The sequence below is a fragment of the Antarctobacter sp. genome (genome assembly GCF_965277915.1).
GTDB lineage: Bacteria > Pseudomonadota > Alphaproteobacteria > Rhodobacterales > Rhodobacteraceae > Antarctobacter.
In genome coordinates this window covers 4,593,875-4,816,217 of record NZ_OZ255849.1, presented here as the reverse complement: position 1 = coordinate 4,816,217, position 222,343 = coordinate 4,593,875, and the positions used below count along the sequence as shown (strand labels likewise).

214 protein-coding genes, 1 tRNA gene and 1 riboswitch (2 of these 216 cut by a window edge) are annotated in these 222,343 nt (G+C 64.6%); of the genes, 102 read left to right on the top strand and 113 right to left on the bottom strand.

Annotation, left to right across the window (positions count from 1 at the left end):
• From ACQY5B_RS24400 to mbfA, 3 genes are all read right to left on the bottom strand, one after another.
• On the bottom strand, positions 1-319 hold the 5' portion of the coding sequence (locus tag ACQY5B_RS24400; protein WP_305970205.1) for a dihydroxy-acid dehydratase. Its footprint begins 356 nt before the window's first position; the window shows 319 of its 675 coding nt (coding positions 1-319); it begins with the start codon at positions 317-319; the stop codon falls past the left edge of the window.
• Positions 320-344: 25 nt separating this feature from the next.
• Positions 345-2,078 (bottom strand): dihydroxy-acid dehydratase, encoded by a 1,734-nt coding sequence (gene ilvD / locus ACQY5B_RS24395; RefSeq protein WP_420326944.1) that lies wholly within the window; start codon positions 2,076-2,078, stop codon positions 345-347.
• Between the two features lie 180 nt (positions 2,079-2,258).
• A complete protein-coding gene (gene mbfA / locus ACQY5B_RS24390) occupies positions 2,259-3,233 on the bottom strand; it encodes an iron exporter MbfA (RefSeq protein ID WP_420326945.1) in 975 nt (324 codons plus the stop codon).
• 174 nt (positions 3,234-3,407) lie between these two features.
• On the opposite strand from mbfA, the gene ACQY5B_RS24385 reads away from it, so the two are divergent.
• From ACQY5B_RS24385 to ACQY5B_RS24355, 7 genes are all read left to right on the top strand, one after another.
• A complete protein-coding gene (locus ACQY5B_RS24385; RefSeq protein WP_420326946.1) occupies positions 3,408-3,572 on the top strand; it encodes a hypothetical protein in 165 nt (54 codons plus the stop codon).
• A gap of 68 nt (positions 3,573-3,640) precedes the next feature.
• Positions 3,641-4,255, top strand: coding sequence for a TetR/AcrR family transcriptional regulator (locus ACQY5B_RS24380; protein ID WP_420326947.1), 615 nt, complete (start codon positions 3,641-3,643; stop codon positions 4,253-4,255).
• A 32-nt stretch (positions 4,256-4,287) separates the two neighbouring features.
• Positions 4,288-5,118, top strand: a complete 831-nt coding sequence (gene fghA, locus ACQY5B_RS24375) for an S-formylglutathione hydrolase (RefSeq protein ID WP_420326948.1) — start codon at positions 4,288-4,290, stop codon at positions 5,116-5,118.
• A 48-nt stretch (positions 5,119-5,166) separates the two neighbouring features.
• Positions 5,167-5,622: a YaiI/YqxD family protein gene (locus ACQY5B_RS24370; protein WP_420326949.1), complete on the top strand. Its 456-nt coding sequence runs from the start codon at positions 5,167-5,169 to the stop codon at positions 5,620-5,622.
• Positions 5,619-6,239, top strand: coding sequence for an HAD family hydrolase (locus ACQY5B_RS24365; protein WP_305970198.1), 621 nt, complete (start codon positions 5,619-5,621; stop codon positions 6,237-6,239). Before ACQY5B_RS24370 ends, ACQY5B_RS24365 begins: the two co-directional genes overlap by 4 nt.
• A complete protein-coding gene (locus ACQY5B_RS24360; protein WP_420326950.1) occupies positions 6,236-7,144 on the top strand; it encodes an ornithine cyclodeaminase family protein in 909 nt (302 codons plus the stop codon). Before ACQY5B_RS24365 ends, ACQY5B_RS24360 begins: the two co-directional genes overlap by 4 nt.
• Positions 7,141-8,055, top strand: coding sequence for an alpha/beta fold hydrolase (locus tag ACQY5B_RS24355; RefSeq protein WP_420326951.1), 915 nt, complete (start codon positions 7,141-7,143; stop codon positions 8,053-8,055). The genes ACQY5B_RS24360 and ACQY5B_RS24355 overlap by 4 nt, the downstream gene beginning before the upstream one ends.
• A gap of 76 nt (positions 8,056-8,131) precedes the next feature.
• Here ACQY5B_RS24355 and ACQY5B_RS24350 read toward each other — a convergent pair whose 3' ends face one another.
• Both ACQY5B_RS24350 and ACQY5B_RS24345 read right to left on the bottom strand, forming a co-directional pair.
• Positions 8,132-9,373 (bottom strand): MFS transporter, encoded by a 1,242-nt coding sequence (locus ACQY5B_RS24350; protein ID WP_420326952.1) that lies wholly within the window; start codon positions 9,371-9,373, stop codon positions 8,132-8,134.
• Positions 9,374-9,463: 90 nt separating this feature from the next.
• Positions 9,464-9,853: a leucine-rich repeat domain-containing protein gene (locus tag ACQY5B_RS24345; protein ID WP_420326953.1), complete on the bottom strand. Its 390-nt coding sequence runs from the start codon at positions 9,851-9,853 to the stop codon at positions 9,464-9,466.
• A 110-nt stretch (positions 9,854-9,963) separates the two neighbouring features.
• On the opposite strand from ACQY5B_RS24345, the gene zapE reads away from it, so the two are divergent.
• Positions 9,964-11,019 (top strand): cell division protein ZapE, encoded by a 1,056-nt coding sequence (gene zapE, locus ACQY5B_RS24340; protein WP_305970193.1) that lies wholly within the window; start codon positions 9,964-9,966, stop codon positions 11,017-11,019.
• A gap of 87 nt (positions 11,020-11,106) precedes the next feature.
• Here zapE and ACQY5B_RS24335 read toward each other — a convergent pair whose 3' ends face one another.
• The 5 genes from ACQY5B_RS24335 to ACQY5B_RS24315 all read right to left on the bottom strand — a co-directional run bounded on the left by ACQY5B_RS24335 (position 11,107) and on the right by ACQY5B_RS24315 (position 15,881).
• Positions 11,107-11,484, bottom strand: a complete 378-nt coding sequence (locus ACQY5B_RS24335; RefSeq protein WP_420326954.1) for a LysM peptidoglycan-binding domain-containing protein — start codon at positions 11,482-11,484, stop codon at positions 11,107-11,109.
• A gap of 202 nt (positions 11,485-11,686) precedes the next feature.
• The gene (locus tag ACQY5B_RS24330) at positions 11,687-12,970 is read right to left on the bottom strand and encodes a bifunctional folylpolyglutamate synthase/dihydrofolate synthase (protein WP_420326955.1); all 1,284 of its coding nucleotides are present in this window, start codon (positions 12,968-12,970) and stop codon (positions 11,687-11,689) included.
• Positions 12,971-12,998: 28 nt separating this feature from the next.
• Positions 12,999-13,940, bottom strand: coding sequence for an acetyl-CoA carboxylase, carboxyltransferase subunit beta (gene accD, locus ACQY5B_RS24325; RefSeq protein ID WP_305970190.1), 942 nt, complete (start codon positions 13,938-13,940; stop codon positions 12,999-13,001).
• Between the two features lie 104 nt (positions 13,941-14,044).
• The gene (locus tag ACQY5B_RS24320; RefSeq protein WP_420326956.1) at positions 14,045-14,935 is read right to left on the bottom strand and encodes a CPBP family intramembrane glutamic endopeptidase; all 891 of its coding nucleotides are present in this window, start codon (positions 14,933-14,935) and stop codon (positions 14,045-14,047) included.
• 7 nt (positions 14,936-14,942) lie between these two features.
• Positions 14,943-15,881, bottom strand: coding sequence for a fatty acid desaturase family protein (locus tag ACQY5B_RS24315; RefSeq protein WP_420326957.1), 939 nt, complete (start codon positions 15,879-15,881; stop codon positions 14,943-14,945).
• Between the two features lie 115 nt (positions 15,882-15,996).
• Between ACQY5B_RS24315 and ACQY5B_RS24310 the strand changes: the two genes are divergently transcribed.
• Positions 15,997-16,932: an AEC family transporter gene (locus tag ACQY5B_RS24310; protein ID WP_305970187.1), complete on the top strand. Its 936-nt coding sequence runs from the start codon at positions 15,997-15,999 to the stop codon at positions 16,930-16,932.
• A 26-nt stretch (positions 16,933-16,958) separates the two neighbouring features.
• Here the strand turns inward: ACQY5B_RS24310 and ACQY5B_RS24305 are convergent, their stop codons facing one another.
• Both ACQY5B_RS24305 and ACQY5B_RS24300 read right to left on the bottom strand, forming a co-directional pair.
• Positions 16,959-17,141, bottom strand: coding sequence for a hypothetical protein (locus ACQY5B_RS24305; RefSeq protein WP_305970186.1), 183 nt, complete (start codon positions 17,139-17,141; stop codon positions 16,959-16,961).
• 110 nt (positions 17,142-17,251) lie between these two features.
• A complete protein-coding gene (locus ACQY5B_RS24300; RefSeq protein WP_420326958.1) occupies positions 17,252-17,959 on the bottom strand; it encodes an NYN domain-containing protein in 708 nt (235 codons plus the stop codon).
• Between the two features lie 166 nt (positions 17,960-18,125).
• On the opposite strand from ACQY5B_RS24300, the gene ACQY5B_RS24295 reads away from it, so the two are divergent.
• Positions 18,126-19,388: a PQQ-dependent sugar dehydrogenase gene (locus tag ACQY5B_RS24295; RefSeq protein WP_305970184.1), complete on the top strand. Its 1,263-nt coding sequence runs from the start codon at positions 18,126-18,128 to the stop codon at positions 19,386-19,388.
• Positions 19,388-19,978, top strand: coding sequence for a c-type cytochrome (locus tag ACQY5B_RS24290; RefSeq protein ID WP_420326959.1), 591 nt, complete (start codon positions 19,388-19,390; stop codon positions 19,976-19,978). Before ACQY5B_RS24295 ends, ACQY5B_RS24290 begins: the two co-directional genes overlap by 1 nt.
• Positions 19,979-19,993: 15 nt before the next feature.
• On the opposite strand, the gene ACQY5B_RS24285 is transcribed toward ACQY5B_RS24290, so the two are convergent.
• The 3 genes from ACQY5B_RS24285 to ACQY5B_RS24275 form a co-directional block, all read right to left on the bottom strand.
• Positions 19,994-20,446, bottom strand: a complete 453-nt coding sequence (locus ACQY5B_RS24285; protein ID WP_305970242.1) for a GNAT family N-acetyltransferase — start codon at positions 20,444-20,446, stop codon at positions 19,994-19,996.
• Positions 20,447-20,490: 44 nt separating this feature from the next.
• Positions 20,491-21,252, bottom strand: coding sequence for an ion channel (locus tag ACQY5B_RS24280; RefSeq protein WP_420326960.1), 762 nt, complete (start codon positions 21,250-21,252; stop codon positions 20,491-20,493).
• A 171-nt stretch (positions 21,253-21,423) separates the two neighbouring features.
• Positions 21,424-22,536 carry an S-(hydroxymethyl)glutathione dehydrogenase/class III alcohol dehydrogenase gene (locus ACQY5B_RS24275; protein ID WP_420326961.1) on the bottom strand — a complete coding sequence of 371 codons (1,113 nt, stop codon included), beginning with the start codon at positions 22,534-22,536 and terminating at the stop codon, positions 21,424-21,426.
• 513 nt (positions 22,537-23,049) lie between these two features.
• On the opposite strand from ACQY5B_RS24275, the gene ACQY5B_RS24270 reads away from it, so the two are divergent.
• On the top strand, positions 23,050-24,705 hold the full coding sequence (locus tag ACQY5B_RS24270) for a Y-family DNA polymerase (protein ID WP_420326962.1): 1,656 nt from the start codon (positions 23,050-23,052) through the stop codon (positions 24,703-24,705).
• 62 nt (positions 24,706-24,767) lie between these two features.
• Entirely contained in the window at positions 24,768-25,637 is an 870-nt protein-coding gene (gene serB / locus ACQY5B_RS24265; protein WP_420326963.1) for a phosphoserine phosphatase SerB, read from the top strand.
• A gap of 49 nt (positions 25,638-25,686) precedes the next feature.
• Here serB and ACQY5B_RS24260 read toward each other — a convergent pair whose 3' ends face one another.
• Entirely contained in the window at positions 25,687-26,682 is a 996-nt protein-coding gene (locus ACQY5B_RS24260; RefSeq protein ID WP_420326964.1) for an asparaginase, read from the bottom strand.
• Between the two features lie 168 nt (positions 26,683-26,850).
• On the opposite strand from ACQY5B_RS24260, the gene ACQY5B_RS24255 reads away from it, so the two are divergent.
• The 4 genes from ACQY5B_RS24255 (at position 26,851) to cueR (ending at position 31,645) form a co-directional block, all read left to right on the top strand.
• Entirely contained in the window at positions 26,851-27,378 is a 528-nt protein-coding gene (locus ACQY5B_RS24255; protein ID WP_305970178.1) for an invasion associated locus B family protein, read from the top strand.
• Between the two features lie 145 nt (positions 27,379-27,523).
• Positions 27,524-28,708 (top strand): dual-specificity RNA methyltransferase RlmN, encoded by a 1,185-nt coding sequence (gene rlmN, locus ACQY5B_RS24250; RefSeq protein ID WP_420326965.1) that lies wholly within the window; start codon positions 27,524-27,526, stop codon positions 28,706-28,708.
• Positions 28,709-28,787: 79 nt separating this feature from the next.
• Positions 28,788-31,259: a heavy metal translocating P-type ATPase gene (locus tag ACQY5B_RS24245; RefSeq protein ID WP_420326966.1), complete on the top strand. Its 2,472-nt coding sequence runs from the start codon at positions 28,788-28,790 to the stop codon at positions 31,257-31,259.
• Entirely contained in the window at positions 31,256-31,645 is a 390-nt protein-coding gene (cueR, locus tag ACQY5B_RS24240) for a Cu(I)-responsive transcriptional regulator (RefSeq protein WP_420326967.1), read from the top strand. Before ACQY5B_RS24245 ends, cueR begins: the two co-directional genes overlap by 4 nt.
• On the opposite strand, the gene ACQY5B_RS24235 is transcribed toward cueR, so the two are convergent.
• From ACQY5B_RS24235 to ACQY5B_RS24210, 6 genes are all read right to left on the bottom strand, one after another.
• Complete coding sequence (locus tag ACQY5B_RS24235) at positions 31,642-32,340, bottom strand: GntR family transcriptional regulator (protein ID WP_420326968.1); 699 nt, start codon at positions 32,338-32,340, stop codon at positions 31,642-31,644. The genes cueR and ACQY5B_RS24235 overlap by 4 nt on opposite strands.
• Before the next feature lie 165 nt (positions 32,341-32,505).
• Complete coding sequence (locus ACQY5B_RS24230; RefSeq protein ID WP_305970173.1) at positions 32,506-32,991, bottom strand: copper chaperone PCu(A)C; 486 nt, start codon at positions 32,989-32,991, stop codon at positions 32,506-32,508.
• Entirely contained in the window at positions 32,988-34,301 is a 1,314-nt protein-coding gene (locus tag ACQY5B_RS24225) for an ABC transporter permease (protein ID WP_420326969.1), read from the bottom strand. The genes ACQY5B_RS24230 and ACQY5B_RS24225 overlap by 4 nt, the downstream gene beginning before the upstream one ends.
• Positions 34,298-34,978 carry an ABC transporter ATP-binding protein gene (locus tag ACQY5B_RS24220; RefSeq protein ID WP_420326970.1) on the bottom strand — a complete coding sequence of 227 codons (681 nt, stop codon included), beginning with the start codon at positions 34,976-34,978 and terminating at the stop codon, positions 34,298-34,300. Before ACQY5B_RS24220 ends, ACQY5B_RS24225 begins: the two co-directional genes overlap by 4 nt.
• 179 nt (positions 34,979-35,157) lie before the next feature.
• Positions 35,158-35,763: a 2-dehydro-3-deoxy-6-phosphogalactonate aldolase gene (locus ACQY5B_RS24215; RefSeq protein ID WP_420326971.1), complete on the bottom strand. Its 606-nt coding sequence runs from the start codon at positions 35,761-35,763 to the stop codon at positions 35,158-35,160.
• Positions 35,760-36,665, bottom strand: coding sequence for a 2-dehydro-3-deoxygalactonokinase (locus tag ACQY5B_RS24210; protein WP_420326972.1), 906 nt, complete (start codon positions 36,663-36,665; stop codon positions 35,760-35,762). The genes ACQY5B_RS24215 and ACQY5B_RS24210 overlap by 4 nt, the downstream gene beginning before the upstream one ends.
• A gap of 146 nt (positions 36,666-36,811) precedes the next feature.
• Between ACQY5B_RS24210 and ACQY5B_RS24205 the strand changes: the two genes are divergently transcribed.
• Positions 36,812-37,576, top strand: a complete 765-nt coding sequence (locus tag ACQY5B_RS24205) for an SDR family oxidoreductase (RefSeq protein ID WP_420326973.1) — start codon at positions 36,812-36,814, stop codon at positions 37,574-37,576.
• 2 nt (positions 37,577-37,578) lie between these two features.
• On the opposite strand, the gene arsB is transcribed toward ACQY5B_RS24205, so the two are convergent.
• The 7 genes from arsB to ACQY5B_RS24170 all read right to left on the bottom strand — a co-directional run bounded on the left by arsB (position 37,579) and on the right by ACQY5B_RS24170 (position 42,841).
• Entirely contained in the window at positions 37,579-38,619 is a 1,041-nt protein-coding gene (arsB, locus tag ACQY5B_RS24200) for an ACR3 family arsenite efflux transporter (protein ID WP_305970167.1), read from the bottom strand.
• A complete protein-coding gene (locus ACQY5B_RS24195) occupies positions 38,616-38,978 on the bottom strand; it encodes an ArsR/SmtB family transcription factor (RefSeq protein WP_420326974.1) in 363 nt (120 codons plus the stop codon). The genes arsB and ACQY5B_RS24195 overlap by 4 nt, the downstream gene beginning before the upstream one ends.
• A 137-nt stretch (positions 38,979-39,115) precedes the next feature.
• A tRNA-Pro gene (locus tag ACQY5B_RS24190) sits at positions 39,116-39,192 on the bottom strand.
• Between the two features lie 44 nt (positions 39,193-39,236).
• On the bottom strand, positions 39,237-40,211 hold the full coding sequence (locus ACQY5B_RS24185) for a DMT family transporter (RefSeq protein ID WP_420326975.1): 975 nt from the start codon (positions 40,209-40,211) through the stop codon (positions 39,237-39,239).
• A 99-nt stretch (positions 40,212-40,310) separates the two neighbouring features.
• Positions 40,311-40,694: a hypothetical protein gene (locus ACQY5B_RS24180; RefSeq protein ID WP_420326976.1), complete on the bottom strand. Its 384-nt coding sequence runs from the start codon at positions 40,692-40,694 to the stop codon at positions 40,311-40,313.
• A 71-nt stretch (positions 40,695-40,765) separates the two neighbouring features.
• Positions 40,766-41,869 (bottom strand): 3-isopropylmalate dehydrogenase, encoded by a 1,104-nt coding sequence (gene leuB / locus ACQY5B_RS24175; RefSeq protein WP_420326977.1) that lies wholly within the window; start codon positions 41,867-41,869, stop codon positions 40,766-40,768.
• 72 nt (positions 41,870-41,941) lie between these two features.
• On the bottom strand, positions 41,942-42,841 hold the full coding sequence (locus tag ACQY5B_RS24170; protein WP_420326978.1) for a LysR family transcriptional regulator: 900 nt from the start codon (positions 42,839-42,841) through the stop codon (positions 41,942-41,944).
• Between the two features lie 93 nt (positions 42,842-42,934).
• On the opposite strand from ACQY5B_RS24170, the gene ACQY5B_RS24165 reads away from it, so the two are divergent.
• Positions 42,935-43,858 (top strand): Rossmann-fold NAD(P)-binding domain-containing protein, encoded by a 924-nt coding sequence (locus tag ACQY5B_RS24165; protein WP_420326979.1) that lies wholly within the window; start codon positions 42,935-42,937, stop codon positions 43,856-43,858.
• Here ACQY5B_RS24165 and ACQY5B_RS24160 read toward each other — a convergent pair.
• From ACQY5B_RS24160 to leuC, 4 genes are all read right to left on the bottom strand, one after another.
• Positions 43,794-44,714, bottom strand: coding sequence for an endonuclease/exonuclease/phosphatase family protein (locus ACQY5B_RS24160; RefSeq protein WP_420326980.1), 921 nt, complete (start codon positions 44,712-44,714; stop codon positions 43,794-43,796). The two genes, ACQY5B_RS24165 and ACQY5B_RS24160, sit on opposite strands and share 65 nt — an antisense overlap.
• Before the next feature lie 23 nt (positions 44,715-44,737).
• On the bottom strand, positions 44,738-45,559 hold the full coding sequence (locus ACQY5B_RS24155) for a hypothetical protein (protein ID WP_371931832.1): 822 nt from the start codon (positions 45,557-45,559) through the stop codon (positions 44,738-44,740).
• A 386-nt stretch (positions 45,560-45,945) separates the two neighbouring features.
• Complete coding sequence (leuD, locus tag ACQY5B_RS24150) at positions 45,946-46,551, bottom strand: 3-isopropylmalate dehydratase small subunit (RefSeq protein ID WP_306043723.1); 606 nt, start codon at positions 46,549-46,551, stop codon at positions 45,946-45,948.
• A 12-nt stretch (positions 46,552-46,563) separates the two neighbouring features.
• Positions 46,564-47,982, bottom strand: a complete 1,419-nt coding sequence (gene leuC, locus ACQY5B_RS24145) for a 3-isopropylmalate dehydratase large subunit (protein WP_305970158.1) — start codon at positions 47,980-47,982, stop codon at positions 46,564-46,566.
• 557 nt (positions 47,983-48,539) lie between these two features.
• On the opposite strand from leuC, the gene ACQY5B_RS24140 reads away from it, so the two are divergent.
• The gene (locus tag ACQY5B_RS24140) at positions 48,540-48,662 is read left to right on the top strand and encodes a hypothetical protein (RefSeq protein ID WP_263281699.1); all 123 of its coding nucleotides are present in this window, start codon (positions 48,540-48,542) and stop codon (positions 48,660-48,662) included.
• Positions 48,663-48,766: 104 nt separating this feature from the next.
• Here ACQY5B_RS24140 and ACQY5B_RS24135 read toward each other — a convergent pair whose 3' ends face one another.
• Positions 48,767-49,726, bottom strand: coding sequence for a PLP-dependent cysteine synthase family protein (locus ACQY5B_RS24135; protein ID WP_420326981.1), 960 nt, complete (start codon positions 49,724-49,726; stop codon positions 48,767-48,769).
• A 112-nt stretch (positions 49,727-49,838) separates the two neighbouring features.
• Here ACQY5B_RS24135 and ACQY5B_RS24130 point away from each other — a divergent pair, with 112 nt between their 5' ends.
• Positions 49,839-51,179, top strand: coding sequence for a mechanosensitive ion channel family protein (locus tag ACQY5B_RS24130; RefSeq protein ID WP_420326982.1), 1,341 nt, complete (start codon positions 49,839-49,841; stop codon positions 51,177-51,179).
• 18 nt (positions 51,180-51,197) lie between these two features.
• On the opposite strand, the gene ACQY5B_RS24125 is transcribed toward ACQY5B_RS24130, so the two are convergent.
• Entirely contained in the window at positions 51,198-51,506 is a 309-nt protein-coding gene (locus ACQY5B_RS24125; RefSeq protein WP_305970155.1) for an EthD family reductase, read from the bottom strand.
• A gap of 132 nt (positions 51,507-51,638) precedes the next feature.
• On the opposite strand from ACQY5B_RS24125, the gene ACQY5B_RS24120 reads away from it, so the two are divergent.
• Complete coding sequence (locus ACQY5B_RS24120) at positions 51,639-52,817, top strand: acetyl-CoA C-acyltransferase family protein (RefSeq protein WP_420326983.1); 1,179 nt, start codon at positions 51,639-51,641, stop codon at positions 52,815-52,817.
• 113 nt (positions 52,818-52,930) lie between these two features.
• Here the strand turns inward: ACQY5B_RS24120 and hemA are convergent, their stop codons facing one another.
• Positions 52,931-54,145, bottom strand: coding sequence for a 5-aminolevulinate synthase (gene hemA / locus ACQY5B_RS24115; RefSeq protein WP_420326984.1), 1,215 nt, complete (start codon positions 54,143-54,145; stop codon positions 52,931-52,933).
• Positions 54,146-54,357: 212 nt separating this feature from the next.
• Here hemA and idi point away from each other — a divergent pair, with 212 nt between their 5' ends.
• Positions 54,358-54,894: an isopentenyl-diphosphate Delta-isomerase gene (gene idi, locus ACQY5B_RS24110; protein ID WP_420326985.1), complete on the top strand. Its 537-nt coding sequence runs from the start codon at positions 54,358-54,360 to the stop codon at positions 54,892-54,894.
• Positions 54,895-55,017: 123 nt separating this feature from the next.
• Here idi and ACQY5B_RS24105 read toward each other — a convergent pair whose 3' ends face one another.
• From ACQY5B_RS24105 to ACQY5B_RS24080, 6 genes are all read right to left on the bottom strand, one after another.
• Entirely contained in the window at positions 55,018-55,665 is a 648-nt protein-coding gene (locus ACQY5B_RS24105) for a M15 family metallopeptidase (RefSeq protein WP_420326986.1), read from the bottom strand.
• 78 nt (positions 55,666-55,743) lie between these two features.
• Positions 55,744-57,162, bottom strand: coding sequence for a hypothetical protein (locus tag ACQY5B_RS24100; protein WP_420326987.1), 1,419 nt, complete (start codon positions 57,160-57,162; stop codon positions 55,744-55,746).
• Between the two features lie 99 nt (positions 57,163-57,261).
• Positions 57,262-58,674 (bottom strand): hypothetical protein, encoded by a 1,413-nt coding sequence (locus ACQY5B_RS24095; protein WP_420326988.1) that lies wholly within the window; start codon positions 58,672-58,674, stop codon positions 57,262-57,264.
• A gap of 198 nt (positions 58,675-58,872) precedes the next feature.
• On the bottom strand, positions 58,873-60,894 hold the full coding sequence (gene pbpC, locus ACQY5B_RS24090) for a penicillin-binding protein 1C (RefSeq protein WP_420326989.1): 2,022 nt from the start codon (positions 60,892-60,894) through the stop codon (positions 58,873-58,875).
• Complete coding sequence (locus ACQY5B_RS24085; protein ID WP_420326990.1) at positions 60,891-61,445, bottom strand: putative glycolipid-binding domain-containing protein; 555 nt, start codon at positions 61,443-61,445, stop codon at positions 60,891-60,893. Before ACQY5B_RS24085 ends, pbpC begins: the two co-directional genes overlap by 4 nt.
• Entirely contained in the window at positions 61,442-66,868 is a 5,427-nt protein-coding gene (locus tag ACQY5B_RS24080; protein ID WP_420326991.1) for an alpha-2-macroglobulin family protein, read from the bottom strand. Before ACQY5B_RS24080 ends, ACQY5B_RS24085 begins: the two co-directional genes overlap by 4 nt.
• Before the next feature lie 170 nt (positions 66,869-67,038).
• On the opposite strand from ACQY5B_RS24080, the gene ACQY5B_RS24075 reads away from it, so the two are divergent.
• Positions 67,039-69,582, top strand: coding sequence for a response regulator (locus ACQY5B_RS24075; protein WP_420326992.1), 2,544 nt, complete (start codon positions 67,039-67,041; stop codon positions 69,580-69,582).
• 7 nt (positions 69,583-69,589) lie between these two features.
• On the opposite strand, the gene yaaA is transcribed toward ACQY5B_RS24075, so the two are convergent.
• The 3 genes from yaaA to ACQY5B_RS24060 all read right to left on the bottom strand — a co-directional run bounded on the left by yaaA (position 69,590) and on the right by ACQY5B_RS24060 (position 72,915).
• Positions 69,590-70,375, bottom strand: coding sequence for a peroxide stress protein YaaA (gene yaaA / locus ACQY5B_RS24070; protein ID WP_420326993.1), 786 nt, complete (start codon positions 70,373-70,375; stop codon positions 69,590-69,592).
• A gap of 70 nt (positions 70,376-70,445) precedes the next feature.
• A complete protein-coding gene (gene recQ / locus ACQY5B_RS24065; RefSeq protein ID WP_420326994.1) occupies positions 70,446-72,503 on the bottom strand; it encodes a DNA helicase RecQ in 2,058 nt (685 codons plus the stop codon).
• A 118-nt stretch (positions 72,504-72,621) separates the two neighbouring features.
• Entirely contained in the window at positions 72,622-72,915 is a 294-nt protein-coding gene (locus ACQY5B_RS24060; protein ID WP_043143084.1) for a YggT family protein, read from the bottom strand.
• A 132-nt stretch (positions 72,916-73,047) separates the two neighbouring features.
• On the opposite strand from ACQY5B_RS24060, the gene ACQY5B_RS24055 reads away from it, so the two are divergent.
• The 6 genes from ACQY5B_RS24055 (at position 73,048) to arfB (ending at position 78,369) form a co-directional block, all read left to right on the top strand.
• The gene (locus tag ACQY5B_RS24055; protein WP_420326995.1) at positions 73,048-73,587 is read left to right on the top strand and encodes an acyl-CoA thioesterase; all 540 of its coding nucleotides are present in this window, start codon (positions 73,048-73,050) and stop codon (positions 73,585-73,587) included.
• Between the two features lie 173 nt (positions 73,588-73,760).
• Entirely contained in the window at positions 73,761-75,131 is a 1,371-nt protein-coding gene (locus ACQY5B_RS24050; protein ID WP_420326996.1) for an MFS transporter, read from the top strand.
• The gene (mepA, locus tag ACQY5B_RS24045; RefSeq protein ID WP_420326997.1) at positions 75,128-76,045 is read left to right on the top strand and encodes a penicillin-insensitive murein endopeptidase; all 918 of its coding nucleotides are present in this window, start codon (positions 75,128-75,130) and stop codon (positions 76,043-76,045) included. Before ACQY5B_RS24050 ends, mepA begins: the two co-directional genes overlap by 4 nt.
• Positions 76,046-76,052: 7 nt before the next feature.
• Positions 76,053-76,952: an esterase-like activity of phytase family protein gene (locus ACQY5B_RS24040; protein WP_420326998.1), complete on the top strand. Its 900-nt coding sequence runs from the start codon at positions 76,053-76,055 to the stop codon at positions 76,950-76,952.
• 99 nt (positions 76,953-77,051) lie between these two features.
• Positions 77,052-77,693 carry a queuosine precursor transporter gene (locus ACQY5B_RS24035; protein WP_305969743.1) on the top strand — a complete coding sequence of 214 codons (642 nt, stop codon included), beginning with the start codon at positions 77,052-77,054 and terminating at the stop codon, positions 77,691-77,693.
• Between the two features lie 253 nt (positions 77,694-77,946).
• On the top strand, positions 77,947-78,369 hold the full coding sequence (gene arfB, locus ACQY5B_RS24030) for an alternative ribosome rescue aminoacyl-tRNA hydrolase ArfB (RefSeq protein ID WP_420326999.1): 423 nt from the start codon (positions 77,947-77,949) through the stop codon (positions 78,367-78,369).
• 110 nt (positions 78,370-78,479) lie between these two features.
• Here the strand turns inward: arfB and ACQY5B_RS24025 are convergent, their stop codons facing one another.
• Positions 78,480-81,023, bottom strand: coding sequence for a DUF4175 domain-containing protein (locus ACQY5B_RS24025; protein WP_420327000.1), 2,544 nt, complete (start codon positions 81,021-81,023; stop codon positions 78,480-78,482).
• A 37-nt stretch (positions 81,024-81,060) separates the two neighbouring features.
• Positions 81,061-82,326, bottom strand: a complete 1,266-nt coding sequence (lysA, locus tag ACQY5B_RS24020) for a diaminopimelate decarboxylase (RefSeq protein WP_420327001.1) — start codon at positions 82,324-82,326, stop codon at positions 81,061-81,063.
• A gap of 207 nt (positions 82,327-82,533) precedes the next feature.
• Between lysA and ACQY5B_RS24015 the strand changes: the two genes are divergently transcribed.
• Positions 82,534-83,355 carry an SDR family NAD(P)-dependent oxidoreductase gene (locus ACQY5B_RS24015; protein WP_420327002.1) on the top strand — a complete coding sequence of 274 codons (822 nt, stop codon included), beginning with the start codon at positions 82,534-82,536 and terminating at the stop codon, positions 83,353-83,355.
• 30 nt (positions 83,356-83,385) lie between these two features.
• Here ACQY5B_RS24015 and ACQY5B_RS24010 read toward each other — a convergent pair whose 3' ends face one another.
• Genes ACQY5B_RS24010 through argH form a run of 3 tightly spaced genes read right to left on the bottom strand, consistent with a single transcriptional unit; the run spans position 83,386 to position 85,219 of the window.
• Positions 83,386-83,694, bottom strand: coding sequence for a DUF2834 domain-containing protein (locus ACQY5B_RS24010; RefSeq protein ID WP_420327003.1), 309 nt, complete (start codon positions 83,692-83,694; stop codon positions 83,386-83,388).
• Entirely contained in the window at positions 83,694-83,831 is a 138-nt protein-coding gene (locus ACQY5B_RS24005) for an argininosuccinate lyase (protein WP_420327004.1), read from the bottom strand. Before ACQY5B_RS24005 ends, ACQY5B_RS24010 begins: the two co-directional genes overlap by 1 nt.
• Positions 83,828-85,219, bottom strand: coding sequence for an argininosuccinate lyase (gene argH / locus ACQY5B_RS24000; protein WP_420327005.1), 1,392 nt, complete (start codon positions 85,217-85,219; stop codon positions 83,828-83,830). The genes ACQY5B_RS24005 and argH overlap by 4 nt, the downstream gene beginning before the upstream one ends.
• 21 nt (positions 85,220-85,240) lie before the next feature.
• Between argH and ACQY5B_RS23995 the strand changes: the two genes are divergently transcribed.
• The 3 genes from ACQY5B_RS23995 to ACQY5B_RS23985 all read left to right on the top strand — a co-directional run bounded on the left by ACQY5B_RS23995 (position 85,241) and on the right by ACQY5B_RS23985 (position 89,049).
• Positions 85,241-85,804, top strand: a complete 564-nt coding sequence (locus ACQY5B_RS23995) for a TlpA family protein disulfide reductase (RefSeq protein WP_420327006.1) — start codon at positions 85,241-85,243, stop codon at positions 85,802-85,804.
• A gap of 758 nt (positions 85,805-86,562) precedes the next feature.
• The gene (locus tag ACQY5B_RS23990; RefSeq protein WP_420327007.1) at positions 86,563-87,324 is read left to right on the top strand and encodes an OB-fold-containig protein; all 762 of its coding nucleotides are present in this window, start codon (positions 86,563-86,565) and stop codon (positions 87,322-87,324) included.
• 27 nt (positions 87,325-87,351) lie between these two features.
• Positions 87,352-89,049, top strand: coding sequence for a flotillin family protein (locus ACQY5B_RS23985; protein WP_420327008.1), 1,698 nt, complete (start codon positions 87,352-87,354; stop codon positions 89,047-89,049).
• Between the two features lie 52 nt (positions 89,050-89,101).
• Here ACQY5B_RS23985 and ACQY5B_RS23980 read toward each other — a convergent pair whose 3' ends face one another.
• Genes ACQY5B_RS23980 through hisC form a run of 3 tightly spaced genes read right to left on the bottom strand, consistent with a single transcriptional unit; the run spans position 89,102 to position 91,751 of the window.
• On the bottom strand, positions 89,102-89,752 hold the full coding sequence (locus tag ACQY5B_RS23980) for an extensin-like domain-containing protein (protein WP_305969732.1): 651 nt from the start codon (positions 89,750-89,752) through the stop codon (positions 89,102-89,104).
• Positions 89,749-90,669, bottom strand: coding sequence for a prephenate/arogenate dehydrogenase family protein (locus ACQY5B_RS23975; RefSeq protein ID WP_420327009.1), 921 nt, complete (start codon positions 90,667-90,669; stop codon positions 89,749-89,751). The genes ACQY5B_RS23980 and ACQY5B_RS23975 overlap by 4 nt, the downstream gene beginning before the upstream one ends.
• A complete protein-coding gene (gene hisC / locus ACQY5B_RS23970; protein WP_420327010.1) occupies positions 90,666-91,751 on the bottom strand; it encodes a histidinol-phosphate transaminase in 1,086 nt (361 codons plus the stop codon). Before hisC ends, ACQY5B_RS23975 begins: the two co-directional genes overlap by 4 nt.
• 120 nt (positions 91,752-91,871) lie before the next feature.
• Here hisC and ACQY5B_RS23965 point away from each other — a divergent pair, with 120 nt between their 5' ends.
• Positions 91,872-93,461: a substrate-binding domain-containing protein gene (locus ACQY5B_RS23965; RefSeq protein ID WP_420327011.1), complete on the top strand. Its 1,590-nt coding sequence runs from the start codon at positions 91,872-91,874 to the stop codon at positions 93,459-93,461.
• 10 nt (positions 93,462-93,471) lie between these two features.
• Here the strand turns inward: ACQY5B_RS23965 and pncB are convergent, their stop codons facing one another.
• Together pncB and pncA are read right to left on the bottom strand one after the other, a co-directional pair.
• Positions 93,472-94,764: a nicotinate phosphoribosyltransferase gene (pncB, locus tag ACQY5B_RS23960; RefSeq protein ID WP_305969728.1), complete on the bottom strand. Its 1,293-nt coding sequence runs from the start codon at positions 94,762-94,764 to the stop codon at positions 93,472-93,474.
• Between the two features lie 49 nt (positions 94,765-94,813).
• The gene (gene pncA / locus ACQY5B_RS23955) at positions 94,814-95,407 is read right to left on the bottom strand and encodes a bifunctional nicotinamidase/pyrazinamidase (RefSeq protein WP_420327012.1); all 594 of its coding nucleotides are present in this window, start codon (positions 95,405-95,407) and stop codon (positions 94,814-94,816) included.
• A gap of 109 nt (positions 95,408-95,516) precedes the next feature.
• Between pncA and ACQY5B_RS23950 the strand changes: the two genes are divergently transcribed.
• Genes ACQY5B_RS23950 through ACQY5B_RS23940 form a run of 3 tightly spaced genes read left to right on the top strand, consistent with a single transcriptional unit; the run spans position 95,517 to position 98,705 of the window.
• Positions 95,517-96,734: an Hsp70 family protein gene (locus ACQY5B_RS23950; RefSeq protein WP_420327013.1), complete on the top strand. Its 1,218-nt coding sequence runs from the start codon at positions 95,517-95,519 to the stop codon at positions 96,732-96,734.
• 39 nt (positions 96,735-96,773) lie between these two features.
• Positions 96,774-97,694, top strand: a complete 921-nt coding sequence (gene trhO / locus ACQY5B_RS23945) for an oxygen-dependent tRNA uridine(34) hydroxylase TrhO (protein ID WP_420327014.1) — start codon at positions 96,774-96,776, stop codon at positions 97,692-97,694.
• Positions 97,695-97,751: 57 nt separating this feature from the next.
• Positions 97,752-98,705, top strand: coding sequence for an aldose epimerase family protein (locus tag ACQY5B_RS23940; protein WP_420327015.1), 954 nt, complete (start codon positions 97,752-97,754; stop codon positions 98,703-98,705).
• A 263-nt stretch (positions 98,706-98,968) separates the two neighbouring features.
• Here ACQY5B_RS23940 and fliP read toward each other — a convergent pair whose 3' ends face one another.
• From fliP to fliF, 4 genes are read right to left on the bottom strand one after another with little or no spacing between them, the layout of a single operon-like run.
• Entirely contained in the window at positions 98,969-99,694 is a 726-nt protein-coding gene (fliP, locus tag ACQY5B_RS23935) for a flagellar type III secretion system pore protein FliP (RefSeq protein WP_420327016.1), read from the bottom strand.
• 3 nt (positions 99,695-99,697) lie between these two features.
• Complete coding sequence (locus ACQY5B_RS23930; RefSeq protein WP_420327017.1) at positions 99,698-99,985, bottom strand: FliM/FliN family flagellar motor switch protein; 288 nt, start codon at positions 99,983-99,985, stop codon at positions 99,698-99,700.
• Complete coding sequence (locus ACQY5B_RS23925) at positions 99,978-100,601, bottom strand: FliH/SctL family protein (RefSeq protein ID WP_420327018.1); 624 nt, start codon at positions 100,599-100,601, stop codon at positions 99,978-99,980. The genes ACQY5B_RS23930 and ACQY5B_RS23925 overlap by 8 nt, the downstream gene beginning before the upstream one ends.
• Positions 100,598-102,217, bottom strand: a complete 1,620-nt coding sequence (gene fliF / locus ACQY5B_RS23920; protein WP_420327019.1) for a flagellar basal-body MS-ring/collar protein FliF — start codon at positions 102,215-102,217, stop codon at positions 100,598-100,600. Before fliF ends, ACQY5B_RS23925 begins: the two co-directional genes overlap by 4 nt.
• Positions 102,218-102,333: 116 nt before the next feature.
• Between fliF and ACQY5B_RS23915 the strand changes: the two genes are divergently transcribed.
• The 6 genes from ACQY5B_RS23915 (at position 102,334) to ACQY5B_RS23890 (ending at position 106,061) form a co-directional block, all read left to right on the top strand.
• Complete coding sequence (locus ACQY5B_RS23915) at positions 102,334-102,846, top strand: flagellar basal body-associated FliL family protein (protein WP_420327020.1); 513 nt, start codon at positions 102,334-102,336, stop codon at positions 102,844-102,846.
• A gap of 11 nt (positions 102,847-102,857) precedes the next feature.
• Complete coding sequence (locus tag ACQY5B_RS23910; RefSeq protein WP_219512169.1) at positions 102,858-103,205, top strand: hypothetical protein; 348 nt, start codon at positions 102,858-102,860, stop codon at positions 103,203-103,205.
• 32 nt (positions 103,206-103,237) lie between these two features.
• A complete protein-coding gene (locus ACQY5B_RS23905; protein WP_420327021.1) occupies positions 103,238-103,909 on the top strand; it encodes a MotE family protein in 672 nt (223 codons plus the stop codon).
• A gap of 150 nt (positions 103,910-104,059) precedes the next feature.
• Complete coding sequence (locus ACQY5B_RS23900; RefSeq protein ID WP_420327022.1) at positions 104,060-104,614, top strand: L,D-transpeptidase; 555 nt, start codon at positions 104,060-104,062, stop codon at positions 104,612-104,614.
• A 77-nt stretch (positions 104,615-104,691) separates the two neighbouring features.
• The gene (locus ACQY5B_RS23895) at positions 104,692-105,777 is read left to right on the top strand and encodes a geranylgeranyl reductase family protein (RefSeq protein ID WP_428400313.1); all 1,086 of its coding nucleotides are present in this window, start codon (positions 104,692-104,694) and stop codon (positions 105,775-105,777) included.
• Positions 105,778-105,869: 92 nt separating this feature from the next.
• A complete protein-coding gene (locus tag ACQY5B_RS23890) occupies positions 105,870-106,061 on the top strand; it encodes a hypothetical protein (RefSeq protein ID WP_420327024.1) in 192 nt (63 codons plus the stop codon).
• A gap of 3 nt (positions 106,062-106,064) precedes the next feature.
• Here ACQY5B_RS23890 and ACQY5B_RS23885 read toward each other — a convergent pair whose 3' ends face one another.
• Positions 106,065-106,736 (bottom strand): arylesterase, encoded by a 672-nt coding sequence (locus ACQY5B_RS23885; RefSeq protein WP_305969715.1) that lies wholly within the window; start codon positions 106,734-106,736, stop codon positions 106,065-106,067.
• A gap of 15 nt (positions 106,737-106,751) precedes the next feature.
• Here ACQY5B_RS23885 and ACQY5B_RS23880 point away from each other — a divergent pair, with 15 nt between their 5' ends.
• The 3 genes from ACQY5B_RS23880 (at position 106,752) to ACQY5B_RS23870 (ending at position 110,986) form a co-directional block, all read left to right on the top strand.
• Entirely contained in the window at positions 106,752-107,444 is a 693-nt protein-coding gene (locus ACQY5B_RS23880) for an ABC transporter ATP-binding protein (RefSeq protein ID WP_305969714.1), read from the top strand.
• A complete protein-coding gene (locus ACQY5B_RS23875; protein WP_420327025.1) occupies positions 107,441-109,957 on the top strand; it encodes an ABC transporter permease in 2,517 nt (838 codons plus the stop codon). Before ACQY5B_RS23880 ends, ACQY5B_RS23875 begins: the two co-directional genes overlap by 4 nt.
• A gap of 84 nt (positions 109,958-110,041) precedes the next feature.
• Positions 110,042-110,986 carry an inositol monophosphatase family protein gene (locus ACQY5B_RS23870; RefSeq protein WP_420327026.1) on the top strand — a complete coding sequence of 315 codons (945 nt, stop codon included), beginning with the start codon at positions 110,042-110,044 and terminating at the stop codon, positions 110,984-110,986.
• 9 nt (positions 110,987-110,995) lie between these two features.
• On the opposite strand, the gene ACQY5B_RS23865 is transcribed toward ACQY5B_RS23870, so the two are convergent.
• Positions 110,996-111,685 (bottom strand): helix-turn-helix transcriptional regulator, encoded by a 690-nt coding sequence (locus ACQY5B_RS23865; RefSeq protein ID WP_420327027.1) that lies wholly within the window; start codon positions 111,683-111,685, stop codon positions 110,996-110,998.
• Between the two features lie 64 nt (positions 111,686-111,749).
• Between ACQY5B_RS23865 and ACQY5B_RS23860 the strand changes: the two genes are divergently transcribed.
• The gene (locus ACQY5B_RS23860; protein WP_420327028.1) at positions 111,750-112,358 is read left to right on the top strand and encodes a glutathione S-transferase family protein; all 609 of its coding nucleotides are present in this window, start codon (positions 111,750-111,752) and stop codon (positions 112,356-112,358) included.
• A gap of 66 nt (positions 112,359-112,424) precedes the next feature.
• On the opposite strand, the gene gcvP is transcribed toward ACQY5B_RS23860, so the two are convergent.
• From gcvP to ACQY5B_RS23840, 4 genes are all read right to left on the bottom strand, one after another.
• Positions 112,425-115,271, bottom strand: coding sequence for an aminomethyl-transferring glycine dehydrogenase (gene gcvP / locus ACQY5B_RS23855; protein ID WP_420327029.1), 2,847 nt, complete (start codon positions 115,269-115,271; stop codon positions 112,425-112,427).
• 147 nt (positions 115,272-115,418) lie between these two features.
• A complete protein-coding gene (gene gcvH / locus ACQY5B_RS23850) occupies positions 115,419-115,778 on the bottom strand; it encodes a glycine cleavage system protein GcvH (protein ID WP_305969708.1) in 360 nt (119 codons plus the stop codon).
• A 15-nt stretch (positions 115,779-115,793) separates the two neighbouring features.
• Positions 115,794-116,924, bottom strand: a complete 1,131-nt coding sequence (gene gcvT, locus ACQY5B_RS23845; protein WP_305969707.1) for a glycine cleavage system aminomethyltransferase GcvT — start codon at positions 116,922-116,924, stop codon at positions 115,794-115,796.
• A gap of 68 nt (positions 116,925-116,992) precedes the next feature.
• A riboswitch (glycine riboswitch) is annotated at positions 116,993-117,073 on the bottom strand.
• Between the two features lie 103 nt (positions 117,074-117,176).
• On the bottom strand, positions 117,177-117,653 hold the full coding sequence (locus tag ACQY5B_RS23840) for an RrF2 family transcriptional regulator (protein WP_305969706.1): 477 nt from the start codon (positions 117,651-117,653) through the stop codon (positions 117,177-117,179).
• A gap of 93 nt (positions 117,654-117,746) precedes the next feature.
• Here ACQY5B_RS23840 and ACQY5B_RS23835 point away from each other — a divergent pair, with 93 nt between their 5' ends.
• Positions 117,747-118,313 (top strand): gamma-glutamylcyclotransferase, encoded by a 567-nt coding sequence (locus ACQY5B_RS23835; RefSeq protein WP_420327030.1) that lies wholly within the window; start codon positions 117,747-117,749, stop codon positions 118,311-118,313.
• Positions 118,314-118,423: 110 nt separating this feature from the next.
• Here the strand turns inward: ACQY5B_RS23835 and gltX are convergent, their stop codons facing one another.
• Positions 118,424-119,758, bottom strand: coding sequence for a glutamate--tRNA ligase (gene gltX, locus ACQY5B_RS23830; RefSeq protein ID WP_420327031.1), 1,335 nt, complete (start codon positions 119,756-119,758; stop codon positions 118,424-118,426).
• A gap of 162 nt (positions 119,759-119,920) precedes the next feature.
• On the opposite strand from gltX, the gene ACQY5B_RS23825 reads away from it, so the two are divergent.
• From ACQY5B_RS23825 to ACQY5B_RS23810, 4 genes are all read left to right on the top strand, one after another.
• Positions 119,921-120,862, top strand: a complete 942-nt coding sequence (locus ACQY5B_RS23825; RefSeq protein ID WP_420327032.1) for a 1-phosphofructokinase family hexose kinase — start codon at positions 119,921-119,923, stop codon at positions 120,860-120,862.
• Positions 120,862-121,395 (top strand): RNA 2',3'-cyclic phosphodiesterase, encoded by a 534-nt coding sequence (gene thpR / locus ACQY5B_RS23820; RefSeq protein ID WP_420327033.1) that lies wholly within the window; start codon positions 120,862-120,864, stop codon positions 121,393-121,395. Before ACQY5B_RS23825 ends, thpR begins: the two co-directional genes overlap by 1 nt.
• 10 nt (positions 121,396-121,405) lie before the next feature.
• Complete coding sequence (locus ACQY5B_RS23815) at positions 121,406-121,789, top strand: metallopeptidase family protein (protein ID WP_305969701.1); 384 nt, start codon at positions 121,406-121,408, stop codon at positions 121,787-121,789.
• Between the two features lie 96 nt (positions 121,790-121,885).
• Positions 121,886-122,572 carry a hypothetical protein gene (locus ACQY5B_RS23810; RefSeq protein WP_420327034.1) on the top strand — a complete coding sequence of 229 codons (687 nt, stop codon included), beginning with the start codon at positions 121,886-121,888 and terminating at the stop codon, positions 122,570-122,572.
• A 51-nt stretch (positions 122,573-122,623) separates the two neighbouring features.
• Here ACQY5B_RS23810 and ACQY5B_RS23805 read toward each other — a convergent pair whose 3' ends face one another.
• Positions 122,624-124,282 (bottom strand): NAD+ synthase, encoded by a 1,659-nt coding sequence (locus tag ACQY5B_RS23805; RefSeq protein WP_305969699.1) that lies wholly within the window; start codon positions 124,280-124,282, stop codon positions 122,624-122,626.
• 142 nt (positions 124,283-124,424) lie between these two features.
• Between ACQY5B_RS23805 and ACQY5B_RS23800 the strand changes: the two genes are divergently transcribed.
• From ACQY5B_RS23800 to ACQY5B_RS23765, 8 genes are all read left to right on the top strand, one after another.
• The gene (locus ACQY5B_RS23800) at positions 124,425-125,948 is read left to right on the top strand and encodes an MORN repeat-containing protein (protein ID WP_420327035.1); all 1,524 of its coding nucleotides are present in this window, start codon (positions 124,425-124,427) and stop codon (positions 125,946-125,948) included.
• 147 nt (positions 125,949-126,095) lie between these two features.
• Complete coding sequence (locus ACQY5B_RS23795; protein WP_420327036.1) at positions 126,096-127,535, top strand: MORN repeat-containing protein; 1,440 nt, start codon at positions 126,096-126,098, stop codon at positions 127,533-127,535.
• 92 nt (positions 127,536-127,627) lie between these two features.
• Positions 127,628-128,839, top strand: coding sequence for a PhnD/SsuA/transferrin family substrate-binding protein (locus ACQY5B_RS23790; RefSeq protein WP_420327037.1), 1,212 nt, complete (start codon positions 127,628-127,630; stop codon positions 128,837-128,839).
• 126 nt (positions 128,840-128,965) lie between these two features.
• Complete coding sequence (locus ACQY5B_RS23785) at positions 128,966-129,424, top strand: DsrE family protein (RefSeq protein WP_420327038.1); 459 nt, start codon at positions 128,966-128,968, stop codon at positions 129,422-129,424.
• Positions 129,425-129,698: 274 nt separating this feature from the next.
• Positions 129,699-130,712 (top strand): ABC transporter substrate-binding protein, encoded by a 1,014-nt coding sequence (locus ACQY5B_RS23780; protein ID WP_420327039.1) that lies wholly within the window; start codon positions 129,699-129,701, stop codon positions 130,710-130,712.
• Between the two features lie 26 nt (positions 130,713-130,738).
• Positions 130,739-131,515 (top strand): ABC transporter ATP-binding protein, encoded by a 777-nt coding sequence (locus ACQY5B_RS23775; RefSeq protein ID WP_420327040.1) that lies wholly within the window; start codon positions 130,739-130,741, stop codon positions 131,513-131,515.
• Complete coding sequence (locus ACQY5B_RS23770; protein ID WP_428400312.1) at positions 131,515-132,285, top strand: ABC transporter permease; 771 nt, start codon at positions 131,515-131,517, stop codon at positions 132,283-132,285. The genes ACQY5B_RS23775 and ACQY5B_RS23770 overlap by 1 nt, the downstream gene beginning before the upstream one ends.
• Positions 132,286-132,680: 395 nt before the next feature.
• On the top strand, positions 132,681-134,882 hold the full coding sequence (locus ACQY5B_RS23765; protein WP_420327042.1) for an NADP-dependent isocitrate dehydrogenase: 2,202 nt from the start codon (positions 132,681-132,683) through the stop codon (positions 134,880-134,882).
• 75 nt (positions 134,883-134,957) lie between these two features.
• Here the strand turns inward: ACQY5B_RS23765 and ACQY5B_RS23760 are convergent, their stop codons facing one another.
• The 7 genes from ACQY5B_RS23760 to ACQY5B_RS23730 form a co-directional block, all read right to left on the bottom strand.
• On the bottom strand, positions 134,958-135,338 hold the full coding sequence (locus ACQY5B_RS23760; protein WP_305969690.1) for a Na+/H+ antiporter subunit G: 381 nt from the start codon (positions 135,336-135,338) through the stop codon (positions 134,958-134,960).
• Positions 135,339-135,350: 12 nt separating this feature from the next.
• On the bottom strand, positions 135,351-135,620 hold the full coding sequence (locus ACQY5B_RS23755) for a K+/H+ antiporter subunit F (RefSeq protein ID WP_043142987.1): 270 nt from the start codon (positions 135,618-135,620) through the stop codon (positions 135,351-135,353).
• Positions 135,617-136,108: a Na+/H+ antiporter subunit E gene (locus ACQY5B_RS23750; protein ID WP_305969689.1), complete on the bottom strand. Its 492-nt coding sequence runs from the start codon at positions 136,106-136,108 to the stop codon at positions 135,617-135,619. Before ACQY5B_RS23750 ends, ACQY5B_RS23755 begins: the two co-directional genes overlap by 4 nt.
• Before the next feature lie 3 nt (positions 136,109-136,111).
• Entirely contained in the window at positions 136,112-137,719 is a 1,608-nt protein-coding gene (locus tag ACQY5B_RS23745) for a monovalent cation/H+ antiporter subunit D (protein WP_420327043.1), read from the bottom strand.
• Positions 137,716-138,066: a Na+/H+ antiporter subunit C gene (locus tag ACQY5B_RS23740; RefSeq protein WP_420327044.1), complete on the bottom strand. Its 351-nt coding sequence runs from the start codon at positions 138,064-138,066 to the stop codon at positions 137,716-137,718. Before ACQY5B_RS23740 ends, ACQY5B_RS23745 begins: the two co-directional genes overlap by 4 nt.
• Position 138,067: 1 nt before the next feature.
• Complete coding sequence (locus ACQY5B_RS23735) at positions 138,068-140,932, bottom strand: monovalent cation/H+ antiporter subunit A (protein WP_420327045.1); 2,865 nt, start codon at positions 140,930-140,932, stop codon at positions 138,068-138,070.
• A 380-nt stretch (positions 140,933-141,312) separates the two neighbouring features.
• The gene (locus ACQY5B_RS23730; protein ID WP_420327046.1) at positions 141,313-142,341 is read right to left on the bottom strand and encodes an NAD-dependent epimerase/dehydratase family protein; all 1,029 of its coding nucleotides are present in this window, start codon (positions 142,339-142,341) and stop codon (positions 141,313-141,315) included.
• Positions 142,342-142,439: 98 nt separating this feature from the next.
• On the opposite strand from ACQY5B_RS23730, the gene ACQY5B_RS23725 reads away from it, so the two are divergent.
• From ACQY5B_RS23725 to ACQY5B_RS23700, 6 genes are all read left to right on the top strand, one after another.
• Complete coding sequence (locus tag ACQY5B_RS23725) at positions 142,440-143,186, top strand: HpcH/HpaI aldolase family protein (RefSeq protein ID WP_420327047.1); 747 nt, start codon at positions 142,440-142,442, stop codon at positions 143,184-143,186.
• Positions 143,187-143,277: 91 nt separating this feature from the next.
• A complete protein-coding gene (gene modA / locus ACQY5B_RS23720) occupies positions 143,278-144,021 on the top strand; it encodes a molybdate ABC transporter substrate-binding protein (RefSeq protein WP_420327048.1) in 744 nt (247 codons plus the stop codon).
• Positions 144,022-144,025: 4 nt separating this feature from the next.
• Entirely contained in the window at positions 144,026-144,718 is a 693-nt protein-coding gene (gene modB, locus ACQY5B_RS23715; RefSeq protein WP_420327049.1) for a molybdate ABC transporter permease subunit, read from the top strand.
• Positions 144,718-145,791, top strand: a complete 1,074-nt coding sequence (gene modC, locus ACQY5B_RS23710; protein ID WP_420327050.1) for a molybdenum ABC transporter ATP-binding protein — start codon at positions 144,718-144,720, stop codon at positions 145,789-145,791. Before modB ends, modC begins: the two co-directional genes overlap by 1 nt.
• Before the next feature lie 31 nt (positions 145,792-145,822).
• A complete protein-coding gene (locus ACQY5B_RS23705) occupies positions 145,823-146,488 on the top strand; it encodes an SDR family NAD(P)-dependent oxidoreductase (RefSeq protein ID WP_420327051.1) in 666 nt (221 codons plus the stop codon).
• Entirely contained in the window at positions 146,482-148,008 is a 1,527-nt protein-coding gene (locus tag ACQY5B_RS23700) for a cryptochrome/photolyase family protein (protein ID WP_420328574.1), read from the top strand. The genes ACQY5B_RS23705 and ACQY5B_RS23700 overlap by 7 nt, the downstream gene beginning before the upstream one ends.
• 219 nt (positions 148,009-148,227) lie before the next feature.
• Here ACQY5B_RS23700 and gyrB read toward each other — a convergent pair whose 3' ends face one another.
• The 8 genes from gyrB to mutM all read right to left on the bottom strand — a co-directional run bounded on the left by gyrB (position 148,228) and on the right by mutM (position 157,922).
• The gene (gene gyrB, locus ACQY5B_RS23695) at positions 148,228-150,645 is read right to left on the bottom strand and encodes a DNA topoisomerase (ATP-hydrolyzing) subunit B (RefSeq protein ID WP_420327052.1); all 2,418 of its coding nucleotides are present in this window, start codon (positions 150,643-150,645) and stop codon (positions 148,228-148,230) included.
• 327 nt (positions 150,646-150,972) lie between these two features.
• The gene (locus tag ACQY5B_RS23690; protein ID WP_305969668.1) at positions 150,973-151,494 is read right to left on the bottom strand and encodes a GNAT family N-acetyltransferase; all 522 of its coding nucleotides are present in this window, start codon (positions 151,492-151,494) and stop codon (positions 150,973-150,975) included.
• Positions 151,487-152,590 carry a DNA replication/repair protein RecF gene (gene recF / locus ACQY5B_RS23685; protein ID WP_420327054.1) on the bottom strand — a complete coding sequence of 368 codons (1,104 nt, stop codon included), beginning with the start codon at positions 152,588-152,590 and terminating at the stop codon, positions 151,487-151,489. Before recF ends, ACQY5B_RS23690 begins: the two co-directional genes overlap by 8 nt.
• A 37-nt stretch (positions 152,591-152,627) precedes the next feature.
• Positions 152,628-153,746: a DNA polymerase III subunit beta gene (gene dnaN / locus ACQY5B_RS23680; RefSeq protein WP_305969666.1), complete on the bottom strand. Its 1,119-nt coding sequence runs from the start codon at positions 153,744-153,746 to the stop codon at positions 152,628-152,630.
• Positions 153,747-153,899: 153 nt separating this feature from the next.
• Positions 153,900-155,276 carry a chromosomal replication initiator protein DnaA gene (gene dnaA / locus ACQY5B_RS23675; RefSeq protein WP_305969665.1) on the bottom strand — a complete coding sequence of 459 codons (1,377 nt, stop codon included), beginning with the start codon at positions 155,274-155,276 and terminating at the stop codon, positions 153,900-153,902.
• A gap of 481 nt (positions 155,277-155,757) precedes the next feature.
• The gene (gene rpsT / locus ACQY5B_RS23670) at positions 155,758-156,021 is read right to left on the bottom strand and encodes a 30S ribosomal protein S20 (protein ID WP_305969664.1); all 264 of its coding nucleotides are present in this window, start codon (positions 156,019-156,021) and stop codon (positions 155,758-155,760) included.
• 208 nt (positions 156,022-156,229) lie between these two features.
• Positions 156,230-157,006, bottom strand: a complete 777-nt coding sequence (locus ACQY5B_RS23665; protein WP_305969663.1) for an enoyl-CoA hydratase — start codon at positions 157,004-157,006, stop codon at positions 156,230-156,232.
• A gap of 64 nt (positions 157,007-157,070) precedes the next feature.
• On the bottom strand, positions 157,071-157,922 hold the full coding sequence (gene mutM, locus ACQY5B_RS23660) for a bifunctional DNA-formamidopyrimidine glycosylase/DNA-(apurinic or apyrimidinic site) lyase (protein WP_420327056.1): 852 nt from the start codon (positions 157,920-157,922) through the stop codon (positions 157,071-157,073).
• A 76-nt stretch (positions 157,923-157,998) separates the two neighbouring features.
• Here mutM and ubiE point away from each other — a divergent pair, with 76 nt between their 5' ends.
• Both ubiE and ubiB read left to right on the top strand, forming a co-directional pair.
• Positions 157,999-158,751: a bifunctional demethylmenaquinone methyltransferase/2-methoxy-6-polyprenyl-1,4-benzoquinol methylase UbiE gene (gene ubiE / locus ACQY5B_RS23655; protein WP_420327057.1), complete on the top strand. Its 753-nt coding sequence runs from the start codon at positions 157,999-158,001 to the stop codon at positions 158,749-158,751.
• Position 158,752: 1 nt separating this feature from the next.
• Positions 158,753-160,285 (top strand): 2-polyprenylphenol 6-hydroxylase, encoded by a 1,533-nt coding sequence (gene ubiB / locus ACQY5B_RS23650; protein ID WP_420327058.1) that lies wholly within the window; start codon positions 158,753-158,755, stop codon positions 160,283-160,285.
• Between the two features lie 110 nt (positions 160,286-160,395).
• Here the strand turns inward: ubiB and ACQY5B_RS23645 are convergent, their stop codons facing one another.
• The 3 genes from ACQY5B_RS23645 to ACQY5B_RS23635 all read right to left on the bottom strand — a co-directional run bounded on the left by ACQY5B_RS23645 (position 160,396) and on the right by ACQY5B_RS23635 (position 163,942).
• Positions 160,396-160,587 carry a hypothetical protein gene (locus tag ACQY5B_RS23645; RefSeq protein ID WP_305969659.1) on the bottom strand — a complete coding sequence of 64 codons (192 nt, stop codon included), beginning with the start codon at positions 160,585-160,587 and terminating at the stop codon, positions 160,396-160,398.
• Between the two features lie 407 nt (positions 160,588-160,994).
• Positions 160,995-161,669, bottom strand: a complete 675-nt coding sequence (locus ACQY5B_RS23640) for a flagellar hook capping FlgD N-terminal domain-containing protein (RefSeq protein WP_420327059.1) — start codon at positions 161,667-161,669, stop codon at positions 160,995-160,997.
• A gap of 8 nt (positions 161,670-161,677) precedes the next feature.
• Entirely contained in the window at positions 161,678-163,942 is a 2,265-nt protein-coding gene (locus tag ACQY5B_RS23635; protein WP_420327060.1) for a flagellar hook-length control protein FliK, read from the bottom strand.
• Between the two features lie 111 nt (positions 163,943-164,053).
• Here ACQY5B_RS23635 and ACQY5B_RS23630 point away from each other — a divergent pair, with 111 nt between their 5' ends.
• The 6 genes from ACQY5B_RS23630 (at position 164,054) to ACQY5B_RS23605 (ending at position 168,257) form a co-directional block, all read left to right on the top strand.
• Positions 164,054-164,323 (top strand): rod-binding protein, encoded by a 270-nt coding sequence (locus tag ACQY5B_RS23630; RefSeq protein ID WP_305969656.1) that lies wholly within the window; start codon positions 164,054-164,056, stop codon positions 164,321-164,323.
• Positions 164,316-164,663: a flagellar protein FlgN gene (locus tag ACQY5B_RS23625; protein ID WP_305969655.1), complete on the top strand. Its 348-nt coding sequence runs from the start codon at positions 164,316-164,318 to the stop codon at positions 164,661-164,663. Before ACQY5B_RS23630 ends, ACQY5B_RS23625 begins: the two co-directional genes overlap by 8 nt.
• Before the next feature lie 201 nt (positions 164,664-164,864).
• A complete protein-coding gene (locus ACQY5B_RS23620) occupies positions 164,865-166,193 on the top strand; it encodes a flagellin N-terminal helical domain-containing protein (protein ID WP_420327061.1) in 1,329 nt (442 codons plus the stop codon).
• Between the two features lie 77 nt (positions 166,194-166,270).
• Entirely contained in the window at positions 166,271-166,648 is a 378-nt protein-coding gene (gene flaF, locus ACQY5B_RS23615; protein WP_305970072.1) for a flagellar biosynthesis regulator FlaF, read from the top strand.
• Entirely contained in the window at positions 166,645-167,049 is a 405-nt protein-coding gene (flbT, locus tag ACQY5B_RS23610) for a flagellar biosynthesis repressor FlbT (RefSeq protein WP_043142932.1), read from the top strand. The genes flaF and flbT overlap by 4 nt, the downstream gene beginning before the upstream one ends.
• Positions 167,046-168,257, top strand: coding sequence for a DUF1217 domain-containing protein (locus tag ACQY5B_RS23605; RefSeq protein WP_420327062.1), 1,212 nt, complete (start codon positions 167,046-167,048; stop codon positions 168,255-168,257). Before flbT ends, ACQY5B_RS23605 begins: the two co-directional genes overlap by 4 nt.
• Before the next feature lie 31 nt (positions 168,258-168,288).
• Here the strand turns inward: ACQY5B_RS23605 and ACQY5B_RS23600 are convergent, their stop codons facing one another.
• Positions 168,289-169,671, bottom strand: a complete 1,383-nt coding sequence (locus ACQY5B_RS23600) for a FliI/YscN family ATPase (RefSeq protein ID WP_420327063.1) — start codon at positions 169,669-169,671, stop codon at positions 168,289-168,291.
• A gap of 84 nt (positions 169,672-169,755) precedes the next feature.
• On the opposite strand from ACQY5B_RS23600, the gene ACQY5B_RS23595 reads away from it, so the two are divergent.
• Genes ACQY5B_RS23595 through ACQY5B_RS23555 form a run of 9 tightly spaced genes read left to right on the top strand, consistent with a single transcriptional unit; the run spans position 169,756 to position 174,321 of the window.
• Positions 169,756-170,133, top strand: a complete 378-nt coding sequence (locus tag ACQY5B_RS23595; protein ID WP_305970069.1) for a FlgB family protein — start codon at positions 169,756-169,758, stop codon at positions 170,131-170,133.
• Between the two features lie 12 nt (positions 170,134-170,145).
• Positions 170,146-170,535 carry a flagellar basal body rod protein FlgC gene (gene flgC / locus ACQY5B_RS23590; protein WP_420327065.1) on the top strand — a complete coding sequence of 130 codons (390 nt, stop codon included), beginning with the start codon at positions 170,146-170,148 and terminating at the stop codon, positions 170,533-170,535.
• Positions 170,536-170,567: 32 nt separating this feature from the next.
• Positions 170,568-170,864, top strand: coding sequence for a flagellar hook-basal body complex protein FliE (gene fliE / locus ACQY5B_RS23585; RefSeq protein WP_420327066.1), 297 nt, complete (start codon positions 170,568-170,570; stop codon positions 170,862-170,864).
• A 4-nt stretch (positions 170,865-170,868) separates the two neighbouring features.
• Entirely contained in the window at positions 170,869-171,138 is a 270-nt protein-coding gene (locus tag ACQY5B_RS23580; RefSeq protein ID WP_420327067.1) for a flagellar biosynthetic protein FliQ, read from the top strand.
• 1 nt (position 171,139) lies between these two features.
• A complete protein-coding gene (locus tag ACQY5B_RS23575) occupies positions 171,140-171,853 on the top strand; it encodes a flagellar hook-basal body complex protein (RefSeq protein ID WP_420327068.1) in 714 nt (237 codons plus the stop codon).
• Between the two features lie 10 nt (positions 171,854-171,863).
• The gene (flgG, locus tag ACQY5B_RS23570; protein ID WP_420327069.1) at positions 171,864-172,649 is read left to right on the top strand and encodes a flagellar basal-body rod protein FlgG; all 786 of its coding nucleotides are present in this window, start codon (positions 171,864-171,866) and stop codon (positions 172,647-172,649) included.
• Positions 172,649-173,062: a flagellar basal body P-ring formation chaperone FlgA gene (gene flgA, locus ACQY5B_RS23565; RefSeq protein ID WP_420327070.1), complete on the top strand. Its 414-nt coding sequence runs from the start codon at positions 172,649-172,651 to the stop codon at positions 173,060-173,062. The genes flgG and flgA overlap by 1 nt, the downstream gene beginning before the upstream one ends.
• Before the next feature lie 8 nt (positions 173,063-173,070).
• Positions 173,071-173,799 carry a flagellar basal body L-ring protein FlgH gene (flgH, locus tag ACQY5B_RS23560; protein WP_420327072.1) on the top strand — a complete coding sequence of 243 codons (729 nt, stop codon included), beginning with the start codon at positions 173,071-173,073 and terminating at the stop codon, positions 173,797-173,799.
• A 9-nt stretch (positions 173,800-173,808) separates the two neighbouring features.
• Complete coding sequence (locus ACQY5B_RS23555; RefSeq protein ID WP_420327073.1) at positions 173,809-174,321, top strand: flagellar basal body-associated FliL family protein; 513 nt, start codon at positions 173,809-173,811, stop codon at positions 174,319-174,321.
• Positions 174,322-174,389: 68 nt separating this feature from the next.
• Here ACQY5B_RS23555 and ACQY5B_RS23550 read toward each other — a convergent pair whose 3' ends face one another.
• The 11 genes from ACQY5B_RS23550 to ACQY5B_RS23500 all read right to left on the bottom strand — a co-directional run bounded on the left by ACQY5B_RS23550 (position 174,390) and on the right by ACQY5B_RS23500 (position 187,975).
• Positions 174,390-174,821, bottom strand: a complete 432-nt coding sequence (locus ACQY5B_RS23550; RefSeq protein ID WP_305970061.1) for a hypothetical protein — start codon at positions 174,819-174,821, stop codon at positions 174,390-174,392.
• Entirely contained in the window at positions 174,818-175,906 is a 1,089-nt protein-coding gene (locus ACQY5B_RS23545; RefSeq protein WP_420327074.1) for an EscU/YscU/HrcU family type III secretion system export apparatus switch protein, read from the bottom strand. Before ACQY5B_RS23545 ends, ACQY5B_RS23550 begins: the two co-directional genes overlap by 4 nt.
• Positions 175,907-175,913: 7 nt before the next feature.
• Positions 175,914-176,681: a flagellar biosynthetic protein FliR gene (locus tag ACQY5B_RS23540; RefSeq protein WP_305970059.1), complete on the bottom strand. Its 768-nt coding sequence runs from the start codon at positions 176,679-176,681 to the stop codon at positions 175,914-175,916.
• Entirely contained in the window at positions 176,678-178,753 is a 2,076-nt protein-coding gene (gene flhA / locus ACQY5B_RS23535) for a flagellar biosynthesis protein FlhA (RefSeq protein ID WP_420327076.1), read from the bottom strand. Before flhA ends, ACQY5B_RS23540 begins: the two co-directional genes overlap by 4 nt.
• A gap of 187 nt (positions 178,754-178,940) precedes the next feature.
• Positions 178,941-181,211: a hypothetical protein gene (locus ACQY5B_RS23530; protein ID WP_420327077.1), complete on the bottom strand. Its 2,271-nt coding sequence runs from the start codon at positions 181,209-181,211 to the stop codon at positions 178,941-178,943.
• A complete protein-coding gene (gene motA, locus ACQY5B_RS23525) occupies positions 181,208-182,077 on the bottom strand; it encodes a flagellar motor stator protein MotA (protein WP_420327078.1) in 870 nt (289 codons plus the stop codon). Before motA ends, ACQY5B_RS23530 begins: the two co-directional genes overlap by 4 nt.
• 66 nt (positions 182,078-182,143) lie before the next feature.
• Complete coding sequence (locus ACQY5B_RS23520) at positions 182,144-183,250, bottom strand: flagellar basal body P-ring protein FlgI (protein WP_420327079.1); 1,107 nt, start codon at positions 183,248-183,250, stop codon at positions 182,144-182,146.
• Entirely contained in the window at positions 183,250-184,248 is a 999-nt protein-coding gene (locus ACQY5B_RS23515; protein ID WP_420327081.1) for a flagellin, read from the bottom strand. Before ACQY5B_RS23515 ends, ACQY5B_RS23520 begins: the two co-directional genes overlap by 1 nt.
• A 12-nt stretch (positions 184,249-184,260) precedes the next feature.
• Positions 184,261-185,709: a flagellar hook-associated protein FlgK gene (gene flgK, locus ACQY5B_RS23510; protein ID WP_420327082.1), complete on the bottom strand. Its 1,449-nt coding sequence runs from the start codon at positions 185,707-185,709 to the stop codon at positions 184,261-184,263.
• Positions 185,710-185,744: 35 nt separating this feature from the next.
• Positions 185,745-187,049, bottom strand: a complete 1,305-nt coding sequence (locus tag ACQY5B_RS23505; RefSeq protein ID WP_305970052.1) for a flagellar hook protein FlgE — start codon at positions 187,047-187,049, stop codon at positions 185,745-185,747.
• A 95-nt stretch (positions 187,050-187,144) separates the two neighbouring features.
• Positions 187,145-187,975, bottom strand: coding sequence for a flagellar motor protein MotB (locus tag ACQY5B_RS23500; RefSeq protein WP_420327083.1), 831 nt, complete (start codon positions 187,973-187,975; stop codon positions 187,145-187,147).
• A 233-nt stretch (positions 187,976-188,208) separates the two neighbouring features.
• On the opposite strand from ACQY5B_RS23500, the gene ACQY5B_RS23495 reads away from it, so the two are divergent.
• Both ACQY5B_RS23495 and ACQY5B_RS23490 read left to right on the top strand, forming a co-directional pair.
• Positions 188,209-190,359 carry a YjbH domain-containing protein gene (locus tag ACQY5B_RS23495; protein WP_420327084.1) on the top strand — a complete coding sequence of 717 codons (2,151 nt, stop codon included), beginning with the start codon at positions 188,209-188,211 and terminating at the stop codon, positions 190,357-190,359.
• Complete coding sequence (locus ACQY5B_RS23490) at positions 190,356-191,039, top strand: YjbF family lipoprotein (protein WP_420327085.1); 684 nt, start codon at positions 190,356-190,358, stop codon at positions 191,037-191,039. The genes ACQY5B_RS23495 and ACQY5B_RS23490 overlap by 4 nt, the downstream gene beginning before the upstream one ends.
• A 3-nt stretch (positions 191,040-191,042) precedes the next feature.
• On the opposite strand, the gene ACQY5B_RS23485 is transcribed toward ACQY5B_RS23490, so the two are convergent.
• Both ACQY5B_RS23485 and ACQY5B_RS23480 read right to left on the bottom strand, forming a co-directional pair.
• A complete protein-coding gene (locus ACQY5B_RS23485; RefSeq protein ID WP_305970048.1) occupies positions 191,043-191,672 on the bottom strand; it encodes a sugar transferase in 630 nt (209 codons plus the stop codon).
• On the bottom strand, positions 191,669-192,361 hold the full coding sequence (locus tag ACQY5B_RS23480; RefSeq protein WP_420327086.1) for an NAD-dependent epimerase/dehydratase family protein: 693 nt from the start codon (positions 192,359-192,361) through the stop codon (positions 191,669-191,671). Before ACQY5B_RS23480 ends, ACQY5B_RS23485 begins: the two co-directional genes overlap by 4 nt.
• Before the next feature lie 241 nt (positions 192,362-192,602).
• On the opposite strand from ACQY5B_RS23480, the gene ACQY5B_RS23475 reads away from it, so the two are divergent.
• Together ACQY5B_RS23475 and ACQY5B_RS23470 are read left to right on the top strand one after the other, a co-directional pair.
• Entirely contained in the window at positions 192,603-193,721 is a 1,119-nt protein-coding gene (locus ACQY5B_RS23475; protein WP_420327088.1) for a polysaccharide biosynthesis/export family protein, read from the top strand.
• Between the two features lie 58 nt (positions 193,722-193,779).
• Entirely contained in the window at positions 193,780-194,991 is a 1,212-nt protein-coding gene (locus ACQY5B_RS23470; RefSeq protein ID WP_420327089.1) for an MFS transporter, read from the top strand.
• Between the two features lie 99 nt (positions 194,992-195,090).
• Here the strand turns inward: ACQY5B_RS23470 and ACQY5B_RS23465 are convergent, their stop codons facing one another.
• The 3 genes from ACQY5B_RS23465 to ACQY5B_RS23455 are packed head-to-tail and all read right to left on the bottom strand — an operon-like array spanning position 195,091 to position 197,386.
• The gene (locus ACQY5B_RS23465) at positions 195,091-195,690 is read right to left on the bottom strand and encodes a Smr/MutS family protein (protein ID WP_420327090.1); all 600 of its coding nucleotides are present in this window, start codon (positions 195,688-195,690) and stop codon (positions 195,091-195,093) included.
• Positions 195,687-196,685, bottom strand: coding sequence for a murein transglycosylase A (mltA, locus tag ACQY5B_RS23460; RefSeq protein WP_420327092.1), 999 nt, complete (start codon positions 196,683-196,685; stop codon positions 195,687-195,689). The genes ACQY5B_RS23465 and mltA overlap by 4 nt, the downstream gene beginning before the upstream one ends.
• Positions 196,686-196,723: 38 nt before the next feature.
• Entirely contained in the window at positions 196,724-197,386 is a 663-nt protein-coding gene (locus ACQY5B_RS23455) for a Tim44/TimA family putative adaptor protein (protein WP_420327093.1), read from the bottom strand.
• Positions 197,387-197,491: 105 nt separating this feature from the next.
• Between ACQY5B_RS23455 and ACQY5B_RS23450 the strand changes: the two genes are divergently transcribed.
• Together ACQY5B_RS23450 and secB are read left to right on the top strand one after the other, a co-directional pair.
• Positions 197,492-198,010, top strand: a complete 519-nt coding sequence (locus ACQY5B_RS23450; RefSeq protein WP_420328575.1) for an FxsA family protein — start codon at positions 197,492-197,494, stop codon at positions 198,008-198,010.
• A gap of 55 nt (positions 198,011-198,065) precedes the next feature.
• Complete coding sequence (gene secB, locus ACQY5B_RS23445) at positions 198,066-198,557, top strand: protein-export chaperone SecB (RefSeq protein ID WP_305970041.1); 492 nt, start codon at positions 198,066-198,068, stop codon at positions 198,555-198,557.
• 13 nt (positions 198,558-198,570) lie between these two features.
• On the opposite strand, the gene dnaQ is transcribed toward secB, so the two are convergent.
• Genes dnaQ through ACQY5B_RS23425 form a run of 4 tightly spaced genes read right to left on the bottom strand, consistent with a single transcriptional unit; the run spans position 198,571 to position 201,245 of the window.
• A complete protein-coding gene (gene dnaQ / locus ACQY5B_RS23440; RefSeq protein WP_420327095.1) occupies positions 198,571-199,302 on the bottom strand; it encodes a DNA polymerase III subunit epsilon in 732 nt (243 codons plus the stop codon).
• Positions 199,295-199,888, bottom strand: a complete 594-nt coding sequence (coaE, locus tag ACQY5B_RS23435) for a dephospho-CoA kinase (RefSeq protein WP_420327096.1) — start codon at positions 199,886-199,888, stop codon at positions 199,295-199,297. Before coaE ends, dnaQ begins: the two co-directional genes overlap by 8 nt.
• Entirely contained in the window at positions 199,885-200,718 is an 834-nt protein-coding gene (locus tag ACQY5B_RS23430) for a shikimate dehydrogenase (RefSeq protein ID WP_420327097.1), read from the bottom strand. The genes coaE and ACQY5B_RS23430 overlap by 4 nt, the downstream gene beginning before the upstream one ends.
• Positions 200,715-201,245 carry a Maf family protein gene (locus ACQY5B_RS23425; protein ID WP_428400311.1) on the bottom strand — a complete coding sequence of 177 codons (531 nt, stop codon included), beginning with the start codon at positions 201,243-201,245 and terminating at the stop codon, positions 200,715-200,717. The genes ACQY5B_RS23430 and ACQY5B_RS23425 overlap by 4 nt, the downstream gene beginning before the upstream one ends.
• A gap of 589 nt (positions 201,246-201,834) precedes the next feature.
• Here ACQY5B_RS23425 and rho point away from each other — a divergent pair.
• Genes rho through ACQY5B_RS23395 form a run of 6 tightly spaced genes read left to right on the top strand, consistent with a single transcriptional unit; the run spans position 201,835 to position 208,626 of the window.
• Positions 201,835-203,106, top strand: coding sequence for a transcription termination factor Rho (rho, locus tag ACQY5B_RS23420; RefSeq protein WP_305970036.1), 1,272 nt, complete (start codon positions 201,835-201,837; stop codon positions 203,104-203,106).
• Positions 203,107-203,114: 8 nt separating this feature from the next.
• Positions 203,115-204,392, top strand: a complete 1,278-nt coding sequence (gene mnmE / locus ACQY5B_RS23415; RefSeq protein ID WP_420327099.1) for a tRNA uridine-5-carboxymethylaminomethyl(34) synthesis GTPase MnmE — start codon at positions 203,115-203,117, stop codon at positions 204,390-204,392.
• Positions 204,393-204,395: 3 nt separating this feature from the next.
• Positions 204,396-206,273, top strand: coding sequence for a tRNA uridine-5-carboxymethylaminomethyl(34) synthesis enzyme MnmG (gene mnmG, locus ACQY5B_RS23410; RefSeq protein WP_420327100.1), 1,878 nt, complete (start codon positions 204,396-204,398; stop codon positions 206,271-206,273).
• Positions 206,270-206,887, top strand: coding sequence for a 16S rRNA (guanine(527)-N(7))-methyltransferase RsmG (rsmG, locus tag ACQY5B_RS23405; protein WP_420327101.1), 618 nt, complete (start codon positions 206,270-206,272; stop codon positions 206,885-206,887). Before mnmG ends, rsmG begins: the two co-directional genes overlap by 4 nt.
• The gene (locus tag ACQY5B_RS23400; protein ID WP_305970032.1) at positions 206,880-207,689 is read left to right on the top strand and encodes a ParA family protein; all 810 of its coding nucleotides are present in this window, start codon (positions 206,880-206,882) and stop codon (positions 207,687-207,689) included. The genes rsmG and ACQY5B_RS23400 overlap by 8 nt, the downstream gene beginning before the upstream one ends.
• Positions 207,690-207,711: 22 nt before the next feature.
• On the top strand, positions 207,712-208,626 hold the full coding sequence (locus tag ACQY5B_RS23395) for a ParB/RepB/Spo0J family partition protein (protein ID WP_420327102.1): 915 nt from the start codon (positions 207,712-207,714) through the stop codon (positions 208,624-208,626).
• Positions 208,627-208,629: 3 nt separating this feature from the next.
• Here the strand turns inward: ACQY5B_RS23395 and hemW are convergent, their stop codons facing one another.
• From hemW to rph, 3 genes are read right to left on the bottom strand one after another with little or no spacing between them, the layout of a single operon-like run.
• Positions 208,630-209,826, bottom strand: coding sequence for a radical SAM family heme chaperone HemW (hemW, locus tag ACQY5B_RS23390; protein WP_420327103.1), 1,197 nt, complete (start codon positions 209,824-209,826; stop codon positions 208,630-208,632).
• Positions 209,786-210,400, bottom strand: a complete 615-nt coding sequence (rdgB, locus tag ACQY5B_RS23385) for an RdgB/HAM1 family non-canonical purine NTP pyrophosphatase (RefSeq protein WP_420327104.1) — start codon at positions 210,398-210,400, stop codon at positions 209,786-209,788. The genes hemW and rdgB overlap by 41 nt, the downstream gene beginning before the upstream one ends.
• Entirely contained in the window at positions 210,397-211,110 is a 714-nt protein-coding gene (rph, locus tag ACQY5B_RS23380; RefSeq protein ID WP_305970028.1) for a ribonuclease PH, read from the bottom strand. Before rph ends, rdgB begins: the two co-directional genes overlap by 4 nt.
• Before the next feature lie 112 nt (positions 211,111-211,222).
• Between rph and hrcA the strand changes: the two genes are divergently transcribed.
• Together hrcA and ACQY5B_RS23370 are read left to right on the top strand one after the other, a co-directional pair.
• Positions 211,223-212,287: a heat-inducible transcriptional repressor HrcA gene (gene hrcA, locus ACQY5B_RS23375; protein ID WP_305970027.1), complete on the top strand. Its 1,065-nt coding sequence runs from the start codon at positions 211,223-211,225 to the stop codon at positions 212,285-212,287.
• 11 nt (positions 212,288-212,298) lie between these two features.
• Positions 212,299-212,862, top strand: a complete 564-nt coding sequence (locus tag ACQY5B_RS23370) for a nucleotide exchange factor GrpE (protein WP_420327106.1) — start codon at positions 212,299-212,301, stop codon at positions 212,860-212,862.
• A gap of 137 nt (positions 212,863-212,999) precedes the next feature.
• Here ACQY5B_RS23370 and mutS read toward each other — a convergent pair whose 3' ends face one another.
• Positions 213,000-215,615, bottom strand: a complete 2,616-nt coding sequence (gene mutS, locus ACQY5B_RS23365) for a DNA mismatch repair protein MutS (RefSeq protein WP_420327107.1) — start codon at positions 215,613-215,615, stop codon at positions 213,000-213,002.
• 137 nt (positions 215,616-215,752) lie between these two features.
• Between mutS and ACQY5B_RS23360 the strand changes: the two genes are divergently transcribed.
• Complete coding sequence (locus ACQY5B_RS23360; RefSeq protein WP_305970025.1) at positions 215,753-218,008, top strand: NADP-dependent malic enzyme; 2,256 nt, start codon at positions 215,753-215,755, stop codon at positions 218,006-218,008.
• A 49-nt stretch (positions 218,009-218,057) separates the two neighbouring features.
• Positions 218,058-218,930 carry a ribokinase gene (locus tag ACQY5B_RS23355; RefSeq protein ID WP_420327108.1) on the top strand — a complete coding sequence of 291 codons (873 nt, stop codon included), beginning with the start codon at positions 218,058-218,060 and terminating at the stop codon, positions 218,928-218,930.
• A 124-nt stretch (positions 218,931-219,054) separates the two neighbouring features.
• On the opposite strand, the gene msrA is transcribed toward ACQY5B_RS23355, so the two are convergent.
• Positions 219,055-219,705: a peptide-methionine (S)-S-oxide reductase MsrA gene (gene msrA / locus ACQY5B_RS23350; RefSeq protein ID WP_420327110.1), complete on the bottom strand. Its 651-nt coding sequence runs from the start codon at positions 219,703-219,705 to the stop codon at positions 219,055-219,057.
• 205 nt (positions 219,706-219,910) lie between these two features.
• On the opposite strand from msrA, the gene ACQY5B_RS23345 reads away from it, so the two are divergent.
• Positions 219,911-220,324 carry a DUF7282 domain-containing protein gene (locus tag ACQY5B_RS23345; protein WP_305970022.1) on the top strand — a complete coding sequence of 138 codons (414 nt, stop codon included), beginning with the start codon at positions 219,911-219,913 and terminating at the stop codon, positions 220,322-220,324.
• Positions 220,325-220,463: 139 nt separating this feature from the next.
• On the opposite strand, the gene ACQY5B_RS23340 is transcribed toward ACQY5B_RS23345, so the two are convergent.
• The gene (locus ACQY5B_RS23340; protein WP_420327111.1) at positions 220,464-220,889 is read right to left on the bottom strand and encodes a DUF1810 domain-containing protein; all 426 of its coding nucleotides are present in this window, start codon (positions 220,887-220,889) and stop codon (positions 220,464-220,466) included.
• A complete protein-coding gene (locus ACQY5B_RS23335; protein ID WP_420327112.1) occupies positions 220,882-222,105 on the bottom strand; it encodes an argininosuccinate synthase in 1,224 nt (407 codons plus the stop codon). Before ACQY5B_RS23335 ends, ACQY5B_RS23340 begins: the two co-directional genes overlap by 8 nt.
• Before the next feature lie 122 nt (positions 222,106-222,227).
• On the opposite strand from ACQY5B_RS23335, the gene ACQY5B_RS23330 reads away from it, so the two are divergent.
• Positions 222,228-222,343, top strand: the start of a protein-coding gene (locus ACQY5B_RS23330; RefSeq protein WP_420327113.1) for a hypothetical protein. 628 nt of this gene lie beyond the right edge of the window; only the first 116 of its 744 coding nucleotides appear in the window; its start codon is at positions 222,228-222,230; its stop codon lies beyond the right edge, outside the window.

Genomic DNA, 222,343 nt, shown 5'->3' with positions numbered 1-222,343 from the left:
CCACCGTCACGGTGATCAGCACCGGGGCCACCGGACGCCCTGCCTGTCCACCGCTGAGGATATGGCACGAGGCGATCACCGCGAACCCGCGTTCCGGCCCGGCGCGCTTGGTGTCCGGATCCAGGCAATAACCATCCGGGCCAGCCACCACCACGTCGCCCCCCGCAAGGCTGGCCTTGGCCAGCGGCGCGCGCCGTTGTCCGCCCGTCCCCGCGAACAAGGCGGCAAGACCCGCGCGCGCCTCGGCGTCCGCGCCGTCGGGGTTCGACCCCGGCAGAGTGTTGCACCCCGCCAGGAACAGCGCGCCGGCGGCGCACATCAGTAGACTGCGCGCCGCCACCGGGTCAGAGGTCCGCGTAGACGTGTTTCTCGGCGGCACCGCCGGGATGCGTCACCGCACCCTTGTAGGTCTCGCCCACCAGTTGCGCGTATTTCCACAGCGAGCCCGAAGCGTAGATCGTCTCCTTGGGGCCTGCCCAGGCCTCCTTGCGCGCGGCCAGTTCCTCGTCCGTCAGATCGACCGATATGGCACCGTTCACCGCGTCGATGGTGATCACGTCGCCGTCCTGCACCAACGCGATCGGGCCGCCATGCGCCGCCTCGGGGCCGACGTGTCCCACGCAGAACCCCCGCGTCGCGCCCGAGAACCGGCCATCGGTGATCAGCGCCACCTTCTTGCCCATGCCCTGGCCCGAAAGCGCCGCCGTGGTGGCCAGCATCTCGCGCATGCCGGGGCCGCCTGCGGGACCCTCGTTGCGGATGACGATGACCTCGCCTTCTTTGTAGGCGCGCATCTTGACCGCCTCAAAGGCGTCCTCTTCGCATTCGAACACCCGCGCCGGGCCGGTAAAGACCTGGTCCTCGGCCGCGATGCCTGCGACCTTCACGATGGCGCCCTGCGGGGCAAGGTTGCCCTTCAGGCCGACGACGCCGCCGGTCTTGGTGATCGGCGTTTCGATCGGATAGATCACCTTGCCGTCGGCCTCGCGCTCGATCAGGTCCAGTTCTTCGCCGATGGCCCGGCCGCTGGCGGTCATGCAGTCCTCGTGGATCATGCCCGCCTTGCGCAGTTCCTTCATCACCACCGGAACACCGCCCGCCTCGTAAAGGTCCTTGGCGACGTAGTTTCCGCCCGGCTTGAGGTCGACGAAATAGGGCGTGTCGCGGAAGATGTCGCAGACATCGTCCAGGTAGAATTCCAGCCCCGCCTCATGCGCGATGGCCGGCAGGTGAAGCCCCGCGTTGGTGGAACCGCCGGTGCAGGCCACGACACGCGCCGCATTCTCCAGCGATTTCCGGGTGACGATGTCGCGCGCACGGATGTTTTGTTCCAGCAGGTGCATCGCGGCGATGCCCGAAGCGGTGCCATAGGCGTCGCGGCTTTCGTAGGGCGCCGGTGCGCCCGAGGAATTCATCAGCGCCAAGCCGATCGCCTCGGAGACGCAGGCCATCGTATTGGCGGTGAACTGGCCGCCGCAGGCCCCGGCCGAGGGGCAGGCCGCCTTTTCGATGGCGCGCAACTCTTCGTCGCTGTTGGCGCCGGCCTGGTGCTTGCCCACCGCCTCGAAGACATCCTGGACGGTGATGTCCTTGCCCTTGTACCGGCCCGGCATAATCGAGCCGCCATAGATGAAGACGGACGGCACGTTCAGGCGCACCATCGCCATCATCATCCCCGGCAGCGACTTGTCGCAACCCGCAAGGCCCACGATGGCGTCATAGCAATGGCCGCGCATGGTCAGCTCCACCGTGTCGGCAATGGCCTCGCGCGATGCCAGAGAGGCACGCATCCCCTCGTGGCCCATCGCGATACCGTCGGTGACGGTGATGGTGGTGAACTCGCGAGGGGTGCCGCTGGCTTCCTTGACGCCCAGCTTGACCGCCTGCGCCTGACGGTTCAGCGCGATGTTGCACGGTGCCGCCTCGTTCCAGCAGGTCGCCACGCCGACCAGCGGCTGGTGAATCTCTTCCTCGGTCAGGCCCATCGCGTACAGGAACGACCGATGCGGAGCGCGCGCCGGGCCTTCGGTAACATGGCGGCTGGGCAGTTTGGTCTTGTCGAATGGACGCTTGAGCATCGGCTTGGCTCCTCCCGTGGAGTGGGTTTTTCTTGGAATAGCGAAGCCCCGACAGCGGCACAAGCGTCTAGCACCGCCCTGTATACCACCACGGCCCCGGCGGCAGGCGCCCGGTGGGACGGCGGGCGGGGCGAATTTCAGCTTGCTGAAAGAGCGGCGCCCACCGTCCCGAACCGTCCCTCACCCGGACCCGATCAAGGCCCCGGCGGCAAAGACCAGCGCCCCGCCCAGCACCACCTGAAAGGTTGCACGCAGAAAGGGCGTCTCCATGAACTTGTTCTGGATCCAAGCAATCGCCCAGAGCTCGATGAAAACGACAATCAGCGCGATGGTCGTGGCGGTCCAGAAATGCGGGATCAGGTAAGGCAGCGCGTGCCCCAGCCCGCCCACCGTCGTCATCACGCCCGAGGCGATCCCGCGTTTCATCGGCGACCCCCGCCCCGACAGTTCGCCATCGTCCGAGGCGGCCTCGGTAAAGCCCATCGAGATCCCCGCGCCGACAGAGGCGGCAAGCCCCACAAGGAAGGTCGTCCAGGGATCATGGGTGGCAAAGGCGGTCGCAAAGATCGGCGCCAGGGTCGAGACCGACCCATCCATCAGCCCGGCCAGTCCCGGCTGCACCCAGGTCAGGACGAACTGCCGCTTGGCCCGGTCGTCCTCCTCGTCGCGGGCCTCCTCGCCCAGGTGCTCGGCCTCCAGTTCGTGCGCCCGGTCCTCGTGCTTGGCTTCCATCGCCGCGAGATCGCCCAGCAGCTTGCGGGTGTCCGCGTCCTGCGCGTTCTGTGCCGCCATGTGGTAGAACCGCTCTGCCTGCCGTTCCATGCTGGCAGCCTCGTCACGGATCCGTTCCAGCGACAGGTTTTCCGTCAACCAGACGGGACGGCGCGCATAATACCCTGCCACATGTTCGCGGCGGATCAGCGGGATCACCTCTCCGAAGCGTGCGCTGTGCAGGTCGATCAGGGCGCGACGATGGCCATCCTCTTCCTTGGCCATGCCGTCAAAGACGGCCGCCGTGTCCGGGTAATCGGCCCGAAGGCGTTCGGCAAAGCTGCGATAGATGCGGGCGTCGTCCTCTTCCGAGGAGATGGCCAGCGCCAGAACCTCCTGTTCCGAAAGATCACGGAACCGCCGGCGATTTCCCATGTAGAGCATGTGGAGCCTCTTTTTAGAATTGTTCTAAACAGTAGCCGGCATTCCTCCAAGCGCAAGCCTCTAGTCCCTCGCTTGGCCAATCTGCCGCATTCGAGCAGCCCCTTGAAAATGAAACTGAACCGCATAGTTCACCTTACTGAACCGTTCAGTTTGATTTCAGCGATGGAGCCAGTCATGAAACGCATCCTCCTTCCCCTCATCGCCGCCGCGACCCTTGTCTCCGGTCCCGCGCTGGCCCACCTCGGCCCGGCCTTTCTGCCCGACCTCATCTTCCCCGCGCCTCAGCCACAGCCCGACGTCGCCTCGCAGGGCTGCGCGGAACAGCAGGACTGCAAGTGATCCCTCGCCTTCCTTGCCCAAACTGAACTGATCAGTCTATAATCGACACTGCGAAAGAGAGGGGCGCAATGAATACACAACCGGTGGTCCGGAAAGGGCGCAAGTTCGACCAAGTGGTCGATGGCGCGCGCGATATCTTTTTGCGCGACGGCTTCGAAGGCGCGAGTGTCGACGACATCGCACGCGAGGCGGGCGTCTCGAAGGCGACGCTCTACAGCTATTTCCCCGACAAACGCCTGCTCTTCATCGAAGTGGCCAGCGCCCAATGCCGCAACCAGGCCGACCAGGCCCTGTTGACCATGGACCTCACCCGCCCCCCGCGTGAGGTTCTCGCGCGCGCCGGGCGCAAGTTCCTGGGCTTTCTCTATTCCGACATGGGGCAGCGGATCTTCCGGATCTGCGTCGCCGAATCCGACCGTTTCCCCGAGCTTGGCCGCCAGTTCTACCAGAGCGGGCCGATGATCATGCGCCAGGTGATGACGGACTATCTCACCGCCGCCTGCGAGCGCGGCGAGCTGAAGATCGACGACATGACGCTGGCCTCGGACCAGTTCGCGGAGCTTTGCAAGGCGGACCTCTGGCCCAAGATCATATTTGGCATTCAGTCCAGTTTCAGCGATGACGACATCGCACGAGTCGTGGATGGTGCCGTCGAAACCTTCATGGCACGCTACGGAACATGACAAGCCCCCCGGCGGGCGCGCTGGGAGACACGATGAAGACCGTATCCGAAAACAAATGCTTTGGCGGAACCCAAGGCGTTTACACGCATGCCTCCGACGCCTGCAAATGCGACATGACCTTTGGCCTGTTCCTGCCCGAAGAGGCGGCACATGTGCCGGTGCCCGTGCTCTGGTATCTCTCCGGGCTGACCTGCACGCATGAAAACGCGATGGTCAAGGCGGGCGCACAGGGCTGGGCCGCAGAACACGGCCTGGCGCTGATCTTTCCCGATACCTCGCCCCGGGGCGACGACGTGGCCGACGACGAGGCCTATGACCTGGGCAAGGGCGCCGGCTTTTACGTCAACGCGACAGAGACGCCCTGGGCGCCGCATTTCAACATGTGGGACTACGTGGCAGAGGAACTGCCGGCCCTGGTCGGCGCCAACTTCGCGCTCGACATGAGCCGGCAGGCGATCACCGGGCACTCGATGGGCGGACACGGGGCACTGACCCTTGCGATGGGCCTGCCGGGCCGTTTCGCCAGTGTCTCGGCCTTTGCGCCGATCACCAACCCCTCTGCCAGCGACTGGGGCCGCAAGCAGCTGGGCGCCTATCTCGGCGCGGACGAAACCACCTGGGCTGCGCATGATTCCACCCTGCTGATGCGGGACAAGGGCTTTGACGGGCCGGTGCTGATCGACCAGGGCGGCGACGACCAGTTCCTTGACCTGCTGAAACCCGAATGCCTGGCAGAGGCGATGGCCGCCCGCCGCCAGGACGGCGTCTTCCGGATGCAGAAAGGCTATGACCACAGCTATTTCTTCGTCTCGACATTCATGGAAGACCACGTCGCCTTCCACTCGGAGGCGCTCCATGCGTGACCCGGTCCCGGCCCTGCGCCGGGATCTCCTCGCGGGCGGGAGCGTGCGATGACGCTATATGTCGACGCCGATGCCTGCCCGGTCAAGGCAGAGGCCGAAACCGTCGCCACCCGGCACAGGCTGGCGATGGTTCTGGTCGCCAACGGCGGGCTGCGCCCCTCGCGCAACCCGCTGGTCAGCCTGCAGATCGTTCCCGACGGTCCCGACGAGGCGGACAAGTGGATCGCCGACCGCGCAGGCCCCGGCGACGTGGTCATCACAAACGACATCCCGCTGGCGGCCAAATGCGTCGAGGCGGGCGCGCAGGTCCTGCGCCCGGACGGCTCTGCCCTGACGCAGGCCAACATCGGGGCACAACTGGCGATGCGCGACCTGATGAGCGACCTGCGCGCCGCCGATCCCTTTCGGCAGGGGTCGGGCAAGGGGTTTACAAAGGCCGACCGCAGCCGTTTCCTCGACGCATTGGAACGGGCTGTCCGGCAGGCAGGGAAGACAAAGACATGACCATCAAGGCGGTGATCTTCGACATCGGCAACGTGCTGATCGAATGGCAGCCCGAACGCTACTACGACGCGCGGATCGGCGAGGACCGGCGCCGCGCCATGTTCGCCCAACTGGACCTGCACGGCATGAACGACGTCATCGACCGCGGCGGCGATTTCCGCGGCACGGTCTACGACTGGGCGGAAAAGACCCCGGAATGGGGAGAGGAAATCCGCCTCTGGCACGACGACTGGCTGGAAATGGCGAAACCGGCCATCCCCCGTTCCGTCCGTGTGATGCGGGCGCTGAAGGCCAAGGGCACGCCGGTCCACGCGCTGACCAACTTCGGCATCGGCACCTGGGAAATCGCCACCCCGGCCTACGACTTCCTGAACGAGTTCGACCAGGCCTTCGTCAGCGGCCACATGGGCGTCATCAAACCCGAAGCCGAAATCTACGAACAGGTCGAAACCCGGCTCGGCCTGCCCGGCCAGGCGTTGCTGTTCACCGACGACCGCGCCGACAATATCGCCGCCGCCGCCGCGCGCGGCTGGCACACCCATCACTTCACCGGACCTGACGGCTGGGCAGAACGGCTCGTCGCCGAAGGTCTGCTGACCGAAAGCGAGGCGCAATGACCACCATCATTCCTTTCGACGAGGGCGAGAGGAACCTCGACTGGCTTGGCCTCGCGCGGGCCTTTGACGCGGGCCACCAGCGCCCCAAGGCCGAGATCGAGGATGTCTTTCTCTACCGCGGCAAGGACACGCTGCTGAATCGTTCGGCCTGGATCGACGGGCTGGGAATCGCGGTCAAGGCGGCCACGGTCTTTCCCGGCAACCCGGACAAGGGCAAGCCGATGATCGGCGGCGCGGTCAACCTCTTCGACGATACCGACGGCAGCCTGTCGGCGGTGGTGGATTTCCACCTCGTCACCAAGTGGAAGACCGCCGGCGACAGCCTCTGCGCGGCGCTGAAACTGGCCCGGCCCGACAGCCGCAGGATCCTGATCGTCGGCGCGGGCACGGTTGGCGCCTCACTGCACCAAGCCTATTCCGCCGGTTTCCCGGATGCAGAGTTCACGGTCTGGAACCGCACCCCCGACAAGGCCCGCACCTTCGCCGAAGAGCGTGGTATCGCCTGGGCCGAGGATCTCGAACAGGCGGTGGGCGCCGCCGATATCGTCACCTCGGCCACCATGAGCACGGATCCGCTTCTGAAAGGCGACTGGTTCCGCCCCGGCCAGCACATCGACCTGATCGGCGCCTACCGCCCCGACATGCGCGAGGCCGACGACAGGGCGATCAAGCGCGCGCGCCTTTTCGTGGACAGCTACGACACCACCCTCGGCCATATCGGAGAGCTCAAGATCCCCCTGACCAACGGGTTGATCACCGGCCATGACATCGTCGCCGACTACTATGCGCCGGAGTTTTTCCAGCGCCGCAGCGACGACGAGATCACCCTGTTCAAGAACGGCGGCGGCGCGCATCTGGACCTGATGTGCGCGCGCTACATCCTCGACGCCTGGCAGGCGGCATGACCCTGGCCGGCGGCGCTCTGGCGCTTGCCGCCCTCGGCGCCGCCGCCCTGCCCGCCTGGCGCGAAACCCGCCGCCAAGACGTCGCCGGTCTCCAGACCAACGCTCCCGGGCAATTCGCCGACCTGTCGCAGGGACGCACCCATTACCAGTGGTCCGGCCCCGAGGAGGCCCCGATCGTGGTCTGCGTCCACGGGTTGACCACCCCCTCCTTCGTCTGGCGCGGCCTGATACCTCACCTGACCGCCGCAGGCGCACGGGTGCTCAGCTACGATCTCTACGGGCGCGGCTTTTCCGATGCGCCGCCCGGCCGCCAGACCGGCGCCTTCTTCACCCGGCAGCTGTCCGACCTGCTGGCGCATGAGGGGATCGACGCCCCGGTGACCTTTGTGGGCTACTCGATGGGCGGCGCCATCGTCACCTGCTTTGCCGCCGCGCATCCGGACCGCGTGCACCGGCTGGCCCTCGTGGCCCCCGCGGGCTTGGGCCACGATCTCGGACCGATTGCCCGTTTCACCACCGGCGTGCCCGTGCTGGGCGACTGGCTCTTTCACATGATGTATCCCCGCCAGTTGCGCGCGGGCATCGCGGCAGAACGCGCCCTGCCCTCCTCGGTCCAGGGGATTACGGATCTGCAACTGGCACAGCTCGACCGGCGCGGGTTTCTTCGGTCTGTGCTATCCTCGCTGCGGGGCATCCTGCACGCACCCCTGGAAGCGGAACACCGCAAGATCGCCGGGACCGGGATCCCCGTCACGGCGGTCTGGGGCCGCGAGGACAAGGTGATCCCGCTCGGCGCCCTGCGCGCCCTGGCCCGGTGGAATCCCGCCGCCCGGCAAGAGGTCATCGACGGCGCCGGCCATGGCCTCACCTACACCCACACGGATCAACTCGCCCGCGCGCTCGATCTCTGAACGTCCAGCGTTTCTTTGGGCCCCAAATACCTCTGGGGGGAGGCTCGCAGAGTCGGGGGGCAACGCCCCCCTTGCCTCAGGCGGCCGCGGGCACAGGTGCCGGGCGGCTTTCCCGGATCGGCAGATGCACCAGCGCGCTCAGCGCTCCGACACCCACGCCGATCCACCAGACCATCGTGTAGTCCCCGGTCACGTCATACAGGCGTCCCCCCAGCCAGACCCCAAGGAAGCCGCCGACCTGGTGGCTGAAAAAGACGACACCGTAGAGCGTGCCCATGTAGCGCAGCCCGTACAGATGCGCGACGAGGCCGGAGGTCAGCGGCACCGTCGCCAGCCAGAGCGAGCCCATCACGGCGGAAAAGACCAGCACGCTGCCCGGGGTGATCGGCATCAGGATGAAGGCGGCGGCCACGACCGTGCGCGCGGTATAGATCAGCGCCAGCAGGTACTTGCGCGGAAAGAGATTGCCCAGCCAGCCCGCCGTCAGCGTCCCCGCGATGTTGAACAGCCCGATCAGCGCGATCGAGGCGGCCCCCAAGGCCGAGGTCGTCGTCACCCCCAGAGAATGCAGCGTGCTGCCCACGGCAATCGGCCCGCACATCTCGGTCACCAGCGCCGGGAAATGCGCGGTGATGAAGGCCAGTTGATAGCCGCAGGAAAAGAACCCGATGAAGATCAGCGAGAAAGAGGGATCGCGGAACGCCCGCCGCAGGATCACGCCCATGCTCTCCTCGATCTCGGTTTTCGAGGCCGCCGGCGCCCGCATCAGAGGCAGCGTCAGCAGCACCGTCAGCAGCACGCCGGCAAAGACGAAAAAGACCATCTGCCAGGACATCAGCCCCAGCAGCGCCTCGGCCACCGGCGCGCCCACCACCTGGCCCGCGCTGCCCGCCGCCGTGGCAATGGCCAGCGACATCGACCTGTTCGCATCGCTCGACGCCCGGCCCACCACCGCCAGGATCACGCCGAAGCCGGTGCCCGCGATGCCGAAGCCCACCAGAACCTCCAGCGCCTGCAGCGAAAACGGATCGCTCGACAGGCCCGACAGGACCAGCCCGATGGCATACATCACCGCGCCCAGGATGATTGCCACCCGGTCGCCCATGCGTTCGGCAAAGGCGCCGAACAGCGGTTGGCCGATGCCCCAGGCCAGGTTCTGGATCGCGATGGCCAGGCTGAACTCGGCCCGGGCCCAGCCGAATTCCTCGGCAATCGGGATCTGGAAGACCCCGAAACTGGCCCGGACGGCAAAGCTGACAAGGATGATGATGCAGCCGACGATCAGGACCGGCGTGAAAAGCGGGGCACGGGACGACATGATGGAATCTCCGGAACACGGGCGCCGAGAAGTCGCCCGTTCGCCCCCCAGCGTCAATCTCGAATGCGTGATGTTTCGGTTCAGTATTCCTTATGCGTCACCGCGCCAGCCGGTCAGGCGCGCGCCCCCGGTCAGGTGATCGACAAGGTCGCTGGCCCGAACCTCCGGGTCCTCGGTCTCGGCGATCCGCGCCAGCGCCCGGTCGCGCAGGGCCGCGGGCGTGTCCTCGAAGGAAATGCCCACCTCGCCCTCGCCTTCGCAAAGCGCGGGCAGGCCAAGGATCGGGCGCAGGTCCTGCACCTGTGAGCCGGTCAGGTCCAGCACCGCCAGCTTCGGCAGCCCCTTCAGCGGCGACAGGTCCGTCACCCCGGTGCGCCGGATCGACAGCTGGCGCAGCCCCCGGCACCGCGCCAGCGGCGACAGGTCGGTGACGGCGGTCCCGTCCAGCCACAGCTCTTGCAGCCGTTCCTCGTCCTCCATCCGCGCCCCCCGCCTGTCACCGCATCAAGCGCCCCTGCCATGTGCCGCCGTCCCCCCGCAAGCCGCACGGCGCCTCTACACAAGGCCCCGCGCATTGGCTATGCGAGGGCATGGCCACTGTCACAGAAGTCTACCAATCCCGTGTCGCATCGGGAAAGATCAAGCCGGACGAGGCGCAGACCGCCGTCCTGCCCGAACTGGAACGGCTGCGCACCGATCTGGCACAGCCGGTCAAGCGCGGCTTTTTCCGCAAGACCATCGAGGCGCCGCAGGGCCTGTACCTCTGGGGCGGCGTCGGCCGGGGCAAATCCATGCTGATGGACCTCTTTGTCGACACGCTGGACGTGCCCGCGCGCCGGGTGCATTTCCACGCCTTCATGCAAGAGGTCCAGGCCGCGATCCACAAGCTGCGCAGCCAGGGCGCCGAGGACCCAATCAAACCCGTCGCCAAGGACATCAGCGACACGGTGCGCGTGCTGGCCTTCGACGAGATGCAGATCACCGACATCGCCGACGCGATGATCGTGGGCCGCCTCTTCGAGGCGCTGTTCGACGGCGGAACCACCGTTGTCACCACCTCGAACCGGCTGCCCGACGATCTCTACAAGGACGGCCTGAACCGGCAATTGTTCCTGCCCTTCATCGACTTCCTCAAAGAGCGGATGGTGGTGCGCGAACTGGCCTCGGACCGCGACCACCGGCAGGACCGGCTGGCCGGGGCCAAGGTCTTTTTCACCCCCGCCGACGCCGAGGCCCGCAGCCAGATCGACGCCCTGTGGGAGGAACTGACCCACGGGCTGGAAGAACCCCTGACCCTGCACGTCAAGGGCCGCGAGGTGGAATTGCCGCGCTATCACAACGGTGTCGCGCGGGCGTCGTTCTTTGACCTCTGCGGCCGGATGCTGGGCCCCGCCGACTACCTCAAGCTGGCCGAGAGCGTGCGCGTCCTCATCATCGAGAACATCCCGCAGCTCTCGCGCCGCAACTTCAACGAGGCCAAACGCTTCGTCACCCTGATCGACACGCTCTACGAGGCGCGGGTCAAGCTGATCGCCTCTGCCGCCGCGCAGCCCGAAATGCTCTATGTCGAGGGCGAGGGCAGTTTCGAGTTCGAACGCACCGCCAGTCGCCTGCGCGAAATGCAGGCCGCCGAGTGGTCCACCTGACACAGGGCCGGCACCGGGCGCAAAAAAAAGGGGGCCGGTAGAACCGGCCCCAGTTTTATGCTCGTTGCTTGCCTGTAGTCTTCTTGGTCACAAAACCGGGATGGTCAGCTCCTGTCCCACCCGGATCCTGTCTGGAGCGGAGATCTTGTCGCGGTTGGCGTCGTAGATCACCATGTATTGCATCGTGTCGCCGTAAGAGCGGTAGGAAATCGCGGTCAGGCTGTCGCCCTGCCGGACCGTATGGACCTCTGCTCGGGCCAGGGGACGTGTCCGCAGTGCGTCCGGGCCGGCACCCACCCCCGGGGCCTTGCCCGCTGCCCCCTGCGAGGCCCTGAGCGCCGCTGTGATCGCCAGCGCCGGGTTGGCGGTCTGCGGTTGCGGGGTCGGGGCCTGTGTCACCTCGACCGACCGGGCGAGGGTCGGCGCGGCAAGCAGACAGAGTCCGACTGCGAATGCGCAGCGCATTTTGTGCAGCATTTTCAGTTGTCCCCCAAGATGCGGCGAAACACGTCATCCCCGTGTGTTTCGGCGCGGCAGCTTGTCCAAATATAGGCAAAGCGCCGCGAATCAGTCAAGACAAAGTGATTCGCGGCCTACAAGTTTCTGGGGAACTCAAGCCAAATCAAAAGGCTGATTCGGCCTGTACGCGGACGCCATGGGCCCGGCGTCAGCTCATCCCCTCGCGCAGCACGGAGCCCGCCAGGTACAACGATCCGCAGATCAGCACCCGTGCGCCGGGCGTCTCGGCCACGATGGCGCGCAGGGCCGCAGCCACGTCTTCGGCCATCAGGGCCCGATGGCCGGAGTCTTCGGCCATGCGGGCGGTGTCCTCGGCCGACAGCGTATTGGCCTCGCCGGGGATGTTCACCGCGGTCAGGCTGTCGGCCACCGCCGCCAGCGGCGCCAGGAAACCGCGCGCGTCCTTGGTGTTCAGCATCCCGCAGATCAGGTGCGTCGGGCGTTCGGGCAGACCGCCCAGATGCGCAGCCAGCGCCTTGCCCGCCGCCGGGTTGTGTCCGCCGTCCAGCCACAATTCCGCCTCGGGCGCGATCTCGGTCAGCGGCCCCTGCCGCAAGCGCTGCATCCGCGCGGGCCAGTTCGCCTCGGTCATGGCGCCCTCGAATGCGGCCTCTCCCAGGCCGAGGTGCCGCAAGACCGCCAGCGCCGCGCCCGCGTTCTCGATCTGGTGGGCGCCCGGCAGCGCCGGCATCGGCAGGTCCAGCAGGCCGTTCTCATCCTGGAACACCAGCCGCCCGCGCTCTTCCCAGGCGTGCCAGTGCTGCCCCTGCGCCAGCAAGGGCGCGCCCAGCGCCTCGGCCCGCGCCTCGATCACCTCCAGCGCCTCGTCCGGTTGCGGGCCGACCACGCAGGGCACACCCCGCTTGATGATCCCGGCCTTTTCCCCCGCGATCCGCGCCAGCGTGTCGCCCAGGAACTGTTCGTGGTCCATCGAAATCGGCGTGATCACTGTCGCCGCGGGCCGGGCCACGACGTTGGTGGCATCCAGCCGCCCGCCCAGCCCGGTCTCCAGCAGCACGAAATCCGCCGGAACCCGGCTCATCGCCAGGATGGCGGCGCAGGTGGTGATCTCGAAATAGGTGATCGACGCGCCACCATTGGCGGTCACGCATTCGTCCAGCACCTCGGTCAGGGCCTGTTCGGAAATCAACTCTCCGCGCAGGCGGATGCGCTCATGGAACCGCGCCAAATGCGGCGAGGTATAGGCGTGGCAGCTCTGCCCCGCCGCCTCGATCCCGGCGCGGATCATGGCCAGGGTCGATCCCTTGCCGTTGGTGCCCGCCAGGTGGATCACCGGCGGCAGTTCCTGCTCCGGATGGCCCAGCGCCTCCAGCAGCTGCCAGACCCGGTCCAGCGTCAGGTCGATGATCTTGGGGTGCAGCGTCATCATGCGCTGCAGCAACTGGTCGGACCCAGGCGCGACTACGGTCATCTTGATGGAACCTATCGAAAGGCGGAGACTACTCCGCGGAATCGTCCAGTGCCGCGTTCGGCTCGGCGGAGGGTTTAAGATCGTCCGGGCCGGGCGCGGGCAGGTCGCCCCAGGTCGCCGGCGGCATCTTCATCAGCATACGGGTGATGACGATCAGCTCTTCGCGCATCTTGCGGCGGTCCGTCACCCGGTCAAGCATCCCGTGTTCCAGCAGGTATTCCGCGCGCTGGAACCCCTCGGGCAGCTTTTCGCGGATCGTCTGTTCGATCACGCGGGGACCGGCGAAACAGATCAGCGCGTTCGGCTCGGCGATCTGCACGTCGCCCAACATCGCGTAGGACGCGGTCACGCCGCCCGTCGTCGGATGGGTCAGGACCACGATGTAGGGCAGCCCGGCCTCTTTCAGCATTTGCACGGCGACCGTGGATCGCGGCATCTGCATCAGGCTCAGGATGCCTTCCTGCATCCGCGCGCCACCGGCGGCGGAAAACAGCACCAGCGGGCGGCCCAGCTTTACCGCCTCCTGCGCAGCGGCGATGATGGCGTTGCCGACATACATCCCCATCGACCCGCCCATAAAGCTGAAGTCCTGCGCAGCGGCCACGATGGGCGTGCGCCCGATCTCTCCGGCGGCCACCAGCATGGCTTCCTTTTCGCCGGTGCTCTTCTGCGCCGCCTTCATGCGGTCGGGATAGCGTTTCTGGTCGCGGAAATGCAGCGGGTCAGGCAGCGGGTCGGGCACCGCGACCTCGGTGAACACGCCGCCGTCGAACAGCGACAGGAACCGGTCGCGCGGCGTGATGTGCATGTGGTGCCCGCAGTTCGTGCAGACGTTCAGGTTGTCGCTGATCTCGCGGTGGAACAGCATCGTGCCGCAGCCGTCGCATTTGGACCAAAGGTTCTCCGGCACCTCGCGGCGCGAAAAGATCGAGTTGATCCGGGGGCGGACGTAGTTGGTGATCCAGTTCATGAAAGGCTCGCGCGGGTTCCAGGATGGGCGAGAAATAGGCAAGCCGCCCCGGAATTGCAATCAACCAAAGCCAGTGGCCCTGCCCGCGCAGGCAATCCCCTGCCCTACAGCCGCAGCGCCACGCGCGCCGCCAGCCAGCTGACCCCGATCAGCGCCAGGTCCAACGGCAAGAGCGCCGCAAGCGCCGCCTCGTCGCCGGGACCAAAGGGCAACTGCCGCAGCGCCAGGCCGGACATTTCCCCCTGCAGGGCGGTCACCGCGAAAGCCATGAAGTTGTTGACGAAATGCAGCCCGATCGCCGGGCCGAGGTTGCCCGCCCGCGCCGTCAGGTCCGCCGCTGCCAGCCCGAACAGCGCGCTCCACACAGCGATCAGCGCCGCGTTGCCGCCATAGACCCCGGGCAGGTAGTGGCCAACGCCGAAAACGACCGACGGCAGGCCCAGCCAGATCAGCGGATGCCGGAAGCGCGCCGCCAGCTGCGACTGGAAATAGCCTCGGAAAAAGACCTCTTCGGCGCCGGTCTGGATGATCAGGACCACCAGAGTCGTCGGCAGGAACAGCATCCAGCTGTTCACCGGCAGGCCCGGTACCGTCGAAGACAGGTAATCCCAGGGCGGCAACAGCAACACGGCGGCGTTCAGCAGCGCCACAGCGCCAGTCACCCGCAGGAAATCGCGCCAGAACAGCGGCCATGGGCCAATCAGGCTGCGCCCCGGCCGCTTGTGCAGGATCTCTGCCACCGCCATCGCGGCGATCCACAGGGCCCCGCTCAGCAACAGGACAAGGGTCAGGCTGCCGGGAGTGTCGCCGCTTTGCAGGTTGTCCAGCAAGGTCAGGTAGGCGTCGCCCGCCATCAGGCTGCCCAGCACCGCGATCACGCCGCGTGCCAGGGCGAACCAGATCACCACGATCAGCACCAGCCCGATGCCCAGCCGCCACAGCTCGGCGCGGCCCTCGGCGGGCAAGGTCATGAACTGGTGGCGCCTGTAGCTCATGCGGCGGTCAGGCCGTCCGGGCCGAGGCCGCGCGCAGCACCTGCGCATAGCCATTCGCCAGCATCATCCGCCCCGTCACGCCCTTGGCCCGCAGCATCGCGTGCAGGCGCGGCAGGTTATGCGCGGGCACATGCATCACCAGATGGTGTTCAAGATGGTAATTCACCCAGTAGGGGGCAAGAAACAGCCGCTCCAGCGGCCCGGCCAGGGTGGTGCGCGTGTTGCGCAAGGGATCCTCGCTGAACTCGGTCGCGCCATGTTCGGCGATATTGCGGATCCGCAGCACCATCTGGAACCATGTCAGAAGCGGCAAGAGCCACAGCGCGAACCACAGCCACCAGCCGCCCAGCGCCCAGAACAGCGCGAACAGCGCCACGTTCGCCACCAGCGCCCGGGTCAGCACCGGCCCGTGAAAGGCCTGCGCCAGGTCCTGGCTGCTGACGCCCTCGGTCTCGCCCACAAGGCGAAAGGCAAAGGCCACCTGCGCCGCCCGCTGCTTGATCCCCGTCTGGCCGGTGATGTCCCGGATCAGCTTGCGCCGCAGCGAGGCACGGGTGGTCGGAAAGGGCTTCGACAGGCGCAGGTCCGGGTCCTGTTCCGTCTGCGTATGGCGGTGGTGCATCAGGTGATAGTGCCGATAACTGGCCAGATCCGCCAGGATCGGCGCCCCGCACAGCCAGACACCGGCAAATTCGTTCAGTTTCCGTGACTTGAACAGCGCGTTATGTGCCGCCTCGTGCATCAGGATCGCCAGCCCCAGCTGCCGCGAGCCGATCACCATGAAAGCCAGCACAAAGGTCAGCACGCCGGGCCACCACAGGAACAGCGCCAGCGCGCCAAGGATCAGCCCCCAGCAATGCGCCAGCAACGCCGCGCCCCAGAGGTCGGAACGGGCCGAGAGGCTGCGAATCTCCTCCGTCGTCAAAAAGGCCTTTCCCGGTGTCATGGCCTCATGATCCGGGGCCGGGGGCATGGCTGTCAACGGTGTCGCCCTCCAATTGGATCAACAAGCCGGGAGCCTGCGCCGTTGACCCCGCCGTTCCCCGTGCTACAGCAGCGCCATGCTGGATATCTTCCTCAAGACCCTGCCCTTCTTCGGCCTGATCGGGCTGGGCTATGGCGCCGCCAAGACGCGGTTCTTCTCGGAAGAGGCCAGCGCCGCACTGACCAAGTTCGTGTTCTTCTTCGCGCTTTCGGCGATGCTCTTCCGCTTTTCGGCCAATCTGCGCTTTGACGAGATCTTCGAGCCGCGCCTGGCCAGCGCCTATCTCTGGGGCACCGCCGTCACCTGGGCCCTGGGCATGGCGGTGGCCTTCCTGCGCGGGCTGGACCTGCCCACCGCCTCGATCGAGGCGCAATGCGCCGCCATCGGCAACACCGGCTTTCTCGGCGTCCCCATGCTGGCGCTGCTTCTGGGGCAAGAGGCCGTGGGCCCGATCATCCTGATCCTTTCCATCGACCTGATCGTCTTTTCCTCGCTCCTGACGCTGTTGGTGACGGGCGCGCGCGAGGGGCACATGGGGCTGGGCATCCTGTGGAAGCTGCTGCTGGGACTGCTGAAAAACCCGATGATCGTCTCCATCGGTCTCGGCCTTGCCGTCTCGGCCAGCGGCTTGCCCGTGCCCGAGGTCGCCAACAGCTTCCTGACGACGCTGGGCAATGCCGCCACGCCCGGCGCACTCTTTGCCATCGGGGCCTCGCTGGCCTCGAAATCCGCCGAACGGATCGAGATCGCCGCCTGGCTGAGTTTCGCCAAGCTGGTGCTGCACCCGCTGTTCGTGGGGCTTGGGGTCTATATCTTCTTTCCGGTCGATGCCTACCGCGCCTCGGTGGCGGTTGCGGCCGCCGCGCTGCCGGTGGCGGGCAACGTCTTTATCCTGGCACAACACTACGGCATCGCGCCGCAGCGCGTCTCGGCCTCTATCCTGATTTCCACCACCGCCAGCATCGTCACGGTCAGTGCCGTGATCGCCACGGTCACCAGCTGGTGGCCCTGAGCCAGCCGCGAGAGCGGGAGCCTACATCAGCTCTGGTTGGCGCCGCGCATCTGGCGGATGCTGCCCCGGATCGCGCGCCAGTTCTCTGCCTCCCGGTCGTCGCCCGCATCCCGGGACTCCCGTTCGCGCTGCGCGGCCTCCGCCTCGGCCTTGCCCCCATGCGCCCGGTAAAGGGCATGTGCGATTTCGGTCGCCTTGACTGGATCCATTAGTCCATCCTCCTCTGATGTCCTGACGATTGCGCACGCCGCCCCGGCCTCCTCCGGGACGGCGTCAGGATCAACGCACGAGGCGGGCTCCGGGTTCCCGGAAATCCCGCTCAGTCGACTCGGCGCAGCAATAGCTGGTTGCCGCTGGCGCTGCGCTTGGTTTCGAAAACCTTCAGTTCCGCCACCAGGTCCGAGAGTTTGCGCTTGCCGTAGCTGCGGGTGTCGAAATCCGGGTTGGCGGCGGTGATGACCTGCCCGATATCGCCCAGGCGATACCATTCGTCGTCCTGGTCGATGGATTCCATCGCCTTGAAGATCAGGTCACGCGCCTGCGTCAGATCGGTCTTGGCCTTGGGCTTGCCGCCCGGGGCCTTCTCGGGCGCCGAATCCAGGTTTTCAAGGAAAATGAAGCGTTTGCAGGCCTTGCGGAAGGCATCCGGCGTCTTCTGCATCCCCATGCCGTAGACATCCAGCCCCTGTTCGCGGATGCGGCTGGCCAGCCGGGTGAAATCGCTGTCCGAACTCACCAGCACAAAGCCGTCGAAACGCCCCGTGTGCATCAGGTCCATCGCGTCGATCACCAGCGCGATGTCGCTGGCGTTCTTGCCCACGGTATTGGCGGGCGAGTGATGCGGCACGATGCCGAAATCCGCCTGTACCTTGTTCCAGCCCGACATCTGCTGGCTGGAGAAATCGCCATAGCAGCGGCGCACGCTGGCCTCGCCCAGAATCGCGATCTCGTCAAAGAGCGCCTTGGTGTATTTCGGCGAGGTGTTGTCGGCGTCGATCAGCACCGCGAGGAGAGTGTTTTTTGACATGGGCGCATCCTGACCCCAATGCGGGACCGGCGCAATCGCAAACGAAAATCGCCAAATTGGTAAGATTTGTTGACAGCTTGAAGAGCGTTCAATTTACTCTAGCGCGAGTCGGCGCCAATATTTCGCAACGATAAGCCGACCAAATTTGAAAAATTGGGAGGAAATTATGACCACACGACACTTGGCCTCTGCCTTGGCCCTGGCCTCGATGACGGCCCTGCCGGCCCTCGCACAGGACAACATGGACAAGCTGACGAACATGCAGCGCACCGACGCCACGTTCACCCATGTGGCGCAGGACGGCGACCGGGCCGAGGCGCTGGAAGGCATCCTGCAACACATCAATGTCCCCGACGGTTTCGAAATCAGCCTCTACGCGGTCGTGCCGGATGCGCGGTCGATGGCGGTGGCTCCGCAGGGCACCGTGACCTTCGTCGGCACCCGCAAAGACAAGGTCTGGTCGGTGGTGGACCGCGACCGCGACCGCGTGGCCGACGAGGTCTTCGACTTTGCCCCGTCGATCACTTTCGACATTCCGAACGGCCCCTGTTTCTCGCCGGACGGGTTCCTTTACATCGCCGAGCGCAACCGCGTGCTGACCTTCCCCGCGGCAGAGTTCTTTTTCGAAGGGCCCGACCCGGCCGTGGGCGTTGTCGTCGAGAAGGGCGATCTGATCCCCGAGGAAGAGGAGAGCTTCAACCATACCGCGCGGGTTTGTCGCGTCGGCCCGGACGGCAAGCTCTATATTTCGCTGGGACAGCCGCACAACGTGCAGCCCGCCGACAAGGTCGAGATGTACGACGAAATCGGCATCGGCGGCATCATCCGGATCAACACGGACGGAACCGGACGAGAGGTCTATACGCGCGGCATCCGCAATTCCGTGGGTCATGACTTCAACCCCGCCAACGGCGATCTCTGGTTCACCGACAACCAGGTCGACGGCATGGGCGATGACATTCCCCCGGGCGAGTTGAACCGGCAGACGGCGGCGGGCCAGCATTTCGGCTTCCCCTGGACCAATGCGCGTGTCGAAATCCCCGACTTCAAGGATGTCCCGCGTCCCGAAGGCGTCGAATTCGTCGAACCGCAACTGGAACTGACGGCCCATGCCGCAGATCTCGGGATGCGGTTCTACAGCGGCAATTCCTTCCCGGATGACTACAAGGGCGGCATCTTCTGGGCGCAGCACGGCTCGTGGAACCGTACCACGCCGGTCGGCGCGCGGGTGATGTTCACCCGCCTCGACGAAAACGGCGACGCGGTCAGCGCAGAGATCTTTGCCGATGGCTGGCTGGATGAAGAGACCGGCGAATATCGCGGCCGCCCGATGGACATCGCCTTCCTCAAGGACGGGTCCATGCTCGTTTCCGACGATTTCGCCGGCGCCATCTGGCGCATCGCCTACAACCCGGCACCCGCCGAATGATGCGGCGCATCCTTGCAACGATCCTCGGCGGGCTGACGCTCGCCGGGATCACCTTGGTCCTCCCCGCGGCTGCAGACGATCCTGCCGCCGGACGCAAGATCGCAAACATGTGCCGCACCTGCCACGGCATCGACGGCTATGCCGCGATCCCCATCGCGCCGCACATCGGCGGCGAGCCGGAGGACTACCTCGAAGCGCAGCTCATGGCCTTCAAGACCGGCCAGCGCCAGCACGAGATGATGAGCGTCGTCGCTGCAGGCCTCAGCGCACAGCAGATCTCGGACGTGGCGGCCTGGTACGCCGCGCACGGGGTCAAGACGAGGCTGCCGGAGGGGGTCGCCCCCGAAGACGCCCCGCAGCAATGTGTCTCGTGCCACGGCGCGGACGGCATCTCGCTCCTGCTGAACGCCCCCAACCTCGCCGGCGAGACGAACATCTACATCGACACCCAGCTCAAGGCCTTCAAGCGCGGCAAACGCGAACACGAGATCATGTCCGCCGTCGCCGCAGAGCTGACCGACGAGGAAATTCGCGAGATCGCCGACTGGTACGCGGCCGTCGAACTGACGATAACGCCTCCGGCGGACTAGGCCGTAAGGCAGGGGTCAGGCCACCTGCCTGTCCGCCAGCGTGCGGTACATCACCAGCGCGTCGACATAGCCCTCGGCGGGATGCAGGAAGGCGCCGGGCAGGCGCCCCACCACCTCGAAGCCCGCGCGCTGCCATGTCGCCACCGCGCGCGTGTTGGTCGAGACGACGAAATTGTACTGCATCGCGCGAAACCCCAGCCGCGGCGCCTCTTCCAGCGAATGCGCCAGCATCGCCCGCGCCACGCCGCGCCCCTGCGCCGCCGGGGCGGTGACATAGCCGCAGTTGCAGACATGGCTGCCGCCGCCCTTCTGGTTGCGCACCATGTAGTAGGTGCCCAGGGCCTCTCCCGCGTCCTCGGCGACAAAGACATGCCGTTCCGGCCCGAACCAGTAGTCCAGCGCCGCTTCGCGCGGGATGTCCGGGTCGATGGCATAGGTGTCGCCTGCGCGGAACACCGGTTCCAGCATGGTCCAGACCGCCGCCCGGTCCGCCTCGACAGCCTTGCGTATGATCACGCCTGCCCCTCCGTCCTGATATGGATCACCGCGCCGCAATGCTTGCAATGCACCGCGTCCGCGTCATGCAGCACCAGCCCGCAGTGTTCGCACTCCTCGCGCACCTTGTTGGGGCGGATCAATACCTGCACCAGCCGCAGGAACAAGGTGACTCCAAAGATCATCACGATGACCGAAATCAGCCGCCCCACATCCCCTTGCAGGGTGATGTCGCCGAACCCCGTCGTCGTCAGCGCCGTGACGGTGAAATAAAGCGCGTCCGCATAGTTCTGGATCTGCGGATTGAAGGTGTACTGCGTGGCATAGACCAGCCCCGTCATGATGAAGATGAAGACCGCCAGGTTCAGCACCGCCAGCACCACATCCTCGTTGCGGCGGAAATAGGCAAAGTCGCGCCTCAGCTGGGCCGACAGGTGGTAGGTGTGCAATAGCCGCAGCGTCCGCATCACCCGCATGAATCCCAGCCCCTCGCCCGCCAGCGGCGCCAGGAAGGAAACGATGGCGATCAGGTCGGCGATCGTCACCAGCCGCGTCATCAGCCGCACCCGGTTGGTCGAGATCCAGAACCGCGCGCCGAGCTCCGCCAGGATGATGACACCGAACACCGCGTCCACCGTTTCGACGAAGGGGCCGTGTTGGGTAAAGGACGTGGCGATCACGAAGAGGATGGTGCCGATGTCAAAGAACAGCAGCGCGTAGCGGAACCTGTGCGCCCGGTCGCTCTCACCGACATAGAGCTCACGGATCTTGTTGCGCATGGGCCGTCCTTTGGTGGTCTGGGCAAAAGACTAGGACGGTTTTCCGGGAAGGGAAAGACGCCCGGGGGGCTGGCGCGATGACCCGGCATCGCGCTCCCCCCGAACGAAAAACGCCGGCCCTTCATGGACCGGCGTTTCCACAAGCCTGGGGCGGGGTTTCCGCCGTCCCGGTCAGTAGACCACGACAGAGCGGATCGATTCACCCGCGTGCATCAGGTCGAAGCCCTTGTTGATCTCGTCCAGCGTCAGCGTGTGCGTGATCATCGGGTCGATCTCGATCTTGCCGTCCATGTACCAGTCGACGATCTGCGGCACGTCCGTCCGTCCGCGCGCGCCGCCAAAGGCGGTGCCGCGCCAGACCCGGCCGGTGACCAGCTGGAAGGGACGCGTCGAGATCTCGGCCCCGGCGGGTGCCACGCCGATGATGATCGACTCGCCCCAGCCCTTGTGCGCCGATTCCAGCGCCGTGCGCATGACGTTCACGTTGCCGGTCGCGTCAAAGGTATAATCCGCGCCGCCCTTGGTCAGGTCGACCAGGTAGGGGACAAGATCGCCCTCGACCTCGTTGGGGTTGACGAAATCGGTCATGCCGAACTTCTCGGCCATCGCCTTCTTGTCGGGGTTCAGGTCGACGCCGACGATCTGATCCGCCCCGGCCAGCCGCAGGCCCTGGATGACGTTCAGGCCGATGCCGCCCAGGCCGAACACGATCGCGCGCGACCCGATCTCGACCTTGGCGGTATAGATCACCGCGCCGATGCCGGTGGTGACACCGCAGCCGATGTAACAGACCTTGTCGAAGGGCGCGTCGGGGTTGATCTTGGCCAGGCTGACCTCGGGCAGGACCGTGTGGTTCGAGAAGGTCGAACAGCCCATGTAGTGCAGGATCGGCGTGCCATCGAGCATGGAAAACCGCGAGGTGCCGTCCGGCATCAGGCCCTGCCCCTGCGTCGCGCGCACGCTCTGGCAGAGGTTGGTCTTGGGGTTGAGGCAGTATTCGCACTGGCGGCATTCGGCGGTGTAAAGCGGGATGACATGGTCGCCCGGCTTCAGCGAGGTCACGCCCGGGCCGACCTCCATCACCACGCCCGCGCCCTCGTGGCCCAGGATCGCCGGAAACAGGCCTTCGGGGTCGGCGCCCGACAGGGTGAACTCGTCGGTGTGGCAGATCCCCGTCGCCTTGATTTCCACCAGGACCTCGCCGGCCTTGGGGCCTTCCAGGTTCACGTCCATGACCTCAAGGGGCTTGCCCGCTTCCAGGGCTACTGCGGCTCTTGTGCGCATCGTCCATCCTTCTCGTGGATTTGTATTTGCGCGGACTCTGATGCAAACCGAGGGCCGTCGCAAGCGCGGGCCGGGCCTTTTTGGGCACGCTTCGCCCGGCGCCGGACGCCCGGTGCCAAGGCGGGTTTCCCAAAGGTCACGGGGCGACCGGACACGCGACAAATGCGACACCAGCGCCGCCGATCTCCCCCGTCCGGCCTGCGACCTTTGCGCCCGTTAACCGGATTTCCGGCCGGCGCCGCGTCGCAACGCCGGAGGCCGCCCCGCGTTTTGTACAAAATGCTGGAATCGCCGTACCTTTTGTACGTTTTGTACGATTCGCAGCGACGGGGCCGGGGTGACACCTGCCCTCCGCCTTGTGGTCGCGGACACCGCGCCCCCAAGGTCTTGTGTTGCGCGAACGGCGTACGCCCCGTTACCCCACCGTGCGCCCTTGAAACCCCGCCTCACGGACTCGACTCCACGTGCTGCGAAGGCTAGAACATAACAAGAACATTCTGCCCGCGACTCCCCATGCCCAACCGCCGTATCCTCTCGCTCTGGTTCCCCCGCCTTGGCGCCGAACGCCTGATCCGCGCCCAGCCTCACCTGGCCGAAGTGCCCTTTGCCACCGTCGCGCAAGAGGGCGCGGCGCAGGTGTTGGGATCGCTGTCACAGGCCGCCTCCCTAGCCGGACTGCGCCCCGGTCAGCCGCTGCGCGACGCCCATGCCATGTGCGCGGGCCTGCTCACCCGTCCGGCGCAACCCATTCAGGAGAAAGCCTTTCTTGGCGCCCTGCACCGCTGGGCGGGCAAGTTTTCGCCCTGGGTCGCGGTAGAGCCGCCCGATGCGCTGGTGATCGACCTGACCGGCTGCGCGCATCTCTTTGGCGGTGAGGAACAGCTTGCACAACAGGCCACGCAGGACTGCGCCGACCTTGGCCTGACGGTGCATTTCGGCATCGCCGACACGCTGGGCGCGGCCTGGGCGCTGGCGCGTTTCTCGCAGCAACAGGCAGACCCCGCCCGCTCCGGCGACGCCATCGACCAGGAGGCCCCCGCCACCCGCGCCCGCGCCGGCAAACGCCGCCACTGGACCCGCGGCGGCACCGCCCCGCCACGCTCCGCCGCGCAGGGCACCAGGACACGCATCGCGCCCCCCGGCCAGGGCTGGCGCGCGCTGTCACCCCTGCCCATCGCGGCATTGCGGCTGGAACCCCATGTTATCGAACAGCTTTCCCGCCTCGGGTTGCGCCGCGTGGGGGATCTTCTGGGTCAGCCCCGCGCGCCGCTGGCACGCCGGTTCGGGCGCGGACTGGTCGATCGGCTGGACCAGGCCACCGGCGCCGCGCCCGAACCGGTCTCGCCCAGCGCACCGCCGGATCGCTTTGCCCTGCGCATGTCCTTTCCCGATCCCATCGGGCTGGAGGAAGACGTGGCCGAGGCGCTCTCGCGCATGACGGAACGGCTCTGCACCACGCTCAAGGCCAGGGGCCGCGGCGTCCGATCACTGCGGATCGAGGCGCATCGCTGCGATCACCAGATGTACTGGCAGACCGTCACCAGCGCCGTGGCCAGCGACCAGCCCCACAGGCTCATGCCCCTGATAAGGCTCAAGATCCCTGGGCTGGAGGCTGGCCCCGGCATCGACATGCTGCGGCTGGAGGCGGTGGTGCACGAACCGCTCCATGCCCGCACCCGCGCCGGCCACCTGGAGGCCGCGCAACAGGGCACCCGCCGCATCCACGGCGGCGCCGCGCTTGAGGACCTGGTCAGTCGCCTTGGCGCCCGGCTGGGGATGGAGGCGATCACGCGCCGCGCCCCTGCCGACAGTCACATCCCTGAAAAGGCGTCGCAAATCCTGGCCGCTGCCTGGTCACAGGCCGCACGCGACTGGCCCGCGCCCCCGGTAATCCGCCCCCTGCTGCTCTGGCGGCCCGAGCCTGTCGCCGCCCCAGACCAGCCGCGCCCGCCGCAGCGGTTTCGCTGGCGCGGAAGGGACTGGCAGGCCACCGCCCGAACGGGTCCGGAACGGATCGCGCCGGAATGGTGGCTGGACGATCCCGACTGGCGCTCGGGCCCGCGTGACTACTGGCGAGTCGATACGGACCGCGGCGAAAGGCTCTGGCTGTTCTACGCGCATGGCGGCATGGCCTCACCCGGCTGGTTCTGCCAGGGCAGCTTTGCCTGAGCGCCACTGGTCATCCGCGCCGGCCCATGACAAAAACGCGACGACCAAGGACGGAGCCGCCCATGCAGATCGCCTCTCTCATCGCCAAACCCGGACAGCTCGACCCGGCGTTGGTCGAAAACCTGCGCAACGCGCTGGGGGGCGGCACGGTCAGCTGGCTTTCCCCGGACGAGGCAGCTGAATTCCCGCTGGAAACCACGCCCGGCAACCTCGACGAGATCCGCGCCTCCATCGCGGAGATGGCGGACCTGAACGTCCTGCCAGAGGCGAACCGGCGCAAGCGGATGCTGCTGGCGGACATGGACAGCACCATGATCCAGCAGGAATGCATCGACGAACTGGCCGAAGAGGCAGGCGTCGGCGCCCATGTGAAAGAGATCACCGCCCGCGCCATGAACGGCGAGCTGGATTTCGAAGGCGCCCTGATCGAACGGGTCGCCCTGCTCAAGGGGCTGCCGGAGAGCGTCATCGACAAGGTGGTCGAGACCCGCATCACGCTGATGCCAGGCGGCAAGACCCTGCTGGCGACGATGCACGCGGCGGGCGGGCATTGCGTGCTGGTCTCGGGCGGGTTCACCGCCTTCACCACCCGGGTTTCGGCACTCCTCGGTTTCGACCAGAATCGCGCCAACACGCTCTTGATCGAGAACGGTGAGCTGACCGGAGAGGTCGGCCGCCCGATCCTGGGCCGCGAGGCCAAGGTCCAGGCGCTGGACGAAATCACCGGCGAACTGGGGATTTCCGCCTGTGACGTGATCGCCGTGGGCGACGGCGCCAATGACCTTGGCATGCTGACCCGCGCCGGGCTGGGCGTGGCGCTGCACGCGAAACCCTCGGTGCAGGCGCAGAGCGACCTGCGGGTGAACCACGGTGACCTGACAGCCCTGCTCTACCTGCAGGGCTATGCCAAGGGCGATTTCGTCACCACATGACCGCGCCAGTCCCGGGTCCGACCCGGGACCTCATGCCATCGGTGCCGGTTCAGCCGGCGAGACCCGCCACGGGGCGGATTTCCCCGGTCACCAACCCGTCCCAATTGCGAATCGGCGGGTTCAGGAAGCGCGCCACGTCCGGGTGGTTCGCGTCCAGCACCCCCAACCGCACCATCAGCGCCGCGATCACGCATTCCGAAGCGCGCGTCGCCCCATCCGCGATCTTGACCGCCACGCCCAGGCCGCGCGCGGGCAGTATGGCGATGAAATAGCCCTCTGCCCCTGTCTTCAGCGCCACCGGCTCTTTCGCGGCCTGCATCAGCAGGGTGCAGGCACGCCCCTCGCCCGCGACCAGAACGGGATGTGCGATCATCGCCTCCACCAGTTCCGCCGCCGCCCGAGACTGCGCATCGCCCCGCCCCGCTGCGCCCGCAAAGAACGCCATCGCGCGTGCCATGCCCATCATCGTGGTGGCGAAATTGGGCGCCGAACAGCCGTCGATGCCGAACCCCGGGCTGGTTTCGCCGGTCACCTCTTCGAAGGCCTCGCGGCAGGCCAACTGCACGGGATGCGCGGGATCGACGTAATCCGGTCCCGCCTTCAAGTGCTGCGTCAACGTCAGAAAGCCGGTATGCTTGCCGGAACAGTTGTTCAACACACGCCCGGGGTCTTGCCCCTCCCGGATCATCGAGAATCGCAGTTCCTTGTCCCGCGAGGGCTGCGGCCCGCATAGCAGGTGGTCCTCAGACAGGCCCCTTTCCGCCAGCCAGTCGCCCACCAGGCGCGCATGCAGCGGCGCCCCGTTATGAGAGGCGCAGGCCAGTGCCAGCCGCTCTGCCCCCAGCCCGGCCTCCCGGGCCGCGCCCGAGGACACGAGCGGCAGCGCCTGGAGCATCTTGGCCGAACTGCGCGGCAGGATGACCGCCTCGGGGTCGCCCCAGGCATCGACGATTTCGCCCTCGGTGTCACAGATCACGGCGTGCCCGGAATGCCAGCTTTCGATCACGGGTCCGCGATGAATTTCGACCAGGGGAACCGCTGTCATGAACAACCTCCAACAGTTGAGCGATAATCTGCCACCGGGGCTTTTACGCCCGACTTCTTTCAGGCTATTGTCCCGCCGTCGAGATAAAAACCCTTTCGTGTGCGGGCCATCCGGGACATTCAAGGCCCAGTGCGGAAGTCGAGGTAGAGACAGCTGGAGGCTGCAGGAATGATTTCAGGTCTGGGTCGGGGATTGGGCGCGCTCGCCCTTGTGCTGAGCGCGGCGGCAGCAGGCGCGCAGGATAGCAGTACGGCGCGCGTGGACGCGATGACGGACTGGTCGGTGTTCGAGGAGGAAACGCCCCGCGAATGCTGGGCCGTGACCACCTACAAAGAAAGCGTCAACACCAAGGACGGCCGCGTGGTCGCCGTGACGCGGGGCGAGATCCTGTTGATGGTCTTCTTCCGTCCCGAGGCAGGGGTCAGCGGCCAAGTCGCCTTTACCGGCGGCTATCCCTTCGCGGACGGGTCGACCGTCAACGTGGTGATTGGCGACAGCGAGTTCGAGCTTTATACCGAAGGCGAATGGGCCTGGCCGGCCACCCCGCAGGACGACACCCGGATCATCACCGCGATGAAGCGCGGCGCGGACGCGGTGATCACCGCCGTCTCCTCTCGCGGGACCACCACCAAGGACACCTTCTCGCTGCTTGGGTTCACCGCCGCCTTTGAAGACGCCGAGGCGCGCTGTTCCTGATCGGAGGGGAACGGCCCAAGGCCGTTTCTTGAGTATTTGAAGAGAGAAGAAGCAAGGGCCGCGTGACGAAATGTCATCCGGCCCTTTGGCTTTGCCTGCGAATCCTGTATACGGCGGGCTTCGCGCCAGACAGGAGCCTTTTCGCATGACTGCGACGACGCCCATTACCCAGGATCTCTTGACCGTCCCCCGCAAGCTGCCGGAGGGACCGATAAACATCATCGGCCTGACCCGCCCGCAACTGCGCGAGGCGCTGTTGGCCGCCGGCACACCGGAAAAGCAGGTCAAGATGCGGGTCAACCAGGTCTGGCAGTGGCTGTATCACTGGGGCGTGCGCGATTTCGACGCCATGACCAACCTGGCCAAACCCTATCGCGCATTGCTGGCCGAAAACTTCGTGATCGCGTTGCCAGAGATGGTTTCGCGTCAGGTTTCGGCCGATGGCACGCGCAAGTACCTCGTCCGCATCGCCGGCGGGCACGAGGTCGAAGTGGTCTACATCCCCGAGGAAGACCGCGGCACGCTGTGCATTTCCTCGCAGGTGGGCTGCACGCTGACCTGTTCCTTCTGCCATACCGGCACACAGAAGCTGGTTCGCAACCTGACCGCCGGAGAGATCGTCGGGCAGATCATGCTGGCGCGCGATGACCTGGACGAATGGCCGGAACCGGGCACCGGCACGGGCGAGAGCGGCCCGCGCCTGTTGTCGAATATCGTCCTGATGGGCATGGGCGAGCCGCTGTACAACTTTGAGAACGTTCGTGACGCGATGAAGATCGCGATGGACGGTGAAGGCATCGCCCTGTCGCGCCGCCGTATCACCCTGTCCACCTCTGGCGTGGTGCCGGAAATCGCCAAGACCGCCGAGGAAATCGGTTGTCAGCTGGCGGTCAGCTTTCACGCCACCACCGACGAGGTGCGCGACAAGCTGGTGCCGATCAACAAACGTTGGAACATCGAAACGCTACTGAACGCGCTGCGCGAATACCCGCGCCTGTCGAACTCGGAACGCATCACCTTTGAATACGTGATGCTAAAGGACGTGAACGACACGGACGAGGACGCGCGCCGGTTGGTCAGGCTGATTAAGGGCATCCCGGCCAAGATCAACCTGATCCCCTTCAACGAATGGCCCGGCTCGCCCTACCAGCGCAGCGACTGGTCCCGGATCGAGAAGTTCGCGGATATAATCTATAAGGCCGGCTATGCCTCGCCGATCCGCACCCCGCGGGGAGAGGACATCATGGCAGCCTGCGGGCAGTTGAAATCCGCCACGGAACGGGCACGCAAGTCGCGCGCGCAGATCGCTCAGGAAACCGGTCTGGGCTAAGCCTCAAAAAAAATTCGTTGTCGGGTCTTTACCTTCCCATGACTGGAACCCCCATATCCAGTCGCAGGAGGCACGATCCATGACTCGATTGCGATTCGAAGTAACCGGAATGACCTGCGGCGGCTGTGCCGGACGGGCCACACGCGCGCTGGAAGGCGTCGAGGGCGTGGCCGAGGCGAACGTCAACCTCGCCAACCGGATCGCCACGGTCGAGACCGATACCTGCGCCGGGGAGTTGCGCGACGCGCTCGAGACGGCCGGGTATCCTGCCGCTGAACAGCGCATCCGCCTGCGCATCGAGGGCATGAGCTGCGCCTCTTGCGTGGGCCGGGTGGAAAAGGCGCTGGCCGCTTTGCCCGGCGTGCTGGAAGCGCGTGTTAACCTGACTGCGCAGACCGCCGAGGCACTGGTTCTGGCAGGCAGTGTCGATCCGCAGGCCCTGGTCGAGGCCGTGACAGCGGCGGGCTACCCGGCCACGCCGTTGGACTCGGGTGAGACCCCCGATGCAACCGCCCGCCAGGCCGAGGAAGCCGCTGCACTGAAACGGCAAACCCTGATCGCGGGCGCCCTGACCCTGCCGGTCTTCCTCGGTGTCATGGGCGGCCACCTCATCCCCGCCCTGCACCACTGGATTGACGCCACCCTGGGGCAAACCCTGTGGTGGACGGTACAATTCGTGCTGACGACGCTGGTCCTGGTGGGGCCGGGCCGCCGGTTCTACCGCATTGGTCTGCCGCTGCTGGTCAAGGGAGCGCCCGACATGAACTCGCTGGTCGCGCTGGGGACGCTGGCGGCATGGGGCTATTCCTCGGTTGCGCTCTTTGCGCCAGCGCTGCTGCCGGAATCCGCCCGGGCCGTCTATTTCGAGGCGGCTGCTGCGATCGTCACGCTGATCCTCATGGGCCGCTGGCTGGAAGCGAGCGCCAAGGGGCGCACCGGCGCCGCCATTCGCCACCTGCTCGACCTGCGTCCCGACATGGCCCGCGTCGAACGCGACGACGGAACCGCAGAAATTCCATTTACTGAACTGCAGACCGGCGACATCCTGCAGGTCCGCCCCGGCGAACGGATCGCCACGGATGGCATCGTGATCTCGGGCCGGTCCTTTGTCGAGGAAAGCATGGTCACCGGGGAACCTGCCCCGGTCGAGAAATCCGAAGGCGCGCAGGTCATCGGCGGTACCGTCAACGGCGCCGGCGCACTGCGGGTACGGGCCGAGGCGGTGGGCGCCGACACGGTCCTGTCGCGCATCGTCTCGATGGTGGAACAGGCGCAGGGCGCGCGGCTTCCGATCCAGGCGCTGGCCGACAAGGTGGTGCTGTGGTTCGTCCCCGCGGTACTGGTCATCGCCGCCCTCACGGTCCTCGCCTGGCTGATCTTCGGGCCCGGCCTGACCTTTGCGCTGGTCGCCGGTGTCTCTGTCCTCATCATCGCCTGCCCCTGTGCGATGGGCCTGGCCACGCCGGTCTCGATCATGGTGGGCACTGGGCGCGCGGCCGAACTGGGCATCCTGTTTCGCAAAGGCGAGGCGCTCCAAAGGCTGGATGGCGCCAAGGTGATCGCCTTTGACAAGACCGGTACACTGACCGAGGGTCGCCCCGCACTGGTGCACAGCGAACCCGCGCCCGGGTTCGATGCGGACACGGTCCTGCGCCTCGCCGCCGCCGCCGAACAGGGTTCGGAACATCCCATCGCCCGCGCCCTGGAGAAAGCCGCCGGTCCAGCCCCTGCCGCCCAAGAGGTCGAGGCCATTCCCGGACACGGGTTGCGCGCGCGGGTCGAAGGCCACGCCGTTCTGGTCGGCAATGCGCGGCTGATGGCGCGCGAGAACATCAACATGACCCCGCTCTCCGACGCTCTGCACCAGATGGAACGTGCCGCCCAGACCCCGGTGCTGGTTGCCGTGGACGGCATGCTGGCCGGCGCCTTCGCGGTGGCCGACCGGATCAAGCCCGGCGCCCGCGCTGCCGTGGACGCCCTGAAACGGGCCGGCATACGCGTGGCCATGATCTCGGGCGATGCGCGGCCCGTAGCCGAGGCCATCGGCGCAGACCTGGGCATCGACCAGATCCAGGCCGAGGTGCTGCCCGAAGGCAAACTGGATGCCGTGCGCGAACTGCGTGACCGCTTTGGCCCCGTGATCTTTGTCGGGGACGGCATCAACGACGCGCCCGCCTTGGCAAAGGCAGATGTCGGCCTTGCCATCGGCACCGGCACAGATGTCGCCATCGAAAGCGCCGACGTGGTGCTGTCCTCAGGGGCGGTCGCCGGGGCCGTCAATGCGCTGCATGTCAGCCGGGCAGTGATGCGCAACATCCGGCAGAACCTGGTCTGGGCCTTCGGCTACAACGTGGCGCTGATCCCTGTTGCGGCAGGCCTGTTGTATCCGCTGACCGGCATGTTGCTCTCGCCCATGCTGGCGGCTGGCGCGATGGCGCTGTCCTCGGTCTTTGTCCTGTCCAACGCATTGCGCCTGCGCGGGCTGCAAGGGGCGCTTGGCGACGCCCCCGCCGCCGCCACGGCGCCCCAAACCCGGGAGGTAACGGCATGAACATCGGGGAGGTTGCGGAACGGGCCGGACTGCCGGCCAAGACGATCCGTTACTACGAGGACATCGGCCTGGTGAAACCGCCGCGCGACGCCAACGGCTACCGCGCCTTTCGCGACAGCGATCTGCACAAACTGGCCTTTCTGGCGCGGGCCCGCGCGCTGGGGTTCTCGATCGAGGACTGCCGCGTTCTTGTCGGCCTCTATCAGGACGATCACCGTGCCAGCGCCGACGTCAAGCGTGTGGCCGAGGAACACCTTGCCCGGATCGACGAAAAGATCGCCCAATTGCAGGGGATGCGCGATACGCTGGCGACTCTGGTTGATGCCTGCCACGGCGACGACCGTCCTGATTGCCCGATCCTCAAGGACCTGGCCGAAGGGAGCTAGGCCACACCAGCGCCCTGCGCCACCGGCGCCATTGGCAGCGGATCTGGGCGCAGGAAACTCTCCATATGGCCACGAGACAGTTCCCAGTGTTGCAGGGCAAGGTCGGCGGCTTGGTCCGCTGCGCCGGTTTCGATGGCGGCGATCAGGGCCTCGTGCTGCTGCACGGCCTTCTTGACCAGCTTGCGCTCTTTCTTGGAGCCGGGGCTGTAGAGTCCGTGGCTGAGGCGGGTCTGGTCGATCAGCAACCGGTTCAGCGCGGGCAGCATGTAGGGGTTCGCCGCCATCTCGCCGACCTGCGCATGAAACCCGTGATCCGCGAGCGCCGCCGCCCCGTCGTCCGCGCTTTCCAGGGCCTGCTGGAACCGCAACTGCGCCGCCTTCAGCGCCTCCAGCCCCTCGCCACCCCGGACCTCGGCCGCCAATCGCGCAGCCGTGGCCAGGATCAGCGGTGCGGTCTGCAGGAACGCCCGCAAACTCGCAAGCTCTAGCGAAACGACCCGGGCGCCCCGGTTTGCCTCCAACCGCAGGTATCCTTCGCCCGCCAGGACCTGAAAGATCTCGCGCAGCGGCGTGCGTGACAGGCCGTAGTCGGCGGCAATCCGGCCCTCGTCCAACTCTGTCCCCGGCGGCAGGTCTTGCAACAGGATCCGTTCTCGCAGCGCCTCGCGGCAGATTTCCTTTGGGCTGGCAGTCATCGCGTTTCGTCCACAGGACGCCTCAATACATTCTGGATACGAAAAGTATGCAGTATGTATAGGCTGAAAGCCACGCCATTACGTGAGTCGTCTCTGGAAAACTCCTCGGGCAAGGTCATCAAGGCGGGCCGCACTGGCCCTGTCCGCCCGTTCCCGCGACAATCCTCAGTGCGAATGACCCGCGTGGCCGTGTTGGCGTGCATCTTCCGCCTCGATCACGACGTCGATCTCCAGTTCCCCGGCCGAGGTCAGCAGGATCACTTCCCAGTGGTGCCCCTCTTCCAGCACTGCCTCAAGCCCGTCGAAACGGATCGCCAGACCGTCCGGCGCCAGCGCCAGCTGCCGACCAGGGGCCACCGGGATCGGCGGCAAGGTCTCGAACCCCATTTCGCCGCCCTTCATGCGAAAGCCGACCAACTGCCCTTCCACGCCGCTGTCCAGCCGTGCGCCCAGGATCTCGACCGGGGCCGCGCCTTCGTTGTGCAGATCCATGAACAGCAGCGCGTGATCATGATCGGTGGCATTGGTCCAAGGATGCAGGATTTCCAGCCCGCCGATTTCAAAGGCGTGGGCCGGCTCATCGTGGTCATGCCCCTCTTCGGCCAGAACCGGGGTGGTCATCAGCAACAGTGCGGCAAGCAGGTGTTTCATTGGCGTAGGTTCTCCACTACGGGGCGCGTCAGGACGACAAGCGCCGGAACTAGCGACAAAAGAGACATGGCCGACAGAAAGCCCAGCGCCAGGTTCACCTCGGCCCAGGTGATCGACGCGGTCACCAGGATATCGGTCCGTTGCGTCACGATCCGCGACAGGACCAAGGCCGCGGCATAGCCGAACGCCAGCCCAAGCGCCGTTCCCGCCACCAGCAGCGTGACGCCATACCCCCAGACCACCGCCATGACAAAGCGGCGCGGCGCCCCCAGCGCCCGCAGCATCGCCAACTGCCGCTGGAAAAGGCGTGTAAGGATGAACAGGCCCAACAAGACAGAGGCCGCCACCAGCACCTGTGTCACGACGGACATCACCGACATGGCCTGCCGCACGTCCCCCATGACCCGATAAAGATCGGCCAGAACGGTGCCCGGAAAAAAGGCCATAGTCTCACCGGCCACGGTGAATTCCGACCGCAGCGCGTAATTGGCCCAGAGCTCTCCGGCATGGACGATCACCGCCGGGGTGCCCGGGAACAGCTCGGGGGTGAAGGGAGGACCGATCCTGTCGCCCTCTTCGAAGGTGTGGCCATTGGCCAGGCCATGAACCTCCCAGACGGTCTCGACCGGGATCAGGATGGCGCGATCCCAAGGCGAGCCGCTGCGCGCCATCCGCCCGACCACCTCTATCTCGACCCCTTCATGGGCCTCGTCATCTGCGCCACTGCCCCGGCCGTGGGCTGGCGTGAACCTATCGCCGATCTGCAGGTCGATGGCCGCCCCGACCACGGCCTCACCGGAGCGGGCGAATATTCGCCCTTCGATCCGGCCATCGCTGAGGTAGGTGACAAAATCCGTGATGGTTCCGACCACCGGCGCGCCGTCGTGGCTGTCACCAAAGGCAATGGGCGCCGCGATCTGTACCTGGGGGTGGTTGGCAATCCGGTCATAGGCCACCCCATCCAGCAGGGGCACGGCACTGGGCTGCAGAAAGACCGCCGCCAGCATCATGGTCAGTTCCGATCCGGGCGCGGTCACCACCAGGTCGAACTTCTCCGCCGCCTGCGCGCTGCCGATCCGCAGCCCGCGCTCTTGCGCGATCAGCCCGATGCCCATGCCGGTCGACACGGCGATCAACAGGATGAACAACAGGTTGGCCCAGCGAAACCGCCACATCAGCGCGCGGACCAACGGCAGGGGTCGGAATCCCCGCATCAAAACGCCCCCGATCACCAGCAAAGGCAGCAAGAGTGCCCCGGCAATGATCAGGTCCTGCGCCAGGACGGGGAGGCTGTCCCAACTGTCCCTCATGCGGCCTGCACCCCGGTATCCTCCGTCACTTGCCCGTCCTCGATCGTCAGCACGCGGTCCAGTCGTTCAAGCAGGTGGGTATCGTGGCTCACCGCGATCAGGGTCTTGCCGCCAGCGCGCGCCAGGCCGGTCAGATCTTCTATCAAGGCATCGGCAGCCCTGCGGTCCAGACTTGCGGTCGGTTCATCGGCCAGCAACAGGCCCGGATCGGTTGCCAGCGCACGCGCAATGGCCACCCTTTGCCGCTCGCCGCCGGAAAAGGACCCGACCGTGCGGGTGCCCTCCGGCACGCCCAGCCGAGCCAGCACCTTGGCGGCACGGGCGCCGATTGCCTCTCGGTCACGGCGCGGCTTGAAGAGGCCGGACAGCCCCGCGTTTTCCTGCGGCGAAAGTTCCTCGAACAACAAGAAGTCCTGAAAGATCAGGCCCATGTTCCGTGCGCGAAAGGCGGTTCGGCGTTCCGGCCGCAGGCGGGGCAGGTCCACCTCTGCCCAGCACAGGCGCCCATGCGCCTCGATCAGGCCGCTGAGGGCGTGCAGGAAAGTCGATTTCCCGGCGCCTGACGGGCCGCGAATGCCGATAAGGGCGCCCGCCGGTGCGGAAAGTTCCGCAACCGCCAACAGCGTCCGGTGGCCTGCCCGCACCTCCAGGTCTGTGATTTGCAGGGGCATTGCCATCAGAGTACCGCTCCTCGTGCGCCGTCTGTCCGGTTGGCCCCATGATCAGGCAGGGCGCTTGCGGTCACGACTGCGTGAAAAAGGGACGGCATGAGGCGGCACGGCATTCCAATTGGGAGAAAATCCTTCCCCCGTTTCGTTATGTTATAACGTACATTCCGCGCCTTCGCTGTCAAGCCTCACCCAAAAGCGGCATCATAGGCAGCCACCAGTTCCGCGGCACGCGTCTTGACGTCCGCGGCAGTGCGCCCGGGCTTGTACAGGCTTGATCCGATACCGAACCCCGTGATCCCGGCCTTTTGCCAGTCGATGAAATCCTCTGGCCCGACACCGCCCACGGCATAGGTCGCGGCCTCGGTCGGCAGCACCGCCTTGAGTGCCGAGAACCCGTCGAGCCCCAGCTTGAACGCTGGAAAGAACTTCAACCCGTCGGCGCCGTTGCGCAGGGCGGTGAAGGCCTCTGTCGCGGTAAAAACGCCCGGATAGGACAAGAGCCCCGCCGACTTGGCCGCAGCGATCACGCGCGGATTGCAATCGGGCGAAACCACCATGCCCGCCCCCAACGCCGCAAGTTGCCCCACCTCGACCGGGTCCAGAACCGTCCCTGCCCCGATCAGCGCCTTGTCGCCCGCATGGGCGATCATCCGCCGGATGCTCTCGAACGGGTCGGGGGAATTCAGCGGCACCTCGATCTTGGTGATCCCGGCGTCGATCAGCGCCTCAGTGACAGGGGCGGCCTCATCCGGGGTCAGGCCGCGCAGGATGGCGATAAGCTCTCTGGTCATGTCGGGTCCTTCATCTGGTGGTATGCGGCGGTCAGACCGGCAAGCGTTACATCCCCGGCGGGCAGCAGGCGGGGTTGCACACCCTGCGGCTCGAGCGCCGTGGCATAGGCGGTGGCAAGCGCGTCCTCGCCCAGGATCACCACCTCCTGGCCCAGCCAATAGGGGCGCGCCGCGGCAAGTTCCGCCCCGATCAGCAGGCCCGACAGGCGCGCGCGGGATGCTGCCGATCCGGTCCCGTGCAACAGCGCATCGGCGCGCAGGGTAAACAACGAGGCGGCAAGTCCGGCGGGGCGGGACAGCGAATCGCTGACCGCGCTGGCAAAGACCTCTGCATCCCAGCCCTCGTCGGTCATCGTGTGACGCAGGACCGACTGGTTGCTCAGAAGGGCGAAAAGTTCACCTGTCATGAAGGTCCGGAAGGACACGATCTCCCTGGCGCTGATGTGAGCCCATTTCGTATGCGTTCCCGGCAGGCAAAGAACGCCGTCAAAGCGCGGCTCCTGCGCCAGGAAACCGGCGATCTGGGTTTCCTCTCCGCGCATGACATCGGCAGGGCGGTCCTGCTGGACACCGGGAAGGATCTGCACCGACAGGCGAGGATCCTGCACCGGCGGACGGATCCCACGAACCGGCGGCTCACAGGGGACGGCGGCATACGGCGCCTCTGCCCACCCCTGCCGCGCACCCGCCATGCCGCAGATCACCACCGGCACGGTCGTATCGGGCAGGCGATCCCCAAGGAGGTCCAGCAGCGTCGGCTCGAAGGCGTCGGGCGTCAGGCGCGACATGCCACGGTCGGACTCGATCAACTCCAGCGGACGGTCCTCTGCATCCATCGGCCAGACCCGCAATCGCGAGGTCCCCCAGTCCACGGCAATCCACGAGAGTGCATCTGTCGGCATGGTCCCTGCTCCCTTCCGATCCTTGCGCCGAACATGGTCCGGCCTCTCCAATGACCCTGCCAAGCGTCCGGATGCAAGCCCCGCGCGGGTTGACATCGCCGCCCGAAGCGCGCGCTATCGCCCCGAACCCGACCGGAGGAGACTTAATGTCCCAGCTTTTCTCGCTTGCCGACCGACGCGCGCTTGTCACCGGATCCTCACAAGGGATCGGATACGCCCTTGCGCAGGGCCTGGCCGAGGCCGGCGCCGAGATCGTCCTGAACGGACGCGATGCGGGCAGGCTGGCCAAGGCCGCCGAAACTCTGCGCGGCGCCGGCGCAACGGTGCATGAGCTTGCCTTCGATGCCACTGACCATGACGCCGTTCGCGGGGCGGTCGACGGGTTCGAGACAGAACACGGCGCCATCGACATCCTGGTGAACAACGCCGGCATGCAGCACCGGACCCCGCTGGAGGATTTCCCCGCCGAGATGTTCGAAAAGTTGCTGCAGACCAACGTCGCCAGCGTCTTTCACGTCGGCCAGGCCTGCGCGCGGCACATGATCGGGCGCGGGCGTGGCAAGATAATCAACATCGCCTCTGTCCAGACCGCCCTCGCCCGGCCCGGCATCGCTCCCTACACGGCGACCAAGGGCGCGGTCGGCAACCTGACCAAGGGCATGGCGACCGACTGGGCCCGCCACGGACTGCAATGCAACGCCATCGCGCCGGGCTATTTCGACACCCCCCTGAACGAGGCCCTGGTCAACGACACCGAGTTTTCCGCCTGGTTGGAAAAGCGCACGCCCGCGGGCCGCTGGGGCAAGGTCGAGGAACTGGTGGGGGCCTGCGTCTTCCTGTCCTCGGATGCCTCCAGCTTTGTGAACGGGCACACGCTGTTTGTCGACGGCGGCATCACCGCCTCGATCTAGGCTCAGGCGGCAGGGAACCGCGCGCGTGTGCGGTTGGCAAAGGCCACCAGAGACAACATCACCGGAACCTCGACCAGCACGCCCACGACCGTCGCCAGCGCCGCGCCCGAATTGAGACCAAAGAGGCTGATGGCGACGGCCACGGCCAGTTCAAAGAAGTTCGACGTGCCGATCATCGCGCAGGGCGCCGCGATCCGGTGCGGCACCTTCAGCGCATAGGCTGCGCCGTAAGCCAGCGCAAAGATGCCGTAGCTTTGCACCAGGATCGGCACGGCGATCAGAACGATGACCAGGGGCCGGGCCAGGATCACCTCGCCCTGCAGGCCAAAGAGAATGGCCACCGTGGCGATCAGTCCGACCACGGACCAGGGTTTGACCCGTGCGGTGAACCTCTCGACCGCTTGCTGGCTGCCCAACGCCCGCCGCGTCAGCAACCCCGCGATCAGCGGCAGCACCACATAGAGCACCGTTGCCAGGACCAGCGTTTCCCAAGGCACGGAAATCTCTGTCACGCCCAGCAGAAAGGCGACGATGGGTGCAAAGGCAAAGACCATGATGATGTCGTTCACCGACACCTGCACCAGCGTATAGGTTGCGTCCCCACGGGTCAGCTGGGACCATACAAAGACCATAGCGGTACAGGGCGCGGCCCCCAGCAGGATCAGCCCGGCGGTGTATTGCGCGGCATCCTCGGGCGCGATCCAGGGGGCAAAGACATAGTCGAAGAACAGAACCGCCATCAGCGCCATCGTGAACGGCTTGATCAGCCAGTTGACCGCCAGCGTCACGATCAGCCCCTTCGGCTGCCGCGCCACGCCGGAAATCGCGCCGAAATCGACCCCGACCATCATCGGGAAGACCATTGCCCAGATCAGCACCGCGACGACCAGGTTGATGCGGGCGACCTCGGCCGCCGCGATGGCCTGCACCAGTCCGGGGGCCATCACGCCGATGCCCAGGCCCACCAGCATGGCCAATGCCACCCAGAGGCTGAGATAGCGTTCAAAGGTGCCCATCGCGGGATCGGCGGTTGTATCGGTCATTGTTCGGGCTCCATGTCGGTTGGCGCGGTTGGCGCACAGGTGATCCGGTCCAGGAACGGCTGGCAAAGCTCGGGTCGACCGCCGCAGCAGTCCTCCATCAGGAAGGACAACAGTCCGCGCATCGCATCGATATTCGCGAAATAGCGCACCGACCGCCCCTCGCGCAGCGAGCGCACAAGGCCGGCCCCGGACAAGATGTTGAGATTGTTTGACAGGGTGTTGGGACGGATGCTCAACCGTTCCGCGAGTTGCCCTGCGGTCACGCCGTCGGGGCCAGCGTTGACCAGCAGGCGGAACACGTCGATCCGCGCGTCATGCGCCAGGGCAGAGAGGGTGGCAATGGCATCAGTTTTTTCCATAATTCATGTATATTCGAATTAATGGCGTTCGCAAGACGTCGTCCGCGTTCTTTTCGTTCGAAGAAGGGAGGCTGCGTCGATCTCTCCGGAAACGAAAAAGGGACCCAAGAGGGCCCCGACGCACTGGATGATCAAATTGGTCGGAGTGAGAGGATTCGAACCTCCGGCCCCTGCCTCCCGAAGACAGTGCTCTACCAGGCTGAGCTACACTCCGACCGTGGCGGGCGGGATAGCCCAGCGCCGGGGCTTTGGCAAGGCTCAATCGTGCGCTTGCTGGTGGTCTTTTGCGCGTGCCGCCTGGTCTTTCCTGAAAAACCGCACACGGGGCACCATCCCCGTCTCGAACCGGGTCCGGGACCGCAGCACCGGGCGGTTGGTCGAGGATTTTCCGCCCTCGCGCAGCACGATGTAGGTGCCGCTGGCGATGATGATTCCCGCACCCGCCGCCGTCCAGGCGTCAGGGTATTCGTTGAAGAAGATCGCCCCGGTGAAGACCGCCCAGAGAATCTGCGAATACTGCATCGGGGCAACCACCACGGCCTCGCCCGCCTTGTAGGCCATGATGACCAGCGCCGAGGCCGCAAAGGCCATGACCGACATCAACGCCAGCCCGCCCAGTTCCAGGGCCGGCATCGGCTTGTAGACAAAGGGCAACGCCGCGCCCATGACCATGAAATTGGTCAGGATCGGGTATAGCAGCATCACGACGCTGCGTTCGTCATGGCCGATCTTGCGCACGATGATCGAGGCCAGCGAACTGGCAAAGGCCGCGACCAGCGCCGCCAAATGTCCCAGGCTCAGTTCGGTGGTCCCCGGACGCAGAACCACCAGAACGCCGCAGAGGCCGACGACCACCGCAATGCCGCGGCGCAGGCCCACCTGTTCGCCCAGGATCGGGATTGCCAGCAGCGTAATCAGCAGGGGGGCGGCAAAGAGAATCGCATAGACCTGCGCAAGGGGCAGAACGGAAAAGGCGTAAAAAGCCGACAGGCCGGTAGCGACTGCGGACAGGGTCCGCACCAACAGCCACCAGGGATGTACCGGGCGCAATGTCCCGGGCTGCGATTCGCGGATCAGTAGCAGCGTCACCAGCGGAAAGGAGAACAGCCCGCTGAAAAAGACGATCTGGACCGGGCTGTAACTGGCCCCCAGCCACTTCACGATGACGTCGTGAAGCGAGAACACCCCGAAAGCGAGCAGCGCCAAAAGGGCGCCTTTGGCGTTATGAGACATCCGGAATCCGTAAGGCTGAGTGGATTGGCACCGCGTGTTATCGCTATCACAGGATGATTGCGCCCGGAACGCAAGGGGGACAGGCGCATCTTCGCCCGGTCAGGGGCAGGGCTGGTCCGTCCAGCCGTCGCTGTTGCCGCGCCTACAGCGTTGACGATGACCGAAGGCAACGAGCTGCCACCCTCCATCGGCGCGGACGAACTCGAACCGGCGCTGAAGGGCTCGGGTCGAATCATCGGCCAGGCCGTCCTCCGTGGCCTCGATGATCAGCCGTCCGTCCGTGATCCCTGCGGTCAGCTCCAACCGGGGGAGCCCCTCACCTTCACCCGGAAAGCCCAGCACCAGATCCTGGACCAGGGACATCGGCATGTCCGTCACTTGGGCTGGGGGCGCACGGAAATCGGAATAGCCGGGCAGGATCTGGACCTCTTCGGCGACGAGGGGCGACGCAAGCAGGCAGGCGATCAAGGCGGGACGCATCATGGGCAGAAACCTTTCGGGCCGGACAGGATGATCCTGTCCGGCCCGAGCATCCCTGTCGAGTGGGAAATTTCTTACAGCGAGGCGTCCAGAGCGGCGACGATGGCGTCGCCCATCTGGCTGGTCGACACCGGATCGACCCCCTCTTCGCCCAGCAGATCCGCGGTGCGTGCACCGTCGGCCAGTACTTTTTCCACGGCCTGTTCCAGGCGCGTCGCCTCGTCACCGAGGTCAAAGCTGTAGCGCAACGCCATCGCGAAAGACAGGATACAGGCGATCGGGTTCGCCTTTCCCTGACCGGCGATATCGGGCGCGGACCCATGCACCGGCTCGTACAGCGCCTTGGGACGGCCATTGGCCATCGGTGCGCCCAGGCTGGCCGAGGGCAGCATGCCAAGGCTGCCGGTCAGCATGGCGGCGGCATCGGACAGCAGGTCGCCGAACAGGTTGTCGGTCACGATCACGTCGAACTGCTTGGGCCAGCGGCACAGCTGCATGGCGCCCGCGTCGGCGTACATGTGGCTCAGCTCGACCTCGGGGTAGTCCTTGCCCACCTCGGTCACCACCTCGCGCCAGAGCACGCCGCTTTCCATGACGTTGGCCTTTTCCATCGAGCACAGCTTCTTGTCGCGCTTCATGGCCAGTTCGAACGCGGACCGCGCCACGCGGTCGATTTCAGACTCGGTGTAGCGCTGGGTATTGATGCCCACCCGCTCGTTGCCTTCCTCGATGATTCCGCGCGGCTCGCCGAAATAGATGCCGCTGGTCAGCTCGCGGACGATCATGATGTCGAGGCCCGCAACCACGTCCGGTTTCAGCGACGAGAAATCCGCCAGCGCGTCAAAGCACTGGGCCGGGCGCAGGTTGGCGAACAGGTCCATCTCCTTGCGCAGGCGCAGCAGGCCGCGCTCGGGCTTCACGCTGAAATCCAGCACGTCGTATTTCGGGCCGCCGACGGCACCCAGCAGAACAGCGTCCACCTCTTGCGCCTTGGCCATCGTATCATCGTGCAGCGGCGTTCCGTGCGCGTCATAGGCCGCGCCGCCCACCAGATCCTCGGACACGTCGAAGGCCAGGTCGCGCTTTGCGCCATACCAGTCGATGACCTTGCGGACCTCGGCCATGACCTCGGGGCCGATGCCGTCGCCCGGCAGGATGAGAAGCGAAGGGTTGGACATGGTCGGGCTCTCCTATTCGTGACGTCAGGCCCGTAGCGCGCGAGGGCACTCTGGTCAATATCACCCCGCTTGTTACGGCCCGACATGAACCGAAAGGCCCTCGGCCAGCGCCTCCCAGACGCGGCGGAGTCGCGGCGTGTTCCGGACCGCCTCATGCGCGGCCAGCCAGAGCGGCAGGCTCGGCAGCGGGATCTGCGGCAGCACCCGTTCCACCAGCGGTTCGTCGTCACCGATGCTGCGCTGGGCAAAGCCGATCCCGCAGCCTGCCTTGATCAACTCCCAATAGACGGGGTGGTGATCGGTGCGGGTCGCAAACCAGTCCCGCTGCGCGTCCACACCCATCTCTCGCATGCCGCGCAGGATCAGGTCAGAGCGGTCATACCCAACCAGGTCGTGGTCAAGGAACGCCTCGAAGGCGTCCGGCCGACCCCGGCGCGCAATATAGGATTTCGCCGCGTAGATCCCCAGCGGCAAGTCGCCCAAGTGGCGCGTGACAATGTCCAGTTGTTCGCTGCGGTACATGCGGACGGCGATATCCGCCTCACGGTACAACAAGTTCTCGGACCGGTCCGTGGGGACCAGCTCGATGCTGATTTCCGGTTCCGCCTCACGCAATTTCGCAAGGATCGGCGGCAGATGGTATTGCGCGGTAAAGACGCTGGCGGTGATCCGCACGGGACCGGAGAGTGTCTCTGCCCGCCCTGCGGCCGCAAGGCTGAGCCCCCGCATCCCTTCGGCCATCCTCCTTGCATGGGGCAACAACTCGGCGCCGGCGTCGCTGAGCGCGAGTCCGCGCGGCTGGCGGCGGAACAATTCCAACCCCAGAGTGGTCTCGATCTGACGAACCTGCCGCCCAGCGGTAGGTTGCGAGATCCCCAGTCGTCGTGCTGCCTCTGACAGCGACCCGGTTTCGGCCACGGTCAGGAAGGTCTGGACCAGCGACCAGTCAAGCTTGGTGACAATAGCATCCATTCATTCATGAATACATGAGATGCGGATTCTGGCAATTCCTCAAATCTGGCGAATGAGGCACCATGGGTGGCATGTCAGATGGAGGATCGTCAGATGACGGGCAATGTGCTGATCCTGGGCGGCAGCGGGCGGTTCGGACGTCACGCGGCAGAGGCTTTCTGGAACGCGGGCTGGCGGGTCACGCTGTTCGACCGCGGGCAGGACGACCTGGCGCAAGCGGCGCGGGGGGTGGATATCATCGTGAATGGCTGGAACCCGGCCTACACAGACTGGGCCACGCAGGTTCCGGGTCTGACCGAACAGGTGATCGCGGCGGCGCGTGCCTCGGGCGCGACGGTGATCGTTCCCGGCAATGTCTATGTCTTCGGCAAGGATGCGCCAGAGGCATTTGACCCCGGTGTCCCCCATAAGGCGCGGAACCCCCTGGGCCGCGTACGGATCGAGATGGAACAGACCTACCGCGACGCGGGCATCCCCGTGATCCTGCTGCGCGCCGGGGATTTTCTGGACACCGCGGCTTCGGGCAACTGGTTCGACCTCCAGATGGCGCCCTCGTTGAAAAAGGGTGTGCTGACCTATCCCGGCGATCCGACCGTACCGCATGCCTGGGCCTTCCTGCCCGACATGGCCCGCGCCGCCGTGGCCCTGGCGGAGCGGCGCGAGATGTTGCCTCGGTTCGCCGAGGTGAATTTCCCCGGATATACGCTGACCGGGCAGGACATGGCCGGGCTGATCGGTGGCACCCTGAAACGCCAGGTGCGGATCAAGCGCATGGCGTGGTGGCCCGTCCGTCTGGCTGCGCTGGTCTGGCCCCTTGGCGCGAAACTGGTCGAAATGCGCTATCTCTGGGGCAAGCCGCATCACCTGACCAAGGACAGTTTCGACGCGCTCTTGCCGGACTTTCGTTCGACCCCGGTGGACGACGCGTTGGCCGCTGCCGTGGCGCCGGTCCTCAAGGCAGGGTCAGATCGACCCAGACGAGGCCATGCGGGCCAAGATCCGGCGACGGTGGCGTGACGCCACTGTCGATGACAGACAGCTGCCGGTCCGGCAGGACATAACTGACCCGCATCGGCCCCGTGCTGTCCCAGGTCACGGTTTCCGCATCGGGCATCGGATCCTGCAGGCGTGCGTGTTCCAGCACCCGGCGCGCGGCCGCTTGCAGACCGTTGCCGCGTGCGGGATCAAGGTTGAGGTTTCCGATCACCACGACGGGTGCGTCAGGAACAGACCCCAACTTGCCGTCCAGTGCATGGGTCCAAAGCAGAACCTCATCCCGGTTGCGACGCCCGTTCCGATCCTCGGGGCCGTCGAAGACCGGGGGGGTTGCCGCCAGTGTCAGCAAAGTCAGCCCGCCCTCGGGCGTTGCCACGCGCAGTGCCCAATGTGCTGAACTGGACAGGCGCTGCACGTCCTGGGCCGGATCGTCGGGGGCAATCGCGCTGTCAGGCACGTCCTTCCACAAGAGCGCGGAGTGATCGGCCCCAAGTTCCACCGGATAGCGCGAGAGCAAAGCCATCCCGCCCTGCCCTGCGAACCATCCGAACCCCTGCGCATCGCGCGGACCGCCACGGTAACCGTCGCCATCGATGTCCAGCCCCGTCGCCATTCCCGTATTCGGCCGCAGAGCAAAGAGATGCGAATAGCGCAGTCCCTGGTCCAACAGAAGGTCACGCAGTTTTCCCAACGTGGCCTGTCCGGCGTCATAGTCGATGTCGGTCAAGAGCAGGATGTCCGGACCAGTCGCAAGAATCGGCGACAGGTCAGGCGGCGCCTTTTCCAGGTCCGCCAGCATCAGTCCCGGTCCCTTGCGGCTGAAATCGCCGTGCCAGGTGGCAAGGCGCACCGGGTCGGCACAGGCCGCCCAAGCCACCAGGATGTAGCTGAAAAAGAGGATCAGACCGCCTGCAGATCCGCCTGCGCGTAGGCGCGGCGGCGTTTTTCCTCGATCAGGTCGGCGATGCGCATCAGCGCAACCCCCCTCATGATCAAGCTTGCCGGCAAAAAGGCCCATGCGCTCATTGTCCAGATCAGTGTTTGCGGTTCGGCCCAGGACAAGGTCGTCACATGAACCCCGGCGGCCTTCAGCAGCGCCGGAATCAAGAATGGCAGCAGGAACCCTAAGGCTACGTTAACGTGGCTGTCCCGGCGCAGTCGTCGCAGGATGTCGCCACCGGCGGTGGGATCATAAAGCGGCAGGTTGATCCAGAAATTGAAGGCACCGCGCCCCAAGGGCCAGTTCAGGATCCGCACAAGCGCCACAAACACCAGGATGGTGACAAGGGAAATGACATAGGCCAGCCCCGCAAGCGGGCGGATCTCTTCGATCATGCCCTCACCAGGTACCGCCAGCAGCATCAGGTGCACGGGCGAAAAGGAGAAATCCATCGCCTCTCCTATCCCACGGCCAAAGGCAATCAGACCGTCTGTCAGAGGCGAGGGCAGGACCGCGCCGCGGCAGATCAGCGTCAAAAGGATTACCGTCAGCGCAAGCGAGAAGAAGCGGATGCGATTGAACGGCGGGGCCGAGCGGAATTCGATCAGCGAGGGGGCGTCGGCCAAGTATTCCACGAGGGTCAGGATGGCGGCCACGAGGCCGATCAGTGCTATGATCTGGGTGGTCTCGGCACGGGTTCCGGGCATCAGCAACGCAGGCGTCGCCACGAGCAATACAACAAGGAATGCCCGCGCCCCGGCGGCCACCATTCGCGTGATCACAGTTCTGCCCTTTCGTTCCGGACGGGAGCGATACGATGCCGCGCCCTTGTTCCATCCCGAGCCCGCGCTTGAAGACGGGTTGCCTCAATCTTGCCCAAGTTTTGCCCCTTTCCCCCGGATCGCTCAAGCATTCAAGGGAGGCTTGCTCAGATTCATGTCCCTTTCGGGGAGTCACTGGTGCGGGATTGCATCAATTCTGCGGCACAAAAAAGGCGCGTTAAGAACACACCGCAATATCTTGGGGGAAAAGAAAAAACTGCCACAAGAGGCCTGCCCGAAATTCGGGCCATCCATTAACCCGGCGTTAGCGAGTGTGGCGATCACGGCCCTTGGGAGAGCCGGAAACGCCCCCGCCACGGACCGCGGCGGGGGCGAGAGTCTCGGGATCAGACCCAGGGACGTGCCTGCGCAGCCTGCGCCTCGAAGGCGTCGATCGCGGGCGCCTTTTCCATCGAGAGGCCAATGTCGTCCAGGCCTTCGAGCAAGCAGTGCTTCTTGAACGGATCGATCTCGAAGCTGAAGCTCTCGCCGTCCGAGGTCGTGACGGTCTGTGCCTCCAGATCGACGATCATGCGCGCGTTGGAACCCTTTTCGGCGTCCTTCATCAGCACGTCCACGGCCTCTTGCGGCAGCTTGATCGGCAACAGGCCGTTCTTGAAGCAGTTGTTGTAAAAGATATCGGCGAATGAGGTCGAGATGATCGCCTTGATGCCAAAATCCTTGAGCGCCCAGGGCGCGTGTTCCCGCGAGGAACCACAACCAAAGTTGTCGCCCGCGACAAGGATCTCCGTTTCGCGGTACTGCGGCTGGTTCAGCACGAAATCGGGGATCTCGTTGCCCTGCCGGTCATAGCGCATCTCGTCGAAGAGATTCACGCCGAGACCCGACCGCTTGATGGTCTTCAGAAAGACCTTGGGGATGATCATGTCGGTGTCGATGTTGACCAGCGGCATGGGCGCCGCGATCCCGGTGAGTTTTTCGAACTTTTCCATCGGTCAGGATCCTCAGGCGTTTTCGGTCATCAGCGCGCGCACATCGGTCAGGTGACCGGTCAGCGCGGCAGCAGCGGCCATGGCGGGCGACACGAGATGCGTGCGCCCCTTGTAGCCCTGGCGGCCCTCGAAGTTGCGGTTCGAGGTGGAGGCACAGCGCTCACCCTCGGACAGCTGGTCGGGGTTCATGGCGAGACACATGGAACAGCCCGCAAGGCGCCATTCGAAACCCGCCTCCTTGAAGATGTCGGCCAGGCCTTCTTCCTCGGCCTGTGCACGGACAAGGCCCGACCCGGGCACGATCATCGCACGCATGCCGTCCTTGATCTTTTTCCCCTTCACGACCTCGGCAGCGGCGCGCAAATCCTCGATCCGGCCATTGGTGCAGGAACCGATGAACACGGTGTCGATCTGGATGTCGGTCAGCGGCGTGCCGGGCTTGAGGCCCATGTAGTCCAGCGACCGCTGTGCCGCGGCAACCTTGCCACCCTTAAAGCTGTCGGGCGCGGGAACGACCGCCGAGATCGGCAGCGCGTCCTCGGGCGAGGTGCCCCAGGTCACGGTGGGTTCGATCGACTCGCCGGGGATGGTCAGCACCTTGTCCCAATGCGCGTCATCGTCCGAATACAGCGTCTTCCACCAGTTGAGCGCGGCCTCCCACTGGGCGCCCTTCGGCGCGTGGGGGCGGCCCTTGACGTATTCGAACGTGGTTTCGTCCGGCGCGATCAGGCCAGCGCGGGCGCCACCTTCGATGGCCATGTTGCAGATGGTCATGCGGCCTTCCATCGAGAGGTCGCGGATCGCTTCGCCGCAATACTCGATGACATAGCCGGTGCCGCCGGCGGTACCGGTTTCGGCAATGATGCGCAGGACGATGTCCTTGGCGGTCACACCCGGCGCCAGCTTGCCGGTGATCTCGACCTTCATGTTCTTGGACTTGGACTGAATCAGCGTCTGGGTGGCCAGGACGTGCTCGACCTCTGACGTGCCGATGCCATGTGCCAGCGCGCCGAAGGCGCCATGCGTGGCGGTGTGGCTGTCGCCGCAGACCACGGTCATGCCCGGCAGGGTCCAGCCCTGTTCGGGGCCGACGATGTGCACGATGCCCTGACGGATGTCCGACACAGGGTAATAGTGAATGCCGAATTCCTTGGCGTTCTGGTCCAGTGCGGCCACCTGGATGCGGCTGTCCTCGGGCATCTGGTCGGGGTTCTCACGGCCCTGGGTGGTGGGCACGTTGTGATCCGGCACGGCGATGGTCTTGTCCGGCGCGCGCACGGAGCGGCCCGCCATGCGCAGACCTTCGAAGGCCTGCGGGCTTGTCACCTCGTGCACGAGGTGGCGGTCGATGTAGATGAGGCTGGTGCCGTCTTCGTCCTCGTGGACGAGATGGGCATCCCAGATCTTGTCATAAAGCGTCTTGGGGGACATCGGTCCTCTCCCGTTGATTGGCGAATGGCTTGTCGGAAGGGTGGCGCGGGCACGCGCCGGGCAATTCAGGCGCGCGCCTGTAGCCGGGCCAGCACGGTATGCGTGGCGCCGTAGAAACGTTCGCGCAAGCGCGCGCGGTCTGTCCTGTCGACATGGGGTTTCATGATCCCGCCTGATACAGCCTCGCACAGATTCCCGCAAGAGAGCGCCGACGCCCGTCAGGGCCGCTCTTCAAGGACGTGGACCCTTGCCGCTTGCGCCACCTGGCGGATACGCGGCAGGGTTCCTGACCCGCCGTGAAACACACCCCCAGGCATGCCCGACGTTGGCAGCCTGTCCACACCATGACAAAGAAACATTCAGCGGCGGCGGTTTGCCGGGCAAGGGTCACATGGCCGCTCCGGCCTGTGGACAAACTGACGCGGCCCCCTTGTTGCATGACAGGATCTGGCCCATTTTCCAGCGGTCCGCGGGAAAATACCGCGCAAGACTTCCGAAAATCTTGATCCGTGTGCCGGGGCATTGCGTACCCGTTGCATGAGGAAATGAGGCATCCGATGCGCAGCGCATTGAACATCGTCAATCTTGGCCTGATCGCCGTGCTGATCGTGGCAGCGTTCAGCGTGCAGGCCCGCGTGGAATCAAGCGGGATCACCCCGCTGACCGTTCTGGTCGAGTGACGCCGGGACACCGGTCGCCCTGTCAGGCGGACCGGTCCCACGGGTGCCAGCGCCGCGCCGCCCCACGGGGCGGCGTCATTCGTTTTCAGGCATTGCCGGAACGATCAGGTCGCATCGGCCCAGAGGTCGGTCGAAAGGTATTTCAAACCGCTGTCGCACAGCACGATCCCCACGGTACGGCCCTGTTCAGGCCCGCGTAGCAGTTCCGCCGCCGCAGCAAGGTTCGCGCCCGAGGAGTAGCCGGCAAACAGACCCTCTGTCCGTGCCAGCAGGCGGGCGTGCTCTCGGGCCTGATCGCCGCTGACGGACAGGGTTCCCGACAACGGGGCGTCCCGCAGATGCACCAGGTCCGCCATGCCATAACCGCCGCCCTGGATCGGGTGATCCGGCTGCGTGGTATCACCGCCGGCGATGGCCTCGGCGCCGCGAGGTTCCACCGCGTAGCAACGCACGCCCCTGGGGGCGAGAAACCGCGCCGTGCCCGCCAGCGTCCCGCCGGATCCGACAAAATCCGCAAAGACCTCGATCACGCCCCCGGACTGCGTCCAGAACTCCGGCCCGGTGCCGGTTTCATGCGCCGCGGGGTTGCCCGGATGGCCGAACTGATCGGCACGAAAGGCGCCTCGGTCCCGCGTGATACGCTGCGCCGCCTCTTCGACCCGCGCAAGATCTGCGCCCGAGACCTGGCCCGGCGTACTGCCCGGCGCCTGATCGATGAGCTCCACCTCGGCGCCCAGCGCCGCCATCATGCGTGCCCGTTCGACCGAGTTGCCCCGGCTCATCACCGCGATAAAGGGATGGCCCAGGATCCCGCAGACGATGGCCAGCCCGGTGCCCATGTTGCCCGAGGTCAGCTCGACCACCGGCTGCCCAGGCTGCAACGCGCCCGCGTCTCGCGCCGCCTCGATGATGGCGCGGGCCGCCCGGTCCTTCTTGGAAAACCCCGGCAACAGGAAATCGGGCTTGGCCAGGATGCGGCCCTCGACCCCAAGCGCCGCGCAGGCGCGGGTGAGGTCGACAAGCGGCGTGTTTCCGATGGCCTCGATGGCAGAACTCAAGATCATGGCGGGAAGCTGCGCCGCCCTTGGCCACAAGTCAAGCAAGCCAGAGGGTTGCACGGTGCCCCCTTTGCAATAGTCTTTGACTGCCCGATGACCCGCACCGACGGAAGGTGACATGGACCCACAGGAACCGCTGCCGCTGGACCCCGAGGCCCTGATCGGCCTCTGGGAATTCCTGCTGGCCGAAGGCGAGTTGCTGTGGCGACAGGCCATGCGACCCTGGACCACCTACCAGATCGGGATCATTCTCGCCGTCTTCCTGCTGGCCTGGGTTCTGCGTGCCCTCATCCGACCGCGCTATTCCGAATGGCTGCGCAGCCGCGAGAACTGGCCGAAATGGCGGTTGCGGATCGGCCTGATCGTGCAGCGACGGATGCGGATGATACTGTTCGTCGCGATGATCTGGATCGCCTTCCTGGTGATGAAGGAACTCACCTGGTCATACCGGTCGCTGTTGCTGCGGGTGGTGGCGAACCTGTCGACAGCCTGGCTGTTCATCGCTTTCGCGACTCGGTTGATCGCGAACCCGGCACTGGGCGTGGTGGTCCGCTACGGCGCCTGGACTTGGGCCACGCTGTCGATCCTCGGCTGGACCGACGAGGCGGAAAGCACGCTGGAATCCATTGCCATCACGATGGGAGAGACGCGGCTTTCGATGTGGTTGATCATCAAGGCCGCTGTCAGCATGGCAGTGCTATTGGCCCTGGCCCGACTGATGGCGGGTGCCTCGGCGGCCTCGATCCGGCGGAACACCGCGATCAGCCCCTCGATGCAGGTGCTGGCGGTCAAGGTCCTGCAGGTGATCCTGTTCGGCTCTGCCTTCTTCATCGCGCTGAAATCGGTGGGGGTGGATCTGACCGGCCTGGCGGTGCTGTCGGGCGCCATCGGCGTGGGCCTTGGCTTTGGCCTGCAAAAGGTGGTGTCCAACCTCGTGTCCGGCATCATCATCCTGCTCGACAAGTCGATCAAGCCCGGAGACGTCATCAGTCTGGGCGAGACCTTTGGCTGGATCGAGTCGCTGGGCGCGCGCTATGTCAGTGTGGTCACGCGGGATGGCCGGGAATACCTGATCCCGAACGAGGATCTGATCACCGGGCAGGTGGTGAACTGGTCGCATTCCAATGATTTCGTGCGGCTCGACATCCATTTCGGCACCTCCTACCAGGACGACCCGCATGAGGTGCGCCGCATCGCCATTGCCGCCGCGCAAAGCGTGGACAGGGTGCTCAGCCACAAACCGCCGGTCTGCCACATCATAGGCTTTGGCGACTCCTCGGTGGACTATGTCCTGCGCTTCTGGATCACCGACCCCACGGGCGGGCTGACCAATATCCGGGGCAACGTCTACCTCGCCCTCTGGGACGCCTTCCAGGCCAACGACATCTCGATCCCCTTCCCGCAGCGCGAGGTGCGGGTGCTGAAGGATGAGGACCCGGCCCCGCCAGTCATCGACTGACACACGCGACCGGGAGCTTCAGCCGATCACTTCGCCGACCAGCATCTGTGGCTGGCAATCGGTGAATTTCGGAATGTCGTCCAACAGCGGCTGCGCCTTGCCCATGCCCTCTTTCAACGCGGCGCCATCCTTGAACACCAGCGTCGCGATGGCATGAAAGCCGGGCGGCGTGTCTGGCCCGCCGGACAGCCCCTTGGTGGCAAGGGCGGTCTTCAGGTAAGGCCCCCAGATCTCGGTCACCATCGGAAGGTGCGTGCTGACGTAGTAGTCATGGTCGAAATGAGTGCCCTCCGTGGCCGGATAGAGCACCTGAACGCTGTTGGCCATTGCGCTTCCTCCCTGTTGTTCGTTCGGTTTACCACAAGTGGCGTGCCGTTACGTCTCAATTTGCAAACCCGCCCTGAGGGCTGACAAACCCATGTCGCACGCGCATAGTCCCCCCATATTCAGGAGGGGACCATGAGCGAAGATATCGTCATCCTGAGCGGTGCGCGCACCGCCATCGGCACGTTCGGCGGCAGCCTTGCAGGCACGCCGCCCATTGACCTCGGGACAGTGGCGGCCAAGGCCGCGCTGGAGCGCGCGGGCGTCGACGGAGGGCAGATCGGGCATGTGGTGTTCGGCCATGTCATCAATACCGAACCGCGCGACATGTACCTCAGCCGCGTGGCGGCAATGCAGGCAGGCATCCCTGACAGTACCCCGGCCATGAACGTCAACCGGCTTTGCGGGTCGGGCGCTCAGGCGATCGTCTCGGCGGTGCAGTCGCTGATGCTGGGGGACGCGGATTTCGCGCTGGCCGGCGGGGCCGAGGCCATGTCGCGGTCTCCCTTTGCCATCACCGATCAGCGCTGGGGCGCCAAGATGGGCGACGTCAAGACGCTGGACATGATGTTGGGCGCGCTGAACTGCCCCTTCGGCACCGGCCACATGGGCGTGACGGCAGAGAATGTCGCCTCGGAACATGACATCAGCCGCGCGGCGCAGGACGCCTTTGCGCTGGAAAGCCAGGAACGCGCGGCCAAGGCCATTGCCGAGGGACGTTTCGCCGAGCAGATCGTGCCGGTGCAGGTGCGCAAGAAGCGCGACATGGTGGACTTCGACACCGACGAACACCCCAAGGCCACGACGCTGGAAGCGCTGTCCGGCCTGCGCGCGGTGTTCCAGAAGGACGGCAGCGTTACGGCGGGCAATGCCAGCGGCATCAATGACGGCGCGGCGGCGCTGGTGCTGGCGCGGGCCTCGGCAGCCGAAAGCGCGGGCCTGAAAGCCCGGGCGCGGGTGCTGGGCTATGCTCATGCCGGTGTGCGCCCCGAGGTCATGGGCATTGGCCCGGTCCCCGCGGTCGAGGCCCTGTTGAAGCGGACCGGCCTGACGGCAAGCGATTTCGACGTGATCGAATCGAACGAGGCCTTCGCGGCGCAGGCGCTGGCCGTGAACAAGGAACTGGGGCTTGATCCGTCAAAGGTGAACCCCAACGGCGGCGCCATCGCCCTGGGCCACCCGGTCGGCGCGACGGGCGCGATCATCACGGTCAAGGCGCTGCATGAACTGGAGCGGATCGGAGGATCCAGGGCGCTGATCACCATGTGCATCGGCGGCGGTCAGGGCATCGCGCTGGCGATCGAGCGGATCTGACGGAACCGACCACAGGTCGTCGCACAAAAGATCAATGCCAGGGAAGCGAGGGGCCAGCCCCTCGCGCTCCCCGGAGAATTTTCAGCCCAAAGAAACCGGATCCACGCCCACCCTCAGGCGACCGCATGCGCGATGGCGCATTGTTTCCAGAGCACAGTGAGCGCCTCGACCAGGTGGTCGATGTCGGCGTCGGAATGCAGCGGTCCGGGGGTGAAGCGCAGGCGCTCGGTGCCCTTGGGCACGGTTGGATAGTTGATCGGCTGCACGTAGATCCCCCAGTCGCGCATCAGGATGTCCGCCAGCATCCGGCATTTGACCGGGTCCTTGATCATCACAGGGATGATGTGGCTGTCGTTGGCCAGGTGCGGGATGCCCCGCCGGTCCAGTGCCGCGCGCAGACGCGCCACCTGGCGGCGCTGCTGCCGGCGCTCGGTGTCCGAGACCTTCAGATGCGCGATCGAGGCCTGGGCCGCGGCCGCAACCGCCGGCGGCAGCGCGGTGGTAAAGATGAACCCCGAGGCAAAGCTGCGGATGAAATCGCACAGCGCGCGCGAGCCCGAGACATAGCCGCCCATGCAGCCATAGGCCTTGCCCAGCGTGCCTTCGATCAGGGTGATCCTGTCGGCCAGGCCGCGCGCCTCGGCGATGCCGCCGCCGCGCGGGCCATAGAGACCCACGGCATGCACCTCGTCGAGATAGGTCATGGCGCCGTGCCGTTCCGCCACGTCGACGATCTCGGCCATCGGGCAGATGTCGCCATCCATCGAGTAGACGGACTCGAAGGCGACGATCTTGGGCGCATTGGCGGGCAGCGCCGCCAGCTTGCGGTCCAGGTCCTCGGGGTCGTTGTGGCGCCAGATCACCTTCTGCGCGCGGGAATGGCGGATGCCTTCGATCATGCTGGCGTGGTTGGCGGCGTCCGAGAGGATCACCGCATCCGCCAGCCGGCTGCCCAGGGTCGAGAGCGCGGCCCAGTTCGAGACATAGCCCGAGGTGAAGAGCAGCGCCGCCTCCTTGCCGTGCAGGTCGGCGAGTTCACGCTCCAGCGCGACGTGGTGCGCATTGGTGCCCGAGATGTTGCGCGTGCCGCCCGCCCCGGTGCCGCACTGGTCCACCACCTCCTTCATCCGCGCGCGCACGGCAGGGTGCTGCCCCATCCCGAGGTAGTCGTTCGAACACCAGACGGTGATATCTTGCACGCCCCCCTCCGCCTGGTGTCGAGCCTTGGGAAAGGCCTGGCAGTCCCGCTCCAGCTCGGCGAAGAAGCGATAGTTGCCCTCTGCTTTCAGGTCGTCCAATTGGGCGGTGAACAGGGCGTCGAAATCCATCGGGCGTCTCCAGTCTCGATCTTCGGCATCCGACCGGATCGTCCCGGCACGGACAAATGCCCAACGAGCCTAGGCGCACGGGCCGGCATGGCACAGTCCGGTTTTCCTGAGGTGAGCCTGTTCCGGCGCGGTTTCGACGTGCAAAGACCCCGCGCCTGCCCCTATAAGTGGCCAATCCTGACCCATCACGAGGGGCCAAGCCCCGGACCGCCATGACGATCATGATTCCCGCCTGGGTGGATGGCACCCTGCAACCGGTGGAAAAGCTGGAAGCCCACGAACGCGGCCTGAAACACAAGGCCGTGTCGGTCTTTGTCACGCGCGGGGACGAGGTGCTGATCCAGCGCCGGGCCCTGGGCAAGTATCACACGCCCGGGCTTTGGGCGAATACCTGTTGCACCCACCCCGAATGGGACGAATCCGCGGCCGCCTGTGCGGTGCGCCGGTTGCAGGACGAACTGGGCATCACGGGCGTTGCGCCCCGTCACATGGGGCAGGTCGAATACCGGGCCGGGGTGGGCGATGGCATGGTCGAGCACGAGGTGGTCGAGATCTTTCGCGCCGAAGCGATAGCCGGGATGACCCTGGCGCCGAACCCCGAGGAGGTCATGGACATTCGCTGGGTGCCGCGTGGCGAACTGGCGGCAGAGGTGCGCGAGACGCCCGAGCAGTTCACACCCTGGCTGCGCATCTACCTGGATCGGCACGCGAGCCTCGTCTTTGGACCGGACAAGGGGGCGGCAGGCTGACAGGGCGCGCCCACGCGGTCGTGACACCGATCAGCAGGCCAACTGGCTACCCGAAGTGAGCGGTCATTTAAGAACGCTATCCCGCACCCCAAGCCACCGGGGCGGCGGCTGTTTGCTGCCGTGTCAGTTCCCCGTGGCAGAGAAGTGCTGGTAGTCCTTCATCGAAGTCCAATCGCCGCCCCAGCCCCAGCCGCGTTTCTTGAATGCCGTCACCACGGCGTCCCCGGCAACGATCACCCCCCGCGACCTTGCGCGCCGCTCGCCCGGGGCGTCGTAATCGACGCCGGCCGAGGGCGAGGTGCGCCCGCCCGACACAAAGGGGTTCTGCACCGGGTTGATGTCGACGGCGCGCCCCAGCGCATGTTGGGACAGGCGCGAGGTGCCCGCCACGACACGACAGTTGAAGGCGCTTGTGTTGTTGGCCGCCATCGAAAACCCGTCATCACCGCGAAAGTGATGCACCAGCCGCATGCTCTGGATCGGGTATCCGGCGGCGTGGATTTCGGCGAAGATGTCCAGAATGTCGTTGGACACATCTGTGGCGACAATCAACTCGCCCTGCCGGGTACGGCCCTTGAAATCAACATATGGCACGGTCAGCAGGCGCAGGTCTTCGCGCGCCGGGCAGGGCAAGTTCGTGTGCCAGCTGACGCCCTGCATCGCAGCCCAGGTGGCATCCGGGATCGGCTGGGCCGTGCCCCGCGCCTGCGCGCTGGCCATCGAGGCCGAAATCACCATGCCAAGCACTCCGGCCCAAAGGACTATCCGCATCCTGTCTCTCCTGTTCATCTCGCCTTTGCCAAAGGGAAGCCCGCGGGAGCGGGTGCTGCAAGTCAGGTAATCCGGCACTTATTCGGCCAGGAAGTGCCGACTGACGAACCCCGTGTTCCCGTCCGACGCAACCACCTGGTACCACAGCATGTTCTCGGCAATGCAGCCTTCGGCCTCGCGTCGCAGGTCCTGCGCCTGCGGTTCCGCGGCAAAGGCCGAGCAGATGTTGAGGCAGGTCTGTCCCCGCTGCGAGTCGCGCAGTGGCACAAGGCGACCCGTATCGGGAACCTGAACCCGTTCGGCCAATCGCAACTGCCCGACGATGGGGGCACGCAGACCGGGCGCGGCGCGCAGATTGACGAAGTCATTGACGTTGATGACCCGGGCCGAAGTGCTCGCCAGCCGGCAGTTGTTGAACCCGCCCGCCCCGCCCACGGCAGATCCCGGGTCGCGCACTGCGCGGAAGAAGGTATCGACATGCGTGGCATCTCCTTCGGTCCAGACCGGCAGATCGGCTATCAACGTCTCGGACGGGTAGAGCATGTAGGGAAAGGCCCAGCCGCTGACAGACTGATCCGTGGCGCCGCCGGTATAGCTGGCCGCGCCCATCGCCTGGACCGGCCCGTTGTCACCGTAGACACGCAATTCGCACCGGGCAGAACCCTCGTATCGAAAGGTGCTGTTGCTGAGGGCATAAAGCGATCTGTCGTCGATCTCTTCGTAGGTGAAGTCCAGAAGCTGCAGTGGCGGGCGCAGTGGATAGTCGATCAGCCCGGAATCGACGTGCCAGCAGAGGTGCGAAAGCGCCTGTTGCGCATTGCCACCCGGAAAGGCGACCGGTGCCACCGCGATCTCCCATTGCGCGGCCTGGCCAACCGTCTTGACATAGGCCATCTCGAAAGGCGGGGTGCCCAGCAGCGCCAGGAACAGGGAATCCGGGATCGCGGTGCCCATGTCTGCGCGGTGCCGCAACACCCCCGCCATGCTGTCAAGCGCGATGGCATAGGCGGTATCGACCTCCTCCCGCGTGTAGGCCCGATCCCCCAGCAGCAAAGAAGGGGCATGAAAGCCCAGCTTGCCCCGAGGATGCAGAAGCCTGTCACTGCTATGGGCGCCGCCCGCCTCGGGATGGCGGTAGCGGCCTGCAAGGAAAACGATGGCGCAGGCGCTTTCGCAGGCCGCGTTGCCGGGCACGGCGGTGCCATAGGCCCACTCGCCGATCAGGTCGGCCATCGCCAGTGCCTCGCGCAGCCGTCCACCGGGGGAGTCCAGGCAGATGCGGCGCCCGACCGGTGAATAATCGGCGGTAAAGCCGATCTCGTCCAGCAACGCGCGCAGGGCATCGGCATCTCCATCCTCGATTTGCCCCTCTATCGAGATACGGCAGCCCATGACCGGGTCACCACCCCGGATGATCGTCGCTGCGGCGGCGGGTTGACCCCCGACCAACGAACACAGCCAAATGACTGCAAGGATGAGGCGAAGTGCGCTGGTCATATCGGGGCTCGTGCCGGGGCATACGGCCGAAAGGCTAGCACGGCTCCCGCCCCGGACGAAGACGGGAATGCCCTGTCGCGCGACGGCTGGGAAACCCTCTCAATCCGCGAGGAATTTGCGGCTGACGAAACCGGCCGTGCCCGATCCATCGCGGATTTCGTACCAAAAGACATTGTCCTCGATGCAGCGGTCCACCCGGGCCGGCAGCTCTGCGTCGCCGTTATCCAGCGCCAGGTCGTTGCAGGCCTTCATGCAACTGCGCGCCCTGTCACCGCCTTCGGGGGTGCGCAGATCCTGGGTGGCGATCACGCGCACCTTTTCGCCCAGCGGCACCTGCCGCAGCACCTCGGCCTCGAACCCGGGACCGCCACGCAGGTTGACGTATTCACTGACGTTCACGATCCGCGCCTCGGGACTCAGCAACCAGCAAGACTTGATCTCGACCTCGGACAGCTCGGCCCGGGCCGCGTCCTGAATGGCCGCGAAGAAGATCTGTTCGCCGGTTTCGGCCGGGCTGCGCGCCACCGGCAGCGCGGACAGCGGCAGCCGCGGATCGTGGAACATGTAGGGATAAACCTCGCGCCGCGAGACCTCGTTTGCGCCCGCCCCGTCCATCACCAGATAGCCGATCCGGTCCAGCGGATCGCCATCGGCCCTCAAGGTCATCTCGCAATTTGTCGCGTCCCTGGTCCGGAACCCGCCGCGCGACGTCACCTGCGCCCGGTCCGGCCCAAGGTTGCCATAGGTGAAGGGCAGATTGGCAGAGCCATACAGGTAGCTGTCCGAGGCGCGCTCATCCAGCATGCCGCCATCACCGTTCAGACAGGCGAACCGCAGCGAGGATTCGATGTCCGAGGCCGTCAGGGACACCGGAGCGACCTCGATCTGCCAGCGCGCCGCCTGTTCCACGGTCTCGACGTAACTCATGTCGCCGGCCGGCGTGTTGAGGATCGTCAGGAACAGCGACTCGGGGATATCCGAGGTGACGCGCAACACCTCGCCCATGCTGCCCAAAGCCTGTGCATAGGCCTCGTTGACCTCGTCCCTGCCATAGCTGCGATCTTCCTCCACCAGCGCCGGCGCGTGAAAGCCAAGCGTCCCGCGCGGGTGCAGGACGCGGTCGGGAATGGCGTCGCCATCCGATTCCGGATGGGAAAAGCGCCCCGACAGGAACAACAGGGCGCAGGTGCTTTCGCAGGTGGCCCCCTCTGCAATGGCCGTGCCCAGGAACTCTGCCTTGACGATATCCGCCATGCGCACCACCTCGATCAGCGAACCGCCCGGACTGTCCAGGCAGATGCGGCGCCCCACCGGGCTGGGACCGTCGGGATCGGGCATGTCTTTCAGAATGGCACGCAATGCCTCGGCATCGCCACTGACGATCTCACCGTCAATGCGCAGCCAACAGCCCATGTCCTGCCCTTCCGACAGGGTGATCTGCGCCGCCTGCGCCATGCCTGCGAAAAACGGGAGGACGGCGGTCAATGCCAGTCGCCACAGCATCCGTGCCATGTTTTTCTCCGTCTGCTCGGACCTTTTGAGTGTTTCTAGCACGCCAACACCGTTTTGTGCGCGGCGATTTGGCGATCCGAATCGGATGGCAAGGCTTCGCCGAATCACACCGACGTCCAGGTTTGAAAGATTGCAGACGTACCCCTGTCTCCCCATGGACAGGCACATACCCTTGGGGGACGCCGCAGGCAGGCGACGTCACCGCAGTTCGATCGACACTCGTCCTGCGGCGCCCTGTGCGTCGATCACCGACAGGGTGGTGAACCCCGGCCCCTCCAGCGGGGCAAAAAATTCGGGCCTTTGCAGGCCGGTCGCCAGAACGGCGCCATCGGCCAACAGCGTGTAGGGCGGCACACCGCCGCGCAGCTTGATCGGCACCCCCAGCCCGGTGGAGGCCAGCCGCGCGCCCTCTGGCGGGAAGGTCAGTTTCAACTCGGCCACCGTGTCGCGCGGGCCGAACCGCTGCAGCGTTTCGGGCAATTGCGCGCGGCTGACCAGCAGCGTCTCAGCCGGCGGCGGGGGCAAGGGTTCAAACCGGCTTTCGACCCGGCCCAGCGCCTCGAACAAAAGCGGCGCTGCGAGGTCGCCGCCAAAGGCGCCGGGCACGGGCGTGCCATCGGGCCGCCCAATCCAGACACCGGCCACATGCTGTCCGGTCCAGCCCAGCGCCCAGGCATCGCGGTGCCCGTATGAGGTGCCCGTCTTGTAGGCCACCCGCCCCGGCGGTCCCGCCGAGGGGGGCGGCACCAGATCGGCAAGAATATTGCCGACCTGCCAGGCACTGGTGCGGCTGAGGACGCGCTGCGACAGTGCGTTGTCCGGGTTCTCTCCGGCCCGCCACCTCAGCGGCAGCGCCTCGCCGCCGCGCGCCAGTGCCGCATACAGCTGCACCATCTCCTCCAGCGTCAGGCCCACGCCGCCCAGCGCCAGCGCCAGCCCCGGCGCACCGCCCTGTACGCCCGGGTCGACCATCGACCGTTCCAGCGCAGCCATCAGATGCGCCGGGCCCAACGCCTCTGTCAGGCGGACGACCGGGATGTTCAGCGACAGTTGCAGCGCCCGCCGCACGGGCAGCTCGCCCCGATACTTGCCGTCGAAATTCTGCGGCGCATAGGTGCCGAACTGGATCGGCGTGTCGAGGATCAGGGTTTCGGGATGGGCCAGACCACGATCGAAGGCCAGCCCGTAGACCAGTGGTTTCAGCGTCGAACCGGGCGAGCGCTGCGCCGTGGTCATGTCGACGAAACCCTGCGCAGCCATGTCGGTATAATCCTTGGACCCGACCGAGGCGAGGATCTCACCGCTCTGGTGATCGGCAAGCACCAGTGCAACCGACAGCTTTTCGCCCCGGCCCGCCATGTACCGGCGGGCAAGGTCCTCCAGCCCGGCCTGCAAATCGCGGTCAAGGGTCAGGTCGTGGCGGCCCGGTCCCGTCGCCACGGCCCGGTCAGCCATATGCGGGGCCAGTTGCGGCATCGGCTGACGGCCCAGCGGAGCCGGATCAAGGCTGTCGGACTCCGCCGCCTCCATCGGGATCACCCCGGCGCCGGCCATGCGCTGCAACACGCGGTTGCGGGCGCTTCGTGCCACCTCAGGGTGGCGGTCGGGACGGCGGCTCTCGGGGGCCTGCGGCAGCGAGACCAGCAGCGCCGCCTCGGCCGGTGTCAGCCGCGTCGGCTCTTTGCCCAGCCAGATCAGCGAGGCCGCCCGCAGCCCCTCGACGTTGCCGCCATAGGGCGCAAGCCGCAGGTACAGGGCCAGGATATCTTGCTTGTCCAGACGGCGTTCCAGCGCCAGCGCCAGCCGCATCTGCCGCAGCTTGCCGCGCCATTGCCCCGTGGTGCCGTCCTCCAGCAGTCGCGCCACCTGCATCGTCAGCGTAGAGGCGCCCGACACGATCTCTCCATGCCGGATCGCCTGTCCGGCGGCGCGCAGGGTGGCACGCAGATCGACACCGGGGTGGCTGTAAAAACGCTTGTCCTCGTAGGCGACCAGCATTTGAAAGAACAGCGGTTCGACCTGGTCCGGAGAAACCTCCATCCGCCAGAGACCGTTTTCGATCGTATAGGCGCGAAGTAGATGTCCGTGGCGGTCCCGCACCTCTGGCGAGGTTGCGTGCACCAGCACCGGAATGTCCGTGGCGTCGATGAAATCGTCGAACCGGTCGCGCGCGAAGGCCACCGACCACAGCAGCACGACGAGAACGACAAGCCGTTTCACACGTCCGCCTCCCAGAGCCCCGGGTAGCGGGTGACAAAGCCGTGGGTGTCGACCGACAAATGGGTTTCGAACTCGGTTTCCTGCGCCTCGTAGCGCACCAGTCCGCCGCGTTCGCGCGTGTAGGCCTGTGTCAGCGGCGTAACCTGTGGGCCGGGAAAGCGCAGCCAGGCCGAGGTCGTCTCCAGCCGCCCGACCTCTGGCACGCGGTTGAGCGGCATCAGGTTGGTCGCGGGGGTAAAGGCCAGGTCCACGTCCTCGGCTGCGGACAGGTCGGGGCGCAGATCCTCGTTCACGGTCCAACCGTCCTCACCCCGTGCAAGACGCAGCGCGACCGCATCGCCGCCGTAATCCCCCGTGATGTCGGCACTGGTGGTGCACCAGTCCGCGCCGACGCGGATCACGTAATCCAGTGCGGCCCAGCCGGTGGCATCGCGGAACCGCGCATGACCCACCAGCATCCATCCCTGGTCCAGCCGCGCCAGGCGGCACTTGTCCTCTCCGTCGCGATCCAGCGCCCGCCAGTGGATCGTTGCTAACGTTTCGCCGCTCATGGCAGGATCGTCACTTTGCCGGAGGCCGTCACCGCCCTGTACTCGGGTCGGTACATGTCTTCGACCAGCGCTGCCGGATGGTGGAACGTGCCCGGAGAGACCGCCCGCAGGATATAAGCCAGTTTGAGCGGCTTTTCTGACTCCTGGTTGATGGCGGCAAGGAAGCGGTCCGCGCGGAATTCAGTATGTTCGGCGCTGGCCAGTTCCAGCCAATCGAGCCCGCGGATGTCGCCCGAGCGCAGCAGGCTGGGGTTGTCGATCTCGAACCCCGCGGGCAGCGCATCGTCGAGGATCAGCCGCGCGCCCGTCTTTTCCGAAGGCCGGATCGTAAGAACCGCCACCATGCGGTCGCCAGCTCGGATCTCTGTAACCGGCTCGCCTTCCAGCGTGAAATACTCGCGGGTCAGCGCATAGCCATAGCCGGTCGCCTCGGTCGCGCCCAGTGGCTTGCCAAGGGTCGTCAGGGTGATGTCGGTCGGCTTGTCCGAGGTATTGGTCAGGGCCACCGGCTCCAGCCCCTCGGCCTCGATCCGGCGGACGAAGGGGCCGGTCAGCGGTTCGCCATTCAGGGCTAGTCCCGAAACGGTCGGATCCTGCACCATCGCGTGTGCCGCCAAGAGCGCCCAAGCCTTTTCCTGGGTCGACAGCGGTCGATCGACGGAGGAAATCCGTCGCACCACGTCGTTACGGTCGAACCGATCCGACCGCGCCTCGACCGCAAGGGTCAGCAGGCCCGCCGCGTCGCGCAAGGAACTGCCGTAGTCGGCGCGATAGCCCTGCTTCGTCGACACCGGCGTGGCCAGCAGGCGCTCGGCGGCGCGGCCGAACATCGCATCTGCGCGCGGCTGGTCGCCGTAGCTGGCCAGCGCGGCACCCAATTGCGCCTGTGCCAGCGGGGTGGCGAAATCCGCCGCCTTTTCGTCCGCGTAATAGCGCAGGTCACCCATCGCCGCCTCGCCCTCGCGTGCCAGGACCATCAGGGCATAGGCGATGTCCTGACCCCCATTTTCGAAGTCGGGCGCATAGGCGATGCGGTTCTTGAGATTGTCGAGCGCGTTCTGCCAGGCCGTGTCCGGCACCTCGTGGCCCGCCGCCTTGGCACGGCTGAGGAAGTCGGTCACATAGGCGTCCAGCCAGAAATCCCCCGACCATGCCCCCCAAAGCCCGAAGGCCCCGTTGGATGCCTGCCGCGTCAGCACCTGCGCGATGGATTGCTCGATCCGCAGGTCGATCCGGTCGGTGTCGCCCAGGCCCAGAGGCTCGGCAATCGCGGACATGTAGAGCAGCGGCAGTGCCTTCGACGTCACCTGCTCGGTGCAGCCATAGGGATAGCGATCCAGCGAGGCCAACATCCCCGGCACATCGAAGCGCGCCAGCGGACCGGCAGAGACCATGGCCGAGGCCCCGGCAGGCCGCAATCCGGCAAAGATCTGATCGTCCAGCGTAAAGGTCTGACCCGCAGCCAACTGGATGCGGCGGGTGGTGCCGACGTCAGAATCGTTCGAGCGCACGCCCAGCGTCAGGTCCTTGGTCAGGCGCTGGCCATCTGGCGTGATCACGGCAATCTGGATCTTGTGATCACCCACGGCGCTTGCGGTCAGCGGGACCTCCAGCGCGGTCTTTTCGCCTTTTCCCAGCGTGACGTTTGCTGGCAGGGCACCGGTGTCCAGCGTCACGCCATCGGCGGTCACGGTCAGGGGCATCTTGCCGGTCTCGCCCTTGGCATGGGTCAGTTCCAGCAGCAGGCGGCTTTCGTCGCCCGGCGACAGGAACCGCGGCAACGAGGCCGAGATCACCACCGGATCGCGGACCAGCACGTCCGCCTCGGCAGAGCCGACCCCCTTGGGCGACCAGGCCACGGCCATCAGCCGGACGGTGCCGTTGAAATCGGGAATGTCAAAGCTGACCTCGGCTGTGCCATCCTCACCCACCGGCAACTGGCCGGAGAAGAAGGCGACGGTCGCCTCTGTCGGAGGCGGGCTTTGCAGGCGCATGCCCGCTGCGCCGTCACCGCCAGAGCGCACGGAGCCCATCGCGCCGTTCATGCCGTCGATCAAACGGCCATAGATGTCGCGGATCTCGACCCCCAGACGACGCTGGCCAAAGTAATGGTCCGCCGGGTCGGGTGTGTCGAAGCCGGTCAGGTTCAGGATTCCCAGGTCGACGGCGGCGACGGTGACATGGGCCTGTTCACCCGGCGCCACGTTGTCGATCCTGACCTTGGCGGTCAGTGGTCCGCGCGGGGCGCTTTCCGCAGGCGCGTCGAACCCGATGTTGAGTTGCGCATCGCCGGGATCGACGCTGGCATGGGTCAGGCCAAGAGCGCGCGCCGGGTTCTGGCCGGCGGTCACATCCATCGGGCGGATCACCTGCGCGGTCACATAGACACCCGCGCCCCAATCCTCGGTCACCGGCAGGGTCAGGGTGTTTTCTCCCTCCGCCACGTCCACCGCCTGCATGGAAATCACGCGATCGGCCAGCACGGTGACCAGCGCCTTGCCCGCGTAGCGCGGGACCATGCGAAGCGTCGCGCTCTCCCCCGGCTGATAGGCGGGCTTGTCCAGCGACAGTTCCAGCATGTCGGGCGCGTCGGCAGCATCGGCAGGCGCGTACCAACCCGCAGAAAAGCCCATCGACGCCGCCAGGTAAGTACCATCGGCGCGTTCGACAACGACCTCGTACTGCCCCCAGTCGACCTCTGCCGCGATCTTCAGAGGATCGGCTCCCAGCGTGCCGTTGCCCTTGGCCACGGTTTCGCGGGTGGTCATCGGCTCCCAGTACCAGTTTCCGTAGTTCTGATACCACTGGTAGCGCGTGCGCACGCGATTGACCTGCCAGCTGACCTCCATCGCCTGCGGTTGCAGGTCCGGCCCCACGGCGATCACGTCGAACCGCGCCTCGGCGCCTTCGGCGAATTCCTCGGCGGCGGGCTTGATCCCGATCATCGGGGTCGGCGGGGCCACGGACCGCGAGATCAGGCGTTCGACCGGACGCCCCGAGGCTTCGGACAGGCGCAGGGTGGCGGTCGCGGTCATCGGGCGACCCTTGGGGTCAATGTCCGGCATCGGCAGGGTCAGCTGCGCGGCGCCATCGACATCCGTGGTCAGATCGGCGGCAAAGCTTTCGATCCGGGTCAGCGCATTGTCGTCATGACGGCCAAAGCGGTACCCCGGGAAGGCATCCAGACGGGCGCCGGTGGACAGGCGCAGCTCTCCCTCGATGTCCAGGTCGGCGCCCGGAGCCCCAAAGAGATACCGTGCGTCCACCTCCAGCAGCGGCGGGGACAGCGGGTTGATCGGCCCCTCGGGCAGCGACAGGTCAAAATCAATGCGCTCGGGCACGAAATCCTCGACCAGCAGGGTGTCCGAACTCAGCGCCTCGCCCTTGGGATCGGCGTAGACGGCCAGCCGCCAGGTGCCGCGTGGCACGGTGGGGCCCAGCGGCAGGGTAAAGACATGGCCCCCCGCATCACCGCCGTCCGAGATGTGGCGCGAATATTCGACACCGTCAGGACGGGTGAGAACGGCGGTCAGCGGCACGTCTCTCACCGCCTCTGCCTGCGCATCGCGCAGCAGGGCGGTGACGTTGACCTCGTCCCCGGCACGATAGACGCCGCGATCGGTGGCGACGAAGGCGTCCAGCGGCCCGGCGGGCGCGCGGCCCGCGACACCACGGTCGGACAGGTCAAAGGCCGGATCGGTCAGCGACAGGAAGGCAAGGTCTTCCTCGCCCCGCTTGGCCATGACCAGCGCCGGCGCGGTGCCGCCCTTGCCGCGCAGCAGGCCCGGCGCGAACCGTGCCACGCCATCGGCATCGGTGGTCACGGTTTCCAGCACGCGGTTGGCCTCGGCCACCAGCGAGACCTCCAGCCCGGCCATCGGCGAGGCATCGCCCAGGTCACGGGCAAAGACGGTCAGGCCGTCGGTGCCCTGCAGGGTCGTCAGCCCGATGTCGGAAAGGATGAACCATTGTGTCGCGCGGCGGCCGTCGCCCCGCTTCGGGTCGGGCACGGCGGCGGTCAGTGCATAGATCCCGGCGGGCAGGTCACCCAGGACTTCGCCCATCGGCAGGCGGGTCATCATGTCCGCGTTCAGGCGGTTTTCCACAACGCCGGTGCCGGTCCAGATCTCCTCGGCCACATCGCGGGCAAAATAGTTTTCGTCATAGCGGCCCAGCGGACGGCCAAAGTAGTTTTCCTGGATCGCGCGCACCAGGTTGCGATCGGACACGCGGCGCAGGATCAGGTCGACCTCGTCGAGGTTGACCGTGTCGATTGGAATGCCCGCATCCGCCGTGCGCGGCAGGACATAGGCGCGGCCCGGAAAGCTCAGCGTCGGGGTGCGGTCGCTGACATAGGCGGTGATCGGAACGTCGCGGATCAACTCCTCGCCCGACTTGGCGGGCAGGCCCGCGCGGAAGGTGATGGTATAGCGGCTGCCGTGTTCGACGCCGGTCACGCAGATGCGTTCGTCGTCCTGCACCACGGCAAGGCGCGGGTCCGGCAGCTTGACATAGGGCGCATAGTCCTGGCCCACACGCACCAGCGGCTCGTTGAAGCTGGCGCAGATGCGCGGGGCGGCGCTGTCGGCCTCGACAACGTGATCGTCTACGCGAAAGCCGTACTTGCCGATGGCATCGTCCAGCAACGCCGACACATCGGCGCGCGGGCCAATGCTTTCGGCAAGGCGCAGCGCGGGGATCATCAGGCGGCCGCGCTTGTCGGCCTCCAGCGCGCGGGCCAGATCGTAAAGCGCGGTGATCCGCTGCGCGTCGGCCCCGGCGCGCAGGTAGGCGTTGATCGAGGCCAGAAAGGCGCGACGGCCGTACTTGCGCTTGTCCGCGCCCTGAACCTCGCGAAGGTAGTCGCTCGACCACTGGCCATATTGCAGCCAGAGCGCGGGATCATCGTTCTGAGCCAGCGCGGCGCCGGTCCAGTGGATCGCATCACGCAGGTTGCCCTCGTCGCGCGCCCTGGTCGCCGCATCCAGCAACGCCCGGACAGTCCATTGGCCGCCACCGTGGCGCACTGCCAGGTCCATCGCCTCGGCACGGGCGCGGTCGAAATCGGCGTCGCGCAGGAAATCCAGATCCTCTCGCCGGGTCTCGGCCCGGGCCAGCACATCGGGCGGGGTGGTGACGACGCGCCCCGACACCGCCCCTTCATAGGCGGCGCGGTCGGTCACCTCGGTCTTGGGGAAACAGGCGTTCGTTCTGCTGTTGAAGGTGAAGGCGATGCAACCTTCGGCATCCAGGCAGGCCTGCTGGCAGGCATCAAGCGTGGTGTCGAACAGCTCTTGCAGATCCTTGCCGACATAGTCGATGTCCCGGGTGACCACGTACCGCCGGTCCGGCATCGTCTCCTGCGCTTGGGCAGTGGACAAGCCAAAAAGGGCCGCGGCGAGACCCAGAGCAAAGCGACGCATCAAAAAGCTCCTTTCAGAACAATACGGTCAATGGTGGCACGCGCCGCGGGGCAAGACAAGGATTCGGAGGGTCAGGGAAACCTGACCCGGGCCGGTCCGGACGCCCGTGTTTTAAGGAGATTTTCACCTCGCCGGGGCAAGAGTTCCGGGGTCTGAAAGGAGAGCCCGGGATGGAAATGGCCGATCGCCTGGCCGAGGAACGGCGTGCGCGGCTGGCCGCGGAAAGACTGCTGGAACAGAAGCAGGCCGAACTGTTCGAGGCCAACCGCCGCCTGGGCAAACACGCGCTGGAACTGCGCAACGAGATCCAGGAAACCCGGACCGAGGTCAAGGTCGTCCGGGACGAGAACCAGCGCGTCATGCACCAGCTGGGCGAGGCGACTCAAAAGATCGAGGTGGTCACCGAACAGCTGTGGAGCGCATTGGAGACCATGCGCGACGGCTTTGCCATGTACGACGAGAACCTGCGGCTGGAACTCGCCAATCCCGCCTATCTGCAGGTCTTCGAAGGGGTCGAAAGCATCGCGCCCGGCGCCACCTACGAACATGTACTCGAAGTCCTGGCCGAGGAAGGGATCGTCGATCTGCAAGGCGAGCGGCCGGGCGCCTGGATCAAGCGGATGCACAGCCGCTGGGACATGGACCCGATCCCGAACGAAACGCTGCGCCTGTGGAACAACCGCTTTGTCAAGATCCGCGACCGGCGCCTGCCGGATGGCGGGATCGTCAGTCTTGGGGTCGATTTCACAGGGCTGATGCGCATGTGGTCCGCGGTCGAGGAAATGCCCGACGGCTTTGTCATGTACGACGCCGAGGACCGACTGCTGATGTGCAACCAGCAGTACAAGGACATCTACGCCAAAAGCGCGCCCGCCATGCAGCGCGGCGCGAGCTTCGAGGAAATCCTGCGCTACGGGCTGGAGCGCAAACAATACAGCGAGGCGCTGGGGCGCGAGGAGGACTGGCTCGAGGAACAGCTTCAGGCCCACCGCGCCCCGGAGACGGAACTGGAACAGCAGCTTGAGGACGGTCGCTGGCTGCGGGTCTACGAAAGACGCACCCGCGACGGCGGACTAGTCGGCCTGCGGGTCGACATCACCCAGATCAAGCAGGACCAGGAACGCCTGAAAGAGGCGACCATCCGCGCCGAGGCCGCGAACCGCGCAAAATCCGCCTTCCTCGCCAACATGAGCCACGAGATCCGCACGCCGATGAACGGCGTCGTCGGCATGGCCGACCTGTTGATGGACACCGAGCTGGGCCAGGAACAACAGCTTTACGCCGACACGATCCGCAGTTCGGGCGAGGCCCTGCTGGTCATCATCAACGACATCCTCGACTATTCCAAGATCGAGGCGGAAAAGCTGCAACTGCACCCTGAACCCTTCGACCTTGAACGCGCCATCCACGAGGTGGTGATGCTGTTGCAGCCCACCGCTCGGGACAAGGATATCTCGCTGCTGGTCGACTACGACATGTTCCTGCCCACGCGCTTTATCGGGGATGCCGGGCGGGTCCGTCAGATCCTGACCAATCTGCTGGGCAACGCGGTGAAATTCACCATCCAGGGCCACGTCCTGGTGCGCGTCGTCGGCGTGCCGGGGGATGAAAACGCCTCGGCCATACACATCACCGTCGAGGATACGGGCATCGGCATCCCTCCGGACAAGGTCGATCACGTATTTGGCGAGTTCAACCAGGTCGAGGACGAGAGCAACCGCAAGTTCGAGGGCACCGGCCTGGGCCTGGCGATCACCCGCCGGCTGGTCGAACTGATGGGCGGCGAGGTATGGGCAGAATCCGAGCTGGGAAAGGGCAGCTGTTTCGGATTGCGCATCCTTTTGCAGACGGAAGAGCCCGCCGTCTTCGAAACCGCCCGCCTGCCCAGCCACCTTTCACAGGTGCTGGTCGTCGACGATCACAACGTCAACCGCGAGATCCTGTCGAAACAGCTTGGCATCATCGGGCTGAGCGCGGATTTCTGCAAGACCGGCTCCGAGGCCATCGACCGCATGGCCCATCGCCCCGACCTGTTGCTGATCGAACAGGATCTGCCCGACATGAGCGGCCAGGATCTCGCGGCCCAGCTCACGCGCGGAGGACGCAGTATCCCGATCATCCTGATGGCCGACAACCCGGCCCAGGTCTCCCAGCGTTCAGGGCTGGAGATCGCCGCCGTCCTGCAGAAACCCGTGCCACGCCGCACGCTTTTTGCTGCGCTGGAAAAGATCGGCGTTGCCCATTACCCCGAAAGCGACAGCCCCGAGCCGCGGCCCGCGTCCGAGGGCACGCCTCCCGCCCTCGCCTCGCCTGATCCGGGTGGCCCGCTGGACGTGCTGGTCGCCGAGGACAACAAGACCAACCAGCTGGTCTTTCGCAAGATGGCCAAGGATTTCAACGTCACGCTGCGCTTTGCCAACAACGGGATCGAGGCCGTCGAGGCCTATCGCGACCGGCGGCCGGACCTGATCTTCATGGATATCTCGATGCCGCGCATGGACGGCAAGCAGGCCACACGCGAAATCCGGGAACTGGAGAACGGCGCCCCCCAGGTCCCGATCATCGCCGTCACCGCGCATGCGATGAGCGGGGACCGCGAAAGCATCCTTGAGGCCGGGTTGAACGACTACCTGACCAAGCCCCTGCGCAAGGCCGCGCTGGCGGAAAAGTTCGACCTCTACGCCCCCCAGAAGTCGCGCCGCGCGGTCTCTTGACCATCCATCAGGCCGATTGCGCGGCGGCCTCCGCCGGGCGCAGAAAGACCGGGCGATCCGGTTCGGACATGTCAGGTCGGTAGACATATCCACCCAGATCGAAATCCAGTAGCCCTTCGGGGTCCGTCAGGCGGCGCTGGATGATGTAACGTGCCAGCGATCCGCGCGCTCGCTTCGCAAAAAAGCTGACGATCTTGGGGCCGCCCGGCTTGTCCTCCATGAACTGCGGCGTGATGATCCGCAGCTTCAGGGGTTTTTCCGGAACGGCGCCGAAATATTCCTGGCTGGCACAATTCACCAGAACGTCCGTCCCAAGCGCCTCGGCCTGTGCACGCAGCGCCTTGGAAATCTGGTCGCGCCAGTAGTCGTACAGGTTGCCGCCGCGCCGCGTTTTCAGCCGCGAGCCCATTTCCAGCCGGTAGGCCTGCATCGCGTCCAGCGGGCGCAGCACCCCGTATAGCCCCGACAGGATACGCAGGTGATCCTGCGCCCAGGCCATCTCATCCGCGTCGAGCGAGCCGGCCTCGAGCCCCAGGTAGGTGTCCCCGGCAAAGGCCAGCGCGGCGGGGCGCAGGACCTCGGGGCCGGGGGTGTCGGTGAACGCACGGAAACGATCACGGTTCAGCCGCGCCAGGTCATCCGACAGGTCCATCAAGCCCTTGAGATCCTTCAGGCTCAGGTTCCGGGCCGTCTTGGCCAGACGCTGTGCATCTTCCTCGAATGCGGGTTCGGTCATCTCGACCGTCCGTTCCGCCCAGTCCAGCCGCTTGGCCGGAGAGATCACGACAAGCACCATCCGCCTCCATCACTTCCAGTGACCCCGAGGTAGTCTGCCCGCCCGCCGAGGTCCAGAGCCGCGCCGGTCAGCCCGCGTTTTCCTGCAGCACCGACCAGAAAACCGGGCCAAAGCGTTCCGCACGCTTGTCGCCCAGCGCCTGGCACAACGCGTCCTCGCTATGGGGCGGGCGCTCTGCCAGCTTGGCCAGCAGCGAAGCGGAACAGGAGAGCGGCTTATCGGTGCCATCGGGTCCGCGCAGAAGGTCGGCCTGGGCCGCCATCAGCGCATCGTAGACTGCCCCCGTGCCCCGTGCGGCCAGTTTGCGCCGGCGCGGGTGCATCTCTTCGGACCCGCCGTTCAGCACCTCGAGGAACTCTGCCCCGTATCGTTCCAGTTTCTTGGCCCCGATGCCGGAAATCCGGGCCAGTTCGTCCATGTTGGTGGGGCGGGTCTCTGCCATCTCGATCAGGGTGCGGTCGACGAAGATCACGTAGGCGGGCACGCGCGCGGCCTCTGCCAGCGCGCGCCGCTTGGCCTTGAGCGCAGAAAGCATGGGCGCGTGTTCCTCGCTGACCAGCGCCTTGACCGCCGGACGGCGCTCCGTGGCGCGGGCCACGGCATCCTTGCGCAACTGGATCGCCTCCTCACCGCGCAGGATCGGTAGCGCCCGGTCCGTCATGACCAGCGCCCCGTGGCGTTCCGCGTCCGGGCGCATCAGGTCATGGCCCATCATCTGCCGGAAGACCGCCTGCCACTGGCCCCGGCTGAGATCCTTGCCGACACCGAAAGTGGGCAGGCCGTCATGCCCGCGTTGCTTGATCTTGTCGGTGTCCTTGCCCATCAGGATGTCGATCAGGTGCCCGGCGCCAAAGCTTTCATCCGTGCGCAGCGCGGCCGAAAGTGCCTTGCGCACCGCCTCGGTGCCGTCGAACAGCTCTGGCGGGGTATCGCAGAGGTCGCAGTTGCCGCAGGCCCCGGCCACTTCGCCGAAATAGGCCAGCAGCGCCTTGCGACGGCAGCCCAGCGCCTCGGCCAGCCCCAACAATGCGTTCAACCGTCCGTGGTCCGCGGCGCGACGTTCCGGCGGAGCCAGCCCCTCGTCGATCTGCGAACGGCGCAGGCGGATATCCTCGGGGCCGAACAGGGTCAGCGTCTCGGCCGGGGCGCCATCGCGACCCGCGCGGCCGATTTCCTGGTAGTAGGCTTCGATCGACTTGGGCAGATCCGCGTGGGCGACCCATCGGATGTCGGGCTTGTCGACGCCCATGCCAAAGGCCACGGTCGCCACAACGATCAACCCGTCCTCGGTGGCAAAGCGTTCCTCGACATGGCGGCGGTCGTCGGCCTCCATCCCGCCGTGATAGTGACAGGCGGCGTGGCCTTCCTCGCGCAGGGCCCGGGCGATGCCCTCGGTCTTGGCCCGCGTGCCGCAATAGACGATGCCGGACTGTCCCTTGCGGGCATTGGCAAAGTTCAGGATCTGCGCACGCGGTCCGTCCTTGGGCTGAAAGGCGAGGTGGATGTTGGGCCGGTCGAAACCGCGCAGGAAGGTCGTCGGCGGCTGTCCGTCGAACAGCCGCGTGACCATTTCCTCGCGCGTTTCGACATCCGCCGTCGCGGTGAAGGCCGCCAACGGCACGTTCAGCGCGCGGCGCAATTCCCCGATGCGCAGGTAGTCCGGGCGAAAATCATGGCCCCACTGGCTGACGCAATGCGCCTCGTCGACGGCGATCAGTGAGATGCCCGCCTGCGCCAGCATTCGCTGCGTGCCGCCATTGGCCAGCCGTTCGGGCGCGAGATACAGCAGCTTCAGTTCACCGGAATGCAGCATGTCCCAGACGGCATCGGTTTCCTCGGGCGTGTTCCCCGAGGTCAGGGCGCCGGCGGCCACGCCCGCCTCTCGCAGCCCGCGCACCTGGTCGCGCATCAGCGCGATCAGCGGAGAGATGACGACCGTCACCCCGTCGCGCAGCAGCGCAGGCAGTTGGAAACACAGGGATTTGCCGCCGCCCGTGGGCATGATGGCCAGTACGTTCTCACCCGCGGCCACGGCCTCGACAATCTCACCCTGACCGGGGCGAAAGGCGTCGAAGCCGAAAATCTCTTGCAACAGCGCCTCGGCGCCCCCGGCATCGCGCGGCATGGGAACCCTGTCGATTTTGTCTGGATCTGCTCTCGATCCGGACAATCACATACTAAGATTCGGTGAATCAAGCCCCAGCCACCACAATATGCGGCTTTTGACGGCGGTGCGCGCAGCGTCAGAAGCTGTAGAAGAACCCGGCATTGTTGGCCAGGATGATCTGAAGCGCGTAGACCCCGATCAGCGTGATCAGCGGCGCCAGATCCAGCCCGCCCATGGGCGGCAGGATGCCCCGGATGCGCGAATAGACCGGTTCCAGGATACGGTTCAGCCCGTCCCAGATCGCCGCGACGATGGGCTGACGCAGGTTGAGGATCTGGAAGTTGATCAGCCAGCTCATGATGACATGGGCGACGATGATAAAGACCGCGATGCTGAGAAGCATGTTCAGGATCTGAAAGAGCGACTGCATCTGTTGGGCCTTTCCTCTTGGTGCGGGTCGGGCAAGAGGTATGCGCAGAAACACTTAAGGACAAGTGTGCCGCGAGGTCCCGATTGACGCGGCTTTGCGCGCGCAGCATCACGCGGGCCAAGGAGTCTGCCCATGTACCCATTTCTGCGTCTTGCCCGCAACGTCCGCCAAGCCCGGCGCGCCCCGCGCCTCGGTCTGTTCGATACCCATGTCTCGACCCACGTCTGCATGCCGTGGGATCTTGATCTCTGGTGGGAGTTGAACAACGGCCGCACCCTGACGATCTATGACCTGGGCCGCATCCCGTTGGCGATCCGCACCGGGCTTGTGGACGTGTTGCAGCAAGAACGCTGGGGCCTGACCATTGCCGGCTCGATGGTACGCTACCGTCGCCGGGTCCGCATGTGGGACAAGGTCGAGATGCATTCGCGCATGCTGGGCTGGGACCGCCGGTTTCTCTACATCGACCAGTCCATGTGGCGGCCGGACGGCGAATGTGCCAGCCAGGCGATCTATCGCGCCGCCCTGACCGACGCCAAGGGCATCGTCACCACCGACAGATCGACCCGCGCAATGAACGCCCCCGAAGAAAGCCCGCCCCTGCCCGACTGGGTCCGGGCATGGCTGGCTGCCGAGGATGCGCGGCCCTGGCCACCGGCGACCTCGGGCTGACAATCAACTGCGCCCGGAAAGCACCGAACGGCGCGGCCCGAATATGATTTTTTCGAGCCGCTCACTAACCTGGGGGAGGCTCGAAGAGCCGGGGACTGCGCCCCTTCCGCGCAATCGACTTGCCACGCCCCCGCCGTAAGGGTTCTATCGCGCCATTCCGAGAAGGGGCAGGCATGGCACATCCGACGAAACGGCAACGCATCTGGGGCTGGATGTTCTTCGACTGGGCGCAGCAACCCTATGCGACGCTTGGCCTGACCTTCATCTTCAGCCCCTATTTCGCCGCCGTCGCCGCCGAGTATTTCATGACCCAGGGCGCCGAGGCCGCCAGCGCAAAGGCCAATGCGCAAAGCCTCTGGTCCTCGGCCCAGACCGTCGCCGGGCTCGTCATCGCCTTCTCGGCGCCTCTGCTGGGGGCCTGGGCCGATGCCACCGGACGCAAGCGGCCCTGGTTCTGGCTGTTCACCATGATCGCCATCCTCTCGGCCTTCACGCTGTGGCATCTGCAACCGAATGGCCGCGGGCTCTACATCGCTCTCGCGATGTTCTGGATCGGCTTCGTGGCCAGCGAATCCGCCTTCAACCTGAACAACGCGATCCTGCCCAGCCTCGGCACGCAGGAAGAGGTGGGCCGCATCTCGGGGACCGCCACGGCCTTTGGCTATTGGGGCGGGGTGCTGTCGCTCTTCATCATGCTGCTGTTCTTTGCCGAAAACGAGAGCGGCACGACCCTGATCGGCCTTGCCCCGCCGTTCGGACTCGACCCGGAAGCGCGCGAAGGCACGCGGTTCGTCGGTCCCTTCATCGGGCTGTGGTTCGCGATCTTCCTGATCCCCTTCTTTGCCTGGAACCACGACGACCCGTTGGAACGCAAGACACCGGAAAGCGTGCGCAAGGTGCTGGCGGATCTCTGGCAGACCATCCTGCGCGTCTCGCGCCGCAAGTCCTGCCGCAGCTTTCTGTTGTCGTCGCTGTTCTATCGCGACGCGCTGACCGCGCTTTATGCCTATGGCGGCATCTACGCGACACTGGTGCTGGACTGGCAGGTGATCCAGGTCGGTGTCTTCGGCATCATCGCCGCCATCGCCGCGGCGGTCCTGTCCTGGGTCGGCGGGCTGGCCGATGAACGCTTTGGCCCCAAGGCCGTGATCCGTTTCTGCATCTGGGTTCTGATCCTCGTGGGTTGCGTGATCGTCGGCATGTCGCGCGAAAGCCTCTTTGGCTTTCCCCTGCCCGAGGGGTCTCTGGTGCCGGATGTCGTCTTCTACATCTGCGGCGCGATCATCGGCGGAACCGGCGGCGCGCTCTATTCCGCCTCGCGGTCGATGATGGTGCGCCATTGCGATCCCGCGCGCCCGGCAGAGGGATTCGGCCTGTTTGCATTGGCGGGAAAAGCCACGGCCTTTCTGGCCCCCGCACTCATCACCTTGTTCACCTATGTGACACAGTCCAACCAACTGGGCTTTCTGCCGGTGATCGGACTTTTCCTGATCGGTCTCGTTCTGCTAGCGTGGGTTCATCCGCAGGGAGAGAGACCCGCATGATGCGTTTTGTGACCGCCCTTTCGCTTGTCATCGCCCTGGCCGCCTGTGGTGGCGGCGGGCGCGATATTTCCGGCGCCCGAACCCCCGCCCGACCACTGGACCCGGTGCTGTCCTCCAAGGAAGCCAAGCAGCTTTTCGGCGCCAAGAGCGATGCCTCGACCCAGAAAGCAGAACCCTTGGGCGGCTATGCCAAGGGCTGCCTTGCCGGCGGCGTGCAGCTGGCCGAAACCGGTCCCACATGGCAGGCCATGCGCCTCAGCCGCAATCGCAACTGGGGCCATCCCGAGTTGATCGACTATGTTCAGGATCTCAGCCGCAAGGCGGCGCGGCAACCGGGTTGGGACGGGCTTTACCTGGGCGATTTCAGCCAACCGCGCGGCGGCCCAATGCTGACCGGGCACCGCAGTCACCAGATCGGGCTGGATGCCGATATCTGGTTGCGCCCCGCCGACAACCTGAACCTTTCGGTCAAGGCGCGCGAAAACATCTCGTCGATCTCGATGCGCCGCGCAGCGGGTGCCTATACCAACGACAAATGGACGAAACAGCACCACGAGATTCTCAAGGCCGCCGCCAGCGATCCACGCGTCGCCCGCATCTTCATCTTCCCGGGCGCCAAGGTGCAGATGTGCAAGGATGAAAAGGGCGACAGGTCATGGCTGCGCAAGGTGCGGCCCTGGTGGGGGCATCACTACCATTTCCACGTCCGCCTCAGCTGCCCCAAGGGGGCCGCGGACTGTGTCGACCAGGCCGCCCCACCCCCCGGCGACGGCTGCAAGGAGGCCGAAGGCTGGGTTGACCGCATCCTGAACCCGCCGCCGCCCGATCCCAACGCCAAGCCCGCGCCGCCCCGGCGCGAGCTGACGCTGGGCGATCTGCCACGCGCCTGCGCCGACGTTCTGGCGGCGAACTGATCCACGCATGTCACGTCGCCTGTTCCGACGCCTGCGGGCGCTGGCGCTGGTTTGCGGAAGCCTTGCAAGCCTTGGCGCCTGCGCGGCAGAGGTCGGCCCGAAAGTCCAGTTCATCAGCCATCTGGACTGGCCCCCCGGCGCGCACCGGATGGGCGGGTTTTCGGGGCTGGAGCTATCGGACGACGGCACGCGGTTCACCGCCATTTCCGACCGTGGCTTCATCGTCACCGGGCGCCTTCACCGCGCCGGCGCGAAACTGACCGCAATCGAGGAAGATGCCCCCGGCCCGCTGCACAACGCGCAAGGCGCGCCTGTCTCGGGCCTAGAGACGGACGCCGAAGGTCTGGCCATCGGCCCTGACGGGCAGCTCTACGTCTCGTTCGAAGGGCTGCACCGGGTCAGGGCCTATCCCTCGCCGGAGCGCAGCCGACCTCTGCCCACGCCCGGTGCCTTTGCCGCACTTCAAGGCAATTCCGGACTGGAAGCGCTGGCCGTCGACGGCAAGGGCCATCTCTACACCCTTCCCGAACGTTCGGGCCGGCTGACGCGGCCCTTCCCGGTCTGGCGCTTCGACGGCAGCCGCTGGGCACAACCCTTTTCGATTCCGCGCTCGGGCGGCTTTCTCCCGGTCGGGGCCGATTTTGGCCCCGACGGGCGCCTCTACCTGCTGGAGCGCGAATTCACCGGCTTCGCCTTTCGCAGCCGCGTCCGGCGTTTCGTCATCCTTGGCGACAGGATCACCGACGGAGAAACACTTCTGGAAACGCAACGCCACAGGCATGGCAACCTCGAAGGGCTGTCGGTCTGGCGTGACGCCACCGGCACGATCAGGCTCACCATGCTGTCGGACGACAATTTCAGAAGCTTCCTGCGCAGCGAGTTCGTCGAGTACCGGGTCACCGACTGACCTGCATGCCTCTTGACGCGGCACCGGGGCCACCTGTAAGCCCGCGCAATCCGGACTCCCGGATCAAGTCCCCGCAACCTTGCAAAAAACGGGTCACCAATGACGCGCAGACATCTTCCCGGCATTCTTGCCATGGCGGCCATCGTGCTCGCCTCCAACATCCTCGTCCAGTTCCTGTTCGGCCAATGGCTGACCTGGGGCGCCTTCACCTATCCGCTGGCCTTCCTGGTCACAGACCTGATGAACCGCATCTACGGACCCGGCCCGGCGCGGCAAGTGGTCTTTGTCGGCTTCATCGTCGGCGTCTTCTGTTCGCTCGTGGGCACGCAGATCATGCTGCAGGGCGACGGGTTCACCTACCCGGCCGTGACGCTGCGGATCGCCATCGCTTCGGGCCTGGCCTTCCTGACCGCCCAGATGATGGACGTGGCGATCTTTGACCGACTGCGCACCGGCAAATGGTGGCGCGCGCCGCTGGCCTCGACGCTCGTCGGCTCGACGCTGGACACGGCGCTGTTCTTCACCATCGCCTTCTCGTCCGGGCTGACCTGGATCGAGCCCGGAAACGATGTCTCCTGGGCCAATGAAGTCCGGCCGCTGCTGGGCGCGGGCCCCGCCCTGCCCTACTGGGTCTCGCTCGCCGTGGCGGACTGGATGGTGAAACTCTGCCTCGCCCTCATCGCCCTGATCCCGTTCCGGATGATCGTTTCGCGGGCACTGCAGAATCAAAAATTGGCTTGAAGCGCAAAAAAGACTTTGTGGTTTGCCATGTGCGTGGCACCATCATCTTGCGTTTTCAACAGCTGAAAGGAGGTGATCCAGTGTCGAGAGAAGCATTGGAGAGAGGTGTCGGAACAGTTCGGGAGAGCGCGCTCTAGGGCAGCCCCTGGGGAGATGATCCCCCGAATTGGCAGTGCCTAACCGGCCCCGCCTCCGTATTCTCGAAGGGCCGCTGATCTGGCGGCCCTTTTTATTTTGCACTAGGTCTTACCCCATGCTGCGGATCACCGACCAAATCAGCCTCGAAGACTGGGAACTGACCGAACAATTCATCCGCGCCTCCGGTCCGGGCGGCCAGAACGTCAACAAGGTCTCCACCGCCGTCGAGCTGAGGTTCGAGGCCGAGCGCTCCCCCAACTTGCCGCAAGCGGTCAAGACACGGCTGCGCAAGCTGGCCGGGCGCCGCTGGACCAAGGACGGCGCCGTCGTCATCCAGGTCGAGGAAACCCGCAGTCAGGCCCGCAACCGCGAAATCGCCCGCGAGCGGCTGACGGAACTCGTGCTGAAGGCCACGCAAAAGCCCAAGCGCCGCATCCCCACCAAACCCACGCTGGGCTCGAAAAAGCGCCGCCTTGCGGCCAAGAAACAGCGCGGCGAAGTCAAATCCCTGCGCGGCAAGGTCGACCCCGACACCTGACCCCGGCTTCTTCTCTTTGAAAATACTCCCGCCGGAGGCATTCCGAGGGCCCGGCCACAGGCCGGGCCCGAGACAAACTGCGCGCGCAAGCGCACAATCGGATTGCGGGATCAGAACCGTTCCAGCAGCCGGTCGAGGTAGTTGCGCTCTTCCTCGGGACGGTCCAGCTCACCCGAACGCCGGCGCAATTCGCCCAACAGTTCTTCTGCCCTGCGATAGACGTCCTTGCCCTGCAACAGCCCCTCGTCGGTGCCGACCCGACCGGTGTTGCCGGTGTTGCGGCCAAGCGGATCGCGCTGTTCGCCCGGGTCTCCGCCATCGGCGAAACCCTGTTCGCCGGTGCGCTGCTGCTGTTGCTGCGCAAGCGCCTCGCCAAGATTGCGCATGCCTTCACGCAGCGCTTCCAGGGCGCGCGATTGCTGGTCGATCGCGCGGCCAAGATCACCGTCGCGCAAGGCGTCTTCGGCCCCGTCCATTGCACCCTCGGCCCGCTCCAGCGCTTCGGCGGCGCGTTCGCCCGCCTCGGTGCCCTGGCCCGGCAATGCCTGACGCTGGCGGTTGAGCTCGTCCCGCAGGGCGCGCTGGCGCTCGGCCAGTTCGCTGGCCGGGTCGTCTCCGCCCTGGCCTTGTCCGGGTTCGGGTCCCGCCTGACCCTGGCCGGGCTGGCGATCCTGACCCTGCGGTCCCTGTCCCGGTTGCCGTTGGCCCTGGCCACGCTGTCCGTTGTTGAGATCGCGGAATGCCTCGTCCGACAACTCCTGCTGTTCACGCAGCGTGTCGGCCAGCCCCTCCATCGCCTGTTCGCCGGGCGACTGTCCGCCGCCACCGGGGCCCTGGGTGATCTGCATGTTGTCCAGCATTTCCTGCAACTGGCGCATGGCTTCGGCCGCCTCGGCCATCCGGCCCTGCTCCATCAGTTCCTGAATGCGGTCCATCATGCGCTGGATGTCGTCCTGCGACATCTCGATCATGTCCTGCGGGTTCATCTGCTGGCCGTCGGGATCTTGCTGCGCCTGCTGCTGGCCCAGCTGGCGCATGTAGTCCCGTGTCGCCTCACGCAACTCCTGCATCAGCTCGGCGATTTCCTGGTCGGTGGCGCCGTTCTTCATCGCCTCTTCCAGGCGTTCGCGTGCGCGCTCCATGCGCTGACGCGCATCCTCCAGGTCGCCTTCTTCCATTTCCAGCGCCAGGTCCCACATCTTCTGCGCCAGCTCGTCCTGTTTCTCGTCGGTGATGGCACCGTATTTCGCCAGCGTCTCCAGCCGCTTGGTCAATGCCCGCAGGCGCATGTACTCGACATCCTTGCGGAACAGGTCGTCCGGCTCGTTCAGGATCGTCTTGAAGATCATCGCAATATTGGCCGCGTTCTCACGGTTCCACAGCAACGCCTGCCGCTGTTCGATCAGCGCCGCGGCGACAGGATCGAAAAAGCGCCGACCGGGCATGATCATCGACTGCGGTTCCGACAGGCCGCTCTGGCCACGCCCGTCCTGGACCTCCAGCGACAGCTTGACCGGCAGGTTCGCCCAGGGATGCAGAGAGAAATTGCCCACGAGCGCCTCGGTGAACTCGGACCGGTCACCCGCTACCGGCATCGGCAGCGGCACCTCGATGGTGTCGCGCGGCTCGGGCTCGATCGCACGGCCATAGCGCCGATCCACTTCGGCCAGGTCCAGCGTGAACCGCGCCGTGCCCATGACCACCCCGTGGTCGTCACTGGCGGTAAAGGGGATCTGTGCCTCGCCCTCGTAGCTGACCTCTATCTCGCCATCGCGTTTCACCGCGGGCGCCGCGTCCGGGATCATGGCGATCTGCCAGACGCGCCCGCCGGGCCCATCCACCGCCAGTTCACCGGATTTCAGAACCGCAAAGTCCTGCGCCGTGTCCTGCGCCTCTTCCGGGCTCAGGTCGCGGCCCGAGATGCTCTCACGCACGCTCAGCGCGCCGACTTCGCCATACATGCGCAGGGTGATCTCGGCGCCTTCCGGCACGTCGATTTCCGGCGCGGTGATGTCATTCAGGTAGACCGAGGGCAGGCGCGTGTAGGCGGGCGGCTGCATCCAGCCCTCCCAGGCCGGACCCTGTGCAAGGTCGGGACCACCGGCGCCCATTCCTGTCACGGATTGCACCCGCACCAGCGACCCGAACAGGATGGCCACTGACAGCGCCAGCAGCGCGACATAGCGCAGGGCCAGCGGATCGTTCTGAGACACGCGCAGGTCCGGCTCGACGGCACGCGCCTCGGCCAGCCGGTCGCGCATGCGTTTCTGGTGTGCCCGCCAGACCGCGGTGGAAGAGGCATCGCCTCCCCCGATGGCCTGGGTGTCCAGCGCCGCCTGGATCGGATTGCCTTTCAGCGTGCCGTCCAGCCGCAGCATCGCAGCACCACGAGAGGGCCAGCGGAAACGCCGCACGCCATACCAGGCCGCCCAGATCGCACCGCCCCCAAGCAGAACGACCGCGCCCCAGACCCATTCCACCGCAACCTCGTCCTGCACGCCCAGCATCAAGAGCGCGAGCGCAAAGATCGCAATCGACCAGAGCGGCCAGAAGGACCGCGCCAGCCGTTCGGCCACCATGCCAAGTCGGGTCAGGACCAGCGGCCAACGCAGGGTGCGGAAGATCTCGGGGATGTCGGTCCGGTTCGGGGCCATGGCGCTCCTCGCAGGGTCAGACTGCGAGGAGAAGTCCTCACAGCCACTCCGGGATGGTATCGCGATTTATGATGTCGTCAAAGGTCGGCCTTGGGCGGATAACCGCGAATTGATCGCCGTGCACCAGCACCTCGGGCACCAATGGCCGGCTGTTGTATTCGCTGGCCATCACGGCACCATATGCCCCGGCCGAACGGAAAGCGACCAGATCGCCCGCCGCTACGGGCGGCATCAGGCGGCCCTTGGCAAAGGTGTCTCCGGTCTCGCAGACCGGGCCGACGATGTCATAAGGCGACAGCTCGGCCCCCGGCGCTGCCTCTTTTACAGGCACGATTTCGTGGTGCGCCTCGTACATGGCCGGGCGGATAAGGTCGTTCATCGCCGCATCGAGAATCAGGAAGTCCCGCCCCTCGCCATGCTTGACGTAGATGACCCCGCTGACCAGCAGCCCCGCGTTGCCGATGATCAGGCGGCCCGGCTCGATCTCGATTTCGCAGCCCAGGTGGCCCACGGTGCGCTGGATCAGCGCGCCGTAGTCGGTCGGCAGCGGCGGCGCCTCGTTCGAACGGGCATAGGGGATACCCAGACCGCCGCCCAGGTCCAGACGGGTGATGTCATGCCCGTCTGCGCGCAGCGCCTCGGTCAGTTCGGCGACCTTGGTATAGGCCTGCCCGAAGGGCTCCAGCTGGGTCAGCTGGCTGCCGATATGCACGTCGATGCCGACGACCTTCAGCCCCGGCAGGCGGGCCGCCTCGGCGTAGACCTCCCGCGCGCGGGCGATCGGGATGCCGAACTTGTTCTCCGACTTGCCGGTGGCGATCTTGGCGTGGGTCTTGGCGTCCACGTCCGGGTTGACCCGCAGCGTGATCGGCGCCTCGACCCCCATCGAGGCCGCCACCACGGAAATCACCCGCATCTCGGGCTCGCTCTCGACGTTGAATTGGCGGATGCCGCCCTCCAGCGCCGCGCGGATCTCTGCCCCCGTCTTGCCCACGCCGGAAAAGACGATCCGCTCGCCCGGGACACCCGCGGCCTTGGCACGCGCGTATTCCCCGCCCGAGACCACATCCATACCCGCGCCCTCGGCAGCCAGCGTCTTCAGGATCGCCTGGTTCGAGGCGGCCTTCATCGCGTAGCAGACAAGGTGCGGCCCCCAGTCCAGCGCCTCGTCGAACAGCCGGAAGTGGCGGACCAGCGTCGCGCTGGAGTAGAGATAAAACGGCGCGCCCACGGCGGCCGCGATCTCGGCCACCGGAACGTCCTCGGCATAGAGCTGCCCGTCGCGGTACAGAAAATGATCCATGTCCGCGCTTTAGCCGAGAGCGGGCAACGGGGCCAGCCCTCTCTTCGTGCCGGACCGAGCCATCTGGCGGTGCTCCCGGCTTCTTCTCTGCAAAAATACTCCGGGGGAGTCGACCAAAGGGAGACGGGGGCAGCGCCCCCTTCCGCGATTGCACATCCCCCGTAGGGCACTCTAATTTGCCGACCACATGTCAGAGGGAGCGAGACCATGCATCAGACCATCAAACCGGGCAACGTGGCGGTGATCACCGGCGGCGCCTCTGGCATCGGGCGCGAAATGGCACAGCGACTGGTCGGAATGGACATGCGCGTCTGCATCGCCGACCTGCGCGGTGAGACGCTGGAAAACGCCGTGACCGAGACCGGCGCCGCGCTTGGCATGGAAACCGATGTATCCGACATCATCCAGCTGCGCCGGCTCAAGGCCAAGGTCGAAGAAATGCTTGGGCCCGTCGATTTCCTGATGAACAATGCCGGCATCCAGCCGGGCAGTTCGATCTTCGATACGGAAGGCAATTGGGAGCAGATCCTCGGCGTGAATCTCTGGGGCATCATCCGGTCCAGCCAGGTTTTCGCGCCGGACATGGCCGCATCGGGCAATCCCGGCCTGATCGTGAACACCGGGTCGAAACAGGGGATCACCACGCCGCCGGGCGATCCGGCCTACAACGTGTCCAAGTCCGGGGTGAAGACATTCACCGAGGCACTGCAACACGAACTGCGCAACATGGAGGGCTGCCAGACCGAGGCGCGGCTGTTCATCCCCGGGTTCGTCTACACACCCCTGACCGCGCGCGGCCGGACGGAAAAGCCGGATGACGCGTGGACCCCGGAACAGGTGGTCGGGTTTCTGCTGGATGCGTTGCAGCGCGAGGATTTCTACATTCTTTGCCCCGACAACGACGTGGATCGCGCGACGGACGTCAAGCGGATCCTCTGGGCAGCGCAGGACATCACTGAAAATCGTGCGCCGCTGTCGCGCTGGCACCCCGACCACAAGGAGGCATTTGCCGCCTGGCTCAAGACCTGAGGGTGTCTGGCGGGGTTTCCCCACCGACCCTCAAACCGGCTTTGAGCGGAAATACAGGTAAAGCGGCAAGCCGCAGCTGACCCCGATGCAGAAGGTCGCCGGGATCGCCAGAAGTGCAGCCCAGTTGCGTCGGACCGAAACCTCGGCCAGCACCCAGATCGTCAGGACCACGGCGGTGATGGTCAGGTCCCAGGTCAGCCCCCGCGTGCTGTCGTTGACGAACCAGGCGTCGATCATGACCTGCAGATCCCAGCCATTCGCCGCCAGGAAAGACAGGAAGTAATACATCGGATGCACCGCGCCCCAAAGCGCCAGCGCCAGCCAGAGCCACCGCAGCATCAGCCTCTGATCCCGACCTCGGCCTTCCCAGTGATCGAGACGCCAACGGCCGGGGTCTTGCCCTCGGGCGTTTCCGGTTCACCATCTGCACCACAGGCGGCCAGGCCCACCAGCCCGAGGAATGCCAGAACTCTCATGCCAAACGCTCCTTCCAGACCGCGATCTGTTCGCGCACGCGTTGAGGGGCCGTTCCCCCATAGCTCATCCGGGACCGGACAGAGTTGTGCACGCCAAGGACATCATAGATCGAAGCGTCTATATTCCCATGCACGTCCTGCATTTCCTCCAATGACAGGTCGGGCAGGTCGCATCCCTTGGACTCGGCCTTGGCCACCAGGCTGCCGGTGACATGGTGCGCATCGCGGAACGGCAGGCCGGTTTCGCGCACCAGCCAATCGGCCAGGTCGGTCGCGGTCGAGAAGCCATGCGCCGCCGCCGCTTCCAGCGCGGAGGTGTTGGCGCTCATGTCGCGGACCATGCCCTCCATCGCGGCCAGCGCCAGCATCCAGTTGTCGGCGGCGTCGAAGACCTGTTCCTTGTCTTCCTGCATGTCCTTGGAATAGGCCAATGGCAGGCCCTTCATCACCATCATCAGCGCGACATTGGCGCCGAAGATCCGCCCGATCTTGGCGCGGATCAGTTCGGCCGCATCCGGGTTCTTTTTCTGCGGCATGATGCTGGACCCGGTGCTGAACCGGTCCGACAGGGTAACGAAACGGAACTGGGCAGAGGACCAGATCACCAGTTCTTCGGCAAAGCGGCTGAGGTGCATGGCGCTGATCGACGCCACGGAGAGGAACTCCAGCGCGAAATCCCGCGCCGAAACCGCATCCAGAGAGTTGCCCATCGGCCGGTCGAACCCCAGCGCCTCGGCCGTCATGTGCCGGTCGATCGGGAAACCGGTGCCAGCCAGCGCCGCAGCGCCAAGGGGCGATTCGTTCATCCGGGCGCGGGCATCGCGCACGCGGGACAGATCGCGCCCGAACATCTCGACATAGGCCATCATGTGGTGACCCCAGGTCACGGGTTGCGCCGTCTGCAGGTGGGTAAACCCGGGCATGACCCATTCCGCGCCCTGTTCCGCCTGCCCCAGCAGCGCCTGGATCAGGGCCAGCAACCCGGTTTCGGCGGCGTCCAGCTGATCGCGCACCCAAAGACGGAAATCCGTCGCCACCTGGTCATTCCGGCTTCGGCCCGTGTGCAAACGCCCGGCCGGTTCGCCGATCACCTCTTTCAGACGTGCCTCGACATTCATGTGAATGTCTTCCAGCGCGGTGGAAAAGGTGAAATCGCCGCTTTCGATCTCTGACAAGACCGTGAGCAAACCTTCCCGGATCGCCTTTGCATCGCTATCAGTGATGATGCCCTGGGCCGCAAGCATGGCGGCATGGGCTCGCGAACCGGCGATGTCCTGCGCCGCCAGCCGCTTGTCGAAGCCGATGGAGGCGTTAATTGCTTCCATGATGGCGTCGGGCCCGGCGGCAAAGCGGCCGCCCCACATCTGGTTCGAGGTCTTGTCAGACATGCACTGTCCTTCGGAGGTCTTATGATACGTCTCACGCTTGCGGCTCTGTATACCGCTGCACTGATGCTTGCAAATCCGGGCTTTGCCGATGTCGAGGCCGCCAAGGCGGCGGCAGGGGGCGACATGCGCAAGCTGGTGTTCCATTCCGCGCCCAGGGACTCGGGCGATGTTGACTTCATGACCTTCGACGAACAACCGCTGAACCTGTCCGACTGGCAGGGAAAATGGGTCCTGGTTAACTTCTGGGCGACCTGGTGCGCGCCCTGCCGCAAGGAAATGCCCATGCTCTCGGCCCTGCAAGAGGACCTTGGCGGCGAGACTTTCGAGGTCGTGACCATCGCCACCTCGCGCAATCCCCCCGCCAAGATGAAGGCGTTCTTTGACGAGATCGGGGTCGACAACCTGCCGCTGCATCGTGATCCGCGTTCCATGCTGGCGCGCCAGATGGGGGTGCTGGGCCTGCCGGTCACAGTGATCCTGAACCCGGACGGGCAAGAGATCGCGCGACTGACCGGCGATGCGGACTGGGCCTCGGACGAGGCACGCGCGGTGCTGGACGCCTTGATCGGCGGCGGAGAGGGTTGAACGGCTCTTGCCCGCGTAACGCCCAGCAAGGAGAAGCCCCGTCCAGCGGCTGCTGAACGGGGTTATCGGAGAGAGAGAGAGAGAGAGAGAATTCTGGTCGGGCCTAAAGCCTCGTGCCGGTCGGGGGCCGTTTGACCATTGCCCGACCGGCCTGCAGTGCGGGTTCCCGCGCCGGGCGGGACTGCAGTGCCAAGGCCACAAGGCCCATCAGGCAAAAGACAAAAAACGTCATCGTCACGTCGTTTCGCTCCAGGTCGTCGGCCCCCACCGACAAGATTGAAAATGGGCAAAACCGGGGCGGCGAGCAACTCATTCTGCCCATTTTCAGCAAAGAGCCCCCAAAAAACGTGACAATCCGCCCGTGATAACGGCGTTGTTTCCCGAACTCGTGCAAATTTCGCCACATTCCGCCCATCCCACCAGGCTTGCCCCACTCGAATCGAGATTGGCCCGGGAACAATTGCGACGGGACGGAAATTCTCCATGTCGGCTACTTGGGCGGCTCCTTCTATCGTCCTGCGGGGACGCAGAACCACGAGGGCGTTCCGTTGCGCATCCCCTTGCACCGGTCACGATCACGGGCAAAGTGACAGGTTTCCGACAGGTCTGGCTTTCCAGACTTGCGCCGAGCGGCGCTATTTTCGATTGCTGTCATCAGCCTGTTGCAGCGATGCCGATTTATTGTGCACATACTTGTAACGGGTTCGTGAGGCCCCATATGCTAAGTATACCGTAGTATACAAATTTTCGGATTAGGCATGTTCGATCTTCTTCTGTCGGACGGGATGTTCCCGTTCACCCTCGCCCTTTCATTGCTCTTCGGCCTTCTGGCGCTTGAAGTGCTCTTTGGCTTGCTGGGCGGCACATTGCTGGGGGCCGGCGCCGACGGGCTGGACGTCGACGGGCCGGACCTTGATGTCGACATGCCCGATCTGGGCGATCTGGACATAGACCTGGGCCTCGACGGCACCGACATCGACATCGCCGACCTAGAACTGGCAGAGCCGGACCTCGACACACCCGACCTCGACGTAGAGATGCCCGATGGCGCCCCCGACGGCGCGGACAGCGTTGCCGCCTGGCTGGGCTTTGGCAAGATGCCTGCGCTGATCTGGCTGGCGGCCATCCTGCTGGCCTTCGGATTGACGGGTCTCGTGATCCAGACCCTCGCAAACAGCCTTTTTGGCGGTCCTCTCCCATCGTGGCTGGTGGCCCTGCCTGCCGGTGCGGCGGCGATCTGGTTTGCCCGCCAGTTTGGCGCGCTCTTTGCCCGCCTTCTGCCCAAGATGGAGACAGAGGCCCTGTCCGAACGCCACCTTGGCCGGCGCACCGGCATCGTGACCCAAGGCACCGCCGCCCGGGGCCGCCCGGCAGAGGTCAAGGTCACCGACCGTTACGGCAATTTCCACTACCTGCGCGCCGAGCCGCTGCGCGACGACGCGACGATCCCGCAGGGGACAGAGGTCATGGTGCTGCGCCACCGCTATGAGAAAGGCTACCTGCTGGTCGCACTTTCCTGATTTATTTCCAACCTTCAGGGGACAAAAATGGACAACATACTACCCATTGCCATTATCGTCGTGGCCGCGCTGGCCTTCATCGTATTGATCATGCTGGTGCTGGCGCGCCTCTACCGCCGCGCCACGCGCGAGGTCAGCCTGGTCAAGACCGGCGCCGGCGGCAAGAAGGTCATCATGGACGGCGGTGTCATCGTCATCCCGCTGTTCCACGAGGTCAGCCCCGTCAACATGAAGACCCTGAGGCTGGAGGTGCAGCGCAACGGCGAGGCCGCGCTGATCACCCAGGATCGGATGCGTGTCGACGTGGGCGTGGAATTCTACGTCTCTGTCATGCCCACCGAAGAGGGCATCGCCCGCGCCGCCCAGACGCTGGGCGACCGCACCTTCGACATCAGCCAGCTGCGCGAGATGATCGAGGGCAAGCTCATCGACGCCCTGCGTGCCGTGGCCGCACAGATGACGATGGACAGCCTGCATGAAAACCGCGCCGATTTCGTGCAGGAGGTGCAGAACACCGTCTCCGAGGATCTGACCAAGAACGGGCTGTCGCTGGAATCGGTCTCGCTCACCGCGCTGGACCAGACGCCGTTCGAGGCGCTGGACGAAAACAACGCCTTCAACGCCGTCGGGATGCGCCGCCTCGCCGAAGTGATTTCGACCTCGCGCAAGGAACGCGCCAACATCGAGGCCGAGGCCGACGTTGCCGTCCGCCGGGCCGAGATGGAGGCCGCGCGCCACAAGCTGTCGATCGAACAGGACGAGGAACAGGCCCGCATCGAACAGATGCAGCGCATCGAAACGATGAAGGCCGCACAGGAAGCCGAGATCGCCGCCCGCACCGAGGATTCCAAGCGTGAAACCGAACGCTCGCGGATCGCGCGTGAAGAAGCCGTCCGCACTTCGGAAATCGCCCGTGAACGCAAGATCCGCGAGGCCGAGATCACCAAGGAACGCGAACTGGAGGTCGCCGAACAGGAACGCCAGATCATCATCGCGCAGAAATCCGAGGAAGAGAGCCGCGCCCGCGCCAGCGCCGACCTTGCCCGCGCCGAGGCGACCAAGGCGATGGAGGCGGTGACCACCGCCAAGGAAGTGGCCGAGGCCGAACGTCTCAAGCAGATCGCCCTGATCGAGGCCGCACGCGAAGCCGAGCGCGAAGCCACCGCCATCCGGCTTGCGGCCCAGGCGGAAAAGGACGCTGCCGCCGACCGCGCCGAAGCCCGCCGCGAAGAGGCGCAGGCCGAGGCCGACGCGATCACCACCACCGCCGAGGCCCGCAAGCTGGACATGCTGGCCCAGGCCGAGGGCACGCGCGCCTTGAACGACGCCGAGAACGCGCTGTCGGATGCGCTGGTGGCGATGAAGGTCGACCTTGCCCGCATCGAAGCCCTGCCGAAGGTGCTGGCCGAGGCCGTCAAGCCGGCCGAAAAGATCGACTCGATCCGCATCCACCAGGTCTCGGGCCTGAATGGCGCAAACGGCGGCGGCGACGGCACGGGCGCCGACAATGGCAAGGCTCCGGTCAACCAGGCGCTCGATTCCATCATGGGCATGGCCGTGCAGATGCCCGCGCTGAAAAAACTGGGCGAGGAACTGGGCATGACGATGGATGGAACCATCGACGGCTTGACGGGCGGCAGATCGGCAACACCGATCACCGCCGAGGCCGCAGAGCCTGCCCAGGACGACGCCGCCCCGAAAACCCCGGAAGAGCCGCGCCACTGACCGAAATCAGGCAACGCCCCGGCAACAGGGCGTTGCCATTCCCTGCAAGGCTTTATCGGCAGTAGGCGCCGTTGCCGTGCCGCCGGGTGTCAAAGTGGAAATGGTCCTCGTGGTAACCGTCCGATCCCGGGCCAAGGACCGTCCCGAAGACCCCGCAAGCGTCCTTGTGCATCCTCCGCAAAGCCCGGCCCTTGCGGCCCCGGCCCCAGTCATCCTCGACCGTGATCGCGGACCCGTCCTCGAGCAGGACCGCCGAAATATCAATTGCCTTGCCGCGACCATGTTCGGAAATCGGCGCGCCGGGCTGGTGGTTGCGGGTCCGGCAGGAATAATGCGCCGCCACCTTCAACCCGGCCAGACCGCCGCCGCGCCGCCCGACCGCCGGCTTGGCGGTTTCGCGCACCCAGACCTCCAGCGCCCGCGCCGTGGGACAATCGATCAGCGCCGGCTGGCTCAGCCGGACGTCGCCCACCGATTGCAGACGCACCGCGTCCTCGATACCGCAGCCGTTCAGCTTGCCCGGAACCGCGCCCACGACCTCTCCCTGTAGGGAGGGATCGCCGCACAAACCGCGCCCGTCACTGCTGGCAAAGGCACTGCCCAAGGCGCCGCGCACCCCGTCCAGCCCGTTGCCGACACGTTCGCGCACACCGCAGGATCCAAGGAGCGCAAGACAGCAAAGCCCGAGGGTCAGTCGTTTCACCGTTCCACCTTCACGCGGCCAAAGTCCGGTTTATCAGTATCCTGACCGGCCTCCAGAATGCCACGGCGGATGGCCCGGGTATGGGTGAAATAGGCGTGAAGCTGCTCACCGTCACCGGTGCGGATGGCCCGCTGCAGGGCCATCAATTCCTCGGTAAAGCGGCCCAGGATCTCGATCGTGGCGTCCTTGTTGGTCAGGAAAACGTCGCGCCACATGGTCGGATCGCTGGCGGCAATCCGGGTGAAATCGCGGAAACCGGCGGCCGAGAACTTGATGACCTCCTGGTCCGATACGCGGCGCAGGTCATCGGCCACACCCACCATCGTGTAGGCGATCAGGTGCGGAATATGGCTGACCACGGCGCAGACGAGATCGTGGTGCTCGGCGTCCATCACCTCGGTGTTGGCCCCCAGCGCCTGCCAATAGCTCTGCATCCGCTCGACTTCTGCCGGATTACTGCCCTCGACCGGAACGATCAGGCACCAGCGGTTGTCGAACAGCGTTGAAAACCCGGCCTCCGGCCCGGAATGTTCGGTTCCGGCCATCGGGTGACAGGGCACGAAATGCACGCCCTCGGGGATATGCGGGCCGACTTCATCGATCACCGTACGCTTGACCGAGCCCACGTCGATCACCGTGGCGCCCGGTTTAAGGTGCGGGGCGATATCTTCGGTCACGCGGCCCATGACACCCACCGGGGTTGCCAACACCACCAGATCCGCATCCCGGACCGCATCGACGAGGTTGTCGCAGACCTCGTCGCACAATCCGATGCGGCGCGCGGTCTCTCTCGTTTCCGCCGATCGGGCATATCCGGTCACATGCGACGCCACGCCGCCGCGCTTCATGGCCCAATGCATCGACGAGGCGATCAACCCCAGGCCGATCAGCGCCACGCGTTCATAGATCACCGTCATCGCACACCTGCCTTGAACAGCCCGATGTTATGCGCCACCTGCCGGCACGAGGGCTCGTCCCCCACGGTGATCCGCAGGCAGTTTGGCAGGTTGTAGCCGCCCACGCGCCGCACGATCAGCCCCTGGCTTTGCAGGTACAGATCGCAGGCCTCAGCCTCGGCCTGATCGGCAAAGCGCGCCAGCACGAAATTGGCGGTCGAGGTGTCGCTGGGCACGCCGTGTTCGGCCAGTGCCTCTGCCAGCCATGTGCGCAGGCGGGTGTTCTCGGACCTGCATTTCTCGACATAGGCGGTGTCGCGCACAGCCGCCTCTGCTGCCGCCAATGCGGTGCCGGACAGGTTGAACGGCCCGCGAACACGGTTCAGGACGTCGATGACCTCTCGAGGGCCATAGCCCCAACCGACGCGCAGCCCACCCAGCCCGTAGAGTTTCGAAAAGGTCCGTGTCATCACCACGTTGTCGCGGTGCTCCACCAGCTTGGCGCCGCCATCGTACCCGTCAACGTATTCCGCGTAGGCACCATCCAGCACCAGCAGGCATTCCTCTGGCAGACCTTCGGCCAGGCGTTCGATCTCGGCCATGCCGATCATCGTGCCGGTCGGGTTGTTGGGGTTGGCAATGAAGACCAGTCGCGTCTTGTCGGTGCAGCCGGCAAGGATCGCGTCCACATCCGTCACCCGCTCGCATTCCTTGACCTCGACCGGGGTCGCTCCCGCCGCCAGCGCGCTGATGCGGTACATGGCAAAGCCGTGTTCGGTATAGACGACCTCGGTACCCGGGCCGGAATAGGCCTGGCAGAGAAAGGTGATGATCTCGTCGCTTCCCACGCCGCAGATCACCCGGTCGGGGTCGACATCGTGCATCTCGCCGATCGCCTCGCGCAGGCTGCGGTGGTCGGTGGACGGATAGCGATGCAGCTCATGCACGGACCGCTTGACGGCCTCCTGCGCGGCAGGGCTTGGCCCGAACGGGTTCTCGTTCGAGCTGAGCTTGACCACGTTGGTCACGCCTTCGACGTGGGCTTTGCCACCCACGTATAGCGCGATGTCCATGATCCCGGGCTGCGGCTTGATCGCTGTCATTCTCACCTCCAAAAGCCCCCCGTGCATAGCGCCGCGCCCCTGCTTAGAAAAGGCACAAACGGGTTCCATTCCACGCCCCGCAGGATACGATGCCGTCAAAAGTTTTTACGGATCCAATTCATGCGGACTCTGTTTGCCATATTCGTCGCCCTGAACGCGCTTCTGGTCGTTCTCCTTCTGATCTATTTCGGCGCCTTTGCCCCGCGCATCGCGCTGCATGTCCTGTCCGATCCGGCGAACCGCGCCCTTGAACCCGCGTTGCTGGACTGGGCCGAGGACAACAATGCCGAACTGAGTTTCACCTATCGCGATTCCGTCGAGATCGCGCGCGACCTGTCCGACGGGGCGGTCGGCGAATTCGATGCCGTCTGGCCATCGGATTCGCTGTGGCTGACGCTTGGCAAGAACGGGACAGACGTCCGCCTTGCCGCGGCGGTCCATCATTCTCCGGTTGTGCTTGCCCTGCGAAACTCGACGGCCAGCGCGATGGGTTGGACCGGACGAGACGACCTGACCCTCCAAGAGATCCGGGAGGCCGCGGGTGCTGGCAAGTTTCGCCTGGCCATGCCCTCGGCCACGCAGTCCGGCACGGGCGTCGCGACCTATCTGGGGATGTGGCACAGCCTCTCGGGCACAGGAGACGCGTTGACGGCAGAGCACCTGGCCGATGAGACCCTGCGCGACGACATGCGCGCGCTGCTGGACCAGATGAGCCGAACCTCCGGCGGGTCGGGCCCACTGACAGAGACGCTTGTGGCGAATGTCGACGCCTTCGACGCGCTGTTCGCAAGCGAGGCGCAGGTCATCACTGCCAACCGGCAACTGGCGGCCAAGGGGGTCGAGCCGCTGCAGGTGTTCTACCTGCCCGGCGCCCAGCCGGTGCTGGAGGCTCCGCTTGGCCTGTTGACCGAGGGCGACGAGGACAAGCAGGACAAGTTCCTAGAGCTTCAAACCTTTCTGGGGTCACAAGAGGCGCGGATCCTTTTGTCCGGTTTCGGCTGGCGCGCCGGGTCGGTGGCCGAAGCACCGACCGAGGCACCTGACACCGTGGATACCTCGATCTGGAACCCGGACTGGGGCATCGACCCCGCCCGTAGCCTCACGCCCATGCCGCGGCCCGAAGCGCCCGTGATCACCGAGGCGCTCGCGCTCTACGACAAGGAACTGCGCAAACCCTCGTTGACGGTCTGGGTGCTGGATGTCTCCGACGCCATGAGCGGCCAGCCCATCGCCGACCTGAAAGAAGCGTTGACCGGGCTGCTGCAGCCCAGCCCAAAGGACGTGAATATCGTCATTCCCTACAACCACAACATTCTTGATCCGATGGTGATGGAAGGGGAAGATGCGGCAGCCGTCCAGTCCGCCCTGCGCCAGTTCAGCGACCTTCAGGCCACGGGCGGCATGGACATGTACTACGCCGTGTACGAGGCATTCGAGGCAATGACCCCCTATGCCGTGGACGGTGAGATCACCGGCTATCGGCCAAGAATCGTGGTGCTGGCCGCCGGGCCATCCGACACGGAAAGCCGCATCTCGCTGCTGGCCTATCGCGACCAGACCGCCTTTACTAGGAATGTCCCGATCCAGGTCGTCGCCTTCGCTGATGCGGACGCAGGGCAGCTTGCCGAACTCTCGAACATCTCATCGGGGCGCCTGTTCCGGGTCGAGGGCGACCTGCAGCGCGCCTTGAGTCAGGCCGGCGGACTGTGAACAGTCCCTGTCAGACGACGACTTCCATCGCTTCCTGATCGCCCACGCCAAAGACCCGCTTGTAGCGCGCGATTTCATTCGCCGGGCCCATCGCCTTGTTGGGGTTGTCCGACAGTTTCACCGTCGGCCTGCCATCCGCGCTGACCGCCTTGCAGACCAGGCTGAAGGGCGACAGCCGGTCGTCCTCGACCAGTCCACGGAAATCATTGGTCAAAAGGGTGCCCCAGCCAAAGGACACGCGGACCCGCCCGGTGAATTGCCGGTAGAGTTCCAGGATCTTGGTCTCATCCAGCCCGTCCGAGAAGATGATGAGCTTGCTGCGCGGATCCTCGCCCCGGCTTTTCCACCAGTCGATGGCCACCTCGGCGCCCGCAACCGGATCGCCGCTGTCGATGCGGATGCCTGTCCAGCCCGCCAGCCAGTCGGGCGCGCGTTTCAGGAACCCCTCGGTTCCGTAGGTGTCCGGCAAGATGATCCGCAGGTTCCCTTCGTGTTCCTCGTGCCAGTCGGCCAGCACGTCGTAGGGCGCCCGCGCCAATTCGGCGTCGTCACCGGCCAGGGCCGCATAGACCATCGGCAGTTCATGCGCGTTGGTGCCGATTGCCTCCAGATCGCGGTTCTTGGCGATCAGGCAATTGGAGGTGCCCACGAAACTGGGCCCCAGCCCCTCCAACATGGCCTGTACGCACCAGTCCTGCCAAAGGAAGGAATGCCGCCGCCGGGTGCCGAAATCGGCGATGCGCAGTTCCGGCACCTGACGCAGGTGCTCGACCTTCTGCCACAGCTTTGTCATCGCCCGCGCATATAGCACCTGAAGCTCGAACCGCCCCATGTCGTGCAGCACGGCGCGTCCGCGCAGTTCCATCAGCACCGCCAGCGCGGGAATTTCCCACAGCATGACCTCGGGCCATTTGCCTTCGAAGGTCAGCTCGTACTGATCGCCCACCCGTTCCAGGTGGTAGGGCGGCAGGCGCAGGTTTTCGAACCAGTCCATGAACTCGGGCGTGAACATCTGGCGCTTGCCGTAGAAGGTGTTGCCGCGCATCCAGGTGCTTTCGCCCCGTGTCAGGCTGAGCGACCGGATATGATCCAGCTGTTCGCGCAGTTCGCCCTCGTCGATCAGTTCCGCCAGCGGCACCTGGGTGGACCGGTTGATCAGCGAGAATGTCACCTGGGTGTCGCGCTTGTTGCGGAACACCGACTGGCACATCAGCAGTTTGTAGAAATCCGTATCGATCAGGGAGCGGACGATCGGATCGATCTTCCACTTGTGATTCCAGACCCGTGTGGCGATGTCGACCATGCCCGTCCTCCGTCGCGTCAGCGCTCAGGGTAAATCCGATGCGGCGGCCTCACGCAAGCGTGACACCCGCCTCTTTCATCCCGCCCAGCGCCGCCGCCAGCGATCCGTCAAGGTCGATGCCCCGGCACAGATCCTGCCGCACGGTCACGGCAAATCCCAGTTTCGCGGCATCCACGGCAGAGAAATTCACGCAGAAATCCGTCGCCAGCCCGACCATCGTCAGCCTGTCGATGCCCCGCGTGCGCAGGTAGCCCTCCAGCCCCGTGGGGGTCTGGTGGTCGTTCTCGAAAAAGGCCGAATAGCTGTCGATCGCGGGACGAAAGCCCTTGCGGATGATCAGGTCGGCGCGGTCCACCTCCAGCTCGGTGTGGAAATTGGCACCGGGCGACCCCTGGATGCAGTGATCGGGCCACAGGACCTGCGGTCCATAGGGCATCTCGACCATGTCAAAGGGCGCCTTGCCCTCATGCGTCGAGGCAAAAGAAGAATGCCCGGCCGGGTGCCAATCCTGCGTCAGCACCACGGCGTCGAACTCGGCCATCAGCGCGTTGATCGGCTGCACGATCTCGTCTCCGCGCTCTACCGCCAATGCCCCGCCGGGGCAGAAATCGTTCTGAACGTCGATCACGATCAGGGCGTGCATGGGCCATCTCCCGTTTGCGTCTTGGCGCAGCATAGGCAGCGCGTTCGGGAATTGCCATGCCGCGCGGGCACTGGTAGGCGTGGCGCCCTTCCGGACAGGAGATTCTGACATGGCACGGCTTGGCGTGGATTTCGGCACGTCCAACACGGGGGCCGCCGTCATGGCGGGTGGACGCCCCTACGCGATCCCGCTGGAACCCGGCGAACAAACGCTGCCCACGGCGATCTTTGTCGATTTCGCGGAACGGAAAAACCTTTATGGCAGCCGCGCCGCCCGCGCGATGATGGACGGCGCCGAAGGCCGGTTCATGCGCGCGCTGAAAAGCATCCTGGGCACGCCGCTGGCGCGCGAGCCCCGCCGCGTGCTGAACGAACGCCTGACCCTGATCGAGGTCATCGCGCGCTTTCTGTCCGAGATCCGCGACCGCGCCGAGGCGCATACCGGCATGTCTTTCGACACGGCCCTGTCCGGCCGCCCGGTGCACTTCCACTCGGCCTCGACCGAGCGTGACGCGCAGGCGCTGGCCGACCTGACCGAGGCCTACCACCTTGCCGGGTTCAAGTCCGTCGATTTCCTGGCGGAACCCGAGGCCGCGGCCCATGCGGTGGACGGCACGGGGCGGATGCTGATCGTCGACATCGGCGGCGGCACCTCGGATTTCACGCTTTGCGAGCACGGCGGCGGGCAGACCCGCGTTCTGGCCAGCGGCGGCATCCGGCTGGGTGGGACGGATTTCGACAAGGCGCTGAGCCTTGGACACGTCATGCCCCTGCTGGGCTACGGTGCCCAGATCGGTGCCGAGCTGGGCAGCGCCACCCATACCGCGCCGCGAGCGCTGTTCCATGACCTCGCCAGCTGGGAAAAGATACCCTTTGTCTACGATGCCGGGCAGTTGCGCGAAGTGCAGAAATGGATCCGCCTTGCGCCGGAACCGCGCTGTTTCGAACGGTTGGCCGACGTGCTGGAATCCCACCTTGGCCATGACATCGCCTATGCGGTCGAGGCCGGAAAGATCGCGGCCAATGGCGCCGAGGCGGGCGAAATCGCACTGGGTGTGGTCGAACGCGGGCTTTCCGTAACGCTGAAGACCGAGGCACTGACCGCCGCCCTGACCGGCTACGGCGAAGAGATCGCCAACTGTGCCCTCGACACCCTGCGCATGGCGGGTTGCGCGCCGGACAAGGTCGACCAGGTGGTCTATGTCGGTGGCTCCAGCCTGCTGCGCGCCGTCCGTCACGCCATGTCACGCGCTCTGCCGAATGCACGGCCTGTCGACAGCGAAGTTTTCACCGCTGTTGTGCACGGCCTCGCCATTGCGGCAGAATAGCCGCTGGACGCCCCTTCGCCGCCTGCGTATCGAAATCCCATGTTCACTGTCTGCGCCCTCTATCACTTCACCCGCTTCGACAATCCTGCCGCGCTGCGTGATCCGTTGATGGACCTCTGCCGCGCGCAAAGGATCACCGGCACGCTGCTGCTGGCCCACGAGGGGATCAACGGCACCATCGCCGGACCCGAGGCGGGGATCGAAGCGGTGCTGGCCCATATCCGCGCGCTGCCCGGCTGCGCCGACCTGGAATGGAAACTGTCCACCGCCGCCGAGCGTCCCTTTGCCCGCATGAAGGTGCGGCTGAAGAAAGAGATCGTCACGATGGGTCAGCCCGACGTCGATCCCCGCGCGCGTGTCGGCCACTATGTCGAACCTACCGAGTGGAACGAGCTGATCCGGTCGCCGGATGTTGCCGTGATCGACACGCGCAACGATTACGAGGTGGCCATAGGCACCTTCGAGGGCGCCGTGGACCCGCAAACCGACAGCTTTCGCGACTTCCCCGCCTGGTGGGAAGCCAACAAGGATCGCTTTCACAACAAGCGGATCGCCATGTTCTGCACCGGCGGCATCCGCTGCGAGAAATCCACGAACTATCTACTGAGCCAGGGCATCGAGGACGTCTATCACCTCAAGGGCGGGATCCTGAAATACCTCGAGGAGGTCCCGGAGGACGACAGCACATGGCAAGGCGCCTGTTTCGTCTTCGACGGGCGGGTGTCGGTCGAACACGGGCTGCGCGAGGGTCCGCATGACCTGTGCCATGCCTGCCGCCGCCCGATTTTGCCCGCCGACCGCGCGCGCCCCGAATATGAACACGGCGTCTCTTGTCATCTCTGCATCGACGAGACTTCGGACGAGGACAAGACCCGGTTCCGCGAGCGTCAGAAACAGATTGCCCTGGCAAGGGCGCGCGGCGAGCGGCACCTGCACGCGGACATCACCGACGAGGATTGACCGGGCTGGGAACTCCTCCGCCACGCTGCTAGCTTCCCCGCGACGGGGAGGACACAGATGACAGATCCGATTTCCAGCCATGTGCTCAGCGATGGCGACACGCAGGTCACGGTGCTTTCGATGGGCTGCGCGGTACAGGACTGGCAGGTGGCCGGGCGCCGCGTTGTCTTGGGCTATGACGATCCCGAGGCTTACCGCGAAAACCCCACGTCGATGGGTATGGTCGTGGGCCGGGTCGCGAACCGCACGGCAGAGGGGAGCTTTGCCCTCGATGGCGAGACCTGGCAGTTGGACGTTGGCAATGGTCCGCATCATCTGCACGGCGGGCCGATGGGCCTGGGCAAGCGGAACTGGCAGATGGAGCCGGAAGGCCCGCGCGCGGTGCGCCTGAGCCTGCATTCGCCGCACCTTGACCAAGGCTATCCCGGCGCCGTCGATTTCGAGGTCCGCCTGTCGCTGGAGGGGGCAACCCTGACCTGGGACATGACGGCGGTGCCCGACCGGGTTACCCCGGTGAACCTGGCCCAGCATCTCTATTTCAACCTGATGGGGTCGGGCACGGTGCGCGACCATACCCTGCGGCTTGCGGCCTCGACCTATACCCCGACCGGTCCCGACCTGATCCCCACCGGAAAGCAACCGGCCGTCAATGGCACCCGGTTTGACTATCGAAAGCCAAGGCGGATCGACGAAGCCGATCCTGACGGCGAGGGCTATGACCTGAACTTTGCGCTGGATGAAACCGAGGGACCGGCGGCGGAACTGCTGTCGCCCGACGGGATGCGCCTGCGGCTCTGGACGGATCAACCGGGGCTGCAGGTCTACACCTGCGGCTTCCTCGAACCGTATGCCTCGCCCTGGCCGGGGGTGGAACACGGGAATTTCGCCGGCATCTGCCTGGAGGCACAGGCGTTTCCGAATGCGCTCAACACGCCGGGCTTCGGTTCGATCCTGGTGTCACCGGACAAGCCTTATCGACAGGTAACACGGATCGAGATCTCCCGGGGCTGACTCGCGGGCACGGGATCGACTGCCCGACGGACCCCCGGCTGCCCTTTTGTCCTCTAGACCTGCGGCTTGGGCCGCATGGAACGGCGGCCGGGTTCGGCTTGCGGCCAGCCGAGCTTTGCTGCGACTTCCCGCATGCCGGTGTCGCCACCGCCCGCCAACGGCTCACCTGCCCTTCGACCGGCCCTCATCGCGCCAGCCATGATCAGCCACTGCTTCACCAACCTTTGCCACATTAACCTTAACCGTGTTAACCTTAATGCCGCCTAAAAGTATCCGCGAACCAGGCTTCCGGCGAGCAGCGCCCAACCATCCGCCAAAACAAAGAAGGCCAGCTTGAAAGGCAGCGACACGATGGCTGGCGGCACCATCATCATGCCCATCGACATCAAAACGGCGGCAACGACGAGGTCGATGATCAGGAACGGCAGGAAGATCAGGAAGCCCACCTGGAATGCCCGCGCCACCTCGGAGAGCATGAAACTTGGCACCAGAACGGACAGGGGCGCCTCGGGCGAAAGGGCGGTCTCGACCGCGTCCGGGCGAAGGTCGGCCATTGCACGATAGGTGTCTGGATCGGCGCGGCCTGCCATGAAGTCGCGGAAGGGTTCAATGGCCAGAACCGCGGCCTCCTCGACCTCTATCTGTTCCTCCAGCAAGGGCTGGACGCCCGTTTCCCAAGCCTCGTTGAAGACAGGTTCCATCACGAAATAGGTCAGGAACAGCGCCAGGCTGACGATCAGCATGTTGGGAGGCGATTGCTGCAGACCCACGGCCTGACGCAGGATCGCGAGGACCGTTACCATGAAGGGAAAGCAGGTCACCATGATGGCAAGGCCCGGCGCCAGGCTCAGCAGGGTGATCAGTGCGATCAGCTGGATCGACGTGGCCGTGACCGACCCGCCATCGCCCATGTCGATTGCGATGGACTGGGCGCTGGCCATGCCCGGCAACAACAGCCAAAGCGCCAGCACCGGCAGGAGGATACGCATCGCTCAGGCCGGCGACTGAAGGTCGACCACTTCGGTGATGCGAACCGCCAAATGGCCGGATCCATCACCGTCGACGACCTCAAGCACGCCGATGGCGATCAGCTTTTCCCCGACATAGAGTTCGACCGGATCGTCGAGCTGCTTGTCCAGCGTCAGAACGGAGCCTTCGTTCAGTTGCAGGAGTTCGCGCACCAGCGGGCGCGCGCGGCCCACGGAAACCGTGATCTCGATCGGGACCGAGGTAAAGGGCGTGCCCTGATCGCTGCGGGCGGCGGTCTGCGCGCTATCCATGTTTCATTTTCCTCTGGTTGTCATGTGCAAAACCCGCGACGGCCTCGGACAGCGAGGCGGCAAGATCGCTCAGGTCGATCTGGCGTTCGGTTGCGCCAAAACGGATGTCGGCCTGTTCCTCGGCCAGCGAATCGTCCGGGCTCAGGCGGATAGGAAACCCGAAGTCCTGATCGAGCAGCGGCTTGACCGCCTCGACCCGATCCGGGTGCACCGCGATCTCGACATCCATCCTGCCAATCTCGAGGCTCATGGCTTGCAGTTGCTGGACGATATGATGGCCCAGTGTCTGCCGGGCCATTTCCGGCAAAAGCGAGCGTACCATCTCGTCCAGCAGCGGCGTCACCGCGTTCATGACCTGGGTATAGGCCTCATGATACGTGAAACTCAGGTCCTGCAGGTGCTGGCCTAGTGCGCTGGATATCCGCGTGCGATCGTCGGACTGCGCCTTGACCGAATCGTCCCAGCCAGCGCGATACCCTTTCTCGAAAGCTTCGAGTTTCTGCCCTTCGATCTCGGCTTCGGTGATCCGCGGTTCGGTTGATTCCTGCGGCGCGGCGGGCGCTGCCGCCTTGGCCTTGGCGCCGAAATCCTCAAGAAGCTCCGCAATCGCGCTCATGTCGCGTCTTCCTTGTCTTCCTCAAGCCAGCTACGCAGGATCTCGACGGTTTCCGTCTTGCGCGCCTCGATCAGGTTGCGCAGGCGCTCCACGGGATCCTCTTCGGCGGGGGCATCGAAATCGACCATGCCCATGGAGCTGAAATCCGGGCCGTCCGCCAACACGGGCAGGTTGTCGAAACTGTCGTTGGTTTCGATCTCGCCTTCCAGTGCCTCGCCTTCGGCGGGGAGGCCGGGAGCGGGCAACGCCCCGGCGCTGGCCGTCACCGTCTCACCCCGCGACAGGATGGGACGCAAAACAAAAAGGCCGAGGATCAGAGCCACCACCGCAAGAACCCCCATCTGGATCAGCCGCATCATGTCGAGAGATCCCGAGAACAGGCCGGGTTCCAGCGGGCCGGTGCCCAGCCCGTCCGGCCGTTCGAAAGGCATCGACCGCAGGGTGATCTGGTCGCCGCGTTCCTCGTCGAAACCAACGGCCGAGGCTACGAGGTCACGCAGCGCTTCCAGCTCGGTGTCGGGAAGGGGAACAAATGTCTGGGTGCCGTCGGCCGCCGGTTCAAAACTGCCGTTGACCAAGACAGCGACGGTCAACCGCTTGATCGCGCCAGGCTGGCGGGTGATCTCGCGGGTGGTTTCGGAGATCTCGTAGTTGATTCGCTCCCGCGTTTCGGACTTGGCCGTGGTCGACTGGTCCGGTCCGCCCCCGGCGCCGCCATCGGGCAGGTTCGACGCCACGGTGACATCGCCTCCCCCGCCCAGGTTTTCCGACTTGTCGGTGCGCTCCTCGGTATCGGTCGAGACGATCACGCGGCCGTCGGGATCGAAACTGTGCTGACGGATCAGTTCCAGTTCCGTGACCGTATCCACGCTGACCTCGACCACAGCGTTGCCGGATCCGACGCGGGCCTCCATCAGGCGCTGGACGCGATCGCGCAGCATGGCGGCCTTGTCATCTGCGGTCACGCCGCCGCCGGTCTTGTCCTCGGCGCCGATCAGCCCACCCTTGCCGTCGATCACCGCAACATTTTCAGGAACCAGGCCAGGAACGGCCGAGGCGACAAGGAATTTCAGCGCCCGCGCCTGCGCCGCGTTCAGCACCGCGCCGGTCGTCGTCACGGAAATCGAGGCCGTGGGCGTCACGTCACGCTGAAAGGGATTCGCGCTGGAGTTGGCGATATGGACGCGGGCGCTTGCAATCTGGGGGTTCGAGACGATCGTGCGCGCCAATTCACCCTCTTTGGCGCGCCAGTAGGCGGCGTCGAACATCTGGCTGGTGGTCCCGAAACCGGATAGCCCGTCCAGCAACTCGTAACCTTGGCCGCTATTTGCCGGCAGTCCTTCGCTGGCAAGAGTGAGTCGCAGCGCATCGCGCTCTGCCTCGGGGACGAAAATCGCCCCGGCGCGCACGTCATACTGAACCCCGCGGGCCTCCAGCGCCTTGACGACGTCACCCGCAGCATCGTTTTCCAGACCCGCATAAAGCAGGGCCATGTTGGGCGCCGACGCCAGACGCGTCAGGCCGAGAACCGCCAGCATCACCACCACCGTGGCACCAATGACGATCATGCGTTGACGCCCGGCAAGGGCATTCCAGCTCGACAGTACCTGATTCAAGACCGACCTCCGCTCCAAACATTCTGTTCGGTTGTGCCGAGGTTGACCTATTCGCCTTAACAATCAGTTAGCCCCTTTTCGTTACAACGGGCCCATCGCCGACGAAGAGGTAAAGAATGTCTGACGCCACCGTTGATGGAGACGAGATTGCCGGCAAGAAGCCGTCAAAACTGCCGCTGATCATTGGCCTGGTGCTTGCGCTTGTTGGCGGCGGTGGCGGGTTTTACGCGGTGCAGTCGGGTCTGCTTGGCCTCGGCGGAGGCAAGGCGGCAGTTGCACATGCCCCGGCGGATCACGGCGAACCGCATGTGGCAACAAAGGCCTTGCCCGACGTCAGTTTCATCGAAGTGCCGCCGGTGCTGATTTCGCTGGGCCCAAACGCCCATGCGAGCCACCTGCGATTTCGCGCCAGCCTCGAGGTGCCGTCGGAATACAAGAGCGAGGTCGAAAAGATCCTGCCGCGCATCCAGAACGTGCTCAACAGCTATCTCCGCGCGCTCGAAGCGCAGGACATCGAGGCGCAGGGCGCCCTTGTACGGCTGCGCGGCCAGATGCTGCGCCGAATCAAGCTGGTGGCCGGCGAAGGCCGGGTGCGCGACCTCCTCGTGCTTGAATTTGTCCTGAATTGAGGGAGATGGGAATGGAAGCAATTGCAGATATCCTGCTGGTGGCGGGTGCGTTGGGCGCCGGTTTCTACTGTTTTATCCTGGCGCGGCGGCTGTCGCGCTTTACAGACTTGGAAAACGGCGTCGGTGGCGCCGTCGCGGTGCTGTCGGCGCAGGTCGACGACCTGACCAGGACCCTGGGCAATGCCCAGAAAAGCGCCGGCGAATCGAACAAGTCGCTGGGCGAACTGACCGACCGGGCCGAGGACGTCGCCCGCCGCCTGGAACTGCTGGTGGCCTCGATGCATGACCTGCCGCAGAACAGCGCACCGCCACAGCAGGACGCCAAGGATCCGGTTTTCCTGCGTCACTCGCGCAACTGAACGCGCATCGCCACGCAACACGAGGATTGAACATGGCCAAAGCCAAGGTTTCCGCGCGCCCCGGCGCCGCAAGATCCGCGCGCAAGACGCCCAAGCGCAAGCCGCGCGGCGCTCTGGCGGCGATCTGCGCCCTGCTGGTGACATCCGGCCTGTTGCGGCTGGCCGTGGGCGCAAGCGAGGCATTGGCCCGCGAAGGCGACACAGGGCCGAAACCCCAACTAGAGGCGGCCCTTGCGGCAGATGTGGCCAAGGCCAGGCCCGCCGCCGGTCAACCCGCTCCGCGCGTGGTGGCAGAGGCCGACATCAAGCCTCTGCTGGAGGCGCTGGATGCGCGCGAGTCCCGACTGCGCAAGCGCGAATCGGCTATTGACGTGCGCATGCAGGCGCTGGCCGTCGCCGAAGCGGAAATCGAACGCAAGATGCAAGCCCTGGCAGCGGCCGAGGCCAGCCTGAAACAGACGCTCGCTCTGGCAAGGACCGCTGCCTCGGACGATGTCGAAAAGCTGACCGACGTCTACGCCAACATGAAACCCAAGCAGGCCGCCGCCCTCTTCGAGGAGATGGACCCCCAGTTCGCCGCAGGTTTCCTTGCCCGAATGCGCCCCGATGCCGCCGCCGCGATCATGGCCGGGATGACCCCGCAGTCCGCCTATCTGGTGAGCGTGGTCCTGGCCGGGCGCAACGCGGATGTTCCCAAGGAATGACCCGCGAAGGAGCGATTTACCGCGTGTGCGTGCCACGAGAAGTGCAGGTGCACGGCAACGTGACACCCCCTGGGCGCTCGCGGGATTGCTTTTCGGACCGTCTTGGGCCAAATACCATGCCGCACTCCGGATAAATTCGCAGAGGCTGCCATGTTGAACCGCCGTACTTTCCTTGCCGCCTCGGCCACCGCCGCGGCATTCCCGTTGCCCGCGCTCGCCTATTCGGTGGACACGAAATTCAAGCCGCAGGTCGTCTCGATCAAGCCGGACCTGGCTCCCGGGCAGATCCTGATCCTGTCCAAGGCACATTTCCTTTATTTGGTCGAGGCACCGGGACAGGCGCGTCGCTATGGTGTCGGACTTGGCACCGCGGGGCAGGCGATTTCGGGCACCTACGACGTCGGCGGCAAGAAGAAGTGGCCGACGTGGCGTCCGACCGACGCGATGATCAAGCGCAACCCGAGCGCCTATGAAAAGTTTATCGACAACGACTATGTCCAGCCCGGTGGCCCCGGCAACCCACTGGGCGCTCGCGCACTGTATCTGTATCGCAACGGGCGTTACACCTTCAACGCGATCCACGGCACGACGGCCCCCCGGTCGATCGGGCGCTCGGTCTCAAACGGCTGCGTCCGGATGATCAATGACCATGTGATCGACCTCTACGAACGCGTTCAACCCGGCGCCAAAGTCACCGTTCTGTGACGCAGAAGAGCGCGCAGGCATCCGGGCGCTTCGATCTGATCGTTCTTGGGGCCGGACCCGCCGGGTCCGCCGCTGCCATGAACGCAGTTCGGGCCGGTCTGCGCGTCGCCATGGTCGACAAGGCGCGATTCCCTCGGAACAAACTGTGCGGCGGCGGCCTGACCGGCCGCGCCATAGCCCGCTATGGCCGGACCTTTGGCGGGACGTTGCCGCCTGTTCCGCTCGAGCGGCGGGACAGGTTCACCTTTCATGCTTTCGGTCAGCCACTTGGCGACAGCCGTGATGCCCCGCCCTTGTACCTGGGCATGCGATACGAGTTGGATGCAGCCCTGGTCGAACAGGCGCTTGCGGCCGGCGTGGTGGACTTCACCGGGCAGAGCGGCAGGCTGGATCCCGATGGTCCGGCCGTGGATCTGCCCGGCGGCCGGATCGAGGCCCCGCTGCTGATCGCCGCTGACGGTGTCAACAGCAACACCGCGAGGACACTCTTTGGCACCGCCTTCGACAGGGCCCGGATCGGGTTTGCGCTGGAGGTCGAGCACCCCGGCGCCGATCCCGACCGCCCGCTGCGTATCGATTTCGGCGCCGCGGACTGGGGCTATGGCTGGCAGTTCCCCAAGCCGCTGGGCACCACCGTGGGCCTCGGCGGCGTGTTGTCCCGCAACACTGACATGAAATCCGCGCTGTACCGCTATCTAGACCAGCTCGGCCTGCCGGACACGCTGCCGGTCAAAGGGCAGTTTCTGCCCTTTGGCGATTTCCGAACCGTTCCGGGCAAGGGGCGCATCCTGCTGGCAGGGGATGCCGCCGGACTTGTGGATCCAATCACCGGCGAGGGCATTGCCCACGCGCTGGACAGCGGCGCCCGTGCGGCGGAGGCCGCGCGGCGCGCGCTTGAACAGGGAACGCCGGACAGTGCCTTGGCCGCTTATACAAGAGCGTTGCGCCCGATCCATCGCGGATTGCGTCATGCCCGGCTGTTGCGCAACCTGATGTTCCGCGAAACGCTGCGCCCTGCCTTCATCCGCAGTTTCCGCGGCTCTCGCACCCTGCGCGGCGAATACCTGCGCATGATGGCCGGAGAGACGGACTATGGCCCCCTGATGCAGAAAATGGCCGCGAGGCTGCCGGGCTTTGCCTGGCGCGCTGTCAGCGGAACATGAAGAATCTTAACGATTAAGCCCTGCACCGGGCATCGGGTCTTAAGGTTCTGTTAGGGTCTGGCCACCTACCTTCCAAGCAGATGGAGGGCATAGTGGCTATCTTTTATTTCCTTATTGGCTGCATGATCGGTCTGGTCTGCGCGGTTGTCGGGTGGCTCGGCTTCGACATGTCGATCCTCGCTGCCTTCGGCCTGTATCTCAGCGTCAGTCTGATGGTTGGCATGACCTTGATCCTATCCACCCTGCATATGCTCGGTCACGAATGCACCGAGGTCGACGCCTGACCCTCAGCGGTCGACCTGAGCGATCAGCGCTTCGACCTTCGGCCCGACCGCCTCGACGATGCGCGCCACGCCGGTCGCATTGGGATGGATGCCATCGGGCTGCATGTAACGCCCCGGATCATCGGGCATCTCGCCGTCTTGCATCAGACCTGCAAAGAAGCTCTCCAGATACAAAGTGTCATAGGCCTCTGCCAGTTCCGGGTAGATTGCATCGAACTGTGCCTTGTAGTCGGGGCCGTAGTTGCCCGGCGCCGACATCCCGATCAATAGCACCTCCAGCCCGCGCGCCTCGGCGACCTTCAGGATGCCCTCGATATTGGCACGCGCCGCCGCCGGATCTATGCCTCGCAACAGGTCATTCCCGCCAAGCGCCACGATCATCGCCTGGATTTCGGGGGTCAGCGACCAGTCCACCCGCGCCAGCCCACCCGCCGTGGTATCCCCCGACACCCCGGCGTTGACGATCCGTACATCATGGCCGCGCTCAGTCAGCCAGCTCCGCAGTTGCGGCACGAACCCTTCCCGTTCGATCAGCCCATAGCCCTGCGTCAGGCTGTCGCCCAGCGCCAGGATATGCACCCGCTCTGCCGCGGCACCCGTCGCCACCAGCAGCAAGACCATCACCAGTGCCTTGTTGCGCAAGCCCAACAGCCCATATCTGACCCAGTGCAACATGTTCCGAGGCCCCCCGTGTCCGATGCCGTTCTCTCGCTCCAAAATGTCACCCTCAGCCTCAGGGGCAATGCCGGATTGGTGGAAATCCTGCATGGAATCTCGCTCGACGTGACGCGGGGAGAGACGCTGGGCCTTGTCGGGCCGTCGGGATCAGGCAAGTCCTCTCTGCTGATGATCATGGGCGGGTTGGAACGGGCCAGCACCGGGCAGGTGCACGCGCTGGACCATGACCTGACGACGATGAGCGAGGATGCCCTGGCGCGTTTTCGTCGCGACCACATGGGCGTTGTGTTCCAATCCTTCCACCTGATCCCGACCATGACCGCGCTGGAAAACGTCGCAACGCCGCTGGAACTTGCGGGCGACCGCCGGGCATTCGACCGGGCGCGGGCGATGCTGGACAAGGTCGGGCTGGCCGCCCGCGCCGATCACTACCCGGCGCAGATGTCGGGCGGGGAACAACAGCGCGTTGCGCTGGCCCGCGCGCTGGCGCCGGAACCAGACATTCTTTTGGCCGATGAACCCACGGGCAACCTCGACGGGGCGAATGGTGCCGCCATCGTCGACCTTCTGTTCGGGCTGTCGCAGGAACATGGCGCGACGCTGGTGCTCGTCACCCATGCACCGGACCTCGCAGCGCGCTGCGACCGGGTTGTGCACCTGGACGATGGCCGCGTCGCCTCGACCGAATTGAGGGCCGCGGAATGAGCCTTGCCACCTCGGCGCGCTTTGCCCGGCGTGAGTTGCGCGGCGGCTTGCGCGGCTTCCGCATTTTCCTGGCCTGCCTTGCCCTGGGTGTGGCCGCCATTGCCGGCGTCGGCTCTATCCGCTCGGCGATTCAGACCGGGCTAGAGGATCAGGGCGCCGTCCTGCTGGGCGGCGACGCCCAAGCCGAATTCACCTACCGCTTTGCCACCGAGGATGAGCGCGCGTGGATGCAGGAGACCGCCACTTCTGTCTCCGAGGTGACGGATTTCCGTTCGATGGCAACGGTAACACGCGACGGCACCACCGAACGCGGTCTGACGCAGGTGAAATCCGTGGACGCCGCCTACCCCCTGCTGGGTGAGATCGTGCTGGACCCGCCGATGCCCTTGGCCGAGGCTCTGCGGGATCAGGGCGCCATCATGGCCCCGATCCTTGCCGACCGGCTGGCGCTGTTGCCCGGCGACACATTCCGCCTTGGCACGCAGGAGTTCACCCTGCGGGCAACCATTGCCGTGGAACCGGACGACGCCGGGGACGGCTTTGGTCTCGGCCCGCGCACCATAGTCCGAACCGCAGATCTGCAAGGTTCGGGCCTGCTCAGCGAAGGCTCTCTGTTCGAAACGGAATACCGGATGCTCCTGCCCCCGGGCACCGACCTCGATACCGCCCGCGCCGAGGCGCTGGAGCGGTTCGAGGACAAGGGCCTGAGCTGGCGCGACGCGCGCAACGGGGCCCCTGGCATCGCACGGTTCGTCGAGAGGCTGGGCAGTTTCCTTGTCCTCGTCGGGTTGTCCGGGCTGGCCGTGGGCGGAATCGGCGTGTCCGCGGCGGTGCGCGCCTATCTTGCGCGCAAGACAAGCGTGATCGCCACGCTGCGCACGCTGGGCGCCACGCGCAGCATCATCTTCCAGACCTATTTCATCCAGATTGGTGTGCTCAGCCTTGTCGGCATCACGCTGGGCCTGATCCTTGGCGCGCTGGTGCCGATCCTCTTTGCCCCGCTCATCGCGGGCGCTTTGCCGGTACCCACGGTCTTTACCCTATACCCCGGCGCACTGGCAGAGGCGGCGCTCTACGGCGTGCTGACTGCCCTGCTGTTCACGCTCTGGCCCCTGGCCCGGGCCGAAGAGGTGCGCGCCGCGACCCTGTTCCGCGATGCGCTGGACAGCGCACGGCTGCTACCCGCCTGGCGCTATGTGCTGGCAACGCTGGTGCTAGTCGCCCTGCTGGTCGGTAGTGCCACGCTGTTCGCCGGGCGGCCCGGCCTGACGCTCTGGATCGCGGGCGGCATCGCGGGGGCACTGCTGGTGCTGCTGGGGGCCGCCTGGGCGATCCGCTGGATGGCCCGCCTCGCCACACCCGCCGCACGCGGCAGACCCGCATGGCGCATGGCGCTGGGCGCCATCGGAGGACCGCGCGAAAGTGCCGGGTCAGTTGTGCTGTCGCTGGGTCTTGGCCTGACGGTGCTGGCCGCCATCGGCCAGATCGACGGCAATCTGCAAAGCGCCATCCAGCGCGACCTGCCAGAGGTCGCGCCCTCGTATTTCTTTGTGGACATCCAGAAGGATCAGATGCCCGGCTACCTCGACCGGCTGGAAAACGACCCAGCCGTCAGCCGCATCGACAGCGCCCCCATGCTGCGCGGCATCATCACCCGCATCAATGGTCAACCGGCGACAGAGGCGGTGGGCGAACACTGGGTTCTGCGCGGCGACAGGGGCGTAACCTACTCCGAAACACCCGGTGCCCGCACCACCGTGACCGCCGGCGAATGGTGGCCCGAGGGCTACAGCGGCCCGCCGCAGGTCAGCTTTGCCGCTGAAGAGGCGCAGGAAATGGGCCTCAAGCTGGGCGACACGCTGACCGTCAACATCCTGGGGCGTGACATCACCGCGACCATCACCTCGTTCCGCGAGGTCGATTTCTCGACCGCCGGCATCGGCTTTGTCATGACGATGAACCCCGCCGCGCTGCAGGCTGCACCGCATACCTTCATCTCGACCGTATACGCCGAGGAATCGGCCGAGGCGCAGATCCTGCGCGACCTCGCCGGTCAATATCCCAACATCACCGCCATCCGCGTCCGCGACGCCATCGACCGGGTCAGCGACCTGTTGGACGGTATCGGCCAAGCGGTGCGCTGGGGCGCGGCGGCGACACTGCTGACCGGCTTTCTGGTGGTGATCGGCGCGGCGGCGGCGGGCGCAGGTGCGCGCACCTACGAGGCGGCGGTACTCAAGACACTTGGCGCCACCCGCGCCCGCATCCTGCAAAGCTTTGCCCTGCGCTCTGCCCTTCTGGGCGGTGCGGCGGGCGCGGTCGCGTTGGGCGCCGGTATCGCCGGGGCCTGGGCCGTCATGACCTTCGTGATGGAAACCGATTTCGCGGTGATCTGGCCTTCGGCCATCGGGATCGTCACGGGCGGGGTGCTGGCGACGCTGCTGGCCGGGCTCGGCTTTGCCTGGCGCCCGCTTGCAACACGGCCCGCGGGGATACTTCGCGCGCGGGAGTGACGATTCGGACAGGCTGTCACGTTGCATCCCTCGCGCCGGACTGGCACCACCGTGGATAACCGAAACCATCGCCGGATCTGTCCCATGAGTGATTCCCTGCCGATGCCGGTCACGGCGCCGCTGACCTCTGCCCAGCGCACGCAGCTGTTCAACCTCGTTCGTCGCGCCGCCAAGGCCGAGATCATGCCGCGTTTCCGCAAGCTTGGCACCCATCAGATCGGCGAGAAGACCGGCCCGCAGGACCTGGTGACAGAGGCGGACACCAGCGCCGAGGCGATGATCACCCGTGGCCTGCAACGGTTCTTTCCCTCTGCCGTGATCGTCGGCGAAGAGGCGGCCTCGTCGAACCCCGATCTGGTCAAGAAGATCCCCGAAGCCGAGCTCTGCTTTACCATCGACCCGGTGGACGGCACCTGGAACTTCGCGAAGGGCCTGCCGCTCTTCGGGGTCATGGTTTCCGTGCTGCGCTTTGGCCGCCCGGTCTTCGGCCTGCTTTACGATCCGGTACTGAACGACATCGTCTGGGCCGATACAGAGCATCCCGCCCAGATGCAGCTGCCGCGCCGCGACAGCCGTTTCGTCAATACCGACCACGACCAGAACAAGCCGCTGGACCAGCTCAACGGGTTCGTGCCGCTGTTCCTGATCCCCGAGGACAAGCGCGCCGAGGCCGCTGCCACCCTGCCGAAATTCGGGCGGGTCTGGTCGCTGCGCTGTGCCTGCCATGAATTCCGCACGTTGGCACAAGGCGAGGTCGATTTCGTTCTGTTCGCCAAGCTGACCGCGTGGGACCAGCCCGCGGGCGTCGTCGTGACCCGGCAGGCGGGTGGCCATGTGGCCATGCTGGACGGGTCGGAATACGCCGGCGACACGACCTCGGGCTACCTGCTGGCAGCCAGTGACAAGGCAACTTGGGACAAGGTGCGCGACGCCTTTGCCTTCCTGATGGACGCTCCGGCGGCCGATCCGACCCCGGCGCCCGAGAGAAACACCTATCCAGGCGAATTGGCCGTCGACAGCGACGCCTGAGGCCGCACCCTAGGCCGTGCCTGCGCAGCGCGCCGCGTAGTCGCGCAGCAAGGGCACACGCCTGGGGCGAAAGCTGCGCCCGTTCAGACAGGCGCTTTCGATCCCCTTGGTGTGGAACAGGCGCCAGTCCTGCCGCAGGCAGCACCAGACCAGCACCATCAAGGTGCCCTCCGAATAGCTGATCCCCAACGGCCAGACCTCTCGGTCGGTCACCTGCCCCTTGAGATCGCGATAGCGGACGTCCAAGGCCAGTTCTTCCCAGCAGGCCCGCCGCAAGAGCGCCATGTCCACGGTAGCCTCGACCGGCCTGGGTGGCGGGCGAAAGCTGCGCAGGACCGTGTGCATGGCCTGCCGCGACTGCCCGTCGGTCAGCGTGGCGATGATCCGCGCCAGGGCAGATTGGCCCGCCGCCTCCAGCGCGGCGTCGCCGGTCTGGCGCAATTCTCCGACGGCAAGCACCAGCGCCTCGATCTCCAGCCGGGAAAAGCTCTGCGGCGGCAGGGCCGGATCCTCGGTCAGCCGATAGCCTACCCCTGCCTCGCCATCGATCAGGGCGCCCCCCGCGCGCAATGTGGCAATGTCCCGATACAGCTGACGCCGTGAAACGCCAGTCTCGGACGCCAACCGGTCAGCGGTCACCGGCGCAGGCAGACGGCGCAGGGTGTCCATCAGACGAAAGAGGCGATCGGTCCGGGCCATGCTGACAGCATCTGTCAGGAGGCGGCCGTTAAGGCAAGGCATTCCCGAGTAACAGGAGAAACCCATGCTCAAGCTTTTCCACGCCCCGCATTCCCGCTCGACCTCCATCATGGCGCTGATCGAGGAGATGGGCATCGCCGACCGGGTCGAGGTCATCGAGGTCACTGTGGCCCGCGGCGATGGCAGCGGCGCCCCGGACCCGCAGAACCGTCACCCCGAAAAGAAGGTGCCTTACCTGACTGACGGCACGGACAGCGTGCGCGAACGCGGCGCCATCATCGCCTACCTGACCGACAGGTTTCCCGATGCCGGTCTTGGTCGTCCCGTCGGACATCCCCAGCGCGGGGCCTTCCTCAGCTGGTTGTTCTACTACCAGGGCGTGATGGAGCCGCTGCTTGTCCTCGACTGGGCCGGGATCGACCATCCCATCGTGCAGACGACCTTCCGCGACATGAAAACCGTCGTGGCGCGGCTGGCAGAGGCACTGGACGGCCAGCCTTACCTTCTGGGCGACGCATATTCGGCGGTGGACTTGCTGCTGTCCAGCCCCTTCCAATGGCTGCCCGACGCCGCGCCCGACAACCCCGCCGTCACGGCGTGGCTGGATCGCTGTGCCAATCGCCCCGCGTTGAGGATGGTGGCGGAGCATGAAAGCGCGGACTTGATAGTCTAATCCACAAACGACAATGCCCTCGCAGTCCCCTGCGAGGGCATTCTATCGTGCAACGGCTCGCCCCGCCTATTCCGCGGCCTCGGCGTAATCGCTCATCGGCGGGCAGGTGCAGATCAGGTGACGGTCGCCATAGACGTTGTCGACCCGGTTCACCGGCGGCCAGTACTTGTCGACACGGAAGGCGCCCGGCGGGAAACAGCCCTGCTCGCGGCTATAGGGACGATCCCAGTCACGCACGAGGTCCTCCATCGTGTGCGGCGCCAGCTTCAGCGGGTTCTGTTCCCGGTCCATGTCGCCGTTCTCGATGGCCCGGATTTCCTCGCGGATCGCCAGCATCGCATCACAGAACCGGTCCAACTCGGCCTTGGTCTCGCTCTCCGTCGGCTCCACCATCAGCGTGCCCGCCACCGGCCAGCTCATGGTCGGCGCGTGGAACCCGGCATCCATCAACCGCTTGGCGATGTCTTCGACCGTCACGCCCGCCGATTTCTCGAAAGGCCGCGTGTCGATGATGCATTCATGCGCCACCCAGCCGTTCGACCCGCGGTAAAGCACGTCATAGGCCCCTTCCAGCCGCTTGGCGATGTAGTTGGCGTTCAGGATCGCCACCCGCGTCGCCTGCGTCAGCCCGCTGCCGCCCATCATCAGGCAGTAGGCCCAGCTGATCGGCAACAGGGACGGAGACCCGAAAGACGCCGCGCTGACCGCCCCGCCCTCTGCCTCCAGCGGGTTGCCGGGCAGATGCGGGACAAGGTGTTCCTTGACCCCGATCGGCCCCATGCCGGGGCCGCCGCCGCCGTGCGGAATGCAGAAGGTCTTGTGCAGGTTCAGGTGACTGACGTCCCCGCCCAGATCGCCCGGACGCGACAGGCCCACCATCGCATTCATGTTGGCCCCGTCGATATAGACCTGCCCACCGTGTTCGTGGGTGATCGCGCAGACCTCTTTCACCGTCTCCTCGAACACGCCATGCGTGGACGGATAGGTGATCATGCAGGCCGCCAGCGCATCCGAATGCTTCTCGGCCTTGGCGCGGAAGTCCTCCACGTCGATAGATCCCAAAGCGTCGCATTTCACCGCCACGACCTTCCAGCCGACCATCTGCGCCGAGGCCGGGTTGGTGCCATGCGCGTTGACCGGGATCAGGCAGACGTTGCGCTGCCCCTCCCCCCGATCCATCTGCCAGCGCCGGATCGTCAGCAGGCCCGCGTATTCCCCCTGCGCGCCGGAATTGGGCTGCATGGAAATCGCGTCATAGCCGGTGATCTGGCACAGCTTGGCGTTCAGGTTCTCGATCAGTTCGGCATACCCCCGCGCCTGGTCCTTGGGCGCATAGGGGTGAATCATCGAGAACTCGCGCCAGCTGACCGGCATCATCTCGGCGGCCGAGTTCAGCTTCATCGTGCAGGACCCCAGCGGGATCATCGCCCGGTCCAGCGCCAGGTCACGGTCAGCCAGGCGACGCATGTAGCGCATCATCTCGGTCTCGGCCCGGTTCATGTGGAACACGTCATGTTCCAGGTAGGTGCTCTGCCGGATCAGCGCCTCGGGCAGGCGGTACTCGGACTCCGCCGGATCATCCTTTTTCACCAGACCGAAGGCGCGCCAGACCGCCTCGATGGTCGAGGGCCGGGTGCGTTCGTCCAGCGTGATGCCGACACGGGTCTTGCCCACGCGGCGCAGGTTCAGCCCCTGCTGAACGGCGGCCTGCAGGACACCGCGCTGCAACAGGCCCACGTCCACGGTGATCGTGTCGAAGAACTCGGTCGGTTCCACCTTGAAGCCCGCCGCCTCAAGCCCCTTGGCAAGGCGCACGGTCTTGCGGTGGATACGCTGCGCAATGGCGCGCAGCCCCTTGGGCCCGTGGAACACCGCGTAGAATCCGGCCATGACCGCCAGCAGCGCCTGCGCCGTGCAGACGTTCGATGTCGCCTTTTCGCGCCGGATGTGCTGTTCGCGGGTCTGCAACGACAGCCGGTAGGCGCGGTTGCCGTGGCTGTCGACAGAAACACCGACGATCCGCCCCGGCATCGAGCGTTTCATCGCGTCCTTGCAGGCCATGTAGGCCGCATGCGGCCCGCCATAGCCCACGGGCACGCCAAAACGCTGGGTCGAACCAACGGCAATATCCGCCCCCATCGCGCCCGGTTCCTTCAGCAGGCAAAGCGACAGTGGATCGGCGCTGACGATGCCCACCGCCTTGGCGCCATGCAAGGCCTCCATCTCTGCGGTGAAGTCCCGCAAGTGACCGTAGGTGCCGGGATACTGGAAGATCGCGCCGAACACCTTGTCGGCCTCCAACGCCTCTGGCGCACCGACGATCACTTCGATCCCCAGCGGTTCGGCGCGGGTCTTCATCACCGCGATGTTCTGCGGGTGACAGTTCTCGTCGACGAAAAAGGCGTTGGCCTTGGATTTCGCCACCCGCTGCGCCATGGTCATCGCCTCGGCGCAGGCGGTCGCCTCGTCCAGCAACGAGGCATTGGCGATCTCCAGCCCCGTCAGGTCGCAGATCATGGTTTGGAAGTTCAACAGCGCCTCTAGCCGGCCCTGGCTGATCTCGGGCTGGTAGGGCGTATAGGCGGTGTACCAGGCGGGGTTTTCCAGGATGTTGCGCTGAATCGCCGGCGGCGTCACCGTGCCGTGATAACCCTGCCCGATGAGCGAGGTCAGCACCCTGTTCTTGGAGGCAACCTCGCGCATCCGGTAGATCAGCTCGCGCTCGGACAGCGGCTTGCCGAAATCCAGCGGCGTTTCCTGCCGGATCGCCTTGGGCACCGTTTCGTCCACCAGTTGATCCAGCCCCGAAACACCCAGCACGTTGAACATGCTCGCCATTTCCTCGGGCGAGGGGCCGATGTGGCGCCGGTTGGCAAAATCATAGGGAAGATAGTCGATGGGCTCGTAGGTCATGCACCGCTCCCGGGCTACTTCTTGGCAAAAATACTCCCGGGGGGTGAATCGGCCGTCCGGCCAGGAGGGGGCGGCGCCCCCTGCCCCGGGTGTCGCCCGCGACACGGCAGGCGATGGCACAGGGCGGGTTTTACCCCGCCGCCGCGCTCACGAAATGAAGTCCTTGTAGGCCTTCTCGTCCATCAGGTCGTCCAGCGCCGACAGGTCCTCGACCTTCATCTTGAAGAACCAGGCCTCGCCCTCGGGGTCCTCGTTGATCTTGCCCGGCTCCTCGACGATGGGTTCGTTCACCTCGACGATCTCGCCGTCCAGCGGTGCCAGGATGTCAGAGGCGGCCTTGACCGATTCGATCACCACGACTTCCTCGTCCTTGGTGACCTCGCGGCCTTCATCGGGCAGTTCGACAAAGACGATATCGCCCAACTGTTCCGCCGCGTGATTGGTGATGCCCACGACGACCAGGTCACCCTCGACCAGCAGCCATTCATGTTCCTCGGTGAATTTCATGTAAGTCTCCCTGTTTCACCGTTTGAACCCAGCCGGTACGAAGGGCAGCTTTGCCACCCGCACCGGAACCCTCTTGCCGCGCAGCTCGCCCCAGAGGGCCGTGCCCTCTGTTGCGCATCGCGCGGACACATATCCCATGGCCACCGGCCCTTCGACCGAGGGGCCGAAGCCACCCGAGGTCACGGCGCCGACCTCGGCCCCGCCCTCCTCGGCATCATACAGGACCACGCCCGCGCGCATCGGCGCCCGGCCCTCGGGGCGCAGGCCCACGCGCTTGCGCGCCGGACCCTCGGCGATCTCCCGCTCCACACGTTCCGCGCCCGGATAACCGCCTGCGCGCGCGCCATCCGCGCGGCGGACCTTCTGGATCGCCCATGTCAGACCCGCCTCGACCGGCGAGGTTCCCGGGTCCAGGTCCTGCCCGTACAGGCACAGACCCGCTTCCAGCCGCAGGCTGTCGCGCGCGCCCAGCCCGATGGGTTCCACCCGGGCATCCGACAGCAGCGATTTCACCAGATCCACGGCCGCCACGTTTGGCACCGAGATCTCAAAGCCATCCTCGCCGGTATAGCCCGACCGCGAGACCCAGCATTCCGCGCCCGCGATGGGCAACGTCTCGACATCCATGAAACGCATGTCACGCACGGCGGGGCAATGCTCGGCCAGCACATCCTCGGCCTCGGGCCCCTGTAGCGCGACAAGCGCACGATTTTCCAGCAGTTTCACGGTGATGCCGCCCGGCTCCAGCGCCGCGCGCATCCGCGCCACATCGGCTTCCTTGCAGGCGGCGTTGACTACCACGAACAGATGATCGCCGCGGTTGGCAATCATCAGATCGTCCTCGATCCCTCCCGCGTCATTGGTAAAGAAGGCATATCTCTGACGTCCCTCGGCCAGTCCCGCCACATCCACCGGCACCAGCCGTTCCAGCGCTTCGGCCAGGTTCGGCCCGCGCAGGATCACCTGCCCCATGTGGCTGACGTCGAACAACCCGGCCTTGTTCCGCGTGTGCAGATGCTCTTTCAGAACGCCCAGCTTGTACTGTACCGGCATCTCGTAGCCGGCGAATCCCACCATCTTCGCGCCGCGCGCGTGGTGCAGCTCGTTCAGAACGGTTGTCTTCAGCTCGGTCGGCTCGTCCGTCATGCGCTCCCCTTCGCCCATGACGCGCACGGCGTCCGGGCAGTTCCGCCGCGGACCAATTCCGCAGCCCCACTGCCCCCTCTGTCCTTTGGCCTGAGATCGTTATCCCTTCGGCGGACGCCAATCCGACGCCTCTCTCCAGAGTCTTGCCTCTTCGCGGTCCATGCGGCCTGAGCGTTTCCGGGGCGGTTGCGCCTTCGGCACCGGCTCCGGGCCTGGGCCCTCCCCGGTTCTCCCGTCGAAGATGAGCAGACGCTAGTCCATCGGCCCCGCGTTTACAAGCCGCCCCGCGCCGCATCCATCGCCCGAGATGATGTTCATCAGCGCAGCGTTGTCACAGACCAGCGAATCCAGCGTGATCGGGTCCAGAGTCTCGTAAAACGCATTGGCGGCACGGGTCAGCGCGCTGCGCAACCGGCAGGCATCAATCAACGGACAGGTGTTGTCCACGTCGGCAAAACACTCGGCCAGCGGGACCGGCTGTTCCAGCGCGCGGAAAATCTCGCCGATGACGATGTCCTTTGCCGGTCGGCCCAGTTCCAACCCGCCGTTGCGCCCCCGCTGCGTGTGCAGGAATCCCATCTGCGCCAACTGGTTGATGACCTGCGCAAGGTGATTTTCCGAGGCGTTGCAGCGTTGGGCGATCTCGTGCTTGGTAACAAGCCGCCCCGGGTTCGCGGCGCAATACATCAGCACGCGCATCGCGATATTGGTTCTTTTCGTCACCCGCATGCGGATCTCCAAAATACATTGATCAGACACCTATTTGGCACGATGCGGGGCTTCCGGGTTTGACATGCGTCAAAACCGGCGAATATTTCGCACATGGAGCATGTATATTTCTTTGGCTACGGGTCGCTGGTAAACCGCACGACCCATGAACACTCCCCCGCACACCGCGCCCGCCTGCACGGCTGGCGCCGCGCCTGGCGCGCGGTACCCGATCGGGCGCTGTGCTATCTGACCGCCGTCCGCGACCCGGACGCCCATATCGACGGCCTGATCGCCCCGGTGCCCGGCGACAGCTGGGCCGAACTCGACCGTCGCGAAGGCGCCTACGACCGTCACGACGCCACCCAAAGCCTGACCCATGACAGCGACGCGCGTGCCGTCGTCGTCTATGCGATCGACCCCGACCGCCACAGCGATCCGGGCCCGGAGAACCCGATCCTGCTCAGCTATCTCGACGTGGTGGTCGCCGGCTACCTCGCGGAATACGGCCCCGGCGGCCCGGCACAGTTCTTCGCGTCAACCCTGGGCTGGCAGGCGCCGATCCTCGACGACCGCGCCGCGCCGCGCTATGCCCGCGCCCGTCCCCTGACGGACGAAATCCGCACCCTGACGGATGCGGGCCTCGACGCCCTCGGTAGCCGAATCATCGCCGCCGCCTGAGCCTGAGGCGGACCCGGACTGTCTTCTTTGGGCTGAAAATACCTCCGGGGGGCGCCGAAGGCGCGGGGGCAGCGCCCCCTCCAACCGCTCCAAGAAAGCGCGGGCGGGTCTTACGCCCCGGGTTTGCCGCCCGGCTTGACCTGCATCAGCGGCATCACCTCGGCCATTTCCGGCCCGCGCTGCAGGCCCGTCACCGCCTTGCGCAGCGGCATGAACAGTTTCTTGCCTTTGCGCCCCGTGGCCTCCTTTACCGCCGTGGTCCAGTTGCCCCAGGTTTCCGCGTCATAGGGCGGCTCGCCCAACATGCCAAAGGCTTGGGCCACGAACTCGCGGTCTTCCTCGTCCACCAGCGGCTCTGCCCCATCACGGAACAGTGCCCACCATCCCGCCATCTCCTTGCGGGTGGTGATGTTCTCGCGCACCACGTTCCAGAAGGCCGCCGCCTTGTCGTCCGGCACGCCCAGGCCGCGGACTTCGTCGGCCACCGCCTCCAGCTCCAGACCATGCAGCTTTTTCGCGGTCAGGGGGTACAGGTCCTCGACGTCGAACTTGGTCGGGGCCGAGCCGAACTGTTCCAGCTCGAATCCATCGGCGATCTCGTCAAGGGAAAGCCGCAACTCGACGGGCTGCGACGAGCCCAGCCGTGCCATCAGACTCAGCAGCGCCTCGGGTTCGACCCCGTTCTCGCGCAGGTCGCGCAGGGCCAGCGTACCCAACCGTTTCGACAACGATTCCCCCTGCGGCCCGGTCAGCAGCGAATGATGGGCAAAGGCGGGCGGCTCGCCGCCCAGCGCGCGGATCATCTGGATCTGCGTCGCGGTATTGGTGACGTGGTCATTGCCGCGCACCACGTTCGTGATGCCCATTTCCATGTCGTCGACGACCGAGGCCAGGGTATAGAGGAACTGCCCGTCGGCGCGGATCAGCACCGGGTCCGACACGCTGGCCGCGTCGATCGAGACCTCGCCCAGAATACCGTCCTCCCAGGTGATGCGCTCATGATCGAGCTTGAACCGCCAGACGCCGTCCCCACGCTCGGCGCGCAGGGCGGCCTTTTCCTCATCGGACAGATCCAGCGCCGCGCGGTCATAGACCGGCGGCTTGCCCATGTTCAGCTGCTTCTTGCGCTTGAGGTCCAGTTCGGTCGGGGTTTCCCAGGCCTCGTAGAACCGGCCCATCTCGCGCAACTTCTCCGCCGCGGCTTCGTAGCGGTCCAGGCGCTGCGACTGGCGTTCGATCCGGTCCCAGGTCAGACCCAGCCATTCCAGGTCCTGCTTGATGGCGTCGACGTATTCCTCTTTCGACCGCTCCGGGTCGGTGTCGTCGATGCGCAGCACGAACTCGCCGCCGCTCTTGCGGGCGATCAGATAGTTGAACAGCGCGGTGCGCAGGTTCCCGACATGGATATATCCGGTGGGCGAGGGCGCAAAGCGGGTGACGGTCATGACGTGGCCTCCTGTCAGGGCGGCGTGTTTTCACAAGGCGCGGGATTTGTCCAGTTCCCGCGCATGTCACGGCGCGATGTGCGGTGATGCTGGTCCGCATTCCGCCTCGATGCTAGGCAAGGGGTCCGTGGCCCCGAACGCGCCGCCAAAGGAACCGCGCCCATGACAGAAATTCTCACCGTCACCCTGAACCCCGCGCTTGACCTCGCCACCTCCTGTCCCAGCGTCTCGCCGGGGCCAAAGCTGCGCTGTGGGCCGGAAACGGCGGAACCCGGCGGAGGCGGCGTCAACGTGGCCCGTGCGGTGGTTCAACTGGGCGGCCATGCCCGCGCGCTGGTGGCCCTGGGCGGTGCCAATGGCGCGGCGTTGGAGCGTCTCTTGCAGGAACGCGGACTGGACCTGGTCCGGGTCGAGGCCCCGGGCCAGACGCGGCACAGCTTTTCCGTCACCGACGAGTCGACCGGCGGCCAGTACCGTTTCGTCCTGTCGGGTCCCGAATGGAGCGAGGCCCAGCTTGACGCCGTGCTGGACAGGCTCGCCGCCGAGGCCGGAGACGGAGACTATATCGTGCTCTCGGGCAGCATGCCGCCGGGCTGTGCACCGGGTTGGATCACCCGCGCCTGTGACCGCCTGGTCGAACGGCGCGTCGTCGTCGATACCTCCGGCGCGCATCTGCACCATCAGGCCGCGGCTCCCGGCCCGGCGCCATTTGTCCTGCGCATGGACAGCGCCGAGGCACGCGACCTCTCGGGCCTTGATCTGGAAACCCGTTCCGACAGCGCTGGATTTGCAGAGGCCCTGCGGGCGCGAGGTGCCGCCGAAATCGTCATCATCGCGCGCGGCGCGGACGGATCGGTCATGGCAACGGACAAGGGCCGCTGGCATGTCACCGCCGCCAACCAGACCGTGGTCAGCGCCATTGGCGCCGGCGACAGTTTCGTCGGCGGTTTCGTCAAGGCATTGGCCGACGGGCTGGATCATCCCGAGGCCCTGCGGCACGGCGCGGCCGCCGCCGCCGCCGCGGTCATATCCCCCGGCACCCAGCTTTGCCTGCCCGGGGATTTCGCCGAAACCCTGCCTCGTACAGACCTGATCGCGCTCTGATGCGTCTCTTCATCGCCCTCTCCCTGCCCGAAGAGGCCCGCGACGCGCTGGACGACCTGCAATCGCGTTTTCCGATCGGTCGTCCCACGCCCTATGAGAACCTGCACCTGACGCTCGCCTTTCTGGGCGAACAGGACGAAGAAACGACGGAGGCGGTGCATGACGCGCTGCAAACCCTGCGGGCGCCCGCGCTGGACCTGACCCTGACCGGCGCGTCGATCTTTGGTGGGCGCCACGGACAGGCCGTCGCGCTCGAGGCCGATGGCAACGCGCCCCTGAACGAATTGCGCGATCGCGTTCTGGCCCGGCTGCGCAGCGTCGGCGTCGCGCCCGAACGGCGCCGGTTCCGCCCTCATGTCACGCTCGCCCGGATGAAGGGGCAGGCCGATGCCTCTCCGCTGCTGGCCGTGCTGGCCAGTGCCAGCATCGGCCCCTTTGCCTGCAGCAGCTTTAGCCTCTTTGCCTCGACCCTGCATCAGGACGGCGCCCTGCACGAGGAACTGGCCCGCTACCCGCTGAGCCCACCCCATTGAGTTTGGCGACATGAGCGATACCCAGCATTTCTACGCGGTGGCGGAACGCACAATCGAGACCTTCCCCGACCCGTTCCGCAAGGGCGCCCGCGCGGTCGTCCTACAGGTGGTCGACTGGCCGCCACAGGACATCCTGGACGAAATGCAGATCGACGACCCCCGCGATCTGACCGGTCTTTATGACGGCATCCCCATGACGGAGAAAAGCTTTGCCGACCCGGCGCCCTTTCCCGACACGGTCTGGCTGTTCCGCGAACCGATCCTCGACGAATGGCGCGCGCGCGGCGATGTCGAGCTGGACGACCTGATCGCCCATGTCACCGTGCATGAATTCGCGCATCACTTCGGCTGGTCCGACGGTGACATCGCCGCCATAGATCGGTGGTGGGAATAGAAGGCCGTCACCTTAGGCGGGTTTTTCCTTACTTTGGCCACCGCAATGGCTGTGTTAAATTTACCTTACGTCAATTTAAGAACGAGGAATTTTCACATGCGCTGGTACGAAGCTATGGTTTTAGGCGGCCTCGGCGGCATCTGCCCGACATTGGCCAAGCTCGGCGGGGTATATTCCGCCAATCATTCGGCACCACCACCGGAGGCAGGTGTGTTCATCGCCCTCGCCATATTTGCCGCACTGGGCGGGATCGTCGCTCTGGCGTTCGGACGCGAGAACCTGCGGGCCGCCATCGCCGCAGGCATCGCTGCCCCGGCCATCGTCACGAACGTTCTGTCCGGGTTCCAGGAGATCGACCAGACCACGCCGCAGCAAAGCAACCAGACCGCCGTAATCACCTTTTTCGCCACGCCGGCTTTTGCGGATACCGTTCCGGCAAGCGTGACCTACGGGTCCGATATCGTGACCATCACCCCCGAGCTGATAGGCGGACTCCCAAAGAGCGGCACCTTGCCGTACCAGTGGATGAAGGATGGCCAGCCTATCGCCTCCGCTTCCGGAGAACTGCCGGTGCGGGGTGATCAGGTCTTGCGGATTCCGGTCGGGGCAACTGGCCTCGAGATCGACGGTCGCGCTGTGCCTCTCTCCGCCATCACGAATGGCGACAATGCGATCTCTCTCAGGATCCAGACCGCGCCGACCATCCAGGGCGACCTGATTTGGGCGTTGGGCGGCGCGCGGACCTACAAGATCGACGACGTGCAGATCGCACCGCGCCGGTGATGGCCGCCAATTGCGCGCGGTCGTCAAAGGTCCCCGCGCTGCCCCGGCAAATCAACTCGGGTCGCGCCAGCGGTTGACGATGGGATAACGCCGGTCCAGCCAAAAGGCCCGTTTCGTCAGCCGTGCGCCGGGGGCGGACTGGAACCGCTTGTACTCGCTGATGTACAGCAGGTGCTCCACCTTCTTGGCGTCCTCGCGGGAATAACCCGCCGCCACGCAGTCGGCGATGGACCCGTCATCATCCACAAGAATCGTCAGGATCGCGTCCAGCACCGGGTAATCGGGCAGAGAGTCGCTGTCCTTTTGGTCCTCGCGCAGTTCCGCACTGGGCGGCTTGGTGATGATGCGTTCGGGAATGACCTCACCCTCGGGGCCATTCATCCAGGACCGGTGGTTGGCGTTGCGCCAACGGCAGGTCTGAAACACCCGAGTCTTGTACAGATCCTTGATCGGGTTGTAGCCGCCGGCCATGTCGCCGTAGATCGTGGCATAGCCCACCGCGACCTCGGACTTGTTGCCGGTGGTCAGCAGCATCTCGCCGAACTTGTTCGACAGCGCCATCAACAGCAAACCACGCAGACGCGACTGGATGTTTTCCTCTGTCAGGTCCGGTTCCCGCCCCTCGAACAAGGGCGCTAGCGTTTCTGTCACCGCGTCGCGCGGTCCCTTGATCGGCACATAGTCGTAGCGGCAGCCCAGCGCCTTGGCGCAGGCCTCGGCGTCCTCCAGCGAATGTGACGAGGTGTATTCCGAGGGCAACATGACACAGCGCACGTTGTCCGCGCCCAGCGCATCCACCGCGATCGCCGCCACCAGCGCCGAATCCACGCCTCCCGACAGGCCCAGCAGCACCTTGGCGAACCCGGCCTTGCGCAGGTAGTCGCGCACCGCCTCGACCATGACGCGGTAATCCTGCTCCCAGTCGTCGGGGTGCACCTCGAACGGGCCGTCCTCGCAGCGCCAGCCCTCTGGGCCGCGCACCATGTCCACCGGCACCACGCATTCCTCGAAGACCGGCAATTGCACCGCGATCCCGCCATGCGGGTTCAGCACGAAGGAGCCGCCGTCAAAGACCTGGTCGTCCTGTCCGCCCACCATGTTGAGATAGATCAGCGGCAAGCCAGTCTCGACGACCCGCGCGACCATGTGGTTCAGCCGGGTCTCGTACTTGTTGCGGTAGTAGGGCGAGCCGTTGGGCACCAGCAGGAACTCGGCCCCGGTCTCGGCCAGCGTCTCGGCCACGTCGGGGTGCCAGGCATCCTCGCAGATCGGCGACCCGATCCGCGTATTGCCCACGGCATAGGGCCCGCCGATGGGGCCGCTGTCGTAGATGCGGACCTCGTCGAACACCTTTTCGTTGGGAAGTTCGTGCTTCAGCACCCGCGTGACGACCTTGCCGCCGTTGCAGATGAAATAGGCGTTGAACAGTTCCGTCCCCTCGACATAGGGGCCGCCGATGGCCAGCGCCGGGCCGTCTGCGCAATCTGCGGCCAGCTTGTCGACCGCTTCCATCGCCGCGATGTGAAAGGCCTTTTTGATCACCAGGTCCTGCGCGTTGTACCCGGCAATGAACATCTCGGGCAAGGCCACAAGGTCGGCGCCCTGCGCGCGGCCCTCTTCCCAGGCCGCCTTCGCCTTTGCCGCGTTGCCCGCGAGGTCACCCACCACGGGGTTCAACTGTGCCAGTGTCACGCGAAACCGATCGCTCATCGCGCTGCCCTTTCCCAAGTCCTCTCGCCCACATAGCAGACCCACGCCTGAGGGGAAGCCACCCGGCGCCCGGCGTTGCCCCGCGCGCCCGCCTGACCTAGGCTCCCGAACGAATTTCCATCGCCAAGAGGCCCAAGACCGCATGACCCTGACCCGTCCGTCGCCGATCCTCGCGCTTGCGCTTTTGTCCCTCCCCCAGATCGCGGCGGCGCAGGACATCCAGACCCGGACCTATAGCGACGGCAGCACCTACAGCGGGCAACTGGTGGACGGCGTCCAGCACGGACAAGGCACATACCGGATGCCCAACGGATATGAATACAGCGGCAATTGGGTCATGGGAGAGATCCAGGGCAAGGGGCGCGCCCGTTTTCCCAACGGCGCCATCTACGTCGGAGAGTTCAAGCGCGGCCGCCCGAACGGCACCGGCCGCATCGACTATCCCGACGGCGGTCACTACGAGGGCGCCTGGCTGAACGGCAAGATCACCGGCCAGGGCAAGGCGCGTTATGCCAACGGCGTTACCTACGAGGGCAACTTCCTCGATGCCCAGCACCACGGCCGCGGCATCATGCGCAACGACAAGGGCTATGTCTACGACGGCCAGTGGCAAAACGGGGTCAAGCACGGCCAGGCCCGGATCACCTATCCCGAAAACGCCATCTACGAAGGACAGGTCAGGAACGGAGAGCGCGACGGATACGGCAAGATCACCATGCCGGACGGGCTGGTCTACGAAGGCGGCTGGTCCAAGGGCCAGATCAACGGCCAGGGCAAGCTGGTCCAGCCGAACGGTGACATCTACACCGGCGCGCTTGTCAACGGCGAACGCCACGGTCGTGGCACGGTGAACTACGCAAACGGCGACATCTACATCGGGGACTTCCGCAACGACAAGCGCAACGGCCAGGGCATCTTTACCGGCACCGACGGCTATCGCTACGATGGACAATGGAAGGACGGCAGCATCGAGGGCAAGGGCCGTGTCACCTACCCTGATGGCGCGGTTTACGAAGGCCGGTTCCGGGGCGACCTGGCCAATGGCATCGGCAAGGTAACCTACACCGACGGCGCCACCTACGAGGGTCAGTGGCGCGACGGGGTGATCCACGGTGAGGGCAAGGCCGTCTATGCGGACGGGCAGGTCTACGAAGGCAATTTCGCCGACGCACGCAGCCACGGCTACGGGGTCATGACCTACCTGGACGGCTATCGCTACGAGGGCCAGTGGAAGGACGGGCAACGCCACGGGCGCGGCAAGGCCACCTACCCCGACGGCGCAATCTACGAAGGTGCCTATGTGTCGGGGAAACGCCACGGGCACGGGCGGATCATCATGTCCGATGGTTTCCAGTACCAGGGCGCCTGGGAAAACGGAGAGATCACCGGCCGGGGCATCGCAACCTACACCAGCGGTGACGCCTATTCCGGCGAGTTCCTCAACGGCAAGCGCCATGGGCAGGGCCGGTTGCTCTATACCGACGGCACGGTGCGCGAAGGGATCTGGCGCAATGGCACACTCGACGGCAACGCCGCCGGCCTGCCGCCGGAACCGGACCTGCCAGAGGGCCGCAACGTGACCGTTGGCGGCATCGCGGGCACCTTGCCCACGAAACGGATCGCGCCAGAGGAAGGCAGCAGCCTGTCGCTGGACTCGAGGCCCTGATCCCGTGCCCACGCAAGTTACCCTGATCCGGCGGCGGCCCCACCCGGCGGGGCCACGCCCGCCGGGGCGAAATGCATTGCCCCCGGCCCCGGCCTCCTTTAGTTTTCGCAGGGTACGGACACCCAGGGACAAAAAACGGGCAAACGCATGAAATCCGCAGGCAGTTTCCTTCTTGTCATCCCCTTTGCCCTGGCTGGCGCCGCGCTGGCGCAGGACGAAGAAATGGTGACAAAGCAGTACGACGACGGCGGCGTCTACGAAGGGACCTTTCAGGACGGACTGCAGCACGGGACCGGCACCTACCGCCTGCCCAACGGCTATGAATACACCGGCGAATGGGTCGAGGGCGAAATCAAGGGCGAGGGCGTGGCCCGCTTTCCCAACGGCTCGGTCTACGAAGGCCAGTTCGCCAAGGGCAAGCCCGAGGGCAAGGGCAAGATCGTCTTTGCCGACGGCGGCACCTACGAGGGTCAGTGGCTCGACGGCAAGATCACCGGGGCCGGCGTCGCGATCTATGCCAACGGCGTCCGGTATGAAGGCTCGTTCCGCAACGCCCTGCATCATGGCAAGGGCGTGATGACCGCGCCCAACGGATATGTCTACGACGGCCAGTGGGTGAACGGCGTCAAGGAAGGCACCGCCAAGATCACCTATCCCGACAAGTCGGTCTACGAAGGCCGCGTCGCCGATGGCGAACGCGACGGTTTCGGCAAGCTGACCATGCCCGACGGGCTGATCTACGAAGGCACCTGGCGCGAAGGTCAGATCGACGGCGAAGGCAAGCTGATCCAGCCGAACGGCGACGTCTATGAGGGCCAGCTTGTCGATGGCCGGCGCGAGGGCCAGGGCAAGGTCATCTACGAGAATGGCGACATCTACGAAGGCGCCTTCAACAACGACCAGCGCCACGGCATCGGCACCTTCATCGGCAAGGACGGCTACCGCTATGAGGGCAACTGGATCACCGGCCAGATCGAAGGCAAGGGCAAGGTCACCTACCCCGACGGCTCTGTCTACGAAGGCCAGTTCAAGGGCGACCTCGCCAATGGCAAGGGCAAGATCACCTATCCCGATGGCGCCACCTACGAGGGCGACTGGGTCGATGGCGTGATCCAGGGTAAGGGCCGCGCAGTCTATCCCAACGGCCTCGTCTACGAGGGCAGCTTCGACAATGCCCGCAACGATGGCTTCGGCGTGATGACCTACCCCGACGGCTACCGGTATGAAGGCCAGTGGAAAGACGGCCAACGCCACGGCGAGGGCAAGGCCACCTACCCCGACGGCACCGTCTACGAGGGCCAGTTCCGCGAAGGCCAGCGCCATGGCAAGGGCACCATCGTCATGGCCTCGGGCTTTCGCTACGAAGGTGATTGGGTCCGCGGAGAGATCAACGGCCAGGGCGTCGCGGTCTATGCCAACGGCGACGTCTACGAAGGCGAGTTCAAGGACGGCAAGCGCCAGGGCCAAGGCACGATGAAATATGCCAGCGGCGAAGAGGCCAGCGGCGAATGGATCGGCGGCGCGCTGAAATCCACGCCGGACCCCGCCCCCGCACCTGACCCGGCGGAGCAGCCGGCGGACAATTGATCGCCGGGCGCCCGCGCCCCTTCCTTGCCCTGCCCCGCGTTCGGCGGTCGCTCTTCCCTGTTGGAGGAACGAGGCGTCTGCGTCTCTTTCTCATGGCGTTGCTGCTGGTTTGCGAGGTCGCCACCTCCGGCCAGGCTCAGGGCGGGCCAGACACGTCCATCCTGCGTATCGGCATCCTGGCCCATCGTGGCTGGAACGCGGGCGAAACCCGGTGGACGGCGCTGGAACGCTACCTCGCCAAGCAGCTTCCCGACCATGTCGTGCGCTTCGTGCCGGTGACGCTGACCTCGGCCGGTCCGCTCATCAATGCCGGCGGGCTCGACTTTCTGGTGACGAACCCCGGCCACTACATCCAGCTTGCCGATCTCTATCCGATGAGCGTTCTGGCCACACGCAAGCGGGCCCTGCCCGATGGAACCCACATCCGCCAATTCGGATCGACGGTGCTGGTCCGCGCCGACAGCGGCCTGACCACATTGGGCGATCTGCGCGGCGCCCGGCTGGGCGCCGTGGCGCAACAGGCCTTCGGCGGTTTCCAGATCGCCTGGTTCGAAGCCCTTTCCCAGGGCGTCGACCTGTTCGAGGACCCGGCCGAACTGGTCTTCCTGGGATTTCCGCAGGATGACATCGCCGCCGCTGTTCTGAACGGGCGGCTGGATGCGGGCATCGTCCGCAGCGGGCTGCTGGAGCACCTCGTCGATGAGGGACGCGTGCCTGACGGCTCACTGCGCGCGCTCAATGCCAATGTCACCTACACCCACCCCGAGGCGATCAGCACGCGGCTCTACCCGGAATGGCCTTTCCTGGCACTGTCCGGCACCGATCCGGACCTGCGCGACGCGGTGGCGCTGGCGCTCTTGCAGACGGGCGACAGCGACCTTGGCGACCAGTGGGGCGCCCCGGTCAGCTATGGCGCGGCCCGCGCCCTGGTGGCGGCCTTTGCCGCGCGTGCACCCGGGGCAGAACCGCCCGCCCGCAGTCCACTGGGCACCATCGCGCTCACCCTTGCCGCGCTGGCCCTGGCCGCAGCGCTGGCCGTCGTCGCCCAGCGCCACCGCAGGCCGGTTCCGTCCCCCGCCGCTGCCCCGACAGAAGATGTCCCCCTGACCCGGCGCGAACAGCAGGTGCTGACGCAGATCGGCCAGGGCCACTCCACCAAGGAGATTGCCGCCGCGCTGGGCATCAGCCCCAAGACGGTCGAGTTCCACCGCGCCAACCTTCTGCGCAAGTTCGAGGTGCGCAGCTCGGCCCAGCTGATTGCCCGTGCCGGGCAGCAAGTTTCGCCCCCCGATACCGAAACCTAGGGTTTTCCCGGGGTCAAAACCCGCAGGAATCACGGGAATCCGCCGGGTGTGCGGATGCCTTCTCCCTGCATCATTCTGACCAGACCGGGGCGGACCAGACCGCCCCCAAGGGAGGAGACAAAGACAATGACCCATTTCACCCGCCTGATCGCGATACTGGGCCTCGCCCTGACCGCCTTTGCCATGACCGGCGCCGCGCAGGCCGAAGGTTACGGCAAGCAGAAGGTCGTCTATCACGTCAACTACGTCGGAGGCGACGGAAACAAGGCCTACAAGGGCGCAATGCGCAACATCCAGAACCACATCAACGCGGTCGGCGCCGAGAACATGGAGATCAAGGTGGTCCTGCACGGGAACGGCGTTGGGCTGCTGGCGGCCGCCAATGGCGACGACACGATGAAAACCACAGTGGCCAGTCTCAAGGGCCAGAACGTGGCATTCCACGTCTGCAACAACACTCTGAGAGGCCGCGACATCGACTATTCGAACGATCTCTACGATGTCTGGGAAGATGATATCGTGCCCTCGGGCGTGGCCGAACTGTCCAAGCTGCAACAGCAGGGGTTCACCTACATCAAGCCCTGATTGACCGGGCCCGCCGCCGCCCGTCACGGGCGGCGGCACATCCGTTCGTCAACGCGGTTTGACCTAGGCACGGCAATTGTTTTCAAAGCCGAACGGATCAAAGACAACTTGACGATCAAAGAAGACTGACCTTTCAGGCGCCAAGTTCCTCATCTGACGGGTTGGCAGTCACAGGGTCGGGGCGTTTTACCTGTAAAACAGCCAATTGTGGGGCAACGGTGCATCTTTACCGTGACCGGGATCACAAAGCAGATCCGCACAGGAGAGCCACGCAATGACCCGTTCACAGTTCAACCGCCGCACATTTCTGGGGGCATCCGCAGCCGGCATGGCCTATCTGTCGGCCGGGGGACCGGCAGCGGCCCAGGATCGGACCTTCCGCTTCATCACGCCTTTCAGCTTCTCCTTGTCCTTCGCCTCGGTGCTGTACGGAGATGCAGCGGGCTACTATGCCGATGAAGGTCTGGACATGCAGATCCAGGCGGGCAAGGGCGCCGCGATGGCGGCCCAGATGGTGCTCGCGGACCAGATGGATACCGGTCGCACCGGCGGCACGAACTATATCCTGTCGCGCGTGAACAACGGCGCGCCGCTGATTTCGATCGCGACCATCGCACAGCTTTCGCCCTTTTTCCTGATCTCCTCGTCGGAAAACCCCGTCAATGCCGTCACCGACCTGACGGGTCGGACTGTGGGGATGGCCTCGCTCGGCGGGTCGATGGAGGGCACGCTTGATCTGCTCATGCTCAGCGGCGGCGCCTCACCGGATACGGTCGAGAAGGTCAAGGTGGCCGACACCGCAGCGTCTTTTGCGCTGATCGAGGCCGGACGGGCCGGTGCCTTCATCGGCAACACGTCTTCGATGATCAAGGCCAAGGCCGCGCGCGACAACGTCGTGGCGATCCCGATGGACGACGGTATGCCCGGACAGGTCTATGTTGGCCGCCCCGACGACGTAGAGGCCAATATCGACAAATACGCGGCCTTCCTGAAGGCGACGCACCGCGCCGCGCTGGAAATCGCCCAGTCCGATGATCTTGAACCGATCCTCAAGGCCATCGGGGACGCGCACAGTGTCCGCGGCCTTGACGACGTCGAGGTTGCCAAGCTGGACCTTGCCACAAACGCCCGGAACTGGGTCGCCAAGGGCGAGGAAAACCTGCTGCGCAACATTCCCGAGGTCTGGGAAAACGCCGTCAATCTTCTCAGCTCTGCAGGCATGATCGAGGGCACCCCCGATCCCAAGTCGCTTTACACGAATGCGGCGCTCGACAAGGCTATCGGGTGATGCCCTTTGACGCGAGACAGGACAGGATGGAAATCAATGTTTCCGGTCTGACCAAGGTGTTCGGTGACGGCCCCAGTGCCGTCACCGCCATCAAGGACGCTGACCTGACGATGGAGCGGGGCGAGTTCGTCTCGCTTCTCGGGCCGTCCGGTTGTGGCAAGACCACGCTCTTGCGCATCGTCGCAGGGCTGGAAGCGCCGACCAAGGGCACCGTCGAAATCCGCGGCAATGCAGTCTGGAACGGCACGCGCCGCTCTGCCGCCGCGACGCGACCCGTGTCGATGATGTTCCAGGAGGCGCGCCTTTTCCCTTGGTTCACCGTGGTCGACAACGTGGCCCTGCCCTTGCGGGTTGCCGGCGTTGGCCGCAAGGAGCGGACCGAGCGTGCCACCGCGATCTGCGAGACCGTGGGACTGAAGGAATTTCTCCACCACCGGCCCAATGCGCTGTCCGGGGGGATGCGGCAGCGGGCCTCTTTGGCGCGTGCGCTGGTGACGGGCCCCCAATTGCTCTTGCTGGACGAACCTTTCGGCGCCCTGGATGCCATGACGCGTGACGCGCTCAACATCGAGTTGATGGACGTCTGCGCCCGCGCCAACGTGACGACGATTCTCGTGACGCATTCGATCTCCGAGGCTGCCTTCCTGTCGGACCGGGTTGTCGTTCTGGCCCCGCGCCCGGCACGGATCACCGCGATGATCGACATGCCGTTCGACCGGCCCCGTGGGTTGGACCTGCAACAATCCATGTCGTTCCAGAAGATGGTCGGCGAGTTGCGCCACAAGCTGAGCGAGGGCGAATGATGTCGGAACGCACGCTCAAGATCGCGCTACCCGCGATTTCCGTCTGCCTCTTTCTGGTTGGCTGGTCCTTTTACGTTCGCACCGCAGAGGTGTCGGCCTTTGTCCTGCCCCCGCCAGAGGCGATTCTCGTGGCGCTGATCGAAATGGTGCAGACGCGCGAGCTCTGGGACCATACGCTTGTGACCGTGACAGAGGCGGTTTCGGGCTTTTTGATCGCCGTTGGTCTGGGCATCAGCCTGGGGTTCATCATGGCGCGAATTCCGCCAGTCGAATGGGCCGCCAAGCCCTTTATCGTGCTGTTGCAACTGATCCCCAAGATCGCGCTCGCGCCGCTGTTCATCCTGTGGTTCGGGTTCGGTCTGGAATCCAAGATCGTCATCGCGGCGGCGCTGGCCTTTTTCCCGGTCTTCTCCAACGCCTTGCAGGCCTTCAAGTCGGTCGAACCCGGGGACAAGGACGTGTTCACGATCCTGCAGGCGAACCCCGTGCAACGCTTCTACCTGCTCGACGTACCCTCTGCCCTGCCGGTGATCCTCACCGGGACAGAGATCGCCGTGGTACTGGCCATGATCGGCGCCATCGTGGGTGAGTTCATCGGCGGGAACGAGGGGCTAGGCTACCTGGCGGTGGCACACCTGCAGAACCTCGCCGTCCCAGAGCTATTTGCCGTGATCGTCGTCTTGGCGATGGTCGGCCTGCTGCTCTACACCCTGATCGGGCGTCTGCGGCATAGCTTCTCAGCCTGGCATGTCTCGTCCGAGACGGCCTGAACCGCTCCAACAGACAGGGCAGCCCACCTTGCAGGTGGGCCGCCCATCCTCGAGGAAGATTCGCCGCAGAGCGATAGTCGTCCGCCTTGAAATGATCGCTGCTGCGGGTCCAAAAGCCGATGTTTAGGATGGCAGACTGTATGGCGGGTCCGGTAAAGGATGCGTGCCGGATCTTGCCGGTTCTGACATATCCATGTTTGCCTATGTGAATTCGGTCCGGCCCATGAAGTCCGAGGCCAAAGGGCCAATCGCACTGACCCAAGGTCTGACAGATGGCCGCAGGCCCGGCCATTTCCGCAATTGCGACACTGTATACGGCTGCATACTGTAGACGTGACCCTCTGCTTGGCCTATGGAGGGGCCAACCGTCACCTCTGCTGAGAAAGGCCGGACACATGTCTGATTCCACTCCCGACATCATCTACACCAAGGTCGACGAAGCACCCGAGCTGGCCTCGGCCTCTCTGCTTCCGATCATCCAGAAATTCGCCGCCGCCGCTGGCGTGTCGGTGGGCACCAAGGACATCAGCCTTGCAGGCCGGATCATCGCCACCTTCCCCGAGGTCCTGACCGAGGAACAGCGCCAGTCCGACGACCTGGCAGCGCTGGGTGAACTGGTGAAAAAGCCGGAGGCCAACGTCATCAAGCTGCCGAACATCTCGGCCTCCGAACCGCAGCTTGTCGCCGCCGTCAAGGAACTGCAGTCTCAAGGCTACGCGCTGCCCGATTACCCCTATTCGCCGTCGACCGACGAGGAAAAGGCCGTGCGCGCCAAGTACGACACCATCAAGGGGTCGGCGGTGAACCCGGTGCTGCGCGAAGGCAACTCGGATCGTCGCGCCGCCGCCGCCGTCAAGAAATTCGCCCAGAACAACCCGCACCGCATGGGCGAGTGGACAGCCGACAGCAAGACACGCGTCGCCTCCATGCCCGGCAATGATTTCTTCGCCAACGAGGTGTCGGCCACCCTGCCGAAGGCCGCGACCGCCAAGATCGTACTGGAAACCGCCGGTGGCGAGACGATCCTGAAAGAGGGCGTGTCCTACCCCGAGGGCACCGTCGTCGACGCGACCTTCATGTCGGCCGCCGTGCTGGACCAGTTCCTGGCCGAGGAAATCGAAAAGGTGAAAGCGGACGGCACGCTGTTCTCGCTGCACATGAAGGCAACGATGATGAAGGTCTCGGACCCGATCATCTTTGGCCATGCGGTCAAAGCATGGCTGGCGCCGGTATTCGAGAAGTTCGGCGACGAGATGAAGGCGGCAGGCGTGAATCCGAACGCCGGCATGGGTGACCTGCTGGAGCGCGTGAAGGACAATGCCGAAATCATGGCCGCGATCGAAGAGGTCCGCGCCGAGCGTCCGCCGATGTATATGGTCGACAGCGACAAGGGCATCACCAACCTGCACGTTCCGTCCGACGTCATCATCGACGCTTCGATGCCCGCGCTGATCCGCGCCGGCGGCAAGGGCTGGGGCCCGGACGGCAAGGAGCACGACACGACCTGCGTGATCCCGGACAACTGCTATGCGCCGGTCTATGACGAAACCATCGAGTTCTTCAAAGCCAACGGCAAACTGAACCCGGCCACCGCCGGCACCGTTCAGAACCTGGGCCTGATGGCACAGAAGGCCGAGGAATACGGCAGCCACCCGACCACCTTCGAGATCCCGGAAGATGGCACCGTCAAGATGATCCTCGAAGACGGCACCGTGCTGCATTCACATGCGGTCAAGGCGGGGGACATCTGGCGGTCGGCCTCGGCTCGCAAGGCGCCGATCGAGGACTGGGTGAACCTTGCCATCGAACGCCAGAAGGCCACCGGCTATCGCGCGATCTTCTGGCTGGACGAAAACCGCGCCCACGACGCGCAGCTGATCGCCTACGTCAAACCGATCCTCGAAGCGAAGGGCGTGGCCGACAAGTTCGAGATCATGGCGCCGCGCGCGGCAACCCGTGCCAGCCTCGAAACCATCACCAAGGGCGAGAACACGATTGCCATCACGGGCAACGTCCTGCGTGACTATCTGACCGACCTCTTCCCGATCCTCGAACTGGCGACGAGCGCCAAGATGCTGTCCATCGTCAAGCTGATGAATGGCGGCGGGCTGTTCGAGACGGGTGCCGGCGGTTCTGCCCCCAAGCACGTCCAGCAGTTGCAGGCGGAAAACCACCTGCGTTGGGACAGCCTTGGCGAGTTCTGTGCGCTGGGTGAAAGCTTCAAATTCCTGGCGGATGCGCGCGACAACGCCAAGGCGCGGGTGCTGGGCGAGGCGGTGGAAACCGCGACCCAGGGGATCCTCGACAATGACCGCAGCCCCAGCCGCAAGGTGGGTGAGCCCGACAACCGCGACAGCCACTACTGGTTCGCGCGCTACTGGGCAGAGGCGCTGGCCGCGCAAAGCGATGATGGCGAACTGGCCGCGCATTTCGCGCCGATCGCCAAGGCCCTGGCCGATGGCGAAGCAGCGATCACCGGCGAACTGGCGGCGGCACAGGGCAGCCCTGCAGACCTCGGTGGCTACTACCACGGGGACGCGGACAAGACGGCATCCGTGATGCGCCCCTCGGCGACGTTGAACGCGATCATCTCGTAATTTCCTGACATCAAAAGGAAAACGCCCGCCGGAGCGATCCGGCGGGCGTTTTTCATTCTGCGGTGCAGTTCAGGACTAGGTCTGGTCTGCTTCGCGGGGCTCCTGCTCTGGCGGATCGTCGTAGATCGACCAGTCGTGTTCTCCCCCGGTTGGGGGCAGGTCGCGCCGCCGCAGCCCCATCAGGATATGCGTTTGCGCGATGAACAGGGCCGTGACCGGTGCGGTCAGGAACAGGAACAGGGTGATGAGCAACTCGTGAAAGGACAGCTTGTCCTTGACCAGCAGGAAATACAGCATCGAGGCGATCAATACCCCGCCAACGCCCAGGGTCGTGGCCTTGGTGGGCGCGTGCAGGCGCTGCATCGTATCGTCCAGCTTCAACAGGCCCAGAGACCCGACAAGGCCAAAGATCCCAGCGATAATGAGGAAGGCCGACACAAGGATTTCTGCAAACATGATCGTCCTCCCTTATTCGATGATGTCGCCGCGAAGAAGAAAGCGGCAATAGGCGACGGTGGACACGAAACCGACCATCGCGACCAGCATCGAGGCTTCGAAATAGATCGCTGTGCCTTGCAGGATCCCGTAGAGGACAAGCAGCGCGATGATGTTGATCACCATCGTGTCCAGGGCAAGCACCCGGTCGGCCTGACCCGGCCCGGTCACGATACGCCAGAGGTTGAACAAAAGCCCGAGGCCGAAACAGCCGATCGCGAAATACAAAGCGTAGGTGATCATCCGAAAATCTCCTTCAGCCGGGCTTCGTAGCGGGTCTTGATCTCGTCGCGGACGCTGTCCGGATCATCCGTGTGCAGGCAATGCACCAGCAAGGACGTCCCGTCTGCGGACAGCAGGGCGGACACGGTGCCGGGCGTCATGGTGATGGTCCCGGCAAGCACGGTAATCGCCTCGGCCGATGTCAGATCCAGCGGGACGACGACCCACTTGGAATGGATCCGAGCGCGCGGCTTGAACAGGATGATCATGGCCACCTGGATATTGGCCACGATGATGTCCCAGATCACCAGAAGGACGTAGGGCACCGCCATCAGAGGCCGTTTCAGACGCGGCCGGCCGGGCCAGTAGGGCGAGGTCAGGATCGGCACGACGATCCCGAGGAAACCACCCAGCAAGACGTTGCCCGGCGTGACCTTGTTGACCAGCATCAGCCAGACCAGAAGCAGGGTCATGCTCAGCAGAGGGTGCGGAAAGATGCGTTTCAGCATGGCTTAATGCTCCTCTTCCGCAAGCGGGTCAGCGGCGTCGTGTTCGGGGTCGGCCTCGGGTTTCTCGGCCTTCTCCGGTGCTTCGACCGGAGCCAGCACGGCATCGATATAACCCGTGGGCTGGAACAACTGGTTGGCCGCGGCGCGCATGTAGCCCGTGGCCGGACCGGCCAGAACCGCCAGCCCCACCAGCAACGCCAGCAGCATTATAGTGGGGGCCACTTCGGCTCCCTTGGCCGGGGCAGGCGGCGGATCGGACTGGATCGCCTCCGTTCCCTCAGGCACCTTCAGCGAGGTCGACTTCCAGAAGATCATGCTGCCGGCGCGGGCAAAGCCGACGATTGTCACCAGGGACCCGACCAGGATGCCGGTCCAGGCCCAGGGCATCAATTCCGGTCCGCGCAGCGCGTCGAGGATCAGGAGCTTGCCCAGGAAGCCCGAGAGGGGCGGCATCCCCGCCATCGCAATCGCGGCGGCAAAGAAGAGCGCGGCAAACAGCCCGTTCTGCAGAACCGGCGGGCGCGCGTCCAGAGCGTCGGTCCCCCGTCGGCTGACAACCAGGTCCGCCAAAAGGAACAGGGCGGCCGCCGAGAATGTGGAATGCACGAGGTAATACAGCGCGGTTTCCGTGGCGTAGGCATCGACCGGAGCCACGGCCAGCATCATCGTCCCCATCGACCCGATCACCGAAAAGGACAGCAAGGGCATCAGCCGCCGCGCCGCCAGAACGCCCACTGCGCCCAGCGTCAGGGTGACCATCGCTGCCGGGAAAAGCCAGGTCGTCACCACGTCCCTGGTCGGCTCTGCCCCGGGATGGAACGCCAGGGTATGCAGGCGGATGATGGCATAGGCGCCGACCTTGGTCATGATCGCGAACAGCGCCGCGACCGGTGCAGGGGCGTTGGAATAGGTGCCCGGCAACCAGAACTGCACGGGAAAGAGCGCCGCCTTGATCATGAAGACGATCAGCAACAACACCGCCGCCACGCGCACCATGCCCGAATCCTCCGCCGCGATCTGCGGCACCTTGACCGCAAGATCCGCCATGTTGAGCGTGCCGGTCGTGGCATACATCGTGCCCAGCGCGAACAGGAACAGCGTCGAACCGGCGAGGTTCATGACCACGTATTGCAGACCCGCCTGCATCCGCACCTTGCCGCCGGAATGCACCATAAGGCCATAGGAGGCGATCAGCAGCACCTCGAAGAAGACGAACAGGTTGAAGGCGTCGCCGGTCAGGAAGGCGCCGCAGATGCCCATGAGCTGGAACTGGTACAGCGCGTGGAAATGGCGCCCCTTCGCGTCCCACCCCGTCGCGATCGCGTGCCAGAGCACGATCAGCGCCAGCGAGGCGGTCAGAAGCACCATCATGGCCGACAGCCGGTCCAGCACCAGGACGATCCCGAATGGCGCGGGCCAGTCACCAAGGCGATAGACATGGGTGCCGCCATCTGCGGCCCAGAACGCCAGCCCAAGGGCGATGGCAAAGAGCGCCACGGTCGAGGCCGCCGAGGCGACCCGGGCCAGCACGATGTCGTGCCGCATGACGTAACCGATAAGCGGCGCCATCATGGCAGGCAGCACGACGGGGGCGATGATCCAGTGACTCATGCCGCGTCGTCCTTCTCTTCGGCCTCTTTCATGTCGATGCTGTCATCCCCGGCCTCCAGGTAGGCGCCGAGGGCGAACATCACCAGAACCGCCGTCATCCCGAACGAGATCACGATCGCGGTCAGCACCAGCGCCTGGGGCAGCGGATCCGTATAGGGGACGTCCGCGTATTTGTTCAGGATCGGCGGCGCGTTGATCGCCAGCCGCCCGGTCGAGACCAGGAAGATGTTGACCGCGTAGCTGAGCAGGGACAGCCCGAGGATCACCGGGAAGACGCGCAGCCGCAGGATCAGGTAGACCCCGCCCGCCGTCAGCACGCCGATGGCGCTTGCGACAAGCAATTCCATGTCACGCCTTTCCTTTCTCGACCATCTTGCGCGGGCGCGATGGGTCATAGTCCATTGGTTCGGTATTGACGGTTTCGCCCGCGTGGCGCGCCATCCGGCTGAGGCTGTAGAGCATCAGCATCACGGCCCCCAGCACGCAGAGGAACACGCCAAGGTCAAAGAGCGCGGCGGTAGCCAATTCGAACTCCTCGATCGGGGGCAGGTGGACATAGCCGAAGGCCGAGGTCAGGAAGGGTGTCCCCGACAGCCAGGCGCCCATGCCGGTCAGCCCTGCGATCACCACGCCCCAGCCGATCATCGCGTGATATTCGAACTGCTGCCGTCGCGAGGTCCAGCCAAAGCCCGACGCCATGTACTGCATCAAGAGCGCGATGGAGAACACCAGCCCGGCGACAAAGCCGCCCCCCGGCTGGTTGTGGCCGCGCAGGAAGATGTAGACGCCGACCATCAGCGCAATGGGCATCATCACGCGGGTTGCAATCACCATCATCAGCGGGTGACGGTCATGCGACCGGTCGAAGTTGTAGCCCGAGTTGCGCAGCCTTGCGCCCGCCGGGCCGCTCAACAGGGCCTCCATCAGGGCAAAGATCACCAGGCCTGCGATGCCCAGCACGATGATCTCGCCGTAGGTATCGTAGCCCCGGAAATCCACAAGGATCACGTTGACGACGTTGGTGCCGCCGCCGCCCTTGTAGGAATTCGCAAGGTGGAAGTCCGAGATCGAGCTGAAGTCCCGTGTCATGAAGGCAAAGGACAGCGCAGCCACCCCGACACCGGCGGCAACGGCGATCACCCCGTCCAGCGCACGGCGTCCGGCGGTGTTTTCCTGCGGCGTGGTCTTGGGCAGAAAGTGCAGCGCCAGGAGCAGCAGCATGATCGTCACCGTCTCGACCGAGATCTGCGTCAGCGCAAGGTCGGGGGCAGAGATGTAGATGAACCCGGCCGAGATCATCAGGCCGATGACCCCCAGCACCACCAGCGCGCGGTAGCGCATGTGGTGTTGCAGGACGATGACCGCCGTGGCGCAGACCAGAAGGACCCAGCCCACCGCGACGACCGGCGGGATCGGCAGAAGGTCACGGGTTGGCGGGGCGATCTCTCCCCGCATGAAGGCGACATAGCCAACGGCCACCGTGGCCGCTGTGAAGATCGCCAGGTAACGGCTGATCGAGCCGTCGTGCAACGTGTCAGAGATGGCACGCGACAAGCGCACGCAGCCCGCGATCACCGCGTCAAAGACGGCCTTGGCGTAGAAGGGCCCGGCCTTGATCCAGGCCGCGTCCAGCGGGCGGTGCAGCAGCAGCAGCACCGCGCCCCCGGCAACGGCGGCAATCGACATGTAAAGCGCCGGTGTCACCCCGTGCCAGATCTTGAGATGGGCATGGGTTTCATGGCCGGTGACGGCGGTCGCGGCCATGTTCACCACGTCCTCCGCCAGGAAGGGTGCGACACCGATCAGCACCACGAAGATGCACAGAAAGGCGGGTGACAGCCACATGCCGGCGGGCGGATCATGCGGTTTCGACGGATAGTCGTCGCGCACCGGGCCGCCGAAGACGTGAAAGATGAACCGCAGGCTGTAGGCGACAGAGAAGAGCGCCCCGAAGGTGGCCAGCGCGGGCACGATCCACGGATTTTCCCACCAGTAGGTGTGGCTTGCCTCTTCCAGCATCATTTCCTTTGACAGGAAGCCGTTGAACAGCGGGATACCGGCCATCGACAGGGCGGCGACGGTGCCGATGACGGCGGTGATCGGCATCAGTTTCGCAAGCCCCCCCAGCCGCTTGATGTCGCGGGTGTGCGCCTCGTGGTCGATGATGCCGGCGGTCATGAAGAGGGCGGCCTTGAAGGTCAGGTGGTTGAGAATGTGAAAGACAGCCGCAATCGCCGCCGCCTCTGTGCCAAAGCCCAGCAGCATGGTCAGCAGGCCCAGGTGAGACACGGTCGAAAAGGCCAGCAGGCCCTTGAGGTCGTCCTTGAACAGCGCGATCACCGCGGCGATGACCATCGTGACCAGGCCGGTGGTTGCCACGGCGTAGAACCACAGTTCCGTCCCCGACAGCGCAGGCCACATGCGGGCCATGAGGAAGACCCCGGCCTTCACCATCGTGGCCGAATGCAGGTAGGCCGAGACCGGCGTCGGTGCGGCCATCGCGTGCGGCAACCAGAAGTGGAAGGGGAACTGCGCAGACTTGGTGAAGGCGCCCAGCAGGATCAGAATGACGGCCGGGGTATACCAGTCAGAGGCCTTGATCGCGTCCCCGGCGGCCAGAATGTCGGTCAGGTTGTAGCTGCCCGCGATGTTGCCCAGGATCAGCATCCCGCCAATCATCGCCAGCCCCCCGGCCCCGGTCACTGTCAGTGCCATGCGCGCGCCCTGGCGGCCTTCAGGCAGGTGTTTCCAGTAGCCGATCAAGAGGAAGGACGACAGCGATGTCAGCTCCCAGAAGATCAGCAAGAGCAGTATGTTGTCCGAAATCACGATGCCCAGCATCGCACCCTGGAACAGCAGCAGATAGGTATAGAACTGCCCCACCGGATCCTCTCCGGACAGGTAGTAGCGCGCGTACAACGTGATCAGCAGGCCGACGCCGAGGATCATGCAGGCGAACATCAGGCCCAGACCGTCGAGGAAAAAGGCAACCTCTAGCCCCATCTGGGGCAGCCATGGGATCGACATGGTATAGACCGTGCCGTCCATCACGCCTGGGGCCAGCGTGCCCAGCATGACCAGCGCCAACACGGTCGGCACGGCGGTAAAGGTGGCGGTGGCGGTTCGGCCGGCCCGGATCATGATGCCGGGCACAAGAGCGCCCAGGAAGGGCAGCAGCGCGATGATGGGCAGAAGACTGCTCTGGGTGGTCATTCGCGTCTCCGCAGGGTCAGGAAATTGACGTTTTTTCCGAAAAGACCGCGAAGATTGCAATGATTATTCCAGAAAAAGGAACCATTGCCGCGGATACAGATCGGGGTCGGCGCGGCCTCAGAGGCCGGAGACGGGGCACCACGGATCACGCAGGCCGCAAGGACAGAAGCGGAACAACCTCGACACCCCCCAAGAGAGGCCGTTGTTCGATCTGATCCCGTTTTCCGGCACTCTGCGGCCCATCCCCCATGTCTGCCGCCCGTGGCGGTTCCAGAACCTTATTGTGGGACAAGATCGGTCCGGTGCAAGGTCAAAGATGACGATTTCCATCATGTTTCCGGCTTGCGACCGGGATACGGGCCGCCCCTGGGCATTCCGTGTCAGGCGGAGCCGGTGCTGTTGCGCAAGTAGTAGTCGCGATACCACGCTACGAATTTTGCAACACCCTCGCGCACCGTTGTGCGTGGGCTGTAGCCGGTCAGGGTCTGCATCAACGTGGCATCCGCCCAGGTCGCGGGCACGTCGCCGGGCTGCATCGGCATCAGGTTTCGCGTCGCGTCGAGGCCCGTGGCCTCTTCGATGGCCTCGATGAAATCGGTCAGCTGCACCGGTTCGGAATTGCCGATGTTCACGACACGGAAGGGCGCCACCGGCGACAGGCTGTCGCCCTCGGGCACGATGCCGTCGGCGGGTCGTTCCGGTGCCGCGTCCATCAGCAGGCGGATGCCCTCGACGAGGTCGTCGACATAGGTGAAATCGCGCTGCATGTCGCCGAAGTTGTAGACGTCGATCGGCCTGTTCTGAAGGATGGCCTTTGTGAACTTGAACAGCGCCATGTCGGGCCGGCCCCAGGGCCCGTAGACCGTGAAGAAGCGGAACATGGTTGTCGGAACGCCGAACAGATGCGCATAGCTGTGCGCCATCGATTCAGTGGATTTCTTCGTCGCCGCGTAAAAGGACATCTGGTAGTCGGCCCGGTCGGTCTCCCGATAGGGCATTTCGGTGTTCGCGCCATAGGCTGACGAAGTCGAAGCCAACAGCAGGTGGCGCGGAGGATGCGCGCGGGCGGCCTCGAGTATCTCGAAGGTGCCGATGATGTTCGATTCCAGGTAGGACCGCGGGTTTTCGATCGAATAACGCACCCCGGCCTGCGCGGCGAGATGGATCACCACGTCGGGCTCTTCCCGCGCAAAGAGTTCCGCCATGCGCCCCGGATCCTCGACCCGGCCGATCTCGGGCACGAAATCGCCCAACGGCGCCAACCGGGCGTGTCGATCTTCCTTCAGCGAGACCTCGTAATAATCGGTCAGCGCATCCAGCCCGATCACGCGCCAGCCTTCAGCCAAAAGACGCGCGCAGCAATGATAACCGATGAAGCCGGCGGAGCCGGTGACAAGAACGGTGGGCATGGCGCAGGGTCCTGAGAATTCGTGCCAGTTACGGGGACTCGTTTGCCTGATCCCCGACGATGCGTCTAGTGTTTGCGCAAATGCATAGAGGGTCGACGATGGAACTGAAGAAAAACACCTTCAAGGCAGGCTTGCAGGAAGGTCGTCTGCAGCACGGCATCTGGTGTTGCATGACAGATCCGCTGGCCGCAGAGATGATGGCAGCCTGCGGATACGACTGGATGCTCTTCGATTGCGAGCATTCGCCGATGGACCCGATCCGCGTGCTGCCGATGCTGCAGGCGGTGGCACCCTATCCGGTATCCGCCCTCGCGCGGCCCGCCTCGCTGAACGCCCCCGAGATGAAACGCCTTCTGGATATCGGGGCACAGACGCTGATCATTCCCTATGTGCAGAACGCCGAAGAGGCCGCCGAAGCTGCGGCTGCCGTCGCCTATCCGCCCGCGGGTATCCGGGGGGTCGCCGGGATGACGCGGGCCAGCAACTTTGGCCGGATCGCCGATTACCACGCCACCGCACGCGACGAGCTTTGCCTGATCGTTCAGGTCGAAACGGTCGAGGCCATGGCCCAGATCGAGGCCATCGCCGCCGTGCCCGGGATCGACGGCATCTTTGTCGGGCCAGCGGATCTGGCGGCCTCGATGGGCTTTCCGGGCAAACCGGCCCACCCTGAGGTTCAGGCGGCAGTGATTGACGGAATCAAACGGATCAGGGCGGCCGGCAAACCTGCGGGCACGTTGATCATCGACCCCGCGTTCGGACAGAAGGCGATCGACGCCGGCGTGGCGTTCATCGCGCAGGATCTGGACCTTGTGGCGCTGCGCAAGGGTCTGTCCCGCAGCTGACCGGCACGGCCTAGCAAAGCGCCTTTTGCGGCGGCGGTTTCCAGTTTCTGTGGTGACAGCCGCGGCGGCGCGTGCCAGAACCGTCCCTGCCATGAGAAAACTCTTTGCCTGCCTGTGTTTCGCCCTTGTGCTTGCTCGGCCCGCGGCCGGGGAAGAGGCAGTGACCGTGTTCGCCGCGGCAAGTCTCAAGACCGCGCTGGACAAGGTCGCCGAGGCCTATGACGGTGACCTCGTTCTGTCCTACGCCGGGTCATCGGCGCTGGCGCGGCAAGTTCAGCAGGGGGCACCCGCCGACATCGTCTTTCTGGCCAACACAGACTGGATGGACGTGCTGGAACGCGACGGGCTGATCGCCCCGGGAACGCGCACCGAACTGCTGGGCAACCGGTTGGTGCTGGCCGGTCCGGCGGGCGCGGACCCAGTCGAGATCCGACCGGACCTGGACTTGGCCGCGATGCTGGGCGACGGGCGCCTGGCGATGGCGCTGGTCGAGGCGGTTCCGGCAGGCATCTACGGCAAGGCCGCGCTGGACTCTCTGGGCTTGTGGGAGGCCGTGGCGCCCCGCGTGGCCCAGGCGGACAACGTGCGCGCGGCGCTGGCGCTGGTCTCATTGGGACAGGTGCCGCTGGGCGTGGTCTATGCCACCGACGCCGCCGCCGATCCGGCGGTCGATGCCCTCGGCCTCTTCCCCGAGGACAGCCACCCACCGATCCGCTACCCGGTTGCCGCCGTCGAAAATCGCGCCGACGCGGCGGCTCCTTTCCTGACCTTCCTGCAAACGCCCGAGGCGGCGGCACTTTTTGTCGCTCAGGGTTTCGCCGTCCTGGACAACTGACGCGATGGATTGGCTCAGCCCGGCAGAGTGGGAGGCGGTCAGATTGTCCCTCCGGGTGTCGTTCTGGGCCACGGTTGCGGCACTGCCCATCGGGTTGTTCATTGCCTACGCGCTGGCCCGCTGGCGGTTTCCCGGCAAGCAGATCCTCAACGGGCTGGTCCACCTGCCGTTGATCCTGCCGCCGGTCGTCACCGGTTACCTGCTGCTGATCACCCTCAGCCCGCGCGCGCCGGTGGGGGGCTTCCTGAAATCCATCGGGATCAGCTTTGCCTTCAACTGGACGGGCGCGGCGCTGGCCGCCGGGATCATGGGCTTTCCTCTGATGGTGCGTGCCATGCGTCTGTCGATCGAGGCGGTGGATCCGAAGCTGGAACAGGCGGCTGCCACGCTGGGCGCCTCGCGTGCCTGGGTATTTGCCACCGTGACCTTGCCGATGGTGCTGCCGGGTGTCCTGGCGGGCGCCATCCTGGGCTTTGCCAAGGCGATGGGAGAGTTCGGCGCCACGATCACCTTCGTCTCGAACATCCCGGGCCAGACACAGACGCTGCCCTCGGCGATCTATGCCTTTCTCCAGGTGCCTGGCGGAGAGGCCTCTGCCCTGCGGCTGGTCGCCGTGGCGGTTGCCGTGGCAATGCTGGCGCTGCTTCTGTCGGAGTGGATCTCGCGCCGGGTGGCGGCGCGGGTGGGGGGCGCGTGATGCTGGAGGTTGCCGTGCGCCACCGGCTGGGGACCTTCACGCTGGAGGCCGCGTTCGAGGCACCGCCGGGTCTTTGCGTGCTTTTTGGCCGCTCCGGGTCTGGAAAGACCAGCGTCATCAATGCCGTCGCCGGTCTGATGCGGCCCGATGAGGGGCGCGTGCGGGTTGGTGAGCGTGTGTTGGGCGACACGTCGCAAGGAATCTGGCTGCCGCCGCACAAGCGCCGCCTGGGCTATATTTTCCAGGAAGGCCGGTTGTTCCCACATCTGTCGGTCCGGCAAAATCTGCTGTACGGGCGCTGGTTCGCCGGGTCGCTTTTGCCGCTGGACCCGGTGGTGGAAATGCTGGGCCTTGGCCCCCTGCTGACCCGCCGCCCCGGTGCCCTGTCAGGCGGGGAAAAACAACGCGTTGCCATCGGGCGCGCCCTGTTGGCCGATCCCGGCCTGATCCTGGCCGATGAACCTTTGGCCGCGCTGGACGAGGCCCGCAAGCGCGAGATCCTGCCCTATTTCGAACGACTCCGGGACGAGGCCCGCTGTCCGATCCTCTACGTCAGCCATTCCGCGGGAGAGGTCGCCCGGCTGGCGACAACCGTGGTTGTCCTTCAGGACGGGCGTGTTGTGAGGCAGGGCACCGCCGCAGAGGTGCTGAGCGACCCGGCCGTGACACCCGCGGGCATCCGCGCCGTGGGCGCTGTACTAGAGGTGCGGGTGGCCGCCCACCATGATGACGGCCTGACCGAACTGGATGCCGGGGGCGTGCCGCTGTACCTGCCGCGTGTTCCGCAGGCCGTGGGCGCGCCTTTGCGGATCCGGATCGCGGCGCAGGAGGTCATCCTGGCGCGGCAAAGGCCCGAGGGGCTTTCTGCGCTCAACATATTGGCGGGAAAGGTGGATTCCATCCGAGAGGGAGATGGTCCGGGGGCGCTTGTCTCGCTGGATACAGCGGCCGGGCGGGTTCTGGCGCGGGTCACGCGACGGTCGGCGGAGAAGCTGGGCCTGGCGCCCGGAGTAGACTGTTTCGCCGTGGTCAAGACGGTGGCAATCGCGCGTGAGGATGTTGGCACCGCTTGAACCCATGCCCGCCGCCGCTAACTGGCGCTGCATGGAAAACGCATTGATCATCGGGGACAGCGGCGGCATCGGTGGGGCCGTGGCGGCGCATCTGCGCGACCAGGGCATGGCCGTCACCGGTCTGTCGCGGTCGCGCGACGGACTGGACGTGACGGATGAGGACAGTCTGCGCACCGTTCTGGGCGCTCTGGAGGGGCCCTTCGATCTGGTCTTCGTGGCAACCGGGGCGCTGGAAATCGCCGGGGCAGAGCCGGAGAAGACACTGAAAGCACTGGATGCCAAAGCCCTGATGGACCAGTATCTGCTGAATGCCATCGGCCCGACGCTGGTCCTGAAACATGCCTTGCCCCTCTTGCCGCGCCGCGAACGGGCCGTCTTTGCCGTGGTGTCCGCGCGCGTGGGGTCGATCGGGGACAACGGTTTGGGCGGCTGGTACAGCTATCGCGCGGCCAAAGCCGGGGTGAACCAGTTGATCCACACCGCCGCCGTGGAACTTGCGCGTTCGCACCGGCAACTGGCCTGCGTCTGCCTGCATCCCGGAACGGTCGAAACGAACTTTACCGCCAAGTACGCCAATCGCTATCCCACGGTCACGCCAACCCATGCAGCCGAGCGCCTGGTCAAGGTCATGAAAGGGCTAAGCCCCGAGGATACCGGGAAATTCCTTGATTACGCGGGCCGGGAGATTCCCTGGTGAGCCGGCTGGTCCTGGTACTGGGCGACCAGTTGAGCGAGGGCGTCGCGGCGCTGAAAGTCGCGGACAAGGCGCGTGACGTGGTGATCATGGCCGAGGTCGTGGACGAAACCGACTACGTGCCGCATCACCCCAAGAAGATCGCGTTCATCTTTGCGGCGATGCGCAAGTTCGCCGCGCGCCTGCGCGAGGACGGCTGGGAGGTGCGCTACACCGAACTGGACGACACGCAGAATGCCGGGTCGATCTGTGGAGAGTTGCTGCGGCGGGCCGAAGAGACGGATGCCTCCGAAGTGATCGCTACGGAACCCGGAGAATGGCGCCTTATCAATGCCTTGCAGCATTGCCCGCTCAAGGTGCGCCTGTTGGAAGATGACCGTTTCATCGCCTCCCACGCGATGTTCGACCAATGGGCCGAAGGCCGCAAAGCCCTGCGGATGGAGTATTTCTATCGCGAGATGCGACGCAAGACGGGCCTTCTGATGGAAGGCGACGACCCCGCCGGGGGGCAGTGGAACTTTGACCATGACAACCGCAAACCGGCGCCTGATACTGTCACGCACAAGCCGATATGGTTCGAACCCGATGCTGTCACTGAGGAGGTTCTGGATCTGGTCGAGGCAAGGTTCCCGAACAATTTCGGTGTGTTGCGACCCTTCGGCTTTGCCACCGACCGGGCGGAGGCGCAGCAGGCACTGGCGCATTTCATCGATCATGCGCTGCCCCGGTTCGGCGACTACCAGGATGCAATCCTCGACGAGAACCGCTTTCTCTATCACTCGCTATTGTCGGGCTACATGAACATCGGGCTTCTCGACCCGCTGGACGCCTGCCACGCTGTCGAAAAGGCGTTTGAAAACGGCGATGTCCCGATCAACGCCGCCGAAGGCTTTATTCGGCAGATCATCGGCTGGCGGGAATATGTCCGTGGGATCTATTTCCGCGAAGGGCCGGAGTATCCTGAGCGCAACGTATTGGATCACAACCGGAAATTGCCTTGGTTCTACTGGAGTGCCGAGACCGACATGCGCTGTGTCGCCAAGGCTGTGGAGCAGACGCGGGACGAAGCCTATGCCCACCACATCCAGCGCCTGATGGTGACGGGCAATTTCGGATTGCTTGCGGGGGTCGATCCACACGCGCTGCACGAGTGGTACCTGAGCGTCTACATCGACGCCTTTGAATGGGTCGAGGCGCCCAACACGGTAGGAATGAGCCAGTTTGCCGATGGTGGCATCATCGCCTCAAAGCCGTATGTTTCCTCGGGAAATTACATCAACAAGATGTCGGACCACTGCAAGCCCTGCGCCTATTCGGTGGCCGCCAAGACCGGCAAGACTGCCTGCCCCTTCAACCTCCTCTACTGGCATTTCATGGACAGACACCGAGACCGGTTCGAAAGCAATCCCCGCATGGCCCAGATGTACCGTACCTTCGACAGGATGGATCCTGACAAGCGCGAAACCGTGCTGCGAGAGGCGCAATCCTTCTTGGACCGCATGGAGGCGGGTGAACGCGTCTGATGCTGGCACAGAACCTGCGCTTTGTTCGTCGAAATAACTTCGATGGTGTAGCAAGGCATCTGCTGTGCCAAGGTGGGTCCGCCAGGGACCACGGGTGACAGCGCTCACACCATAGTGGCCAGTACGCACAAGGCACCGTCGAAATTGACAAAACCCGTGTCAATGCATCCTCACGGTGCGAAAACGATGCGCACCGTGAGCCACTATGCCTACAAAAACTCAGAAGTCGAGGTTCTCGACGGTCAGGGCGTTCTGCTGAATGAACTCTCGCCGCGGCTCGACCACGTCTCCCATCAGCTTGGTGAACAGGTCATCCGCCTCGGCCATGTCGTCGATCGTCACCTGCAAAAGGGTCCGCGCATCCGGGTCCAACGTGGTTTCCCACAGCTGGTCGGGGTTCATTTCCCCCAGGCCCTTGTAGCGTTGCAGGGTCAGACCCTTCTCGCCCTCGTCCAGGATGGCCTTGAGCAGGTCAAGCGGGCCCTGGATCAGCTGGCGGCGATCCTTGCGTTCCAGCGTCGAAGGTGTGCCGTAGATATGCTGCAGGCTCTCGGTAAAGCTGCCGGTCTTGCGCGCCTCGCCCGAGCGCAGCATCGGCCCGTCCAGCGTGCGGACCTCTTCGACACCGCGCAGGATACGCGCCAGCCGAATGCCCTTGTCCTGGGTTATCCGACCGTTCCAGCCACGTTCGTATTCCAGCGCGATCAGGTCCAGTCGCGCGGCGACCTTGTCGGCCACGCCTTGCAGGTCGGCATCCACGGCGCCCGGAACAAAGGCCCCGGCGATGGCGGCCTGCTCCAGGATATGGCGTGGGTAATGGGTGGGGAAGGCTTCGAGCACGCGCTTGAGCTGCCGCGCCTCGTCGACCACGCGGACAAGGTCCTGCCCGACGATCACCTCGCCCGAGCTCAGGTTCAGCTGGGCATTCTCGATCCCTTGCTGGATCAGGTAGTCGTCCAGCGCAGTCTGATCCTTGAGATAGACCTCGGACTTGCCGCGCGCGACCTTGTACAGCGGTGGTTGCGCGATATAGAGGTATCCGCCCTCGATCAGCTCGGGCATCTGCCGGTAGAAGAAGGTCAGCAGAAGCGTGCGGATGTGCGCGCCGTCCACGTCGGCGTCGGTCATGATGATGATCTTGTGGTAGCGCAGTTTCGAGATGTCGAACTCATCCCGCCCGATGCCGGTGCCCAATGCCATCACGAGGTTGCCGATCTCCTGGCTGGACAGCATACGGTCGAACCGCGCCCGTTCCACGTTCAGGATCTTGCCGCGCAGGGGCAGGATCGCCTGGTTGCGGCGGTCACGGCCCGTTTGCGCCGATCCACCGGCCGAGTCCCCCTCGACCAGGAACAGTTCGGTCTTGGAGGCGTCCTTCTCGGAACAGTCCTTCAGCTTGGCCGCGTTGAAACTGACGTCCATCGCGGTCTTGCGACGGGTCAGCTCACGCGCCTTGCGGGCTGCCTCACGCGCCAGAGCGGCCTCGATGATCTTGCCGACGATCTGCTTGGCTTGCTGAGGGTTCTCCTCGAACCATTCGGCCAGCTTCTCGTTCATCAGGCTTTCGACCGCCGGGCGCACCTCTGAACTGACCAGCTTGTCCTTGGTCTGGCTGGAGAATTTCGGGTCCGGCACCTTGACCGAAAGCACGGCGGTCAATCCCTCGCGGGCATCGTCGCCGGTAAAATTCACCTTTTCGCGTTTCGCGATGCCGGACTCCTGGGCGTATTTCTGGATCGTTCGGGTCAGGGCACCACGGAAGCCGGCCAAGTGCGTGCCGCCATCCCGCTGCGGGATGTTGTTGGTGAAGGGCAGCACCGTTTCGTGGTAGGTGTCGTTCCACCACATGGCGACCTCGACCCCGATACCGTCCTTCTCGCCTTCCATGTAGACCGGCTCTGCCATGACGGATTGCTTGGAACGGTCGAGATACTTGACGAACTCGCGCACGCCGCCCTCGTAGTGCAGCTCGGTCTTGAGCGGCTCGGCGGGGCGCTCATCCTCCAGGATGATGCGCACGCCGGAGTTCAGGAAGGCCAGTTCGCGCAGGCGCTTTTCCAGCGTCTCGAAATTGTAATCCAGGTTGGAAAACGTGTCGGTCGAGGCAAGGAAGCGGACCTCTGTCCCGGTCTCGCCCTCGGCATCGCCGACAATGCGCAGGTGTTCGCTGGTCTCGCCATGTTCGAACTTGGCGTAGTGTTCCTTGCCGTTGCGCCAGATGCGGAGCTCCAACCAGACGGACAGCGCGTTGACGACGGAAACGCCCACGCCGTGCAGACCGCCCGACACCTTGTAGGAGTTCTGGTCGAACTTCCCGCCGGCGTGCAGCTGCGTCATGATGACCTCGGCCGCCGAAACCCCCTCTTCCGAGTGGATGTCGACGGGAATCCCGCGCCCGTTGTCCCGCACCGACACGCTGTTGTCGGCATGGATTTTCACATGGACATAGTCGGCATGTTTGGCCAGCGCCTCGTCGATGCCGTTGTCCACTACCTCGTAGACCATGTGGTGCAGGCCCGAGCCGTCATCGGTGTCACCGATATACATGCCGGGGCGTTTGCGCACCGCCTCCAAGCCTTTGAGAACCTTAATGGAATCGGCGCCGTACTCACTCGGCGCCGCGGGCTGGTCGGACATCGCCTGATCCTTTGTTATTTTGGCCCAAGTTATAGAGGTTTAGCGGGGGATTGTCACGCCACGGACACAATATTTGGTAATCCGTCAATGCGGGAATCGTGACAGCGTCAGATCACGGTGCAGCGCGTCCGTCATCCCGCACAGCGGGCGTTTTTCTGCTTTCTCCGCAGAAGCCCGCCGCGCTGGTTTCCGCAGCATTCAGTCGGTCACGGCGGCATGGGTTTCTCGCTCAACCGCATCCAGTGCAGCGCCGTGGCGGTGCGCAGAATGTAGAAGAATCGCTCGGGTCGGGGTCGATCATAGAAGCCTTCTACAGGATGCCAGCCCTCAGAACAGCGGCCCCAGCAGGTCAAGCTCGGCGCTGTCAGGCCAAGCCGCCCCGGTCAACGGAAGAACGCGCAAAAAGCGGCTCTGGACGTGGTCGACATCACCAGTGCGGGCGCCGGTCATGTCGACCCGGGTGTATGTGTTTGCAACAAGCCGGAATCCGGCCCGGTCATAAAGCGTGCGTTGACCAAAGAGCAGCGCGAATTTGGCATTGCTGTCCTTGCCGATGGCAAGCGTGCGATCCAGCAGGGCGGTGGCGATGCCCTGCCCACGCGCCCGTGGGGCGGTTGCGATATCGCCCAACCCGATAACATCGATCAGTTGTCCGTCGATGCGCACGGCGCGGTAGAACAGCGCGATATGGCCCAGGATCGTGCCATTGCGCCAGACGACCCGCAGATGAGGCCGCTGCTGATAGAAGCTGCGACCGCCAAAATCCGTGGGAAAAGAGGCCCGCAGCAACTCTGCCACCTGCGCCTCGTCTTCGGCAGTCAGCGCATGTTCAGGGATCACCTCAATCATGGCGCCGGACGTGGCTTTCGCCACCCTCTTCGGTCACTTCGAAATGCTGCGCCCGGTTGCCCAGTTCCGCAAAGAGTTCCGCCCCCGTTCCCGTCATCCAGGCCTGCGCACCCAAGCCGCAGATTTCGTCGTAGAGCGCGGCGCGACGGGTCGCGTCCAGATGGGCCGCAACTTCGTCCAGCAAGAGGATCGGCGCGGCGCCAAAATCCTGTGCCAGGGCGCGCGCATTGGACAGGATCAGCGAAATCAGCAGGGCCTTCTGTTCACCGGTCGAACATTCGGAGGCGGGCACACCCTTGGCAGCGAAAACCCCGTAGAGATCGCTTCGATGGGGGCCAACCAGCGCGCGCCCCGCCCCCATGTCGCGGAACCGGCTTTCGGCCAGGGCATCGCGCAGGTCTTCCTCGGCCTGCGGCAGGCTGCCCTCTGACTGCACCAACTCCATGTCGGCGGCGGGAAAGGCGGTCTCTGCCTCGGCCTGCGCGGCCTGCAAGCGGGCCAGGGCCTCCCTCCGGTTGGCTGTCAGCAACGCCCCGGCACGGGCCATCTGCGATTCAAGCGCGACGTACCAATGCGGGTCGCGGACCTCTTCCTTGAGCAGACGGTTTCGTTCGCGCATGGCCTTTTCATAGTCCAGCGATGCCTGCGCATGGTCGGGATAGAACGACAGGGTGAGTCGGTCGAGAAACCGCCGTCGCCCTTCGGCCCCCTCGATCCATAGCCGGTCCATCGCCGGGATCAGCCAGACGGTGCGGGCGATGCGGCCCAGCGCAATCTGACTGGCGGATTTGTCGTTGATCGTGACCTGACGCGCGCCGCCGTTTTCCGATGTGAAGGCGATCTCGTGCTGGCCTTCGGGGCCGGTCAACTGCCCGGTGATCTTCCACCCCAAGCTTTCCGGTCGCCGCGCCATTTCCGCGGCCGACGCCCGGCGCATCCCGCGGCCTGGAGAAAACAACGAGACCGCCTCGATCAGATTGGTCTTGCCTGCGCCGTTCGGGCCAAAGATCGCCACCGGTCGTGGATCAACCGCCACCCGCGCCATGCGGTGCGAGCGGAAATGCGACAGGGTCAGCTGGGTCAGGGCGAGCGGCATGAGACGAGACGATTTTTCGGCGAAAAATCGTCTCTGATCAGACCCGCATCGGCATGACGACGTAGACCGCGCTTTCGTCGCCGCCTTCGCGCATCAGGGTCGGGTCGCCGGAGGAATTGAACAGGAAGACGGCATTCTCGCGGTCCACCTGGCTGGCGATTTCCAGCAGGTACTTCGCGTTGAAGCCGATTTCCAACCGTTCGTCCCCATAGGCAACGGCCAGTTCTTCCTCGGCGGCGCCGCTGTCCGGTGCGTTGACGGACAGGATCAGCCGATCCTCGTCCAGCTGCATCTTGACCGCGCGCGAGCGCTCCGAAGACACGGTGGCCACACGGTCCACGGCCTTGGCGAATTCCGAAGCGTCGACCTCCAGCTGCCGGGTGTTGCCGCTGGGAATCACGCGGGTGTAATCCGGGAAGGTTCCGTCGATGACCTTGGACGTCAGGGTGATGTCCGGCGTGGCGAAACGCACCTTGGTTTCCGAGACCGAAACGGCGATGTCCATGTCGTCCTGGTCCACCAGCTTGCGCAACTCGCCTACGGTCTTGCGCGGAACGATGACGCCGGGCATCTCTTCGGCACCGGAGGGCAGCGGCGCGTCTATCCGGGCCAGCCGGTGCCCGTCCGTCGCGACACAGCGCAGCGATTTACCATCCGCGGTATCCGCAACATGCATGTAGACGCCGTTCAGGTAATAGCGGGTTTCCTCGGTGGAAATCGCGAATTTCGACTTGTCGAAGAGACGGCGCAGCACCTCGGCCTTGGCCGAGAAGTTACAGTCGTATTCCGAGGTCGCCATGACCGGGAAGTCTTCTTTGGGCAGGGTCGCCAAAGAGAAATGCGACCGGCCGGCGGAGACCGACAGGCGGCCCGAACCGGGATCAGCGGCAAGCGTGACCAGCGCTCCGTCGGGCAACTTGCGGACGATTTCGTGCAGGGTCACGGCGGAAACCGTGGTGCCGCCCGCCTTTTCGACCTGCGCCAAAGCGCGGTCCAGCACCTCGATATCCAGATCGGTGGCGCGAAAGGTGACATTTTCACCCTCGGCCTCGATCAGGACATTGGCCAGGATCGGGATCGTGTTGCGCCGCTCCACGACCGATTGCGCTTGCGCGACCGCGCGCAAGAGCGCCGCCCGTTCCATGCTGAATTTCATCGCCCTACCCTCTCCGCAACGCCCGGGGGCGCAGCCTAGCCTGCGCCGGCCCGCACTCCAAGTCGGTTTTCACGATTTGTCTTGTGCTTTTGCCTAGGCGTCAAGGCGTTGCGACGTACCAGTTCCGGCACGCCGCATTTTTTCCACAGCCTGTCAGGCTTCGAGCGCCCGACGCAGCATCTCGACGTCCTCGTCGATCTGCCCATCCTGCAGGCGCAGTTCTTCGATCCGCTTGACGCCGTGCATCACCGTGGTGTGGTCGCGCCCGCCGAACCGGCGACCGATTTCAGGCAGCGACCGCGAGGTCAGCTGCTTGCACAGGTACATCGCCACCTGCCGCGGACGGGCAAAGTTGCGCACGCGCTTGGGCCCGATCATGTCCGACAGACGGATATTGTAATGCTCGGCCACCTTGCGCTGAATCTCGTCGATCGAAATCTTGCGTTCGGAAGCACGCAGCACGTCGGCCAGGCTGTCCTGAACCAGGTCCATGTTGATCGGTTTGCCCACGAGGCTGGCAAAGGCGAACAGGCGGGTCAGCGCACCTTCGAGAACGCGGACGTTGGTGCTGATCCGGTGGGCGAGGAATTCCAGAACGCCATCGTCGATCACCAGGTCGGGGTGCATGGCGCGATAGCCTTCAACCTTGGACTGCAGAATGCCGAGTCGGAGTTCGTAGTCAGTCGGATGCAGGTCCACGACAAGGCCGGACTGCAGACGGCTGCGAATGCGGTTTTCCAGGTCCTTGATCTCATCCGGGGCGCGGTCGGCCGAAATGATGATCTGCTTGTTCTGATCCACCAGTGCGTTGAAGGTGTGAAAGAACTCTTCCTGGGTCGAATCCTTGCCGGCGATGAACTGCACGTCGTCGACCATGAGCACGTCGACAGAGCGGAACATCTCCTTGAAGTCCATCATCTTGCGTTCGCGCAGGGCCTGCACGAAGCGGTACATGAACTGTTCCGCCGAAAGATAGAGTACGGCCAGGTGCGGATTGCGCTGCGTCAGCTCGTGGGCAATCGCATGCATGAGGTGCGTCTTACCAAGGCCAACGCCACCATAGAGGAACAACGGATTGAAGGTCACCGGGCCGCCTTCGGAGACGCGCTTGGCCGCGGCATGGGCCAGTTCGTTCGGCTTGCCGACCACAAAGGTGTCAAAGGTGAACCGCGCATCCAGGGGTGCACCGGGCAGATGGCCACGGGCTGCGGGCTGGGGCGCGGCGGCCGGCTCGGGGCTGGCGGGCGCCTGTTGCGCAACGGCGCGGGTTTCGCTCTCGGTCATTGCCGAGGCCACCTTGATATCCAGACGGCGCACGCGGGGCGACACCGACATGATGTGCTCCAACAGTTGGTCGCCATAGTTCTGCGTGACATAGGTGCTGAAGAAATTGGTGGGCGCCTGCAGCGTCACCGTTCCTTCCGGGGTCGACCCCGCGAAACGCAGCGGTTCGATCCATGTCTTATGATTATTTTGCCCGATAGCCTTGCAGATCTGGTCCTGCAAGACCCCCCATTGCTCTTCGGTCATCTGCCGTTTTGTCCTCGTTCCTCAATCCCCACACCGAACGCCTGACGGCGGCGGGCTTCCTTGCAGGAGGAACAGCGAGACCGTCCCTTGCGCAGACGCAAAGGTGAGGGAGTGACCCCTGGTCTTGGTCGCAGCGACGCTCCGGCAGTCCCGTTCGGCGCGCAGTGCAGCGACCCGCAATGTCTATTCCTTGGACACGGCCGGGGTTTTCCCCCGAGCGTTTGACAGAAGCGACCCAACGCCCTGACAAACAGGTTTGCACACCCCTTTCGGCGTAGTGCAACCGGCAGCCTTGTCCCCCCTGCGAGTCGTGCTCGCTTGGTGAAATTAGCAATCTTCGTGAAGAACCGGCAACCGAAACTACAGCTTGACTCGGTCTTTCGCCGAAAAGAATCCGGTGTGTGATCAAATGGTTATATATGCAAAAAGGGCGCCACATATAGTGGCGCCCATGCAAAGACATACTAGATAGTGATTGTGCTCAGCCCAGTGCTTTGACCCGCGATGCAAGGCGGGAAATCTTCCGCGAGGCGGTGTTCTTGTGGAAAACGCCTTTGGTCACACCGCGCATGAGCTCGGGCTGGGCGGCCTTCAGGGCAGCGGTTGCCGCCTCGCGATCACCCGATGCGATGGCCTCTTCAACCTTGCGCAGATAGGTGCGGATGCGCGAACGGCGTGCCTTGTTGACGGCGAAGCGTTTTTCGTTCTGACGGGCGCGTTTCTTGGCCTGGGGCGTGTTTGCCATGTGATCGATCCTGCTGTTTGTCGTCTGCCGACGATGAAGTGTTCAAGAAATGCGCAACGCCGACGAACGGCATCCCGTGCCGAACCGATTCTTGCCAAAGCGGGCATCACGCGCATGTATGACGGGCGCCTATACAAGAGCGCCCGTCATCGGGCAAGGTCTTTCTTCCCGATTGCCCGTTTCCCGGGCGAATCGGGCAATGCGCGACTCAGCGGTCGCGGAATTGCGCGGTGCGCTTTTCGGCGAAGGCCGCCATGCCCTCGGACTGGTCTTCGGTCGCGAAAAGCGCGTGAAACAGGCGACGCTCGAAAAGCAGTCCCTCGGAGAGGGTCGTCTCGTAGGCCCGGTTCACCGATTCCTTGCAGGCAATGGCAGAGATCATCGACTTCTCGGCGACCTTCTCGGCCGCGTTCCGCGTTTCTTCCATCAGCTGCTTTGCGGGAACGACCCGGCTGACCAGACCGGCGCGCTCTGCCTCTTCGGCATCCATGAAGCGGCCGGTCAGGTTCATGTCCATCGCCTTGGACTTGCCGATAAAGCGCGTCAGGCGCTGCGTACCGCCCAGGCCGGGCATGACCCCCAGGTTGATTTCGGGCTGGCCGAACTTGGCATTGTCGGCGGCGATGATGAAATCGCACATCATGGCCAGCTCGCAACCACCGCCGAGCGCATAGCCCGCGACGGCCGCGATGATCGGCTTGCGGGTCGACGTGATGGCATTGCCCTCGCGGCCGAAGAAGTCCGACAGGAACATCTCGACGTAGCTTTTCTCCGACATCTCTTTGATGTCGGCACCGGCGGCAAAGGCCTTGGCCGAGCCGGTGATGATGATGCAGCGCACCTTGTCGTTCTTGTCCGCCTCGGCCAGCGCCTCGGACAACTCTCCCAGAAGGTGAGAATTGAGCGCATTCATGGCATCGGGGCGGTTCAGTTTGATGGTGGCGACGTGGTCTTCTATTTCGACGATGATCGTCTCATAGGCCATGTGTTTGGGCTCCGTCCGGTTCCGTCAAGGGCCAAGCCTTAGCATTTCATTCACATGGTTCAAGTTATCTTTGACAGCTTGCACAGTAGAAGGACGACCGCCCGGACTGCACGATCCGGCGCACGCTATCGGCGCAGCCCTCGCTGCGACACGATGCACCTTCGCGTCCGTAGACATCAAAACTGTGCTGGAAATATCCAAGTTCTCCATCGGCTTGGCGGAAATCCCGCAGGGATGACCCGCCTGCCGCGATGGCATCCTGCAGCACCTCGCGGATGATCGGAACCAGGGCCCCCAGCCGCGCTTCGGAGATCCGGTTGACCTTGCGTGCCGGATGGATGCGCGCGCGGTAGAGAGCCTCGCAAACGTATATGTTTCCCAGCCCGGCGATGATTTTCTGATCGAGCAGGGCCGATTTGACCGGCGTCCGGCGGCCCTTCAGCATGCCCGTCAGGTAGGATTCGCTGAATTCGTTGCCCAGCGGCTCGGGACCAAGGCTGACCAGCAGCGGATGCCGCTCAACCTCTGCGGTCGTCATCAGGTCCATCGCGCCAAAGCGGCGCGGATCGTTGAAGGTGACCCGCGCGCCCTGCCCCATGTCCAGGACAACATGGTCGTGTTTCTCCGGCGCCGGGTGATCGTGCACGAAATTCCCCAGCGGATCACCCGAAACCAGCATGCGCCCCGACATGCCCAGATGAATGAGCAGCGTCTCACCACTCGACAAATCGGCGAGGATGTATTTCGACCGCCGCCACAGACGCTCGACCCGGGTGCCTGTCAGCCGATCCGCCATGTTCTCGGGGAAGGGCCAGCGCAGATCGGGGCGGTTGACGCGGGCCTGTGCGATCACCTGCCCCTCCATGACCGGGGCCAGCCCGCGACGGACTGTCTCGACTTCGGGCAATTCGGGCATCGGGCATGGTCCTTCGCGTTGTATCGCCCCGGCGGCGCCCTATAAGAAAGCAATGCAATCGAGGACGGCAAGGGCCATGAGCGAAGAGACCGGAAAAACGACGCATTTCGGATATGCCGAGGTGCCCGAGAGCGAAAAGGCCGGACGGGTCCAGGGAGTCTTCAGTTCTGTCGCCTCCAAGTATGACGTAATGAACGACGCCATGTCCTTTGGCATCCACCGGATCTGGAAGGATGCCATGATGGACTGGCTGGCACCGCGTCCGGGACAGCGCCTTCTGGACGTGGCCGGCGGGACCGGCGACATCTCGTTTCGCTTCCTCAAACGCGCCGGCAGCGGACACGCCACCGTGCTGGACCTCACCGAACCCATGTTGGTCGAGGGCCGCAAGCGAGCCGAGGCCGAGGCGATGGTCGACTCGCTCGACTGGGTGGTGGGCGACGCGATGGCCCTGCCTTTTTCCGACAACACCTTCGACGTCTACACGATCTCTTTCGGCATCCGGAACGTGACCCGCCCGCAAGAGGCCCTGAACGAGGCCTTCCGCGTGCTGAAACCCGGCGGGCGTCTGATGGTGCTGGAATTTTCCCAGATTCCCAATGACCTGATGCAATGGGCCTATGACCTGTACTCGTTCAACATCATCCCGCGCATGGGCCAGGTGATCGCTCAGGACCGCGACAGCTATCAGTACCTGGTGGAATCGATCCGACGCTTTCCCGACCAGGACACCTTTCTGGACATGGTCAAGGGCGCCGGATTCGAAAACGCCAAGTACCGCAACCTGACGATGGGCGTCGCCTGTCTGCACTCCGGCTGGAAGATCTGAGTTGCGTGGCCCCCACAACATCTGGCGTCTGATCCGCACCGGCGCCACGCTGGAACGCACCGGTGCAATGCGCGCCGTGCTGGACGCGCTGGAGGCACCCGCGCCGCTGCGCGTGGCCGCCCGGGTCCTTGGCCGGCCTTTCCGCTGGCTGGGTGACGAGGGCGATCCGTCCATGCCCCCGGTGGTTCGCGCGCTGACGGCGCTTGGCCCTGCCTACATCAAGTTCGGCCAGATCCTGTCGACCCGTCCCGACGTGGTCGGCGACGAGATGGCCCAACAGTTGCGCGTTCTTCAGGACAAGCTACCCCCCTTCCCCGTCGATGCCGCCAAGACACAGGTCGAAGCCGAGCTGGGTCAGCCGGTGGACGAGGTTTTCTCCGCCTTCAGCGAACCTGTCGCCGCGGCTTCGATCGCGCAGGTCCACAAGGCAACACTGGCAGACACTGGCGAAACAGTGGCCGTCAAGGTTCTGCGCCCGGGGATCGAACGGGCCTTTCGCAAGGACATCGACGCCTTCTACTTTGCCGCCAACATGATCGAGCTGCTGTCGCCTGCCTCACGGCGCCTGCGGCCGACAGACGTGATCGCCCATTTCGAGGGCGTCGTCATGGGCGAGTTGGACCTGCGCCTGGAATCCGCGGCGGCCAGCGAGTTCGAGGCCAATACCAAGGATGACAAGGGCTTTGCCCTACCCGAGATCAAATGGGCCTGGTCCGGCCGACGCGTGATGACGATGGGCTGGGTCGAAGGCGTGGCACTGGGCGACAACGACGCGCTGGACGCCGCCGGACACAACCGGGTGAACCTGTCGGAACGGGTGTTGCAGCTGTTCCTGAACCACGCGCTGCGCGACGGTTTCTTTCATGCCGACATGCACCAGGGCAACCTCAAGGTCGCACCGAACGGGGACATCATTGCCTATGACTTCGGCATCATGGGGCATATCGACGAATACACCCGCCGGGTCTACGCCGAGATCCTCTTCGGCTTTATCCAGCGCGATTACCAGCGCGTTGCCGAGGTGCATTTCGAGGCCGGCTATGTCCCCGCAGACCGCGACGTGGATGAGTTCGCCCGCGCCCTGCGCGCGGTTGGAGAGCCGATTTTCGGCATGGATGCCACGCGGATCTCGATGGGCAAGCTGCTGGCCTATCTCTTTGAGGTGACCGAGCGGTTCGGGATGGAAACGAGGACCGAGCTGATCCTCCTGCAGCGGACAATGGTTGTGGTCGAGGGCGTTGCGCGGTCTCTCGACCCGCGCATGAACATCTGGAAGGTCGCGCAGCCTGTCGTCGAGGCCTACATCAAGAAATCGATCGGCCCGCGCGCCGCAGCCAAGGATCTTTGGAAAACCGCACTGGTCATGGCCCGGTTCGGCCCGAGGTTGCCGACGCTTGTAGAGGCCGCCCTTATCCGCCAATCACAGCCTGAACCGACGCCGGCGCGAAACCCCTGGCCCGCACGCCTTGGCTGGACCGGAGTCGGCACGCTGATTGGCGCGGCGACGGTTTTGGGCTGGGCACTGCTTGCCTGACTTTGGCTGCCAGTTGATCAAGGGCTGACACAGCATCGATCAGAAAAACGCGGAAACGAAAAACGGCGGCCAGAAGGCCGCCGTTTTCCATGAAACTCTGTCTGACGGGATCAGTCAGTGCCCGAAGCCGAAGCGATGGCGATGATCCCGGCAATGCCGCCGATGATGAACAGCGGCGTGAGAATATCATCATCGTCCATCGTCGAAACGAACGGGTCCTGAGTGTTGCCCTGAGCGGCCACCGGGGCGGCTGCTGCAGCTGCGATCGCTGCCGCGGCAGCAAGGATCGAAAGCTTTTTCATGTGTCTCTCCAAATCTGTACAGGCTTGGACGCGGCGCGCCCGACATGAGCGAACGTACACACAAACTATTTCGCGTTCAAATGACAAATATCCGAAGAACCTGAAATCGGTGCTGCGTCTGCGCAAATGCGCGTCAAATCAGCAACAACAGCCTGAAATGGCACGGTTGAGGCTGGACTGAGCCTAATCGCATCTTTGTGACAACGCCACAATTTTCTATTTTTTTTCAGGTGCTTAGATTTGGCGTGCCGTTCACGAGACCACCGGCTATCCTGATCGGCGACGATTCGCCAGATGTAGCCGAAAAGACCACCCAATTCACGTTCAGATGGCCAATCACGACCTTGGCCCATCGCAAAGCAGCAGGTTTCGCCTTCTGCGCCGAACAATCATCGTGACCGGGTCGATCAATTCATCGGGGCGCGCAATCCATCGATCTGACCTGGGTCGAGTTCCGTACCGTCCGCCATGCGCAGAACAAGAGTTTCACCGTCCTGCCTCACCTCTGCCACCCGGCTATAGGCCTGGGCCGCGATGGTATCGAGCTTGGCCTCGCCCTTGTAGCTTTCTACCTCGAACTTGTAGATCCCGGCAGGCAGGGCGGCCCCGGTGTCGTCGGTCCCGGTCCAGTAGACCTCATCCTGCGACAGATCGAGGTCGAACCGCTGGATGGCATCGCCGTTGGCATCCCTGACCACCAGACTCGCCGCGTCCGCGTCCTCTGCGAACTCCGGTCGAACGGCGATCGGCGTTCCGGTGAACAGGACGGGCGCGCGAACCAGCGCCTCCATTCCGATCCAGCTGCTGAGTTCTTGCAGGGCACTCCCGGTGAGCGAGGCGCTGACCTCCCGCAACAGGTCATTGGTCAGAACCTGCTGTTCGACCGATGAAAACGTGGCAAGCTGGGTCGCATAATCCGTCGAGTCCACGGGGTTGAGCGGGTCCTGGTTCTGGACCTGGACGGTCAACATCTTGAGAAAAGTGTCAAAGTCCGAACTGAGCACCCCCTTGTCATCCAACCCCGTGGCAGAGGAGGATTGAGCACTGCTGTAAAGCGGCGGCGGCGAAGTGATTTCTGTCATGGTCTGTCCTAGAATCTGAGGTCAAGTCCGTCCGAAGCGGCGGCGGCATTGCGCGGCTTTGTGGCTGGCGTGTGGTCATTCGGCGCCTTGTCGGGCCTGTCGTGGCGGGCGGACGACTCCTGACCGCCCTCCCCGCCTTCGCCGAAACTGAACGAGGCGCTTTCGTAGCCGGCATCGGCCAAATCGCCTGCAAGCTGGTCGATATGGCGCCGCATGAGATCAAGCGTTTCGGGGCGGTCGGCGGTGATATGCACCGTCATGCCACCATCGGATGGCATCATTTGCATGCGTACCTGTCCAAGTTCCTCAGGTGAAAGGCGGATCTCTACCGAGCCTTCCCCCAGGCGCGCCATTCCATCCGACACCTGTCGGAGGATTGCCGCGGCATCCGTACGGTGAATGGTTTGCGGCATCGCCGCGGTATGGACAGGCGACGATTGAACCCCCGGCACCCCGCTCACGGGCTGGCTGTCCTGTGGCAAGAGATCCTCAACGAGGTCATCAAGGAAGGGAGACGTCACGCGCGCCGATGTTCCCGGCACGGGAAAGCCCGCCAAAGCCGGGGTCGCAACCTTGACCGTGTCGACCGAGCCTGCGGCCCCTGCCCGAACGTCAGACCGCAACTGCGTCATGTTTTCCATGACAAGCCGGTCAGGGCGCGGCAGGGCATGCGGATCATTGCGCGATTGGTCCTGTTTCAATTCATCCGCAGCACTTGTTACCAAGGGCTGATTGACAGACTCCGGCCGCGTCCCGGCCAAGGTCATGTCCCTCGTCGCGACAGACAACTCGTTGGGCTCAACAAGGCCCTGGCCAGATCGCTCTGCCAAGGGGCGCGCGTTTCCGTTCAAACCCGGCCGCACGTCGTGGAACGTCAATGCGGGACCCCGTCCATCCGAGGCAGCGGGAACGATTTGTGCGGAAACTGCCCCTCCCTCCGGCTTCATCCATTGGCGGAAAACATCGGCGCTTTCCAAAGGGCTTCTCGGAACTGTATCAGCTTGCCCCGGCTTGCCAGCGGTATCGGTGGCGGATTTGGCTGCCACCAAAAGGTCGTTGAATCGTTGCAGTGTCGCGTGCGGGTCAGCGCCAGTCTCGACCGTTTTCGGTTGCACGGTCACGGTCTCGCCACTCGGCGCAGAACGACGCAGGCCTGCTGCCAACTGTTCGGGCGCGAATCCTTGAGGACGATCTTCGGACTTTCTGGGCGTCGATGGCAGGACCGGGTGTTCTCGCGCTCGAAGCGCCCCTTCACCGAGGTCTTCGGGACGGTCAGCAGTCAAACCGATGGTAGCGGACGTGCCACGGGCGAATTGCCCGGCAGACATCACGTCCTTGTTCGACATGGAAACCGGTGGCTCGACAGAGCGCGGCCAGGTTTCCTCTCGAGCCGGTTGAGACAGGCCGAAACGAAAGACCGGGATGTCTGACGATCCCGGATCCGAAGAAGGTTTCGCCATCTCCTGGATTGTTTTGGGGTTGGTTGGTCCATGATCGGTGCGAGCCCGGTCCGCCGGATCAGCGCGCATGTCTCTTTGCGAGAAAGCCGGTGATGCAGGCACAGCAAGGCCGAGAACTCGGGCCGCGGCCTCAAGTTTTTTTACATCAGTTTCAGAAGCTTGAACGAGATGCGGCGCCTCTGGACCTTGCGCTTCAGCCCTTTTCAGGTCGCGCGTCGGATCATCAATGCGAGAATGATCAAGGGCACCGGTGACCGCTCCCGGCGCATGCGATCTATCGGAGGACGTACCCTCTATCCAGCCTCTGGCATTTGGCCCGTCCAACACCGTGGAAGACCCGAACCCAGGCTCCTGTTCTGCATAAGGGTCAATGCTGGGCTGACCATCGATAGGCCCTCTTTTAGGTAGCAGTTCTTCTGCACGTTGCAGCCAGCCGTCCGTCTGTTTCGCGGGAGCATCGGGTTGAAACTCACCTGACGTGGCGGTTCCCTTCAAGTCCGGATCCGTGTCCAGCCACCGGCCCGGCGAATTCACATCGCGCGTTTCGTCCAAGTCGTCCTGCGAAAGATCAACATCATCACGCCAACCCGTTTCCGAGTCCGGATCGACTTCCTTCGGATGATCCACGGGGTCTGCCTGATCAATCTCATCTACATCCGTGAGGGGCCCGGGATCCGGATGAAAAGTCTGGGAATCATCCTCCGCTTCGGCGAAGAACTTGGCGAAATCGGCGTCGGGCGGCGCATCCTTGCTGCCCTCGGGCGCGGATTTCGTCGGGACAAGGCCCAATAGGCTGGTCAACTGGCTCAGCATGAGTGCTCCGGGAATTCTTCCACGGGGGCACCCTAGGGCGCAGCTCCTTACCACTTCTTTACCGCGATCTGGCCAAATCGCGAAGAGCGAGTCGAATTGGAGACAAACCAGATGGAAATTCCCATTACAGCCGCAAGCACCCCAACGCCACAGGACCGGGCCCTGCGCGAAGCCGCCAAGGAACTGGAAACCAACTTTCTGGCAGAGATGCTGAAATCGGCAAAACTCGGAGAGGCGCCGCAGGCCTTCGGCGGGGGCGCAGGTGAAAACCAGTTCGCCTCGTTCATGCGCCTGGAACAGGCCAGACAGATGACCGAAGGCGGCGGAATCGGGTTGGCCGAATCGTTGTTCAACGCCCTGAAGGAGAGAGTCGATGACTGAGCAGACACTGACAAACCGCCTGAAATCCCTGCTCGAGAGCGAACGGGAGGCCTTGCTTGAAGGTGACTTCGATCGCCTGGCCGAATTGATGGCGGAGAAACAGAACCTTGCCGAAGATCTGGAGAATGCACCGCTTCGGGCCGAAGAGGTTGCGCCAATCAAGGACGGGCTGCGCCGCAATCAGGAACTCTTTGACCAGGCCCTGGCAGGATTGCGCAACGTGGCCGCCCGAATTGGCGACCTCAACCGCGTGCGCAAGGCAACCGATACCTATGATGCCAAGGGGCGCCTCCAGACCATAGATGCCCCCGCCTCGAAACGCCTGGAACGACGTGCCTGAGCATTTGTGACAAATCCGCTGAAACGGCAATGGAGGGATTAGGGCGACGTTAGGACTCGAAAGGCCAGGTTGGTCGCGCACCAAGACGGGTGGCGCAGGCCGACAAAGGGGTCGGACTGCATACGTCAGAAGGCGTCAGAGATGCCGTTCGCGGCAAATGCAAACCGGCGCAAAAGCGCCTTTTGAAAGCAAGGACAACCTATGTCTAGCATCCTGACGAACAATGGCGCGATGGTCGCGCTGCAGACCCTCAAGTCCATCAACTCCAGCCTGGCGGACACACAGTCCCAGATTTCAACCGGCAAGAGCGTCGCAAACGCCAAGGACAACTCCGCCGTCTGGGCCATCTCCAAGGTGATGGAAGCGGACGTCAAGGGCTTCAAGGGCATCTCCGACAGCCTCAACCTCGGCCAGTCCACCGTCGCCGTCGCCCGCCAGGCGGCGGAAACAACCACCGAACTGCTGACCGAAATCAAGGGCAAGATCGTTGCCGCCCAGGAAGAGAACGTCGACCGGGCCAAGATCCAGACCGACATCGACGCCCTGCGCAACCAGATCAGTGCAGTCGTCGGTGCTGCACAGTTCAACGGTCTGAACCTGCTGTCGAACACCGACACCGCCGCCGGTTCGGGCAGCATCAACGTGCTGGCCTCGCTGGATCGGTCGGGTACCGGCGTGACCGCCTCGGACATCACCGTGGCCAAGCAGGACCTCGGCACCGGGGCATCGTCGATCGACGTGGCATCGGCATCCGCCACCGCCGCGGCCTCTGACGAACTGTCGGGTGCGGCCAACACCGCCGCCGTCGCCCTGACCGGCAACGCGACACAGCCAACCACGGCTGCCGTCGTCGGCCAGACCGCCGGTGCGGGCACGGCGACCGTGGCCGCCGGCACCGGTTTCTCGATCGAGATCACGGGCGGCGCGGCAGGTCTGGCGACCTTCAACACCACCGCCACCGCCGGCGCACAGGAAATCACCTATGTCGCCCGCGACGGTGATACACAGGCCGACGTGGCCGCCGCTCTTGCCGACGCCTTCAACAAGTACGTGGCCGACAACTCGGACATCACCGACGGTCTCGGTATCGGTGCGGCGGTGAACGGCACCAACGCGAACCAGATCGACTTTACCGGCGCCAACAACGCGGGTGACAACTTCTCGGTCCAGGTCCGCAGCTATGATGTCGGGGATGCCACCATTGGTGGCCGCCTGGAAGACCTGTCGGACATCGACGTGACCACCCAGGCCGGCGCTGACGCCGCGCTGGAATCGATCGAGGGCCTGATCCAGACGGCCATCGACTCGGCCTCGGCATTCGGTTCGGCGCAGGGCCGTATCGAAACCCAGGCGGATTTCGTGGGCAGCCTGACCGATGCGCTAAAATCCGGCATCGGCACGCTGGTCGATGCCGACATGGAAGAGGCCTCGGCCCGTCTGCAGGCGCTGCAGGTGCAGCAGCAGCTGGGTGTCCAGGCGCTGTCCATCGCCAACCAGGCCCCGCAGTCGCTGCTGTCGCTGTTCCGCTAAACCAAGCCACTCCGGGGGGCCGGGCAACCGGCCCTTCGGGTCATACCCCTTGATCCTCATAACCAGAAGGTTCTGAAGTGAACGCCCATACTCTCGCGCAACGGGCCTATGCCCAAAACGCCCGCTCGACCCAGACCCCCCGCGGCACCGAATACGAGCTGATCGCAAAGGTCACGCACCGCATCAAGGCCGCCGCCGAGGCCGGTCCTCGGGCCTATCCAAGGCTGGTCGAAGCACTTTCCGACAACCAGCGTCTCTGGACCGCTTTGGCCGTCGATGTCGCCGACAGCGACAATGGCCTTCCCGCCGAGTTGCGGGCGCGGATCTTCTACCTTGCGGAATTTGTGCAGCAACACACCTCGCAGGTGCTGACGAAGAAAGCGCGCGTCAGACCGCTTCTGGAAATCAACGCCGCGATCCTGAAAGGATTGAGCGGCAGGAGCACACGAAAATGAGTGGACTTGTCCTGAAACTCGGCCCGCGAGAGCGCGTGTTGATCAACGGTGCGGTAATCGAGAACGGCGATCGCCGCAGCCGCCTGTCAATCGTCACCCCGAACGCGAACGTCCTTCGCCTGCGCGATGCCATCCACCCGGAAGAGGCGAAGACGCCCGTACGCCGGCTTTGCTATCATGCACAACTGATCCTGACCGGGGATGCCGATGCCGAAGAGGCGCGTCTGAAACTCCTTCCCCGGATCGAGGAGCTGAGCCAGATCCTCACCGATCCGGACAGCAGGCGCTTGCTGGGACAGGCAACCGAAGCCTTGCTGGGAGAGCAGTTCTACCAATGCCTCAAGGCTCTGAGAGCCTTGATCCCGCGCGAGGACAGGTTGCTGGCAACGAGGTCACAATGAGCTTTCAACCGATTGTCGTCGGCTCCGGTCTGACCGCCTGGCAATTCCTGAAGGCGACGCAGGACACACAACGCGCGAATTTCGACAAATCACCGACGCTTGCCCGCGATGCCGAATATTTCGCGTCCCGCATCGGCGAAATCACCAGCGCGGAGGAATTCGTATCCGACCGCAGGGTCATGCGTGTCGCGCTGTCGGCCTTCGGGCTTGAAGACAAGATCGACAGCAAGTTCCTGATCCAGAAAGTCCTGGAAGACGGAACGGAAGACGACGATGCTCTCGCCAATCGCCTGTCAGATGGGCGGTTCGTTGCCTTGGCCAATGCCTTCAGTTTCGAAAAGATCCTGGAACCCAAGACCCGGGAAGCCGGTTTTGCGGACCCGATCGCGGATCGATACCGCGAAGCCGTGCTGGCCAACATGGAGGCCGGGTTGGCCGAAACGGGCGATACGGACACGCCTTATGGCGAATCCGTGCGCGCGCAAGTCTCTCTGAACATAGAGACGGAAACGCAGTTCTTTCGGGACAACATCGGCGCTGTCAACTCGGCCGAGGGGATGATCAAGAATCCACGCCTTCTCACCTATGCCCTGGTCGCCTTTGACCTCGGCGAAAAGGCCGGCAGTCCCAAGCTGATACAGAGGGTCCTGGAACAAGGCACCGACGATCCCCGCGACCTGGCCAATGTCTTGGGCGACAGCCGGTATGTCGAACTGGCCAAAGCCTTTGAATTCGACCGCGATCCGGTCTCCGCAATCCAGAGAGAGGGCTTCGCGGATGAAATCGTTTCCGATTTCTATCTCCATGAATTCGAGGTCGCGGTTGGCGACGTGGATGAAAGCCTGCGCACTGCGCTGAATTTCGAACGTGCCATTCCCGAACTGGCCGGGCGGGATTCGTCGGACAATACCAAGTGGTTCTCGGTCCTTGGGACAACTTCGCTGCGCAATGTCTTCCAGGCGGCGCTGGGCCTGCCCTCGGGGTTCAGCCAGATCGACGTCGACAAGCAAGTCGAGATGCTGAAGGACAAGGTCAACAGCCGCTATGGCGTCCAGTCCTTCTCGGAAATGGCCGAACCGGACGTGCTGAACCGGGTCATCAACACCTACCTGTTGCAGAACCAGATCAACCAGACGGCAAACGCCGGGTCGAACCAGATTGCGCTGACGCTTCTTTCGTCCATTCCGCGCCAATCCCTTTATGGGTAAAAGGTGCGGCAATGAACACCGTGCCAATCCCTCACATCTTGCGCGCCACCGGCATCTGGCCGCCACGCCCCGGAGCCGGGCGACCCTGCGGCACGCCGGCCTGAGCACGACGCAGGATCAGTTCCAGCTTTTGAAAGGCGCCCCCCGGCCCATCCGGAGATTTCTCGGCCAGATACCCGTCCAGGTCCGGCCATACCTTCATCGCCTGGTCCAGCAACGGATCCTCACCTTCCCGATACAAGCCCGCGCGCACCATGGTTTCGGACTTCGCGTAGGCGCCCAGCAGGCCACGGACCCGCTGGATCAACGCATTTTCGTGGTCGCTTGCCGCCTCGGGCAAGCTGCGTGAGACAGACCTAAGGAGGTCGATCGCCGGGAACCGGCCACGTTCGGCGATTTGCCGGTCCAGCACCACGTGTCCGTCCAACACCCCGCGCAGGATATCCGCGACCGGTTCGTCCATATCGGACCCGGCGACAAGCACGCTGAACACCGCCGTGATGTCGCCCGTTCCCTGCATCCCGGGTCCGGCCCGTTCCGCCAGACGCATGATCTGATGAGCCACCGAAGGCGGATGACCGCGCAACGCCGGGAGTTCACCGGAGGCAATCGCAACTTCGCGGTGCGCCTCCGCAAAACGGGTGATCGAATCGGCGAGGTAAAGCACATGTTTGCCTTGGTCGCGGAAATGCTCGGCGATGGTCATGGCCGCCAGCGGACAGCGCCGACGCTCCAATGGCGAGCGATCGGAAGTTGCAGCAACCACGACACTGCGCGCCATGCCCTCCGGACCCAACACCGAGGTCACGAAATCCAGGACCTCGCGCCCGCGTTCGCCGACAAGCGCAAGAACGACGACATCCGCCTCCATCCCCTGGGCAAGCTGCGCCAACAGGCTGGATTTGCCCACACCGGAACCGGCAAACAGGCCGACACGCTGGCCCGTCACGATAGGGAGCAACGTATCGAAAACCGAGAGGCCGGTGCGCAACCGCTCACCCAGGCGCCGCCGTGCCGCCGCAGGTGGCGGGCTGGCGCGGAACGGGCGTCGCTGAGCGCCCGGGCCAATGGGTGCGCCATCCAGCGGCCGGCCATAGGCGTCGATCACCCGGCCGATCCAACTGTCACAGGGCGCCAGCGTCGGCGGGCCCAGCACGGCAACTCGGTCACCACGCGACACGCCTTCGGCCGGCTCGTCCGGCAGCATCGCAACGAGATCATCGCGTATGCGCAGGACCTCACCTCCCAGTACGTTTCCCGGATGCATCAGCCGCAACCGATCACCGATACAGGCATCCTCTGCCAGCCCGCGCACCCAGATGATCGTCCCATCCACCGATTGCACGCGGCCGACCGCGCGCACCGGCTGCATCTGCGCGATCCTGGCCCTGAGGCCGCTGATGTCTTCGTCCATCGTACGCTCCGTTCATTCCTCGCAAACCATATCTAAAGGAATCAGCGTTAAGCCTTGATTGAAGCAATCGAGGGAGAAGCCCCGATGTTCCAGAATTTGGACGTCTTCAGAACGGCGATGGCAATGGCGCGGCACGCCGGCACGCAACAGGCCTACAGCGCCCAGAATATCGCGAACGCGGATACACCCGGTTACCGGGCCCGCGCGCTGCCCGAGTTCCAGGACACGCTACGCGATGCGATGATGGGCCAGCGTGCCACGCGGGAAAACCACCTCAATGGCAGTATCGGCCGCGATGTCGATATCCGGGAACGGCGCAACGTACTGGACCCGAACGGAAATTCCGTTTCGCTGGAAGAGGAAATGGTCAACGCCGCCGGTGCGAAACGGCAGCACGACCGCGCCCTGGCCATTTACCGCAGCAACCTCAGCATCCTCCGCGCCAGCCTGGGCCGCGGATAACCGGAGAGAGAGATGAGCGATTTTTCCAATGCCCTGAAGGTCACCACCACCGGCCTGCAGGCGCAGGCCACGCGCCTGCGGATCCTGTCCGAGAACATTGCCAACGTCGACACGCCCGGCTACCGGCGCAAGACCGTGCCATTCGAGGCAGAGCCGACCCGGTCGGATGTCACCGGCGTGAAACCCGGCGACGTGCGGCTGGACCGCAGCGAGCTGGAGGTGATCCACGATCCCTCGCACCCACTGGCCGATGCGACAGGCAATTACCTTGGCTCCAATGTCGACCTGATCATCGAGATCGCCGACGCGCGCGAGGCGCAGCGCTCCTACGAGGCCAACCTCAAGATGTTCGACCAGACACGCCAGATGTCGACCAGCCTGATGGATCTTCTGCGTCGCTAATCCCCTGATTTGAAAACTGAAAGGAATCCAGAATGGACGTCCGTTCGCTTTATGCCGCACAGAAGTACGCGGCCTCCCGTCCCGCCATGCAACCCGAACCGGAGACCGCGAAAGCGCCTCTGGAAAAGGAATTTGCCCGAGTCACGGAGGAATTCACCCAGCAGCTCAAGGCCGCGGAGGATACCGCCAAGGCCGCCATGACCAGCGATGCGGACCCGCATGCCCTGGTCGAGGCGCTGGCGCAGTCGGAACTGGCGGTCGAGACGGTCGTCGCCGTGCGCAACAAGGTGGTCGAGGCCTACCAGGAAATCCTGCGGATGCCGGTCTGACGCCATGCTGACAGAGGGCATCTTCTTCGACACCCTGCGCATGGGCCTTTGGATCGCCACGATCACCTCGGTCCCGATCCTGACGGCGGCCCTGGTCGCCGGGGTCGGCGTGGGCCTTTTCCAGGCGCTCACCTCGATCCAGGAAATGACCCTGACCTTCGTGCCGAAACTCCTGGCCATCGTCGCCGTCTTCTGGATGTCGATGAGCTTCATGACCCGGACGCTCGTGGAATTCTTCCAGGGGCAGATCATTCCCCTCATCACCGGAGGCTGACATGGAAACTGCCGGCTACGCCGCTCTTTCGCGCCAGACAAGCCTGATGCGCGAAATGCAAGTCATCGCAAACAACATCGCAAACGCCAACACCACCGGATACCGTCAGGAAGGCGTGATCTTTTCCGAATACGTGGCCGAAGGCGATGGCGCGGCTGCCGTCGCAATGGGCGCCGGCCGGATCGGCACCACCTCGCTCAAACAGGGCACGCTGGAACAGACAGGCGGCATGTACGACATGGCCATCGAGGGAGATGGATTCTTCCTCGTGGAATCGCCCGAGGGCCCCCGGCTTACCCGCGCCGGGACCTTTTCGCCCAGCGCCGAAGGCACTCTGGCGACGCCGGACGGCTACCCGGTTCTGGACGCGGGCGGGGCGCCGATCTTTGTCCCACCGCAGGCCATCGACCTGTCGATCGCCCGAGACGGCACAATCAGCACCGAGGGCCGCCCGATCGGGCAGGTCGGCGTCGTGCAACCTCTAGACCCCAAGTCGATGATCCGCGAGGGCGGCCAGATGTTCCGCAGCGATGCGGGTCTCGAACCGGTCGAGGCGCCGCGCGTCATGCAGGGGTTCGTCGAGGCCTCGAACGTCGATCCGATCCTGCAGGTGGCCCGCATGGTCGAGGTCCAGCGCGCCTATGAACTGGGCCAGAGCTTTATGGAACGCGAGGATGAACGCATCCGCAGCGTCCTGAAAAACGTCATAAAATAGGAGCCGTCGCATGCGCGCCCTCAAGATCGCCGCCACAGGCATGACCGCCCAGCAGATGCGGGTCGAGGTCATCTCGAACAACCTCTCGAACATGAGCACCACGGGATACAACGCCCGCCGGGCCGAGTTCGCGGACCTTCACTATCAACAGCTTGCCCGCGCGGGTTCTGTCAGCGCCTCGGACGGTACCGTGCTGCCCACCGGCGTCCAACTGGGGTTGGGTGTTCGGCCCGCCGCCGTCTCGATGCAGCTTCAGCAAGGGGCGCTGTCGGCCACCGGCGGCGACCTGGACCTGGCCATCGAGGGCAACGGTTACCTCGAGGTGGTTCTGCCCTCCGGCCAGCTGGGTTATACGCGCGACGGCGGGCTGAAACGCAGCGGCGAGGGGCTGATCGTCACCTCCGAAGGCTATCCGGTCTCGCCCGAGATCGTGATTCCCGCCGATGCGCGCAGCATCTCGATCAATGCCGACGGCGAGGTCTATGCCTATTTCCCGGACCAGCCAGAGGGGCAGCTTCTGGGCCAGTTCACGATGGCCGGATTTTCCAACCCCAAGGGGCTGGAGGCGATCGGCTCCAACCTCTTTGTCGAGACCGAGGCCTCGGGGCCGGCGATCCAGTCGACACCGGGCCAGGACGGCCTTGGCACGGTGAGGCAAGGCTACCTGGAGGACAGTTCCGTCGACGCGGTCAAGGAGATTACCGACCTGATCGAGGCGCAGCGCGGCTACGAGCTCAATTCCAAGGTGATCTCTGCCGCCGACCAGATGATGGGCGCCACGGCGCAGGTGCGCTGATGCGCTGGCTGGTCTTCCTTGCGCTTGTCCCCGGGGCGGCGGCTGCCGACACGGTGGTCGCCACACAGACCATCCGCCCGCAGCAGATCATCACCGCCGACGCGGTGCGGCTGGACCCGGCGGAGGTCCAGGGGGCCTATGCGACGCTCGACGCGGTTGTCGGGCAGGAGGCCCGGACCGCCATCTATCCCGGTCGCGCCGTCATGCGCGGTGCGGTCGGACAACCAGCCCTCGTTGACCGGAACCAGGCGGTCGAACTGGTCTACGTTCAGGGCGGACTGCGGATAAAGGCCGAGGGTCGCGCCCTCGGGCGTGGCGCGGCCGGAGAACGGATTCGCGTCATGAACGTGGACTCGCGGACCGTGCTCTTCGGCACCATTTCGCCCGAGGGCGCCATCTTGGTGAACAAATGAGGACAGATATGCTGCGATACATCGGCCTGATCGGGCTGGCCTTGACCCTTGGCGCCTGCGCGCGGGTGAACCACATCGGCAAGACGCCCGATTTCACTCCGGACACGAGCAGCCCGGAACGGGTGGCGATGATCGCGTCCGGCCTTCCGCAGGATGACGCGACCCGCCGTGGCGCCGACCGTGCCTCGCTCTGGCGCGGGGGCCAGACCTCGTTGCTGGGCGACCGGCGCGCGATGAAGCGCGGCGATATCATGACCGTGGTGATCGAGATCGACGAAAAGGCCGAGATCCAGAACAAGACGTCGCGCTCGCGCTCGGGCTCGGAAAGCCTTGGAATTCCGCACCTCTTCGGAGTGCCGCAACGGATCAACCAGGGCATCACCGACGGAGCCAGCCTGGACGATGCCGTCTCGATCAAGTCCTCCAGCGATGCCAGAGGCGACGGTTCAGTGCGCCGCAGCGAGAGCCTGACCCTGCGTGTGGCGGCCACCGTGATCGACGTCCTGCCGAACGGCGTGCTGGCCATCGAGGGCAGCCAGGAGGTTCGGGTGAACTTTGAACTGCGCGAGTTGCTGGTGACGGGCTACGTCCGCCCCGAGGACATCTCGCGCCAGAACGAGATCACCTATGACAAGATCGCCTCGGCCCGGATTTCCTATGGCGGCCGCGGGCAGATCACCGATGTGCAACAACCCAGGGTCGGCCAGCAGGTGCTGGACGCGATCCTGCCCTTCTGAGGCCGGTTCATGCTCAAGAAACTTCTTCCCCTGATCCTGGCGCTGGTGGGAACCGGCGCCGGCGTGGGTGCCGGGCTGTTCCTGTCGCCCACGGACGAGGATCCCAAGGCCATCGCCGCGGATCCCGATGGCAAAAAGACCCTTGCCGAACCGCCCGCGGCCGAGAGCCACAAGGACGATGACCACGCCGGCAGCGGCAACGAATACGTCAAGATGAACAATCAGTTCGTCATACCGGTGATGAGCGCCGAGCGCGTCGAGGCACTGGTTGTCGCATCGCTGAGCCTCGAGGTGACCAGCGGCGGATCGCAGGCGGTCTACGAAAGAGAGCCCAAACTGCGCGACGTCTTTCTGCAGGTGATGTTCGATCATGCCAATATCGGCGGGTTCGAAGGCACCTTCACCGCCGGGCAACGCATGGATATCCTACGGTCTGCCCTGCTGGACGCCGCGCGTTCGGTGCTGGGGGCGGATGTAAAGGACGTGCTGATCACCGAGATTGCCCGCCAGGACGCTGCCTGACACCAGCCGCAGTTGCCTGATTGGAAAGGACCCGCCCGAAAACCGGGCGGGTCTTGTCGCGTCACCGGTCAACCCAGACCGCGCGCCTTGGCCTCGCGCAACACGCCCAAGGCATCGATAGCCTCGGCCTCGGCCTTGAGCCTGCGCCTCTTTCGGGCCTCCCTTTCGTCGCTGGCCAGCGCCTCTGCCGCCTGCGCTCGGGAAAATGCCGTGCGGGCACGGGCAAGGCTCTCTCCCTCGCGGGCACGGGCAATCGCGCTCTGGCGCAGGGCCTCGGCCCGCTTGCCCACCAACCAACCCTGCCAGAGCGTATCCGCCCCCAGCAACTGGCGCGCCCCCACTGCCCCCTGGTCGGCCTGGGCGGCGCGGCGCATGGCGTCGATCTGCGCAAGTTCCCCGGCCGCCCGCGCGCTTGCCGCCATGTTCCGGCGATGCGCCTCAAGTTCGCGTTCCAGCATCAGATCCGTCGCTGCGATCAGGTCGTCGAATTGGCTCGTCACCAGCCTTTCTCCTTTGCTTTGCGTCGCATGCTGTCTGCGAACCGGATGGCCGCCGCGACCGGCCGATAGTGATCCGGCGCGATTTCCTCGCCGATCTTCGTTGTGGCAAACAGCGCGCGGGCGGTGGGTGGATCCGAATGGATCGGGACATCTGCCTCTTTCGCGGTTTCACGAATGCGCGCCGCCACCTCGTCAGTGCCCTTGGCAACGCAGACCGGCGCGGACCCGGGCAGACGGCTCCAGCTGAGAGCGACGGCATAGTGGGTCGGGTTGACGATCACGACATCCGCCGTCGGCACATCGCCCATCATCTGGCTCAGCGCCATCTCCTGCGCCCGCATCCGGCGGTGCTGCTTGAGATGCGGATCACCCTCGGATTCCTTCATCTCGTCGCGCAGTTCCTTCTGGGTCATGCGGTTCTTGCGGATATGTTCCGCGCGCTGCCAGAACAGGTCGATCCCGCCGATCACGGCGGCGATCAGCACGACGATCAGCAAAAAGTGTTTCATCAGGTCGGTCATGCGCAGCACCGCCTCACCTGGCGTGGCCATCGCCGTGCCGACGATCAGGTCCAACTGGCCGCCAAGGAACACTGCAAGCAGCACGGAATAAACGGTCAGCTTGACGAAACTCTTGAAGAACTCAAACAGCCCCCGGCGCCCGAACTTGTTCTTGGCATTCTCGATCGGGTTGATGCGTGAGATCTTGGGCGCCAGTTTCGACCCTGTGAAAACGATGCCGCGCGTCGCAAAGAGCGCCAGCAATACCAGGACCCCCGGCGCGAAAAGGAATGGCAGCGCCGGACCGAGACTCTCCGAGATCAGTGAACCAGCGATCGAAGGCGCACCATCGCGAAAGAAAAGCGTCTCCAGCCGGTCGGGCTGTTCGATCAGCGGCAAGAGCGCCTCGGCAAAACTGGCCAGGCTGTACCCGCCCGCGGCCGTCATGCAGACCAGCATCCCCAGGTAGGCCATCGCGGTGAGCAGGTCAGGGGCGCGCGCGATTTCGCCTTTCTTGCGCGCCTCGTCGAGCTTGCGCTGCGATGGTTCGTGGCTCTTTTCAGAGGATTCGTCCTGCTCTGCCATCGCTCACCTACCGGAAAGGCGCGGCCAGGAAGGCCTCGAAGGCCTGCAACCAGACCACGAGCAGAAGCGGCGCCGAAACAAGCAACAGCGCGATGGCGCCGAAGGTGATCACCGGGGCGCCGACAAAGGCCACCATGAGCTGTGGCATGGCCTTGTTGATGACGCCCAGCGTCAGGTTGTAAATCACCGACATAAGGACAAAAGGCGCGGCCAGGCTGAAGGCCAGCGCGAAACTTTGCCCGACGCGGTGGCGGCCGGCCTCGGCCACATCGGCAGGGTTGGGGAACTGCATCACCGGCAGCAGGTCGTAAGACAGTACAAGGAAGGCCGCAGCCTTCACGTGAAACCCGGTCGCCATCATCAGCGCCAGGGCCGCGGTGGTCAGGATATGGCCGATGGCCGGCAGCGGATCGAGGCCGGACTGGCCCATGAGCTGCGACAGAGAGGTCGATTGCGCGGCGATGGCGCCCGCGGTCTGGATCGCCAGAATGAACAGGCGCAGCATGATGCCGAGAAAGAGGCCCGACAGGGTTTCGGTGACGAGGGCACGCAGGAAACTGCCCAGTCCGGGTGGCGGAAGGTCCAGCCCGGCGCCGACGGCAGGCACGACGACGGCCGTCAGCATTAGCGCCAGGATCAACCGAACCCGAACCGAAATCACCTGCTCGCCCAGTCCGGGAAGCGTGGCCAGCGCCGCGCCGACCCGCAGGAAAACCACGAGCGCGGTCCAGAGCGTGCCACCCAGGAGGTCCAGCAAGGGCTGGACCGCAATCATGCAGCCACCACGCCGACCAGCGCCGGCCGCGCTTCCAGGCCGATCTCTTCGTAGGACATGACCGGGTTGCTCAGACCCTTGGCCACCATGACGGTACGCAAGAAACGACGACGGCGGGCCGAGGTCACGATGGCGGGCGACACGCCGCGCTGACCGGCCTCGCCGATGGTGTCGGCCAGGCCGCTGGTCAGCGCCTCGAATTTCTCCGGCGGCAGGGCGACATCCAGCGCGCCCTGGCTGTTTTCCACCTGGTAAGAGTTGAACGTCTCTTCCCATTCCGGCGCCAGTTGCACCAACGGGATGGTGCCGTCGTCGCGCCGCATCCCGGCCACCAGCTGAAACCCCAGACGCTGGCGAACGTGTTCGCAGATGACCTCGGGTTGGGTCTGCTGGCCCCGCATCTCGGCGATGGTTTCCAGGATCAGCGGCAGGTTGCGGATCGACACCTGTTCATCCAGCAAGAGCCGCAGAACCTGTAGCAACGTGTCGATCTGCACCTTGTCTGGAATCAGCTCGTCCAGCAGTTTCTTGTTGGCTTCGGCTCGACTCTGATTGCTGAGAGAGACCATCTCGTCCAACAGGCGGCGCAAGGCCTTGAGCGTCAAAAGGCGGCCAAAGTTGCGCCTGATGACCTCCAGAAGATGCGTTGCAAGCACTTCTGTCGGGGCAACGATCGTGGCCCCGGTGATGGCCGCTTTTTCCTGGTCCTCGGGACGGATCCAGCGCGCCGGCGCGCCGTAGACAGGTTCGGTCACATCCTTGCCGTTCGGCAACGCGCCGCTGTTCTCGGGCACAAGCGCCAGCACGAAATCCGGGTTCAGTTCGCCGCGAGTCATCTCGACGCCGTGGATGCGGACGACATAGGTGCCCGTGGGCAGGGACGCCGCGTCGGTCAGCCGGATCTCGGGCAGGATCAATCCGAAATGCGAGGCGATGTGCCGGCGCATGTTGGCAATGCGGACGTCGAGGCCGGTGCCCGGGTCGAGCACCATGTTCACCAGGTCCGGAGCGAATTCGACGTGAATATCGTCCAGGTCCAGGACATCCCCCATGTGCTGGACCGGAAGGGCCGCCTCTTCCTCTGCCTCGTCGTCGACATTCTCTGGTTCTGGCGGGCGCTTGGCGAGCCACCATGCGGTCGCCCCCAGGACGGCGGCGCCAAGGATGAACGGCACGAACGGCAGGCCGGGGACCAGCGCGAACAAGACCATGAGAACCGCCACCGCCAATAGGGCCGACGGGTGGCGACCCAGCTGGGCCGCCAGCGCCACATCGGTCGCCCCGGTCGCCCCGCCGCGGGCCAGCAGCAGGCCCGCTGCAATCGAGATGATCACGGCGGGGATCTGCGAAACCAGCCCGTCGCCGACCGTCAGGATGGCATAGGTTTCCAGAGCGTTCGACAGCTGCATGTCATGCACGACCACCCCCATGATGATCCCCATGACGAGGTTCAGAAGCGTGATCAGAAGGCCGGCCACCGCATCGCCCTTGACGAATTTCGATGCACCGTCGAGCGACCCGAAAAAGGTGGTTTCCTGCTGTTCGACTTCGCGGCGGCGCTTGGCCTCTGCATGGTCGATCGCACCTGCGGACATGTCGGCGTCGATGGCCAGCTGCTTGCCCGGCATTCCATCCAGTGCAAACCTTGCCGAAACCTCTGCCATCCGGGCCGACCCCTTGGTGATGACCGCGAAGTTGACGATCATCAGGACGCCGAAGACGACAAGCCCGAGAAAGACACTGCCGCCCATGACGAAGCTGGCGAATCCTTCGATCACCTCCCCCGCCGCGTGGGTTCCGGTGTGACCCTGACCAATGATCAGCTTGGTCGAACTGACATTGAGAGAGAGCCGCAGCATCAGGGAGGTCAGCAGAATCGTCGGAAAGGCCGAGAAATCCAGTGGGCGCTCGATGAACAGCGTGACGGTGAAGATCAGGATCGCCAGGCCGAAGGAAGCCGCCAGGCCCACGTCCAGTACCCAAGACGGCATTGGCAGGATCATCATGACGATGACCGCCATGAGCGCGACCGCCATCAGGATGGTGGGTTTGAAAAGGGTCGAGACCGACATGATCAGTGACCCCGCTTTTCCGAAAAGGCGCATATGCGCGGCACCGGCCTAGGGCCGGCATCGCGTTCAGCGTCCTGGTCGGTTCGGAATTCTGCCTGCTTGCAAGAACGCGCCATCTTCCGGCCTCTCCAATCCTTCTGCCCTGCAATCTGGCTAAGGCAGAAGAATTGAGAAACCGTAACGAATTTTAGGGATTGGGAATAGCGGTTGCATCAAGAAGCGCGCGAAGGGTCTCGCGCGAATGGGTGCTGGCATCAAAGACAGCGTCCACACCGGCCAGGCTGATCCGGGCCGGATCGAAGGCAGGTGGCTCCTGCTGCATCAAATCGGCTGCGGGTGCCAAGACGGTGTCGCTTTCTGCAACGTCCTGCCAATCGCCAGAGAGCCAGGCAGAGGTCACTGCCTCGCGGGTCTTGCCCGCATCTGCAAAGATCGATTTTGCAAAGATATGGTCGCCCATCTGGCTGCGGGCCTCGGCCCTTAGGCGCGCGACATCGTCGCCGCGCTGGCCGATCAGGATGATTTCGGCCTCTTCGGGCCGGCCCAGTGCCAACAATCCGCGCGCACGCGCGAGACGCGCCTCCGGCGCGCTGGTCGGGTCGGACAGGGTATCAAGTTGCTGCAAGGCAGTCTCTGCCAGGCCCAGATCGAGAAATCTCCCGGCAATCGCGATCCCGAGGGCGTCCTGACGCGGTGCGTCTCCGTCGGCAAGGGCACGCGTCGCGAATTTCAGGAAAGTGACGTCCTCTGCCTTGTCGACAAGAAAGCGCATGGCTGTCTGCTGCATTTTCTCGGCAATTTCCTCAGACATCCCATGCGCCGAGGCCAACTCGCCGAAAGCGGTCTCAAAATGTCCGTTGATCAGCAAAGAGCGCACATGCGCCTGCCAGAGTTTCGGGCCATCCTCGCTGTTGCGCAGTTCCGTTGCAAAGGCATCCGAAAGTTCGACAATCCGTGTCGGCACCGGCGCATCCGTCACATCGGCCAGGTCGATCGCCGCAGCCACGGCCTTTGCCGCCTCGGGTCCCCCGGCAATGGACAGATCCCGCAGTCTTTTGCCCGCTTCCGCAGGATCTCCTTCGCGAAGCGCAAGTTGCGCTTTTCCCAGCGCGATGCTGTCCGTCTCATGCCCTTCCATGCGTTGCATTCGACGCAGGACATCGCCTGCCGTCTCGGAATACCCCGCCGCGGCCAGATTCTCGACAAGGATTGGTCCCAAATGGGTTCTGAGATGTTTCGGTAATGCCTCGAAACCGCGGAGGATCGCTGCATCGGCGATTTGAGGAGAACTGCCTGAAGGGGCACCGCCAAGAACGGACCAGAGTGCGGCTGGTCCTTCACAATGTGCCTGTTGTGAAAACTGGGCCAGGGGATCGCCTTCACCGTCCACCAGATATGACAATGCCGCCACGACCGGGGCGTCCATTTCTGGCTGTAGCGACAGGACGCTGCGCGCCTCGGCGCCAAAGCCATAGAAAACCAAGGCCTTGGCATAATTCAACAGGGCCTCTTCTCCGATGCGATCGAACTCGCCAAAGACGGCGCTGCGCCGCTTTGCCAGCGCCAGGTTGGGATCGTCGTCGGGATCTGCCCAGGCTGCGATTGCCAGCCTGCCATCCGGCACGCACACTTCCCCGCCGATAGAGATGCGCCCATTCTGCAAATCCTTGTGATCCAGTCCGGACATGCCAGCGGCCAGCCGGCGCGCCGGTTCGCCGATATCAACAGGAGAAGAAACGCTCGGGGACTTCTTGGCTGCCGGCCCGACAGGTTCCGGAGCGGGCGTCGGGAGCGGTGTCAACGCCGGGTCCAGCAGACCCTGGGTTGCCGCGATCGCCAAGTCGGCCGCAATCTGGTCGCCCAAACCCCGCGCGGCAGAGGGATCGTGATCGCCACGATCAAGCGCAGAAGTTGCAGGATTCACGTCCACGCGCCGTGCAAGATGGGGAAGACCGGGGTCGCGGACGAGTTCCGGTCCGATCCGGGGAACGTCGGCGATGCGCACACGGGACAGATCCAGCACAACCGAAGACGGTTTTTTTCCTCTAGGCTCGGCCGGTTTCGGACCGGTTCGACTCGCCTGCGCCAGCGGCACCTCGGAGGCGGAGATATCGACAACCAGCATGGTATCCTGCAGGACGAATGCCTCGCCAGCGCACTGACAGGCCAGCGCGATGTCCAACTGGCGACCGCCCTCTGCCACCACGAGATCACGGATGCGTCCGTTTCCAATACGATCGAAGACCGACGAAGTGTCGAAGTCATAAGGTCCCCCGTCCAATTCCAACGCCAGACGGTTGCGCTCTGCGTCCGGTGACAGAGCCCATTTCGTGCCCCCAGGGACCGTCAACACCAGGCGCGTGAACTCTCCATGTTCACCGCTGCGCACGGTCACGGTCTGGGCCGAGAGGGCGAGGGGCCAGAACGCAAGAAGGAGAAGGAAGGCGATACGGATCATGCCGCCTCCTGCTTTACGGACTTCAGCGCATCCTCGAGGTCCTCGAAGCTTGGCCGGTAGTGATCCGGGGTGTTCTGGCGGCCAACCTCGATGCAGATGTTCGTTGCGTGGTTGTGCAGGTTCGCGACAAGCACCTCGCGGATCAGGTGGTAGAAGTGCAAGTCCTCTTCGGCCACGCTCTTGACCTTGGCCGCGAAGGGCCCGACCAGACCGTAGGCCAGGAACACGCCGAGAAAGGTGCCGACCAACGCGCCGCCGATCAGCTTGCCCAGCACCTCGGGCGGCTGATCGATCGATGCCATCGTCTTGATCACGCCCAGGACCGCCGCGACGATTCCCAGCGCGGGCAGTGCGTCCGCCATGCTTTGCAGGGCGTGGCTGGGCATCAAGGCATGGTGCTGCATCGCGTCCAGACGCTTGTCCAGCACCTCTTCGACCTGGTGAGGATCGTCGTAGTTCATCGAGACCGACCGCATCGTGTCGCAGATCAGCTCGATCGCGTGGGTATCAGCCAGGATCTTGGGATACTTGGCAAAAATCGTCGATTCCGAGGGCGATTCCACATGTTCCTCGATGGCGACCGGATTCTGGCGCGCCAGCCGGATCAGTTCGAACAACAGACAGAGGAGGTCGCGGTAGTCTTCGGGTTTCCACTTGGCACCTTTGAACACCTTGGCGACGTCCTTGATCGTGTGCTTGACTGTCGACCCATCATTGCTGATGAGGAAGGCGCCCGTCGCCGCACCCCCGATCATCATGAATTCGAAGGGCAACGCCTTGAGGATGATCGCCAGCTTGCCCCCAGCCGCGAGATAGCCGCCGAAGACCATCGCAAAGATCACCACGATACCAATGATTCCGAGCATTTGCGCTCTCCCGCTCTTGTGCCGCCAGCCTGCCAGCGAGCTGTTAACAAAGCCTCAGCAGGCTCTTCACATCACGACGAAATCCGCATGCAGGGCCCCGGCGGCCTTAATGCTTTTCAGGATGTCGATCATGTCACGCGGGCTGACACCCAGGGCATTGAGACCGGCGATGACTTCGGACAGGTTGGTTCCTGTCGGCACTTCTGCGAGGCCGATGCCGGGATCTTCCTCGATCAGGGCACCGGTACGCGGCACCACCACGGTGTCACCGTCACTGAAGGGATTGGGCTGGATCGCCAGCGGCGCTTCCTCGATCCGGAGAGTCAGGTTGCCCTGCGAGACGGCAACGCGGGAAATCCGCACATCCGCACCCATGACGATGGTCCCCGAACGCTGATCGACAACGACACGCGCACGACGCTGTGGCTCGACCGCGAGATTCTCGATGGCGACAACAGCCCGCGCCGGAGACCGGGCGCCGCTGCGCTGCAGATCGACCTGGACCGTCCCGGCGTCCAGCATGGTGGCCGCCCGGCGACCGACGGCCCGGTTGATCACGTCCTCGATCCGCGCTGCCGTGGTGAAATCCGGCTCACGCAGGGCAAGGCGAAGTGTGGACAATTGCGTGAAATCAAAGGGCACTTCGCGTTCGACACGTGCGCCCGAGGGGATGACCCCCGCCGTGGGCACACCCTGCACGACGCGCGCCGCCTCACCTTCGGCCTCGACGCCGCCGGCGATGATGGTGCCCTGGGCCACGGCATAGATCTGTCCGTCCGCGGCGTTCAGCGGGGTCATGATCAGCGTTCCGCCCAACAGGCTCTTGGCATCGCCAATGGCCGAAACCGTGATGTCGATCTGGCTGCCGATCCGCGCAAATGGCGGCAGCTTGCCCGTGACAAGGACCGCGGCAACATTGCGTGGACGGAACTGTTCGCCGGTCACGTTCACGCCCAGCCGTTCCAGGATGTTGGACATGATCTCTTCGGTGAAGGGCGAATTGCGCAGACCGTCGCCGGTGCCATTCAGGCCCACGACCAGGCCATATCCGACCAGGTCGTTCGAACGCACGCCGTCGACCTCGACAAGGTCCTTTATCCGGACCGATTGCGAGACCGCCGGGAAGGCGCAGGAAACCGCAAGCACGAGGGCGGCAAGGAAACGTGTCAGCATCAGAGGAACTCCGCAAGCGACAGTCGCTGTGACCGCGCGGTAATTGTGTATAGGCTTTCCAGTTGGGTCCGGATGTTCTCGTAGCGCGACGCTGTGTGGTACTGGTCGGTCCCGACCAGGTCGAGGCGCGCGATATTGGTGGCCGTATGCTCGGCCGAGTTGCGCGCAGTGGTCTCTTCGACGCGCGCCTCCAGCGCGCCGAGCCCGGCACGCAATTCGACGACATCCTGTTGCGCGGCGAGCAAGTCTTCACCGGCGGTTGTGAGCATCTCGATCTGCACGTCTTGCGACAGGCCCAGCGTTGCATCGGTGGCCAGGGCCGCCATGATCATCGGTTTCAGAACTTCGCGGAACACGGGGTCGGTGGCGCGGATATCGAGGTTCGCGCTCTCGGTCTCGCTCAGCTTCAGCGGAGCGAGACCGGTGTTCGACCCCTCGTAGACGGTGGTTTCATAAATGCCGCCTGCGCCAAAGAACGTGTCCAGGGCCGCCTCTATCCCGGCCATGTCGGTCTGGCCGGCCAGCGCTGTGCGGGCCGCGTTCAGAACATCCTCGACGCCCTGAACGGCGGCGCGGTCGGTCGCCGTACCGGAAAACAGGTAGCGTCCGGCAACCGAACGGTTCAACCCGTTCAAAACCTGTCCCAAAGCGTTTTCCGCATCGTCCGACATCGTGTTCAACAAGGCCGAGTTCGGCGTCAGCTCGGCGGCGATCAGCGATTGCGACAGGGTTTCGCTGCGATCCTGGATCTCGTTCAGGGCTGTCTGCATCGTTCCGGACAGGAAAGTCGCCTCGGTCGTGTTGACCCGGTAGGTGTCCAGACGTGCCAGCGAGCGGTCGATGGATTGCAGGCCGGTCAGGTCACCGTGGAGATGCTGCCCCGCGTCCTTGACGAACCCGGTGGCGACCTCGACCGCCAGCTGGTCCATTTCCTGGCGCAGACGTACCTGGTTGGCACGCAGCACCAGCGCGCGTGCCATATCCCCGATAACTTCCATGTCGGGCCCTCCTTAAATGGACATCAACCGCTCAAGCAGGCTGTCGACCGTCGACATGACCTTGGCGTTGGCGGCGTAGTGTTGTTCGATCTGCATCAACCGTTGCAGTTCCTGATCGGTGTCGACGCCCTTGGACAGTTCCAGCTCGGACACGGCCGTGTTCTGGATCGACACAAAGGTCTGGGCGTTTTCGGCGCGCACGCGCTCCCCCACGGTGGAGGAGGCGAATTCCGAGATATGGTCCGCAAAGGTGCGCGCGATGGCGGTCAGACCGCCGGAGGTCGGAACAGTCGAGGCGCCCAGCGCATCCGAGATCCCCTGCAGCAGGCGGGCATCACCCACGTCGCCTTGCGTGGCCGCACCTAGACCGTCCCGCAAGCGCCATGCCCCACCGCTGTCGGGCGCGACGAGACCGTTGATCTCGATCCGCCCCGCAAGGCCGGTTTCATCCGCAGCTGCGAAAGCACCGCCGCCATCGGTGAAAAGCCCCGGATCGGTTGCGGCCAATGTGGCATCCGGCCCGCCGGGACCAAGCCGTTCGATCAGGTCGCGGGAGATCCCGTCCAGTTGTGCCTGGCGTGCGACCGCGTCGACGTCGCGGATCTCGAACAGGGCGGCAAGACTGCCACCGGCGAACATGCTCATGCCCTGGGTGTCGACGGAAACCCCGTTCAGCGTCAGGCCTGACAGGTCGCCGTTGGCGAAGGTCATGCCCGGTCCGATGGCAGCGTTCGGTTCGAACCCAACCTCGAACGGGCGTCCATCCAGCAGGACGGCACCTCCCCGGGTAAAGACCGCGATGTCGCCTTTTTCTCTTTCGACAACACGCAAGGGCACGATTTCGGCAATGCTGTCCAGCACCCTTTGCCGTTCGTCGTAGAAGCTTGTCGGGTCGGTCCCGGTCGAACCGGCCCGGACTATGTTGTCATTCAGTGAATCCAGCCGGGATAGGGCGGAATTCAGGGTATCGACCTGGGCTGCAATACGGTTGTCCGCTGTCTGCCGCGCGGACTGGACTTCATTGCTGAGGCCGTTGAGCGCCCGGGCCAGCGAATCCGCCGTGTTCGCAACCAGCTCCAGCCGTTGGGTCGAGGCCGGGTTTGACGAGGCAGTCAGCAGCGCGTTCTCGAAGGCGTTCACGCGGTCGGTCAGCGATCCCGGCGTACCGGACTCACCCACCAGGTCCTCGATCCGGCTGGCGAATTCGAAACCGACCGTCGCATGGGCCAGGGTTGCGTCCGAAACCATCCTGTCCCCGGTCAGCACCGGATCGGAATGGCGCACCGTTCCGGTGATGCGCACGCCGCCGGTGGTCCCGACGGCGCCGGGCGCAAGCCCCAATGTCCGCCGCCCGTAACCCTCGGTGGTGGCGTTTGAGATATTCGTCGACACCAGGCCCGCAGCCCGTGAATTGGCCTTGAGCCCGCTGAAGGCATTGTACAGCGCACCGGAAAGAGACATCTAGCGACCCCCTGAGAAAGCTGACGGAAAATCCGTCAGCGCTTGATATTGGTGGTTTCCTGCAGCATCTCGTCGACGGTCTGGATGACCTTGGCATTCGACGAATAGGCCCGCTGGGTCTGGATCATCGCCGTCAGTTCGTTGGCCACATCGGTCGAGCTTTCCTCGCGCGCGAAGGGCACGACGTCACCGACCGGCCCGTCGCCCGCGTCCCAGAGGAAGAAACTGCCGCTTTCCGGCGAGGGCATGTAGATCTGCTTGTCCATCGAGATCAGTCCGTTGGGGTTCGGCACATCGACCAGCGGCACCTGGTAGATCACCCGCGAGGCGCCGGTATCGAACAACGCGTGGACAAAGCCGTTCTCGTCGATCTCGACCGTGGTCATGGAACCCGCTGCCGAACCATCCTTTGAGATGTTGAGCGCCTTGAAGCTATCGCCGACCTGGGTCAGCCCGCCGCTGGTTCCGGGCGCACCGATGGTGATTTCGACCGGGCCACCGTTGGTGGTCACAATGATCGTGCCGTCGGTGGCGTTGTAGGTCCCGCCTGTTGTGGTCGTGACCGTGGACAACGTACCGCCGTCCGCAGCGCCCGTGTTGAAGGTCACGGTGTATTCGCCAACCGGGTTGCCGCCCGCGGCGGTGGCTGAGTCGACGATGGTCATCGTCCATTCGTTCGAAGAGCCACTAGCGGGAATCGTCGGCGTGAATGTCACCGTCAGGGTTTCGGACCGGCCCAGGTTGTCGATGTATTCGATCGGCAGAACTTCGGGCGCGCCAGTGGCATCGAAATCGGTCGCCGAGGCCGCAAGGTTGGCGCCAAGCGTGACTGTCGTCGTTGGTTCCGACGTGACCTGATTGCGATTGATCCGGACCGGCTCAAGGCTTTCGGCGGTATCCCGTGCATAGGTGGCGAGAGACCCATCGGAGTTGGCCGGCCATCCCATCAGCATCAGACCCGACTCGGTACGCAGGTAGCCGTCTGCATCGACCCGGAACGACCCCGTGGTCGTCAGGAACATCTGCGGATCGCCGGTTGCCGCGAATTCCGTCGCTTCGGCCACTGGGATGAAACCATTGCCGCGCACCGCGATGTCGGTTGCGTTGCTGGTGCCAACCAGCGCCCCGCTCTGGTCGATAATCCGCGTTGTGGTCGTGCGCACGCCGCCGGCTGTATAGCCCGAACCGTTGGACGCGATCACCATCGAGGAGAAATCCGTCTCGACCCGCTTGTACCCCTTGGTCGCAGAGTTCGCGATGTTGTCGGAAATGGTTCCCAGCCGCGTCGCATTGGCGGCGAGACCCGCAACACCTGCATTGAGGGAAGAGGAGATTGTCATGGACTAGCCTTTCTGCTGTCGCTCCGAATTCACGACAACAGATAAAGGCGTGGGTTTAACGCGGGCCTAACAGGTAAAATCCCACGAAAACTGAGTCATTTTCTTCGCAGGAAGACGACTTCGATCCGGCTGTTGCGCGGGTCCAGCAGGTTGGATGTGCTGGGTTCCCGATCCGCATAGGCCGTCAGGCGCCGCACACGCTCTTCCTCCAGACCACGGGCAATGACCAGTTCTCGAAAGACCTCAGCCCGGTCGCGCGATATTTTCCAGGCCGGGTTCTCGGCCAGAACAACCGGGTAGCTGGTTGTATGGGTCTCGATCGCGACGGGATTGGTCACGACGTCGGATGCGCGCGCCAATACCAGAGCAAGGTCCTTCAGCAATTGTGTCGGCCGGGCCTGATCGTCGAAAAGCCGGGCCTGCGCGGTTTCGAAGAACTCGATCACCAGGCCTTCGTCCGTGACCTGGGTGACGATGTGCTTCAGAAGCTCGTCGGCGACCATGCTTTCGCCGCCGCGGCCCATCAGCAGGTCTTCGACTTTCTTGAACTCCGCTGTTTCCGGCCCTTCGGAGGCTTTACCGTCCAGTCCCGGATCACGGCTGTGTTCGGCCTGTGGCCGAAGGCTGGTCGCGCCGGTGCCGACCCTGGGCAGCGTGTTTTCGGCAAAGACGGAGTCCCCGCCCAATGCACCGTTGCCACCGCCCGATACACGGGCCATGGCGATCGTCGGACTGAAGTAATCCGCGATCCCCTTGCGTTGTTTTTCCGTTGTCGCGTTCAGCAGCCACATCAACATGAAAAAGGCCATCATCGCGGTCACGAAGTCGGCATAGGCCACCTTCCAGGCACCCCCATGATGCCCTTCGCCCGCAATCACCTTTTTGCGTTTGATGATGACTGGCGCGACATTGCTGTCGCCACTCATCATTCCCACCTTTCTCTCACCTGGGTACAGGTTTAGGGGCGCGCGGCTTACCACTCGATTAACGTTTCAAAATGTACCGTTAAAGCGCGGCACCCGCACATCTTGTGGACAAAACCGCAAGGGCGTGCCGATTTTCCCACAATGTTTCCAAGGTCGCCGCCTTCGAATGGACAGGGCAAGGCGAACACATTAGCAAGGGTCGGGAAACAGTGTTGGCAACGAGGTGGGGGACCATGCCGGGTTTTCACAACGGAAAATCGGGCCTCGTAAAGCGCGTCGCGCTTGCGGGCACCATTCTGTCCGCGCTCGGTGGCGTCGCCAGGGCAGAGGAGGGGGTCAACAGCCTTCCGTTCAACCTGTACGGCTCTCCTGGCCTGATCGACATGCCGACGGCCCAGGTGCCGCCTGACGCGACGCTCGCCGGCACCTATGCCAATTTCGGCGGAACGTCACGAACAACACTTTACTTCCAGATCCTGCCACGCCTGTCGGGCAGCTTCCGCTACTCGTCGATCCCCAACTTTTCTGCCAGTGGAACAGCAACGCTTTTCGACCGCAGTTTCGACCTGCGCTACCAGCTCCTGACGGAAACGGACCGGCGCCCTTCGGTGGTTGTCGGCATCCAGGATTTCATCGGTACGGGGATCTACAGCAGCGAATATCTGGTCGCGAGCAAATCTCTGATGCCCGGCCTGACGGTCACCGGCGGCCTCGGCTGGGGTCGTCTGGGTTCCTACCAACCCTTCGCGGAGATGGGGACGCGGCCCGGGGGCTTTACCGGTCGCGGCGGCCTGCCCGAGATCGACCGCTTCTTTCAGGGTGATGTGGCAGCTTTTGGCGGGGTCTCCTACTCGCCCAATGACCGCTTCACCTTCAAGGTGGAATACTCCTCGGACGACTACGTCGAAGAGGTCAGCCGTGGCACGAATGAGAAGTCCAGCCCCTGGAACTTCGGCGTGGATTACCGGTTCAGAAACGGCGGCCAGCTGTCGCTGTACCATGTGCTGGGGACAGAGGTGGGCGCGCAGTTCACCTTTGTCACCAATCCCAAGACGCTGGGTGTGCCGGGTGGAGCCGAGCCGTCGGGCCTTCCGGTGTCGCCTCGCGCGCCCGGATCTGCAGCGGACCTTGGCTGGACGCTGGATTCCCAGCGCGCGGCCTCTGTCACGGCCTCGCTCAAGAACCTCGCCGCCAAGGAAGGACTGGAGGTCGAGGGCGTCGACCTGCAAAGCAATCGTGCCACCGTGCGCCTGGTGAACCCCAGGTACGGTGCACCGTCGCAGGCCTTCGGCCGACTTGTCCGCGTCATGACCCGCGTCATGCCCGCCTCGGTCGAAGTGTTCGAGATCGTCCCGGTGGTCAACGGCATGCCCATGTCTGCCGTCACCTTCCGCCGGTCCGACCTGGAGCGGCTGGAACACGACGCTGCCAACGAGATGCTGGCCCGGACAAGCTTCGGTGACGGCTTTGGCAAGGCCCCGCCGCCGGACGAGGGCATATATCCAAAGTTCACCTGGGCCATTTCGCCTTTCGTGCAGCTCTCGGTCTTTGATCCTGACAACCCCGTGCGGTTCGACGCGGGGATTCGGGCCTCGGCGGAATACGAGATCACGCCAAACCTGATCGCAAGCGGCTCGGTCACCAAGAAACTCACCGGCAACCTCGACAAGGTAAAGCGCCTGGACGAGTCGAACCTGCCGCGCGTACGGACCGACCATGCACGCTACTCAGCGGAAGGCGATCCCGCGATCGAGTACCTGCATCTGGCGCACTACGGCCGCCCGGCCAAGAACATCTATTCCCGCGTCACGCTGGGCTATCTGGAACAGATGTACGCCGGCGCCTCGGCGGAACTGCTGTGGAAACCGGTCGACAGCCGCCTCGCGCTTGGGGCCGAGCTGAACTACGTTCAACGCCGCGATTTCGACCAGCTCTTCGGTCTGCAGTCCATGACGACAACAGACCCGGTGACCGGCGCCAAACGCGAGATCCCCAACGTCAACGGCCATGTCTCGGCCTACTATGCCTTCGGCAACGGGTTTCACGGGCAGCTTGACGTGGGCCGGTACCTGGCGGGCGACTACGGCGCGACAGTCTCGCTGGACCGCGAGTTTGCGAATGGTTGGCGCGTGGGTGCCTATGCCACCTTCACCGATGCCTCTTTTGACGACTTCGGCGAAGGCTCGTTCGACAAGGGCATCCGCTTTACCATGCCGCTGGCAACCTTCTTTGGCCAACCTTCGCGGCGCCGGAACGATGTCCTGATCCAGTCGCTGTCGCGGGACGGTGGCGCGCGTCTGAAAGTCAACGGGCGTCTCTACGAACAGGTGCGCGACTACCACAAACCGGACGCTGTCAATTCTTGGGGAAGGTTCTGGCGATGACCCGGCGCAGCATTACACGCATCGGCCTGGCCCTGACGGCGGCCTTGGCCCTGGTTTCCTGCGGCAACGCAAACAAGGACACCACGGCACTGCTCAAGCAGGCGCCCAAGGCGCTCTTTTCCAAGAAGGAAGCCCCCAAGCCGCTGACACCGCAGCAGATCGCCAAAGCGCTTGGGTCCACGACGGAATCCGTCTACCTCTTTGAGCTGGAAGGGCGCGACAAGGCTCAGGTTCTCCTGCAGGATATCCAGCGCAATGGTCCCTACCAGACCTACGGCAACTCGGCCCGTCAGGTGATTGTCCTGCGTGATGGCATGATCACCTCGACCCGTGGCCTCGGCGGTGACCTTATGTCCTCGGAAGAGGATCAGCTGATTTCCTACGTCAAGGCGCGCCGTCAGGGCCGGGTCAGCTATGACCAGCGTTTCCTCACGCCCGAGGACGTGACCGAAATACGCAGGTATACCTGCCATCTCACGACAGGCGGCACCGTACCGGTTGCAGCGGGTCTTGTCCGCGCCAGCGGGCAGCTTGTGACGGCGAAATGTACCGCCGCCGATGGCGTGTCGCCCGATTTCACCAATGCCTATATCGTGGGCTCCGACGGCTATATCTACAGCGGCAAGCACTGGTTGGGCAGCTACATCGGCTATGTGAACTCGCAGGTCCTGCGCCGCTGATCCTCAGCGGCGCCGGTGCATCGACACCCGCCGGAACACCGTCGCCCACATCAGCCTTTGATCCGTGCAGGGATTGCGCCGCGCCGCGTACAGTTGGTCCAGACGGGCCTTGCGCGGAATGCAACGACGGCAGTAGACCTCTTCGGTTTCTTCCGCACTTTCGGTCCGCGCCAAGAGACGTTCCTCTGTCTTGTGATAGGCCATCGAGGCCATACCCGTGATGCCGGGCCGTTCCTTCAGCACCTCTGCATAGATCTCGGGATATTTCTCGACGTAACGGCGCAGGGGCGCGCGGGGACCGACAAAGCCCATGTCCCCCCGCAGGATATTCCAGAGCTGCGGCAGCTCATCCAGTCGTTTGCGCCGTAGCCAGGCGCCTGTCGGCGTGATGCGTCCGGACTTGGACGGGCCGGTAACGCCCGCGTCGGCCGGATCGGTCTTCATTGTCCTGAACTTCCACAGCATGAAGGACTGGGTCGGGCTCTTCATCCGCTCCGACCGATAGATGATCGGCCAGCCATCGTTGCGCCAGACCACGACAGCCACATATACGATGAGCGGCGACAAGAGCACCGTCATCCCGATTGCGTACAGGAAATCAAGGGCGTGCAGCAGTGGCCGCCTTGTCCTCATGGCCATGTGCCCCCGGCACGCGCGCCTTCGAGCAGGTGATCCGGCGCGGCTGCCTCCGGTGGCAAGGGAAAGATCGAGGACAACCGCGAGGTATCAAGCCAGACCATCGGCAGTGCCGTGTCGGGGGCCTCGCGCCAGTCGATTTGGCACCCGGCTGCGCGGGCGATGTCGCCCATCGCCGTGGGCACGGGCGCGGCGACATTGTAAATGCCCGAGACCGAACCATCCGCGACCAGGGTCTCGACAAGGCGCACGAGGTCAAGCGGACTGATGTAACTGCGGGAAGGGCTGGAACCGTCCGGAAACCGATCCAACGTGATCCGCCCGCCCGGACGCATGTTCGCAAAGAGGCTGTCAGCCCCGGCCACGTTTCCGATCCGAAGGATGACATTGCGCATCCCCGGGTTAGATCCGGACTCCTCGATTGCCTTTTCCATTTCCAGTTTGGCACGGCCATAGTCCGAAATGGGACAGGCCGGCCCGGTTTCCGAAAGTGGCCTTTCTCCTGACCGATAGACCGCGCCGCTGGAACAATGCACCACCATCCCGGCGCCCAAAGACTGGCCCAGTTCCATTGCCGCCAGGGCAAGCCGCGAATTATCGTTAAGGTTGCATCCCTGTCCCGGTGTCACTCCCCAGAAAGCGATCACGGCGGACACGTCATCGATCTTTGGCGTGGGATCGCCCACTTTTCAGGCAAGCCCTCCCTGCCCTTCTGAACGGTACACCGGAATCAGCCCAAAGCGCTCGGATTGCCACAAAGCGCCTAGCATTCGGCCCAGTTTACCGCTGGCACCCAACAGCAGGACCTTGCGGGATTGCTGTGTTCCTGCCACGGTTTGACCCTCAATTCGCTTTCATTCGACCGTCAAACTGTCTATCAGCGGATTGAACCACTAGAAAGTGACAAACACCGGGTGGGAGACTGGAGTGTCTGCAAAAGTAAGAGTTATCACCCTGTTGGCCGCCTTCCTTGCCTTGGCGGCGTGCAGCCTGCCGCGCGGCGCGGCGATCCAGTCCGAGGTGCTCAACCAGAAGGATGCGGATCAGCCGACCTTTCAGGTGATCGAAGTCACGCGTGAAAACGTTCCAGGTCTTGCCACATGGTCCGCCAGCGGTTGGCACGGCCACTACCATTGGCCGAATACCAGCCACGGCAGCAGTTCCTCGGTCATCCGTACCGGCGACCGGATCGACATCATCATATGGGACAGTCAGGACAATTCCCTTTTGACCAGCCCCGGCGAACGCTTTGCCGAGATCAAGGGAGTCGAAGTCGACGCGCAGGGATCCATCTTCCTGCCCTATGTCAACAAGGTCGGCGTGCGTGGACTGACCGCGACCGGCGCCCGCGCCAAGGTCCAGGAGCGGCTCGCACCGATCCTGCCCTCTGCACAGGTTCAGTTGATCCTGCAGCAAGGCCGCGATCACACGGTTGACGTGGTGGGTGGTGTCGGCAAGCCCGGTGCCTACCCGCTGCCCTCGAGAAACTACAAGGTCCTCAACCTGTTGGCGGATGCCGGCGGCGTCATGCCCGACCTGCGCAACCCCCGTGTCCGGCTGCTGCGCGGCTCGAAGACCTACGAGATCTCGGTATCGCAACTGCTGTCGGACGGGTCCAAGAACGCGCTTCTCTTGCCGCGTGACACGGTGGTCATCGAACAGGACGAACGCAGCTTTACGGCCCTAGGTGCCAGCGGGATCGAGAACCTGATCTATTTCCCAAAGGATTACGTCACCGCGCTTGAGGCTGTATCGATGATGGGCGGCCTGTCGGATACGCGCGCCGATCCAAAGGGTGTCCTCGTGCTGCGGGAATATCCAGCCAAGGCCATTAGCCCCGCAGGCAACGGGCCCAAGATGCAGCAAGTCGTGTTCACCCTGGACCTGACCAGCGCCGACGGTCTCTTTGCCGCGCGCAAGTTCCAGATCCAGCCGGGTGACACTGTGCTTGCCACCGAAAGCCCGGTCACGGCGGCCCAGACGATCTTTAGGCTGGTGGGGTCGGTGCTGGGCGTTTCGGCCCAGGCGAACGCCATCTCGAACTGACCTTTGGCGGACGCGTTCAGCGTCCGCTTTTTCACACATCGCGGGATAAGGGCGGGGCATGAGTCTCTTTCGCTTTCTCGCCGAAAACGCCCGCTGGCTGTCGGCCGGCGCACTGCTCACGTTTTTGTCGAGTTTCGGCCAGACATTCTTCATCTCGATCTTTGCGGGGGAAATCCGCGAAGGGTTTGACCTCAGCCACGGCCAATGGGGCGGCATCTACACGATCGGCACCAGCGCCTCGGCGGTGGTCATGGTCTGGGCCGGCGCGCTGACGGATCGGTTCAGAACCCGGGTGATCGGGTCCATCGTATTGATATTGCTGGCAAGTTCCTGCCTTTTCATGGCCCTGAACGCCTGGGCGGCCCTGCTGCCGCTGGTGATATTCTCGTTGCGGTTCTGCGGCCAGGGCATGGCCAGCCACACGGCCGTCGTCTCGATGTCGCGCTGGTTCGTGGCGACTCGGGGCAAGGCGCTTTCGGTTGCCGGCCTCGGCTTTGCGCTGGGAGAGGCGCTGTTGCCGGTCAGTTTCGTTTCCCTCATGCTGGTGATGGACTGGCGCTGGCTTTGGGTGGCGGTGGCCTGTGTCAGCCTCGGGGCGATCCCGGTTCTGTTGTTGCTATTGCGGAAGGAACGGACGCCGCAGAGCCATGCGGAGACGGATCATTCCGTGGGCATGGAGCAGAGACACTGGGCGCGGCCAGAGGTGCTAAAACACTGGCTGTTCTGGTTCATGGTGCCAGCCTTGCTGGGGCCGCCGGCCTTCAACACAGCGTTTTTCTTTCAGCAGGTGCATTTCGCCGAGGTCAAGGGTTGGTCCCATCTGGAGCTGACCGCCCTCTTCCCGATCTACACGGCGGCAGCGGTCGGCGCGATGGTCATGGCCGGCGGACTATTGGACAAGCTGGGCACAGGGCGGCTGATTCCATGGTCGCAACTGCCCATGTTCATTGGATTTTTCTGCTTTGCCTTGGGGGATAGCCTGGGCTGGACCCTGGTCGGGCTGCTGTTCGTGGCAATGACGACGGGGGCCACGCATACCCTGCCCAATGCCTTCTGGGCCGAGTTCTACGGCACTCGCAGCCTGGGTGCGATCAAGGCGATGGCGGCGGCGGTCATGGTCTTCGGTTCGGCCATCGGGCCGGGGATTACCGGTTTCCTGATCGACTTCGGTATCGGTATCGAGACGCAGTATATCGGCGTCGCGCTCTACTTTCTCTTCGCCTCGGCGATGATGTGGGTGGGCGTTTCGCGGGCGCGGAAGATGCTCTGACACCACCCGGACGTTTGTACAAAACGTACGTTTTGTACGCCGTTTCCAGCATTTTGTACAAAGCGGCAAGACATCGTTAACCCGCATCTTTCGCGCCGATCACCGCCGCCGCTTGAGATAGACGTAATAGGCGCCTTCGCCGCCGTGTTTGCGGTGCGACTGCGAGACCTGCAGGACAGCCCCGGCCAAGGGAGGCATTTGCAGCCACATCGGGACCTGTGTCTTCAATACCCCGCGGCGGCGGGGCATCGGATCATAGGGGTCTTCTCGCTGGCCCTTGCCGGTGATGACCAGCACAAGGCGAAACCCGCGGGCCTGGGCATTCAGGATGAACTGCGCCAGGGCGCCATGCGCCCGGTCGACAGTCATCCCGTGCAGGTCGATACGCGCCTCCGGCACCAGCTTGCCGCGCTTGAGCCGGGTAAAGGCCTTGGCGTCCATGCGCACCGGCGCGTCATGCAGGTGATCCGCCGTGGTCTTGGGAAAGACATGGGTCTGCGTGCGCGGCGCGGATTTCTCTCCCATGGCAAATGGCGACAGCGGATCGCGCGACGTCTCTTTCGCGGCTGACCGGGGTTTCGGCGCGGGCTTGGCCTCGTCCGTCTTGCGGGCGGGTCGCTTGTGCAGCGGATCTGCGGTCCGGGCGACCTGCTGCCAGAGTTCCTGCTCTTCGGGCCGTAGCTTGCGCCGCCGGGTCATTGTACCGCTTCGGGCAAGAGCGCATAGGCGCGCTGGATGGGCATGAGGACAACCATGCGCCCGCCGACCTTGGTCCGTCCGGCGATGCGGCCCGCCTCGTCCCCCGTTCCATAGAAAATGTCGGCCCGTTGCGCGCCCTTGATGGCGGACCCGGTGTCCTGGGCGATCATAAGGCGGTTCATCGGGTCGGCACCTGCCTTTTCGATCCAGACCGGCGCGCCCAGCGGCGTATAGCGGGGATCGACGGCGACAGAGCGCAGTGGCGTGATCGAACGGTTCATCGCGCCCAGCGGGCCTTTTTCAGGTGGCACCTCGCTGACCTCGCGGAAAAAGACGTAGGCCGCGTTGTGAAAAAGCAGTTCCCGCCCCGCGACCGGGTTGCGCCGCACCCAGTTGGCGATCACCTGCATCGAAACCTGGTGCGCGGTATAGACACCGCGCCGCACGAGTTCCCGCCCGATGGACCTGTAGGGATGACCGTTGGCGCCGCCATAGCCCACGCGGATCATCCGCCCGTCCGGAAAACGGATGCGGCCGGAGCCCTGGATTTGCAGGAAGAACAATTCTACCGGATCATCGACCCAGGCGATTTCAAGGCCCCTGCCCTCCATCACGCCGGAGGTGAGCAATTGCCGCCGGGTGAGCCAGGGACGGCGCAGGCGTGCCTCTGGCGGCATCTTGTAGACCGGGTAACGGTAGGTGCTGCTGCGGTAGGGCGCACCGTTCAGTTCCGGTTCAAAATAGCCGGTGAAGAGCATGTCTGCCCCGTCGCGGATCAGGACCGGACGGAACAGCAGTTCAAAGAACCCGCGCGCGTCGTCGGTTTCACGCGCCAGTCCGCACAGCGCGGACCAGTCCGGATCGTCGAGATCGCCGCAGGTTTCAAGAAAGGCGGCAAGGGCCGCGGCATGGTCGTCCTCGGCCCATCCCTGCAGATCGGCAAAATCCAGGATGTCGTAACGCGGCCCCGTCTCTGTGGAGGCGGGGCCGGTCATGATGGATATCGCAAATGTGATCGCAAGGAGTAGGCGCGTCATTCGTCCGTGGCGACAAGCTGCCAGTTGGGATCATCGCTGCCCATGTTGCGGGCATAGGTCCAGACGTCTTTCTGACGCTTGACGGCGGTGGGCGATCCTTCGATCACCTCGCCTTCGGCGTTCTTAACGACCGAGGTCAGCTCGCCGACGTAGCGGACCGAGATCTCGGCCAAGCGCGAACCTTCGTCGAAGGTGGCATCGGCCAGGGTGAGTTCACGGACGCCGATGAATTCGGCCTCGATGGTCAGCCCCTGCTGTTCGCGCTGTTCCACGACCTCGGCGAAGGTCTGATAGACGTCATCCGCGAGAAATGGCCGCAGCTCTTCGATATTGCCGCGTTCAAAGCCCATGAGGATCATTTCATAGGCCCCGCGCGCGCCCGAAAGGAACTCGGACACCGAGAAATGCGGCTCGATCCGTTTCATCGCGGCGAGCGCCTTGGCGGCATCGCTGTCCTCGGCGACGTGGTCGATGATGTCATGGTCCGGGCCGCCTTCGATCACCTCGAAGTCGCGCGCCGACCGGCGGCGATCGTCACTGGACGCCGGAGCCGGCGGTTTCTCGAACCCCTCCCGGGTGCCCAGCACGCTCCGCAAGCGCAGAACGAGAAAGATGGCAATTCCGGCCAGGACCAGAAGCTGGAGGATGGGAGAGTTCATCGGCACCTCTTTGCAGGCAGCGTTTAAAGATCTTGCTTGCATCCTTATGTAGGTGAGGCGTTGGGGTTAGTCTACCTGCCCCGCCCTGATATGGAGGATCTTCGCATGTGGCTGTTCCTGGCCTTTCTCATGGTCCCGCTGATCGAAATCGCCCTGTTCATCCAGGTTGGCGGTCTGATCGGCCTGTGGCCGACGCTGGCCGTGGTCGTCCTGACGGCAATCATCGGGACCTGGATGGTCAAGGCACAGGGGCGGCTGGCGATGGAGAACCTGCGCCGCAGCTTTTCCGAATTGAACGATCCCGGAGAGCCGCTGGCGCATGGCGCGATGATCCTGGTGTCAGGCGTGCTGCTGCTGACGCCCGGCTTCTTCACCGATGCGGTCGGGTTCGCCCTGCTTGCGCCGCCGGTGCGCGCGGCGGTCTTTGCCTGGCTGCGGCGGCGGGTGCATGTGACGCAGTTCCAGATGGGACCGGATCCGCGCGGGCCGGTGCATCGGGACCCGCGGGCCGGGCCCCGACCCGGGCCCCGCACCGGCCAAGGTGACGTGATCGAAGGCGAGTACACCGAAGTTCCCAAGGACAAGGCGCCCAATCACCCGGGTTCGGGCTGGACGAGGCATTGAGGCTTTGCGCGGGCGCTGCTATGCCTCGCGCTGAGATTTTCACGGGAGACCCGACATGGCAGAAACCAACGGCAACGGGCAGGCACCTCAGCCGCCCAAGATGAGCATTCTGGCCCAATTCATTCGCGACCTGTCCTTCGAGAACATCCTTTCGCAGAAAGGTGTCAGCGGCGAGGTGCAGCCCGATGTGCAGGTGCAGGTGAACCTGGACGCCAAGAAGCGCACCGCCGAGAACCAGTACGAAGTCGTCATGAAGCTGAAGGTCGAGTCCAAGGCCAAGTCGACCGGCGACATGCTGTTCCTTCTGGAGCTGGACTATGCCGGCGTCTTCTCGATCGAGAACGTTCCCGAGGACCAGCTGCACCCCTTCCTGCTGATCGAATGCCCGCGGATGCTGTTCCCCTTCGTGCGCCGGATCGTTTCGGACGTGTCGCGCGACGGTGGCTTCCCGCCGCTGAACCTGGAAACGATCGACTTTCTCGCGCTGTACCGCAACGAGATCGCCCGTCGCCAGGCGGCCCAGCAGGACACGCAGGCCCCGGCCTGAGGAAACCCGGCGCTCAGGTCTTGAGCCAGAGCGCCTCGTCCCCGAGATTTTCGACAAAGGCGGCGTGAGCCGCCTTTTCATTTTCCGTCAGGCGGCTGGGCAGTGGAGTGCTGCGCGGGCGCGGACGCCAGAGCGGTTCGGCGTCGGCGCCGCCGCCGCTCGATCCATGCGACGACAGGCCGAAGTCCGGCTGCTTTCCCCCGATCAGTTCAAGGTAGACCTCGGCCAGGATTTCGGAGTCGAGAAGCGCGCCGTGCAAGGTCCGCGAGGAGTTGTCGATGTTGAAACGGCGGCAGAGCGCGTCCAGCGAGGCCGGTGACCCGGGAAAGCGGCGCCGCGCCATGTCCAACGTGTCGATGGCGCAATCCTTGGCCAAAGGCGGGCGGTTGGCCCAGCGCAATTCGGCGTTGAGGAATTTCACGTCGAAGCTGGCATTGTGAATGACCAGCTTAGCATCCTCGCCGATGAAGGCGCGGAACTCGTCCACGATCCTGGCGAACACCGGCTTGTCCCGCAGCGTGATCTCACCGGGTTTGGCCGGGCGCGGCGGCTCGAGCAGGTCCGGCCCGATGCCGTGCACGCCAAAGGCCTCGTCCGGCATGCCCCGCTCTGGGTTGATGTACTGGTGATAGGTGCGGCCGGTTGGAACGTGGTTGTACAGTTCCAGCGCCCCGATTTCGACGATGCGGTCGCCCTGTTCCGGCTCGAACCCGGTGGTTTCCGTATCGAGAACGATCTCACGCATGTTGCAGCCTTTGTTCGATGTCCTTCAGCACATCCTGCACCTGGGCGTGGGCGTGCTCAAGCGTGTCGGTTTCGATGACATAGGTGGCGCGGGCGCATTTTTCCGCGTTGGGGATCTGGCGGGCGAGGATGCGGGCCAGGTCATCGGCGCTCATGGTGCCTCGATCCAGCACGCGGGCCTCTTGCGTTTCACGGGAAACATTCACGCACGCGGTGGCATCCATCGCGGCATCCCCCCCGGTTTCGAAAAGGAGCGGGATGTCGAAGACCCCGATGGCCCGCGGGTTGGCGGCGATGAAGGCCTCTCGATCCTGCTGGACCAGCGGGTGCACGATCTGTTCGATCCGTTTCAGCGCGCTGCTGTCATCGGCGATGATCCCGCGCAAGGCATCGCGGGACACCTGATCGTTTTCAACGGCTTGAGGATATATCTTCCCGATGGGCGCAACCGCGACACCCCCCGGCCCGTACAGGCGGTGAACGGCGGCATCCGCATCCCAGACGGCGCAGCCCGCCTCGGCGAACATCTGCGCCGTGGTCGATTTGCCCATGCCGATAGAGCCGGTCAGGCCAAGCTTGAATCTCATGCCAGAACGATCTGCCGGGTGGCCTCGTCGACCTCGGGGCGGGCGCCAAACCAGCGTTCGAAACCGGGCACCGCCTGGTGCAGGAGCATTCCCAGCCCGTCGACGACGGTGCAACCCAAAGCCCGGGCCTCTGCCAGCAGGCGGGTTTCCAAGGGTGAATAGACGAGGTCCGTCACCAGCATGTCCGGGGTGAGGGCGTCCAGCGGCACGCGGAACCGGGGTTTGCCCGTCATGCCCAGCGACGTCGTGTTCACCACCGTCGCGCAGCCCTCGACGATATTGCCGGCCTGCACCCAGTCAAAGACCTGCACCTTGTCGCCGAAGTCCTCGCACAGCTTTTCCGCCCGCGGGCGGGTGCGGTTGGTCAGTCGGATTTCCGGCACGCCCACGTCCAGCAGGGATGCGATCACCGCCCGGGCCGCGCCCCCTGCCCCGAAGACCGTCGCCGGCCCCGAGGCCGGGTCCCAGTCCGGCGCGTTCTGCTGAAGGTTCTGCATGAAGCCGTAGCCATCGGTATTGTCGGCGTGGATGCGCCCATCGTCACGGAAGATCAGCGTGTTCGCGGCCCCGATCAGCCGGGCGCGGTCGGAGACGCTGTCGGCGATCTGCATCACCTTTTCCTTGTAGGGCACGGTGACGTTGAGGCCAACAAACCCGAGTTGCGGCAAGAGCCGCAGGGTTTCCGCCAGCTTGTCCTCGGGCACGTCGATGGGGACGTAGTGCCCGGGCAGACCGTGGGTCTGCAGCCAGTGTGCGAAGAGGCGCGGAGAGCGGGAATGGGCCACGGGGGACCCGATAACGGCGGCAAGCGGGATGCGTGCGAGGCTCATGCGGCGATGGTTCCTCTGTTCGTCAGGTAGGCCAGCAGTTCCAGCAACGGCAGGCCAAGAATGGTGAAATGGTTGCCCTCGACCCGGGCAAAAAGGCGGACGCCTTCGGACTCGAGCTTGTACCCGCCAACCGAGGTGCCGACATCCGGCCAGTTCCGGTCGAGGTAGTCGTCGAGGTAGCTGTCCGAGAAAGGGCGCATCGTCAACCGGGCGGTCCCGACGTGGCGCCAGACCGGCTGCGCCTCGTGGTAGAGGACGGCGGCGGAGAGCAGGCGGTGGGTTTCTCCGCGCAACCGGCAAAGCTGGTCGCGTGCCTCTTCGCGGCTTTGCGGCTTGGACAGGGTGGTTCCCTTGAAATCCAGTACCTGGTCGCAGCCAAGCACGAGTTTCTCGGGGTAGCGTTGCCCCAGCTTGCGGGCCTTTGCCTCTGCCAGGGTGTCGGCGATGTCGCGCGGGCTGGCCTCTTCGAGGGTCAGGGCGGCCTTGAGGCTGTCCTCGTCCACCTTCGGCGATTCGGTTTCGATCACGAGTCCGGCCGCGCGGAGCATGTCAGCGCGGATCGCGGAGCTGGAGCGAGAAGAAGGTCGGCAGGCATGGGGATGAAACCGGGGAAAATTCGGTGCGCAGGCTTGTCGATGTTTCTGAGGAAAAAGCGCGGCACATGCAAGGCTGGGGGCGAAACACAGGCTCTTCCCATGCAGCGCAGCACTCATCCGGCTGTGTGAAAGAACAACGCGCGTCCGGTGCGAAGATGAACAGAGACCGGTTTGTCAAAAGAGTTATCCCGAACGGGATACCCTTGGAAAATGACGCCTAACTGATTGAAAACGCAAACGCTATCGCAAGATATTCGAAACCGTCACGGTACTATCCCGCGAGTTTTCCCAAGGTGTTTCCCTGTTCGGAAGGCTGGGGACAATTCGATAATCCACAGATCCGGAGGCCCCTAACACTTCATAATCCTTTTCTTTTATCTATTTATTAAAGGAAGGGTGTTCCGCGATCTTCATTGACGGGAACCCCGGCAATGCGATACGCACCGTCAGCCTTCGTCCGAAGGCGAACTTTCCCGTTAGACAAAGGATGTGTGGGCCTCCGGGCACCACGTTATGTGCCATGAGCGAAGAAAAGCTTAACCTGTCCGACCTGAAGGCGAAGAGCCCGAAGGATCTTCTGGCGATGGCCGAGGAACTGGAAATCGAAAACGCCTCGACCATGCGGAAGGGCGAGATGATGTTCCAGATCCTGCGGGAACGCGCGGACGAGGGATGGACCATTTTCGGCGACGGGGTGCTGGAAGTGCTGCAGGACGGGTTCGGTTTTCTGCGCTCGCCCGAGGCGAACTATCTGCCCGGTCCGGACGACATCTATGTCTCGCCGGACATGATCCGGAAATACTCGCTGCGCACCGGGGATTCGATCCAGGGCGAGATGAAGGCGCCGGACGGGGAAGAGCGGTATTTCGCGCTTGTTTCCGTGTCGGAGATCAACTTCCAGGAGCCCGAAAAGGCCCGGCACAAGATCGCCTTTGACAACCTCACGCCGCTGTACCCGGACGAGCGCCTGAAGATGGAGATCGAGGATCCGACGATCAAGGATCGCTCGGCCCGGATCATCGACCTGGTGGCTCCAATTGGCAAGGGCCAGCGGAGCCTGATCGTGGCGCCGCCGCGGACCGGTAAGACGGTGCTGCTGCAGAACATCGCGACGAGCATCGAGCGGAACCACCCGGAGTGCTACCTGATCGTCCTGCTGATCGACGAACGTCCCGAAGAGGTGACGGACATGCAGCGGTCAGTGAAAGGCGAGGTGATTTCCTCGACCTTCGACGAACCGGCAACGCGGCACGTCGCAGTCTCGGAGATGGTGATCGAAAAGGCCAAACGCCTGGTCGAACACAAACGAGATGTTGTGATCCTTTTGGACTCGATCACCAGACTTGGTAGAGCCTTCAACACCGTGGTGCCTTCTTCGGGAAAGGTCCTGACAGGCGGTGTGGACGCGAATGCGCTGCAGCGGCCGAAGCGGTTCTTCGGTGCGGCGCGGAACATCGAGGAAGGCGGATCGCTGACGATCATCGCGACGGCGCTGGTGGATACCGGCAGCCGGATGGACGAGGTGATCTTTGAGGAATTCAAGGGCACCGGCAACAGCGAGATCGTGCTGGACCGCAAGGTGGCGGACAAGCGGGTCTTCCCGGCGCTGGATATTCTCAAGTCCGGCACCCGGAAAGAGGACCTGCTGGTGGACAAGGTCGACCTGCAGAAGACCTTTGTCCTGCGTCGCATCCTGAACCCGATGGGCACGACCGATGCCATCGAGTTCCTGATTTCCAAGCTGAAACAGACCAAGACGAACACCGAGTTCTTCGACTCAATGAACAGTTGATCCTTGGCATGGACACGATCTTTGCCCTGGCAAGCGCGGTCGGGAAAGCGGGCGTTTCGGTTGTGCGCGTGTCCGGACCCCTTGCCTGGGAGGCAGTGGAACGCCTGAGCGGCCCCCTGCCCCGCCCGCGCATGGCCTCTGTCCGGCGGTTGGTGTCGGGCAACGGGGATTTCCTCGACGAGGCATTGGTCCTGATCTTCGAAGATGGGGCGAGTTTTACCGGGGAGCGCGTGGCCGAGTTCCAGGTGCATGGCAGCGTGGCCGTTGTCCAGGCGCTGTTGCGTGAGCTGGGAGAGATGCCTGACCTGCGCGGGGCGGAGCCGGGCGAGTTTACCCGGCGGGCGTTGGAGAATGAGAGGCTGGACCTGAGCCAGGTCGAGGCCTTGGCGGATCTGATCGACTCCGAGACCGAGCAGCAACGGCGGCAGGCCTTGCGGATGCTGACCGGGGCGTTGGGAACGCGTGTGGGGGAATGGCGGCAGAAGATCCTGCGTGCCGTTTCCTTGTTGGAAGTCACGATCGACTTTGTCGATGAAGAGGTGCCTGTCGATGTCTCGGACGAGGTTCGGGATCTGTTGCGGGCTGTCAGCGATGATATCCGGCGCGAACTGCGCGGCCTTGAGTCCGCGGAGCGGGTGCGATTGGGGTTCGAGGTCGCGATTGTCGGGCCACCGAACGCGGGCAAGTCGACCCTGTTGAACTACCTTGCCGGTCGAGATGCGGCGATCACCTCGGATGTTGCCGGCACCACCCGGGACGTGATTGAGGTACGCATGGATATAGGCGGCCTGGCTGTCACCCTTTTGGATACGGCCGGGCTGCGCGACTCGGATGACAGTGTCGAACAGATTGGCGTGGCGCGGGCCCGGGAACGGGCCGGCGCGGCGGACCTGCGGGTTCATCTTGTGCCCGAGGGGGACAGCCCCATGTTGGCGGTGTCCGAGGGGGACATCGTCGTTACTGCGAAGGGAGACAGGGCGGGCCAGGGTGTTTCCGGGCTGACGGGTCTTGGCGTTCCCGAACTGCTGTCGGCGATCGAAGCGCGGCTGATCGAAGAGGTGCAAGGCGCCGGGTTGGCCTCGCGCGAACGGCACAGGGTTGCACTGGCCGAGGGGCTGACCCATCTGGAACAGGCGCAGGTGCTTTTGGAAGATGGCATCGACGTGTACGATGTGACCAGCGAGGAAGTCCGTATCGCATTGCGGGCTTTGGAACAGTTGGTGGGTCACGTAGATGTTGAACAGGTTCTGGACCAGATCTTTTCCAGTTTCTGCATTGGCAAGTGAGGAGTGTTTCACGTGAAACATGAAGCCTTTGACGTGGTCGTCGTCGGTGGCGGACATGCAGGAACCGAGGCGGCTGCGGCCTCGGCCCGCATGGGTGCGCGCACGGCGCTTGTGACACTGCGCCTTCAAGATCTTGGGGTCATGTCCTGTAACCCGGCGATTGGTGGGTTGGGCAAAGGCCATCTTGTCCGCGAAATCGACGCGATGGACGGGATCATGGGGCGGATCGCCGATGCGGCAGGGATCCAGTTCCGCCTGCTGAACCGGCGCAAGGGACCAGCGGTGCAAGGCCCCCGTGCCCAGGCAGATCGCCGGCTATACGCCGAGGCGATGCAGGCCGAGATCGCAGGTACAGAGAAACTGCAAGTGATCGAGGGTGAGGTCGTGGATTTCCTCATGTCCGGTGGCCGTGTCGAAGGCGTTGCGCTGGGGGATGGGTCGGAGATTCGGGCGGTTTCGACAGTGCTGACCAGTGGCACTTTCCTGCGCGGCATCATTCATATCGGCGATGTTCAAAAGCCGGGCGGACGAATGGGTGATCGTCCCTCTGTTCGCCTTGCGGATCGGATCAAGGACATGGATCTGCCGATTGGTCGGTTGAAGACGGGAACACCGCCGCGTCTCGACGGGCGCACCATCGACTGGAGCGGGTTGGACATGCAGCCCGGGGACGATAACCCGGTGATGTTTTCGTTCCTTTCCCCTGCCCCGCAGGCACGGCAGATCTCTTGCGGGATTACCCATACCACGGAACGCACCCATGAAATCATCCGGGACAACCTGTCCCGGTCTGCCATGTATGGCGGTCATATCGAGGGGGTCGGCCCCCGCTATTGCCCCTCGATCGAGGACAAGGTGGTGCGGTTCGCGGACAAGACGTCTCACCAGGTCTTTTTGGAACCAGAAGGTCTGGATGTCGCGACGATCTATCCCAACGGGATTTCGACCTCCCTGCCCCAGGACATCCAGGAGGCTTATGTCCGGAGCATTCCCGGTCTCGAACAGGTCGAGATCATGCAACCCGGTTATGCCATCGAATACGATTATGTTGATCCCCGCGCCTTGGCGGCGACGTTGGGTCTGCGTGATGTCGAGGGTCTGTACCTGGCCGGGCAGATCAACGGGACAACCGGGTATGAGGAAGCGGCGGCGCAGGGTCTTGTGGCCGGTCTGAATGCGGCGGCGCAGGCCCAGGGCCGGGACGCCATCAAGTTCTCGCGGACGGAAAGCTATATCGGGGTGATGCTGGATGACCTGACCACGCGGGGCGTCAGCGAACCCTACCGGATGTTTACCAGCCGTGCGGAGTTCCGCCTGTCTCTGCGGGCGGACAATGCGGACCAACGCCTTACGCCCAAAGCGTTGGACCTTGGCACTGTTTCCGAACATCGGCGCAGGGCCTTTGATGACAAGATGGAAAGGCTTGCCGCTGGGCGAGAAAAGCTGGATGCGCTCACTTTCAGCCCCAATCAGTTGCGATCCATCGGGATCAACGTCAACCAGGATGGTGCGCGTAGAAGCGGGTTCCAGATGTTGTCGTTCAAGGACGTCACCCTGCAAACACTTGTGCAACTGGATAAAGATCTTGGGACTCTTGACGACGAGACCGCGGCCCAATTGGAGCGTGAGGCGCTGTACGCAAACTACCTGGAAAGACAGGCGCGGGATGTTGAGATCCTCAAGAAGGACGAAGCGGTCGAGATTCCATCGGATTTCGATTTCGACTCTTTGCATGGTCTGTCCAACGAATTGAAGCTGAAGCTGTCCCAGACCAGGCCCGAAACCATCGCACAGGCAGGGCGTATCGATGGGATGACTCCGGCGGCTTTGACCTTGATCCTTGCCAAGCTGCGCCAGAATCTGCGTAAGAACGCTGTATGATCACGTCCGAAACGCTTGGCCTCGATGTTTCACGTGAAACACTGGAGCGCCTGACTCACTACCTCGCATTGCTGAACAAGTGGAATCCGCGCATCAACCTCGTGGCGAGAGCCACTTTGGCAGAGGCTGTAGACCGGCATTTCGTCGATTCTGCGCAGCTGGTGACGGTCTTGCCCCAGCCTTCTGGCCATTGGGTCGATATCGGCAGTGGCGGCGGTTTTCCGGGGCTGGTTGTTGCGATCCTTCTGGCGGAGCGCGCGCCGGATGTCCAAGTCAGCCTGATCGAATCGGATACCCGCAAGGCAACCTTTCTGCGCAGTGTGATCCGAGAGACGGGCCTTTCGGCCAGGGTCTACGCGCAACGGATAGAGGCCTGTACCCCGCAAGAGGCCACGATCCTTTCCGCCCGAGCCCTCGCCCCCTTGGCGAAACTGATGGAATTTGCGGTCCGCCACCTCTCCCCGGGAGGGGCGGCATTGTTCATGAAGGGCGAAAGCTGGGGAAAAGAGCTCGAAGACGCACGCAGCCAATGGCAATTCTCTTGCACCCCGCATACAAGTAGAACCAATCCCAACGCTGTTGTCCTGGAAATCGGAGACCTCGTCCATGTCTGATCCGACTCGCCCCCCGGGTCCCAAAATCATCGCCATCGCCAACCAGAAAGGCGGCGTGGGCAAGACCACGACGACGATCAACCTCGGGGCCGCGCTTTGCGAACAAGGACACAAGGTCCTGGTGGTGGATCTCGATCCGCAGGGGAATGCCTCGACCGGGCTGGGAATTGAACCCGATGACCGCGAGTTGACGACTTACGATCTGCTTTTGGGCGACGTGCCGCCGGGTGACGTCATCCTGAAAACATCGACCGAGAATCTCTCACTGGTCCCGGCCACCGTGGACCTCAGCTCGGCCGATATCGAACTCTATTCCAACGAGAAACGCAGCTTTCTTCTGCATGATGCGTTGCGCCATCCAGCCCTGGACGACTACGGGTTCGACGTGATCCTTGTGGATTGCCCCCCTTCCCTGAACCTGTTGACCGTCAACGCGATGGTCGCCGCGCATTCGGTTCTCGTCCCCCTGCAAAGCGAGTTCTTCGCCCTCGAAGGCCTGTCGCAACTCATGCTGACGATCCGCGAAGTCAGGCAGAGTGCCAATCCGTCGCTGAGGATCGAGGGCATCGTCCTGACGATGTACGACGCCCGCAACAATCTGTCCCAGCATGTCGAGGCGGATGCGCGGGCAAACCTCGGCGATCTCGTGTTCTCGACGGTGATCCCCCGGAACGTGCGCGTGTCCGAGGCGCCTTCTTATGCGCTGCCGGTACTCGCCTACGACACGTCCTCGAAGGGGGCGCAGGCCTATCGCGCCCTGGCCGAGGAACTGCTGAAGAAAAATGACAAACGGGCCGCCTGAACGGCGGCAACAGAGGACGGGCATGGTAGAGAAACCCAAGAAAGACACGCGCCGCGGCCTGGGCCGCGGCCTCTCGGCACTGATGGCGGACGTGGGCCCGGCAGAGGAAACCCCCCAAGCGGAAAGCCCAAGACGGGCAGACCGCATGGTCCCGATCGAATCCTTGATCCCCAATCCGGACCAGCCCCGGCGCAGCTTTACCCAGGCCCAACTGGAAGAACTCGCCGCCTCGATCCGGACCAAGGGTGTGTTGCAACCGCTGATCGTTCGCCCTTCTCCGCATGAGGAAGGCAAGTTCGAAATCGTTGCCGGTGAGCGCCGGTGGCGTGCGTCGCAGATGGCGCAACGCCATGAGATCCCAGTCCTTGTGCGGGATTTCGACGATACCGAGGTGCTCGAAGTTGCGATCATCGAGAACATTCAGCGGGCGGACCTGAACGCCATCGAAGAAGCGGCGGGCTATCGTCAGCTGATGTTCAAGTTTGGGCATACGCAGGAAAAACTGGCCGAGGCCCTGGGCAAGAGCCGTAGCCATATCGCCAACCTGATGCGCCTTCTGAACCTGCCCGAAGGCGTGCAGGAGATGGTTTCCGAAGGCCAACTCAGCGCCGGCCACGCTCGGGCGCTGATCACGGCAACCGATCCGGACGGTTTGGCCAAAACCGTTTTGGCCAAAGGGCTGTCGGTGCGCGAAACCGAGAAGCTGGCCAAGCAGATGACCCCCGAGGGCAAGCCGCGCAAGAAGGCGCCCGAAGGTGGATTCCAGATGGACAAGGATGCGGACACGCGCGCGCTCGAGGCGGACCTCAGCGCCGCGCTTGGCATGAAGGTCCGGATTGACCACAAGCCCGGCGATGATGGCGGGCGCTTGACGGTCTCCTACGATACGCTGGAACAACTGGACGCGCTGTGCGGGTTGCTCAGCACCTCGCGGTAGGTGTCAGGGCAAGAGGGCGGCGATAACCGAATTGAGTACAAGCCGCCCCTGCCCCGTTGCCCGCAGCATCGGGCCGCTCGTCTCGACAAGGCCCAGATCCTGCAAGTCGCGGATGGCAGTTTCCGGCGCTATTCTGCTGTCCAGCGCATGCAATCTCTCAAGATCTAGTCCTTCTGTCAGACGTAACCCCATCATGAGGTATTCTCCGGCCTGATCTTCCAAAGTTAACACGTTCCGGCTTTCCAACCCGCTCCCGGCTTCTGCATGTTGCAGCCACTTGCCGGGCGCAGACCAGGCCACGGTGGCCTGACGCGCGGCACCGCTGCCGACCCGCCCGTGCGCGCCGGGTCCGACACCCACCCAATCGCCGTAGTGCCAGTACACGAGGTTGTGCCGGGATTGCGCCCCGGGCTGCGCATGGTTCGACACCTCGTAGGCTTCGAATCCGGCGGCCTGGCACAGTTCCTGCGTCAGTTCGAACATGTCCGCCGCCAGGTCCTCTTCTGGCAGTCCACGCAGGCCCCCGGCCCGTGCCCGATCCCAGAAGGCCGTGCCTTCTTCCACCGTCAACTGGTACAGGGACATGTGATCGACGGCCATGTCCAGCGCCTCGGACAGTTCAACCCGCCAGTCCTCCAGCGACTGGTTCTGGCGGGCATAGATCAGGTCGAAACTGACCCGATCAAAAACCGACCGCGCAATGCCGAAGGCGGCACGCGCCTCCTCGACGTCGTGTAGGCGCCCCAATCGCCGCAAGTCCTCTGTTCGCAAGGATTGTACGCCCAGGGACACGCGGTTCACACCGGCCGTCGCGTACCCCTCAAAGCGACCTGCCTCGACGGACCGCGGATTGGCCTCCAGCGTGATCTCGATATCGTTGGCAAAGGTCCAGCAGTCGCGCGCTGCCTCGATCACCGCAGCCACCGTTTCCGGTGCCATCAGAGAGGGCGTCCCGCCGCCGAAAAAGATGGAGCTGAGCACCCGATCCGGGGTTTCGGCCCCTGCCCGCCGGATCTCCTCGGCCAGGGCCTTGGCCCAGCGTGTCTGGTCGATGTCCCTGACGACATGGCTGTTGAAGTCGCAATAGGGGCATTTCGCCTCGCAGAACGGCCAGTGGACATAAAGCCCGAACCCGCCGATCTGCCAGTTTTCCGGGGCCCTACGCGTCAAAGCATCCCGCCACAAACTTGCGGAAGGCATCCGCCCGGTGCGAGATCTTGTTTTTCTCCCAGCGGTCCATTTCACCAAAGGTCATGTCATACCCTTGCGGCTGAAAAATCGGGTCATATCCGTGGCCCTGCGAGCCGCGCATCGGCCAGACCACCCTGCCCTCCATCACGCCCGGAAAGACCATGTCCTCGCCATCCGGCCAGGCCAGCACCAACGTACAGCAGAACCGCGCGGTCCAGGGTTCGGGAATACCCGTTTCCTGCAGGCGGTCATGGGCCTTTCCCATGGCCATGATGAAATTGCGCCCATGCGGGGTTTCGGCCCAATCGGCGGTATAGACACCAGGCGCCTTGTCCAGCGCGTCGATCTCGATCCCGCTGTCATCGGCCAGGGCCGGCAGGCCGGTGGCCTTGGCCGCCGCATGGGCCTTGATGCGGGCGTTCTCGACAAATGTCGTCCCGGTCTCCTCCGGTTCAGACAGACCCAATTCGGCGGCCCCCACGCAGGCCACGCCGAAGGGTTCCAAGAGATGCGCGATCTCGTCCAGCTTGCCCTGGTTGTGCGTGGCCACCAGCAGCTTGTCACCTTCGAAGCGTCGGGTCATGCCACGGCAGCCCGCTGTGCCGCGACCAGTTCCGAAACACCTTTCTCCGCCAGGTCCATCAGGCGGCCCATCTCGTCGCGGGAAAAGGTCGATCCCTCGGCGCTCATCTGGACCTCGATCAGGCGGCCGTCGCCGCGCAGGATGAAATTCCCGTCGGTGCCCGCCTCGCTGTCCTCGGGATAGTCCAGGTCAAGCACCGGCTGCCCGGCGTAGATCCCGCAACTGACGGCGGCGACCTCGGAAACCAGCGGATCGGTGATCACGTCGCCCGCCTTCATCAGCTTGTTGACCGCCAGCCGCAGCGCGACCCAGCCGCCGGTGATCGAGGCGCAGCGCGTGCCGCCGTCGGCCTGGATCACGTCGCAGTCCACGGTGATCTGCCGTTCACCCAGCGCGTTGCGGTCCACACCGGCGCGCAGCGCGCGGCCGATCAGACGCTGGATTTCCACCGTGCGGCCGCCCTGCTTGCCCGCCTGTGCCTCACGCCGCATGCGCGACGAGGTCGAGCGCGGGAGCATGCCGTATTCGGCTGTCACCCAGCCCTGACCCGAGCCCTTGATGAAGGGCGGTACACGTTCTTCCAGCGAGGCGGTGCACAGAACATGGGTGTCGCCCATGCGGATCAGGCACGAGCCCTCGGCATGTTTGGTCACACCCGTTTCAATTGAAACGGCGCGCATTTCGCTTAAATCTCGTCCCGACGGTCGCATAGATATCCCTTCCTGATGGTCACGCAGGGGATAGACAGCGGCAGCCCATGGATGCAACCCCGATTGACGTTCTGGCCAGAGGCTCTTTAATGGCGCCGTAGAGGGCAAGAAGATGAATGAGGCACGCGAACTCCTGTCCCAGATGAACGATCGCTCGCGCGAGGTATTCCGGCGCGTGGTCGAGGGATACCTGGCCAGCGGCGAACCGGTGGGCTCGCGCACGCTGACCCGTACCCTGTCGGAAAAGGTCTCGGCCGCGACCATCCGCAACGTGATGCAGGACCTGGAATATCTTGGCTTGCTGGACAGCCCGCATGTATCCGCCGGGCGTATCCCGACGCAGCAGGGCCTGCGGATGTTCGTCGATGGTCTGCTGGAGGTCCGCGACCTCGACGACCAGGACCGGGAAAAGCTGGATGCCACGCTGGGGCGCAACGCGGGCGATGTCTCGGGCCTGCTGGATGCGGTGGGCTCGGCCCTGTCGGGTGTGACGCATGGCGCCTCGCTGGTGCTGACGCCGAAACACGAGGCGCCGCTGAAACATATCGAATTCGTCAGCCTGGCGCAGGACCGGGCTCTGGTGGTGATCGTCTTTGCCGATGGTCACGTCGAAAACCGCGTCTTCACGCCGCCGCCGGGGCTGACCCCCAGCGCCATGCGCGAGGCGGCGAATTTCACCAATGCCCTGGCCGAGGGCCGCACCCTGACCGAGTTGCGCAAGGCGATGCAGGCCGAGATTTCCAAGCGCCGGCAGGAAATCGACAGCCTTGCCGCCGCGCTGATCGATGCCGGGATCGCGGTCTGGGATGGCAGCGGCGACAGCAGCGAACGATTGATCGTGCGCGGCCGGGCGAATCTTCTCGAAGAGGATTCCGCGCAGGAGGAACTGGAGCGAATCCGGAGCCTGTTTGACGACCTCGAGCGCAAGCGCGACATCGCCGAGTTCCTCGAACTGACCGACGAAGGCGAAGGGGTGCGCATTTTTATCGGCTCCGAGAACAAACTTTTCTCACTTTCGGGTTCCTCTCTGGTGGTCTCTCCTTATATGAACGCGGACCGAAAGATCATTGGCGCGGTGGGCGTGATCGGCCCGACCCGGTTGAACTATGGCCGGATCGTTCCGATCGTGGACTACACGGCGCAGCTGGTCGGGCGGATGATCGCCGACCGGAGTTAGAGGTGGAAGGCATGGCAGACCCGAAGAAGGATGATTTTCTCGACGATATCGAAGCGGCCGAAGCCGAGGAGCAGGCCGGGTTGAGCGAGGAAATCGACGATATCGCGATGGAAATTGACGCCCTGCGCGCCGAGCGGGACGACTACAAGGACAAGTTCATGCGGGCGCTGGCGGATGCGGAAAACGCCCGCAAGCGCGCCGACAAGGACCGGCGCGAGGCACAGGCCTACGGCGGTACCCGGATCGCGCGCGACCTGTTGCCGGTCTACGACAACCTCAACCGGGCACTGGCGGCGGCCCAGGACGATGACAGCCAAGCCTCGGTTGCGCTGGTCGAAGGCGTGGAACTGACGCTGAAAGAGCTGCTCAAGGTGTTCGAGCGCCACGGCGTGACCCGGATCACCCCCGAGGTTGGTGAGCGGTTCGACCCGCAACAGCACGAGGCCATGTTCGAGGCCCCGGTGCCCGGTACCAAGGCGGGTGAGATCATCCAGGTCTCTGCCGAGGGGTTCATGCTGTACGACCGTCTGTTGCGTCCCGCGCAGGTCGGCGTCAGCTCGATGCCCGCATCCTGAAAACAGGTGATTGGCGGGGTGACCCTCGCCCTATGCCCTGATCAGATGCCTTGCAGGTGGCACAGGCTGGGGGGCCAGCCCCCCAGACCCCCCGGAGGTATTTTTGGAGAAAAGAAACAGGGCGCGCGGGAAAGGTGTCATTCCCTGCTCAGCAGCGCCTTGAGCTCATAGAGCGCGTCCATTGCCTGACGCGGGCTCATGTCGTCCAGCATCATGTCGCGCAATTGTTCCTCGACCGGGGATGTTTCCTGTGAAACCGGCGGTTCTGGTGCGCGGGCGGCGGCAGAGAACAACGGAAGATCGTCGATCAGTGCCTTGGGGGAAGTGCGTTCCCGCTCGCCCTTTTCCAGTGCCTCCAGAACGTCGCGCGCGCGGGAGATGACCGCCGCAGGCAGCCCGGCCAGCTGTGCGACCTGCACGCCGTAGGAACGGTCGGCGGCGCCCTCGTGCACCTCGTGCAGGAATATCACCTCGCCGTCCCATTCCTTGACCGCCACGGTGGCATTGCGGACCCCGTCCAGCTTGCCCGCCAGGGCGGTAAGTTCATGATAATGCGTGGCAAAGAGCCCGCGGACGCGGTTGACCGCCTGCAGGTGTTCCAGCGTTGCCCAGGCGATGGACAAGCCGTCGTAGGTGGCTGTGCCGCGGCCGATCTCATCAAGGATTACCAGGGCGCACTCGTCGGCCTGGTTCAGGATGGTGGCCGTTTCGACCATTTCCACCATGAAGGTCGATCGCCCGCGCGCCAGGTCGTCGCTGGCGCCGACGCGGCTGAAGATCTGGCTGACCAGCCCGACATGCGCCGATTGTGCCGGAACGTAGGACCCGATCTGCGCCAGGAGGGCAATCAGCGCGTTCTGCCGCAGGTATGTCGACTTACCGGCCATGTTCGGCCCGGTCAGCAGGGTGACGGCGGCCCCCTGCCCCTCTGCGCTCAGGTTGCAGTCATTGGCGATGAAGGGCTCGCCGGCCACGGCCAGGGCGGCCTCGACCACCGGGTGCCGCCCGCCCTGGACGGCAAAGGCCCGGCTGTCATCGACCTTTGGCAGGCACCAGTCCCGTTGCCGGGCCAGTTCCGCCAGGGCCAGCGCCAGGTCGATCTCGGCCAGGCCCAGTGCCAGGTCGGACAGCGCGGGCGCCTGGTCCATGATCGCTGCCCGCAACTCCTCGTAGATGCGGCGTTCGATTTCCAGCGCCTCATTGCCGGCGTTCAGGATCCGGCGTTCGAGTTCCGACAGTTCGACGGTGGTGAACCGCACCTGGTTTGCCGTCGTCTGGCGGTGGATGAAACGCTCTGACAGGGCGAACATCTTGTCCGCGTGCACCGCGGTCGTCTCGATGAAGTACCCCAGCACGTTGTTGTGCTTGATCTTGAGCGAGCCGACACCGGTTTCCTGCGCGTACTCCCCCTGCATCCGGGCGATGACGCCCCTGCCCTCGTCACGCAGCGTGCGCGCCTCGTCCAACGCGGTGTCGAACCCCGGGGCCACAAAGCCGCCGTCGCTGACCCGCAGGCCCGGTTCCGCCACCAGTGCCTCGTCCAGCCTGCCCAGCAGTGCCTCCTGCCCGGTCAGGGCGGCGCAGGACCGCCCCACGAGGTCCGGCAGTTCGATTCCCGACAGCCGGTCCGCGATCTGCCCGGCCTGGGCCAGGGCTGTGCGCACCGCTGCCAGGTCGCGCGGGCCGCCCCGGTCCAGTCCCAGCCGCGACAGTGCGCGGTCGATGTCGGGCACCTCTTTCAAGGCGCTGCGCAGCGTGTCGGCCATCGGTCCCTCCACGCCCCAGCGCACCGCCTCCAGCCGTTCGCGGATCACGTCGAGATCGCGCGAGGGAGAGGCGACGCGCCGTTCCAGCAGCCGTGCCCCGGCCGAGGTCACGGTCATGTCGATCACCGACAGGAGCGATCCCTTGCGCCCGCCTTGCAGGCTCTCGGTCAGTTCGAGGTTGCGCCGCGTGGCGGCGTCGATCTGAAGGATGCGGCTGACCTGTTCCTGCCGTGGCGGGCGCAGCAGCGGCAGGCGGCCCTTCTGGGTGATGTCGAGGTAGTCGACCAGCGCGCCCATCGCCGACAGTTCCGCCCTGTCGAAACTGCCAAAGCCGGTCAGGGTCTGCACCTTGAACAGCTTGCACAGCCGCCCTTCGGCAGCGCCGGATTCAAAGCTGGCCGCGCCCAGCACCGTGGGGTCGATCCCGAGGTCACCCAGCACCTCGCGCAGGGTGTCCCCTGTCGTGTCGGAACACAGCAGTTCCGAGGGCGCCAGCCGCGCAAGTTCGGCGCCAATCCGCGCCCGGCCCAGGGGCATCACGTGAAACGCCCCGGTCGAGATATCGGCCCAGGCCAGGGCCCAGTCGCCGCGGACATGGCCCAAGGCAGCCAGGAAATTGTGCCGCCGCGCCTCCAGAAGCGAATCCTCGATCAGCGTGCCCGGCGTGACCAGCCGCACTACGTCGCGCTTGACCACGGATTTCGAGCCGCGCTTTTTCGCCTCTTCCGGGGTTTCCATCTGTTCGCCCACGGCGACGCGGAATCCCTTGCGGATCAGGGTCAGCAGGTAGCTTTCGGCAGAATGCACCGGCACGCCGCACATCGGGATATCCTCACCCGCGTGTTTGCCGCGTTTGGTCAGGGCGATATCCAGTGCGGCGCTGGCCGCAACCGCGTCGTCGAAGAACAGTTCGTAGAAATCCCCCATGCGGTAGAACAACAGCGCATCGGGATGGTTTGCCTTGATCTCGAGGTACTGCGCCATCATCGGTGTGACAGCAGTATCCCGTGGTGTACTCTTTCCCGCGTTGTTAGCGCTCACTTAGCTTCCCCCCGGCGATTTCGCGTGACATTAAGACGGGTAAAGAGCGGGGAAAACCGCAAATTCTGCCGGATGGAGGGGACATGTCCAAAGCCAGATTCACCCGCGAAGAGGCCCTTGCCTTTCACCTTGAACCCTCGCCCGGCAAATGGGAGGTGCAGGCCACCGTCCCCATGACCACGCAGCGCGACCTGAGCCTGGCCTATTCCCCTGGCGTGGCCGTGCCCTGCGAGGAAATCGCCGCCAACCCCGAGGTCGCCTACGACTATACCAACAAGGGCAACCTTGTAGCCGTGATCTCGAACGGGACGGCGGTGCTTGGTCTTGGAAACCTCGGCGCGCTGGGATCCAAGCCGGTGATGGAAGGCAAGTCGGTGCTGTTCAAGCGCTTTGCCGACGTGAACTCGATCGACATCGAGCTGGACACCGAGGACCCGGACGAGTTCTGCAAGGCGGTCAAGCTGATGGGGCCGACCTTTGGCGGCATCAACCTCGAGGATATCAAGGCGCCCGAGTGTTTTATCATCGAGCAGCGGCTCAAGGAAGAGATGGACATCCCGGTCTTTCACGACGACCAGCACGGCACGGCGGTGATCTGTGCCGCGGGTCTGATCAACGCGCTGCACCTGTCGGGGAAAAAGATCGAGGATTGCCGGATTGTCCTGAACGGCGCCGGCGCGGCGGGCATCGCCTGCCTGGAACTGGTCAAGTCGATGGGCGCGCGGCATGAAAACTGCATCATGTGCGACACCAAGGGCGTGATCTACCAAGGCCGCACCGAGGGCATGAATCAGTGGAAATCGGCGCATGCGGTCGTGACCGATGCGCGCACGCTGGAAGATGCGATGAAGGGCGCGGATGTCTTTCTGGGCGTGTCCGCCAAGGGCGCCGTCACGCAGGACATGGTCGCCAGCATGGCCGACAACCCGGTGATCTTTGCGATGGCCAACCCCGACCCGGAAATCACGCCAGAGGACGCGCATGAGGTGCGGGTGGATGCCATCGTCGCCACCGGGCGCAGCGACTATCCCAACCAGGTCAACAACGTGCTGGGCTTTCCCTATCTCTTCCGGGGGGCGCTGGACATTCACGCCCGCGCCATCAACGACGAGATGAAGATCGCCTGCGCGCAGGCCCTGGCCGAACTGGCGCGCGAGGACGTGCCCGACGAGGTGGCGCTGGCCTATGGCAAGACGCTGACCTTTGGCCGCGACTACATCATTCCGACGCCGTTCGACCCCCGACTGATCCACCGCATTCCGCCGGCCGTGGCCAAGGCGGGCATGGACACGGGCGCGGCACGGCGGCCCATCGTCGACATGGAAGCCTACGAGCACATGTTGCAGACGCGCATGGATCCGACGGCCTCGATCCTGCGGTCGATCAACGCGCGGGCGCGGTCGGCGCAGGCGCGGATGATCTTTGCCGAGGGCGACGATCCGCGCGTGCTGCGCGCCGCCGTCATGTACCAGCGGTCCGGACTGGGCAAGGCGCTGGTCGTCGGGCGCGATGCGGACGTTAAACAGAAACTCGAAGAGGCGGGCCTGCCCGATGCGGTGCGCGAGCTGGAGGTAGTGAACGCCGCCAACACGCGCCATCTGGAAACCTACAAGACCTTCCTCTACGAACGGCTGCAGCGGCGTGGCATGGACCGGCAGGACATCCACCGGCTTGCGGCGCGGGACCGGCATGTTTTTGCCTCGCTGATGCTGGAGCATGGGCACGGCGACGGGCTTGTCACCGGGGCGACGCGGAAATCGGCCCATGTGATGCAGTTGATCAACCACGTCTTCGACGCCGATGCGGCACATGGGGCGGCCGGGGTCACGGCCCTGTTGCACAAGGGGCGGATCGTGATGATCGCCGATACGCTGGTGCACGAATGGCCCGACCAGGAGGATCTTGCCACCATCGCCGAACGCGCGGCGGGCGTGGCACGGCACCTTGGGCTGGAGCCGCGGGTGGCCTTTGTCAGCTTCTCGACCTTCGGCTACCCGGTGTCGGAACGGGCGGAAAAGATGCACTTTGCGCCGCGCGTTCTGGACCAGCGCGGGGTGAACTTCGAATACGAAGGCGAGATGACCGTGGACGTGGCACTGAACGTCAAGGCACAGGAGCATTACCCGTTCCAGCGCCTGACCGGACCGGCCAATATTCTGGTTGTGCCGGCGCGGCACTCGGCCTCGATCTCTGTCAAGCTGATGCAGGAGATGGCAGGAGCCACGGTGATCGGGCCGATCCTGGCCGGTGTCGACAAGTCGATCCAGATCTGTTCCACCTCGATGACCGCGAATGACATCCTGAACATGGCAGTCCTGGCCGCGGCCAAGATCAGCTAGACGGACAGGGGGCGGTTGCCCGGCAAGAGACCGGCAAGGGAGGTGCCTGATGACGATCTTCAATCTCGGCTCTATCAACGCGGACCTGTTCTATCACGTCCCGCATCTGCCTGCGCCGGGGGAAACCCTGGCCGCGCGGTCCTTTACCCGGGGCCTCGGCGGAAAAGGCGCCAACATGTCGGTGGCTGCCGCCCGCGCGGCGGCGCGCTGCGTGCATATCGGCGCAGTGGGCGCGGACGGGGCCTGGGCGGTCGATCGGCTGATGGAATACGGCGTGTATACACAGCATATTTCGACTGTATCCGGCGGAACCGGAAACGCGTTGATTGCCGTCGACGATGCCGGAGAGAACACGATCATCCTGTATCCAGGTGCCAACCACGCAATTTCAATGGATCATCTGGCCGAAGCACTGGAAGGGGCAGGGTCCACGGACATCTTCCTGACCCAGAACGAGACGAACGCCCAACGCGAGGCGGCGGAACTGGCCTCTGCCAAGGGGATGCGGGTGGCCTATGCGGCTGCGCCCTTTGACGCCGATGCGGTAAAGGCGGTCCTGCCACTGCTGGACCTGTTGTTCCTGAACGCGGTCGAAGCCCGGCAACTGCAAGAGGCAACGGGCCTGGCCCCCGAGGCACTGCCGGTACGGGACGTGATCGTGACGCTGGGGGGTGACGGCGCGCGCTGGCACAACACGGACACCGGAGAGATGCGCAGTTTTCCCGCCGTGCCGGTCACGCCGGTGGATACGACCGGGGCAGGGGACACCTTTACCGGCTACGTGCTTGCCGGGCTGGACCGGGGTCTGCCAATGGAGCAGGCCATCGGGCAGGCAATGATCGCCGGGGCCATCATGGTCACGCGCGAGGGCACGGCGGACGTGATCCCCGACCTGCGCGACGTGCAGGACTTTGGCGGCTAAGGCGCAAAGCCAACCTCTGTCAGCCTCGACACACCGGTGGCACGGATCTGCACTGCGATCCGCTTCGGGCTTGTCACGCGTCATGTGAGCGGAAGGAAAGCGCCGCCCTTGCAGGTTCGGGACCTCAGTTCACAAAGGGTGCGGCAGTGCCCCAAAGCTGTTTCACCCGGGCGTCGCGTCCGCATCCGTCGCGATAGCGTTTGTAGGCGTCGCGCTGCTTGACGATACCAAAGCGGGTCACGACGCGTTTGCTGCCCTTGTAATAGTCCTGGTGGTAATCCTCGGCCTTGTAAAAGGTCTTGGCGGGCAGGATCGGCGTGACAATCTTTCGGCCCAGTGCCTTTTCCGCATCTGCCTTGGCCGCTGTTGCGGCGGATTTCTGTGCGGCATCGGTGTAGAAAATCGCGGTGCGATAGCTCTCGCCACGGTCACAGAACTGGCCGCCCGCGTCAGTCGGATCGACCGAGCGGAAAAACAGATCGTACAGTTGGCGGACGGAGACTGTGCCGGGATTGAAACTGATCCTGACGGCCTCGTAGTGGCCGGTGCCGCCGCGGCTGACCTGCTTGTAGGTCGGATTGGAGGTGCGCCCGCCTGTGTAGCCGGACACCGCCTCACGCACGCCGCGGACTTTCTCGAAATCCGCCTCGACGCACCAGAAACAACCGCCGGCCACGATGATCTCGGCGGCGCGGGCGGTCTGGGACTGGATGCCCAGGCCAAGCGCAAGAACAAGGCAGAGCAGGGCGGGACGGATGGATACAAGACGGGGCATGGCGGGTCCTCCTTTTGGCAAAGCCTGCCCCGGTGCCCCCCGGCCTGGCAATCCGCCGTGGGCCGGTCTCACCCGAAGGTGAGCGTGACGTGATTTTTGGCAAAAAATTCATCCGATCTGAAACTTTTTCCGAGACGGTTCGTGATTGAGGGCACGACACGCCGAAATAGCCTTTCCGGCGTTGAGCAGAACTGGGAGAAAAAGTATGAATTTCAAGATTATGACCGCCGCCCTCATTTGTGCCGCAGGCACTGCATTTGCCGGGGGCCACGGCATGGCGCCGATGGTCGAAGCCGCTGACCAGAGCGTTGCCGAGGGCACAGTTTCCGCCTCCAAGGTCGTCGCGCCCGCCAACGGCTGGCTTGTGGTGCACCGCACCGGCGAAGACATGAAGCCGGGTCCGGTTGTCGGCCACGCGCCGCTGCGCAAGGGCGAGAACATGGATGTTGCCGCGATCCTGACCGAAGAGGTCGCCGCGGGTGACATGCTGATGCTGATGGTTCACGGCGAAGACGGTGGCATGACCACCGGTATCTTCGAATACACGCTGGGCGCCAAGGAAGACGGCCCGATCCGTCAGGACGGGAACCTGGTGATGACGACGATCACCGCCCAGTAAAGAGTTCGGCCGGGTCACCCCGTCTCTACCCGACCCGGCGCCTGTCGCAGGTTACACGGCAGGAACGTGCCTGCGTATTTGGCACGGTGAACGGCCGCCCAGGTCCCGGTTTCCCGGATCTGGGCGGTCTTCATATGTTTCAGGATACAGATCCCGCGATGGCCGTGCGCGTGATCGGACAACGGGTGCCGCCATACAGGTGGTCCAGAACCTCGGCAAAGACACTGGGCGCCTTTGGCACCGCCTCGAACAGGGTCATGCAGGACCGCACCTTTAGCGCATCGACGGTGCCAAGGATCGTTTCTGGATCGGTGTCGGCATGGCTCAGCAGGATCTGCGAGACCTCGACCAGGCGGGGACCAAGCACCGGATGGTCGAGGTAGGTGCCGGCCTCATCCAGTCCGGAAAGGCCGAAATGCCGCGCGCGGTGCGACCGGCCCAGGATGGCCAGTTGCGGAAAGACCCACCAGATCCAGTGAGAGGTCTTGCGCCCCGCGCGCATCTCGCGGAGCACGTCGTCCCAGACCGGGGCCTGGGACGCGACGAACTCGGGTAGCTCAGCCAAGACGCCGCTTGCGCGCCGCCAGCAGGCGCAGGCGCAGGGCGTTGAGCGTGATGAAGCCCGCAGCGTCCTTCTGGTCGTAGGCGCCGGCGTCATCCTCGAAGGTCACATGCGCCTCGGAGTAGAGGCTCTGGTCGGACCAGCGGCCGATACAGCGGACCGAACCCTTGTAGAGTTTCAGTTTGACGGTGCCAGTGACCAGTTCCTGCGACTTGTCGATGGCCGCCTGCAGCATCTCGCGTTCGGGCGAATACCAGAAGCCGTTGTAGATCAGTTCCGCGTAACGCGGCATCAGGCTGTCCTTGAGGTGGCCCGCGCCGCTGTCCAGCGTGATCTGTTCGATGCCGCGGTGCGCCTCCAGCAGGATGGTGCCGCCGGGGGTTTCGTAGATGCCGCGGGACTTCATGCCGACAAAACGGTTCTCGACAAAATCGAGCCGCCCGATGCCGTGGGTGCGGCCATAGTCGTTCAGCGCGGTCAGGATCGTCGCCGGCGACATGGCCTCGCCGTTGATCGCCACGGCATCGCCCTTGTCAAATGTGATCTCGATCACTTCGGGCGTGTCGGGGGCGTCCTCGGGGTTCACGGTGCGCAGGTGGACGTACTCGGGCGCCTCTTCGGCGGGATCTTCCAGCACGCGGCCCTCGGAAGAGGTGTGCAGCAGGTTCGCATCGACAGAGAAGGGCGCCTCGCCACGCTTGTCCTTGGCGATCGGGATCTGGTTCTTTTCGGCGAAGTCCAGCAGCGCGGTGCGCGAGTTCAGGTTCCATTCGCGCCAGGGCGCGATCACCTTGATGTCGGGGTTCAACGCGGCCGCGCTGAGTTCGAAGCGCACCTGGTCATTGCCCTTGCCGGTGGCGCCGTGGGCCACGGCGTCGGCGCCAGTTTCCTCGGCGATCTCGACCAGCCGCTTGGAGATCAGCGGGCGGGCGATGGAGGTGCCCAGCAGGTAAAGCCCCTCGTAGACGGCGTTTGCGCGGAACATCGGAAAGACGAAATCCCGCACGAATTCCTCGCGCACGTCCTCGATGTAGATGTTCTCGGGCTTGATCCCCAGCATCAGCGCCTTTTCGCGCGCGGGCTCCAGCTCTTCGCCCTGGCCCAGGTCTGCGGTGAAGGTCACCACTTCGCAGCCGTATTCCGTTTGCAGCCATTTCAGGATGATCGAGGTGTCGAGGCCGCCGGAATAGGCGAGCACAACTTTCTTGGGCGCTGTCATGGATCATGTCCTCTGGGGCAGTTTGGCGGGCGGATTAGCCTGTTTTCAAGGGGCCTGCAAGGAAGGGGGATTGACGGGTCGACCGGGCATGATAGCCCTTTGCCACCGAAGGGGAGAGCAATATGAAGGGTTGGCGCCTGTTTCGCCACGCATTTCGCATGGTCTGGAACAACCTGAACACCGCGCTGAAGGTGACAGGACTGTTGTTTGCGATACAAATGGTGCCGCAGATCTGGCT

Bases quoted from the DNA above. Each gene is read 5' to 3' on its own strand.
- ilvD (WP_420326944.1), bottom strand. From the start codon at position 2,078: ATGCTCAAGCGTCCATTCGACAAGACCAAACTGCCCAGCCGCCATGTT.
- mbfA (WP_420326945.1), bottom strand. From the start codon at position 3,233: ATGCTCTACATGGGAAATCGCCGGCGGTTCCGTGATCTTTCGGAACAG.
- ACQY5B_RS24385 (WP_420326946.1), top strand. From the start codon at position 3,408: ATGAAACGCATCCTCCTTCCCCTCATCGCCGCCGCGACCCTTGTCTCC.
- ACQY5B_RS24380 (WP_420326947.1), top strand. From the start codon at position 3,641: ATGAATACACAACCGGTGGTCCGGAAAGGGCGCAAGTTCGACCAAGTG.
- fghA (WP_420326948.1), top strand. From the start codon at position 4,288: ATGAAGACCGTATCCGAAAACAAATGCTTTGGCGGAACCCAAGGCGTT.
- ACQY5B_RS24370 (WP_420326949.1), top strand. From the start codon at position 5,167: ATGACGCTATATGTCGACGCCGATGCCTGCCCGGTCAAGGCAGAGGCC.
- ACQY5B_RS24365 (WP_305970198.1), top strand. From the start codon at position 5,619: ATGACCATCAAGGCGGTGATCTTCGACATCGGCAACGTGCTGATCGAA.
- ACQY5B_RS24360 (WP_420326950.1), top strand. From the start codon at position 6,236: ATGACCACCATCATTCCTTTCGACGAGGGCGAGAGGAACCTCGACTGG.
- ACQY5B_RS24355 (WP_420326951.1), top strand. From the start codon at position 7,141: ATGACCCTGGCCGGCGGCGCTCTGGCGCTTGCCGCCCTCGGCGCCGCC.
- ACQY5B_RS24350 (WP_420326952.1), bottom strand. From the start codon at position 9,373: ATGTCGTCCCGTGCCCCGCTTTTCACGCCGGTCCTGATCGTCGGCTGC.
- ACQY5B_RS24345 (WP_420326953.1), bottom strand. From the start codon at position 9,853: ATGGAGGACGAGGAACGGCTGCAAGAGCTGTGGCTGGACGGGACCGCC.
- zapE (WP_305970193.1), top strand. From the start codon at position 9,964: ATGGCCACTGTCACAGAAGTCTACCAATCCCGTGTCGCATCGGGAAAG.
- ACQY5B_RS24335 (WP_420326954.1), bottom strand. From the start codon at position 11,484: ATGCGCTGCGCATTCGCAGTCGGACTCTGTCTGCTTGCCGCGCCGACC.
- ACQY5B_RS24330 (WP_420326955.1), bottom strand. From the start codon at position 12,970: ATGACCGTAGTCGCGCCTGGGTCCGACCAGTTGCTGCAGCGCATGATG.
- accD (WP_305970190.1), bottom strand. From the start codon at position 13,940: ATGAACTGGATCACCAACTACGTCCGCCCCCGGATCAACTCGATCTTT.
- ACQY5B_RS24320 (WP_420326956.1), bottom strand. From the start codon at position 14,935: ATGAGCTACAGGCGCCACCAGTTCATGACCTTGCCCGCCGAGGGCCGC.
- ACQY5B_RS24315 (WP_420326957.1), bottom strand. From the start codon at position 15,881: ATGACACCGGGAAAGGCCTTTTTGACGACGGAGGAGATTCGCAGCCTC.
- ACQY5B_RS24310 (WP_305970187.1), top strand. From the start codon at position 15,997: ATGCTGGATATCTTCCTCAAGACCCTGCCCTTCTTCGGCCTGATCGGG.
- ACQY5B_RS24305 (WP_305970186.1), bottom strand. From the start codon at position 17,141: ATGGATCCAGTCAAGGCGACCGAAATCGCACATGCCCTTTACCGGGCG.
- ACQY5B_RS24300 (WP_420326958.1), bottom strand. From the start codon at position 17,959: ATGTCAAAAAACACTCTCCTCGCGGTGCTGATCGACGCCGACAACACC.
- ACQY5B_RS24295 (WP_305970184.1), top strand. From the start codon at position 18,126: ATGACCACACGACACTTGGCCTCTGCCTTGGCCCTGGCCTCGATGACG.
- ACQY5B_RS24290 (WP_420326959.1), top strand. From the start codon at position 19,388: ATGCGGCGCATCCTTGCAACGATCCTCGGCGGGCTGACGCTCGCCGGG.
- ACQY5B_RS24285 (WP_305970242.1), bottom strand. From the start codon at position 20,446: ATGCTGGAACCGGTGTTCCGCGCAGGCGACACCTATGCCATCGACCCG.
- ACQY5B_RS24280 (WP_420326960.1), bottom strand. From the start codon at position 21,252: ATGCGCAACAAGATCCGTGAGCTCTATGTCGGTGAGAGCGACCGGGCG.
- ACQY5B_RS24275 (WP_420326961.1), bottom strand. From the start codon at position 22,536: ATGCGCACAAGAGCCGCAGTAGCCCTGGAAGCGGGCAAGCCCCTTGAG.
- ACQY5B_RS24270 (WP_420326962.1), top strand. From the start codon at position 23,050: ATGCCCAACCGCCGTATCCTCTCGCTCTGGTTCCCCCGCCTTGGCGCC.
- serB (WP_420326963.1), top strand. From the start codon at position 24,768: ATGCAGATCGCCTCTCTCATCGCCAAACCCGGACAGCTCGACCCGGCG.
- ACQY5B_RS24260 (WP_420326964.1), bottom strand. From the start codon at position 26,682: ATGACAGCGGTTCCCCTGGTCGAAATTCATCGCGGACCCGTGATCGAA.
- ACQY5B_RS24255 (WP_305970178.1), top strand. From the start codon at position 26,851: ATGATTTCAGGTCTGGGTCGGGGATTGGGCGCGCTCGCCCTTGTGCTG.
- rlmN (WP_420326965.1), top strand. From the start codon at position 27,524: ATGACTGCGACGACGCCCATTACCCAGGATCTCTTGACCGTCCCCCGC.
- ACQY5B_RS24245 (WP_420326966.1), top strand. From the start codon at position 28,788: ATGACTCGATTGCGATTCGAAGTAACCGGAATGACCTGCGGCGGCTGT.
- cueR (WP_420326967.1), top strand. From the start codon at position 31,256: ATGAACATCGGGGAGGTTGCGGAACGGGCCGGACTGCCGGCCAAGACG.
- ACQY5B_RS24235 (WP_420326968.1), bottom strand. From the start codon at position 32,340: ATGACTGCCAGCCCAAAGGAAATCTGCCGCGAGGCGCTGCGAGAACGG.
- ACQY5B_RS24230 (WP_305970173.1), bottom strand. From the start codon at position 32,991: ATGAAACACCTGCTTGCCGCACTGTTGCTGATGACCACCCCGGTTCTG.
- ACQY5B_RS24225 (WP_420326969.1), bottom strand. From the start codon at position 34,301: ATGAGGGACAGTTGGGACAGCCTCCCCGTCCTGGCGCAGGACCTGATC.
- ACQY5B_RS24220 (WP_420326970.1), bottom strand. From the start codon at position 34,978: ATGGCAATGCCCCTGCAAATCACAGACCTGGAGGTGCGGGCAGGCCAC.
- ACQY5B_RS24215 (WP_420326971.1), bottom strand. From the start codon at position 35,763: ATGACCAGAGAGCTTATCGCCATCCTGCGCGGCCTGACCCCGGATGAG.
- ACQY5B_RS24210 (WP_420326972.1), bottom strand. From the start codon at position 36,665: ATGCCGACAGATGCACTCTCGTGGATTGCCGTGGACTGGGGGACCTCG.
- ACQY5B_RS24205 (WP_420326973.1), top strand. From the start codon at position 36,812: ATGTCCCAGCTTTTCTCGCTTGCCGACCGACGCGCGCTTGTCACCGGA.
- arsB (WP_305970167.1), bottom strand. From the start codon at position 38,619: ATGACCGATACAACCGCCGATCCCGCGATGGGCACCTTTGAACGCTAT.
- ACQY5B_RS24195 (WP_420326974.1), bottom strand. From the start codon at position 38,978: ATGGAAAAAACTGATGCCATTGCCACCCTCTCTGCCCTGGCGCATGAC.
- ACQY5B_RS24185 (WP_420326975.1), bottom strand. From the start codon at position 40,211: ATGTCTCATAACGCCAAAGGCGCCCTTTTGGCGCTGCTCGCTTTCGGG.
- ACQY5B_RS24180 (WP_420326976.1), bottom strand. From the start codon at position 40,694: ATGATGCGTCCCGCCTTGATCGCCTGCCTGCTTGCGTCGCCCCTCGTC.
- leuB (WP_420326977.1), bottom strand. From the start codon at position 41,869: ATGTCCAACCCTTCGCTTCTCATCCTGCCGGGCGACGGCATCGGCCCC.
- ACQY5B_RS24170 (WP_420326978.1), bottom strand. From the start codon at position 42,841: ATGGATGCTATTGTCACCAAGCTTGACTGGTCGCTGGTCCAGACCTTC.
- ACQY5B_RS24165 (WP_420326979.1), top strand. From the start codon at position 42,935: ATGACGGGCAATGTGCTGATCCTGGGCGGCAGCGGGCGGTTCGGACGT.
- leuD (WP_306043723.1), bottom strand. From the start codon at position 46,551: ATGGAAAAGTTCGAAAAACTCACCGGGATCGCGGCGCCCATGCCGCTG.
- leuC (WP_305970158.1), bottom strand. From the start codon at position 47,982: ATGTCCCCCAAGACGCTTTATGACAAGATCTGGGATGCCCATCTCGTC.
- ACQY5B_RS24140 (WP_263281699.1), top strand. From the start codon at position 48,540: ATGCGCAGCGCATTGAACATCGTCAATCTTGGCCTGATCGCCGTGCTG.
- ACQY5B_RS24135 (WP_420326981.1), bottom strand. From the start codon at position 49,726: ATGATCTTGAGTTCTGCCATCGAGGCCATCGGAAACACGCCGCTTGTC.
- ACQY5B_RS24130 (WP_420326982.1), top strand. From the start codon at position 49,839: ATGGACCCACAGGAACCGCTGCCGCTGGACCCCGAGGCCCTGATCGGC.
- ACQY5B_RS24125 (WP_305970155.1), bottom strand. From the start codon at position 51,506: ATGGCCAACAGCGTTCAGGTGCTCTATCCGGCCACGGAGGGCACTCAT.
- ACQY5B_RS24120 (WP_420326983.1), top strand. From the start codon at position 51,639: ATGAGCGAAGATATCGTCATCCTGAGCGGTGCGCGCACCGCCATCGGC.
- hemA (WP_420326984.1), bottom strand. From the start codon at position 54,145: ATGGATTTCGACGCCCTGTTCACCGCCCAATTGGACGACCTGAAAGCA.
- idi (WP_420326985.1), top strand. From the start codon at position 54,358: ATGACGATCATGATTCCCGCCTGGGTGGATGGCACCCTGCAACCGGTG.
- ACQY5B_RS24105 (WP_420326986.1), bottom strand. From the start codon at position 55,665: ATGCGGATAGTCCTTTGGGCCGGAGTGCTTGGCATGGTGATTTCGGCC.
- ACQY5B_RS24100 (WP_420326987.1), bottom strand. From the start codon at position 57,162: ATGACCAGCGCACTTCGCCTCATCCTTGCAGTCATTTGGCTGTGTTCG.
- ACQY5B_RS24095 (WP_420326988.1), bottom strand. From the start codon at position 58,674: ATGGCACGGATGCTGTGGCGACTGGCATTGACCGCCGTCCTCCCGTTT.
- ACQY5B_RS24085 (WP_420326990.1), bottom strand. From the start codon at position 61,445: ATGAGCGGCGAAACGTTAGCAACGATCCACTGGCGGGCGCTGGATCGC.
- ACQY5B_RS24080 (WP_420326991.1), bottom strand. From the start codon at position 66,868: ATGCGTCGCTTTGCTCTGGGTCTCGCCGCGGCCCTTTTTGGCTTGTCC.
- ACQY5B_RS24075 (WP_420326992.1), top strand. From the start codon at position 67,039: ATGGAAATGGCCGATCGCCTGGCCGAGGAACGGCGTGCGCGGCTGGCC.
- recQ (WP_420326994.1), bottom strand. From the start codon at position 72,503: ATGCCGCGCGATGCCGGGGGCGCCGAGGCGCTGTTGCAAGAGATTTTC.
- ACQY5B_RS24060 (WP_043143084.1), bottom strand. From the start codon at position 72,915: ATGCAGTCGCTCTTTCAGATCCTGAACATGCTTCTCAGCATCGCGGTC.
- ACQY5B_RS24055 (WP_420326995.1), top strand. From the start codon at position 73,048: ATGTACCCATTTCTGCGTCTTGCCCGCAACGTCCGCCAAGCCCGGCGC.
- ACQY5B_RS24050 (WP_420326996.1), top strand. From the start codon at position 73,761: ATGGCACATCCGACGAAACGGCAACGCATCTGGGGCTGGATGTTCTTC.
- mepA (WP_420326997.1), top strand. From the start codon at position 75,128: ATGATGCGTTTTGTGACCGCCCTTTCGCTTGTCATCGCCCTGGCCGCC.
- ACQY5B_RS24040 (WP_420326998.1), top strand. From the start codon at position 76,053: ATGTCACGTCGCCTGTTCCGACGCCTGCGGGCGCTGGCGCTGGTTTGC.
- ACQY5B_RS24035 (WP_305969743.1), top strand. From the start codon at position 77,052: ATGACGCGCAGACATCTTCCCGGCATTCTTGCCATGGCGGCCATCGTG.
- arfB (WP_420326999.1), top strand. From the start codon at position 77,947: ATGCTGCGGATCACCGACCAAATCAGCCTCGAAGACTGGGAACTGACC.
- ACQY5B_RS24025 (WP_420327000.1), bottom strand. From the start codon at position 81,023: ATGGCCCCGAACCGGACCGACATCCCCGAGATCTTCCGCACCCTGCGT.
- lysA (WP_420327001.1), bottom strand. From the start codon at position 82,326: ATGGATCATTTTCTGTACCGCGACGGGCAGCTCTATGCCGAGGACGTT.
- ACQY5B_RS24015 (WP_420327002.1), top strand. From the start codon at position 82,534: ATGCATCAGACCATCAAACCGGGCAACGTGGCGGTGATCACCGGCGGC.
- ACQY5B_RS24010 (WP_420327003.1), bottom strand. From the start codon at position 83,694: ATGCTGCGGTGGCTCTGGCTGGCGCTGGCGCTTTGGGGCGCGGTGCAT.
- ACQY5B_RS24005 (WP_420327004.1), bottom strand. From the start codon at position 83,831: ATGAGAGTTCTGGCATTCCTCGGGCTGGTGGGCCTGGCCGCCTGTGGT.
- argH (WP_420327005.1), bottom strand. From the start codon at position 85,219: ATGTCTGACAAGACCTCGAACCAGATGTGGGGCGGCCGCTTTGCCGCC.
- ACQY5B_RS23995 (WP_420327006.1), top strand. From the start codon at position 85,241: ATGATACGTCTCACGCTTGCGGCTCTGTATACCGCTGCACTGATGCTT.
- ACQY5B_RS23990 (WP_420327007.1), top strand. From the start codon at position 86,563: ATGTTCGATCTTCTTCTGTCGGACGGGATGTTCCCGTTCACCCTCGCC.
- ACQY5B_RS23985 (WP_420327008.1), top strand. From the start codon at position 87,352: ATGGACAACATACTACCCATTGCCATTATCGTCGTGGCCGCGCTGGCC.
- ACQY5B_RS23975 (WP_420327009.1), bottom strand. From the start codon at position 90,669: ATGACGGTGATCTATGAACGCGTGGCGCTGATCGGCCTGGGGTTGATC.
- hisC (WP_420327010.1), bottom strand. From the start codon at position 91,751: ATGACAGCGATCAAGCCGCAGCCCGGGATCATGGACATCGCGCTATAC.
- ACQY5B_RS23965 (WP_420327011.1), top strand. From the start codon at position 91,872: ATGCGGACTCTGTTTGCCATATTCGTCGCCCTGAACGCGCTTCTGGTC.
- pncB (WP_305969728.1), bottom strand. From the start codon at position 94,764: ATGGTCGACATCGCCACACGGGTCTGGAATCACAAGTGGAAGATCGAT.
- pncA (WP_420327012.1), bottom strand. From the start codon at position 95,407: ATGCACGCCCTGATCGTGATCGACGTTCAGAACGATTTCTGCCCCGGC.
- ACQY5B_RS23950 (WP_420327013.1), top strand. From the start codon at position 95,517: ATGGCACGGCTTGGCGTGGATTTCGGCACGTCCAACACGGGGGCCGCC.
- trhO (WP_420327014.1), top strand. From the start codon at position 96,774: ATGTTCACTGTCTGCGCCCTCTATCACTTCACCCGCTTCGACAATCCT.
- ACQY5B_RS23940 (WP_420327015.1), top strand. From the start codon at position 97,752: ATGACAGATCCGATTTCCAGCCATGTGCTCAGCGATGGCGACACGCAG.
- fliP (WP_420327016.1), bottom strand. From the start codon at position 99,694: ATGCGTATCCTCCTGCCGGTGCTGGCGCTTTGGCTGTTGTTGCCGGGC.
- ACQY5B_RS23930 (WP_420327017.1), bottom strand. From the start codon at position 99,985: ATGGATAGCGCGCAGACCGCCGCCCGCAGCGATCAGGGCACGCCCTTT.
- ACQY5B_RS23925 (WP_420327018.1), bottom strand. From the start codon at position 100,601: ATGAGCGCGATTGCGGAGCTTCTTGAGGATTTCGGCGCCAAGGCCAAG.
- ACQY5B_RS23915 (WP_420327020.1), top strand. From the start codon at position 102,334: ATGTCTGACGCCACCGTTGATGGAGACGAGATTGCCGGCAAGAAGCCG.
- ACQY5B_RS23910 (WP_219512169.1), top strand. From the start codon at position 102,858: ATGGAAGCAATTGCAGATATCCTGCTGGTGGCGGGTGCGTTGGGCGCC.
- ACQY5B_RS23905 (WP_420327021.1), top strand. From the start codon at position 103,238: ATGGCCAAAGCCAAGGTTTCCGCGCGCCCCGGCGCCGCAAGATCCGCG.
- ACQY5B_RS23900 (WP_420327022.1), top strand. From the start codon at position 104,060: ATGTTGAACCGCCGTACTTTCCTTGCCGCCTCGGCCACCGCCGCGGCA.
- ACQY5B_RS23895 (WP_428400313.1), top strand. From the start codon at position 104,692: ATGAACGCAGTTCGGGCCGGTCTGCGCGTCGCCATGGTCGACAAGGCG.
- ACQY5B_RS23885 (WP_305969715.1), bottom strand. From the start codon at position 106,736: ATGTTGCACTGGGTCAGATATGGGCTGTTGGGCTTGCGCAACAAGGCA.
- ACQY5B_RS23875 (WP_420327025.1), top strand. From the start codon at position 107,441: ATGAGCCTTGCCACCTCGGCGCGCTTTGCCCGGCGTGAGTTGCGCGGC.
- ACQY5B_RS23870 (WP_420327026.1), top strand. From the start codon at position 110,042: ATGAGTGATTCCCTGCCGATGCCGGTCACGGCGCCGCTGACCTCTGCC.
- ACQY5B_RS23865 (WP_420327027.1), bottom strand. From the start codon at position 111,685: ATGGCCCGGACCGATCGCCTCTTTCGTCTGATGGACACCCTGCGCCGT.
- ACQY5B_RS23860 (WP_420327028.1), top strand. From the start codon at position 111,750: ATGCTCAAGCTTTTCCACGCCCCGCATTCCCGCTCGACCTCCATCATG.
- gcvP (WP_420327029.1), bottom strand. From the start codon at position 115,271: ATGACCTACGAGCCCATCGACTATCTTCCCTATGATTTTGCCAACCGG.
- gcvH (WP_305969708.1), bottom strand. From the start codon at position 115,778: ATGAAATTCACCGAGGAACATGAATGGCTGCTGGTCGAGGGTGACCTG.
- gcvT (WP_305969707.1), bottom strand. From the start codon at position 116,924: ATGACGGACGAGCCGACCGAGCTGAAGACAACCGTTCTGAACGAGCTG.
- ACQY5B_RS23840 (WP_305969706.1), bottom strand. From the start codon at position 117,653: ATGCGGGTGACGAAAAGAACCAATATCGCGATGCGCGTGCTGATGTAT.
- ACQY5B_RS23835 (WP_420327030.1), top strand. From the start codon at position 117,747: ATGGAGCATGTATATTTCTTTGGCTACGGGTCGCTGGTAAACCGCACG.
- gltX (WP_420327031.1), bottom strand. From the start codon at position 119,758: ATGACCGTCACCCGCTTTGCGCCCTCGCCCACCGGATATATCCATGTC.
- ACQY5B_RS23825 (WP_420327032.1), top strand. From the start codon at position 119,921: ATGACAGAAATTCTCACCGTCACCCTGAACCCCGCGCTTGACCTCGCC.
- thpR (WP_420327033.1), top strand. From the start codon at position 120,862: ATGCGTCTCTTCATCGCCCTCTCCCTGCCCGAAGAGGCCCGCGACGCG.
- ACQY5B_RS23815 (WP_305969701.1), top strand. From the start codon at position 121,406: ATGAGCGATACCCAGCATTTCTACGCGGTGGCGGAACGCACAATCGAG.
- ACQY5B_RS23810 (WP_420327034.1), top strand. From the start codon at position 121,886: ATGCGCTGGTACGAAGCTATGGTTTTAGGCGGCCTCGGCGGCATCTGC.
- ACQY5B_RS23805 (WP_305969699.1), bottom strand. From the start codon at position 124,282: ATGAGCGATCGGTTTCGCGTGACACTGGCACAGTTGAACCCCGTGGTG.
- ACQY5B_RS23800 (WP_420327035.1), top strand. From the start codon at position 124,425: ATGACCCTGACCCGTCCGTCGCCGATCCTCGCGCTTGCGCTTTTGTCC.
- ACQY5B_RS23795 (WP_420327036.1), top strand. From the start codon at position 126,096: ATGAAATCCGCAGGCAGTTTCCTTCTTGTCATCCCCTTTGCCCTGGCT.
- ACQY5B_RS23790 (WP_420327037.1), top strand. From the start codon at position 127,628: ATGGCGTTGCTGCTGGTTTGCGAGGTCGCCACCTCCGGCCAGGCTCAG.
- ACQY5B_RS23785 (WP_420327038.1), top strand. From the start codon at position 128,966: ATGACCCATTTCACCCGCCTGATCGCGATACTGGGCCTCGCCCTGACC.
- ACQY5B_RS23780 (WP_420327039.1), top strand. From the start codon at position 129,699: ATGACCCGTTCACAGTTCAACCGCCGCACATTTCTGGGGGCATCCGCA.
- ACQY5B_RS23775 (WP_420327040.1), top strand. From the start codon at position 130,739: ATGGAAATCAATGTTTCCGGTCTGACCAAGGTGTTCGGTGACGGCCCC.
- ACQY5B_RS23770 (WP_428400312.1), top strand. From the start codon at position 131,515: ATGTCGGAACGCACGCTCAAGATCGCGCTACCCGCGATTTCCGTCTGC.
- ACQY5B_RS23765 (WP_420327042.1), top strand. From the start codon at position 132,681: ATGTCTGATTCCACTCCCGACATCATCTACACCAAGGTCGACGAAGCA.
- ACQY5B_RS23760 (WP_305969690.1), bottom strand. From the start codon at position 135,338: ATGTTTGCAGAAATCCTTGTGTCGGCCTTCCTCATTATCGCTGGGATC.
- ACQY5B_RS23755 (WP_043142987.1), bottom strand. From the start codon at position 135,620: ATGATCACCTACGCTTTGTATTTCGCGATCGGCTGTTTCGGCCTCGGG.
- ACQY5B_RS23750 (WP_305969689.1), bottom strand. From the start codon at position 136,108: ATGCTGAAACGCATCTTTCCGCACCCTCTGCTGAGCATGACCCTGCTT.
- ACQY5B_RS23745 (WP_420327043.1), bottom strand. From the start codon at position 137,719: ATGAGTCACTGGATCATCGCCCCCGTCGTGCTGCCTGCCATGATGGCG.
- ACQY5B_RS23740 (WP_420327044.1), bottom strand. From the start codon at position 138,066: ATGGAATTGCTTGTCGCAAGCGCCATCGGCGTGCTGACGGCGGGCGGG.
- ACQY5B_RS23735 (WP_420327045.1), bottom strand. From the start codon at position 140,932: ATGACCACCCAGAGCAGTCTTCTGCCCATCATCGCGCTGCTGCCCTTC.
- ACQY5B_RS23730 (WP_420327046.1), bottom strand. From the start codon at position 142,341: ATGCCCACCGTTCTTGTCACCGGCTCCGCCGGCTTCATCGGTTATCAT.
- ACQY5B_RS23725 (WP_420327047.1), top strand. From the start codon at position 142,440: ATGGAACTGAAGAAAAACACCTTCAAGGCAGGCTTGCAGGAAGGTCGT.
- modA (WP_420327048.1), top strand. From the start codon at position 143,278: ATGAGAAAACTCTTTGCCTGCCTGTGTTTCGCCCTTGTGCTTGCTCGG.
- modB (WP_420327049.1), top strand. From the start codon at position 144,026: ATGGATTGGCTCAGCCCGGCAGAGTGGGAGGCGGTCAGATTGTCCCTC.
- modC (WP_420327050.1), top strand. From the start codon at position 144,718: ATGCTGGAGGTTGCCGTGCGCCACCGGCTGGGGACCTTCACGCTGGAG.
- ACQY5B_RS23705 (WP_420327051.1), top strand. From the start codon at position 145,823: ATGGAAAACGCATTGATCATCGGGGACAGCGGCGGCATCGGTGGGGCC.
- gyrB (WP_420327052.1), bottom strand. From the start codon at position 150,645: ATGTCCGACCAGCCCGCGGCGCCGAGTGAGTACGGCGCCGATTCCATT.
- ACQY5B_RS23690 (WP_305969668.1), bottom strand. From the start codon at position 151,494: ATGATTGAGGTGATCCCTGAACATGCGCTGACTGCCGAAGACGAGGCG.
- recF (WP_420327054.1), bottom strand. From the start codon at position 152,590: ATGCCGCTCGCCCTGACCCAGCTGACCCTGTCGCATTTCCGCTCGCAC.
- dnaN (WP_305969666.1), bottom strand. From the start codon at position 153,746: ATGAAATTCAGCATGGAACGGGCGGCGCTCTTGCGCGCGGTCGCGCAA.
- dnaA (WP_305969665.1), bottom strand. From the start codon at position 155,276: ATGACCGAAGAGCAATGGGGGGTCTTGCAGGACCAGATCTGCAAGGCT.
- rpsT (WP_305969664.1), bottom strand. From the start codon at position 156,021: ATGGCAAACACGCCCCAGGCCAAGAAACGCGCCCGTCAGAACGAAAAA.
- ACQY5B_RS23665 (WP_305969663.1), bottom strand. From the start codon at position 157,006: ATGGCCTATGAGACGATCATCGTCGAAATAGAAGACCACGTCGCCACC.
- mutM (WP_420327056.1), bottom strand. From the start codon at position 157,922: ATGCCCGAATTGCCCGAAGTCGAGACAGTCCGTCGCGGGCTGGCCCCG.
- ubiE (WP_420327057.1), top strand. From the start codon at position 157,999: ATGAGCGAAGAGACCGGAAAAACGACGCATTTCGGATATGCCGAGGTG.
- ACQY5B_RS23645 (WP_305969659.1), bottom strand. From the start codon at position 160,587: ATGAAAAAGCTTTCGATCCTTGCTGCCGCGGCAGCGATCGCAGCTGCA.
- ACQY5B_RS23640 (WP_420327059.1), bottom strand. From the start codon at position 161,669: ATGACAGAAATCACTTCGCCGCCGCCGCTTTACAGCAGTGCTCAATCC.
- ACQY5B_RS23635 (WP_420327060.1), bottom strand. From the start codon at position 163,942: ATGCTGAGCCAGTTGACCAGCCTATTGGGCCTTGTCCCGACGAAATCC.
- ACQY5B_RS23630 (WP_305969656.1), top strand. From the start codon at position 164,054: ATGGAAATTCCCATTACAGCCGCAAGCACCCCAACGCCACAGGACCGG.
- ACQY5B_RS23625 (WP_305969655.1), top strand. From the start codon at position 164,316: ATGACTGAGCAGACACTGACAAACCGCCTGAAATCCCTGCTCGAGAGC.
- ACQY5B_RS23620 (WP_420327061.1), top strand. From the start codon at position 164,865: ATGTCTAGCATCCTGACGAACAATGGCGCGATGGTCGCGCTGCAGACC.
- flbT (WP_043142932.1), top strand. From the start codon at position 166,645: ATGAGTGGACTTGTCCTGAAACTCGGCCCGCGAGAGCGCGTGTTGATC.
- ACQY5B_RS23605 (WP_420327062.1), top strand. From the start codon at position 167,046: ATGAGCTTTCAACCGATTGTCGTCGGCTCCGGTCTGACCGCCTGGCAA.
- ACQY5B_RS23600 (WP_420327063.1), bottom strand. From the start codon at position 169,671: ATGGACGAAGACATCAGCGGCCTCAGGGCCAGGATCGCGCAGATGCAG.
- ACQY5B_RS23595 (WP_305970069.1), top strand. From the start codon at position 169,756: ATGTTCCAGAATTTGGACGTCTTCAGAACGGCGATGGCAATGGCGCGG.
- flgC (WP_420327065.1), top strand. From the start codon at position 170,146: ATGAGCGATTTTTCCAATGCCCTGAAGGTCACCACCACCGGCCTGCAG.
- fliE (WP_420327066.1), top strand. From the start codon at position 170,568: ATGGACGTCCGTTCGCTTTATGCCGCACAGAAGTACGCGGCCTCCCGT.
- ACQY5B_RS23580 (WP_420327067.1), top strand. From the start codon at position 170,869: ATGCTGACAGAGGGCATCTTCTTCGACACCCTGCGCATGGGCCTTTGG.
- ACQY5B_RS23575 (WP_420327068.1), top strand. From the start codon at position 171,140: ATGGAAACTGCCGGCTACGCCGCTCTTTCGCGCCAGACAAGCCTGATG.
- flgG (WP_420327069.1), top strand. From the start codon at position 171,864: ATGCGCGCCCTCAAGATCGCCGCCACAGGCATGACCGCCCAGCAGATG.
- flgA (WP_420327070.1), top strand. From the start codon at position 172,649: ATGCGCTGGCTGGTCTTCCTTGCGCTTGTCCCCGGGGCGGCGGCTGCC.
- flgH (WP_420327072.1), top strand. From the start codon at position 173,071: ATGCTGCGATACATCGGCCTGATCGGGCTGGCCTTGACCCTTGGCGCC.
- ACQY5B_RS23555 (WP_420327073.1), top strand. From the start codon at position 173,809: ATGCTCAAGAAACTTCTTCCCCTGATCCTGGCGCTGGTGGGAACCGGC.
- ACQY5B_RS23545 (WP_420327074.1), bottom strand. From the start codon at position 175,906: ATGGCAGAGCAGGACGAATCCTCTGAAAAGAGCCACGAACCATCGCAG.
- ACQY5B_RS23540 (WP_305970059.1), bottom strand. From the start codon at position 176,681: ATGATTGCGGTCCAGCCCTTGCTGGACCTCCTGGGTGGCACGCTCTGG.
- flhA (WP_420327076.1), bottom strand. From the start codon at position 178,753: ATGTCGGTCTCGACCCTTTTCAAACCCACCATCCTGATGGCGGTCGCG.
- ACQY5B_RS23530 (WP_420327077.1), bottom strand. From the start codon at position 181,211: ATGATCCGTATCGCCTTCCTTCTCCTTCTTGCGTTCTGGCCCCTCGCC.
- motA (WP_420327078.1), bottom strand. From the start codon at position 182,077: ATGCTCGGAATCATTGGTATCGTGGTGATCTTTGCGATGGTCTTCGGC.
- ACQY5B_RS23520 (WP_420327079.1), bottom strand. From the start codon at position 183,250: ATGCTGACACGTTTCCTTGCCGCCCTCGTGCTTGCGGTTTCCTGCGCC.
- ACQY5B_RS23515 (WP_420327081.1), bottom strand. From the start codon at position 184,248: ATGGAAGTTATCGGGGATATGGCACGCGCGCTGGTGCTGCGTGCCAAC.
- flgK (WP_420327082.1), bottom strand. From the start codon at position 185,709: ATGTCTCTTTCCGGTGCGCTGTACAATGCCTTCAGCGGGCTCAAGGCC.
- ACQY5B_RS23505 (WP_305970052.1), bottom strand. From the start codon at position 187,049: ATGACAATCTCCTCTTCCCTCAATGCAGGTGTTGCGGGTCTCGCCGCC.
- ACQY5B_RS23500 (WP_420327083.1), bottom strand. From the start codon at position 187,975: ATGAGTGGCGACAGCAATGTCGCGCCAGTCATCATCAAACGCAAAAAG.
- ACQY5B_RS23495 (WP_420327084.1), top strand. From the start codon at position 188,209: ATGCCGGGTTTTCACAACGGAAAATCGGGCCTCGTAAAGCGCGTCGCG.
- ACQY5B_RS23490 (WP_420327085.1), top strand. From the start codon at position 190,356: ATGACCCGGCGCAGCATTACACGCATCGGCCTGGCCCTGACGGCGGCC.
- ACQY5B_RS23485 (WP_305970048.1), bottom strand. From the start codon at position 191,672: ATGAGGACAAGGCGGCCACTGCTGCACGCCCTTGATTTCCTGTACGCA.
- ACQY5B_RS23470 (WP_420327089.1), top strand. From the start codon at position 193,780: ATGAGTCTCTTTCGCTTTCTCGCCGAAAACGCCCGCTGGCTGTCGGCC.
- ACQY5B_RS23465 (WP_420327090.1), bottom strand. From the start codon at position 195,690: ATGACCCGGCGGCGCAAGCTACGGCCCGAAGAGCAGGAACTCTGGCAG.
- mltA (WP_420327092.1), bottom strand. From the start codon at position 196,685: ATGACCGGCCCCGCCTCCACAGAGACGGGGCCGCGTTACGACATCCTG.
- ACQY5B_RS23455 (WP_420327093.1), bottom strand. From the start codon at position 197,386: ATGAACTCTCCCATCCTCCAGCTTCTGGTCCTGGCCGGAATTGCCATC.
- ACQY5B_RS23450 (WP_420328575.1), top strand. From the start codon at position 197,492: ATGTGGCTGTTCCTGGCCTTTCTCATGGTCCCGCTGATCGAAATCGCC.
- secB (WP_305970041.1), top strand. From the start codon at position 198,066: ATGGCAGAAACCAACGGCAACGGGCAGGCACCTCAGCCGCCCAAGATG.
- dnaQ (WP_420327095.1), bottom strand. From the start codon at position 199,302: ATGCGTGAGATCGTTCTCGATACGGAAACCACCGGGTTCGAGCCGGAA.
- coaE (WP_420327096.1), bottom strand. From the start codon at position 199,888: ATGAGATTCAAGCTTGGCCTGACCGGCTCTATCGGCATGGGCAAATCG.
- ACQY5B_RS23430 (WP_420327097.1), bottom strand. From the start codon at position 200,718: ATGAGCCTCGCACGCATCCCGCTTGCCGCCGTTATCGGGTCCCCCGTG.
- rho (WP_305970036.1), top strand. From the start codon at position 201,835: ATGAGCGAAGAAAAGCTTAACCTGTCCGACCTGAAGGCGAAGAGCCCG.
- mnmE (WP_420327099.1), top strand. From the start codon at position 203,115: ATGGACACGATCTTTGCCCTGGCAAGCGCGGTCGGGAAAGCGGGCGTT.
- rsmG (WP_420327101.1), top strand. From the start codon at position 206,270: ATGATCACGTCCGAAACGCTTGGCCTCGATGTTTCACGTGAAACACTG.
- ACQY5B_RS23400 (WP_305970032.1), top strand. From the start codon at position 206,880: ATGTCTGATCCGACTCGCCCCCCGGGTCCCAAAATCATCGCCATCGCC.
- ACQY5B_RS23395 (WP_420327102.1), top strand. From the start codon at position 207,712: ATGGTAGAGAAACCCAAGAAAGACACGCGCCGCGGCCTGGGCCGCGGC.
- hemW (WP_420327103.1), bottom strand. From the start codon at position 209,826: ATGCCTTCCGCAAGTTTGTGGCGGGATGCTTTGACGCGTAGGGCCCCG.
- rdgB (WP_420327104.1), bottom strand. From the start codon at position 210,400: ATGACCCGACGCTTCGAAGGTGACAAGCTGCTGGTGGCCACGCACAAC.
- rph (WP_305970028.1), bottom strand. From the start codon at position 211,110: ATGCGACCGTCGGGACGAGATTTAAGCGAAATGCGCGCCGTTTCAATT.
- hrcA (WP_305970027.1), top strand. From the start codon at position 211,223: ATGAATGAGGCACGCGAACTCCTGTCCCAGATGAACGATCGCTCGCGC.
- ACQY5B_RS23370 (WP_420327106.1), top strand. From the start codon at position 212,299: ATGGCAGACCCGAAGAAGGATGATTTTCTCGACGATATCGAAGCGGCC.
- mutS (WP_420327107.1), bottom strand. From the start codon at position 215,615: ATGATGGCGCAGTACCTCGAGATCAAGGCAAACCATCCCGATGCGCTG.
- ACQY5B_RS23360 (WP_305970025.1), top strand. From the start codon at position 215,753: ATGTCCAAAGCCAGATTCACCCGCGAAGAGGCCCTTGCCTTTCACCTT.
- ACQY5B_RS23355 (WP_420327108.1), top strand. From the start codon at position 218,058: ATGACGATCTTCAATCTCGGCTCTATCAACGCGGACCTGTTCTATCAC.
- msrA (WP_420327110.1), bottom strand. From the start codon at position 219,705: ATGCCCCGTCTTGTATCCATCCGTCCCGCCCTGCTCTGCCTTGTTCTT.
- ACQY5B_RS23345 (WP_305970022.1), top strand. From the start codon at position 219,911: ATGAATTTCAAGATTATGACCGCCGCCCTCATTTGTGCCGCAGGCACT.
- ACQY5B_RS23335 (WP_420327112.1), bottom strand. From the start codon at position 222,105: ATGACAGCGCCCAAGAAAGTTGTGCTCGCCTATTCCGGCGGCCTCGAC.